This is a genomic window from Kitasatospora sp. NPDC051853, assembly GCF_044452665.1.
In the GTDB taxonomy this organism is placed as follows: domain Bacteria; phylum Actinomycetota; class Actinomycetes; order Streptomycetales; family Streptomycetaceae; genus Kitasatospora.
Map to the genome: position 1 here is coordinate 272704 of NZ_JBITBY010000007.1, position 211110 is coordinate 483813.

189 protein-coding genes and 1 pseudogene are annotated in these 211110 nt (G+C 73.7%); 124 read left to right on the forward strand and 66 right to left on the reverse strand.

Annotated features, from left to right (window positions below; genetic code table 11):
• Positions 1-12: 12 nt before the first annotated feature.
• From ACIA8O_RS21715 to ACIA8O_RS21750, 8 genes are all read left to right on the forward strand, one after another.
• Positions 13-153, forward strand: coding sequence for a hypothetical protein (locus ACIA8O_RS21715; protein ID WP_396295556.1), 141 nt, complete (start codon positions 13-15; stop codon positions 151-153).
• Positions 154-278: 125 nt separating this feature from the next.
• Positions 279-1004 (forward strand): hypothetical protein, encoded by a 726-nt coding sequence (locus ACIA8O_RS21720; protein WP_396295557.1) that lies wholly within the window; start codon positions 279-281, stop codon positions 1002-1004.
• A gap of 7 nt (positions 1005-1011) precedes the next feature.
• Positions 1012-1743, forward strand: a complete 732-nt coding sequence (locus ACIA8O_RS21725) for a hypothetical protein (protein WP_396295558.1) — start codon at positions 1012-1014, stop codon at positions 1741-1743.
• Complete coding sequence (locus ACIA8O_RS21730) at positions 1736-3016, forward strand: MFS transporter (protein WP_396295559.1); 1281 nt, start codon at positions 1736-1738, stop codon at positions 3014-3016. The genes ACIA8O_RS21725 and ACIA8O_RS21730 overlap by 8 nt, the downstream gene beginning before the upstream one ends.
• On the forward strand, positions 3013-4146 hold the full coding sequence (locus ACIA8O_RS21735; RefSeq protein ID WP_396295560.1) for an insulinase family protein: 1134 nt from the start codon (positions 3013-3015) through the stop codon (positions 4144-4146). The genes ACIA8O_RS21730 and ACIA8O_RS21735 overlap by 4 nt, the downstream gene beginning before the upstream one ends.
• The gene (locus tag ACIA8O_RS21740; RefSeq protein ID WP_396295561.1) at positions 4143-5318 is read left to right on the forward strand and encodes a hypothetical protein; all 1176 of its coding nucleotides are present in this window, start codon (positions 4143-4145) and stop codon (positions 5316-5318) included. Before ACIA8O_RS21735 ends, ACIA8O_RS21740 begins: the two co-directional genes overlap by 4 nt.
• Positions 5319-5379: 61 nt before the next feature.
• Positions 5380-7953, forward strand: a complete 2574-nt coding sequence (pepN, locus tag ACIA8O_RS21745) for an aminopeptidase N (protein WP_396295562.1) — start codon at positions 5380-5382, stop codon at positions 7951-7953.
• A 129-nt stretch (positions 7954-8082) separates the two neighbouring features.
• On the forward strand, positions 8083-8295 hold the full coding sequence (locus tag ACIA8O_RS21750; RefSeq protein ID WP_396295563.1) for a response regulator transcription factor: 213 nt from the start codon (positions 8083-8085) through the stop codon (positions 8293-8295).
• 85 nt (positions 8296-8380) lie between these two features.
• Here the strand turns inward: ACIA8O_RS21750 and ACIA8O_RS21755 are convergent, their stop codons facing one another.
• The gene (locus ACIA8O_RS21755; RefSeq protein ID WP_396295564.1) at positions 8381-10360 is read right to left on the reverse strand and encodes an elongation factor G; all 1980 of its coding nucleotides are present in this window, start codon (positions 10358-10360) and stop codon (positions 8381-8383) included.
• A gap of 203 nt (positions 10361-10563) precedes the next feature.
• Here ACIA8O_RS21755 and pgsA point away from each other — a divergent pair, with 203 nt between their 5' ends.
• From pgsA to ACIA8O_RS21835, 16 genes are all read left to right on the forward strand, one after another.
• Positions 10564-11214 (forward strand): phosphatidylinositol phosphate synthase, encoded by a 651-nt coding sequence (gene pgsA, locus ACIA8O_RS21760; protein WP_396295565.1) that lies wholly within the window; start codon positions 10564-10566, stop codon positions 11212-11214.
• Positions 11211-12116: a phosphatidylinositol mannoside acyltransferase gene (locus ACIA8O_RS21765; protein ID WP_396295566.1), complete on the forward strand. Its 906-nt coding sequence runs from the start codon at positions 11211-11213 to the stop codon at positions 12114-12116. Before pgsA ends, ACIA8O_RS21765 begins: the two co-directional genes overlap by 4 nt.
• On the forward strand, positions 12113-13285 hold the full coding sequence (locus ACIA8O_RS21770; protein WP_396295567.1) for a glycosyltransferase family 4 protein: 1173 nt from the start codon (positions 12113-12115) through the stop codon (positions 13283-13285). The genes ACIA8O_RS21765 and ACIA8O_RS21770 overlap by 4 nt, the downstream gene beginning before the upstream one ends.
• 25 nt (positions 13286-13310) lie before the next feature.
• Positions 13311-13661 (forward strand): 5-carboxymethyl-2-hydroxymuconate Delta-isomerase, encoded by a 351-nt coding sequence (locus ACIA8O_RS21775; RefSeq protein WP_396295568.1) that lies wholly within the window; start codon positions 13311-13313, stop codon positions 13659-13661.
• Positions 13662-13717: 56 nt separating this feature from the next.
• On the forward strand, positions 13718-14218 hold the full coding sequence (locus ACIA8O_RS21780; RefSeq protein ID WP_396295741.1) for a hypothetical protein: 501 nt from the start codon (positions 13718-13720) through the stop codon (positions 14216-14218).
• 152 nt (positions 14219-14370) lie between these two features.
• Positions 14371-15282 (forward strand): pyridoxal 5'-phosphate synthase lyase subunit PdxS, encoded by a 912-nt coding sequence (gene pdxS / locus ACIA8O_RS21785; RefSeq protein WP_345278988.1) that lies wholly within the window; start codon positions 14371-14373, stop codon positions 15280-15282.
• Positions 15283-15369: 87 nt separating this feature from the next.
• A complete protein-coding gene (gene pdxT / locus ACIA8O_RS21790) occupies positions 15370-15978 on the forward strand; it encodes a pyridoxal 5'-phosphate synthase glutaminase subunit PdxT (RefSeq protein WP_396295569.1) in 609 nt (202 codons plus the stop codon).
• A 65-nt stretch (positions 15979-16043) separates the two neighbouring features.
• Positions 16044-16802 carry a YebC/PmpR family DNA-binding transcriptional regulator gene (locus ACIA8O_RS21795; protein ID WP_396295570.1) on the forward strand — a complete coding sequence of 253 codons (759 nt, stop codon included), beginning with the start codon at positions 16044-16046 and terminating at the stop codon, positions 16800-16802.
• 118 nt (positions 16803-16920) lie between these two features.
• Positions 16921-17472 (forward strand): crossover junction endodeoxyribonuclease RuvC, encoded by a 552-nt coding sequence (gene ruvC, locus ACIA8O_RS21800; RefSeq protein ID WP_396295571.1) that lies wholly within the window; start codon positions 16921-16923, stop codon positions 17470-17472.
• Positions 17469-18080 (forward strand): Holliday junction branch migration protein RuvA, encoded by a 612-nt coding sequence (gene ruvA, locus ACIA8O_RS21805; protein ID WP_396295572.1) that lies wholly within the window; start codon positions 17469-17471, stop codon positions 18078-18080. Before ruvC ends, ruvA begins: the two co-directional genes overlap by 4 nt.
• A 32-nt stretch (positions 18081-18112) precedes the next feature.
• The gene (gene ruvB, locus ACIA8O_RS21810; protein WP_396295573.1) at positions 18113-19189 is read left to right on the forward strand and encodes a Holliday junction branch migration DNA helicase RuvB; all 1077 of its coding nucleotides are present in this window, start codon (positions 18113-18115) and stop codon (positions 19187-19189) included.
• A gap of 212 nt (positions 19190-19401) precedes the next feature.
• Positions 19402-19800, forward strand: coding sequence for a preprotein translocase subunit YajC (yajC, locus tag ACIA8O_RS21815; RefSeq protein ID WP_396295574.1), 399 nt, complete (start codon positions 19402-19404; stop codon positions 19798-19800).
• 141 nt (positions 19801-19941) lie between these two features.
• Complete coding sequence (secD, locus tag ACIA8O_RS21820) at positions 19942-21720, forward strand: protein translocase subunit SecD (RefSeq protein WP_396295575.1); 1779 nt, start codon at positions 19942-19944, stop codon at positions 21718-21720.
• Between the two features lie 4 nt (positions 21721-21724).
• Positions 21725-22843, forward strand: coding sequence for a protein translocase subunit SecF (gene secF / locus ACIA8O_RS21825; protein ID WP_396295576.1), 1119 nt, complete (start codon positions 21725-21727; stop codon positions 22841-22843).
• 14 nt (positions 22844-22857) lie between these two features.
• Positions 22858-23409 (forward strand): adenine phosphoribosyltransferase, encoded by a 552-nt coding sequence (locus ACIA8O_RS21830; protein WP_396295577.1) that lies wholly within the window; start codon positions 22858-22860, stop codon positions 23407-23409.
• Positions 23410-23534: 125 nt separating this feature from the next.
• Positions 23535-25919 carry a RelA/SpoT family protein gene (locus ACIA8O_RS21835; protein WP_396295578.1) on the forward strand — a complete coding sequence of 795 codons (2385 nt, stop codon included), beginning with the start codon at positions 23535-23537 and terminating at the stop codon, positions 25917-25919.
• A 68-nt stretch (positions 25920-25987) separates the two neighbouring features.
• Here ACIA8O_RS21835 and ACIA8O_RS21840 read toward each other — a convergent pair whose 3' ends face one another.
• On the reverse strand, positions 25988-27217 hold the full coding sequence (locus ACIA8O_RS21840) for a DUF349 domain-containing protein (protein ID WP_396295579.1): 1230 nt from the start codon (positions 27215-27217) through the stop codon (positions 25988-25990).
• 246 nt (positions 27218-27463) lie between these two features.
• Positions 27464-28264 (reverse strand): peptidylprolyl isomerase, encoded by an 801-nt coding sequence (locus tag ACIA8O_RS21845; protein ID WP_396295580.1) that lies wholly within the window; start codon positions 28262-28264, stop codon positions 27464-27466.
• A 222-nt stretch (positions 28265-28486) separates the two neighbouring features.
• Here ACIA8O_RS21845 and ACIA8O_RS21850 point away from each other — a divergent pair, with 222 nt between their 5' ends.
• From ACIA8O_RS21850 to ACIA8O_RS21865, 4 genes are all read left to right on the forward strand, one after another.
• Positions 28487-29194, forward strand: coding sequence for an MBL fold metallo-hydrolase (locus tag ACIA8O_RS21850; RefSeq protein ID WP_396295581.1), 708 nt, complete (start codon positions 28487-28489; stop codon positions 29192-29194).
• 11 nt (positions 29195-29205) lie between these two features.
• The gene (hisS, locus tag ACIA8O_RS21855; RefSeq protein ID WP_396295582.1) at positions 29206-30471 is read left to right on the forward strand and encodes a histidine--tRNA ligase; all 1266 of its coding nucleotides are present in this window, start codon (positions 29206-29208) and stop codon (positions 30469-30471) included.
• Complete coding sequence (gene aspS / locus ACIA8O_RS21860) at positions 30468-32264, forward strand: aspartate--tRNA ligase (protein ID WP_396295583.1); 1797 nt, start codon at positions 30468-30470, stop codon at positions 32262-32264. The genes hisS and aspS overlap by 4 nt, the downstream gene beginning before the upstream one ends.
• A gap of 93 nt (positions 32265-32357) precedes the next feature.
• Positions 32358-32867: a GNAT family N-acetyltransferase gene (locus tag ACIA8O_RS21865; RefSeq protein WP_396295584.1), complete on the forward strand. Its 510-nt coding sequence runs from the start codon at positions 32358-32360 to the stop codon at positions 32865-32867.
• On the opposite strand, the gene ACIA8O_RS21870 is transcribed toward ACIA8O_RS21865, so the two are convergent.
• The 3 genes from ACIA8O_RS21870 to ACIA8O_RS21880 all read right to left on the reverse strand — a co-directional run bounded on the left by ACIA8O_RS21870 (position 32840) and on the right by ACIA8O_RS21880 (position 36355).
• Entirely contained in the window at positions 32840-34198 is a 1359-nt protein-coding gene (locus ACIA8O_RS21870) for an MFS transporter (protein WP_396295585.1), read from the reverse strand. The two genes, ACIA8O_RS21865 and ACIA8O_RS21870, sit on opposite strands and share 28 nt — an antisense overlap.
• A complete protein-coding gene (locus ACIA8O_RS21875; RefSeq protein WP_396295586.1) occupies positions 34195-35169 on the reverse strand; it encodes a hypothetical protein in 975 nt (324 codons plus the stop codon). The genes ACIA8O_RS21870 and ACIA8O_RS21875 overlap by 4 nt, the downstream gene beginning before the upstream one ends.
• Before the next feature lie 64 nt (positions 35170-35233).
• On the reverse strand, positions 35234-36355 hold the full coding sequence (locus ACIA8O_RS21880; protein ID WP_396295587.1) for an alkene reductase: 1122 nt from the start codon (positions 36353-36355) through the stop codon (positions 35234-35236).
• Between the two features lie 115 nt (positions 36356-36470).
• Between ACIA8O_RS21880 and ACIA8O_RS21885 the strand changes: the two genes are divergently transcribed.
• Complete coding sequence (locus ACIA8O_RS21885; protein ID WP_396295588.1) at positions 36471-39530, forward strand: BTAD domain-containing putative transcriptional regulator; 3060 nt, start codon at positions 36471-36473, stop codon at positions 39528-39530.
• Positions 39531-39708: 178 nt separating this feature from the next.
• On the opposite strand, the gene ACIA8O_RS21890 is transcribed toward ACIA8O_RS21885, so the two are convergent.
• A complete protein-coding gene (locus ACIA8O_RS21890) occupies positions 39709-40602 on the reverse strand; it encodes a LysR family transcriptional regulator (RefSeq protein ID WP_396295589.1) in 894 nt (297 codons plus the stop codon).
• Positions 40603-40832: 230 nt separating this feature from the next.
• Between ACIA8O_RS21890 and ppk2 the strand changes: the two genes are divergently transcribed.
• The 3 genes from ppk2 to rpsD all read left to right on the forward strand — a co-directional run bounded on the left by ppk2 (position 40833) and on the right by rpsD (position 43984).
• Positions 40833-41678, forward strand: a complete 846-nt coding sequence (ppk2, locus tag ACIA8O_RS21895) for a polyphosphate kinase 2 (protein ID WP_396295590.1) — start codon at positions 40833-40835, stop codon at positions 41676-41678.
• A 31-nt stretch (positions 41679-41709) separates the two neighbouring features.
• A complete protein-coding gene (locus ACIA8O_RS21900; RefSeq protein WP_396295591.1) occupies positions 41710-43059 on the forward strand; it encodes a replication-associated recombination protein A in 1350 nt (449 codons plus the stop codon).
• Between the two features lie 310 nt (positions 43060-43369).
• Positions 43370-43984: a 30S ribosomal protein S4 gene (rpsD, locus tag ACIA8O_RS21905; RefSeq protein WP_396295592.1), complete on the forward strand. Its 615-nt coding sequence runs from the start codon at positions 43370-43372 to the stop codon at positions 43982-43984.
• On the opposite strand, the gene ACIA8O_RS21910 is transcribed toward rpsD, so the two are convergent.
• Both ACIA8O_RS21910 and ACIA8O_RS21915 read right to left on the reverse strand, forming a co-directional pair.
• Positions 43972-46131: an ATP-binding protein gene (locus ACIA8O_RS21910; RefSeq protein ID WP_396295593.1), complete on the reverse strand. Its 2160-nt coding sequence runs from the start codon at positions 46129-46131 to the stop codon at positions 43972-43974. The genes rpsD and ACIA8O_RS21910 overlap by 13 nt on opposite strands.
• A 132-nt stretch (positions 46132-46263) precedes the next feature.
• Positions 46264-47238, reverse strand: coding sequence for a hypothetical protein (locus ACIA8O_RS21915; RefSeq protein ID WP_396295594.1), 975 nt, complete (start codon positions 47236-47238; stop codon positions 46264-46266).
• Positions 47239-47421: 183 nt separating this feature from the next.
• Here ACIA8O_RS21915 and ACIA8O_RS21920 point away from each other — a divergent pair, with 183 nt between their 5' ends.
• From ACIA8O_RS21920 to ACIA8O_RS21975, 12 genes are all read left to right on the forward strand, one after another.
• Positions 47422-47901: a DUF948 domain-containing protein gene (locus ACIA8O_RS21920; RefSeq protein WP_396295595.1), complete on the forward strand. Its 480-nt coding sequence runs from the start codon at positions 47422-47424 to the stop codon at positions 47899-47901.
• Between the two features lie 5 nt (positions 47902-47906).
• A complete protein-coding gene (locus ACIA8O_RS21925; RefSeq protein WP_396295596.1) occupies positions 47907-48347 on the forward strand; it encodes a DUF6167 family protein in 441 nt (146 codons plus the stop codon).
• A complete protein-coding gene (gene alaS, locus ACIA8O_RS21930; protein ID WP_396295597.1) occupies positions 48347-51016 on the forward strand; it encodes an alanine--tRNA ligase in 2670 nt (889 codons plus the stop codon). Before ACIA8O_RS21925 ends, alaS begins: the two co-directional genes overlap by 1 nt.
• Positions 51016-51498 (forward strand): Holliday junction resolvase RuvX, encoded by a 483-nt coding sequence (ruvX, locus tag ACIA8O_RS21935; RefSeq protein ID WP_396295598.1) that lies wholly within the window; start codon positions 51016-51018, stop codon positions 51496-51498. Before alaS ends, ruvX begins: the two co-directional genes overlap by 1 nt.
• 95 nt (positions 51499-51593) lie before the next feature.
• Entirely contained in the window at positions 51594-52784 is a 1191-nt protein-coding gene (mltG, locus tag ACIA8O_RS21940) for an endolytic transglycosylase MltG (RefSeq protein ID WP_396295599.1), read from the forward strand.
• A gap of 110 nt (positions 52785-52894) precedes the next feature.
• The gene (gene mltG / locus ACIA8O_RS21945) at positions 52895-54571 is read left to right on the forward strand and encodes an endolytic transglycosylase MltG (protein ID WP_396295600.1); all 1677 of its coding nucleotides are present in this window, start codon (positions 52895-52897) and stop codon (positions 54569-54571) included.
• A gap of 17 nt (positions 54572-54588) precedes the next feature.
• The gene (locus ACIA8O_RS21950) at positions 54589-55428 is read left to right on the forward strand and encodes a shikimate dehydrogenase (RefSeq protein ID WP_396295601.1); all 840 of its coding nucleotides are present in this window, start codon (positions 54589-54591) and stop codon (positions 55426-55428) included.
• 290 nt (positions 55429-55718) lie between these two features.
• Positions 55719-56903 carry a chorismate synthase gene (gene aroC / locus ACIA8O_RS21955; RefSeq protein ID WP_345279046.1) on the forward strand — a complete coding sequence of 395 codons (1185 nt, stop codon included), beginning with the start codon at positions 55719-55721 and terminating at the stop codon, positions 56901-56903.
• The gene (locus ACIA8O_RS21960) at positions 56900-57412 is read left to right on the forward strand and encodes a shikimate kinase (RefSeq protein WP_396295602.1); all 513 of its coding nucleotides are present in this window, start codon (positions 56900-56902) and stop codon (positions 57410-57412) included. The genes aroC and ACIA8O_RS21960 overlap by 4 nt, the downstream gene beginning before the upstream one ends.
• The gene (gene aroB, locus ACIA8O_RS21965; protein ID WP_396295603.1) at positions 57409-58497 is read left to right on the forward strand and encodes a 3-dehydroquinate synthase; all 1089 of its coding nucleotides are present in this window, start codon (positions 57409-57411) and stop codon (positions 58495-58497) included. The genes ACIA8O_RS21960 and aroB overlap by 4 nt, the downstream gene beginning before the upstream one ends.
• 5 nt (positions 58498-58502) lie before the next feature.
• Positions 58503-58943, forward strand: a complete 441-nt coding sequence (aroQ, locus tag ACIA8O_RS21970) for a type II 3-dehydroquinate dehydratase (protein WP_396295742.1) — start codon at positions 58503-58505, stop codon at positions 58941-58943.
• An 87-nt stretch (positions 58944-59030) separates the two neighbouring features.
• Positions 59031-59804, forward strand: coding sequence for an AAA family ATPase (locus ACIA8O_RS21975; RefSeq protein WP_396295604.1), 774 nt, complete (start codon positions 59031-59033; stop codon positions 59802-59804).
• 40 nt (positions 59805-59844) lie between these two features.
• Here the strand turns inward: ACIA8O_RS21975 and ACIA8O_RS21980 are convergent, their stop codons facing one another.
• Positions 59845-61197 (reverse strand): ParB/Srx family N-terminal domain-containing protein, encoded by a 1353-nt coding sequence (locus tag ACIA8O_RS21980; protein ID WP_396295605.1) that lies wholly within the window; start codon positions 61195-61197, stop codon positions 59845-59847.
• Between the two features lie 228 nt (positions 61198-61425).
• On the opposite strand from ACIA8O_RS21980, the gene ACIA8O_RS21985 reads away from it, so the two are divergent.
• On the forward strand, positions 61426-62235 hold the full coding sequence (locus tag ACIA8O_RS21985; protein WP_396295606.1) for an Fpg/Nei family DNA glycosylase: 810 nt from the start codon (positions 61426-61428) through the stop codon (positions 62233-62235).
• Between the two features lie 62 nt (positions 62236-62297).
• A complete protein-coding gene (locus tag ACIA8O_RS21990) occupies positions 62298-63962 on the forward strand; it encodes a peptide-N4-asparagine amidase (RefSeq protein WP_396295607.1) in 1665 nt (554 codons plus the stop codon).
• 53 nt (positions 63963-64015) lie between these two features.
• On the opposite strand, the gene ACIA8O_RS21995 is transcribed toward ACIA8O_RS21990, so the two are convergent.
• From ACIA8O_RS21995 to ACIA8O_RS22015, 5 genes are all read right to left on the reverse strand, one after another.
• On the reverse strand, positions 64016-65068 hold the full coding sequence (locus tag ACIA8O_RS21995) for a DUF2278 family protein (RefSeq protein ID WP_396295608.1): 1053 nt from the start codon (positions 65066-65068) through the stop codon (positions 64016-64018).
• A 99-nt stretch (positions 65069-65167) separates the two neighbouring features.
• A complete protein-coding gene (locus tag ACIA8O_RS22000; protein ID WP_396295609.1) occupies positions 65168-65953 on the reverse strand; it encodes a hypothetical protein in 786 nt (261 codons plus the stop codon).
• Positions 65954-66103: 150 nt separating this feature from the next.
• Positions 66104-66268, reverse strand: a complete 165-nt coding sequence (gene rpmG / locus ACIA8O_RS22005) for a 50S ribosomal protein L33 (RefSeq protein WP_345279061.1) — start codon at positions 66266-66268, stop codon at positions 66104-66106.
• Positions 66269-66329: 61 nt separating this feature from the next.
• Positions 66330-67109, reverse strand: a complete 780-nt coding sequence (locus ACIA8O_RS22010; protein ID WP_396295610.1) for a potassium channel family protein — start codon at positions 67107-67109, stop codon at positions 66330-66332.
• Positions 67110-67226: 117 nt separating this feature from the next.
• Positions 67227-68444, reverse strand: coding sequence for an MFS transporter (locus ACIA8O_RS22015; RefSeq protein ID WP_396295611.1), 1218 nt, complete (start codon positions 68442-68444; stop codon positions 67227-67229).
• Positions 68445-68538: 94 nt separating this feature from the next.
• On the opposite strand from ACIA8O_RS22015, the gene ACIA8O_RS22020 reads away from it, so the two are divergent.
• The 6 genes from ACIA8O_RS22020 to ACIA8O_RS22045 all read left to right on the forward strand — a co-directional run bounded on the left by ACIA8O_RS22020 (position 68539) and on the right by ACIA8O_RS22045 (position 73928).
• Positions 68539-69402 (forward strand): winged helix-turn-helix transcriptional regulator, encoded by an 864-nt coding sequence (locus tag ACIA8O_RS22020; protein WP_396295612.1) that lies wholly within the window; start codon positions 68539-68541, stop codon positions 69400-69402.
• 181 nt (positions 69403-69583) lie between these two features.
• Positions 69584-70594, forward strand: a complete 1011-nt coding sequence (locus tag ACIA8O_RS22025; RefSeq protein WP_396295613.1) for an LLM class flavin-dependent oxidoreductase — start codon at positions 69584-69586, stop codon at positions 70592-70594.
• A 209-nt stretch (positions 70595-70803) separates the two neighbouring features.
• Positions 70804-71916, forward strand: a complete 1113-nt coding sequence (locus ACIA8O_RS22030) for a M24 family metallopeptidase (protein ID WP_396295614.1) — start codon at positions 70804-70806, stop codon at positions 71914-71916.
• Between the two features lie 70 nt (positions 71917-71986).
• Positions 71987-72547, forward strand: coding sequence for an elongation factor P (gene efp, locus ACIA8O_RS22035; RefSeq protein WP_345283286.1), 561 nt, complete (start codon positions 71987-71989; stop codon positions 72545-72547).
• Between the two features lie 2 nt (positions 72548-72549).
• A complete protein-coding gene (nusB, locus tag ACIA8O_RS22040; protein ID WP_345283287.1) occupies positions 72550-72990 on the forward strand; it encodes a transcription antitermination factor NusB in 441 nt (146 codons plus the stop codon).
• Positions 72991-73106: 116 nt separating this feature from the next.
• Entirely contained in the window at positions 73107-73928 is an 822-nt protein-coding gene (locus tag ACIA8O_RS22045; RefSeq protein WP_396295615.1) for a thioesterase family protein, read from the forward strand.
• A gap of 55 nt (positions 73929-73983) precedes the next feature.
• Here ACIA8O_RS22045 and ACIA8O_RS22050 read toward each other — a convergent pair whose 3' ends face one another.
• A complete protein-coding gene (locus ACIA8O_RS22050) occupies positions 73984-74952 on the reverse strand; it encodes a tyrosinase family protein (protein ID WP_396295616.1) in 969 nt (322 codons plus the stop codon).
• 1 nt (position 74953) lies between these two features.
• Positions 74954-75313, reverse strand: coding sequence for a hypothetical protein (locus ACIA8O_RS22055; protein ID WP_396295617.1), 360 nt, complete (start codon positions 75311-75313; stop codon positions 74954-74956).
• A 246-nt stretch (positions 75314-75559) separates the two neighbouring features.
• Between ACIA8O_RS22055 and ACIA8O_RS22060 the strand changes: the two genes are divergently transcribed.
• Positions 75560-76417, forward strand: coding sequence for a hypothetical protein (locus ACIA8O_RS22060; RefSeq protein WP_396295618.1), 858 nt, complete (start codon positions 75560-75562; stop codon positions 76415-76417).
• Between the two features lie 79 nt (positions 76418-76496).
• Here the strand turns inward: ACIA8O_RS22060 and ACIA8O_RS22065 are convergent, their stop codons facing one another.
• Positions 76497-77000: a transcriptional regulator gene (locus tag ACIA8O_RS22065; protein WP_396295619.1), complete on the reverse strand. Its 504-nt coding sequence runs from the start codon at positions 76998-77000 to the stop codon at positions 76497-76499.
• Positions 77001-77300: 300 nt separating this feature from the next.
• Here ACIA8O_RS22065 and pyrR point away from each other — a divergent pair, with 300 nt between their 5' ends.
• The 15 genes from pyrR (at position 77301) to ACIA8O_RS22140 (ending at position 94781) form a co-directional block, all read left to right on the forward strand.
• Complete coding sequence (pyrR, locus tag ACIA8O_RS22070; RefSeq protein WP_396295620.1) at positions 77301-77909, forward strand: bifunctional pyr operon transcriptional regulator/uracil phosphoribosyltransferase PyrR; 609 nt, start codon at positions 77301-77303, stop codon at positions 77907-77909.
• Between the two features lie 76 nt (positions 77910-77985).
• A complete protein-coding gene (locus ACIA8O_RS22075) occupies positions 77986-79290 on the forward strand; it encodes a dihydroorotase (protein WP_396295621.1) in 1305 nt (434 codons plus the stop codon).
• A 62-nt stretch (positions 79291-79352) separates the two neighbouring features.
• Positions 79353-79856, forward strand: coding sequence for a hypothetical protein (locus ACIA8O_RS22080; RefSeq protein WP_396295743.1), 504 nt, complete (start codon positions 79353-79355; stop codon positions 79854-79856).
• Positions 79853-81028: a glutamine-hydrolyzing carbamoyl-phosphate synthase small subunit gene (carA, locus tag ACIA8O_RS22085; protein WP_396295622.1), complete on the forward strand. Its 1176-nt coding sequence runs from the start codon at positions 79853-79855 to the stop codon at positions 81026-81028. The genes ACIA8O_RS22080 and carA overlap by 4 nt, the downstream gene beginning before the upstream one ends.
• A gap of 3 nt (positions 81029-81031) precedes the next feature.
• The gene (gene carB / locus ACIA8O_RS22090; protein ID WP_396295623.1) at positions 81032-84340 is read left to right on the forward strand and encodes a carbamoyl-phosphate synthase large subunit; all 3309 of its coding nucleotides are present in this window, start codon (positions 81032-81034) and stop codon (positions 84338-84340) included.
• A gap of 97 nt (positions 84341-84437) precedes the next feature.
• Positions 84438-85535, forward strand: coding sequence for a quinone-dependent dihydroorotate dehydrogenase (locus tag ACIA8O_RS22095; RefSeq protein ID WP_396295624.1), 1098 nt, complete (start codon positions 84438-84440; stop codon positions 85533-85535).
• Between the two features lie 201 nt (positions 85536-85736).
• Positions 85737-86543: a dihydroorotate dehydrogenase electron transfer subunit gene (locus tag ACIA8O_RS22100; RefSeq protein WP_396295625.1), complete on the forward strand. Its 807-nt coding sequence runs from the start codon at positions 85737-85739 to the stop codon at positions 86541-86543.
• Positions 86543-87499 (forward strand): dihydroorotate dehydrogenase, encoded by a 957-nt coding sequence (locus ACIA8O_RS22105; protein WP_396295626.1) that lies wholly within the window; start codon positions 86543-86545, stop codon positions 87497-87499. The genes ACIA8O_RS22100 and ACIA8O_RS22105 overlap by 1 nt, the downstream gene beginning before the upstream one ends.
• Positions 87500-87508: 9 nt before the next feature.
• Positions 87509-88342, forward strand: coding sequence for an orotidine-5'-phosphate decarboxylase (gene pyrF, locus ACIA8O_RS22110; RefSeq protein WP_396295627.1), 834 nt, complete (start codon positions 87509-87511; stop codon positions 88340-88342).
• A gap of 292 nt (positions 88343-88634) precedes the next feature.
• Positions 88635-88961: an integration host factor, actinobacterial type gene (mihF, locus tag ACIA8O_RS22115; protein ID WP_345283306.1), complete on the forward strand. Its 327-nt coding sequence runs from the start codon at positions 88635-88637 to the stop codon at positions 88959-88961.
• 60 nt (positions 88962-89021) lie between these two features.
• Positions 89022-89579 (forward strand): guanylate kinase, encoded by a 558-nt coding sequence (gene gmk, locus ACIA8O_RS22120; RefSeq protein ID WP_396295628.1) that lies wholly within the window; start codon positions 89022-89024, stop codon positions 89577-89579.
• A 48-nt stretch (positions 89580-89627) separates the two neighbouring features.
• Positions 89628-89894 carry a DNA-directed RNA polymerase subunit omega gene (gene rpoZ, locus ACIA8O_RS22125; protein ID WP_030056185.1) on the forward strand — a complete coding sequence of 89 codons (267 nt, stop codon included), beginning with the start codon at positions 89628-89630 and terminating at the stop codon, positions 89892-89894.
• A gap of 151 nt (positions 89895-90045) precedes the next feature.
• Positions 90046-91254 carry a bifunctional phosphopantothenoylcysteine decarboxylase/phosphopantothenate--cysteine ligase CoaBC gene (coaBC, locus tag ACIA8O_RS22130; protein ID WP_396295629.1) on the forward strand — a complete coding sequence of 403 codons (1209 nt, stop codon included), beginning with the start codon at positions 90046-90048 and terminating at the stop codon, positions 91252-91254.
• A 149-nt stretch (positions 91255-91403) separates the two neighbouring features.
• Positions 91404-92612, forward strand: a complete 1209-nt coding sequence (gene metK, locus ACIA8O_RS22135; protein WP_396295630.1) for a methionine adenosyltransferase — start codon at positions 91404-91406, stop codon at positions 92610-92612.
• A gap of 87 nt (positions 92613-92699) precedes the next feature.
• The gene (locus tag ACIA8O_RS22140; RefSeq protein ID WP_396295631.1) at positions 92700-94781 is read left to right on the forward strand and encodes a primosomal protein N'; all 2082 of its coding nucleotides are present in this window, start codon (positions 92700-92702) and stop codon (positions 94779-94781) included.
• On the opposite strand, the gene ACIA8O_RS22145 is transcribed toward ACIA8O_RS22140, so the two are convergent.
• Positions 94709-95398, reverse strand: coding sequence for a DUF4386 domain-containing protein (locus ACIA8O_RS22145; RefSeq protein ID WP_396295632.1), 690 nt, complete (start codon positions 95396-95398; stop codon positions 94709-94711). The two genes, ACIA8O_RS22140 and ACIA8O_RS22145, sit on opposite strands and share 73 nt — an antisense overlap.
• A gap of 111 nt (positions 95399-95509) precedes the next feature.
• Here ACIA8O_RS22145 and ACIA8O_RS22150 point away from each other — a divergent pair, with 111 nt between their 5' ends.
• The 5 genes from ACIA8O_RS22150 (at position 95510) to ACIA8O_RS22170 (ending at position 98957) form a co-directional block, all read left to right on the forward strand.
• On the forward strand, positions 95510-96172 hold the full coding sequence (locus tag ACIA8O_RS22150; RefSeq protein ID WP_396295633.1) for a TetR/AcrR family transcriptional regulator C-terminal domain-containing protein: 663 nt from the start codon (positions 95510-95512) through the stop codon (positions 96170-96172).
• Positions 96173-96183: 11 nt separating this feature from the next.
• A complete protein-coding gene (locus ACIA8O_RS22155; protein WP_396295634.1) occupies positions 96184-96690 on the forward strand; it encodes an NUDIX hydrolase in 507 nt (168 codons plus the stop codon).
• Between the two features lie 2 nt (positions 96691-96692).
• Positions 96693-97166, forward strand: coding sequence for a hypothetical protein (locus ACIA8O_RS22160; protein ID WP_396295635.1), 474 nt, complete (start codon positions 96693-96695; stop codon positions 97164-97166).
• Positions 97167-97254: 88 nt separating this feature from the next.
• Positions 97255-98313, forward strand: coding sequence for a hypothetical protein (locus ACIA8O_RS22165; RefSeq protein ID WP_396295636.1), 1059 nt, complete (start codon positions 97255-97257; stop codon positions 98311-98313).
• A complete protein-coding gene (locus tag ACIA8O_RS22170; RefSeq protein ID WP_396295637.1) occupies positions 98310-98957 on the forward strand; it encodes an HAD family hydrolase in 648 nt (215 codons plus the stop codon). Before ACIA8O_RS22165 ends, ACIA8O_RS22170 begins: the two co-directional genes overlap by 4 nt.
• On the opposite strand, the gene ACIA8O_RS22175 is transcribed toward ACIA8O_RS22170, so the two are convergent.
• The 5 genes from ACIA8O_RS22175 to ACIA8O_RS22195 form a co-directional block, all read right to left on the reverse strand.
• Positions 98938-99306: a hypothetical protein gene (locus tag ACIA8O_RS22175; RefSeq protein ID WP_396295744.1), complete on the reverse strand. Its 369-nt coding sequence runs from the start codon at positions 99304-99306 to the stop codon at positions 98938-98940. The genes ACIA8O_RS22170 and ACIA8O_RS22175 overlap by 20 nt on opposite strands.
• A gap of 5 nt (positions 99307-99311) precedes the next feature.
• Positions 99312-99569 carry a hypothetical protein gene (locus ACIA8O_RS22180; protein ID WP_396295638.1) on the reverse strand — a complete coding sequence of 86 codons (258 nt, stop codon included), beginning with the start codon at positions 99567-99569 and terminating at the stop codon, positions 99312-99314.
• Positions 99570-99678: 109 nt separating this feature from the next.
• Positions 99679-100026: a DoxX family protein gene (locus ACIA8O_RS22185; RefSeq protein ID WP_396295639.1), complete on the reverse strand. Its 348-nt coding sequence runs from the start codon at positions 100024-100026 to the stop codon at positions 99679-99681.
• Between the two features lie 200 nt (positions 100027-100226).
• Positions 100227-100676, reverse strand: coding sequence for a DUF3237 domain-containing protein (locus ACIA8O_RS22190; RefSeq protein WP_396295640.1), 450 nt, complete (start codon positions 100674-100676; stop codon positions 100227-100229).
• A gap of 68 nt (positions 100677-100744) precedes the next feature.
• On the reverse strand, positions 100745-101914 hold the full coding sequence (locus tag ACIA8O_RS22195; protein ID WP_396295641.1) for a flavin-dependent oxidoreductase: 1170 nt from the start codon (positions 101912-101914) through the stop codon (positions 100745-100747).
• 157 nt (positions 101915-102071) lie between these two features.
• Here ACIA8O_RS22195 and ACIA8O_RS22200 point away from each other — a divergent pair, with 157 nt between their 5' ends.
• A complete protein-coding gene (locus ACIA8O_RS22200) occupies positions 102072-102683 on the forward strand; it encodes a hypothetical protein (protein WP_396295642.1) in 612 nt (203 codons plus the stop codon).
• A gap of 63 nt (positions 102684-102746) precedes the next feature.
• Positions 102747-103256 (forward strand): MarR family winged helix-turn-helix transcriptional regulator, encoded by a 510-nt coding sequence (locus tag ACIA8O_RS22205; RefSeq protein WP_396295643.1) that lies wholly within the window; start codon positions 102747-102749, stop codon positions 103254-103256.
• Between the two features lie 238 nt (positions 103257-103494).
• Here the strand turns inward: ACIA8O_RS22205 and ACIA8O_RS22210 are convergent, their stop codons facing one another.
• On the reverse strand, positions 103495-104505 hold the full coding sequence (locus ACIA8O_RS22210) for a hypothetical protein (protein ID WP_396295644.1): 1011 nt from the start codon (positions 104503-104505) through the stop codon (positions 103495-103497).
• Between the two features lie 58 nt (positions 104506-104563).
• Here ACIA8O_RS22210 and ACIA8O_RS22215 point away from each other — a divergent pair, with 58 nt between their 5' ends.
• The 3 genes from ACIA8O_RS22215 to ACIA8O_RS22225 all read left to right on the forward strand — a co-directional run bounded on the left by ACIA8O_RS22215 (position 104564) and on the right by ACIA8O_RS22225 (position 107503).
• A complete protein-coding gene (locus ACIA8O_RS22215; protein ID WP_396295645.1) occupies positions 104564-105214 on the forward strand; it encodes a TetR/AcrR family transcriptional regulator in 651 nt (216 codons plus the stop codon).
• A 298-nt stretch (positions 105215-105512) separates the two neighbouring features.
• Entirely contained in the window at positions 105513-106388 is an 876-nt protein-coding gene (locus ACIA8O_RS22220; RefSeq protein ID WP_396295646.1) for a carbon-nitrogen hydrolase family protein, read from the forward strand.
• Between the two features lie 248 nt (positions 106389-106636).
• Positions 106637-107503, forward strand: a complete 867-nt coding sequence (locus tag ACIA8O_RS22225; RefSeq protein ID WP_396295647.1) for a GNAT family N-acetyltransferase — start codon at positions 106637-106639, stop codon at positions 107501-107503.
• Positions 107504-107516: 13 nt separating this feature from the next.
• On the opposite strand, the gene ACIA8O_RS22230 is transcribed toward ACIA8O_RS22225, so the two are convergent.
• On the reverse strand, positions 107517-108299 hold the full coding sequence (locus tag ACIA8O_RS22230; RefSeq protein WP_396295648.1) for a phosphotransferase: 783 nt from the start codon (positions 108297-108299) through the stop codon (positions 107517-107519).
• Between the two features lie 129 nt (positions 108300-108428).
• Between ACIA8O_RS22230 and ACIA8O_RS22235 the strand changes: the two genes are divergently transcribed.
• The gene (locus ACIA8O_RS22235) at positions 108429-108884 is read left to right on the forward strand and encodes a hypothetical protein (protein WP_396295649.1); all 456 of its coding nucleotides are present in this window, start codon (positions 108429-108431) and stop codon (positions 108882-108884) included.
• 10 nt (positions 108885-108894) lie between these two features.
• On the opposite strand, the gene ACIA8O_RS22240 is transcribed toward ACIA8O_RS22235, so the two are convergent.
• From ACIA8O_RS22240 to ACIA8O_RS22260, 5 genes are all read right to left on the reverse strand, one after another.
• Positions 108895-109320, reverse strand: coding sequence for a YybH family protein (locus ACIA8O_RS22240; protein ID WP_396295650.1), 426 nt, complete (start codon positions 109318-109320; stop codon positions 108895-108897).
• 35 nt (positions 109321-109355) lie between these two features.
• The gene (locus ACIA8O_RS22245) at positions 109356-110336 is read right to left on the reverse strand and encodes a zinc-binding dehydrogenase (RefSeq protein ID WP_396295651.1); all 981 of its coding nucleotides are present in this window, start codon (positions 110334-110336) and stop codon (positions 109356-109358) included.
• A 25-nt stretch (positions 110337-110361) separates the two neighbouring features.
• Entirely contained in the window at positions 110362-110955 is a 594-nt protein-coding gene (locus ACIA8O_RS22250; protein ID WP_396295652.1) for an NADPH-dependent FMN reductase, read from the reverse strand.
• Between the two features lie 114 nt (positions 110956-111069).
• On the reverse strand, positions 111070-113847 hold the full coding sequence (locus ACIA8O_RS22255) for an AAA family ATPase (protein WP_396295653.1): 2778 nt from the start codon (positions 113845-113847) through the stop codon (positions 111070-111072).
• Positions 113848-113905: 58 nt separating this feature from the next.
• Positions 113906-114454, reverse strand: a complete 549-nt coding sequence (locus ACIA8O_RS22260) for an SMI1/KNR4 family protein (RefSeq protein ID WP_396295654.1) — start codon at positions 114452-114454, stop codon at positions 113906-113908.
• Positions 114455-115290: 836 nt separating this feature from the next.
• Here ACIA8O_RS22260 and ACIA8O_RS22265 point away from each other — a divergent pair.
• A pseudogene (locus ACIA8O_RS22265) lies at positions 115291-115617 on the forward strand (DUF4241 domain-containing protein); the annotation flags it as partial.
• A gap of 302 nt (positions 115618-115919) precedes the next feature.
• On the opposite strand, the gene ACIA8O_RS22270 reads toward ACIA8O_RS22265, so the two are convergent.
• Positions 115920-116651, reverse strand: a complete 732-nt coding sequence (locus ACIA8O_RS22270; RefSeq protein ID WP_396295655.1) for a hypothetical protein — start codon at positions 116649-116651, stop codon at positions 115920-115922.
• 10 nt (positions 116652-116661) lie between these two features.
• Positions 116662-116835 (reverse strand): hypothetical protein, encoded by a 174-nt coding sequence (locus tag ACIA8O_RS22275; protein WP_396295656.1) that lies wholly within the window; start codon positions 116833-116835, stop codon positions 116662-116664.
• A 170-nt stretch (positions 116836-117005) separates the two neighbouring features.
• Here ACIA8O_RS22275 and ACIA8O_RS22280 point away from each other — a divergent pair, with 170 nt between their 5' ends.
• Positions 117006-118013 (forward strand): endonuclease/exonuclease/phosphatase family protein, encoded by a 1008-nt coding sequence (locus tag ACIA8O_RS22280; protein ID WP_396295657.1) that lies wholly within the window; start codon positions 117006-117008, stop codon positions 118011-118013.
• Positions 118014-118166: 153 nt separating this feature from the next.
• Complete coding sequence (helR, locus tag ACIA8O_RS22285) at positions 118167-120332, forward strand: RNA polymerase recycling motor ATPase HelR (RefSeq protein WP_396295658.1); 2166 nt, start codon at positions 118167-118169, stop codon at positions 120330-120332.
• A 114-nt stretch (positions 120333-120446) separates the two neighbouring features.
• On the opposite strand, the gene ACIA8O_RS22290 is transcribed toward helR, so the two are convergent.
• Complete coding sequence (locus ACIA8O_RS22290; protein ID WP_396295659.1) at positions 120447-120995, reverse strand: hypothetical protein; 549 nt, start codon at positions 120993-120995, stop codon at positions 120447-120449.
• 229 nt (positions 120996-121224) lie between these two features.
• On the opposite strand from ACIA8O_RS22290, the gene def reads away from it, so the two are divergent.
• The 5 genes from def to ACIA8O_RS22315 all read left to right on the forward strand — a co-directional run bounded on the left by def (position 121225) and on the right by ACIA8O_RS22315 (position 125634).
• Positions 121225-121770: a peptide deformylase gene (gene def / locus ACIA8O_RS22295; protein WP_396295660.1), complete on the forward strand. Its 546-nt coding sequence runs from the start codon at positions 121225-121227 to the stop codon at positions 121768-121770.
• 63 nt (positions 121771-121833) lie between these two features.
• A complete protein-coding gene (fmt, locus tag ACIA8O_RS22300; RefSeq protein WP_396295661.1) occupies positions 121834-122772 on the forward strand; it encodes a methionyl-tRNA formyltransferase in 939 nt (312 codons plus the stop codon).
• Between the two features lie 32 nt (positions 122773-122804).
• On the forward strand, positions 122805-123092 hold the full coding sequence (locus ACIA8O_RS22305; RefSeq protein WP_396295662.1) for a hypothetical protein: 288 nt from the start codon (positions 122805-122807) through the stop codon (positions 123090-123092).
• Between the two features lie 46 nt (positions 123093-123138).
• Positions 123139-124578, forward strand: coding sequence for an RsmB/NOP family class I SAM-dependent RNA methyltransferase (locus ACIA8O_RS22310; RefSeq protein WP_396295663.1), 1440 nt, complete (start codon positions 123139-123141; stop codon positions 124576-124578).
• A gap of 81 nt (positions 124579-124659) precedes the next feature.
• Entirely contained in the window at positions 124660-125634 is a 975-nt protein-coding gene (locus ACIA8O_RS22315) for an aldo/keto reductase (RefSeq protein WP_396295664.1), read from the forward strand.
• Between the two features lie 82 nt (positions 125635-125716).
• On the opposite strand, the gene ACIA8O_RS22320 is transcribed toward ACIA8O_RS22315, so the two are convergent.
• From ACIA8O_RS22320 to ACIA8O_RS22330, 3 genes are all read right to left on the reverse strand, one after another.
• Positions 125717-125893 (reverse strand): hypothetical protein, encoded by a 177-nt coding sequence (locus ACIA8O_RS22320; protein WP_396295665.1) that lies wholly within the window; start codon positions 125891-125893, stop codon positions 125717-125719.
• A gap of 118 nt (positions 125894-126011) precedes the next feature.
• A complete protein-coding gene (locus ACIA8O_RS22325; protein WP_396295666.1) occupies positions 126012-128075 on the reverse strand; it encodes a sensor histidine kinase in 2064 nt (687 codons plus the stop codon).
• A 107-nt stretch (positions 128076-128182) separates the two neighbouring features.
• A complete protein-coding gene (locus ACIA8O_RS22330) occupies positions 128183-129652 on the reverse strand; it encodes an FAD-binding oxidoreductase (RefSeq protein WP_396295667.1) in 1470 nt (489 codons plus the stop codon).
• 141 nt (positions 129653-129793) lie between these two features.
• Here ACIA8O_RS22330 and ACIA8O_RS22335 point away from each other — a divergent pair, with 141 nt between their 5' ends.
• Positions 129794-130453, forward strand: a complete 660-nt coding sequence (locus tag ACIA8O_RS22335; RefSeq protein ID WP_396295668.1) for a C39 family peptidase — start codon at positions 129794-129796, stop codon at positions 130451-130453.
• Here the strand turns inward: ACIA8O_RS22335 and ACIA8O_RS22340 are convergent.
• A complete protein-coding gene (locus tag ACIA8O_RS22340; RefSeq protein WP_396295669.1) occupies positions 130378-131406 on the reverse strand; it encodes a phosphotransferase family protein in 1029 nt (342 codons plus the stop codon). The genes ACIA8O_RS22335 and ACIA8O_RS22340 overlap by 76 nt on opposite strands.
• 78 nt (positions 131407-131484) lie before the next feature.
• On the opposite strand from ACIA8O_RS22340, the gene ACIA8O_RS22345 reads away from it, so the two are divergent.
• The gene (locus ACIA8O_RS22345; protein WP_396295670.1) at positions 131485-132261 is read left to right on the forward strand and encodes a class I SAM-dependent methyltransferase; all 777 of its coding nucleotides are present in this window, start codon (positions 131485-131487) and stop codon (positions 132259-132261) included.
• A gap of 75 nt (positions 132262-132336) precedes the next feature.
• Here the strand turns inward: ACIA8O_RS22345 and ACIA8O_RS22350 are convergent, their stop codons facing one another.
• Together ACIA8O_RS22350 and ACIA8O_RS22355 are read right to left on the reverse strand one after the other, a co-directional pair.
• Positions 132337-133539, reverse strand: a complete 1203-nt coding sequence (locus tag ACIA8O_RS22350; RefSeq protein ID WP_396295671.1) for a low temperature requirement protein A — start codon at positions 133537-133539, stop codon at positions 132337-132339.
• Between the two features lie 220 nt (positions 133540-133759).
• The gene (locus ACIA8O_RS22355) at positions 133760-134686 is read right to left on the reverse strand and encodes an NAD(P)H-binding protein (RefSeq protein ID WP_396295672.1); all 927 of its coding nucleotides are present in this window, start codon (positions 134684-134686) and stop codon (positions 133760-133762) included.
• 90 nt (positions 134687-134776) lie between these two features.
• On the opposite strand from ACIA8O_RS22355, the gene ACIA8O_RS22360 reads away from it, so the two are divergent.
• A complete protein-coding gene (locus ACIA8O_RS22360; protein WP_396295673.1) occupies positions 134777-135124 on the forward strand; it encodes a winged helix-turn-helix transcriptional regulator in 348 nt (115 codons plus the stop codon).
• A 37-nt stretch (positions 135125-135161) separates the two neighbouring features.
• Positions 135162-136703, forward strand: a complete 1542-nt coding sequence (locus tag ACIA8O_RS22365) for an ATP-dependent DNA ligase (protein ID WP_396295674.1) — start codon at positions 135162-135164, stop codon at positions 136701-136703.
• A 205-nt stretch (positions 136704-136908) separates the two neighbouring features.
• Here the strand turns inward: ACIA8O_RS22365 and ACIA8O_RS22370 are convergent, their stop codons facing one another.
• Positions 136909-137766: a hypothetical protein gene (locus tag ACIA8O_RS22370; protein WP_396295675.1), complete on the reverse strand. Its 858-nt coding sequence runs from the start codon at positions 137764-137766 to the stop codon at positions 136909-136911.
• Between the two features lie 250 nt (positions 137767-138016).
• Between ACIA8O_RS22370 and rpe the strand changes: the two genes are divergently transcribed.
• Positions 138017-138700 carry a ribulose-phosphate 3-epimerase gene (rpe, locus tag ACIA8O_RS22375; RefSeq protein ID WP_396295676.1) on the forward strand — a complete coding sequence of 228 codons (684 nt, stop codon included), beginning with the start codon at positions 138017-138019 and terminating at the stop codon, positions 138698-138700.
• Between the two features lie 172 nt (positions 138701-138872).
• Complete coding sequence (locus ACIA8O_RS22380) at positions 138873-139832, forward strand: pirin family protein (protein WP_396295677.1); 960 nt, start codon at positions 138873-138875, stop codon at positions 139830-139832.
• 114 nt (positions 139833-139946) lie between these two features.
• On the opposite strand, the gene ACIA8O_RS22385 is transcribed toward ACIA8O_RS22380, so the two are convergent.
• Together ACIA8O_RS22385 and ACIA8O_RS22390 are read right to left on the reverse strand one after the other, a co-directional pair.
• Positions 139947-140501 (reverse strand): dihydrofolate reductase family protein, encoded by a 555-nt coding sequence (locus ACIA8O_RS22385; RefSeq protein WP_396295678.1) that lies wholly within the window; start codon positions 140499-140501, stop codon positions 139947-139949.
• Positions 140502-140551: 50 nt separating this feature from the next.
• A complete protein-coding gene (locus tag ACIA8O_RS22390; RefSeq protein ID WP_396295679.1) occupies positions 140552-141271 on the reverse strand; it encodes a helix-turn-helix domain-containing protein in 720 nt (239 codons plus the stop codon).
• A 333-nt stretch (positions 141272-141604) separates the two neighbouring features.
• Between ACIA8O_RS22390 and ACIA8O_RS22395 the strand changes: the two genes are divergently transcribed.
• Positions 141605-142894 (forward strand): phytase, encoded by a 1290-nt coding sequence (locus tag ACIA8O_RS22395; RefSeq protein WP_396295680.1) that lies wholly within the window; start codon positions 141605-141607, stop codon positions 142892-142894.
• 121 nt (positions 142895-143015) lie between these two features.
• Here the strand turns inward: ACIA8O_RS22395 and ACIA8O_RS22400 are convergent, their stop codons facing one another.
• From ACIA8O_RS22400 to ACIA8O_RS22440, 9 genes are all read right to left on the reverse strand, one after another.
• Positions 143016-144338 carry a cellulase family glycosylhydrolase gene (locus ACIA8O_RS22400; RefSeq protein ID WP_396295681.1) on the reverse strand — a complete coding sequence of 441 codons (1323 nt, stop codon included), beginning with the start codon at positions 144336-144338 and terminating at the stop codon, positions 143016-143018.
• A gap of 285 nt (positions 144339-144623) precedes the next feature.
• Positions 144624-146258, reverse strand: coding sequence for a cellulose binding domain-containing protein (locus ACIA8O_RS22405; RefSeq protein ID WP_396295682.1), 1635 nt, complete (start codon positions 146256-146258; stop codon positions 144624-144626).
• Positions 146259-146319: 61 nt separating this feature from the next.
• A complete protein-coding gene (locus tag ACIA8O_RS22410) occupies positions 146320-146934 on the reverse strand; it encodes an SGNH/GDSL hydrolase family protein (protein WP_396295683.1) in 615 nt (204 codons plus the stop codon).
• A 78-nt stretch (positions 146935-147012) separates the two neighbouring features.
• The gene (locus tag ACIA8O_RS22415; RefSeq protein ID WP_396295684.1) at positions 147013-148317 is read right to left on the reverse strand and encodes a cellulase family glycosylhydrolase; all 1305 of its coding nucleotides are present in this window, start codon (positions 148315-148317) and stop codon (positions 147013-147015) included.
• 62 nt (positions 148318-148379) lie between these two features.
• Entirely contained in the window at positions 148380-149573 is a 1194-nt protein-coding gene (gene manA / locus ACIA8O_RS22420; RefSeq protein WP_396295685.1) for a mannose-6-phosphate isomerase, class I, read from the reverse strand.
• A gap of 95 nt (positions 149574-149668) precedes the next feature.
• Positions 149669-150697 carry a LacI family DNA-binding transcriptional regulator gene (locus tag ACIA8O_RS22425; protein WP_396295686.1) on the reverse strand — a complete coding sequence of 343 codons (1029 nt, stop codon included), beginning with the start codon at positions 150695-150697 and terminating at the stop codon, positions 149669-149671.
• Positions 150698-150794: 97 nt separating this feature from the next.
• Positions 150795-151676: a carbohydrate ABC transporter permease gene (locus ACIA8O_RS22430; protein WP_396295687.1), complete on the reverse strand. Its 882-nt coding sequence runs from the start codon at positions 151674-151676 to the stop codon at positions 150795-150797.
• Positions 151673-152641, reverse strand: a complete 969-nt coding sequence (locus tag ACIA8O_RS22435) for a carbohydrate ABC transporter permease (protein WP_396295688.1) — start codon at positions 152639-152641, stop codon at positions 151673-151675. Before ACIA8O_RS22435 ends, ACIA8O_RS22430 begins: the two co-directional genes overlap by 4 nt.
• A 99-nt stretch (positions 152642-152740) precedes the next feature.
• On the reverse strand, positions 152741-154048 hold the full coding sequence (locus ACIA8O_RS22440) for an extracellular solute-binding protein (protein WP_396295689.1): 1308 nt from the start codon (positions 154046-154048) through the stop codon (positions 152741-152743).
• A gap of 337 nt (positions 154049-154385) precedes the next feature.
• Here ACIA8O_RS22440 and ACIA8O_RS22445 point away from each other — a divergent pair, with 337 nt between their 5' ends.
• The gene (locus ACIA8O_RS22445; protein WP_396295690.1) at positions 154386-155381 is read left to right on the forward strand and encodes an ROK family protein; all 996 of its coding nucleotides are present in this window, start codon (positions 154386-154388) and stop codon (positions 155379-155381) included.
• 735 nt (positions 155382-156116) lie between these two features.
• Positions 156117-157145: a LacI family DNA-binding transcriptional regulator gene (locus ACIA8O_RS22450; protein WP_396295691.1), complete on the forward strand. Its 1029-nt coding sequence runs from the start codon at positions 156117-156119 to the stop codon at positions 157143-157145.
• A gap of 28 nt (positions 157146-157173) precedes the next feature.
• On the opposite strand, the gene ACIA8O_RS22455 is transcribed toward ACIA8O_RS22450, so the two are convergent.
• Positions 157174-158214 carry a LacI family DNA-binding transcriptional regulator gene (locus ACIA8O_RS22455; protein WP_396295745.1) on the reverse strand — a complete coding sequence of 347 codons (1041 nt, stop codon included), beginning with the start codon at positions 158212-158214 and terminating at the stop codon, positions 157174-157176.
• Between the two features lie 246 nt (positions 158215-158460).
• On the opposite strand from ACIA8O_RS22455, the gene ACIA8O_RS22460 reads away from it, so the two are divergent.
• Both ACIA8O_RS22460 and ACIA8O_RS22465 read left to right on the forward strand, forming a co-directional pair.
• Positions 158461-159762, forward strand: a complete 1302-nt coding sequence (locus ACIA8O_RS22460; RefSeq protein ID WP_396295692.1) for an ABC transporter substrate-binding protein — start codon at positions 158461-158463, stop codon at positions 159760-159762.
• Between the two features lie 193 nt (positions 159763-159955).
• Positions 159956-162370 (forward strand): glycoside hydrolase family 2 protein, encoded by a 2415-nt coding sequence (locus ACIA8O_RS22465; RefSeq protein WP_396295693.1) that lies wholly within the window; start codon positions 159956-159958, stop codon positions 162368-162370.
• Between the two features lie 131 nt (positions 162371-162501).
• On the opposite strand, the gene ACIA8O_RS22470 is transcribed toward ACIA8O_RS22465, so the two are convergent.
• A complete protein-coding gene (locus ACIA8O_RS22470) occupies positions 162502-163434 on the reverse strand; it encodes an NADP-dependent oxidoreductase (RefSeq protein ID WP_396295746.1) in 933 nt (310 codons plus the stop codon).
• Between the two features lie 119 nt (positions 163435-163553).
• Here ACIA8O_RS22470 and ACIA8O_RS22475 point away from each other — a divergent pair, with 119 nt between their 5' ends.
• Entirely contained in the window at positions 163554-164516 is a 963-nt protein-coding gene (locus ACIA8O_RS22475; protein WP_396295694.1) for a GlxA family transcriptional regulator, read from the forward strand.
• Between the two features lie 456 nt (positions 164517-164972).
• Entirely contained in the window at positions 164973-166139 is a 1167-nt protein-coding gene (locus ACIA8O_RS22480) for a glycosyltransferase (RefSeq protein WP_396295747.1), read from the forward strand.
• 102 nt (positions 166140-166241) lie between these two features.
• Here the strand turns inward: ACIA8O_RS22480 and ACIA8O_RS22485 are convergent, their stop codons facing one another.
• Positions 166242-166625 carry a hypothetical protein gene (locus ACIA8O_RS22485; protein WP_396295695.1) on the reverse strand — a complete coding sequence of 128 codons (384 nt, stop codon included), beginning with the start codon at positions 166623-166625 and terminating at the stop codon, positions 166242-166244.
• 17 nt (positions 166626-166642) lie between these two features.
• On the reverse strand, positions 166643-167227 hold the full coding sequence (locus ACIA8O_RS22490) for a hypothetical protein (RefSeq protein WP_396295696.1): 585 nt from the start codon (positions 167225-167227) through the stop codon (positions 166643-166645).
• Positions 167228-167490: 263 nt separating this feature from the next.
• On the opposite strand from ACIA8O_RS22490, the gene ACIA8O_RS22495 reads away from it, so the two are divergent.
• The 9 genes from ACIA8O_RS22495 to ACIA8O_RS22535 all read left to right on the forward strand — a co-directional run bounded on the left by ACIA8O_RS22495 (position 167491) and on the right by ACIA8O_RS22535 (position 183120).
• Positions 167491-169449, forward strand: coding sequence for an APC family permease (locus ACIA8O_RS22495; RefSeq protein WP_396295697.1), 1959 nt, complete (start codon positions 167491-167493; stop codon positions 169447-169449).
• Positions 169450-169670: 221 nt separating this feature from the next.
• Entirely contained in the window at positions 169671-171464 is a 1794-nt protein-coding gene (locus ACIA8O_RS22500) for a hypothetical protein (RefSeq protein WP_396295698.1), read from the forward strand.
• Positions 171465-171492: 28 nt separating this feature from the next.
• A complete protein-coding gene (locus ACIA8O_RS22505) occupies positions 171493-172617 on the forward strand; it encodes a hypothetical protein (RefSeq protein ID WP_396295699.1) in 1125 nt (374 codons plus the stop codon).
• Positions 172614-175535 carry a hypothetical protein gene (locus ACIA8O_RS22510; RefSeq protein WP_396295700.1) on the forward strand — a complete coding sequence of 974 codons (2922 nt, stop codon included), beginning with the start codon at positions 172614-172616 and terminating at the stop codon, positions 175533-175535. Before ACIA8O_RS22505 ends, ACIA8O_RS22510 begins: the two co-directional genes overlap by 4 nt.
• On the forward strand, positions 175532-176815 hold the full coding sequence (locus tag ACIA8O_RS22515) for a hypothetical protein (RefSeq protein WP_396295701.1): 1284 nt from the start codon (positions 175532-175534) through the stop codon (positions 176813-176815). Before ACIA8O_RS22510 ends, ACIA8O_RS22515 begins: the two co-directional genes overlap by 4 nt.
• Positions 176812-178395 carry a VWA domain-containing protein gene (locus ACIA8O_RS22520; RefSeq protein ID WP_396295702.1) on the forward strand — a complete coding sequence of 528 codons (1584 nt, stop codon included), beginning with the start codon at positions 176812-176814 and terminating at the stop codon, positions 178393-178395. Before ACIA8O_RS22515 ends, ACIA8O_RS22520 begins: the two co-directional genes overlap by 4 nt.
• Complete coding sequence (locus tag ACIA8O_RS22525) at positions 178392-179078, forward strand: 4Fe-4S single cluster domain-containing protein (RefSeq protein ID WP_396295703.1); 687 nt, start codon at positions 178392-178394, stop codon at positions 179076-179078. The genes ACIA8O_RS22520 and ACIA8O_RS22525 overlap by 4 nt, the downstream gene beginning before the upstream one ends.
• Complete coding sequence (locus ACIA8O_RS22530) at positions 179075-180550, forward strand: hypothetical protein (RefSeq protein WP_396295704.1); 1476 nt, start codon at positions 179075-179077, stop codon at positions 180548-180550. The genes ACIA8O_RS22525 and ACIA8O_RS22530 overlap by 4 nt, the downstream gene beginning before the upstream one ends.
• Positions 180547-183120, forward strand: coding sequence for an AAA family ATPase (locus ACIA8O_RS22535; RefSeq protein ID WP_396295705.1), 2574 nt, complete (start codon positions 180547-180549; stop codon positions 183118-183120). The genes ACIA8O_RS22530 and ACIA8O_RS22535 overlap by 4 nt, the downstream gene beginning before the upstream one ends.
• A 28-nt stretch (positions 183121-183148) precedes the next feature.
• Here ACIA8O_RS22535 and ACIA8O_RS22540 read toward each other — a convergent pair whose 3' ends face one another.
• A complete protein-coding gene (locus ACIA8O_RS22540; RefSeq protein WP_396295706.1) occupies positions 183149-184108 on the reverse strand; it encodes a hypothetical protein in 960 nt (319 codons plus the stop codon).
• 136 nt (positions 184109-184244) lie between these two features.
• On the opposite strand from ACIA8O_RS22540, the gene ACIA8O_RS22545 reads away from it, so the two are divergent.
• From ACIA8O_RS22545 to ACIA8O_RS22565, 5 genes are all read left to right on the forward strand, one after another.
• A complete protein-coding gene (locus ACIA8O_RS22545; protein ID WP_396295707.1) occupies positions 184245-184571 on the forward strand; it encodes a CU044_2847 family protein in 327 nt (108 codons plus the stop codon).
• A 3-nt stretch (positions 184572-184574) separates the two neighbouring features.
• A complete protein-coding gene (locus ACIA8O_RS22550; protein ID WP_396295708.1) occupies positions 184575-189101 on the forward strand; it encodes a tetratricopeptide repeat protein in 4527 nt (1508 codons plus the stop codon).
• Between the two features lie 105 nt (positions 189102-189206).
• Entirely contained in the window at positions 189207-189767 is a 561-nt protein-coding gene (locus tag ACIA8O_RS22555; RefSeq protein ID WP_396295709.1) for a hypothetical protein, read from the forward strand.
• 74 nt (positions 189768-189841) lie between these two features.
• On the forward strand, positions 189842-191383 hold the full coding sequence (locus ACIA8O_RS22560) for an alkaline phosphatase D family protein (protein ID WP_396295710.1): 1542 nt from the start codon (positions 189842-189844) through the stop codon (positions 191381-191383).
• Positions 191376-192638 (forward strand): hypothetical protein, encoded by a 1263-nt coding sequence (locus ACIA8O_RS22565; RefSeq protein ID WP_396295711.1) that lies wholly within the window; start codon positions 191376-191378, stop codon positions 192636-192638. Before ACIA8O_RS22560 ends, ACIA8O_RS22565 begins: the two co-directional genes overlap by 8 nt.
• Before the next feature lie 8 nt (positions 192639-192646).
• Here ACIA8O_RS22565 and ACIA8O_RS22570 read toward each other — a convergent pair whose 3' ends face one another.
• Positions 192647-192829, reverse strand: coding sequence for a hypothetical protein (locus ACIA8O_RS22570; RefSeq protein WP_396295712.1), 183 nt, complete (start codon positions 192827-192829; stop codon positions 192647-192649).
• A gap of 168 nt (positions 192830-192997) precedes the next feature.
• Entirely contained in the window at positions 192998-194035 is a 1038-nt protein-coding gene (locus ACIA8O_RS22575; RefSeq protein ID WP_396295713.1) for an NlpC/P60 family protein, read from the reverse strand.
• A gap of 299 nt (positions 194036-194334) precedes the next feature.
• Between ACIA8O_RS22575 and ACIA8O_RS22580 the strand changes: the two genes are divergently transcribed.
• The 7 genes from ACIA8O_RS22580 (at position 194335) to ACIA8O_RS22610 (ending at position 201336) form a co-directional block, all read left to right on the forward strand.
• On the forward strand, positions 194335-195867 hold the full coding sequence (locus tag ACIA8O_RS22580) for an ATP-binding protein (RefSeq protein ID WP_396295714.1): 1533 nt from the start codon (positions 194335-194337) through the stop codon (positions 195865-195867).
• A gap of 17 nt (positions 195868-195884) precedes the next feature.
• Entirely contained in the window at positions 195885-196271 is a 387-nt protein-coding gene (locus ACIA8O_RS22585) for a roadblock/LC7 domain-containing protein (protein ID WP_396295748.1), read from the forward strand.
• A gap of 73 nt (positions 196272-196344) precedes the next feature.
• Entirely contained in the window at positions 196345-196704 is a 360-nt protein-coding gene (locus tag ACIA8O_RS22590; protein ID WP_396295715.1) for a DUF742 domain-containing protein, read from the forward strand.
• Positions 196685-197305, forward strand: coding sequence for a GTP-binding protein (locus tag ACIA8O_RS22595; RefSeq protein WP_396295716.1), 621 nt, complete (start codon positions 196685-196687; stop codon positions 197303-197305). The genes ACIA8O_RS22590 and ACIA8O_RS22595 overlap by 20 nt, the downstream gene beginning before the upstream one ends.
• 31 nt (positions 197306-197336) lie before the next feature.
• Positions 197337-198806, forward strand: a complete 1470-nt coding sequence (locus tag ACIA8O_RS22600; protein ID WP_396295717.1) for a cytochrome P450 — start codon at positions 197337-197339, stop codon at positions 198804-198806.
• Between the two features lie 103 nt (positions 198807-198909).
• Positions 198910-200325 carry a hypothetical protein gene (locus tag ACIA8O_RS22605; protein WP_396295718.1) on the forward strand — a complete coding sequence of 472 codons (1416 nt, stop codon included), beginning with the start codon at positions 198910-198912 and terminating at the stop codon, positions 200323-200325.
• A 135-nt stretch (positions 200326-200460) separates the two neighbouring features.
• The gene (locus ACIA8O_RS22610) at positions 200461-201336 is read left to right on the forward strand and encodes a D-hexose-6-phosphate mutarotase (RefSeq protein WP_396295719.1); all 876 of its coding nucleotides are present in this window, start codon (positions 200461-200463) and stop codon (positions 201334-201336) included.
• Between the two features lie 14 nt (positions 201337-201350).
• Here ACIA8O_RS22610 and ACIA8O_RS22615 read toward each other — a convergent pair whose 3' ends face one another.
• The 3 genes from ACIA8O_RS22615 to ACIA8O_RS22625 all read right to left on the reverse strand — a co-directional run bounded on the left by ACIA8O_RS22615 (position 201351) and on the right by ACIA8O_RS22625 (position 204557).
• Positions 201351-202544 carry a CapA family protein gene (locus ACIA8O_RS22615; protein WP_396295720.1) on the reverse strand — a complete coding sequence of 398 codons (1194 nt, stop codon included), beginning with the start codon at positions 202542-202544 and terminating at the stop codon, positions 201351-201353.
• Between the two features lie 73 nt (positions 202545-202617).
• Positions 202618-203757 (reverse strand): FAD-dependent oxidoreductase, encoded by a 1140-nt coding sequence (locus ACIA8O_RS22620; RefSeq protein WP_396295721.1) that lies wholly within the window; start codon positions 203755-203757, stop codon positions 202618-202620.
• Positions 203758-203870: 113 nt separating this feature from the next.
• Entirely contained in the window at positions 203871-204557 is a 687-nt protein-coding gene (locus ACIA8O_RS22625) for a TetR/AcrR family transcriptional regulator (RefSeq protein ID WP_396295722.1), read from the reverse strand.
• Positions 204558-204692: 135 nt separating this feature from the next.
• Between ACIA8O_RS22625 and ACIA8O_RS22630 the strand changes: the two genes are divergently transcribed.
• A complete protein-coding gene (locus tag ACIA8O_RS22630) occupies positions 204693-205211 on the forward strand; it encodes an EF-hand domain-containing protein (protein ID WP_396295723.1) in 519 nt (172 codons plus the stop codon).
• Between the two features lie 79 nt (positions 205212-205290).
• On the opposite strand, the gene ACIA8O_RS22635 is transcribed toward ACIA8O_RS22630, so the two are convergent.
• Complete coding sequence (locus tag ACIA8O_RS22635; protein WP_396295724.1) at positions 205291-205761, reverse strand: MarR family winged helix-turn-helix transcriptional regulator; 471 nt, start codon at positions 205759-205761, stop codon at positions 205291-205293.
• 146 nt (positions 205762-205907) lie between these two features.
• Positions 205908-206288 (reverse strand): BlaI/MecI/CopY family transcriptional regulator, encoded by a 381-nt coding sequence (locus ACIA8O_RS22640; protein WP_396295725.1) that lies wholly within the window; start codon positions 206286-206288, stop codon positions 205908-205910.
• Between the two features lie 132 nt (positions 206289-206420).
• Between ACIA8O_RS22640 and ACIA8O_RS22645 the strand changes: the two genes are divergently transcribed.
• Together ACIA8O_RS22645 and ACIA8O_RS22650 are read left to right on the forward strand one after the other, a co-directional pair.
• Positions 206421-206951, forward strand: coding sequence for a SigE family RNA polymerase sigma factor (locus tag ACIA8O_RS22645; protein WP_396295726.1), 531 nt, complete (start codon positions 206421-206423; stop codon positions 206949-206951).
• 74 nt (positions 206952-207025) lie between these two features.
• Positions 207026-208189 carry a hypothetical protein gene (locus ACIA8O_RS22650; protein WP_396295727.1) on the forward strand — a complete coding sequence of 388 codons (1164 nt, stop codon included), beginning with the start codon at positions 207026-207028 and terminating at the stop codon, positions 208187-208189.
• A gap of 78 nt (positions 208190-208267) precedes the next feature.
• On the opposite strand, the gene ACIA8O_RS22655 is transcribed toward ACIA8O_RS22650, so the two are convergent.
• On the reverse strand, positions 208268-209071 hold the full coding sequence (locus ACIA8O_RS22655) for an endonuclease I family protein (RefSeq protein ID WP_396295728.1): 804 nt from the start codon (positions 209069-209071) through the stop codon (positions 208268-208270).
• Positions 209072-209247: 176 nt separating this feature from the next.
• The gene (locus tag ACIA8O_RS22660; protein WP_396295729.1) at positions 209248-210762 is read right to left on the reverse strand and encodes an SMI1/KNR4 family protein; all 1515 of its coding nucleotides are present in this window, start codon (positions 210760-210762) and stop codon (positions 209248-209250) included.
• Between the last annotated feature and the right edge of the window lie 348 nt (positions 210763-211110).

Below are 211110 nucleotides of genomic sequence, written 5' to 3' on the forward strand. Positions count from 1 at the left end.
TAGGAGAACACCATGAGCGAGATCACCACCAACGAGCTGGCCCGCGTCGACGCGATCGTCGAGGCGCTGGAGGGTCTGGACGCCACCGAGTACGGCACCGAGGCGCTGTCGGCTCCGCAGGCCGCCAACTCCGACGTCCCGAACTGGATGTAACGAGCCGTCGAAGGGGGCGTGGGAGCGCAAGGACGCTCCCGCGCCCCCTCGGGCTTTTCCGAGACCGATCGAACAGTGAGAGGGAGGTGCGTACGGTGACGGTCGCACCGAAGGACCACCCGGTGGTGGCGCGGTTCGCCGAAATGCGCCGCGCCGCGGCCGGCCGATACGGCCCGAATTCACAGGCCGTGATTTTCCTGCTCTACGAAGAGCTGCTTTCCATGCTGACGCTCCTGGCCGCCGAGCAGCCGTCGGCAGTGCTGTCGGCACGGGTCGGGGAACTCGTCCCCGACATCCAGCGGCGCTTCGACTCCGGCGGCATGACGGCGCCGGCGCGCAAGGTGCAGCGGACGGTGTCCACGAACCCGACGGTCATCGAGTTCGACCGTCCGACCTTCGAGAAGTACTACCGGCATCCGCTGGAGCGGATGGGCCGGCATGCCGTGCGGATGGTCGACCGCCTCCAGATGGCGGCCGAGCTCCGCCCGGGCGCGTCCTACCTGTACGTGGTGGACGACGACGGCGAGTTGTGGGTGTGGCCGCAGCCGCACGACCTGGCGGAGGTCATGTTCACCCGGGTCCAGGAGCGCTCGCGTGAGGTGACCAGGGTCGTCCACCCCATGCTGGTCCCCGAGCGTCTGCGGGCCAGGGCCGCCGGGGAGTTGGTGGTCGTCGGGTCGCCGGAACGCCTCCTGGCCGTGGCCAATCTCAAATCGGGCCACTTCCGGCCGACCCGGGAGTGCGCCGTCGAGCTCCGGCGGGCGGTGGAGCGGACCATCGCCCCGCACGACCCCGCCGACATCACCGTGTTCACCATGCCGGCGCCGGGCCGGCCCGACGAGAGGGCGTGAACCGTTCATGCACCAGGCGATACCGGCCACCCCGGCCGACCTGCTGGAGGACCTCCACATCGGGGTCGAGCACGAGTGCAAGTGGGCACTGCCCGGAGACGGGGCCGAGGACCCGGCGGCCTTCGTGGAAGCCGTGCTCTTCGACGGCTTCGTCACACCGACGGCCGCCCCTCGGGACTACCTGCAGTCGTCGCTGTACCTGGACGACGCCCGGGGCTCCCTGGCCGCGGCAGGGCACTCACTGAGCGTCGTCGTCAACAGCGGCAGTGCCGGCCGGACCTGCGTGGTGGTGTTCAAGCAGGCGGTGCACCGGCGGGGCTGGCGCGACGGGCTGGAGCTGCGCCAGCGGGTGCCGCACCGCCACGTCGGTGCCAGGCTCGAGGATCCGGCGACCCTGCCGGTGGCCCACGCCAAGAGCTTGGGCCTGCTCACCGGCGAGCTGCGACCGGCCGGCACCGCCGTCCAGCGGCGCTACAAGTGCTTCGGCCGCACCGCCGCGGGCACGGAGGTCGTGGGCAACCTCGACCAGGTCGACTTCGGCGACCCCGGCGGCCCCCGCACGCGCTCCTGGCAGTACCGGTGCCTGGAGATCGAGGTCAACTCCCCGCAGCCCGCCGCACTGGCCGACCTGGGGCGGCTCGCCGACCGGATGGACCGACGGCTCGGCGTCCCCCGGGACCGCACCAGCAAGTCCCAGCTGGCCTGGGCCGCCTCGCACGGCGGGGGCACCCGTGTCTGAGGCGACCGGGCAGCGGCTCGGCCGGGAGTTCGGCCTGATCCTGGCCGGCCGGTCCCTGTCCGGGCTCGGCGGGTACGTCCAGTACCTGGCGATCCCGCTGTGGATCCGCCAGTCCACCGGCTCCACCAGCGCCGGGCTGATGGCCTTCGCCGCACTGTTCCTCACCCAGATCGTCTTCACCCCGGTCGCCGGGGTGATCGCCGACCGGTTCGACCCGCGGCGCGTCGTCATCGCCGCCGACCTCGGCGGATTCCTGGTCGCCGGGTCCCTGGCGACCACCGTCGGCAGTGACCACCTGGGCTGGGTCTACCCGCACCTGATCGCCCAGAACGTCCTGTCCGCGCTGGCCCTGCCGGCGTTCATGAGCCTGCTGCCCGACGTGGTCCCCGCCAACCGCCTGCTGGCGGCCAACTCCCTGGTCACCGCCTCCGGCAACGGGGCCGTCCTGCTCGGCCCCCTGCTGGGCACCGCGCTGCTCGCCCACAGCTCGATCGCCACCGTGGTGTGGCTCAACGCGGCGACCTTCCTGGTGGCCGCCGTGTGCATGGCTCCCCGCCGGGGCAGCAGCCCCCGCCCTCCCCGCAGCACGGCGGCCGCCGGTGGCTGGAGCGACGTGCGGGAAGGGATCGGCGCCGTACGGACCGACCCGGTCCTGCGCTGGACCATGGCGGCGGAGGCGCCCTGGTACCTCTTCTTCGGCGCGGCGACCGAACTGGTCCTCCTGCACTTCGGAGCGGCCCCCGCGACCGGAGCCCCGGGCCTGTTCGGGCTCGGCGCCGGGGCCGGCTGCCTCGTGGTGACCCTCGCGCTGGCCCGGGTACGCCGCGACCCGGCCCCGGCGGTGCTGTTCCGGGCCGCCGTCCTGGTGACCGCCCCCGTGGCCCTCGCCGCCGCCTGGAGCGCGGGCTCCGCGAACGCCGGCGCCTTCGTCGTCGTCACCGGTGTCCTGCTGGGTGTCCACGGCTACCTGACCACGGTCGGCCCCTCGATGCAGTGCCAGCAACGCGCCGAGCCCGGCTACCGGGGCCGGGTCACGGCCGTACGCCGCACCTGGAAGGCGCTCTGGCAGTTCGCCGGCGTCGCCGCGGCGGGACTGGCCGCCCACTGGATCCCGCCGCTGACCGTGGTGGCCGCCGGAGGCGTCCTGGCGACCGCCACCGCCGCTCCCTGGGCCTGGCGGGCGCTGCGGGCCGACACCCGCCCACCCGCACCCGCCGAGGCCGGCACACCGGTGGAGCCGGCCGCCGGACCGGTCCGGGAGCCCGCCCGATGACCGCGCGGCGCCCCGGCGGTGCCCGCCTCGTCGTACTCCCCGCCGGGCACCGTGACGACGGCCCGTCCCGGGCCGGGTTCGCCGCACTGCTCGCCGCCGTGCTCGGTGACCCGCGCTGCGGCGGTGCCGCGAGGCGTGCCGCGGTCGCCGGGTGGATCACCCGGCACCGCCTGACCGCGCGGACCTCGGAGTTCGCCTACTGGGCGCCCGACCCGGCCGGCCCTCGCACGGCCTTCGACGACCTCCGGCAGGCCCGCCTGCCGGCGGGGGCCGCAGGCCGGTCGATCCTCGACGACCTGCGGGCGCGGCAGGGCGCCGCCGTCGACCGGCACGGGGCACCACCGCTGGCGATGCTCAACCACCTGGTGGAACGTGCCGCCCGGAGCGAGCCCCTCACCGACCCGGGCGGCACCCGGGAAACGCTCGCCGCCATCACGGTCGCCGACCTGAACGACGCGATCGAGACCCTCGTCCCCCGGGCCCGGGTCCACCACGACCACCCCGGCACCGAGGTCGAGGACGAGGACGGGAACGGGGCGGACCAGGCCTCGGCCACCCACTGGCGCGGGGCCCTCGAGATCGCCCTCCAGCCGGAGTGCGACGCCCGTGTCGCCGTCCGGCTCCCGGTCCGCACCCCGGAGCCGGGCCTGCTTCCGCTCCTGGTCGAACTGCTCGGCAACGGCCCCAACGGCCGCCTGCACCGGGCACTGCGCCACCGCCACCACCTGGCGTACGGCTTCACCGCCTCCTGTTGGCAGGACGCCGGCTCCTCCTCGATCGGCGCCACCGCCACCGTCGCTCCGCAGGACGCCGCAACCGCCCTGCGGGTCCTGGCCCACACCCTGCGCACCCTCGCCGACGGAGCCGGCCCGGACGAGACACGGCTCGCCCACAGCCGCCACCGGGCCGAGCACCTCAACGCGCTCGACGGCCCCTTCGGCACGGTCGACGACCTACGGCGCCGGGCCGTCGGCGAACCGACGGTCCGTCAACACCTGTCCGCCCTGGCACGGTTCGACGAGATCCCCGGCCTCGCCTTCCTGCCGCACCCGCCCGCGGCCGCGGCCGTGGGCCCCTTCACCCCCGAACACCGCGACCAACTCGCCCGCGCCTACCAGGAGATCCGGTGACCTCCTCCGAAACCACCGCCGCACAGGTGCACCACTTCAGCACCGGAAACCTCCGGGTGAGGCTGGAGACGCTCCCGTGGGCCGGCTCCTTCGGCGCAGCCCTGGTGGTCGGCTGCGGATCCCGCGACGACCTCCCCGGTCTCGAAGGCACCGCCCACATGGCCGAACACCTCAACGTCCTCGGCGGACCGGCCCCCGGCCCGCCCACGCTGCCCGTGCTCGCCGTCACCGAGATCGACCGCACCGTCTACCGCACCACCGGGGACCCCCTCGACGGCCTCGCCGCCATCCGCCACCTGGTGGACCTGACCAACGGTCACCGGACCCGCACCACTCCCCGGGTGTTCGAGGGAGAACGCCACGCCGTGCTCCTGGAGACCCGTCGCATGGACCACCGGCCCGTCCAGCGACTCGGTCCGCTCATCGCCGCGGCCGCCGCCGACGAACCGGGCCTGGACGCCATCGCCCGCACCACGACACGGTCCGTCTCACGCATCACCCAGGCCGACGTCCACGCCCTCGTCCACGGCCACTACCCGCGCAGCCCGTCCCAGCTCTTCGTCGCGGGCCCGCCCGCCCTCCACGCGGTCGTCGAAGAACTCCTCGCGAGCCACCGGGGCACCGCCCCCGTGGCCGAGGCACACCCGGTCGCCGCGCCGCGGCCGGTGCCCGACGACGCACCCGTCCTGACCGGCCTCAACGACCTGACCGCCGTCACCCTGCTGCGCCCGCGCGCACCCGGCACCGCGCTCGACGCCCTGGTCCATCCGTACGGCCCGATCCTCACCCCCGGTGGCGCTGCCCGTCCGCGCCCCCTGGGCCGCACCACCATCGCCGGCCGTGGCCGGCAGGTGGACATCGTGCTCTGGGACACCCGGGCCGAGGACGTCACCGCGGCACTCGAGCGCTCGCTGCCCGCCGTCGCCGCGGACTGGCACGCCCTCACGCGGGAGACCGTCACCCGCCTGGAGACCGCGGCCGCCCAGGCCGAACGCCGCGACCGGGCCGCCACACCCGCCGCCCGGGTGCGCGCCGCCGCCGACCGGCACACCTTCGCCCACCGATCCGCCACCACCGCCCGGCTGGCCCTGTGGCGGATCACCCGAGGCGTCCCGCACCTGCTGGCCGAGCACCTGCTGGCCGGGAACCCGCTGTCGCCGGCCCCCGCCTGACGGCCGGGCCCGCTCTCCTCCCTTCCTCACCCCGTCCGACGACAAGACCCCAGGAGCACCCGTGCCCGGCGAGAACCTGACCCGTGACGAGGCCCGCGAGCGGGCCCGGTTGTTGACCGTGGACGGCTACCGGGTCGCCCTCGACCTGCGCTCGGCGACCGACCCCGAAGCAGGCACCTTCCGCTCCACGACCACGCTGCGCTTCCGCTGCGCCGAGCCGGGCGCCGGCACCTTCGTCGACCTGATCGCCCCCACCGTCGAATCGGTCACCCTCAACGGCCTCGCGCTCGACCCGGCCGTGGTGTTCGACGGCTCCCGCATCACCCTCGACCAACTGGCCGCGACCAACGTGCTGGTCGTCGAGGCGCACTGCGCCTACGTCCACACCGGCGAGGGGATGCACCGCTTCACCGACCCCCAGGACGGTCAGGTCTACCTCTACACCCACCACGAACCCGCCGGTGCCCGCCGGGTCTTCGCCGCTTTCGAACAGCCCGACCTGAAGAGCCCGTTCACCTTCTCCGTGACCGCCCCCGCCCACTGGACCGTCCTCGGCAACCAGGCCCGGGCCGGCACGACGACCACGCCCGACGGCACGACCCGGCACTTCGCGCCGACCGCGCCGCTGCCCAGCTACGCCACCGTGGTCACGGCGGGCCCCTACCACGCGGTGACCGACCACCACGGGTACGCCCTGGCCGACGGCACCGTCCTGGACGTACCCCTGTCCGTGCTCTGCCGGGCCTCGCTGGCCCGGCACCTCGACGCGGCCGAGATCCTCACCGTCACCAAGCAAGGCCTCGACTTCTTCCACGAGCGGTTCGGGTACCCCTACCCCTACGGCAAGTACGACCAGTGCTTCGTGCCCGGCTTCCACGTCGCCGCGATGGAGAACCCCGGCTGCGTCACCCTCCGGGACGAGTTCGTCTTCCGCACCGCGGTGACCGAGGCCGCCCACGAGGGCCGCAGCAATGTCATCCTCCACGAGATGGCCCACATGTGGTTCGGCAACCTGGTCACCATGCGCTGGTGGGACGACCTGTGGCTGAAGGAGTCCTTCGCCGACTACGCGGCCACCCTCTGCCAGGCAGAGGCCACCCGGCACACCAACGCCTGGTCCACCTTCGCCAACCACCGCAAGGCGTGGGCCTACCGGGCCGACCAACTGCCCTCCACCCACCCCGTCACCGCCGAGGTCCGCGACCTGCGCGACGCCACGCTCAATTTCGACGGCATCACCTACGCCAAGGGCGCGGCCGTCCTCAAACAACTCGTCGCGCACATCGGCACGGACGCCTTCTCGGAGGCCCTGCGCCGCTACTTCGGGGCCCACGCCCACCGGAACGCCGGCTTCGCCGACCTGCTGTCGGCCCTGGAGCACGCCTCCGGCCGCGAGTTGGGCCCCTGGGCCGACGCCTGGCTGCGCACCGCCGGCGTCGACGTCCTGTCACCCCGTCTCGCCGACCGCGACGGCACGCTCACCGAACTGACGGTCGTTCAGGAGAACCCCGGGACACACCCGAGGCCGCGCCCCCACCGCACCGCCGTCGGGCTCTACGGGCACACCCCGCACGGCACGCTCGAACGCTACGCCCGCCGCGAGATCGACCTCACCGACGCGCACACCTCCGTCCCCGAGCTGACCGGAGGCCCGGTCCCCGCGCTCGTCCTCGTCAACGACGACGACCTCACCTACTGCAAGACCCGGTTCGACCCCCGCTCCCTGGCCACGGTGCGAGAGCACCTCGGCGACATGCCCGACGCCCTCGCGCGCGCCCAGACGTGGTCGGCGCTCTGGAACATGACCCGGGATGCCCTCCTGCCCGCCCAGGACTACCTCGCCCTCGTCCGGCGGTTCGCCGGGCGGGAGAGCGATCCCGCGGTCGTGCAGACGCTGCACGCCAACGCCGCCACCGCCCTGCACCACTACGTCCCGCCCCGACGACGCCCCGCCGAGCGCGCCGCCCTCGCGGACCAGGCGCTCCGCCACCTGTCGGCGGCCCAGCCCGGGGCCGGGCACCCGACCCTGTGGGCGCACTTCCTCGTGAGCAACGCCGGCGCCTCCCGTCCGGGCCTGTTGAGCGGCCTGCTGGCCGGCACCTCGGCCCTGGACGGCCTGCACGTCGACCAGGAGCTCCGCTGGGCCCTGCTGTTCGCCCTCACGGCGCACGGTGCCGCCGGCGAAGAGGCCGTCGAGGCCGAGCACGCCCGTGACGACACCGCAGCCGGTGCCCGCCACCGGGCACGCTGCCTCGCGGCCCGCCCCACGGCCGCGGCCAAGGCAGAGGCCTGGACCGCCGTCACCCGCCACGACCCCCTGCCGCTCCCACTCCTCGAAGCCACCATCAGCGGCTTCGCCCACCCCGACCACCACGCACTCCTGGCGCCCTACACCGACCGCTACTTCGCGGCGCTCGAAACGATCTGGTCCACCCACCCGGCCAAGGCCGCCACCACCTTCACCCGCGGTCTCTTCCCCAGCCACCAGGACCCCCGCAGCACGCTCCGCACCACCGCCGACTGGCTCTCCGGCCGACCGGACGCGGCGGCCCCGCTGCGGCGCCTGGTCGAGGAGGCCCACCACGACCTCACCCGAGCGCACCTCGCCCGGGCCGCCCACGGGACCGTTACCTGACGAATTGACCCTTTTGTCCCCCGTCGCCTTCCTGCCAGGCCACTTGGTGAGGAAGCCGCCGCCTCCCCGGGGCGGCCCCACCCCACAAGACTGATCTCACCCGGAACGAGAAGAGATCAGGAGTCCGACATGTCCGAGACCACCGCCCCCGCGCTCACCCCCCGTGAGAAGCAGATCCTCGCCCTCCTCGCCGACGGCAGCACCTACTGGGGCATCGCCCGGCAGCTCGGCATCAGCCGCCACACCGTCGACACCCATCTGCGGCACCTCCGCCACAAGACCCGCACCAGCAACCGCACCCAGCTCGCGGTCCTCGCCCTCCAGCACGGCTACCTCAGCTGAACCGAGCAGATGACCGGCGGCCCCCGGAAGGGGCGCCCGCCACGGGCAGCGGGCCGGCCCCGGCCCGACGGAGTCCGCCGGAACGTCAGGCGTACTGCGCCGCGAGGGCGGGCGGCATCGGGGCGTGGCGGAGGTAGGTGCGGGAGAAGGTGCCGGTGCCGTGGGAGAGGGAGCGGAGGTCGATGGGGTAGCGGCTGAGTTCGAGTTCGGGGACCTCGGCGCGGACCAGGCTGAGGCCGGGGCCGCCGGGTTCGGTGCCGAGGACGTGGCCGCGGCGGGCGGAGAGGTCGCCGAGGACCGCGCCCTGGTACTCGTCGGGGAGCAGGACCCGGACTTCGTCGACCGGTTCGAGCAGCTGCACGCTGCCGTGCTCCGCGGCCTCCTTGAGGGCGAGGGCGGCGGCGGTCTGGAAGGCGGCGTCGGAGGAGTCGACGGAGTGCGCCTTGCCGTCGGTGAGGGTGACCCGGACGCCGACCACGGGGTGGTCGCCGCGCAGGCCGTGGGCCAGCTGGGTCCGGACGCCCTTCTCCACGGAGGGGATGAAGTTGCGCGGGACGGCCCCGCCGACCACGTGGTCGACGAACTCGACGTCCTCGCCCGGCAGCGGATCCACCGTCAGGTCGCAGACCGCGAACTGCCCGTGGCCGCCGGACTGCTTGACGTGCCGGCCGTGGCCGCTGCTGCTGCTCGCGAAGGTCTCGCGGAGTGCGACCTCGTACGGGACGGTGTCCACGGTGACCCCGTGGCGGGAGCGCAGGCGGTCGAGGACGACGGCCTGGTGGGCCTCGCCGGTGCACCAGAGCACCAGTTGGTGGGTGTCGGGGTTCTGTTCGACCCGCAGGGCCGGGTCCTGGGCGGTGAGTTTGGCGAGGCTCTGGGAGAGGCGGTCCTCGTCGGCCTTGCTGTGGGCCCGGACGGCCACCGGAAGCAGGGCCTCGGGGTGGGGCCAGCCGGGGAGCGGGGTGCCGCCGAGGGTGTCGCCGGTGCGGGCCCGGGCGAGTTTGGCGAGGCAGACCAGGTCGCCGGGCAGGGCCTGCGGGACGGGGCGCTGGCGGGCGCCGAAGGGGCTGGTGAGGGCGGTGACGCGCTCGTCGGGGCCGTCGGGCAGGTGGAGGGCGGTGTCGGGGCGCAGGGTGCCGGACCAGACCCGGGCCAGGCTGAGCCGGCCGACGTACTGGTCCTCGCCGGTCTGGATCACCTGGGCGGTGACGGGGGCGTCCGGGTCGCAGGGCGGGCGGTCGTCGGTGCGTTCGGTGGGGGCGGGCAGCACGGTGACGATCAGGTCGAGCAGTTCGGCGGCGCCCAGCGGGGCGGCGGTGCAGAGCAGCGGGTGGACGGCGTCGGCCCGCACCTCGCGGCGCAGGGCCTCGGTGAGCGAGGCGGGGTCGAGCTCCTCGCCGGCGGCCCAGCGCTCCAGCAGGGCGTCGTCCTCGCCGGCGATGGCCTCCACCAGGGCGCCGCGGGCGGCCGGGTCGGGGGCGGGGGGCTCGCCGTAGGTCCGGCCGGTGAGCAGGTCGACGGAGCCGGTGAGGCGGCCGTCGGCGAAGCGGGGGTGGAAGAGCGGGAGCACGGTCTCGGGGTGGCCGTCGCCGAAGGCCTCCTGACAGGCCGTCACGGCCTCGGGGCCGTGCACGTGGGTGAGGGCGACGGCGGTGGGCAGGCCGGCGGCGCGGCACTCGCGCCAGAGGGCGAGCACGGCGGGGCCGACCTGGTCGGTGGCGGAGACCACCAGGACGGCGGCCTCGGCGGCGTGCATCCCGGCGTACCGCTGGCCGGCGAAGTCGGCGTAGCCGGGGGTGTCCAGCAGGTTGACCTTGTGGCCCTCCCAGGGGAGGGGGAGCAGCGAGAGCTGGACGGAGCGCTGCTGGTGGTGCTCGATCTCCTCGTGGTCCGAGGCGGTGGTGCCCTCGGTGACCGAGCCGGCCCGGGTGAGGACGCCGGCGGTGAGGGCGAGGGTCTCGGCGAGGGTGGTCTTCCCGGCCCCTGCGGCGCCGACGAGCACGACGTTGCGCAGCCGGGCCGGATCTTCGACCGGTACGGGAGGAGGGGTGGTCCGATCGGTCATGGCGCACCTGCGATCACGGTGGGTGTGCCGTCAACTGCCCTGGGTGGCCGCGCGTTGGGCCGGATGGCGCTCGCGGGCGTGGGGCGGCGAGGGGTGCGAGCGGCGTGGATACCATTGTCCGGCCGGGCGGGCCGATCCGCTCGGCCGCCCGCCGTCCTCTGGGCGGGGGTGGGTTTCGGAAGATCGGGGCGGTCCGGAAGGCCATGCTCAACAAGTACGCACGTGCCTTCTTCACACGTGTCCTGACGCCGTTCGCCGCGATGCTGCTCCGCTGGGGCGTGAGCCCGGACGCCGTGACGCTGATCGGGACGGCCGGTTCGGTCGCCGGTGCGCTGGTGTTCTTCCCGCGTGGGGAGTTCTTCTGGGGCACGATCACCATCACCCTCTTCATCTTCTCCGACCTGGTGGACGGGAACATGGCCCGCCAGGCCAACTCCTCCAGCCGCTGGGGCGCCTTCCTGGACTCCACCCTGGACCGGGTCGCCGACGCGGCGATCTTCGGCGGGCTGGCGCTCTGGTACTCGGGGCACGGGGACAGCAACGTGCTGTGCGCCGTGGCGGTCTTCTGCCTGGCGAGCGGTCAGGTGGTCTCGTACACCAAGGCGCGCGGCGAGAGCCTGGGCTTCCCGGTGAACGTCAACGGGCTGGTGGAGCGGGCCGAGCGGCTGGTGATCACGCTGGTCGCGGCCGGGGTCACCGGTCTCGGCACCTTCGGGGTGCCGTACCTGGAGTGGCTGCTGCCGACGGCGCTCTGGGTGGTGGCCGTGGGGAGCCTGGTGACGGTGTTCCAGCGGATGCTGACGGTGCGTCGGGAGGCGCGCGAGGCGGACGCGGCGGCGGAGGCGACGGCGTGAAGATCAGCAAGGAGGGGCTGACCGACGGGGCGTACGCGCTGGGCTGGGCGGCGCTCAAGCACCTGCCCGAGCCGGTGGCGCGCGGGCTCTTCGACCAGCTGGCCGACTTCACCTGGCGGCGCCGGGGCAAGGGCGTGCTGCGGCTGGAGGCCAACCTGCGCCGGGTCCGGCCCGAGCTGGACGAGGCCGGCATCCGGGCGCTGTCCCGGGCCGGGATGCGTTCCTACCTGCGGTACTGGAAGGAGTCCTTCCGGCTGCCGGTGTACTCCACCGCGCGCCTCGCCGAGGACTGCCAGGTCAAGGGCCGGGAGCGGCTGGACGAGGCGATCGCCGCCGGGCGCGGCGCCGTGGTGGCGCTGCCGCACATGGGCAACTGGGACCTGGCCGGGGCCTGGGTGGCCGCCGTCGCCGGGCACCCGTTCACCACGGTGGCCGAGCGGCTCAAGCCGGAGTCGCTGTTCGACCGCTTCGTGGCCTACCGCGAGGGGCTCGGCATGGAGGTGCTGCCGCTGACGGGCGGTCAGGTCTCGGTGATCGGGACGCTGGCGCGCCGGCTGCGCGCGGGGAAGCTGGTCTGCCTGGTGGGCGACCGCGACCTCTCCGAGGCGGGCCTGCCGGTGGACTTCTTCGGCGAGACCACCAGGATGCCGGCCGGTCCGGCCGCCCTGGCGCTGCGCACCGGGGCCGCGCTGTTCCCGGTGACGCTCTGGTACGACGGCACGGTGATGCGCGGCGAGATCCACCCCGAGGTGCTGCCCCCCGAGGAGGGCGACCAGAAGGAGCGGACCTCGGCGATGACCCAGACCATGGCGGACATCTGGGCCGAGGGCATCCGGGAGCACCCGGAGGACTGGCACATGCTGCAGCGCTTCTGGCTGGCCGATCTGGAGGTCAAGCGGTGAGGATCGGGATCGTCTGCCCGTACGACTGGGACGTGCCGGGCGGGGTGCAGTTCCACATCCGCGACCTGGCCGAGCACCTGATCGGCCTCGGCCACCAGGTCTCGGTGCTGGCCCCGGCCGAGGACGAGTCGGCGCTGCCGCCGTACGTGGTCTCGGCCGGCCGGGCCGTCGCGGTGCCGTACAACGGCTCGGTGGCCCGGCTGAGCTTCGGCATCCTGTCCGCCGCCCGGGTGCGGCGCTGGCTGAACGACGGCCACTTCGACATCCTGCACGTCCACGAGCCGGCCTCGCCCAGCCTGTCGATGCTGGCCGCCTGGTCCGCCTCCGGGCCGATGGTCGGCACCTTCCACACCTCCAACCCGCGCTCGCGGGCGATGATCGCGGCCTCGCCGATCCTGCAGCCCGGCCTGGAGAAGATGAGCGCCCGGATCGCGGTCAGCGAGTACGCCCGCCGCACCCTGGTCGAGCACCTGGGCGGCGACGCGGTGGTGATCCCGAACGGGGTGGACGTCGGCTTCTTCGCCGGGGCCGAGCCGGACCCGCGCTGGACCGGCACGGTGGCCGCGCCCACCATCGGCTTCATCGGCCGGATCAACGAGCCCCGCAAGGGCCTGCCCACCCTGCTGGCCGCGCTGCCGAAGATCCTCGCCGAGCGCCCGGGCGTGCGGCTGCTGGTGGCCGGCAAGGGTGACGAGGAGGAGGCCGCCGAGGGGCTGACGCCCGAGGTGCGCCGGCACGTGGAGTTCCTCGGGATGGTCAGCGACGAGGAGAAGGCCCGGCTGCTGCGCAGCGTGGACCTGTACGTGGCGCCCAACACCGGCGGCGAGAGCTTCGGCATCATCCTGGTCGAGGCGATGTCGGCGGCCGCGCCGGTGCTCGCCTCCGACCTGGACGCCTTCAAGCAGGTGCTGGACGGCGGCGGTGCCGGGGAGCTCTTCCCGGTCGAGGACCCGGACGCGTTGGCGGACGCGGCGGTGCGGCTGCTGGCCGACCCGGAGCGGCTGGCCGAGCTGCGCGAGGCGGCCTCCCGGCACGTGCGCCGCTTCGACTGGTCGACCGTCGGGGCGGACGTCCTCGCGGTGTACGAGACGGTCACCGACGGCATGCCCGAGGTGGCCGAGGACACCCGGGGCGGCTGGCGCGAGCGCCTCGGCCTGGCCCGGGACTGACGGAACGACGGACAGGGGGAGTGACATGCCGCAGGTGCTGATCGACCACTCGGCGGGGCTGGACGTGGACTGGGCGGGGCTCGCCGAGCAGCTGCACGAGGCCATCCCGGAGGTGATCGACACCGACACCGCCGCCTGCAAGACGGTGGTCCGGGAGGCCGGGCGGGTGCTGGTGGGTGACGGTGCGTCAGGGGAGGCCCTGGTGCTGGTCGAGGTGAAGGTGCTGGCCGGGCGGAGCACCGAACTGCGGGCCGAGCTGACCCGCCGGGTGCTGGAGCTGCTGCGGGCGCACGTCACGGTGCCGGCCGCGCTCGGCGTGCAGGTGACCGAGCTGGACCGGGACACCTACCGGTTCGAGCACCACCCGGCGCGGTAGCGTACCTGCCCGTGAGCAACTGGATCTGGGCCGCGGTGGCGGTCGTGCTGTTCGGCATGTACCTGAGTTGGACGGCGGGGCGGCTGGACCGGCTGCACGCCCGGATCGACGCGGCGCGCGCCTCCTTGGACGCGCAGCTGCTGCGCCGGGCCTCGGTGGCGATGGAGCTGGCCACCTCCTCGCTGCTCGACCCGGCGGCCTCGATCCTGCTGCTGGAGGCCGCGCACGCCGCCCGCCAGGCCGAGGACGACCACCGCGAGGTGGCCGAGAGCGAGCTCAGCCTGGCGCTGCGGGCGGTCTTCGCCGAGCCCGAGCAGCTGGCCGCGCTGGCCGCGGCGCCCGGCGGCGCCGAGGCGCTGAAGGACCTGACCGCCGCGGTGCGCCGGGTCCCGATGGCCCGGCGCTTCCACAACGACGCGGTGCGGGCGGCCCGGGCGGTGCGCGAGCACCGGCTGGTGCGGTACTTCCGGCTGGCCGGGCGGGCACCGTTCCCGCTGGCCTTCGAGATGGACGACGAACCGCCGCTCGCGCTCACCCCGGAGGGGGCCCCGGCCTGAGAGCCTGGGCACCTGAGGGTCGTTCAACCTTCTGTCGTAAGCCGCTTTGTCGTAAGCCGGAGGGCCTTCTGGCCTTGGTGGTGCATGGTTCCCACCCGCTTCGGGCCTACGATAGGGCGATAGCACTGGTACATCTTCGAGTGAGGTCACACGTGTCCACCACCCCCATCACCGCTGACCAGCCGCAGATCGGCACCGCCCGCGTGAAGCGCGGCATGGCCGAGCAGCTCAAGGGCGGTGTGATCATGGACGTGGTCAACGCCGAGCAGGCCAAGATCGCCGAGGACGCCGGTGCCGTGGCCGTCATGGCCCTGGAGCGCGTCCCCGCCGACATCCGCAAGGACGGCGGCGTGGCCCGGATGTCCGACCCGAACATGATCGAGGAGATCATCGCCGCGGTCTCCATCCCGGTCATGGCCAAGTCCCGGATCGGCCACTTCGTCGAGGCCCAGGTCCTGCAGTCGCTCGGCGTCGACTACATCGACGAGTCCGAGGTGCTGACCCCGGCCGACGAGGTCAACCACTCCGACAAGTTCGCCTTCACCACCCCGTTCGTCTGTGGTGCCACCAACCTGGGCGAGGCCCTGCGCCGCATCGCCGAGGGCGCGGCCATGATCCGCTCCAAGGGCGAGGCCGGCACCGGCAACGTGGTCGAGGCCGTCCGCCACCTGCGCCAGATCAAGAACGAGATCGCCAAGCTGCGCGGCTTCGACAACAACGAGCTGTACGCCGCCGCCAAGGAGCTGCGCGCCCCGTACGAGCTGGTCAAGGAGGTCGCCGAGCTCGGCAAGCTGCCGGTCGTGCTGTTCTCCGCCGGTGGCGTGGCCACCCCGGCCGACGCCGCGCTGATGCGCCAGCTCGGTGCCGAGGGCGTCTTCGTCGGCTCGGGCATCTTCAAGTCCGGCGACCCGGCCAAGCGCGCCGCCGCCATCGTCAAGGCCACCACCTTCTTCGACGACCCGAAGGTCATCGCGGACGCCTCCCGCAACCTGGGCGAGGCCATGGTCGGCATCAACTGCGACACCCTGCCCGAGGCCGAGCGGTACGCCAACCGCGGCTGGTAATCACGTCCGGTCGGCCCGCCGCGCAGCCTTGATCGCGCGGCGGGCCGCCGCACGTCCGCCTGAACGATTTCGAATGAGGTAGCACCCGTGAGCACCCCCGTCATCGGCGTCCTGGCCCTCCAGGGCGATGTCCGCGAGCACCTGATCGCGCTGGCCTCGGCCGACGCCATCGCCCGCGAGGTCCGCCGGCCCGAGGAGCTGGCCGAGGTGGACGCGCTGGTGATCCCCGGCGGGGAGTCCACCACGATGTCCAAGCTGGCCCTGCTGTTCGGCCTGATGGAGCCGATGCGCGAGCGCGTCCGGGCCGGCATGCCGGTCTACGGCACCTGCGCGGGCATGATCATGCTGGCCGACAAGATCCTGGACGGCCGGGACGACCAGGAGACGGTCGGCGGGATCGACATGACGGTCCGTCGCAACGCCTTCGGCCGGCAGAACGAGTCCTTCGAGTCCGGCATCGCCTTCGAGGGCATGGAGCAGCCGGTGCACGGCGTCTTCATCCGCGCCCCCTGGGTGGAGGAGGTCGGCGCCGGCGTCCGGGTGCTGGCCGAGCTGCCCGCGGCCGACGGCCCGGACAGCCGGATCGTGGCGGTCCGCCAGGGGAACCTGCTGGCCACCTCGTTCCACCCCGAGCTCACCGGCGACCACCGGGTGCACGAGTACTTCGTGCGCATGGTGGAGGACGCTGCGCACTGACCGGGGCGCGGCACCGGTAAGATCCCTTCTGTTCATTTCCCTTTGGCGACGTAAAGGAGCTGGCGATGTCCGGCCACTCTAAGTGGGCTACCACCAAGCACAAGAAGGCCGTCATCGACGCCAAGCGCGGGAAGCTCTTCGCCAAGATGATCAAGAACATCGAGGTGGCGGCGCGCACCGGCGGCGGCGACCCGGCGGGCAACCCGACGCTCTACGACGCCATCCAGAAGGCGAAGAAGAGCTCCGTCCCGATCGACAACATCAACCGGGCCGTCAAGCGCGGCTCGGGCGCGGAGGCCGGCGGGGCCGACTACTCGACCATCATGTACGAGGGCTACGGCCCGAACGGCGTGGCGGTCCTGATCGAGTGCCTCACCGACAACCGCAACCGCGCGGCCTCCGACGTGCGCGTCGCGATGACCCGCAACGGCGGCAACATGGCCGACCCGGGCTCGGTCTCCTACCTCTTCAACCGCAAGGGCGTCGTGATCGTCCCCAAGGCGGACGGGGTCGACGAGGACCGGGTCCTGGAGGTCGTCCTGGAGGTCGGCGCCGAGGAGGTCAACGACCTCGGTGACAGCTTCGAGGTGCTCAGCGCGGCCACCGACATGGTCGCCGTCCGCACCGCGCTGGTGGACGCCGGGATCGACTACGACTCGGCCGACGCCAACTTCGTCGCGGACCTCCAGGTCCCGCTGGACGTCGACGGCGCCCGCAAGATCTTCAAGCTGATCGACGCCCTCGAGGACAGCGACGACGTGCAGAACGTCTTCGCCAACTTCGAGATCAGCGACGAGGTCGGCGCCGAGCTCGACGCCGAGTGAGCTGACGGTCCGTGACACCGGCCCGGCGGTCCCCTGGACCGCCGGGCCGGTGTCGTTGGTCCGGTTGTCGGACCGTGGCGGTAGCCTTCGCAGGTCGGAGCGTACGGAGGCGGGCAGAGTGCGGGTGCTGGGTGTGGACCCTGGGCTGACCAGGTGCGGGGTCGGGGTGGTCGACGGTGCACCGGGCAGGCCGCTCACCATGGTCGGGGTCGGGGTCATCCGCACCCCCGCCGAGGAGGAGATCGGGCCCCGGCTGCTCCGGGTCGAGCAGGGCATCGAGCAGTGGCTCGACGAGTACCGGCCCGAACTCGTCGCCGTGGAGCGGGTGTTCGCCCAGCACAACGTGCGCACCGTGATGGGCACCGCGCAGGCCAGCGCGGTCGCGATGCTCTGTGCCACCCGGCGCGGCATCCCCGTCACGCTGCACACCCCGAGCGAGGTCAAGGCCGCCGTCACCGGCTCCGGCCGGGCCGACAAGGCCCAGGTCACCACCATGGTCACCCGGCTGCTCCGGCTCGCCGAGCCGCCCAAGCCCGCCGACGCCGCCGACGCGCTGGCGCTGGCGATCTGTCACATCTGGCGCGGCACCACCACCAACCGCCTGGCCGCCGCCGTCGCCACCGCCCAGCAGACCCGAACCACCAGCCCCCGCAGGGAGTACCGCCGATGATCGCCTTCGTCCAGGGCCCGGTCGCCGCCGTCACCGCCGGCAGCGCGGTCGTCGAGGTCGGCGGGGTCGGCATGCTGGTGAAGTGCACGCCCCGCACCCTCGGCACGCTGCGGATCGGCGAGCCCGCCCGGCTGACCACCGCACTGATCGTCAAGGAGGACTCGCTCACCCTCTACGGCTTCGCCGACGAGGACGAGCGCGCCACCTTCGAGGTGCTGCTCACCGCCAGCGGGGTCGCGGCCACCATGGCGCTCGGCATGCTGGCCGTCTTCACCCCCGACGAGCTGCGCCGGATCGTGGCCCAGGGGGACGCCAAGTCCCTCACCGCCGTCCCGAGGATCGGGCCGAAGCTGGCCCAGAAGCTGCTGCTGGAGTACAAGGACAAGCTCGGCGCGCCGAGCGGGGCCGTCCCGGCGCAGAAGCCGCTGGCCGCCGGGCCCGCCCCGTGGAGCGAGCAGCTGCACGCCGCACTGGTCGGCCTCGGCTACGCGCCGCGGGAGGCCGACGAGGCGGTCACCGCCGTCACCCCGGAGGCCGAGGCACAGGCCGTCACCGATGTCGGCGCCCTGCTCAAGGCCGCCCTGCGCACCCTCAACCGCACCCGTTAGCCGACCCGACGCACCGTCAGGAGCCCGCCCCGATGAGCCCGTACGACTCCGACCCCGCCGACCGCGTGGTGGGCGCCGCCGCCGACGGCGAGGACCAGGCGGTGGAGGCGGCGCTGCGGCCCAAGCAGCTGGACGAGTTCATCGGCCAGGAGCGGGTCCGCGAGCAGCTCTCGCTGGTGCTCCAGGCCGCCCGCCAGCGCGGCACCGCCCCGGACCACGTGCTGCTCAGCGGCCCGCCCGGGCTGGGCAAGACCACCCTGTCGATGATCATCGCGGCCGAGCTGGGAGCGCCGATCCGGATCACCTCGGGGCCGGCCATCCAGCACGCGGGGGACTTGGCCGCGATCCTCTCCTCGCTCACCGAGGGCGAGGTGCTCTTCCTGGACGAGATCCACCGGATGTCCCGCCCGGCCGAGGAGATGCTCTACCTGGCGATGGAGGACTTCCGGGTCGACGTGATCGTCGGCAAGGGCCCGGGCGCCACCGCGATCCCGCTGGAGCTGCCGCCCTTCACCCTGGTGGGGGCCACCACCCGGGCCGGCCTGCTGCCCCCGCCGCTGCGCGACCGCTTCGGCTTCACCGGGCACATGGAGTTCTACGCGCCGAGCGAGCTGGAGCGGGTGGTGCGGCGGTCGGCCGCGCTGCTGGACGTGGAGATCGACCCGGACGGCGCGGCCGAGATCGCCGGGCGCTCGCGCGGCACGCCCCGGATCGCGAACCGCCTGCTGCGCCGGGTCCGGGACTACGCGCAGGTGCGGCACGACGGCCAGGTCAGCCGGGAGATCGCGGCCCAGGCGCTGGACGTCTACGAGGTGGACGCCCGTGGTCTGGACCGCTTGGACCGCGCGGTGCTGGACGCGCTGCTGCGGCTCTTCGGCGGCGGCCCGGTGGGCCTGTCCACCCTGGCCGTCGCGGTGGGGGAGGAGGCCGAGACGGTGGAGGAGGTGGCCGAGCCCTTCCTGGTCCGGGAGGGACTGCTGGCCCGCACCCCGCGCGGCCGGATCGCCACCGCCGCGGCCTGGCAGCACCTGGGGATGACCCCCCCGTTGCAGGGGGCCCGTGGAGCGGTGCCGGGGCAGAGCGATCTGTTCGGTGCGGCCGAGCGCTGAGCAGGGGTCCGTTCGTGGGGATCCCACAGAAGAAGATCGTGAGCAAACCGTTCCTGGTGGAGGTCGCCACCAACGGCGGCAGGATGACATGCTTGGCGTTGTCCGATCAGCGGAGGTCGCTTAGACTCCGCCGGACCGCCCCTCTCACCCGACGGGCCGACCAAATGCCGATGGCCGTCGCACCGTAGGCGGCCTGGAGAAGGACACAGGCTGTGGAAACGCTCATCCTCCCCCTGATCATGATCGCCGTGCTGTTCATGATGTTCCGTTCGAACAAGAAGCGGCAGGAGCAGGCGCAGCAGATGCGGGCCGGCCTCGAGCCGGGCGCCGGCGTCCGCACCATCGGGGGGATGTACGCCCTGGTCAAGTCGGTCAACGAGGAGACCGTCGAGCTGGAGCTCGCCCCCGGCGTGGTCGCGCACTTCACCAAGGGTGCGATCGCCGCGGTGCTGGAGCCGCAGGAGTACGACGCGATCATCAACGGCCGTCCGGCCGACGAGGAGACCGACGCGGAGACCCTCGACGCGGCCGACGAGAAGCCGGTCAGCTTCGACAAGTCGGACGACTCGGACAACGGAGGTGCCGACGACGAGGGCCCCAAGAGCAAGTAGTACGGTCGGGCTTCCCCGACCGAGCGGCAACTCGCCGCGCGCACACAGGACCTCACGGGCCGTCAGGCCACCTTCCCCCTATCCGCCACCTACCGGACAGGGCCCGGTGGGCGGCGGCATGGACAGGGAGAAACGAGCAAGGTGGCAACACCCAAGTCGCGCCCGCGCGACGGTTACCCGGGACGGGCACTGGCCTTCATCCTGGTCGTCACCGTCGGACTGGTCGCCCTCATGTTCGGGACGGGCCACACCACGCCGCGTCTCGGGATCGACCTCGCCGGCGGCACCAGCATCACGCTGACCGCCAAGTCGGATGACCCCGCTGCGATCAACAAGTCCAACATGGACACCGCGGTCAACATCATCCAGAAGCGCGTGAACGCCTTCGGTGTCTCCGAGGCCGAGGTCCAGACCCAGGGCTCGGACACCATCATCGTCAACATCCCGAACAAGGATGGTGGCAACGAGAAGGCGATCAAGGACGTCGGTCAGACCGCCAAGCTCTACTTCCGCCCGGTGCTCGCCCTCGCGCCCACCGGCTCCCTGCCGCAGCCCTCGGCCACCCCGAGCGCCTCGGGCACCCCGTCGGCCACCGCTTCGCCGAACGCCGGCGCCTCCGCCGGTGCCCCCTCGGCCACGCCGAGCCCGTCCGGCTCCAAGGCCGGCCGCGCCGTCACCGACGCGCTGAAGGCCGACCCGACCACCTCGGCCTCGCCGAACGCCTCGGGCACCCCGAACGCCTCCGGTGCCCCCAGCGCCGCGCCGAGCGCCCCGAGCGCCGCCGACCTCTCGGCCGCCCTCACCCAGGGCACCGTCCCGGCCGAGCTGCAGCAGCAGTTCGCCGCGCTGGACTGCTCGGACCCGTCCAAGCGCCTGGACTACCAGAGCGAGCCGGGCAAGCCCGCCGTCGCCTGCTCCTACGACGCCGAGCAGGGCATCTGGTACAAGTTCGCGCTCGGCCCGGTGGCCGTGAACGGTGACACCATCGACAAGGCCACCGCCGTCTACGACACCCAGCAGGGTGCCGGATGGCAGGTCCAGCTCCAGTTCAACAGCGCCGGCTCGGACGCCTTCGCCGCGATCACCGGCCAGCTGGCCACCCAGGCCCCGCCGGCCAACCAGTTCGCCGTGGTCCTCGACGGCAAGGTGGTCTCCCACCCGTACGTCCAGCAGGCCATCCCCGGCGGCTCGGCCGTGATCTCCGGCAGCTTCACCCAGCAGGAGGCCAAGGCCCTGGCCGACGTGCTCTCCTTCGGCGCGCTGCCGCTGACCTTCCAGATGAGCGACGTCACCACCGTCTCCCCGCAGCTCGGCGGCGACCAGCTGACGGCCGGTCTGATCGCCGGCGCCATCGGCATGGTGCTCGTGGTGCTCTACTCGCTGGTCTACTACCGCGGCCTCGGCCTGGTCTCGATCGCCGGTCTGGTGGTCTCCGCCGCGCTGACCTACGCGATCATGTCGCTGCTCGGCGCGGGCATCGGCTTCGCGCTCAACCTGCCGGCCGTCTGCGGCGCCATCGTCGCGATCGGCATCACCGCGGACTCCTTCATCGTGTACTTCGAGCGCATCCGCGACGAGGTCCGCGAGGGCGCCCCGCTGCGCCCGGCCGTCCAGCGCGCCTGGCCGCGGGCCCGGCGCACCATCCTGGTCTCGGACTTCGTCTCCTTCCTCTGTGCCGCGGTGCTCTACTTCGTCTCGGTCGGCAAGGTGCAGGGCTTCGCCTTCACCCTCGGTCTGACCACCGCCCTGGACGTCGTGGTGATCTTCTTCTTCACCAAGCCGCTGATCACCCTGCTCGCCCGCACCAAGTTCTTCGCCGAGGGTCACCCCTGGTCCGGTCTGGACCCGAAGCGCCTGGGCGCCCGTCCTCCGGTGCGCGGTCGTCGCCGCACCTCCGCCACTGCCGCCAAGGAGGTCTGACGCGATGTCACGCTTCAGCAACCTCGGTCACCGTCTCTACCAGGGTGAGGTCAGCTTCGACTTCGTCGGCCGGCGCAAGCTCTGGTACAGCATCTCCGCGATCATCGTCCTGGTGGCCGGCATCGGCCTGGCGATGGGCCTCAAGCTCGGCATCGAGTTCGAGGGCGGCTCGGTCTACACCGTCACCAAGCCCGGTCTGACGGTCTCCCAGGCCCAGTCCGCGGCCGACTCGATCCTGCACGACACCAAGGCCCTGGTGCAGTCCACGGACAAGGGCTCGGTCAAGATCCAGATCTCGGCCGAGGAGCAGATCCCGGCGGAGACCTTCATCTCCGAGCTCTCCAAGGACCTGGCCGTCCCGGCCAACGAGATCAACGCCCAGGTGATCGGCCCCAGCTGGGGCGAGGAGATCTCCAAGAAGGCGCTGCTCGGCCTGGTCATCTTCATGGTTCTGGTCACCGTGTACCTGGCCATCGCCTTCGAGTGGCGGATGGCCATCGCCGCCCTGGTCGCCCTGATCCACGACCTCTTGATCACCATCGGCGTCTACGCCCTGGTCGGTTTCGAGGTCACCCCGGGCACCGTGATCGGCTTCCTCACCATCCTCGGCTACTCGCTCTACGACACGGTCGTCGTCTTCGACACCGTGAAGGAGAACGCCAAGGGCATCACCCGGCAGAACAAGGTCACCTTCAGCGAGGCGGCCAACGCCGGCCTGAACCAGACCCTGGTCCGCTCGATCAACACCACCGTGGTGGCGCTCCTCCCGGTCGCCGCGCTGCTCTTCATCGGCGGCGGCATCCTGGGCGCCGGCACCCTGAACGACATCTCGCTGGCCCTGTTCATCGGCCTCGCGGCCGGTGCCTACTCCTCGATCTGCGTGGCGACCCCGCTGTACGCGCAGCTCAAGGAGGCCACCCCCGAGATGCGCGCGCTGGCCAAGAAGGTCGCCGCCCGCCGGGCGGCCGACGCCAAGGCCGCCGAGGAGCGGGCCGCCGCCGGTCTGCCGGAGGAGGACCCGCAGGCCGACGCGGACGACGACGAGTCGGCCGGTATGGTCGGACAGCGGAACCAGCCGGTCAGCAAGTCCCGCACCCGGGGCCGTCCGTCCGGCAAGCACTGACGACAAGGACCCCCGTGACCTCTCCCGACCCCGCCCTGGCCGAGCTGCTCAACAGCCGGATCAAGGACGTCCCCGACTACCCGAAGCCGGGCGTGCTGTTCAAGGACATCGCGCCGCTGCTGGCCGACGCCGAGGCGTTCGGCGCCCTCACCCGGGCGCTGGCCGCCCGGGCGGCGGAGCTCGGGGCGACGAAGGTGGTCGGGCTGGAGGCACGGGGGTTCGTGCTCGCCGCCCCGGCGGCGTACGCGGCCGGGCTCGGCTTCGTGCCGATCCGCAAGAAGGGCAAGCTGCCCGGCGAGGTGTTCGCCAAGTCGTACGACCTGGAGTACGGGTCGGCGACGCTGGAGGTGCAGTGCGACGCCTTCGCCCCGGGCGAGAAGGTGTTGGTCGTCGACGACGTGCTGGCCACCGGCGGCACCATCGCGGCCTCGCTCGACCTGGTCCAGCAGGCCGGTGCTTCGCTGGCCGGCGTGGTGGTCCTGATGGAGCTCAGCTTCCTGCCGGGCCGCGAGCGGCTGCTGCCGCACCTGAACGGCGCACCGCTGGAGACCCTGGTCACGGTCTAGGTTTTTTGGGGCGCGGGGAACTGCGCGCGAAACCACGCACCTTCGTAGAGGGCTGGGCGCGCAGTTCCCCGCGCCCCCGGGCGTAAACCCCACCGGTGCGGTGTCGGCGGACAAGGCTCTGTACCATGAAACCCCAACCGCACCACGAGGAGTCGTCCTTGCCCGACGAGGTTGTGCCCCCGGCGCCCGCCACGCCCAAGCCCTCGGCCACCGGCGGCATGCGGGCCCGCCTCGCCCGCCTCGGCGGTCAGCGCTCCACCGTGCTCAACCCGGTGCTGGAGCCGCTGTTCCGGACCATCAGGGCCCAGGACCCGAAGGCCGACCCGGCCCTGCTGCGCGACATCGAGCGCGCCTACGCGGTGGCGGAGAAGTGGCACCGCGGCCAGAAGCGCAAGAGCGGTGACCCGTACATCACCCATCCGCTCGCGGTGGCCACCATCCTGGCCGAACTCGGCATGGACGCCCCCACCCTGATGGCGGGTCTGCTGCACGACACCGTCGAGGACACCGACTACGGCCTGGAGACCCTGCGCCGGGACTTCGGCGACTCGGTGGCCCTGCTGGTGGACGGCGTCACCAAGCTGGACCGGGTGAAGTTCGGCGAGGCCGCGCAGGCGGAGACCGTCCGCAAGATGGTGGTCGCGATGGCCAAGGACCCCCGGGTCCTGGTGATCAAGCTGGCCGACCGGCTGCACAACATGCGGACCATGCGGTACCTCAAGCGGGAGAAGCAGGAGAAGAAGGCCCGCGAGACGCTGGAGATCTACGCCCCGCTGGCGCACCGGCTGGGCATGAACACCATCAAGTGGGAGCTGGAGGACCTCGCCTTCGCGATCCTCTACCCCAAGATGTACGACGAGATCGTGCGTCTGGTGGCCGAGCGGGCGCCCAAGCGGGACGAGTACCTGGCCACCGTGATCGACCAGGTCCAGGGGGACCTGCGGAGCGCCCGGATCACCGCGCAGGTGACGGGGCGTCCGAAGCACTACTACTCGGTGTACCAGAAGATGATCGTGCGGGGCCGCGACTTCGCCGAGATCTACGACCTGGTCGGCATCCGGGTCCTGGTGGACACCGTCCGCGACTGCTACGCGGCGCTCGGCACCATCCACGCGCGGTGGAACCCGGTCCCCGGCCGGTTCAAGGACTACATCGCGATGCCGAAGTTCAACATGTACCAGTCGCTGCACACCACGGTGATCGGTCCCGGCGGCAAGCCGGTCGAGCTTCAGATCCGCACCTTCGACATGCACCGCCGGGCCGAGTACGGCATCGCCGCGCACTGGAAGTACAAGCAGCGCGCGGTGGCCGGCGCCTCCAAGGTGCGCACCGACACGCCGACCCAGGTCCGCAAGGACGACAAGGCCGGGGCCGTCAACGAGATGGCCTGGCTGCGGCAGCTGCTGGACTGGCAGAAGGAGACCGAGGACCCGAGCGAGTTCCTCGAGTCGCTGCGCTTCGACCTCTCCAACAACGAGACCTTCGTCTTCACCCCCAAGGGTGACGTGATAGCGCTGCCCGCGGGTGCCACTCCGGTGGACTTCGCCTTCGCGGTGCACACCGAGGTCGGGTACCGGTGCATAGGAGCACGGGTCAACGGCCGGCTGGTGCCGCTGGAGTCGACGCTGGAGAACGGCGACACCGTGGAGGTCTTCACCTCCAAGGCGGAGAACGCCGGCCCGTCCCGGGACTGGCTCGGCTTCGTCAAGTCGCCGCGGGCCCGGAACAAGATCAAGGCCTGGTTCTCCAAGGAGCGCCGCGAGGAGGCGATCGAGCAGGGCAAGGAGGCGATCGTCCGGGCGATGCGCAAGCAGGGCCTGCCGATCCAGCGGATCCTGACCGGCGACTCGCTGGTGACCCTGGCGCACGAGATGCGCTACCCGGACATCTCCTCGTTCTACGCGGCGATCGGCGAGGGCCACGTCGCGGCGCAGAACATCGTCCAGAAGCTGGTGCAGGCGCTCGGCGGCGAGGAGGGCGCGACCGACGACCTGGCCGAGACCGCCACCCCGACGGCCCATCAGAACCGGGCCACCCGGCGCCGGGCCAAGGGCGACCCGGGGATCATCGTCAAGGGCGTGGACGACGTCTGGGTCAAGCTGTCCCGCTGCTGCACGCCGGTGCCGGGCGACCCGATCGTCGGCTTCGTCACCCGGGGCAACGGCGTCTCGGTGCACCGGGCGGACTGCGTCAACGTCGAGGCGCTCTCCCAGCAGCCGGAGCGGATGATCGAGGTCGAGTGGGCCGCGACCCAGTCCTCGGTCTTCCTGGTGGCCATCCAGGTGGAGGCGCTGGACCGCTCCCGCCTGCTCTCGGACGTCACCCGGGTGCTCTCCGACCAGCACGTCAACATCCTGTCGGCGGCGGTGCAGACCTCCCGGGACCGGGTGGCGATGAGCCGCTTCACCTTCGAGATGGGCGACCCGAAGCACCTCGGGCACGTGCTCAAGGCGGTCCGCGGGGTCGAGGGCGTGTACGACGTCTACCGGGTCACCTCGGCTCGCCGGTAGTCGGCCGGAACGACGGGAAGGGCCCCACCGCCTCGGCGGTGGGGCCCTTCTGACGTCGGGTCAGCGGATCAGCCGCTGAACTCCTCCAGGCTCTTCTGGGCCTGGTCGAGCAGCGCCTGACGGCCCGCCAGCTCGTTCTCCAGCTTGGTGACCTTGGACGCGTTGCCGGCCGCGCGGGCCTTGTCCAGGTCGGCCTGGAGCTTGTCCACGGCGGCCTGGAGCAGGGCGGTCATGCCGGTGGCCCGGGCCTTGGCCTCCGGGTTGGAGCGCTGCCACTCGGCCTCCTCGGCCTCGCGGACGGCCCGCTCGACCGTGTTCAGCCGGGCGTCCAGGCGGGGCTTGGCGTCGCGCGGGACGTGGCCGATGGCCTCCCAGCGCTCGGAGACCTCGCGCAGCGCGGCCTTGGCGGCCTTGAGGTCGGTGACCGGCAGGATCGCCTCGGCCTCGACCAGCAGAGCCTCCTTGAGCTTCTGGTTCTCGCCCTGCTCGGCGTCACGCTCGCTGAAGACCGCCGAACGCGCCTGGAAGAAGACGTCCTGGGCGCCCCGGAAGCGCGCCCACAGCTCCTCCTCCGCGTCCCGCTGGGCCCGGCCGGCCGCCTTCCAACGGGCCATCAGGTCCCGGTAGGCGGCGGCGGTGTCGCCCCAGTCGGTCGAGTCGGAGAGCGCCTCGGCCTCGGCCACCAGGCGCTCCTTGACCGCCCGGGCCTGGTCGCGCTCGGCGTCCAGGGTGGCGAAGTGCGCCTTGCGGTGCTTGGAGAAGACCGAGCGGGCGTGCGAGAAGCGGTGCCACAGCTCGTCGTCGCTCTTGCGGTCCAGCCGGGGCAGGGCCTTCCAGCTGTCCACCAGCGCGCGCAGCCGGTCCCCGGCCTCCCGCCACTGGGTGGACTCGGCCAGCTGCTCGGCCTCGGCGACCAGCTTCTCCTTGGCCGTGCGGGTCTCCTCCTGGGCCTTGGCCCGGGCCGCCTTGCGCTCGGTCTGGCGGGTCTCGACCTCACCGGCCAGGGTCTCCAGCCGCTGGGCGAGCGCGGCCAGGTCGCCGACCGCGTGCGCCTCGGTGACCTGCTCGCGCAGGTGGTCGAGGGCGGTCTGGGCGTCCTTGGCGGCCAGGTCGGTCTTGCGGACCCGGTGCTCCAGCAGACCGATCTCGGCCGACAGGCCCTGGTACTTGCGCTCGAAGTAGGCGAGGGCCTCCTCGGGGGAGCCCGCCTGCCAGGAGCCGACGACGCGCTCGCCATCGGCGGTCCTGACGTAGACGGTCCCCTGCTCGTCGACACGGCCCCACGGGTCGCTGCTCACAGCGCGCCTCCTCCACATGACGCCGCACCCCTGCGGGGGCGGTACGTCGTCCACAGTTGATGTGCGGCGGACCGATGGAGTCCGCCGTCCGGGCCGTCGGGGTTCGGTGCCGAGGGTGACGGCCGACGGTCAGGGCACCCTATACAACAAGCAAGATAGGCGACCAGCACCGGCGTTGTCCGTCATCCGGGCCGGGAGGGTCGTCACGGCGCCGCGCCCGGGGGCCGGGCGCGGCGCCGTCGGGGCTCAGGACTTGGTGGTGGTCACCGCGTTGAGCACCACGTTGGCGTTCGGCGCGCCGTCGCCCTTGCCGCCCTTCACACCGCCGGCGGCGATGTTCTCGAGCACGTCCAGGCCGCCGGTGATCTTGCCGAACGGCGTGTAGTTCGGCGGCAGTTGGGTGTCCTTGTAGACCAGGAAGAACTGGCTGCCGTTGGTGCCCGGGCCCGCGTTGGCCATCGCCAGGGTGCCGGCCGGGTAGGTGGCGCCGGTGAGGTTCTCGTCCGGGAACTGGTAGCCCGGGCCGCCGGAACCGGTGCCGGTCGGGTCACCGCACTGGAGCACGTAGATGCCCTGGGTGGTGAGGCGGTGGCACTTCACGTGGTCGAAGTACTGCTCGTTCGACAGGAAGGCGAAGGAGTTCACCGTCTTGGGGGCCTTGGCGGCGTCCAGGGCCACCGTCACGTCGCCGCAGCTGGTCTTCAGCACGGCGGTGTAGTTGGCCTTGGTGTCCAGCGACATGGCCGGCTCGGTCTTCCACTGCTTGCCGTTGGGCTTGCCCTCGGCAGGGGGGGTGCAGCCCTTGACCTTGACCGGGGTGGGGGCCGGAGCGCTCGGCGCGGCCTGCGCCGACTCCTGCTTCTTCGGGTCCGAGTCGAAGAGGCCGCCGGCCCAGGCGCCGCCCGCGGCGATCAGCACGACGGCCAGCGAGCCGCCGATGATCGCGTTGCGCTGACGGGCCTTCTTCTGGGCCTCGGCCCGGCGCTCCGCCTGGCGCTCGTACTTCTCGCGGGCGAGCTGCCGCCGCCGCTGTTCGCTGGTGACCACCGGGCGTGTCTCCTGAGGAATGGACGTCGTGGTTGGAATGCCGGAACGGATCATCGCATCCGCTGGCGGCCAAGTGTAGGGACCTCGTGTGTAAGTACGAGATCAGCCGTGAAGGCCGACAGGTCACGATCGGGTCGACAACCGGTTAGGAACCCGTGCGGTGGCGCCGGTAGGCTGCGGGGTGACTCGTAATGGTCCGTTACCCGATGGAGAGGAAACACGTTGTTCGTCGCCGGATTTCCCGCCGGAGCCTGGGGCACCAATTGCTACCTGGTCGCGCCGGCAGCCGGTGAGGAGTGCGTGATCGTCGACCCGGGGCACGAGGCCGCCCAGGGCGTCGAGGACCTGATCCGGGAGCACCGGCTGAAGCCCGTCGCCGTGCTGCTCACCCACGGGCACATCGACCACATCGCCTCGGTGGTGCCGGTCTGCGGCGCGCGGAACGTGCCCGCCTGGATCCACCCCGAGGACCGCTACATGATGACCGACCCGGCGCGCGGCCTCGGCCGCGCCCTGGGGCAGCAGATCATGGGGTCGATCACGGTCGGCGAGCCGGACGACGTGCGGGAGTTGACCGACGGCTCCGTGCTGGAGCTGGCCGGTCTGCAGCTGACGGTCGATCATGCTCCTGGTCATACCAAGGGGTCGGTGACCTTCCGGACGCCCATGAGCGAAGACATCCCACCGGTGCTCTTCTCGGGTGACCTGCTGTTCGCCGGCTCGGTAGGGCGTACCGACCTCCCGGGGGGAGACGGCGAGGCGATCCTGCGCTCGCTGGCCCGGGTGTGCCTGCCCCTCGACGACTCCACCGTGGTCCTCTCCGGCCACGGCGGCCAGACCACCATCGGCCGCGAGCGCGCGACCAACCCCTACCTCAGGCAGGCGGCGGGAGCGCACGGCGCTCCGGCCTTCCCGCGACGAGGAATGTGACGGAAGAGAAGTTGAGCACCTTCACCGCCCCCACGGGCACCTACGACCTGCTGCCGGGTGACAAGTCCGCCGAGTACCTGGCGATCCGTGACCGGCTGAGCGCCCCGCTGCGCCGGGCCGGCTACAACTACATCGAGACCCCGGTCTTCGAGGACGTCAAGCTCTTCTCCCGCGGCGTCGGCGAGTCCAGCGACATCGTCTCCAAGGAGATGTTCACCCTCGTCAAGCGCGGCAAGGAGGACCTCGCGCTGCGCCCCGAGGGCACCGCCTCGGTGGTCCGCGCCACCCTCCAGGCCAACCTGCACAAGCTCGGCAACCTGCCGGTCAAGCTCTGGTACTCCGGCAACTTCTACCGCTACGAGCGCCCGCAGGCCGGCCGCTACCGGCAGTTCTCGCAGATCGGCGCCGAGGCGCTCGGGGCCGAGGACCCGGCGCTGGACGCCGAGTTGGTCATCCTGGCCGACGACGCCTTCAAGGCGCTCGGCCTGCGGAACTACAAGCTGCTGGTCAACTCGCTCGGCGACAAGCAGTGCCGCCCGGTCTACCGCACCGCGCTGATGGACTTCCTGGCCAAGCTCGACCTGGACGAGGAGACCCGTCGCCGCGCCGAGCTCAACCCGCTCCGGGTGCTCGACGACAAGCGCGAGTCGGTGCAGGCCCAGCTCGCCGACGCGCCGATGCTCCGTGACTACCTGTGCGAGGACTGCAAGTCCTACGACGAGCAGGTCCGCGCGCTGCTGACCGCCGCCGGGGTCGCGTACGAGCAGGACCCCAAGCTGGTCCGCGGCCTGGACTACTACACCCGCACCACCTTCGAGTTCGTGCACTCCGGTCTCGGCGCGCAGTCCGCGATCGGCGGCGGCGGGCGGTACGACGGTCTGTCGGAGATGCTCGGCGGCCCGGCCCTGCCCTCGGTTGGCTGGGGCCTCGGCGTGGACCGCACCTACCTGGCGCTGGAGGCCGAGGGCCTGACCCTCGACCTGCCGGTCACCACCGAGGTGTACGCCGTGGCGCTCGGCGAGGAGGCCAAGGCCGTGCTGTTCGGCAAGGTCACCGAGTTGCGCCGGGCCGGCGTCGCCACCGACCTCGCGTTCGGTGTCAAGAGCATCAAGAACGCCATGAAGTCCGCCAACCGGAGCGGCGCCCGCTTCGCGCTGATCGCCGGGGACCGCGATCTCGCCGAGGGGGTCGTCCAGTTGAAGGACATGACCTCCGGCGAGCAGATCCCCGTCGCCCTCGAAGCACTCGTCACCACCCTGAAGGAGAAGCAGCTGTGATCCGCACGCACGACGCGGGCACGCTCCGCGTGGAGCACGCCGGAGCGACCGTCACCCTGGCCGGTTGGGTCGCCCGCCGCCGAGACCACGGCGGTGTCGCCTTCATCGACCTCCGGGACGCCTCCGGCACCGTGCAGATCGTCGCCCGTGACCTCGAGGCCATCGGCGACCTGCGCTCCGAGTACTGCGTCAAGGTGACCGGTGAGGTCCGGGTCCGCCCCGAGGGCAACGAGAACCCGGAGATCCCGACCGGCCAGGTCGAGGTCGTGGTGGAGGGCCTGGAGGTCCTCTCCGAGGCTGCCGCGCTGCCGTTCCAGGTCGCCGAGTACGAGCCGGGCACGGTCAACGAGGAGGTGCGCCTGCGCTACCGCTACCTCGACCTGCGCCGCGAGGGCCCCGCCCGTGCGCTGCGCCTGCGCTCCAAGGTGAACCACATCATCCGCACGGTGATGGAGGAGAACGACTTCCTCGACATCGAGACGCCGTACCTCACCCGCTCCACCCCCGAGGGCGCGCGCGACTTCCTGGTGCCCGTCCGCCTGCAGCCGGGCCACTGGTACGCCCTGCCGCAGTCGCCGCAGCTGTTCAAGCAGCTGCTCATGGTGGCCGGCATGGAGCGCTACTACCAGATCGCCCGCTGCTTCCGCGACGAGGACTTCCGCGCCGACCGGCAGCCGGAGTTCACCCAGCTGGACATCGAGGCCTCGTTCGTCGACCAGGAGGACATCCTGGCCCTCGGCGAGAAGGTCGTCTCCCGGATCTGGTCCGAGGTGCACGGCTACGAGGTCCCGAACCCGCTGCCGCGGATGACCTACGCCGACGCGATGAACCGCTACGGCTCGGACAAGCCGGACGTGCGCTTCGGCCAGGAGCTCACCGACCTCACCGAGTACTTCAAGGGCACCGAGTTCCGGGTCTTCCAGGCCCCGTACGTCGGCGCCGTGGTGATGCCCGGCGGCGCCTCCCAGCCGCGCAAGCAGCTGGACGCCTGGCAGGACTGGGCCAAGGCGCGCGGCGCCCGCGGCCTGGCCTACGTGCTGGTGGACGCCGAGACCGGCGAGCTGCGCGGCCCGGTGGCCAAGAACCTCTCCGAGGAGCACCTGGCGGGCCTGGCCGCCGCGGCCGGCGCCAAGCCGGGCGACGCGGTGTTCTTCGCGGCCGGCAAGAAGACCGCCTCGCAGGAGCTGCTCGGCGCCGCCCGTCTGGAGATCGGCCGCCGCTGCAACCTGATCGACGAGTCGCAGTGGGCCTTCCTCTGGGTGGTCGACTTCCCGATGTTCGAGCCGATCGAGGACGAGAAGGGCGAGTTCGCCGGCTGGCACGCCGTGCACCACCCCTTCACCGCCCCGACCGCCGAGTCGCTGGCCACCTTCGACACCGACCCGGGCTCGGCGCTCTCCAACGCCTACGACCTGGTGCTCAACGGCTCGGAGCTGGGCGGCGGTTCGATCCGTATCCACCAGCGCGACGTGCAGAAGCGGGCGTTCGACGCGATCGGCCTCAGCGAGGAGGAGGCCCAGTCGCAGTTCGGCTTCCTGCTGGACGCCTTCAACTACGGCCCGCCGCCGCACGGTGGCGTCGCCTTCGGCCTGGACCGCATCGTCACCCTCCTCGGCGGGTACGACACCATCCGTGACGTCATCGCCTTCCCGAAGACCTCCACCGGTGGCGACCCGCTGACCGGCGCCCCGACCCCGATCACCCCGGCCCAGCGCCGGGAGGCCGGCGTCGACGCCAAGCCGAAGTCGGAGACCGCGGCCGCGGCCAAGTCGGAGGCCCCGAAGGAGTCCTGACGAGGCTTCAGTAACATCGTGGCCCCGGTGGATGCGACACGTCGCAACTGCCGGGGCCGCTCTCTCGTCCACAAAGGCGTGGAAGGAACAACGATGACCGTCAGCACCAGAGTCGAGCTCCCCGAGGACGCGCCCGCGACCAGACGCGTGCACATGGCCGCGTTCCCCGGCCCGGACGAGGCCGACCTGGTCGACGCGCTGCGCCGTGACCGGGCCTGGCTGCCGGAACTCTCGGTGGTGGCGGTCGACGAGCGGGACCTCGTGGTCGGCCACGCCCTGCTGACCCGGCTGGAGGTCGGCGGCGGCGAGGCACTGGCCCTCGCCCCGGTGGCGGTCGCGCCCGAGTGGCAGCGCCAGGGGGTCGGGCAGCAGCTGGTGCGGGCCGTGCTGGAGGCCGCGGTGGCGGCGGGGGAGCAGCTGGTGGTGGTGCTCGGGGACCCGTCCTACTACGGGCAGTTCGGCTTCACCCCGGCCGCCGAGCACGCGGTGACCGGGCCCTTCGAGGTGCCCGCCGAGTACTTCCAGGCGCTCCGCCTGCCGGGGGCCAACGGCTCCACGCCGAGCGGGCACTGCCGCTACCCGGAGCCGTTCGGCGCGCTCTGAGCACGGACGGCCGGGCGGTGCGCTCTGAGCACGGACGGCCGGGCGGCGGCCAGGCCCAGGGCGGCCTCCGGCAGGACCAGGGCCAGCAGCAGGAGCAGCGGGGCCGTCCAGCTCCCGGTGGCGGTGTGCAGCAGACCCACCGTCAGGGGGCCGAGGGCGGCCAGCCCGTAGCCCGCCGTCTGGGCCAGCCCGGAGAGGCGGGCGGCGCCGGCCGGGTCCGCGGCGCGCAGGCTCAGCAGCGTGACGGCGAGCGGGAACGCGGTGCCGTTGGCGGCGCCGAGCAGCACCACCCAGAGCCAGGCCGCCTGCGGTGCCAGCAGCAGCCCGGCCAGTCCGAGGGCCGTGGCGGCGGAGACGGCGGCGGCGAGTGGGCGTTGGTCCGGCAGCCGGGCGGCGAGCACGGGGGTGGCGAAGCCCAGCGGGATGCCGACCAGCAGGAAGACCGAGAGCATCAGCCCGGCCTCGGCGCCGCCGTGCCCCTGATCGCGCATCAGCTGGGGGAGCCAGGCGGTCAGCACGTAGAACATCAGCGAGACCAGCCCGAGGAAGCCGGCCACGGCGAGGGCGAGCGGCTCGCGCAGCAGGGACTTGGTGGTGGGCAGGCCGCTCGGCGCGGGGCAGGGGGCCGGACGGCAGGGTGGCCGGGGGCGCGGGGAACTGCGCGCATCGGAAGGCTCGGACCCGTGTGCCGGGTACGGGCGCTCACGTGCACGTGGTTCTCCGTACCCGGCACACGGGTCACTTTCTTCCGCAGCGCGCAGTTCCCCGCGCCCCCGGGGTGACCACTTTGCCTCGTGTGCCCGGGGTGGCCACCTTGCCCCGTGCCAGAGCAGGGCGGCCGCGAGGGACGGGACCGCCCAGAGGGCGAGGGCCCACCGGACGCCGAGGGCTTGTTCGAGGGGGACGGCCAGTGCGGCGGCGAGGGCCGCCGTGGCGGACATCGCGGCCATGGCCAGCCCGGTGGCGGGGCCGATGCGGGCCGGGAAGTGCCGCTTGACCACGGCGGGGAGCAGGACGTTGCCGACGGCGATGCCCGCGCCCGCCAGGGCCGTGCCGGCGAACAGGGCGGGGGCGGTGGCGAGGCTCCGGAGGAGCTGACCCGCCGTCAGGGTGGCCAGCGCCCCGGCGACCGTCGCGGAGGTGCCGAAGCGGCGGGCGAGCGGGGCGGCGCAGGGGGCGAAGAGCGCCAGGCAGAGCACCGGCAGGGTGGTGAGGGCGCTCGCGGTGACCCCGCCGGTGCCGAGGGCGGGGAGCAGCGGCGGCAGGGTGGTGACGGCGGCCCGGAGGTCGGCCGCCAGCAGGAGCAGGGCGGCCACCGCCCACGGGGTCATGCCGCCCGGCCCCGGTACGGGCAGGAGAGCTGCTCCAGGATGGTCTCGGAGAGCAGGTCCTCCTGGCCCTTGAGGGCGTCGGCCACCTCCTGGTCGACCGGGAAGACCAGCTCGGCCGCGACGTTGTCCTGGACGATGCGGGCCAGGTTGTCCAGGGCGGTGGCCACCGGATCGGTGGGGAGCTGGGCGGTGGTGATGTCCAGCAGGTGGTCGTGGACCCGGGCCGGGTCCATGAAGCGCCGGAGGACGATGCTGTTCTGGTTGAGCACGGCGGTGGTCCAGATCGAGAGCACCACCACGTACAGGTCGGGCCACTCCTGCTCGCCGACCCGCTGCCGCCAGCGCCGCATCAGGCGGCTGACGCCGGCGATCTGGGCCCGGGCGGCGTGCGCCATGTTGGTGCGGATGTCGGCGTACACGGAGCCGGTGAACTCGGTGAAGGATTCGAGGGTGAAGCCGTCCCGGGCGATCGAGGTCTGCGCGAACTCCACTGCGGCATCCAGGATCCGGCGCGAGGAGGCCTCCAACTCCCGTGGCAGGGCGGCCTCTTCGAGGAGCTGCCGGGCGGTGGAGAGGGTGGACGCGAACTCCCGCAGGGGCGTCGCCCAGCCCGCCGAGCCGGACGGGCCGGTCAGGTACGGGGCGAGGATCGAGAAGGTGCCGAGCGGCACGTGGGCGACGGACTTGGCGAGTTCGAACTCCTCGGCCACCGGGTGCAGGCTCTCCCGCTCTCCGCGGTGGACCAGGGTGTAGCGACCGCCCCGGGAGTCGTTCTCGACCACGATCACCGGGGTGAGGTGGGGGGTGAGGTCCGCCTTGAGGGCCGCGTAGCCGCGCCGCATGCCGGCGTTGACGGCCAGCAGGGAGTCCCGGGCCCGGCGGGCCGGGTCGGAGCGGAAGGCGACCAGCTCCAGGTCGTGCGGGTCCACGTCCTGGCCGTGGTCGTTCCTGGTGGGCGGGGCGGTGGCCATGGTGATCCTCCGTCAGGGTCGGATGCCCCCACCCTGGCCGTCCCGCCGTCCCGGTCGTGAGGGCTCAGCGTCCCGCCCCGGTCCCGGTCGCCTTCAGCGCGGGGTAGTCGGTGTAGCCGGTCTCCCCGCCGACGTACATCAGGTGGGTGTCCCGGATCGGGTTGAGCGGCGCCCCGGCCCGCAGCCGGGCCACCAGGTCGGGGTTGGCCAGGAAGGCGCGGCCGAGCGCGATCAGGTCGGCGCCCGCCGCGAGCAGCCGCTCGCCGGCGGCGCGGCCGCCGTCCACCGGGAGCGGGCCGGGCCAGGGGAGCACCGGGTTGGCGATCAGGGTGCCGGGCCAGGCGCGGCGCAGGGCGTGGAAGAGCGGCTGCTCCGGGTCGGCGAAGACCACGTGCAGGTAGGAGAGCCCGCCGAGCCCGGCCAGCGCCTCGACCAGGGCCGGGTAGACCTCCTCGACGTCGTCCTCGGCCATGCCGTTGGCGGTGACCCCGGGGGCGATCCGGACGCCGACCCGCTCCGGGCCGATCGCCTCGGCCACCGCGCGGACCACTTCGACGGTGAAGCGGATGCGGTGGGCGACCGGGCCGCCGTAGCCGTCGGTGCGGCGGTTGGTGTGCGAGGAGAGGAACTGGTGCAGCAGGTAGCCGTTGGCGGAGTGCACCTCGACCCCGGCGAAGCCCGCCTCCACCGCCCGGCGCGCGGCGGCGGCGAAGTCGGCGACCGTGTCGCGGATGTCCTGCTCCGTCATCTCCCGCGGCACCACGGCCTCCTGGTGCCCGGACGGGGTGAAGACGGTGCCGGGGAGCGGGACGGGGGAGGGCGCGAGCGGGTGCAGGCCGGTGGTCTCCGGGTGGCCGACCCGGCCGCCGTGCTGGAGCTGGAGGTACATCTGCCCGCCCTCGGCCCGGACGGCCTCGGTGACCCGCCGCCACCCGGCCACGTGGGACTCGTCGTGGAGGGCCGGGATGTCGGGGTAGGTGGCGCCGACCGGGTTGGGGGTGGTGGCCTCGGCGATGATCAGGCCGGCGGTGGCACGCTGGGCGTAGTAGGCGGCCATAAGTGCGGTCGGGACCCCGTCGGCGCTCGCCCGGTTGCGGGTCATCGGGGCCATCACCAGGCGGTTGGCGAGGTGCAGCCCGCCGAGGCGGGCGGGCCGGAACAGGTCGGTGGCGGTGGCGGTGGTCACGATGGGCTCCTCGGAGCTTGCCGGGTTGGTGTTCTGACGATGGCTCAGCCCGCTTCGGGAGTGCTGACGGTCCGCTGACGGAGGCTGATGATCTTGGCTGTGTAGGGTGGGCCGCATGAGGTACGGGGTGCTCGGTCCGCTGACGGTGTGGGACGCGGAGGGCGCCGTGGTGCCCGTCCCCGAGGCCAAGGTGCGGGCACTGCTCGCGGTGCTGCTGGTGCACGAGGGGCGCGCCGTCCCGGTGGACCGGCTGGTCGACGCCCTCTGGGGCGAGGCCCTCCCCGGGAACCCCGCCAACGCCCTCCAGGCCAAGGTCTCCCAGCTGCGCCGGGCCATCGGCCGGGACCGCGTGACGTACCAACCGGCCGGGTACCGGCTGCAGTTGGCGGACGGCGAGCTCGACGCCGGGCTGTTCCGCGCCCGGGCGGCCGGGGCCCGGCTGCTCGCCGCCCCGGGGGAGCGGGCGGCGGGTCTGGGCGCGGCCCTGGAGCTGTGGCGTGGCGAGCCGTACGCGGACTTCGCCGACGAGGAGTTCACCCGGGCGGCCGTGCAACGGCTCGCGGAGGAGCGGCTGGTGGTGGAGGAGGAGCGGGCCGAGGCCCGGCTGGCGGCGGGCGACCCGCTGCTGGTGGGGGAGCTCGCCGAACTGGTGGACCGTCACCCGCTGCGGGAACGGCTGCGCGCGGTGCAGCTGCGGGCGCTGTACCGGGCCGGGCGGCAGAGCGAGGCACTGGCCGCGTACGGGGAGCTACGGGCACTGCTGGCCGAGGAGTTGGGGATCGACCCGGGGTCGGAGCTCACCGCGCTGCACCAGGCGGTCCTGCGGCAGGACCCGGCGCTGCTGGCCGCCCCGGCGGGGCTCGGCAGTGGGGCGGCCGTGGTGACGGGCGCCGGCGCGGCGGTGTTGCCGGTGCCGCGCACGGGATTGGTCGGGCGCGGCCCGGCCTTGGAACGGCTCGTCCACCTGCTGCGCGGCGAACGGCTGGTGACGCTCACCGGGCCCGGCGGAGTGGGCAAGACCCGGCTCGCCCTGGCCCTCGCCCACCGGCTGGCGGAGGACCCGCGGGAGGACGTCCGGCTGGTGGAGCTCGGCCCGTTGCCGGTCGGCACGGCCGACCTGGCCCAGCCGGTGGCCGCCGCCCTCGGCCTCCAGCAGGCGGCGCTCCCGCTGGCGCCCGACTCGGCCGCCGCCTCACTGGCCGCGGCGCTGCGGGGGCGGCGGACCCTGCTGGTCCTGGACAACTGCGAGCACGTGATCGAGGCGGTCGCCGCCCTGGCCGCCGACCTGCTGGCGGTGGCGCCCGGCCTGCGGGTGCTGGTCACCAGCCGGGAGTCGCTGCGCCTGCCGGAGGAGACCCTCTTCCCCGTCGCACCGCTCGAACCCGCCGACGCCGCCCGGCTGTTCACGGAGCGCGCGGCCGCCGCCGCCCCCGGCTTCGGACCGCTCGCGGCGGACGACGCCCGGACCAGGGAGGCCGTGGAGCTGATCTGCGGCCGCCTCGACGGTCTGCCGCTCGCCCTGGAGCTGGCCGCCACCCGCGTCCGGTCCATGGGCGTACGGGAGTTGGCGGACCGGCTGGGCGACCGCTTCCGGCTGCTGGCCTCCGGGCAGCGCGGGCTGCCCGCCCGGCAGCAGACCCTGCGGGCGGTGATCGACTGGAGCTGGGAGCTGCTCACCGAACCCGAACGCGCCGTGCTGCGTCGGCTCTCCGTCCCGGTGGCGGGCTGCACCTTGGCCGCCGCCGAGGAGGTCTGCGCGGCAGGCGGCACCCCGGAGGCGGAGGTCTTCGACCTGGTGGCCCGCCTGGTGGACCGTTCACTGGTCGACGCCGTGCACGGCACCGACGGCCCGCGCTACCGGCTGCTCGAATCGGTGGCCGCCTACGCGCGCGAACGCCTGCACGAGGCAGGGGAGTCGGGCCCCACCGCCGACCGCCACGCCCACCACTACGCGGATCTGGCGGTGCGGGCCGAGCCCGCGCTGCGCGGTCCGGAGCAGCGGGACTGGCTGGCCCGGCTGGACGCCGACGCCGCCAACCTCCGCGCCGCCCTCGACCACGCGCTGCACGGCGCCGACCCGGCCGGGGCCGCCGGGACGGCCGCCGCCCTCACCCCCTGGTGGCTGCTGCGCGGCCGCCTCCACGAGGGCCGCACCACCCTCGGCGCCGTGCTCGACGGGCTGCCGCCCGGGACACCGGGCGAGAGTGAACTCCGCATCCAGCACGGCGTGTTCGCGATGCTGACCGGGCACCGGCCAGCCGGCGGGGAGCTCCCCGACGAGAGCACGATGCCCGGCAGGGTGCTCTGGTTCCACGGCTACGGCCTGCACCACGCGGGCGACCCGGTGGCGGCGCGGGCCGCGGCCGAGCGGGCGCTCGCACTCTGCGCGGCGGAGGCCGACGGCTGGGGCGAGGCCGCCGCCCGTGCGTTGCTGGCCGTCACCGCACTGGCCACCGGGGACCTCTCCGCGGCCGGTGCCGAGGGGTCTGCGGCCGCTGCCGCCTTCCGCGAACTGGGCGACGGCTGGGGCGAGTTGCAGACCGTCCCGGTGCGCGCCGCACTGGCCGAGATCGCCGGGGACCACGCGGCCGCGACCACCCTCCAGACCGAAGGACTGGCCCTCGCCGAGGGCCTCGGCCTGGCCGCCGAGGTCTCCGCCCGGCTCGGCGGCCTGGGCCGGCTGGCTCTGCTCGCCGGCGACTGGGACCGGGCCCGCGAGCTCCACGAACGCGCCCGGCAGGCTGCTGTCGCCCAGGGCTACCTGTACGGCGAGGTCTTCGCGCTGATGGGGCTGGCACTGGGCGCCCGGCGGGCGGGTGAGCTGGACGAGGCCGAGCGATACCTCCGCACGATGCTCGACGACTACCCGTCGTCGACGGCCGGGAAGCACCTGCTCCACGTCGAGCTCGGCTTCACCGCCGAATTGCGCGGACAGGTGGCCGAGGCCGCCGCCCTGCAGCGTGAAGGACTTTCGTACGCACGGGAGTTGGGAGACCCACGGGCCGTCGCGCTCTCCCTGGAGGGCCTGGCCGGAGCCGCCGTCCTCGCCGGCGACCCGACCGAGGCCACCCGCCTGCTCGCCGAGGCGGACACCCTCCGCCGGGCCAACGGAGGCCCGCTCCCACCGGCGGAACGCCGCGACGTCGACCGCATCACCGCAGCCATCCCCGGCTGAGCCTCGGGACGCTCGGAAGGGCAGCGACCCAGGGGCGCGGGGAACTGCGCGAGTCGGAAGACGATGACCGTGTGCCGGGTACGGATAATCACGTGCAGGTGGGTGTCCGTACCCGGCAGATGGGTTGCTTTCTTCCGTTTCGCGCAGTTCCTCGCGCCCCTGGCCCCTGCGGGGGCTCCTACAGGGTGAGCGTGCTGCGGCAGCTCTCGACGAAGGCGGCCATCGCCTGGGTGAGCGGCCGGTCGCGCAGCCAGTACAGGCCGACGTGGCTGGGGGAGAGGCCGGTGAGGTCGCGGTAGACCACGTCGGGGCGGGAGGCGAGGCGGCGCATGGCCTCGGGGGCGAAGCCGATGCCCTGGCCGCAGGCGACGGCGGCGAGCCATTCGTCGGCGTTGTGGACGACGGCGCCGATGCGGGCGGGGCGGTCGCCCCGTTCGGGGCAGCCGAGCCAGTAGGCGCGCCAGAAGCCGGCTTCGGCGGGGATGGCGACGAAGGGGTCGTCGAAGAGTTCGGAGACGTCGATGGTCTCGCGGTGGGCCAGCGGGTGGGAGGTGGAGAGGACCGCGACCCGGGGCGAGATGCCGAGCCGTTCGCCGGTGAACTCGGGGCCGAGGTCGGCGGGGGCGTGCCAGAGGGCGAGGTCGATCTCGCCGCCGGCCAGGCCGGAGGTGACGTCGAACCAGTTGTTCTGCCGCATCCGGGCCTGCCAGCCGGGCATCCGCCGTTCGAAGTCGGCCATGGTGGCCAGCCCGACCAGGTTGATGGTGGCGCCCTCGAAGCCGACCCGGAGCAGGCCCTGCGCCTCGGTGGCGGCCTGCCGGGTGGCCCGGACGGTGCACTCCCAGCCGGCCAGCAGGCCGGGGGTGCGGCGGGCCAGTTCCTCGGCGGCCGGGGTGGGCGTCACGCCGGCCCGGGTGCGTTCGAAGAGCTGGACCCCTAGCAGGGTCTCCAACTGGCGGACCTGCTTGGTGAGGGTGGGCTGGGACACCAGCAGCCGGGCGGCGGCGGCGGTGAGCTGGCGCTCCTCGTAGACCGCCGCGAAGGAGCGGAGCAGCCGGGTGTCGATGTCCATGCCATCAGGTTATGGAAGGAGGAATTGGACCGGTCGACCGGGGCTGGGGCAGAGTGGGCCCCCCGTCGCGGGGGTCCGGTACCGGCAGCACAGGGGACGGCCGGTCCCGGGCGCCCGCGCCGTGGCCACGCAGTACCGGCACCGTTCCCACGCAGTGCCGCGCCGACCTGCACCGGGGTCTGATCCGCCGTAACGTGAGTGCCCATCAGCACCCGTGAGCGGAGGGCCGGATGGCGTCGAAGTCCCCCAAGCCGGAGAAGTCGTCCACGCCGGGGAAGTCCCCCGACCGGCTCCCGAAGAAGCCGTACGAGCGCGAGCTGCTCCGGCTCCAGGGCGAACTGGTGAAGCTCCAGGAGTGGGTGAGGGCCGAGGGCGTCCGCCTGGTGGTGGTCTTCGAGGGACGGGACGCGGCCGGCAAGGGCGGCGCGATCAAGCGGGTCACCGAGTACCTCAACCCCCGGGTGGCCCGGATCGCCGCGCTGCCGGCGCCGACCGAGCGCCAGCGCAGCCAGTGGTACTTCCAGCGGTACGTGGAGCAGCTGCCGGCCGCCGGGGAGATCGTGCTGTTCGACCGGAGCTGGTACAACCGGGCCGGGGTGGAGAAGGTGATGGGCTTCTGCACGCCGGAGGAGTACTGGCAGTTCCTGCACCAGTGCCCGACCTTCGAGCGGATGCTGATCGAGGCCGGGATCATGCTGCGCAAGTACTGGTTCTCGGTCAGCGACACCGAGCAGGAGAAGCGCTTCCGGGACCGGCTGGAGGACCCGATGCGGCGCTGGAAGCTCTCGCCGATGGACACCGAGTCCATCTCCCGCTGGGAGGAGTACTCCCGGGCCAAGGACGAGATGTTCGTCTACACCGACATCCCCGAGTCCCCCTGGCACGTGGTGGAGAGCGACGACAAGCGCCGGGCCCGGATCAACATGATCGCCCACCTGCTCTCCACCGTCCCGTACCACGAGGTCAGCCCGCCCTCGGTGCAGCTGCCGCCCCGCCCGCCGGGCCACGGCTACCAGCGGCCCCCGCGCGACCTGCAGAAGTACGTGCCCGACCACGCGGCGAAGCTGGCCGACTGAACCGTCACCGCTCTGGCATACGCTTCACAGCGTGGAACCGGACCTCTTCACCGCAGCCGCCGAGGAACGCCAGGCCCAGGAGCCCGGCCGGGCCCCGCTCGCCGTACGGATGCGCCCGCGCACCATCGACGAGGTGGCCGGGCAGCGGCAGCTGCTCCGGGAGGGCTCCCCGCTGCGCCGTCTGGTGGCCAACTCGCGCGGCCCGGCGGCGACCAGCTCGGTGATCCTCTGGGGCCCGCCCGGCACCGGCAAGACCACCCTGGCGCACGTGATCAGCCAGGCCGTGGAGGGCCGCTTCGTGGAGCTCTCGGCGATCACCGCCGGGGTCAAGGAGGTCCGCGCGGTGATCGACGGCGCCCGCCGCGCCGTCGGCATGTCCGGCCGGGAGACGGTGCTCTTCCTGGACGAGATCCACCGCTTCTCCAAGGCCCAGCAGGACTCGCTGCTCCCGGCGGTGGAGAACCGCTGGGTCACCCTGATCGCCGCCACCACGGAGAACCCGTACTTCTCGGTGATCTCCCCGCTGCTCTCCCGTTCGCTGCTGCTCACCCTGGAGTCGCTCACCGACGAGGACGTCCGGGCGCTGCTGCGCCGCGCGGTGGAGGACGAGCGGGGCCTGGCGGGCGGGGTGACGCTCGGTCAGGAGGCCGAGGACCACCTGGTCCGGCTCGCCGGGGGAGACGCCCGGCGGGCGCTCACCACCCTGGAGGCGGCGGCCGGGGCGGCGCTGGAGAAGGGCGAGGCGGAGATCACCCTGGCCACCACCGAGACGGCGGTGAACCAGGCGGCGGTCCGCTACGACAAGGACGGGGACCAGCACTACGACGTGGCCAGTGCCCTGATCAAGTCGATCCGGGGCAGCGACGTGGACGCCACCCTGCACTACCTGGCCCGGATGATCGAGGCCGGCGAGGACCCGCGGTTCATCGCCCGGCGGCTGATGATCTCGGCCAGCGAGGACGTCGGCCTGGCCGATCCGACGGCCCTCCAGACCGCGGTGGCGGCGGCCCAGGCGGTGGCGCTGATCGGCTTCCCGGAGGCCCGGATCATCCTCAGCCAGGCCGCCATCGCGCTGGCCCTGGCCCCCAAGTCGAACGCGGCCTACCTGGCGATCGACGCCGCGCTGGCCGACGTCCGGGCCGGCCTGGCCGGGGCGGTGCCGCCGCACCTGCGGGACGGCCACTACAAGGGCGCCGCCAAGCTGGGCCACGCCCAGGGCTACCAGTACCCGCACGACCTGCCCGAGGGCATCGCCCGCCAGCAGTACGCGCCGGACGCGGTGCACGGCAAGGAGTACTACCAGCCGACCCGCCGCGGCGGCGAGGCCCGCTACGCGGACACCGTGGAGTGGACCAGGGGTCGGCTCAGGGGCGATCAGTAGTCCTGTACAGTTACCCGGAGTGCCTTGTCCCGGGCCCGGCGGTGAGCTTCGGCTGACCGACCGGCCGCACCAGCGGGGCGATGGCCACGAAGCCCCTCGTGGGTTTCCAGGAGCGTTGCGCACCGGTTTCGGTGTCGCGGGCAGCCCACCACCTTCCGGCGGTGGGCCGAACGTGTGCAAGCACAGTAGTGCCCGGCTGCGGAGAGCGGCTGACCGTCCGTCAGGACTGGTTTTTCTCCGGGTCGCGAGGAGCAACCTCCGTCAACACCTGGTGAAGCCGTATTCGCACACTGAAAGAGGTAATGGTTCCATGGCGAACCAGAAGCGTCCCAAGGTCAAGATTGCCCGCGCGCTGGGTATCCCGCTGACCCCGAAGTCCGTCAAGTACTTCGAGGCCCGCCCGTACCCGCCCGGCCAGCACGGCCGCGGCCGCAAGCAGAACTCTGACTACAAGGTCCGTCTGACCGAGAAGCAGCGTCTGCGCGCCCAGTACGACCTGAGCGAGAAGCAGCTCGCCCGCGCCTTCGACCGTGCCAAGAAGGTCGAGGGCAAGACGGGTGAGGCGCTCATCGCCGAGCTCGAGACCCGTCTCGACTCGCTGGTGCTGCGTTCGGGCATCGCCCGCACCATCTACCAGGCCCGTCAGATGGTCGTCCACGGCCACATCGAGGTCAACGGTGGCAAGGTCAACAAGCCGTCGTTCCAGCTGAAGCCGGGCTACGTCGTCACCGTGCGTGACCGTAGCAAGGAGAAGACCCCGTTCGTCGTCGCCCGTGAGGGTGGCAACGCGGGCGAGGGCCAGACCCCGAAGTACCTCGAGGTCAACCTCCGCGCCCTGGCCTTCCGCCTGGACCGCGCCCCGCAGCGTCGTGAGGTCCCCGTGATCTGCGACGAGCAGCTGGTCGTCGAGTACTACTCGCGCTGACCTGCCGCAGGCAGAGCCGAGCCCCGCAGCCTTCCGGCTGCGGGGCTCGGCCCGTTCCGGGGCCCGCGCGCGGCGCGGCCGGCGGCGACCCGGGCCGCGGCCCGGTCCAGGTCCAGGGCCGCGCCCAGCTCGAAGGCCTCGGAGAACTCCTGCTCGGTCAGACCGCCCCTGGCCCGCTCCAGGCCGGTGCGGTGCGGGGTGTTGAAGGTGACCGAGCCGCAGAACGGCTTGCCGACCGCCCGCCAGGTCCGGTGCGCGGCGCCGAGCAGCACGGCGGCCTCGTACAGGTCCGGGTCCGGGCCCTCGGTCTCCAGCACCGCCAGCACGTCCAGCGCCAGCACCACGCCGAGCAGGTCCTGGAAGAGGTGGTTCAGCCGCACGCACTCGCGGGCGTGCGCGCGGGCCGGGCGCAGTTCGCCGGAGAGCCAGGCCGCGTACGCCATCGCGTAGCGGCCGTAGGCGTAGGCCCACTGCTCGCCGTGCTCCTCGCAGACCTCGCGGACCTTCTCCAGCCAGATGGTGCCGCGCTCGGTCTCGCCCTGGAACAGGTGCGCCACGCCGAGCTCGAACATCGCCATCAGCACGTTGCTGTTCAGCTCGCCGATCGCCTCGTAGTGCCACAGCGCCTCCTCGAACAGCTCGGTGGCGCGGGCGAGTTCGTCGCCGATCAGGGCGGCGCAGCCCTGCCGGTGCACCGCGTAGGCGAGCGCCCGGTCGTCCCCGGTCTCCAGGGCCTGGCGGTGGCACTCGGCCAGTGCGGGGCGGGCCCGGTGCAGATCGCCCTGGAGGGTGGCCAGGTAGCCCGTCACCCACAGGGCCTTGGCCCGGGCCTCGGTCGGCTCGGGGGCCAGGGCCAGCGCCCGGTCCAGCCAGTGCCGGCCCTCGCCCAGGTGGCCGGAGCCGACCCAGTAGTACCAGAGGGTGCCGGCCAGCAGCAGGGCCAGCTGCTCCTCGCCGGGCTCGGCCAGGCAGAACTCCAGCGCGGCGCGCAGGTTGGCGTGGGCCAGCCTGGTCCGCTCGGCGGTCTCCGGTTGCCGGGGGCCGAACCACTCGACCTCGCCCCAGGTGGCCACCCCGAGGTACCAGTCCCGGTGGCGGCGGCGCAGCCGCTGTTCCTCGCCGCCGGCCCGCAGCCAGCCGGCGCCGTACTCGCGCAGGGTGTCCAGCAGCCGGTACCGGGCGCCGGGCCCGCCGGGCTCCCGCAGCAGCACCGACTTGGCGATCAACTCGCCCACCAGGTCGAGGAGTTCCTCGCCGACCAGACCGTCACCCCCGCACACGTACTCGACCGCCTCCAGGTCGAAGCCGCCGGTGAAGACCGAGAGCCGGGCCCAGAGCAAACGTTCCTGCGGTGTGCAGAGTTCGTGGCTCCAGCCGATCGTGGTGCGCAGGGTGCGGTGCCGCTCCGGGCCGCCGCGGGAGCCGCCGACCAGCAGCCGGAAGCGGTCGTCCAGCCGGTCGGTGATCTGCTCCACCGAGAGCGCCCGCAGCCGGCCGGCGGCCAGCTCCACCGCGAGCGGGATGCCGTCCAGCCGGCGGCAGAGCCGGGCCACCTCGGCCAGGTTGCGGTCCGTCAGCTCGAAGCCCGGCAGCACGGCGGCGGCCCGGTCGGCGAACAGCCGCACCGCCGCCGGGACCCGGCCCGGCTCGGCCCGCACCGGCAGCGGCGCCAGCGGGAGCAGGTGCTCGCCCGCCACGCCGAGCACCTCCCGCCCGGAGGTCAGCACCCGCAGCCCGGGCGCGGCCCGCAGCAGCGCGGCGACCAGCGTGGCGCAGGGCTCCACCAGGTGCTCGCAGCCGTCCAGCACCAGCAGCAGCTCCCGGTCGGCCAGTTGCTCGACCAGCACCTCCTCGGGCTGCCGGGTGGTGGAGTCGGGCAGCCGCAGCGCCTCCAGCACCGCGTGCCCCAGCAGGTGCGGGCCGCGTACCGCGGACAGCTCCACCAGCCGCACCCCGTCGGCGTACCGCGGGGCCGCCGCGGCCGCCGCACGCAGCGCCAGCCTGGTCTTGCCGACCCCGCCCGGGCCGGTCACCGTCACCAGTCGGCCGGCCGTCAACAGCTGCTCCAGCTCGGCCAGTTCGGCCTCCCGGCCGACGAAGCTGGTCAGCTCGGCGGGCAGCCGGTGGCCGGGTGAGTCACTGCACACTGAGCCGCCCCCGTGGCCTGGAAAGGGCCCGCACCCTGCGGACCACCCCCTCAACGAGACGACCGGGCAAGGGGTTACTCGGCATGCGGCAGGCCCCCGGGGGAGCGTCCCGCACCGCGCCCGGGCCGGCGCTCAGGAGCCGACGGGGAAGGAGATGACGTGGTCCTTCATCTTGATGGTGGTGTTGTACTTCCCGCCGAACGCGAAGCCGCCCTTCTTGACCGCCTCGGTCAAGGTCAGCGTGTAGGTGCCGGGCTGGAGGTCCTTGAGGGGGAACTCACGGGTCAGTTCGAGCAGGTAGGGCGCGGTGGTGTCCCGGATCGTGACGAGCTCGGAACTGATCACCCGGCCCTCGGGTGCGGTCAGGGTGGACGGGCCGGTCAGCGTCAGCCTCCCGGTGATCACCGGGATGCGTGCGTCGACCAGGGCCAGGTTCTCCTCCAGCCAGACCGTCGCGTCCCAGTAGTACGGCTTGGCGCGGAAGCGGACGGTGGCCTTCTGGTGGCCGTCGTCCCAGCCGAGCGACAGGGACAGGCGCGAGTTCACCTTGCTCGCCCTGACCTTGTCGCTCTGGTCGCCGTCGGCCGGGTTGTCGAAGGTCTTGTAGACGTCCGGGTCGGGGGCCTTCTCGCCGGTGTTGATCCAGTCGATCGCGCCGCCCGCACCGCGCCCCCACCGGTAGACGTAGTACTCGTCGCGCACCATCACCTTGCGGCGCAGCGTGCCCACCGGCGTGTCGGCCAGCCGCGCGGCCGCGTCGAGCTCGTGGAGGGCCTCGGTGAAGTCCCGGTCGGGGATCTCGACGTCGGTGCCGATGGTCAGGCCGGTCACCTGTGTGAAGGCCGGCGCGGTGAACTTCCACTGCGCCGCGACCTCTTCGTCGGCATTGAGCATGACGCCGGTGAGGGTGTGCTCGTCGCTGCTCTGACTGGTCATCACGAAGCCGGTGAAGGTGGTGAAGAAGTCGGCGGCGCTGCCGGTCTCCTCGTCGAAGGTGTACGTGAACTTGTCGGTGACCGCATCGGCGAACGCCCGCTCGTCCCGCGTGTTGAGGGCGTCGATGAACGTCTGGATGGCAAGGTTCGTGGGGCCGCTGTCGAAGATCATGCCCAGCAGCTTCGCGCAGCGGACCGGGCTCAGGAAGGCATGCGCATGCCAGCCACCCGAACGAGTGACCCGCCGCGGGGACCGCGGCCGCAGGTCGCGCCGGGTGCCGCACGCAATCCGCTTGCCGAATCGCGGTAGGGTTCAACCCTGGAACGTGGGGCTGACGGCGAGGGAGCGCGCAAGGTGTCCGTGGGAGAGCTGGCCGGTCTGTTGGTGGCCGTGTTCTGGGCGGTCCTGGTCACCCTGCTGGCGGTCGTGCTGGTGCGGCTCTCCAAGGTGCTCCGGGAGGCGACCGTGCTGGTCGCCGCCGTCACCGAGCAGGCCGTGCCGCTGCTGACCGACGCCGGCACCGCGGTGCGCAGCGCCAACGAGCAGCTGGAGCGGGTGGACGAGATCACCGCCAACGTGCAGGACGCCGCCGCCAACGCCAACGCGCTCTCCTCCACGGTGGCCGCCACCCTCGGCGGCCCGCTGGTCAAGCTGGCCGCCTTCTCCTACGGCGTGCGCAAGGCGGTGGCCCGCCAGCAGTCCGGGCTGACGCTGCCTCAGCAGGCGGGCGAGCGGGAGGAGCTGGCCCGGCTGATCCGGGCCGAGGTCCGGGCCGCCACCGCACCCCGCCGGGGCGGGCTGGTCGGCCGGCTGCGCCGCGCGGTGAAGGGCTGACGGCGATGGTGCGACGCATCTTCTGGATGGCGGTCGGCGCCGGCGCCACCGTCTGGGCCATGAACAAGGCCAACGAGGCCGTGCACCGGATGACCCCGGACAGCCTCTCCGGCACCGCCGCCCGCGGTGCGCTCCAACTCGGCGACGCCGCCAAGCGGTTCGCCGCCGACGTGCGCGCCGGGATGACCGAGCGCGAGCGCCAGCTCCGCGACGACCTGGGCCTGGACGGCACCGCCGTGGTCGAGCCCCCGCGCCGGAAGGCGCTGCGCGGCGAGGCGGCGAGCGCTCCGATCGGGGCCGCGCGAGCTATCAAGGCGGCACCGGGCTCCCCGGCCGCCGCCCAGCGCCCCAGTCTCCGCAGTGCCCGCACCACCCCCTCAGACATGGATTCGACGCCGCGTCAGCTCCCGGAGCTGCCCGGCGGCCCCAACCGGAAGGACCAATGATGGAGTCGGCAGAGATCCGCCGCCGGTGGCTGCGCTTCTTCGAGGAGCGCGGCCACACCGTCGTGCCGTCGGCCTCCCTGGTCGCCGACGACCCCACCCTGCTGCTGGTCAACGCCGGCATGGTGCCGTTCAAGCCGTACTTCCTCGGCGAGATCAAGCCGCAGTTCAGCCGGGCGACCAGCGTGCAGAAGTGCGTGCGCACCCTGGACATCGAGGAGGTCGGCAAGACCACCCGGCACGGCTCCTTCTTCCAGATGTGCGGCAACTTCTCCTTCGGCGACTACTTCAAGGAAGGGGCCATCAAGTACGCGTGGGAGCTGCTCACCACTCCCGTCGCGGACGGTGGCTACGGCCTGGAGAAGGAGAAGCTCTGGATCACCGTCTACCAGGACGACGACGAGGCCGAGCAGATCTGGCGGGACGTCATCGGCGTGTCGCCCGACCGCATCCAGCGCCTCGGCATGAAGGACAACTTCTGGTCGATGGGCGTCCCCGGCCCGTGCGGCCCGTGCTCGGAGATCAACTACGACCGCGGCCCCGCGTACGGCGAGGAGGGCGGCCCGGCCGTCAACGGCGAGCGCTACCTGGAGATCTGGAACCTGGTCTTCATGCAGTACGAGCGCGGCCACGGTGACGGCAAGGACGGGTTCGAGATCCTCGGCGACCTGCCGAGCAAGAACATCGACACCGGCCTCGGCCTGGAGCGCCTGGCCGCCATCCTGCAGGGCGTCGACAACCTCTTCGAGATCGACACCAGCCGGATGATCCTGGACCGGGCGGCCGAGCTCACCGGCCACACCTACGGCGCCGACCACCGCTCCGACGTCTCGCTGCGCGTGGTCACCGACCACTTCCGCACCGCGCTGATGCTGGTCGGCGACGGCGTCACCCCCGGCAACGAGGGCCGCGGCTACGTGCTGCGCCGCATCCTGCGCCGCGCCATCCGCAACATGCGCCTGCTGGGCGCCACCGAGCCGGTGGCCAAGGACCTCATCGACGTCTCCATCAAGGCGATGGCCCCGCAGTACCCGGAGCTGGAGACCGACCGCAAGCGGATCGAGACGGTGGTCGTCGCCGAGGAGACCGCCTTCCTGCAGACCCTGAAGGCCGGCACCAGCCTGCTGGACGCCGCGGTGACCGAGACCAAGCAGTCCGGCGGCGCGGTGCTCTCCGGCGACCAGGCCTTCAAGCTGCACGACACCTACGGCTTCCCGATCGACCTGACCCTGGAGATGGCCGAGGAGCAGGGCCTCCAGGTCGACGAGTCCGGCTTCCGCCGCCTGATGCAGGAGCAGCGCGACCGCGCCAAGGCGGACGCCAAGGCGAAGAAGATGGGCCACGCCGACGTCGCCGCGTACCGCGAGGTCGCCGACAAGTCCGGCGCCTCCGTCTTCACCGGCTACACCGCCACCGAGGGCGAGGCCACCGTGGTCGGCCTGCTGGTGAACGGCGTGCCGGCCCCGGCCGCCACCGAGGGCGACGAGGTCGAGATCGTCCTCGACCGCACCCCGTTCTACGCCGAGGGCGGCGGCCAGCTCGCCGACCACGGCCGGATCCGCCTGGACTCCGGCGCGGTGGTGGAGATCCGCGACGTCCAGCAGCCCGTCCCGGGCGTCGTGGTGCACTCCGGCGGCGTGCTGTTCGGCGAGGTCGTGCTCGGCGCGTCCGCGTACGCCAGCATCGACGTGGACCGCCGCCGGGCGATCGCCCGGGCGCACTCGGCCACCCACCTGACCCACCAGGCGCTGCGCGACGCGCTCGGCCCGACGGCCGCCCAGGCCGGCTCGGAGAACGCCCCGGGCCGCTTCCGCTTCGACTTCGGCTCCCCGGCCGCCGTGCCGGGCTCGGTGCTGGTGGACGTCGAGCAGAAGATCAACGACGTGCTCACCCGCGAACTCGACGTCACCGCCGAGGTCATGACGATGGACCAGGCCCGCAAGGCCGGCGCCATCGCCATGTTCGGCGAGAAGTACGGCGACGAGGTGCGCGTGGTCACCATCGGGGACTTCTCCAAGGAGCTCTGCGGTGGCACCCACGTCGGCAACACCGCCCAGCTGGGTCTGGTGAAGCTGCTCGGCGAGTCCTCGATCGGCTCCGGCGTGCGCCGGGTGGAGGCGCTGGTCGGCGTCGACGCGTACAAGTTCCTGGCCCGCGAGCACACCGTGGTCTCGCAGCTCACCGAGCTGGTCAAGGGCCGTCCGGAGGAGCTCCCGGAGAAGATCTCCGGCATGCTCACCCGGCTCAAGGACGCGGAGAAGGAGATCGAGCGCTTCCGCGCCGAGAAGGTGCTGGCGCTGGCCGCCGGTCTCGCCGGGAGCGCCGAGGACGTGCAGGGCGTCTCGGTGGTCGCGGCCCGGGTGGCCGACGGCACCGGCGCCGACGACCTGCGCAAGCTGGTGCTGGACGTCCGGGCCCGGCTCGGCTCCCGCCCGGCCGTGGTCGCCGCCTTCACCGTGGCCAACGACCGCCCGCTGACCGTGATCGCCACCAACGAGGACGCCCGTTCGCGCGGCGTCAAGGCCGGCGAGCTGGTCAAGGTCGCCGCCAAGACCCTCGGCGGCGGCGGTGGCGGCAAGGACGACGTCGCCCAGGGCGGCGGCACCAACCCGGGTGCCCTGGACGAGGCGATCGCCGCGGTCAAGGGCCTGGTCGCGGAGCGCGCCAGCTGATGGAGGCTCAGGAGGAGAAGGTCTTCCGCCGGGGGCGCCGGATCGCCGTGGACGTGGGGGACGCCAGGATCGGGGTCGCCAGCTGCGACCCGGACGGGCTGATCGCCACCCCGGTGGAGACGGTCCCGGCGGGGGGCCGCTCCCAGGCACGGCTCAAGGCCATCGCGGAGGAGTACGAGGCCATCGAGGTGGTGGTCGGCCTGCCGCGCTCGATGAGCGGTAAGGAGGGCCCGGCCGCCGCCAAGGTCCGCGAGTACGCGGGCCGGCTGGCCATGCTGCTCTACCCGGTGCCGGTCCGGCTGGTGGACGAGCGGATGACCACCGTCACCGCCGCCCAGGGCCTGCGGGCCTCCGGCCGGAACGCCAAGAAGGGCCGCTCGGTGATCGACCAGGCGGCCGCCGTGGTGATCCTGCAGAACGCCCTTGAGACCGAACGGGTGAGCGGCAGGCCCCCCGGTGAGAGCGTCGTGCCGGTCGGCTGATCATCGTGCAATAGCGTCCCGGACGGGGCACCTGCGGTACGCCGCGGGTGCCCCGTTCCGCATCTCCAGGGAGAGCAGCCGGAGGGGACGAGGCCGTGACCGATCCGTACAGCACGCCGGGCCTGACACCCGGTCACCTGGGTGCCCCGGTGGTCGAACCCGAGGGCCGGGCCCCGGGCCCGGCCCCCGCCGGCGCGCCGCACGACCCGCGGCGCCGGCGCACCGGGCTGGCCTGCGGCCTGACCCTGCTGGCACTGGCCACCGTGCTCGGCGCCGCGGTGCTGGTCGGCTACCTCTGGTGGCCCCGGGACGAACCCGTCCGGGCGGCCGACTTCAGCGGCTCCGGCAGCGGCTCCACCCAGGTCTCGGTGGTGCAGGGCGCCACCGTGGCCCAGATCGGCCAGGCCCTGGTGAAGCAGGGCGTGGTCGCCAGCACCCGGGCCTTCACCGAGGCGGCCGCCAAGAGCCCGGCCGGCAACAGCATCCAGCCCGGCACCTACACGCTCCGTCAGAAGCTGCCCGCCGTCTCGGCCTTGAACGTGCTGCTCGACCCGGCCAACGCCAACGCCCTCACCATCCCCGAGGGCCGGCGGGCCGCCCAGGTCTACGACGCCGTGGACCAGAAGCTCAAGCTCACCGCCGGCACCACCAAGGCGGTGGCCGAGCAGCGGACCGGCGAGCTCGGCCTGCCGCCGGAGGCCGGGGGCAACCCGGAGGGCTACCTCTTCCCCTCCACCTACCCCGTCACCGCGGAGACCAGCGCGCTCGGCCTGCTCCAGCAGATGGTCCGCCAGGCCGCCAGGACCCAGAAGGCGGACGAGCTGGAGACCGCCTCGGCCCTGCTCGGGCGCAGCCCGTACGAGCTGGTCACCATCGCCAGTCTGGTGCAGGGCGAGGCGGACAACGCGGAGGACATGGCCAAGGTGGCGCGGGTGGTGAACAACCGGCTGGCGAAGCGGATGCCGCTGCAGTTCGACTCCACCATCAACTACGCGCTGGGCCGCTCCACCCTCACCACCACGGCGGACGACACCAGGCTGGACTCGCCGTTCAACACCTACCTGCACCCGGGCCTGCCGCCCACCCCGATCGCCAACCCGGGCCGGGACGCCCTGCAGGCCGCCGTCCAGCCCGCCGAGGGGGACTGGCTCTACTTCGTCACGGTCGCCCCCGGGGACACCCGGTTCACCGACAGCTTCGAGCAGCACCAGCGCAACGTGGCCGAGTTCAACACGCGTCAGGCGGCGCGGGCCGCCCGTCCCGCCGCGGGCACCGGCGGCCACTGAGGGTGAGCCCGTCCAGCCGGGACGTACCCTGCGGTACGGTAACGTCTCCCTCCAGGCGTGTCGCTAGCACGCCGGTTCGAGAGACTTGCCGGATCGGCTTAAGGGGTTCGATGACGGATCTGGGCGGGGGCTACCAGCCCCAGGGCACGCAGCCGTGGCACCCGGGCGACCCCGGATACGGCGGCTACGCCCAGGATCAGCAGCCCGGTCAGTACGGCTACCCCCAGCAACCCCAGCAGCCGCAGTACGGCCAGCAGCCCTATCCGCAGCAGGGCTACCCGCAGCAGCAGCCGGTGCCGCAGCAGCCGCAGTACGGCCAGCCCCAGCAGCAGCCCGGGTACGGGCAGCCCCAGCAGCCCCAGCAGCCGCAGTACGGCCAGCAGCCCTATCCGCAGCAGCAGGTCCCGCAGCAGCCGTACCAGCAGCAGGGCTACCCGCAGCAGCAGGTGCCCCAGCAGCCGGTGCCGCAGCAGCCGGTCCAGCCGCAGCCCGCGCGCCGGCGCCCCGAGCCGGTCTCCGGCCCCGGCCCCGACGGCATCGACTGGGAGGCCGAGGCCGCCGCGCTGGACGCCCCCGCCCCGGTCGTGGCCGAGCCGGAGGAGGAGTGGGCCGAGGAGGAGTACGAGGAGCACGAGCCGGAGCAGGAGTCCTTCTTCGGCGAGCAGGACGACTCCCGCACGGCCGAGAAGCGCCGCAAGGAGAAGGGCAAGAAGGCCGGCCGGAAGAACAGCGGCGCCTGCCTGGTGGTCGCCCTGGTGCTGATCGGCGGCCTCGCCGGCGGCGGCTACTGGGGCTACAACTTCTACCAGAAGCACTTCGGCCCGCCGCCGGACTACACCGGCGAGGGCACCGGCTCGGTGCAGGTCGAGATCAAGCCGGGCACCGGCGACGCGATGGGCAAGGTGCTGCTGGACGCCGGCGTGGTGAAGAGCCTCGACGCCTTCCGCAACGCCTACGGCAAGAACCCGAAGGCCATCACCATCCAGCCGGGCTTCTTCACCATGCACCACCAGATGTCCGCCGAGGCGGCCGTCAAGCTGCTGGTGGACTCGGCCGGTGGCGCCTCGCTGATCCTGCCCGAGGGCCAGAAGGCCGTCGACATCTACAAGCGGATCGACACCAAGCTCAAGCTGGCCCCCGGCACCACGGCCAACGTGGCCAAGAACCAGGTGAACGAGCTCGGCCTGCCCCCCTACGCCAACGGCAACATCGAGGGCTTCCTCTGGCCCGCCAAGTACTCGATCAGCGAGGGCATGAAGCCCGAGGACCTGCTCAAGCAGATGGTCAAGACGGCGACCGAGAAGTACCAGGCGCTCAACCTGGACGCCAACGCCTCGAAGGCCGGGCTCAAGACCGGCTACGAGGTGCTGATCGAGGCGAGCATCCTGCAGGCCGAGGGCAACAACTCGCAGGACTTCGGCAAGATGGCCCGGGTCATCCAGAACCGCCTGGGCAGCAACGAGACCCAGCACCGCCTCGGGATGGACACCACGATCCAGTACAGCCTGGGCCGCACCAACCTGACGCAGAAGGACATGGACGACGCGTCCAACAAGTACAACACCTACCTGAACACCGGACTCCCGCCCGGCCCGATCTCCAACCCGGGCGAGGACGCCATCAACGCGGTGCTGGACCCGGCGCAGGGCAAGTGGCTGTTCTTCATCGCGATGAACCCGCAGGAGACCCGCTTCGCGGAGACCTACGCGGACCACCTGAAGAACGTCGAGGAGTACTGCACCGGCCGCAACCTCGGCTTCGACAAGACCCGAGGACACTGCAAGTAGCCAGGGGGACAAGGCAGATGACCATGCAGCACCGGGCCGCCGTGCTCGGCTCGCCGATCGCGCACTCGCTCTCCCCGGTCCTGCACCGGGCCGGGTACGAGGCGCTCGGCCTGACGAGCTGGCAGTACGGGCGGCACGAGGTGGACGAGGCCGGGCTGGCCGGGTTCGTCCGGGAGCTGGACCCGGCCGAGTGGGCCGGGCTCTCGCTGACGATGCCGCTGAAGCGGGCGGTCATGCCGCTGCTGGACGAGGTGAGCGCGGCCGCCGTCTCGGTGGACGCGGTGAACACGGTGGTGTTCGGCGCGGACGGGCACCGGCGCGGCGACAACACCGACATCCCGGGCCTGGTCAACGCGCTGCGCGAGCGCGGCATCGAACGGGTGGAGGCCGCCTCGGTGCTCGGCGCCGGGGCGACCGCCTCCTCGGCGCTGGCCGCGCTGGCGCAGGTCTGCACCGGCGAGGTGACGGTGTACGTCCGCAGCCCCGAGCGGGCGGCGGAGATGCGGGAGCTGGGCGAGCGGCTCGGTCTGACGCTCCGTACGGCGCCGTGGGAGGACGGGGCGGCCGCGCTGGCCGCGCCGCTGACCGTCTCGACCACCCCGGCGGGGGCCACCGACGGCTTCGCCGAGGGCCTGCCCGCCGCGCCGGGGGCGCTCTTCGACGTGCTCTACCACCCGTGGCCGACGGTCCTGGTGGCGGCGGTGGAGGAGCGCGGGGCGACGGTGCTGGGCGGTCTGGACCTGCTGGTCCATCAGGCGGTGCTGCAGTTCGAGCAGTTCACCGGGGTGGAGCGCGGACCGCTCGACGCGATGCGCGCCGCGGGCGAGAAAGCGCTGGCCCGGGGGGCGGCCCGCTGACCAGGCCGGGGCCGCGACGCCGGGGCACGCACCTCGTCGGCTTCTCCTCGGTCGCCGATGCTCCGCATGGACTCCCTCGTCGGCGCCGCCGAGGCACGCACCCCAACGACGCGGCCTCATCCGGCCTGGTCAGCGGGCCGCCCCCCGCCGCCTGACGAGGTCCGGCCGAGCTGACAAGGTTCGGACCGTTCCTGTCCGCAACGCGGACCGTGCGGCCGTTCCGTTTCCCGGCATGAAAGGATCGAGGGGAACGAACGCCTGGCCTGCGGGCCGCTGACGAAGGAGCTCCGTTGGGTACGTTGCGCTGGCTGACGGCGGGGGAGTCGCACGGTCCCGCACTGGTCGCGACGCTGGAGGGCCTGCCGGCCGGGGTGCCGGTGACCACCGCGATGGTCGCCGACGCGCTGGCCCGCCGTCGGCTCGGCTACGGCCGCGGTGCCCGGATGAAGTTCGAGCAGGACGAGGTGACCTTCCTCGGCGGCGTCCGGCACGGCGAGACCATGGGCAGCCCGGTGGCGATCATGGTGGGCAACACCGAGTGGCCCAAGTGGGAGCAGGTCATGTCGGCCGACCCGGTCGACCCGGAGATCCTCGCGGGCCTGGCCCGGAACGAGGCGCTGACCCGCCCGCGCCCCGGCCACGCCGACCTGGCCGGCATGCAGAAGTACTCGATCGAGGAGGCCCGCCCGATCCTGGAGCGCGCCTCCGCCCGCGAGACCGCGGCCCGGGTCGCGCTCGGCGCCGTCGCCCGCTCCTACCTCAAGGAGACCTGCGGCATCGAGATCGTCTCGCACGTGGTCGAGCTGGCCGCCGCCAAGGCCCCGGCCGGCGTGCTGCCGCTGCCCTCGGACGAGGCCCGTCTGGACGAGGACCCGGTGCGCTGCCTGGACGCCGACGCGTCCAAGGCGATGGTGGCCGAGATCGACCAGGCCCACAAGGACGGCGACACCCTCGGCGGCGTGGTCGAGGTGCTGGCCTACGGCGTGCCCGTCGGCCTCGGCTCGCACGTGCACTGGGACCGCCGGCTGGACGCGCGCCTGGCCGCCGCCCTGATGGGCATTCAGGCGATCAAGGGCGTCGAGGTCGGCGACGGCTTCGACCTGGCCCGCGTCCCCGGCTCCAAGGCGCACGACGAGATCGTGCCCACCCCCGAGGGGATCAAGCGCACCTCCGGCCGCTCCGGCGGCACCGAGGGCGGCCTCTCCACCGGCGAGCTGCTGCGGGTGCGCGCCGCCATGAAGCCGATCGCCACCGTGCCGCGCGCCCTGCAGACCCTGGACGTGCGCACCGGCGAGCCCGCCAAGGCGCACCACCAGCGCTCCGACGTCTGCGCCGTCCCGGCGGCCGGCATCGTCGCCGAGGCGATGGTGGCGCTGGTGCTGGCCGACGCGGTGGCGGAGAAGTTCGGCGGCGACAACGTCTCCGAGACCCGCCGCAACGTGCAGGGCTACCTCGACAACCTGATCGTCCGATGACCGCACCGGTGGTCGTGCTGGTCGGCCCTCCCGGGGCCGGCAAGAGCACCGTCGGCAGGCTGCTCGCCGAGCGCCTCGGCGTCACCTTCCGGGACACCGACGCGGACATCGAGGAGACGGCCGGCAAGCCCATCCCGGAGATCTTCGTGGACGAGGGCGAGCCGCACTTCCGGGAGCTGGAGGTGGCGGCCGTCGCGGCCGCCGCCTCCGGGCACCCCGGGGTGCTCTCGCTGGGCGGCGGCGCGGTGATGGCCGATCAGACCCGCGCCCTGCTGCGCGAGTTGCCGGTGGTCTTCCTGGAGGTCGCGCTCGGCGACGCGGTCAAGCGCGTCGGCCTGGACGCGCCCCGGCCGCTGCTGGCGATCAACCCGCGCGCCCGCTGGCGCGAGCTGATGGAGGCCCGCCGCCCCCTGTACCTGGAGGTGGCGACGGCCGTGGTGGACACCGAGGGCCGCAGCCCCGAGCAGGTCGCGGACGCGGTACTGGAAGCACTGGAGTTGAAGGCATGAGTGACACCGTCACCATCCACGTCGGCGGCAGCGCCGGACACGATCCGTACGACGTGCTGATCGGGCATCAGCTGCTCGGCGAGCTGAGCGGTCTGATCGGCACCAAGGCCAAGCGGGTCGCGATCATCCACCCGGAGGCCCTGGAGGCCACCGGCGAGGCGATCCGGGAGGACCTGGCGGCCGAGGGCTACGAGGCGATCGTCCTCCAGGTGCCCAACGCCGAGGAGGCCAAGAGCGCCGAGGTGGCCGCGTACTGCTGGTCGGTGCTCGGCCAGACCGGCTTCACCCGCAGCGACGTCATCGTCGGCCTCGGCGGCGGCGCCACCACCGACCTGGCCGGCTTCGTGGCGGCCACCTGGCTGCGCGGCGTGCGCTGGGTCTCGATGCCCACCACGCTGCTCGGCATGGTGGACGCGGCGGTCGGCGGCAAGACCGGCATCAACATCGCCGAGGGCAAGAACATGGTCGGCGCCTTCCACCCGCCGGTGGGCGTGCTGGCCGACCTGGCCACCCTGGAGACCGTGCCCAAGCACGACTACGTCTCCGGCCTGGCCGAGGTCATCAAGTGCGGCTTCATCGCCGACCCGGTCATCCTCGACCTGGTCGAGGCCGACCCGGAGGGCGCCAAGACCCCGGCCGGCCCGCACACCGTGGAGCTGATCCGCCGCGCCATCCAGGTCAAGGCCGACGTGGTCTCCGGGGACCTCAAGGAGTCGGGCCTGCGGGAGATCCTCAACTACGGCCACACCCTCGGCCACGCCATCGAGCGCAACGAGCGCTACAAGTGGCGGCACGGCGCCGCGATCTCCATCGGCATGGTCTTCGCCGCCGAACTCGCCCGCCTGGCCGGGCGGTTGGACGACGAGACGGCCGACCGGCACCGCTCGGTGCTGGCCTCGGTCGGCCTGCCGCTGAGCTACCGGGCGGACGCCTGGCCGAAGCTGCTGGACGCCATGCGGATCGACAAGAAGTCCCGCGGCGACCTGCTGCGCTTCATCGTGCTGGACGGCCTCGGCAAGACCTCGGTGCTGGAGGGCCCGGACCCGCAGGTGCTGGTCGCCGCCTACGCGGAGGTGTCCTCGTGACCGAGGTGACCAAGGTGCTGGTGCTCAACGGCCCCAACCTCGGCCGCCTGGGCAGCCGGGAGCCGGACGTCTACGGCGCCACCTCCTACGCCGGCCTGGTCGAGCGCTGCACCGCGCTCGGCAAGGAGCTCGGCCTGGAGGTCGAGGTCCGGGAGACCAACTCCGAGCAGTCGATGATCGAGTGGCTGCACGAGGCGGCCGACGGGCGCACCCCCGTGGTGATCAACCCCGGGGCGTTCACCCACTACTCGTACGGGATGCGGGACGCGGCCGCGCAGCGGACCGCCCCGCTGATCGAGGTGCACATCTCCAACCCGTACGCCCGGGAGACCTTCCGGCACAACTCGGTCATCGCCGCGGTCGCCTCCGGCACGGTGGCCGGCTTCGGCATCGGCTCCTACGAGCTGGCGCTGCGCGCGCTGGCCGAGCAGCTCGTCACCAAGTGACAGTGTACTGACGGACGATCAGTTGCCTGGTGGCGGGCTTGTGCCCGCCACCAGGGCGCCGTGTAGTCTCCCGGACGGGAGGTGCAAGTGACGCAGTACGCAGGGGGCACAGGGGGCCATGTGCCGCCGCCGGGCCACTCCTTCGCGCCCGTGGGCGGGCAGCCGCCCTACCCGGTGGGACCGCCGCCGCCGGCGCGGCCGCCCTATCCGGTGGCACCGCCCCCGCAGACCGGCCACTTCCCGATGCCGCACGCCGCCCCGGTGCCGCCCGTGCCGCCGCCGTACGCCGTGCAGCCCACCCTGGCGGTGCTGCTGATCGGCCCGGCCGGGGCCGGCAAGACCACGGTGGCCCGGTACTGGGCCGAGCGCCGCCCCACCCCGACCGCGCACATCTCGCTGGACGACGTCCGCGAGTGGGTGCAGGCCGGTTTCGCCGACCCGCAGTCCGGGTGGAACGACGCCTCCGAGGCGCAGTACCGGCTGGCCCGCCGCACCTGCGGCTTCGCCTGCCGCAACTACCTGGCCAACGGCATCTCCTGCATCATCGACGACGCCGTCTTCCCCGACCAGCCCGCCGTCGGCCTCGGCGGCTGGAAGCGGCACATCGGCCCGGGCATGATCCCGGTGGTGCTGCTGCCCGGCCTGGATTCGGTGCTGGCCCGCAACGCCCGCCGCAGCGGCAACCGGCGGCTGGCGGACGAGGAGGTGGCCCGGATCCACGGCCGGATGGCCGGTTGGTACAGCACCGGGCTGCCGATCATCGACAACTCCCAGCTGGACGTGCCGGCCACGGCGGCCGCGCTGGACCGCGTGATAGCGGCCCGGCTGTCCGCCCTCGCGGGGGGACAGCCGGGCCGCTGACGGGCCGTCAGCCGTCGGCCCGGGCTCCTGGGGCTGGGGCTCAGGCCGGGTTGCCGACCAGCTGGACCGGGCCGTTCAGGGTGTTCGGGGTGCAGCCGGGGGCCGACAGGGTGAGCTTGTCCTTGGTGTACAGGACGCTCAGCGGGCCGGTCAGCACGGTGCCGCAGAGCTGCACGGTGCCGGCGCCGACCGCCTGGACGGGGCCGGTGAGGTCCGAGCCCCTGACCACCAGGTTGGCGCCGGGGCGGACCACCACGGGGCCGAACTGCTGGGCGCCGGTCAGGCAGGTGGTGCCCGAGTTGACCACCAACGGGCCGTTGTGACGGCCGGTCAGGGTGGTGGTGCAGGCCGGACCGGTGGGGACCTTGGCACGGAAGTCCAGCGCGTAGGCGATCTTGCCGGGCTTGGCCTCGGTGATCGGCACGCTCAGCTTGCCGAACTCGCCGCCGGTGGGCTTCTTGCCGTTGTTCCAGGCGGTGAGGCGGCCGAGCTGGTCGGCGGTGCGGCCGTCCGCGGTGACCACGGTGGAGCCGGGCACGGCGGTCATCGCCTGCGAGGCGGTGCGCACCGCGTTCAGGTAGGAGGCGGCGTCGGCGGGGTCGTAGGAGCCGGGCAGGCCGATGCCCTGGCCGCGCAGCCAGTCGCCCCAGCTGAACTCCAGGTACTCGGCCGCGTCGGCCGGCACCGCGTAGCCGATGTCCCGGGTGAAGTAGACCAGGCTGCGGTACGGGTCGTCGTGGAAGTTGGCCAGCCCGAGGCGGGTGGGCAGCTGGGCCACCGTGATCGCCTGGTTGTTCTCGTCCAGCAGGCGGACCCACTTGTTGTCCCGCATCCGCTGCCAGAACTCGGCCTGCGGGAGCTTGCTGTAGTTGGCCTGGACGATCAGGCGGACGTGCAGCTTCCGCCCGCCGTCCGGGGCCTCCAGGAAGGAGGTCAGGGTGTGGTGACCGTCGGTCAGGTAGAGGGCGCCGCCCGGGCCGACCACCACGGTCTTCATCTCGGAGCGGCTGGCCTCGGTCTCCTGGCCGAGCGCGATGGTGCAGGTGAAGGTGGAGGCGTCGGAGATCCTCGCGCCCGGCTGGACGGTGGCGGCCACGCCCTGGCCGTTGGTCTCGCACCAGTCGTCGAAGCGCTTGTTGGCGTTGCCGTTGGCCTCGTCCTTGCCGGAGGTGTAGCGGCCGAGCTTGTAGTAGACCTCGTCGTAGCCGACGGCGGGCTGGGTCGGGCGCAGCTGGTCCAGGGTGACGTCCAGCAGGTCGCCCGGCCGGGCGGTGAGCGCGGGGTTCGGCGCGGCGGCGGCGGGGGAGGCGGCCCCGGTCAGACCGGCGACCGCGAGCAGACCGGTGGCGGCGGCGAGGACAGCGCGGCTGCGGTGCTGCGGGGCGGGGCTCATGGGGCGACTCCTGCGGTGGTGGCCGGTGTGCGACGGGTGCTGGCGCATATCCACCCACTGACGGCGGCTCAACCGGTGTCCGCAGGATGCCGCCCGGGTGACGGGGGAGTGAACCCTGTCCCACGCGCCCCTGGGAAGTGCCTGGGTACGGGCCCTCCGGCCGGTCCGGGGTGTCGGTCCCGGCTGCGAGAATGGGGGCATCGCCGCCACCGTCCGAGGGGGACAGCCTTGCCCGAAGGCCACATCATCCACCGTCTCGCCACCGAGCACGCCAAGGGTTTCGCGCACCGCCCGGTCGCCGTCAGCAGCCCGCAGGGCCGCTTCGCGGAGGGCGCCCGGCTGATCGACGGTCAGGTCCTGACGGAGGCCCAGGCCCACGGCAAGCACCTCTTCCTCGGCTTCTCCGAGGACCGCTGGCTGCACGTCCACCTGGGCCTGTACGGGGAGTTCACCTTCGGCCCGGCCCCCGCGCCCGCCCCGGTCGGCCTGATCCGGCTGCGGCTGGAGAACGACGAGCTCTTCTCCGACCTGCGCGGGCCGAACACCTGCGAGCTGCTCACCGGCGCCGAGAAGGCCGCCGTGCACGCCCGGCTCGGCCCCGACCCGCTGCGCCCCGGCGCCTCCTCCGAGGACGCCTGGCGGTACGTCACCCGCAGCCGCACCACCATTGCCGCGCTCCTGATGGACCAGAAGGTGCTGGCCGGGGTGGGGAACGTCTACCGCGCCGAGGTGCTGTTCCGCCTGGGCATCGACCCGCACCGGGCCGGCAAGGACCTCGCCCGGGAGGAGTGGGACGCGATCTGGGCCGACCTGGTGGTGCTGATGGCCGACGGCGCCCTGGCAGGCCGGATCGACACCGTCCGCCCCGAGCACACCCCCGAGGCGATGGGCCGCCCGCCCCGGGTGGACGACCACGGCGGCGAGGTCTACGTCTACCGCCGGGCCGGGATGCCCTGCCTGGTCTGCGGCACCGAGGTCCGCACCGAGGCGCACGCGGCGCGCAACCTCTTCTGGTGCCCGTCCTGCCAGCGGTCCTGAGCGGGCCCGCCGTGCGGAGTGATTGACAGGTTCAGTACAGCGGCGGAAGGATGCCGGTGCCCTTGACGATCCGTCAGCACCGGCATCCGGAGGCCGTCTTGCCCGCACCCTCGATCCTCCGCCGCGCGGCCCGCGCGCTCGGCGCCGTCCTGCTGGCCCTGGCCGCCGTGCTGGCCGGCGGCGGCCCCGCGCACGCCGACTTCGGCAGCGACTACCACGACCCGATCACCGCGGCGAAGCCGCTGACCCGCCCGGACACCCGCTCCTGCACCGTCGAGGTGATGCACGAGCGGGCCTTCCGCGAGGGCTACGGGAACCCGCCGGACACCCCGTACGCGGGCAGCCTCACCGTGCCGCCGGACTGCGCCGGCCCCTGGTCGATGGTGGTGCTGGAGCTGCACGGCAGCGTGGCCGGGCGGCAGTACGACCGCCTGTTCACCGTCCGGGTCGGCGGGGTCGAGGTGCTGCTCTCCTCCACCCCCGAGCCCTCCAAGGACGGCATCGAGTGGCGGCTGGAGCGCGACATCACCCGCTACGCCCCGGTGCTGACCGGCACCCAGCCCTTCGAGTTCGACCTGGCCAACGTCACCAACGAGACCTACACCGGTGTCTTCGTGATCTCCGCCTCGGTCACCTTCCACACCACCTCGCCGAAGTGGCCGGCCGCCCGCACCGCCGACCGGGTGCTCACCTCCGGCCCGTTCGCGCTGGACCGCTCCCGGCTCACCACCGCCCGTGCGTACAGCTTCCCGCCGAACCTGGAGGCGCTCACCGCCGAGCTCTACGTGCGCGGCGGCGGGGCCTGCGAGGAGTTCGCCTACGCCTCCGCTCCACAGGAGTTCGTCGAGGCCAACCCCGGCCGCGGGTACTGCGGGCAGGGCCCGTTCCGCGAGCTGCGGCTCGCCGTGGACGGCCGGGTGGCCGGGGCGGTCTGGCCGTACCCCGTGATCTACACCGGCGGCTGGGACCCGCTGCTCTGGCGGCCCACCCCCGGCCTGTTCGCCTTCGAGCTGCCCGCCTACCGGCTGGACCTCACCCCGTACGTCGGGCTGCTGCTGGACGGCCGCCCGCACACCCTCTCGGTCACCCTCAACCAGGCCGAGCAGCAGAGCAACGACTCCTGGACCGGCCAGCTCAACCTCTTCGCCGAGGTCGACGAGGGCAGCGCCCGCACCACCGGCGCCCTGACCCGCCACCAGGTGGCCGCCGCCGTCGAGCCGGTCACCGCCCTCACCGACCTCGGCGGGGGCAGCGGGGACTGGACCGTCACCGCGCGGCGGCAGGACGTGGCCGAGGGCTGGGTGCAGACCTCGCACGGGCGGGTCCGCACCGAGGTGAGCAGCAGTCAGGTCTTCGGCTCCACCCAGCAGCTGCGCGAGGAGGGTGCCGCGCTCAAGCTGGCCAACCGGCTGGAGCAGACCTGGACCACCCACCGCAGGGGCGGCGGGCCGCAGCGGGTGGAGACGGTGAGCGAGAGCGTGCCGCTCACGGTGGACTACCGCTACGGCGGCCAGGACCAGCGCACCTCGATGGTGATGGGCCGGCACCGGACCGAGACCGCCGACGGCGTCCGCCGCACCCTGGACCACACCTACGCCCCGACCGCGTACCGCCGCGACGGCGCCACCCCGGTCCGTACCGCCTCGGCGGTGGAGACCTACCGCTCCACCGGCCCGGAGGGCCCGTACGCCCGGACCATCACCACCCGGGACGGCTGGCCGCTCTGACGGACCGTCGTCCTCCGGGCGGGAGGCTCGCCCCCCGCCCGGAGGACAGGTCCTCAGAAGGTGAGCGTGCGCCCCTCCTGCCTCGCCTGCTTGGCCGTGTACGAGACGCCGTGCACCTTCAGCCCGGCCGGGTCCAGCAGGGTGATCACCCCGCCGCCGTTCTCCAGCTCGAAGCTGCCCCCGCCGCTCACCGCGAGGCTGGCTCCGGCCTCCAGCCGCTGGGCGGGCAGCGGCAGGCGGCGCTTGGAGCGGTCGGCCAGCTGCCAGCCCGTCAGGTCGACCGGGGCGGCGGAGGTGTTGAGCACGGTGACCCTCTCCCGGCCCCGGTCCGGGCCGGCCGGGTTGACCAGGGCGGAGACGATCCGCAGCCCGGCCGGGGTGTGGTCGTCCGGGCGGCCGGGGGTGCCGGGCAGGGCGTGGCCGGTGGTGTCGTCGGTGTGCCAGGCCTGGGACTGGAAGGCCAGGAAGACCGCGATCCAGCGGTTCTCGGCGGGCAGGTGCACCAGCAGTGCGCCGTCCTGGTACACACCGTCGTCGCCCTTGAACCGGCCGCTGTTGCCCTGGTTCATGTGGACGTCGTGCATGCCGTTGCCCGGTTCGAAGCCGAAGACCTTGTCCGGCTTGCCGGGCTCCGGGCCGAAGCGCTCGCCGAAGACGTGCAGCACCGCCGCCGGGTCGGCGACGGCGCGCAGCACGAAGTGGTCCAGCAGGTCGGCCAGGTCGTTGTCCACGCCCGGCAGGTCCGGCGGCAGGGTGCGCAGCTTCGCCGGGTCGAAGAGGTTGCCCCGGATGAAGTCCACGGCGGCGGTGCCGGGGGCCGGGCGCAGCGGCGCCCAGCCGGTGCCGGTGGCCGGCAGCAGCGAGGTCAGCGGGTGGCGGAAGTCGTCCACCACCGCGTAGAGCAGCTCCGAAGGGGCCTGCTGGGACTGGACGTTGACGGCGGCCCGGTAGTCGGTGCCGTGGGTGTCGCGGAGGTGGATCTGGTAGTGCGGGGTGTCGGTGGCACCCTCGCGGCGGCGGGCGACGGCGCGGGCGGAGAGCACGCCGTAGTTCTTGAGCGGCATGGGCAGCGGTCCTTCGAGGGTGCGGCGGGCCTGTTCGGACACCGTTATCCCGCAGGGCGGCGCGCGGCGTGCGGAGAACCGCCCGCTGTTCACCCCTGGGTGGCCGAACCGTCGCCCGGCCCGTCCGCCCCAGGGGGAGGGTCAGCGCCGGCGGCGCCGGAGGATCGAGTGCACGGTGAAGGCCGCCAGTGCGACGGTGAGCAGCCCGGCGATCCAGAGCGAGAGCGGGTCCGGCCCGGTGGCGGCGGCCGGGGCGGCGGCGGGCGCCGGGTCGGCGGCGGAAGGGGACGCCTCCGCGGGGGCGGTGCCGGACGGCCGGGCGGTGGCCTTGGGCGGGGCGGAGCTGCGTCCGGACCGGCTGGGGGTGGGGCCGGGGCTCGCCGGTCCGTACTGGAAGACGGCCTGGGCCTGCTCCTTGGCCTCCAGGCCGCCGGTGGCCGGGTCCTCGCCGGTGCTGATCAGGACCGGCGAGTCCAGCCCGCTGCTGGTGAGCTGGTAGCTGCCCTTGGCGGCCTTGCCGGCCAGGGTGACCTTGGCCCGGACGGTCAGGGTGCCGCGCGGCTGGACGGTGACGGCGCCGGCCGGCTCGCTCAGGCTCCACCGGCCGCTCGGGTCGACCCGGTCGGAGGGGCGCCAGCCGCCGTTCGCCGGGTCCTGCCAGACCACCGTGATCCCGTCGGTGGGCACGCCGCCGGTGCGGGCGTTGGTGCTGAGGGCGAGGGAGAAGCCGCCGGGCTGGATGCGGTGCGGGGAGGTCGAGCTGACGGTCAGGGTGACCTCGAAGGTGCCGCCGACCGGCAGGGTGGCCGGCACCCCGCCCAGGGTGGTGGTGATCCTGCCGTTGCGCACCTCGGCGGCCTGCGCGGTCTGAGCCGCCGTCAGCACCACCGACGCGGCCAGCAGGCCCACGGCCAGCGGACGTGCCATCTCCCTGCCCCCTCCGACGTACCGGCCGAGCTGCGCCGAGGACCGGATGCTAGCAACCGGGACGGGCGGCCCCGCCGACCGCCCCGCTCGTGGGGACGTGGAGCGGCCCCGGCCGGTTCCCACCTGCGGGAATCGGCCGGGGCCGGGCGGTCAGCGCTCCTCGCGGAAGAGCACGTGCTCGCGGGCGACCGGGTCGAACTTCCGCAGGACCAGGCGGTCCGGGTCGTTGCGCCGGCTCTTGCGGGTGACGTAGGTGTAGCCCGTCCCCGCCGTGGACTTCAGCTTCACGATCGGGCGCAGGTCGGTGCTAGCCATCCGGTCCTCCTCGGTTCGGGGTTCCCGGCCGTCACCGACTGGAAACCGTTTTCACCTGGGCTCAACGCGGCCCCGCCCCGGTCCATTCCCCCGGACCTGACGGAGTGCCGATCAGTCCCTCGGGGGCGGTGGCCGACAGCTCGGCCACCTGGCGGCGCAACTCGCGGACCTCCGCGGTGAGTTCGCGGATCGCCAGGTGGTTGACGTGCTCCATCCGCTCCTCGGCGTCGGCGCGGGAGATGAACCAGGCGGCGATGTTGGCCGTCACCACGCCCAGCAGGGCGATGCCCGAGAGCATCAGCCCGACCGCCAGCAGCCGGCCCAGCCCGGTGGTCGGGGTGTGGTCGCCGTACCCGACGGTGGTCATGGTGGTGAAGGACCACCAGAGCGCGTCGTCCAGGGTGCGGATGTTGGCCGTCGGCGAGGACCGTTCGATGTCCAGCACGGCCAGCGAGCCGAAGACCAGCAGCCCGATCACCGCCCCCACCACGTAGGTGGTCAGCCGCACCTGGGCGGCCATCCGCACCCGCTGCCCGGCCAGCACCGCGGTGGAGACCAGCCGCAGCAGCCGCAGCGGACCCGCCAGCGGCAGCAGCACCGCGAGCAGCGAGAGCGGCTGCGAACGGACGAACCGCCAGCGGTGCTCGGCCAGGTAGAGCCGGACCAGGTAGTCGCAGGTGAGCGCGGCCCAGACCACCCACTCCGTCCACCAGGCCGCGTGCAGCACCGCCGGGTGGGCCTCGGGGCGCAGGATCGGCACGGCGTACGCGACCGCGAAGAGCACCGACAGCACCATCAGCGGGAGCTGGGTGAGGCACTCCCATCTCTCGAGGCGGGTCATCGCGGGTACCTCCTGGACGGTCCTGGCCCGCGGCGGTCCGGGCGGCACGACCTTCTCACACCGACGGTGCCCGGCGGTTGTGCCACCCGGCGTCCGTCAACTCCCGCTGACGGGGGCTCAGGCGTTCTCCAGGACCCCGGCCTCCGCGGCCGCCGGCGCGGGCCGCGGAGGCCGGGAGCGCAGGGCGGGGGAGGCGGCCAGCAGGACCGCCGCGCCCGCGAGCAGGCCGGCCCCGGCGCAGAGCGGCCAGAGCAGACCGGGCGCCGCGTCGTACACCGGGCCGCCGATCGCCGGGGCCAGGACGGAGCCGCTGATCGAGGCGCCCGCGTACAGGCTCTGGAAGCGCCCCTGGAGGTGGAGCGGGGCGCAGTCCGCGACGTACGCGGTGGCCGGGGTCTTGTAGAGGATCTCGCCGAGGGTGAGCAGCACCAGGGTGGCGACCGCGAGCCAGACCGAGGCACCGAGCACCAGCAGCCCGTAGCCGAGGCCGACCAGGGCCAGCCCGGCGGCGATCATCCGCAGCGGGGAGCGCTTGCGCAGGGCCACGGTGGCGGGCAGCTCCAGGAGGAGGATCAGCCCGCCGTTGACCGCCATCAGGGCGCCGTACACCTCGCTGCCGATGCCGTGGTCCCGCAGGAAGACCGGCAGGGTGCCGTACTGCTGGCGGTAGACGGTGTCGATCACCACGATGGCCGGCAGCAGCACCAGCAGCGCCGGCCGGGCCCGCAGCGCGCTCCACAGCGACTCGCCCCCGGCGGCGACGGCGGCCCGCTCGGCCTTGCCCGGGTCGGCGGTGAGCACCAGCGCGGCGTACCCCGCGAACAGCAGCGCGCCGATCCCGTCGGCCAGGAAGAGCCACCCGTACGAGACCTGGGCCGCGATCAGACCGCCGAGCGGCGCGCCCAGCGCGAAGCCCGCGTTCCCGGCGAACCGCATCACCGCGACGCCCTGCCGCCGGGCCCCGGCCGGGACGGCGGCGGTGACCAGGGTGGCGTTGGCCGCCCGGGCCGCGCCGGAGGCGTACATCGACAGCGGCAGCACCAGCAGCAGGGCCGCCACCGGCAGCACCGGCAGCACGACCAGCCCCGCGCCGGAGACCACCGAGCTGATCAGCAGCACCCGCCGGTGCCCGAAGTGGTCCCCGAACCACCCGCCGGTGAAGTTCCCCGCCACCGACCCGATCCCGCCCACGCCCGCGACCAGGCCCGCCCCGGCGACGCCGATGCCGCGCTCGGCGGTCAGGAAGAGGAAGAGGTAGACGAAGGTGAAGGCGGTCATGGTGTTGACGAAGATGCCCACCGAGAGGAGCCAGACGGCCTTCGGTACTGCTCGCACGTGAATCGGCCCCCGAGTAGTCAGTTCCTTTAGGGAACGGACTATGCCAGCATGGGAGGGTGAGGGTCAACGGCATTTCGACGGAGGAGGGCGGGTGCCCAGACGAGGCGGGCCCGGTGACGAGAACTGCGCCGTCGCCCAGTCCCTGGACGTGGTCGGCGACGCCTGGACGCTGCTGATCGTCCGCGACATCGCGCGCGGTCAGCACCGCTTCGACGGCCTCCAGCACGAACTCGGCCTCTCCCGCAAGGTCCTGACGGAGCGTCTGGCCCTGCTGGTGGACGCCGGGGTGCTCAGCCGCGAGCCCTACCAGACCCGCCCGCCCCGCTACGAGTACCGCCTCACCGAGCGCGGGCGCGGCCTGCTGCCCGTCCTGGTCGCCCTCCAGGACTGGGGCGACACCTGGCTGCTCGGCGACGGCGGCTACACCGCCACCGCCGACGAGCACTCCCGCGAGGCCGAGCGGGTGCACGCGCTGCTCGGCACCCGGGTGCCCGAGCTCCTGCTCCCCTCCGCGGACGGGCCGCTCGACCCGGTCGACGGGCTCACCGTCCTCTACTGCTTCCCCGGCGCCTTCGCCCGCCCCGAGCTCTACCCGCCCGGCTGGGGCGCCGTCCCCGGCGCGGCCGGCTGCACCCTCGAATCCCGCGGCTACCAGGCCCGGCTCGCCGAGTTCACCGCCGCCGGGGCCACCGTGCACGGCGTCTCCACCCAGCGCACCGACGAACAGCGCGCCTTCGCCTCGGCCGAGGACCTCGCCTTCCCCCTGCTCTCCGACGCCGCCCTGGAACTCGCCGCCGCCCTCCGCCTCCCCACCCTCCGGGCCGGCGGCACCCCCCGCCTCAAGCGCCTCACCCTGGTGATCGGCCCCGACCGGACGGTCCGTCAGGTCCAGTACCCGGTCACCGACATTCCCGCGAGCATCGAGACGGCCCTGCGGGAGGTCGCTTCCGGCTGACCGCGCCCCCGCTTGCTGCCGGGACGTCACGGCTGTGTTGCCCCCGATGTCCATTCCGGTCCGCCCCTTGATCGTCTCCTCGGTGCGTGTGACCGTGGCGGGGCGCCCGGTGACCGGCCGGGCCGTGTCGGTCGACCCGCGCCGTACCGCGTCCGGCCCGTCGCGGAGAACGGAGGACCCGGTGCCCTCGCCCTCGCAGCCCCTTCGCAAGCTGGGCTTCCTGACCATCGGACTGTTCGACCCCGCCGATCCCGGCAAGGGACACGAGTCCACGCTCCGGATCATCGAGCTCGGCGAGCAGCTGGGCTTCGACGGCGCCTGGGTCCGCCACCGGCACCTCCAGTACGGGATCTCCTCCCCGGTCGCCGTCCTCGCCGCGGCCACCCAGCGCACCCACCGGATCGAACTGGGCACCGCGGTCATCCCCCTGGGCTGGGAGAACCCGCTGCGCCTGGCCGAGGACCTCGCGACCGTCGACCTGCTGTCCGGCGGCCGCCTCAACCCCGGAGTCAGCGTCGGCCGCCCCGGCCACTGGGACCAGGTCGCCCCCGCGCTGTACCCGGACACCGCCGAGACCGAGGAGTTCGGCTACGAGCGGGTCTCGCGGCTGCTGCGCTTCGTCAAGGGCGAGCCCGCCACCGACTTCAGCGGCGTCGAGGGCATCGAGGTCTACTCCGACCGGGTCCAGCCCGTCGCGCCCGGCCTGGCGGACCGCGTCTGGTACGGCGGCGGCAGCCTGCGCTCGGCCCGCTGGGCGGGCGGGCAGGGGCTCAACCTGCTGACCAGCAACGTGGTCCGGGCGGAGGAGTCGGAGGACTTCGCCACCATCCAGCGCTCGCAGATCGACGCCTTCCGCAGCCACCACCCCGAGGGCGCCCGCGCCCGGGTCTCCCAGGGCCTGGTGGTCGTCCCCACCGACAGCGCCACGCCGCAGCAGCGCGCGAAGTACCAGGAGTACGCGCGGAAGCGGCTCCCGCGCACCGCCACCCCGCAGGGGCCGGCCCGGATGATGTTCGCACCGGACCTGGTGGGGACGTCCGCCGAGATCGCCGAACGGCTGTACGCCCACGCGGGGTTCCAGGCGGTCGACGAGGTCGTCTTCGCCCTGCCCTTCAGCTTCGACCACGACGACTACGTCCAGATCCTCACCGACATCGCCACCCACCTCGGGCCCCTGCTGGGCTGGAGGTGATGCTTCGGGGGCGCGGGGAACTGCGCGCTGCGGAAGGCGACGACCCGTGTGCCGGGTACGGACAGCCACTTGCAGGTGAAGGCCCGTACCCGGCACACGGGTCCCTGTCTTCCGTCTCGCGCAGTTCCCCGCGCCCCTGACCCATGCCCGCGGCCACGGGCGGCTGCGCTCGACGGGCGGGGGCGGCGTGGGGTTCTTAGGCTCGGGGCATGGTTGACGCACATGCGGCCCGGCGGGAACGGCTCAGGCAGCACTGCAGCGCCTCCGGCGCCGACGCGGCGCTGATCACCCGTCCCGCGAACGTCCGGTACCTGACCGGCTGCGCGCCCTGCGGGGCCACCCTCCTGCTCACCCGCGACCGCGCCCTGCTCGCGCTGCCCGAGGACCTGCCCCCGGACGACACCGGCGAGCACCTGGTGCCGGACGACCCCGAGGTCTCCCGGGTGCCGGTGCCCGGCGAGACCGACACCGCGCTGGCCGCCGCCGAGGCGGCGGCCCGGCTGGGGGTGCGCGACCTGGCGGTGGAGGAGCACGACCTGACGGTCAGTCGGCACCGCGCGGTGGGCGGGCTGGCCAAGGGGGTCAACCTGCTGGACCTGGCCCGGGCGGTGGAGCGCCAGCGGGTGGTGAAGGACGAGCACGAGATCGCCGACCTGCGGATCGCCGCCGAGATCGCCGACCAGGCGCTCGGGGAGCTGCTGGAGTCGATCCTGGTCGGCCGTACCGAGCGCCACCTGGCGATGGAGCTGGAGCGCCGGATGATCGACCACGGCGCGGACCGGGCCGCCTTCCCGGTCTCGGTGGGCACCGGCAGCCACTCCGGCCAGGAGGCCCACCTGCCCACCGACCGCCGGGTGGAGGAGGGCGACTTCCTCACCGTGGTGCTCGGCGCGCAGTACCGCGGCTACCGGGTCTCCACCGCCCGCACCTTCGTGATCGGCGCCGCCCCCGCCCCCTGGCAGGTGGACCTGCACCGGCTGGTCTTCCGCGCCCAGCGGGCCGGCCGGGAGGCGCTCGGGCCGGGTGTCGCGGAGCACGAGCCGGACCGGGCGGCCCGCGAGATCCTCCGTTCGGCGGGCCACGTGGGCAACGCCGCGCACCCGCTCGGTCACGGCATCGGACTCGAGATCAGGGAGGCGCCGCGTCTCGGGCCCGCGGACATGGGTAAACTGGACAATCGCGTGCCGGTCACCGTCGGCCCCGGGGTGCACATCCCCGGAAAGGGCGGGGTCCGGATCGAGGACACACTCGTGGTGCGCCCCCTCGAAGAGGGCGGGCCCGAGCTGCTCACCATCACGACCAAGGAGCTCCTCGCGCTGTAGCCGCCCCGGCGGCTGCGGAACGCGCATCCCCTTGGTTCCTTGACAGCTATATCCAGGAGTTAGTGCGCCCGTGGCTTCCACGAACGATCTCAAGAACGGCATGGTCCTCAACATCGACGGCAAGCTGTGGTCCGTCGTCGAGTTCCAGCACGTGAAGCCCGGCAAGGGCCCGGCCTTCGTGCGCACCAAGCTCAAGGAGGTCCTCAGCGGCAAGGTCGTCGACAAGACCTTCAACGCCGGCGTGAAGGTGGAGACCGCCAACGTCGACAAGCGCACCATGCAGTTCTCGTACAAGGACGGCGAGAACTTCGTGTTCATGGACATGGACACCTACGACCAGCTCACCATCGAGCCGTCGGTCGTCGGCGACGCCGCCAAGTACCTGCTGGAGGGCTTCGAGGCCCTGGTCGCGCAGAACGACGGCTCCCCGCTGTACGTCGAGCTCCCGGCCGCCGTCGAGCTCGTGATCGCCGAGACCGAGCCGGGCGTCCAGGGCGACCGCTCCACCGGTGGCACCAAGCCGGCCACCCTGGAGACCGGCACCGAGATCCAGGTCCCGCTCTTCGTCACCACCGGTGAGAAGGTCAAGGTCGACACCCGCGACGGCAGCTACCTGGGCCGGGTCAAGTAACCGTGTCCGCTGCTCGCACCAAGGCCCGCACCCGGGCCTTCCAGATCCTCTTCGAGGCCGACCACCGCGGGGTCGACCCCCAGCGGGTGCTCGCCGACTGGATCGCGCGGGCGCGCGACCCCAAGCCGGACGAGGGCATCCCGCAGGTCGGTGAGTACACCATGCAGTTGATCGAGGGCTACGTCCAGCACGCCCGCAAGATCGACGAGCTGATCTCCACCTACGCCGTGGGCTGGACCCTCGACCGGATGCCGATCGCGGACCGCAACGTCCTTCGCCTCGGTGCCTACGAGCTGATCTGGGAGGACGGCGTCCCGGACGCGGTCGTCCTGGACGAGGCCGTCGAGATCGCCAAGGAGTACTCCACGGACGACTCCCCGGCCTTCGTCAACGGCCTGCTCGCCCGCTTCCTGGAGCTCAAGCCGACCCTGCGTCGCGACTGAGCACCGACCACGGAGCCGCCGGCCCCTTCGGGGGTCCGGCGGCCCTGTCGTTCCCGGGGGCGGCCGGTCTATGGTGGCTACTGACGGGTAACTGCTCTGTGAAGGCGGCTCCACCGATGACCACCGCGATCCTCAGCGAGTTCGACCAGGGCATCGCCCTCAGCCCCGACGGCCCGGGGGCGTACCGGGCCGAGTTGGGCGAGGGCTGGCAGATCGGCGGCGGGGTCAACGGAGGGCTGCTGCTGGCGGTGGCCGGGCACGCGCTCTCGCTGGACCACCCCGAGCACCCGGACCCGGTCTCGATCAGCGGGTACTACCTGTCGGCCTCGGTGCCCGGGCCGGCCGAGGTGCGGACGGAGTCGGTGCGGCGGGGGCGTTCGCTCTCCACCGGGACGGCCTCGCTGAGCCAGGGCGGGGAGGAGCGGCTGCGGGTGCTCGCCACCTACGGGGACCTGAGCACCCATCAGGGGGAGGTGCGGACCACCGCGGTGGCGCCGCAACTGCCGCCGGTGGAGCAGTGCATCGGGGTGGAGCACGCGCCGCCGCAGCTGATCTCGCAGGCCGCGCTGCTGGAGCGGTTCGACCTGCGGCTGGACCCGGCCAGCGTCGGCTGGGCGCTCGGGCAGCCGTCCGGGCGGGGGCTGATCCAGGGCTGGTTCAAGCTGGCCGACGGGCGGGAGCCGGACCCGCTCTCGCTGCTGCTGGTGGCCGACGCGCTGCCGCCGGTCACCTTCGACCTCGGCATGCCCGGCTGGGCGCCGACCATCGAACTGACGGTCCACCTGCGGGCCCGGCCGGTACCCGGCTGGCTCCGCGTCGTGCACGCGACCAGGAACGTGGCGGCCGGCCACTTCGAGGAGGACTGCGAGATCTGGGACGCCTCGGGGCGGCTGGTCGCCCAGTCCCGCCAGCTGGCCCGGACGCCGCGCCCGGCCTGATCAGGGGCAGCGGCAGGAACAGGCCCGGCTCCTCGGAGCCGGGCCTGACGTGCTGTCAGGGGAGGGTGTCGTAGCTGTAGAGGGTGCCCGGGTCGAGGACGCTGCGCGGGGTGGCGGCGGGGCCGAGCGGGGAGACGATCTCGTCGTCGATGCGGTGGCCGGTGAGGGAGGCGGGTGCGGCCATGGTCGGGAGGTAGGTCCGGCCGTGGCGGTTCATCCAGCCTTCCCAGAGGCGGTCGACGTTGCAGTGGTGGAGGTAGAAGACCGGGTCGTTGGGGGAGGAGGCCGGGAGCATGTCGCCGCCGACCCAGAGGTGGACCTGGTTGTGCAGGCCGGTGCCCCGGAAGCCCTCCAGCCGGTTGCGGAAGCCGCGTGAGGTGGTGTTCCACGGGCTGAAGTCGTAGGTGGCGAGCGCGGGATCGGCGACGGTGTCGTAGGCGAGGTCCACGTCGTCGGTGCCGGGCAGGGTGGGGGAGGCGTTCGGGCGGCCGAAGGCGCGGCGCAGGCCGCGGTTGACCTGGCGGAGGTTGTTGTCGAGGGTGGCCTCGATCCGGATCCGGAAGGTGCCCGGGGTGCCGGGCCGGAAGGCGAACGGGCCGTCGGCGACGGGCCGGCCCTGGCCGCCCAGCCACTCCGGCTTCCAGAGCGTCGCGCTCTGCGGGGCGGCCAGGTCGCCGTCGGCCGACCAGTCCCAGTAGGGCAGGCCGAACTCCGGTTCCTGGAGCACCCGTTGGAGGTTGGCCTCCAGGACTCCGAGCATCACCCGGTGCCAGGGCAGGAAGACCGGGCCGCGGTGGGCGCGGTTGCGCACCGATGAGTCACCGCCGGGTGGGACGGGCTGGTTCATCGCGAGGTGGTGCCAGATCACGAACAGGTCGTAGGTGCGGACCGGGGCCGGGGTGCCGGGAATGCCGAAGTCGGCGGTGGTGGCGGTGGTCTGCTCCGCCTTGAGCAGCTTCACCCCGCGGACGTAGGCGTCCCGGGCGGCGGTGTCGGTGACCACGTTGCGGCGGACGGCGGCCATCTCAACCACTCCCGTGCTCGTGGTGGTCGTGATCGTGCTCGTGGTTCCCGCCGGGGCCGAAGTCGTCGGGGAAGGCGTCGATCAGAGCGCGGACGAGCTCGACCGCGGAGGCCACCTGGTAGGCGGGCAGGGCGTGGCAGTGCACCTCGCCGCTGTCGTCCACCCCGATGTGCGCGGGCAGCGGCCGCCCGTCGACGGTGATCTCGTAGGTGGTGGTGATGGTGATCCGGTGGCCCTGGTACTCGTCTTCGCGGACGCTCCGGGCCGGGCCGTGCGGGTGCGCAGCGGGTTGCGGTAAGGCGCTGAGGTAGCCGGCGAGCGTGGCCGGGGTTGCGGCCGCGCGGAGGGCGGACGGGTCCATGGCGGACCTCCTGGGCGACTGCGTCGGGCGGTTGCGGGCGCGCGACGGCCGACCGGAGAAGGGCTGGACGCCACGGCCCGGGAGCTCCAGTCTCCCGCTCGCTGCCCCGGGGCGCGCGGTGCTGGGGTGGCCGGCCCCTCACGGACGGTTACAGGTCTGTGACGTGCGGTACGTGTGCGATGGCCGGGGAGGGGGAGGTAAGGGGGCAGCGGCACTCCGCCGCCGACGAACCATCAGGAGCCTCCGATGAGCCGTAACGGTCGCCCGTCCCGCACCTCCCGCTGCACCTCCCACCAGCCGGCCCGGCACGAGGACCAGGCGTTCGTGACGGGCATCCTGGCCGGTCCGGAGGACTTCGAGCGGGTGCGGGAGTGGCGGCTGACGGACGCTCCGGACTACGACGCCTACCTGCTGGACACCGCGGTGCTGCTGGAGGAGGCGCGGCGCAGTTTCGGGACGGTGCAGGCCCGGGTGTTCCATCCGCAGGACTTCGCGGAGTTCTGCCTGCTGCACGGGCTGGACCCGGCCGAACCGGCCTCCCGGGACCGCTACCTGGTCAACCCGCCGCTGCAGACCCAGCTGCTGCCCTACCAGGGCGAGGAGCTGAGCGGGGACTTCCTGCCGCGCCTGGTGCGGGCCCGGGAGAACGGGCTGACGCTGCGCCACGCGGACCTGTTGCTGGACGGCGGGTTGTACGCGGCCGAGGGGGACGCCGACCCGGCGGTGCGGCGGGCCTACCAGGCTGGGGCGGAGGTGTTCCGCCGGATGCTGGTGGGGGCCGGGCCGGGGACGTACGAGTTCCGCTGCTCGGTGGAGGCGCCGGGCGGGCGGCTGGCGGCCGAGGCGCGGATCCTGCACTGGGAGGACGGCGTGGTGCGGATCAACGACGAGGACCTGGACCTGGTCTGCGCGGTGCTCTGCGCCGGGCTGTACCGGGAGCTGCCGGGGGCGGCGGTGCTGCACGGGACCCAGGGCTCGGCCTGCGGGGAGTACCGGCAGGTGGCCTGGGCCTGGCAGGGCGGCGGGTACGGGTACGTGCCGGCGGCGCTGGAGCTGGACGGGGTGGCGGCCGCGCCGGGGTTCAGCCTGGGGACGGTGTGCTGACCCGGGCCGGTGTGCGCGAACGGCGGAGCGGGCCCGGCCGGGCCCGCTCCGCCGTGACGTTTCTGCAGGTGACGTCAGGTCAGCTGACGTCCTCCTCCCGCACCGCGCGCCGCGCGTCCGGGTTGAGCACGCCCCAGCTGATCAGCTGCTCGGTGAGGATCGAGGGGGACTGGTCGTAGATGACGGCCAGGGTGCGCAGGTCGTCCTGACGGATCGACAGCACCTTCCCGTTGTAGTCGCCGCGCTGGCTCTGGATGGTGGCCGCGTAGCGCTGCAGCGGGCCGGCCTTCTCGGACGGCACCTGGGTCAGTCTCTCCAGGTCGAGCACCAGGCGCGGCGGCGGCTCGGCCGCGCCGCCGGGGGTGCCGCCGGGCAGCAGCTCCTGGACCGGCACGCCGTAGAACTCCGCCAGCTCCGCGAGGCGCTGCACCGTGACCGCGCGGTCGCCGCGCTCGTACGAGCCGACCACCACGGCCTTCCAGCGCCCCTGGGACTTCTCCTCGACGCCGTGCAGGGAGAGCCCCTGCTGAGTGCGGATCGCCCGGAGCTTGGCCCCGAGCTGCTTCGCGTAGTCGCTGGACATTGGTCTCCCCGGACGAGATTGCTTCGCGTTGAAGGGTGAGCACGAGCGGGCTGGTGGTTCAACTGCCGGACCCGGCTGCGTTACCGGTGGGTTCGGCTGCGGTCTCGTAACTCACTGTGAGGTTACGTAGAGTGAGGTAGTTGCGTCAAGCCGAATGGTGCACTCGTGCGATTGGGCCCCTGACCAGGCAGACATGATCGCCCTGTTACGATGGCGGCGGCTTCCGGCGCAGCCCGGATCCGTTCACCAGACATCCTTTAAAGCCCGTCCTGTGAGGCGGGGAAGGAGGTCGGCTTCGGCATGACCACACGTACTGACTCAGCGCGTCCACCGCACCAGGTGCTGGACGCCACCGACGTGACCCGGGTGATCACCCGGATCGCGCACGAGATCGTCGAGCGCGCCAAGGGCGCGGAGGACGTCGTGCTGCTCGGCATCCACACCCGCGGGGTCCACCTCGCCCGCCGCCTGCAGGCCAAGCTGGCCCAGATCACCGGCCGCGAGATACCCATGGGCACCCTGGACATCACCATGTACCGGGACGACCTGCGGCTGAAGCCCGCCCGCGCCGCCGAGCACACCGAGATCCCGGCCGACGGGATCGAGGGCAAGCTGGTCATCCTGGTCGACGACGTCCTCTTCTCCGGCCGCACCATCCGCGCCGCGCTCGACGCGCTGAGCGACATCGGCCGCCCCCGCGCCGTGCAGCTCGCCGTGCTGGTCGACCGGGGCCACCGCGAGCTGCCGATCCGGGCCGACTACGTGGGCAAGAACCTGCCGACCTCGCTGCGCGAGGCGGTCCAGGTCCGGCTCGCCGACGTGGACGGCCGGGACGCCGTGCTGGTCGGGGACCGCGACTACGCGGCCCGGTCCTCGCAGGCCTTCGCCGCCGAGCCCTCCGGGGAGTAGCGGCCGGGCGGTGCTCCGTGCCCGCCCCGCCGTGCTGCCTCGTACCCCCGTACCGAAGACCCCCCGGAGCACAGCCATGACCACGTACCTGATCCGCCACGCCCAGATCCTGGGCGGCGCCCCGCAGGACCTCTTCCTCGCCGAGGGCGTCATCCAGCAGATCGGCACCGACCTCGCGGTCGAGGCCGACGTCGAGATCGACGCCCGCGGCCTGCTGGTGCTGCCCGGCCTGGTGGACCTGCACACCCACCTGCGCCAGCCCGGCAAGGAGGAGGCCGAGACCGTCCTGACGGGCACTCAGGCCGCCGCCATGGGCGGCTTCACCGCCGTGCACGCGATGGCCAACACCACCCCGACCGCCGACACCGCAGAGGTGGTCGAGCAGGTCCACCGCCTCGCGCTGGAGGCCGGCTACTGCGACGTGCACCCCGTCGGCGCCGTCACCGTCGGCCTGGAGGGCAAGGAGGCGGCCGACTGGGACGGCATGCACCGCTCCGCCGCCGCCGTCCGGGTCTTCTCCGACGACGGCAAGTGCGTGGACGACGCCGTGATGATGCGCGCCGCGCTGGAGTACGCCAAGTCCATCGACGGCGTGGTCGCCCAGCACGCCCAGGAGCCCCGCCTCACCGAGGGCGCCCAGATGAACGAGGGCCTCGTCTCGGCCGAGCTGGGCCTGCCCGGCTGGCCCGCCGTCGCGGAGGAGGCGGTCATCGCCCGCGACGTGGCGCTGGCCGCCTCGACCGGCGGCCGGCTGCACGTCTGCCACCTCTCCACCAAGGGCTCGGTGGAGATCGTCCGCTGGGCCAAGGCCCGCGGCCTGGACGTGACCGCCGAGGTGACGCCGCACCACCTGCTGCTCACCGACGAGCTGGTCCGCACCGGTGACGCGGTCTACAAGGTGAACCCGCCGCTGCGCACCGAGGAGGACGTGCTGGCGCTGCGCGCCGCGCTGGCCGACGGCACCATCGACGCGGTCGGCACCGACCACGCGCCGCACCCCGAGGCCGACAAGACCTGCGCCTGGGCGGTGGCCGCGATGGGCATGGTCGGCCTGGAGACCGCGCTCTCGGTGGTCCAGCAGACCATGGTGGACACCGGTCTGATGAACTGGCAGGGCGTCGCGGACCGGATGTCGCACCGTCCGGCCCGGATCGGCCGTCTCACCGGGCAGGGCCGCCCGATCTCGGTCGGTGAGCCCGCCAACCTGGTGCTGTTCGATCCCGCGTACCGTGGGACCGTGACCCCCGACGCCTTTGCCACCCGCAGCCGGAACACCCCCTTCAAGGGCCTCGACCTGCCCGGGAAGGTGCACGCCACCTTCCTGCGCGGCACCGCCACGGTGCTCGCCGGGGCCCTGACCGAGCTGGGTGAGGACGCGTGACGCTCCTTCAGCTGGCCCAGGAGAAGGCGAAGATCACCGACTGGACCCCGTACCTGGGGTGGATGGCCGGCCTGGCCATCCTGGTCGGCCTCGTCTACTGGCTGATGCGCCAGGGCTGGAACTGGCGCCGCACGCTCCAGTCCGACCTGCCCCCGCTGCCGGAGGTGCCCGCCGACCCGGGCGCCCCGCTGCTGGAGGCGAAGGGCCGCTACCACGGCTCGACCACCGCCGGGAACTGGCTGGACCGGGTCGTCGCGCACGGCCTCGGCACCCGCAGCCTGGCCGAACTCACGCTCACCGAGCGGGGCCTGCTGGTCCGCCGGCCCGGTGACGTGGACCTCTGGATCCCTGCGGGCAGCCTGACGGCCGCCCGGACGGACTCCGGGATCGCGGGCAAGGTCGTGCCCGCCGGACTCCTCGTCATCACCTGGGAGAACCAGGGTGTCGCGCTGGATTCCGGCTTCCGGGCCGACCACCCTGAGGAGCACACCGCCTGGGTCGAGGCGGTCGAGGCTCTCGTGACACGACGTACGACGAAGAAGACGGAAGAAGAGGCCGCCAAATGACCGCACCTGCCCCCACCACCACGCGCCACAGGCGGGAGCGCGTTCCCGCCGTGCTCGTCCTGGAGGACGGCCGGGTGTTCCGCGGCCAGGCCTACGGCGCGGTCGGCGAGACCTTCGGCGAGGCCGTCTTCAACACCGGCATGTCCGGCTACCAGGAGACCCTGACCGACCCGTCCTACCACCGCCAGGTGGTCGTCATGACGGCCCCTCAGATCGGCAACACCGGCTGGAACGACGAGGACGACGAGTCCTCGCAGATCTGGGTGGCCGGCTACGTGGTCCGCGACCCCTCCCGGGTCGTCTCCAACTGGCGGGCCGAGCGCTCGCTGGACGAGGAGCTGGTCCGCCAGGGCGTCGTCGGCATCAGCGGCGTGGACACCCGCGCCCTCACCCGCCACCTGCGCGAGCGCGGTGCGATGCGGGTCGGCATCTTCTCCGGCGAGGCGCTGGCCGACGAGGCCGAGCTGCTGGCCCGGGTCGGCCGCGCGCCCGAGATGAAGGGCGCCGACCTCTGCGCCGAGGTCGCCACCAAGGAGAAGTACGTCGTCCCGGCGATCGGCGAGAAGAAGTACACCGTCGCCGCGCTGGACCTGGGCATCAAGGGCATGACCCCGCACCGGATGGCCGAGCGCGGCATCGAGGTGCACGTCTTCCCGGCGAACTCCACCGCCGAGGAGCTGTACGCGGTCGAGCCCGACGGCGTGTTCTTCTCCAACGGCCCCGGTGACCCGGCCACCGCCGACCACCAGGTCGCGGTCGCCCGCGAGGTGCTGGCGAAGAAGACCCCGTTCTTCGGCATCTGCTTCGGCAACCAGATCCTGGGCCGCGCGCTCGGCTTCGGCACCTACAAGCTGAAGTACGGTCACCGCGGCATCAACCAGCCGGTGCAGGACCGCACCACCGGCAAGGTCGAGGTCACCGCGCACAACCACGGCTTCGCCGTGCAGGCCCCGCTGGACAAGGTGAGCGACACCCCGTTCGGCCGCGCCGAGGTCTCCCACGTCTGCCTGAACGACGACGTGGTCGAGGGCCTCCAGTGCCTGGACACCCCCGCCTTCTCGGTCCAGTACCACCCCGAGGCCGCCGCGGGCCCGCACGACGCCGCGTACCTCTTCGACCGCTTCGTTGACCTGATGGCCGGCGCCCCGGCCCGCACCACCGCAGGGAGCTGACCCGTGCCGAAGCGCACTGACATCAAGTCCGTCCTGGTGATCGGCTCCGGCCCGATCGTCATCGGCCAGGCCGCCGAGTTCGACTACTCCGGCACCCAGGCCTGCCGGGTGCTCCGCTCGGAGGGCCTGCGGGTCGTCCTGGTGAACTCCAACCCGGCCACGATCATGACCGACCCGGAGATCGCCGACGCCACCTACGTCGAGCCGATCACCCCGGAGTTCGTCGAGAAGATCATCGCCAAGGAGCGCCCCGACGTGCTCCTGCCGACCCTCGGCGGGCAGACCGCGCTCAACACCGCGATCTCGCTGCACGAGAACGGCACCCTCGCCAAGTACGGCGTCGAGCTGATCGGCGCCAACGTCGAGGCGATCCACAAGGGCGAGGACCGCCAGCTCTTCAAGGAGGTCGTCGAGGCGGTCAACGCCAAGATCGGCCACGGCGAGTCGGCCCGCTCGGTGATCTGCCACTCGATGGACGACGTCCTCAAGGGCGTCGAGACGCTCGGCGGCTACCCCGTCGTCGTCCGCCCCTCCTTCACCATGGGCGGCGCCGGCTCCGGCTTCGCCCACGACGAGGAGGACCTGCGCCGCATCGCCGGCCAGGGTCTGACCCTCTCGCCGACCACCGAGGTGCTCCTGGAGGAGTCCATCCTCGGCTGGAAGGAGTACGAGCTGGAGCTGATGCGCGACAAGAACGACAACGTCGTGGTCGTCTGCTCGATCGAGAACTTCGACCCGATGGGCGTGCACACCGGTGACTCGATCACCGTCGCCCCGGCGATGACCCTGACGGACCGTGAGTACCAGACGCTGCGTGACATCGGCATCGCGATCATCCGCGAGGTCGGCGTCGACACCGGCGGCTGCAACATCCAGTTCGCGATCAACCCGGTCGACGGCCGGATCATCGTGATCGAGATGAACCCGCGGGTCTCCCGCTCCTCGGCGCTGGCCTCCAAGGCCACCGGCTTCCCGATCGCCAAGATCGCGGCCAAGCTGGCGGTCGGCTACACCCTGGACGAGATCCCCAACGACATCACCGAGAAGACCCCGGCGTCCTTCGAGCCCTCGCTCGACTACGTCGTGGTCAAGGTGCCCCGCTTCGCGTTCGAGAAGTTCCCGAGCGCCGACGCCACGCTGACCACGACCATGAAGTCGGTCGGCGAGGCGATGGCGATGGGCCGCAACTTCCCCGAGGCGCTGAACAAGGCGCTGCGCTCGCTGGAGAAGAAGGGCTCGCAGTTCAACTGGACCGGCGAGCTCGCCGACAAGGCCGAGCTGCTGACGAAGAGCCGGATCCCGACCGACGGCCGGATCAACACCGTCATGGACTCGATCCGGGCCGGCGCCACCCCGGAGGAGGTCTTCGAGCACACGAAGATCGACCCGTGGTTCGTCGACCAGCTCTTCCTGATCAACGAGATCGCCGAGGAGCTCGCCGAGGCCGAGAAGCTCGACCCCGAGCTGCTCCGCCACGCCAAGCGGCACGGCTTCTCCGACCAGCAGATCGGCGAGATCCGCGGCCTGCGCGCCGACGTGGTCCGCGAGGTCCGGCACGCGCTGGGCATCCGCCCGGTCTTCAAGACCGTGGACACCTGCGCCGCCGAGTTCGCCGCCAGGACCCCGTACTTCTACTCCTCGTACGACGAGGAGAGCGAGGTCGCCCCGCGCTCCAAGCCCGCCGTGATCATCCTGGGCTCCGGCCCGAACCGCATCGGCCAGGGCATCGAGTTCGACTACTCCTGCGTGCACGCCTCCTTCGCGCTCGCCGAGGCCGGGTACGAGACCGTCATGGTCAACTGCAACCCGGAGACCGTCTCCACCGACTACGACACCTCCGACCGGCTCTACTTCGAGCCGCTCACCCTGGAGGACGTGCTGGAGATCGTCCACGCCGAGCAGCAGGCCGGCCCGGTGGCCGGTGTGCTGGTCCAGCTCGGCGGGCAGACCCCGCTCGGCCTGGCCCAGGCGCTCAAGGACAACGGCGTGCCGATCGTCGGCACCCAGCCCGAGGCCATCGACCTGGCCGAGGAGCGCGGCGCCTTCGGCCGCGTGCTGCGCGACGCCGGCCTGCCGGCCCCCAAGCACGGCACCGCCTTCTCCTTCGACGAGGCCAAGGCCATCGCCGACGAGATCGGCTACCCGGTGCTGGCCCGCCCCTCGTACGTGCTCGGCGGCCGCGGCATGGAGATCGTCTACGACGAGGCCTCGCTCGCCTCGTACCTGGAGCGGCACGCCGGCCTGATCTCCGAGCACCCGGTGCTGATCGACCGCTTCCTGGACGACGCGGTCGAGATCGACGTGGACGCCCTCTACGACGGCCACGAGCTCTACCTCGGCGGCGTGATGGAGCACATCGAGGAGGCCGGCATCCACTCCGGCGACTCGGCCTGTGCCCTGCCCCCGATCACCCTGGGCGGCTACGACGTCAAGCGCCTGCGGGTCTCCACCGAGGCCATCGCCAAGGGCGTCGGCGTGCGCGGTCTGATCAACATCCAGTTCGCGCTGGCCGGGGACATCCTCTACGTCCTGGAGGCCAACCCGCGCGCCTCGCGCACCGTGCCGTTCACCTCCAAGGCCACCGCGGTCCCGCTGGCCAAGGCGGCGGCCCGCGTCTCGCTCGGCGCCACCATCGCCGAGCTGCGCGCCGAGGGCCTGCTCCCGGCCGAGGGCGACGGCGGCACCCTGCCGGCCGACTGCCCGATCTCGGTCAAGGAGGCCGTGATGCCGTGGAGCCGCTTCCGCGACATCCACGGCCGCGGCGTGGACACCGTGCTCGGCCCGGAGATGCGCTCGACCGGTGAGGTCATGGGCATCGACAAGGTGTTCGGCACCGCCTACGCCAAGGCCCAGGCCGGCGCTTACGGCGCGCTGCCCACCAAGGGCAAGGTCTTCGTCTCGGTCGCCAACCGCGACAAGCGCAACCTGGTCTTCCCGGCCCGCGCGCTGGTCGACCTCGGCTTCGAGGTGCTCGCCACCTCCGGCACCGCCGAGGTGCTGCAGCGCGGCGGCATCCCGTCCACCGTGGTGCGCAAGCACAGCGAGGGCGAGGGCCCGAACGGCGAGAAGACCATCGTCCAGCTGATCCACGACGGTGAGGTCGACCTCATCATCAACACCCCGTACGGCAACAGCGGCCGCCTGGACGGCTACGAGATCCGTACGGCGGCGGTGGCGCGCGGCGTCCCCTGCCTGACGACCGTTCAGGCGATGGGCGCGGCGGTGCAGGGCTCCGACGCACTGCTGCGCGGCGACGTCGGCGTGATGTCGCTCCAGGAGCACGCGGCCCTGATCAACGCCGGCCGTAAGTAGCTCATCCCCGTGGGGGGCACACCGCAGGTTGGGGTGCCCCCCACACCCATGTCCGCTTCTGCTCCGATTCTGCTCCGAGGAAGGGTGCGACCCCGTCGTGTACAAGCTGCTGTTCGATCTGGTCTTCAAGAAGATGGACCCGGAGAAGGCGCACCACCTGGCGTTCTTCTGGATCCGGCTGGCCGCTTCGGTGCCGGGGCTGCGGCAGCTGGTGAAGCTGGTGCTGGCGCCGCGTCACGCCTCGCTGCGCACCACGGCGCTGGGGCTGGACCTGCCGGGCCCGTTCGGGCTGGGGGCCGGCTTCGACAAGAACGGGGTCGGGATCGACGGGCTGTCGATGCTCGGCTTCGACTACGTCGAGATCGGCACGGTCACCGGTGAGCCGCAGCCCGGGAACCCGGCGCCGCGGCTGTTCCGCCTGGTCGAGGACCGGGCGCTGATCAACCGGATGGGCTTCAACAACCAGGGCTCGGCGCGGGTCGCCGCCCGGCTGGCGGGCCGGGCCCGGACGGGGCTCACGCCGGTGGTGGGCGTGAACATCGGCAAGACCAAGGTGGTGGAGGAGGTCGACGCCACCGCCGACTACGTGAAGAGCACGGAGCGGCTGGCGGAGCACGCCGACTACCTGGTGGTGAACGTGAGTTCGCCGAACACGCCGGGGCTGCGGAACCTGCAGACGGTGTCGACGCTGGCGCCTCTGCTGGTGGACGTGCGGCGGGCGGCGGACCGGTCGGTGCCGCACCACGTGCCGCTGCTGGTGAAGATCGCCCCGGACCTGGCGGACGAGGACATCGACGCGATCGCCGACATGGCGATGGAGATCGGGCTGGACGGGATCATCGCGACCAACACCACCATCGGGCGGGAGGGGCTGAAGGAGTCGGCCGCCCGGGTGGAGGAGATCGGGATGGGCGGGCTGTCCGGGGCCCCGCTCAAGGCGCGGTCGCTGGAGGTGCTGCAGCGGCTGCGGGCGCGGACCGAGGGGCGGCTGGTGCTGGTCGCCGTGGGCGGCATCGAGACGGCGGACGACGCGTGGGAGCGGATCACGCACGGGGCCGACCTGGTGCAGGGGTACAGCGCGTTCATCTACGAGGGGCCGTTCTGGATGCGGCGGATGCACCGGGGGCTGGCGGCCCGGTTGAAGGCGAGCGGGTACAAGAGCATTGCCGAGGCGGTGGGGACGGCGAAGGCCTGACCGGGTTCGGGGGCGGGGGTGACTGCGCGGTGCGGAGTGCGGCAAGTGCCGTTCCCCTGCGCGCAGTTCCCCGCGCCCCTGACGGGGCGCACCCTGCGGGGCGGAGCCGCGCGCTCCTGGTGCCGCTGACCCTGGTTGCCGAACGGGTCCGTGCTCGTTCTTGGTTCGGTAGTGACGATGTCCTGACGAAGGTGAGATCCGATGGCCCATCCAGTGGTGGCCGGAGCCGAGTTGGTGGAGTCGGTCCAGGCCGGGGCGTACCGGCGGTTGGTGTTGCGGGCGCCGGAGGTGGCGCGGCGGGTGGGGCCGGGGCACTTCGCGACGCTCGGGGTGGGTGGGGCGATGCTGCTGCGGCGGGCGTTCTGGATCCACCGGGCGGATGTCGGGGCCGGGACGGTCGAGCTGGTGGTGGCCGAACGGGGCGCCGGGACACGGGAGTTGGTGCGCAGCCGGGTGGGGGACCGGCTGAGTCTGATCGCTCCGCTGGGGACGCCGTTCCCGGTGCCGGAGGGGCCGGTGAGTGCGCTGCTGGTGGCCGGCGGGTACGGGAGCGCGGCGCTGTTCGGGCTGGCGGAGGAGATCCGGCGGCGCGGCGGGCAGGTCGGGTTCATCCTCGGGGCGGCGACCGAGGCGCGGCTGTTCGGGGTGGAGGCGGCCCGGGAGCTGACGCAGGACGTGCTGGTGGTGACGGAGGACGGTTCGGCGGGGCTGGCCGGGGTGGTGACCGAGGTGGTGGCCCAGGCGATGAAGGCGATCGACGCGACGGTGGTGTACGCCGCCGGGCCGACGCCGATGCTGGCGGAGGTCTCCGGGACGGCCGCGGAGCTGGGCGCGAGGTGCTGGACGGCGGTGGAGGAGGCGATGGCGTGCGGGACGGGGCTCTGCGCGACCTGCGTCCTGCCGGTGGTCGGGGCCGACGGGGTGAGCCGTTCGGTGCGCTCCTGCACGGACGGGCCGGTGTTCGACGGGGCGCGGGTGCGCTGGGCCGGGGTGGGGGCGGCGGCCTGATGGAGCCTCAGGAGGTCGACCTCACCGCCCCGTTGGGGACCCGTACGGTGCCGAACCCGCTGACCACCGCGGCCGGCTGCGCGGGGTACGGACGGGAGCTGGCCAAGTTCGTGCCGCTGGACGCGCTGGGCTCCGTCACCACCAAGACGGTCATGCGGGCGCCGCGCCCCGGCGGGGCGGCGCCGCGGACGGCGGAGACCCCGTCCGGGATGCTGAACGCCGTCGGGCTGCAGGGCGCCGGGGTCGCGCGGTTCGTCCGCGACGAGCTGCCCTGGCTGGCCGAGCGCGGCGCCCGGGTGGTGGTCTCGGTGGCGGGGGAGCGGCTGGAGGAGTTCGCCGAGGTCACCGCCGAGCTGCACGGGCAGCCGGGGGTGGTCGGCGTCGAGGTCAACCTGTCCTGCCCGAACGCCGCCGACCGCGGCCAGGTCTTCGCCTGCAACCCCGCCACCTCCTACGACGTGGTCCGGGCGGTGCGCCGGGAGGCCGACGCGGAACTGCCGGTCTACGCCAAGCTCTCCCCGGACGTCACCTCGGTCACCGAGATCGCCGCCGCCTGCGTGCAGGCCGGGGCCGACGGACTGTCACTGATCAACACCCCCCTCGGGATGGCCATCGACCCCGTCACCATGCGCCCGGCGCCGGGCGGGGCGGCCGGGCTGTCCGGCCCGGCGATCCGGCCGCTGGCCGTGCGCTGCGTGCACCAGGTGCACGCGGAGATGCTGGCCGGCCGCATCCCGCGGGTGCCGATCCTCGCCATGGGCGGGCTCCGGACCGGGCTGGACGCCCTGGAGTTCACCCTGGCCGGTGCCGCCGGGGTCGCCGTCGGCACCACGCTGTTCCACGACCCGACCGCCCCGCTGCGTATCCTCGACGAGCTGCGCACCGAACTGGCGGCCCGGGGTTTCACCACGTACACGGACGCGGTGGGGTACGCCCACCGCGCGGATTCCACCTGAAAGGCCGTCATGACGCTCGCTCCCTTCGGTACCCGCCTCGCCGCCGCCCTGGAGACCCGCGGCCGCCTCTGCGTGGGCATCGACCCGCACGCCTCGCTGCTCACCGCCTGGGGCCTGAACGACGACATCGCCGGTCTGGAGACCTTCAGCCGCACCGTGGTCGAGGCGCTGGCCGGTGAGGTGGCGGTGCTCAAGCCGCAGGCCGCGTTCTTCGAGCGGTTCGGCTCCCGGGGCGTCGCGGTGCTGGAGCGGACCGTCACCGAGGCCCGCGAGGCCGGCGCGCTGGTGCTGATGGACGCCAAGCGCGGCGACATCGGCTCCACCATGGCCGCCTACGCGGAGACCTTCCTCTCGCCGGACCGGGCGCTGTTCTCGGACGCGCTGACCGTCTCTCCGTACCTGGGCTTCGGCTCGCTGCAGCCGGCCGTGGACCTGGCCCGGGCGAACGGCTGCGGCCTGTTCGCGCTGGCGCTCACCTCCAACCCGGAGGGCCACGAGGTGCAGCGGGCGGTCGGCGCGGACGGGCTGACGGTGGCCCAGGGCGTGCTGAACCGGCTGAGGGCGGAGAACGAGGGCGCCGAGCCGCTCGGCTCCTTCGGCGCGGTCGTCGGCGCCACCCTGGCCGAGGCCGGGGCGGACCTGGCGATCAACGGCGCCCTGCTGGCCCCCGGGGTCGGCGCCCAGGGGGCCACGGCGGCCGACCTGCCCCGGGTCTTCGGCGACTCGGTCGGCAACGTGCTGCCGAGCGTGAGCCGGGACGTGCTCAAGCACGGGCCCTCGGTGGCGGCCCTGCGGGCGGCCTCGGAGCGCTTCGTCGAGGAGATCGCGGCGGTGGTGAAGTGACGTACGACGTGACGGGCGCACTGTGAGGCGCGTCACAGCGGCCCGTCGGATGGGTCGTCAAGGCGGTTGATTTGCCCGGAAAAGTCCTGGTCGACCTCGGCTGACCAGGACTTTTCGTGTTCTTTTCCTGACGTGCGGCCTCAAGTTGGGTAGTGTCCGGCGAGAGGTCACCGAGGGGCGGCGGAACCGTTGCTCTCGCAGGTCAGAGCCGTGAGGTTCTGCGCTCGGTGCACTTCGAAGGCACCACCCAGTCATAGCTCATTTCCTTCCATCTACACCTGAGGTGAACGGCGTGGCTCTTCCGCCCCTTACCCCTGAACAGCGCACCGCCGCGCTCGCGAAGGCTGCCGAAGCCCGTCGGAAGCGCGCCGATGTGAAGAACAAGCTGAAGCACTCCGGTGCCTCGCTGCACGACGTGATCAAGGCGGGCAAGGCCGACGACGAGGTCATCGGCAAGATGAAGGTCTCCGCCCTGCTGGAGTCCATGCCCGGCGTCGGCAAGGTCCGCGCCAAGCAGATCATGGAGCGCCTGGGGATCTCCGAGAGCCGCCGCGTGCGCGGGCTCGGGACGAACCAGATCGCCTCCCTGGAGCGGGAGTTCGGTTCCACCGCCTCCTGACCTCGGCCAAGTGCCGACCCGGTGGTCCCCGGATCGTCCGCGATCCGGGATAATCGGTGCATGAGTGAACGTCCGCGGCTGACCGTGCTCTCCGGCCCTTCGGGGGTCGGCAAGAGCACGGTCGTCGCTCATCTGAGGAAGCAGCACCCCGAGCTCTGGCTCTCGGTGTCGGTCACCACCCGGCACCCGAGGCCCGGCGAGAAGAACGGGGTCCACTACTACTTCGTCGACAACGACGAGTTCGAGAAGCTGGTCGCCAACGGCGAACTGCTGGAGTGGGCCGTGTTCGCCGGGAACCGCTACGGCACCCCGCGCGCGGCCGTGCTGGAGAAGCTGGAGAGCGGCAAGCCGGTCCTGCTGGAGATCGACCTCCAGGGCGCCCGGCAGGTCCGGGAGTCGATGCCCGAGGCCCAGCTGGTCTTCCTCGGCCCGCCGAGCTGGGAGGAGCTGGTCCGCCGGCTCACCGGCCGGGGCACCGAGCCGCAGGACGTGATCGACCGCCGGCTGGAGGCCGCCAAGGTCGAGCTCGCGGCCGAGCCGGAGTTCGACACCACGCTGGTCAACCACTCCGTCGAGCAGGTGTCGGCCGAACTGCTAAGGTTGCTCGGTGTAGCCTGAGCAGATCATTCTGCTCAGGATTTGTTTCTTCTTTCGGAAGGTTTTCGCGTGTCCTCTTCCATGACCGCGCCCGAGGGCATCATCAACCCGCCGATCGACGAGCTGCTCGAGGCGACCGACTCGAAGTACAGCCTGGTCATCTACGCCGCCAAGCGCGCGCGTCAGATCAACGCGTACTACTCGCAGCTCGGTGAGGGTCTGCTGGAGTACGTCGGCCCGCTGGTCGACACCCACGTGCACGAGAAGCCGCTGTCGATCGCGCTGCGCGAGATCAACGCGGGCATGCTGACGGCCGAGGCCGTCGAGGCCGCCTGAGTCGTTCGGCTCTCCCGGAGGGCCCGCCGGAGCACACGCTCCGGCGGGCCCTCCGGCGTTTCCCGGTGTGTCGCGGGCCATGGTGCGACGGGCTTCTGATGGGTCGTAGGGTGGGGCTCGTCCCGACCGCCCGGCAGAGAGAGCCACTGCGATGAACGCCAGCCCGCCCAATGTCGTCCTCGGCGTGAGCGGCGGCATCGCCGCGTACAAGGCGTGCGAGCTGCTGCGCCGGTTCACCGAGTCCGGCCACGCCGTGACCGTGGTGCCGACCGCCGCCGCGCTGCACTTCGTCGGCGAGGCCACCTGGGCCGCGCTCTCCGGCCGGCCGGCCGCCACCGAGACCTGGGAGCGGGTGCACGAGGTCCCGCACGTGCGGATCGGACAGCAGGCCGACCTGGTGGTGGTGGCCCCGGCCACCGCCGACCTGATGGCCAAAGCCGCCCACGGCCTGGCCGACGACCTGCTCACCAACACCCTGCTCACCGCCCGCTGTCCGGTGGTGCTGGCCCCCGCCATGCACACCGAGATGTGGGAGCACCCGGCCACCCAGGAGAACGTCGCCACCCTGCGCCGCCGCGGCGTGATCGTGCTGGAGCCCGCCGTCGGCCGGCTCACCGGCAAGGACACCGGCAAGGGGCGGCTGCCCGAGCCGGCCGCGATCTTCGAGGCCTGCCGCCGGGTGCTGGAACGCGGCGGCCTGGAGGCCGACCTGACCGGCCGTCACGTGGTGGTCTCGGCGGGCGGCACCCGCGAGCCGCTGGACCCGGTCCGCTACCTGGGCAACCTCTCCTCCGGCAAGCAGGGCTACGCCCTGGCCACCACGGCCGCCGCCCGCGGGGCCCGGGTCACCCTGCTCTCCGCCAACGCGACCCTGCCGGACCCGGCCGGGGTGGACGTGGTGCACGTCTCCACCGCGCTGGAGCTGCGGGAGGCCGCGCTGAAGGCGGTGGCCGACGCGGACGCGGTGGTGATGGCGGCCGCGGTCGCCGACTTCCGCCCGGCCGAGTACGCCACCGGGAAGATCAAGAAGGTGGAGGGCCGGGAGCCCGCGCCGGTCGCCCTGGTGCGCAACCCCGACATCCTGGCCGAGCTCTCCGCCCACCGGGCCCGCCCGGGCCAGGTGGTGGTCGGCTTCGCCGCCGAGACCGACGACGTGCTGGCCAACGGGCGGGCGAAGCTGGCGCGCAAGGGGTGCGACCTGCTGGTCGTCAACGAGGTGGGCGGCGGTAAGGCTTTCGGTCAGGACACCAATGCGGCGGTTCTGCTGAGCGCGGACGGAACCGAGACCGAGATCGCCGACGGCCCCAAGGAATCGCTGGCAGACGCGGTCTGGGACGCGGTCGGGGCCCGCTTGGGGTGAGGTCGAGGCGTGGTCGAATACGTCTCAATCTTTGAGGGGGGAGTGCCGCCACCTGGTAGCGGACCGTTACACTCGCGGAATCAAAGTCTTTCCGGATGCCCGGGCCACCGGGCATTCAGTCAGCAGCCGCTGCAACCCCAGGGAGCGCTGTGTCTCGCCGCCTGTTCACCTCGGAGTCCGTCACCGAGGGGCACCCCGACAAGATCGCTGACCAGATCAGCGACACCATCCTGGACGCGCTCCTCGCGGCCGACCCCACCTCGCGGGTCGCCGTCGAGACGCTGATCACCACCGGCCTCGTGCACATCGCCGGTGAGGTCACCACCAAGGCCTACGCGCCGATCGCGCAGCTGGTCCGGGAGAAGATCCTGGAGATCGGCTACGACTCCTCGAAGAAGGGCTTCGACGGCGCGTCCTGCGGCGTCTCGGTCTCGATCGGCGCGCAGTCGCCCGACATCGCGCAGGGCGTCGACACCGCGTACGAGGCCCGCGTCGAGGGTGACGAGGACGACCTCGACAAGCAGGGCGCCGGCGACCAGGGTCTGATGTTCGGCTACGCGAGCGACGAGACCCCCGAGCTCATGCCGCTGCCGATCACCCTGGCGCACCGCCTCTCCAAGCGCCTCTCCGAGGTGCGCAAGAACGGCCAGATCCCGTACCTGCGCCCCGACGGCAAGACCCAGGTCACCATCGAGTACGACGGTGACAAGGCCGTCCGCCTCGACACGGTCGTGGTCTCCTCGCAGCACGCCAGCGACATCGACCTGGACTCGCTGCTGACCCCGGACATCCGCGAGTTCGTCGTGGAGCCGGAGCTCAAGCGCCTGGCCGACGACGGCATCAAGCTGGTGACCGAGGGCTACCGCCTGCTGGTGAACCCGACCGGCCGCTTCGAGATCGGCGGCCCGATGGGCGACGCCGGCCTCACCGGTCGCAAGATCATCATCGACACCTACGGCGGCATGGCCCGCCACGGTGGCGGCGCCTTCTCCGGCAAGGACCCGTCCAAGGTGGACCGTTCGGCCGCCTACGCCATGCGCTGGGTCGCCAAGAACATCGTCGCCGCGGGCCTGGCCTCGCGCGCCGAGGTGCAGGTCGCGTACGCGATCGGCAAGGCCGAGCCGGTCGGCCTGTTCGTGGAGACCTTCGGCACCGAGACCGTCCCGGTGCTGAAGATCCAGGCCGCGGTCTCCGAGGTCTTCGACCTCCGCCCGGCCGCGATCATCCGCGACCTCGACCTGCTCCGCCCGATCTACGCGAAGACCGCCGCGTACGGCCACTTCGGCCGTGACGACGCGGACTTCACCTGGGAGCGGACCGACCGGGTCGAGCAGCTGAAGAAGGCCGTCGAGGCCTGAGGTTCGTAGCCGGAGCGGCGGTCACCCCTCACGGGGTGGCCGCCGCTTCGTCATGTCGTCGGTGCGGTCTGATAGATGTTGGGAGCGATGAGCAGCACAGACGACGGCGGTACGGCCGGCACCGGGGAACAGCTGTCCTTCATCCGGGAGACGGTCCGCCGGGCCAAGCCCCGGACGTGGCGCGGCGCGCAGCTGGCCGAGCACCTGCCGGTGGCCCGGGTGGTGGTGGACAAGGGGCTGCTCAGCCTGGACAAGTTCTTCGACTACGCGGTGCCCGCCAACCTGGCGGAGGAGGCCCAGCCCGGCGTCCGGGTCCGGGTCCGGTTCGGCGCCCGGGTCGGGACCAACGGGCGGCGCGAGGGCGGCGAGCTGCACGACGGCTTCGTGGTGGCCCGGCTGGAGCACTCCGACTTCCCCGGCGTACTGGCCCCGCTGGCCCAGGTGCTCTCCCCGGAGCGGGTGCTGACGCCCCCTCTGCTGCGGCTGTGCCGCACCGTCGCCGACCGGTACGCGGGCTCGCTGGCCGACGTGCTCCAGCTCGCCGTGCCGCCGAGGCACGCGGGGGCCGAGGCGGAGGCCTCGCCGGAGCCGCTGCCGCTCCCGGCGTTCCCCGAGGCCGGGAGCTGGTCGCGGTACGAGGAGGGCCCCGAGTACCTGACGGCCCTCCGGGACGGGGTGGCCCCGCGCGCGGTCTGGACGGCGCTGCCCGGGCCCGACTGGCCGTCGGAGATCGCCCGCGCGGTGGCCGCCACCCTGGCCGGGGGCCGGGGTGCGCTGGTGGTGCTGCCGGAGGGGCGTTCGGTGGCCCGGGTGGACGAGGCGCTGGGCGCGCTGCTGGGCGAGGGGCACCATGTCGCGCTGGCCGCCGACCTCGGGCCGCGCGAGCGGTACCGGCGCTGGCTCTCCGTCAGCCGGGGCTCGGTGCGGGCCGTGATCGGGACGCGGGCCGCGATGTTCGCCCCGGTGCGCGAGCTCGGGCTGGTGGTGGTCTGGAACGACGGCGACGGCAGCCACAGCGACCCGCGCTCCCCGCACCCGCACGTGCGCGAGGTGGCCCTGCTGCGGGCGGCCGAGGAGAAGGCCGGGGTGCTGCTCGGCGGGCTCTCGATGACGGTGGAGGCGGCCCAGCTGCTCTCCACCGGGTGGGCCCGGCCGCTGGCCGCCCCGCGCGCGGTGGTGCGCTCGACCGCCCCGAGGGTGCGGACCGTGACCGACCAGGACCAGGGCCGGGACGAGGCCGCGCAGTACGCCCGGCTGCCGAGGCCGGCCTGGGAGGCGGCCCGGGACGCGCTGGCGCACGGGCCGGTGCTGATCCAGGTGCCCCGGCGCGGCTACGTGCCCCGGCTGGCCTGCGGGCGGTGCCGGACTCCCGCGCGCTGCCGGACGTGTGAGGGACCGTTGGCGGCGGGCGCGGCCGGGGCGGTGCTGAGCTGCGCCTGGTGCGGGCGGGAGGAGCGGGACTGGCACTGCGTGGAGTGCGGCTCGTTCCGGCTGCGGGCGCAGGTGGTGGGGGCCGGGCGGACGGCGGAGGAGCTGGGCAAGGCCTTTCCCCGGGTGCCGGTGCGGACGTCCGGGCGGGACTCGGTGCTGTCGGTGGTGTCCGGGGAGCCGGCCCTGGTGATCTCCACGCCGGGCGCCGAGCCGGTGGCCGAGGGCGGCTACGCGGCGGCGCTGCTGCTGGACGGCTGGGCGCTGCTCGGCCGCCCCGACCTGCGGGCGGGCGAGGAGGCGCTGCGGCTGTGGATGGCGGCGGCCGGGCTGGTGCGGCCGGCGGAGGAGGGCGGTGCGGTGGTGGTGGTCGCCGAGCCGACCGCCCGGCCGGTGCAGGCGCTGGTGCGCTGGGACCCGGCCGGGCACGCGGGGCTGGAGCTGGCGGAGCGGGCCCAGCTGCACTTCCCGCCGGTCTCCCGGATGGCCTCGGTGACCGGCTCCGCGCAGGCGGTCGAGGACCTGCTCGGGCTGATCCGGCTGCCGGAGGGGGCGGACGTGCTGGGGCCGGTGCCCGCTTCGGGCGGACGGGGTGTCGAGCTGGAGCGGGCGCTGCTGCGGGTGGCGCCCGGTCAGGGGGCCGCGCTGGCGGCCGCGCTGAAGGCGGCTCAGATCGCGCGGGTGGCGCTGCGGCCGCCGGACTCGGTGAAGATCCGGGTGGATCCGCTCGACATCGGCTGAGGGGGCGCGAAGCCCCTGGTCAGCAGGCGGACGGCGAGGGCGAGCTCCCAACCGAGGACCGGGAGGGCGGCGAGCGAGCCGGCGGTCGAGACCTGCTGGTACGCGCCGAACAGGACGGCGACGGCGAAGGCGAGGATCAGCGGGCCGCCGACCAGCCCGAGGACGGTGATCGGGCGGGGGAGCAGGCGGGCCCGGTGGAGCGCGTACGCCAGGACGGTGGTGTTGAGGCCGAGGGCGACGTTCGGGCCGAGCAGGAAGGTCTGCGCGTGGAGGGCGGTGAGGAGCCCCCTGGTGGGTGCTTCCTGAGGGAGCGTCACCAGGGTGAGGGCGGCCAGGACGCCGACGGCGATCACCGCGGCTTCGAGGAGGCGGCCGGCCAGGTAGGCGTGGGCGGCCGGTGGGCTGTGGCGGCTGAGGACGGGGTGGAGCGTGGTGGCGGTGCCGACCACGGCGGTGACCAGGACGATCTCGGCGAGGACGCCGAACAGGGCGCGGGTGTCGGCGCCGGGGTGTCCGTCGAGGAGCGGGCGGTAGAGCAACAGGCCCGCGACGGCGGCGACTTCGGTGAGCAGGAACAGTGCGCCGGTGATGACGGCGGTTCTCCGGTCTCGGTGCATGAGGACCCCCTCGGGTGCTGGTGTACGGCGTACACCTGCTGATGGTCCGTCACGGTAGGCGTACGCCGTACACTCGGTCAAGCTGTGGTGACGAGAGGGGCTGTGCGCGGGATGGCTGGTGCGGTGCGGCGGGAGCCGTTGAACCGGGGGCGGGTGCTGGCGACGGCGGTGCAGCTGGCGGACGCGATCGGGATCGAGGCGCTGAGCATGCGGCGGCTGGCCCAGGAGCTGGGCGTGGTGCCGATGGCGCTCTACAAGCACGTCGCCAACAAAGACCAGCTGCTCGACGGCATGGTCGACGCGGTGCTCGCCGAGATCGACCCGGTGGGGGACGGGCCCTGGCGGGAGGTGGTGCGGGCGCGGGTGCTCTCGGCGCGGGCCGCCCTGCTGCGGCACCGGTGGGCGGCGCGGGTGATCGAGACCCGGCCGGTGCCGACCGCGGCCGTGCTGGCGTACCTGGACTCGATGGCGGGAGCCTTCCGGAGCGGAGGGCTGTCGGTGCAGCTGACGCACCACGTGATGCACGCGATGGGGAGTCGGCTGCTGGGGTTCAGCCAGGAGCTCTTCGAGGCGTCGGGTGCCGGGGCACCTGCGCCGGAGTTCGCGGCGGCGTTCCCGAGGCTGGCGGAGCTGGCAAGTGGTGGTCATGACGAGGCGTCAGTGGTCGGGGGCGGGTGTGACGACCGGTTCGAGTTCGAGTTCGCCCTGGACCTGCTGCTGGACGGGTTCGCGCGGCTGCACGGGGCGGGGTGGGCCCCGCCGGCCGGCGGGTAGGGTCGGTGCCCATGGAGCTGCGCAGGCGTAGGACGTCGCGGGTGCTGTTGGTCGACGAGGCGGAGCGGCTGTTGCTGCTGTGCGGGCGTGATCCGCGCAGGCCGGGTGCGGGCTGGTGGTTCACCGTGGGCGGCGGAGTGGAGGCCGGTGAGGACCATCTCCGGGCCGCCGTACGGGAGTTGCGGGAGGAGACCGCGCTGGACCTGCCCGCCGAGCGGTTCGGGCCGGTGGTCTGGACCCGGCAGGCGGTGTTCAGCCTCGACGGCCAGGGCTACGACCAGTACGAGGAGTACCGGCTGCTGCGGGTCACCGCCGCCGAGGCCGCCCGGGTCCGGGTCGACGAGGGTGAGGCCACCCACGGCCACCGCTGGTGGTCGCTGGACGAACTCGCCTCCACTGCCGAGACCGTCCGGCCCGTCCGGCTGGCCGTCCTGCTCGGCGACCTGCTGCGGACCGGGCCGCCCGAACTGCCGCTGCACTTGGGCGACTTCAACGAGGACGACGACGACAGGGAGTGACCGTGCACCCGAGTGACGCCAGGAAGGTCTTCGCGGGGATCCTCCGTGCTCACGGGCTCGATCCGGAGGGGGTCGGGGAGGTGGGGCGGGCGTGGGACGCGTTCCGGGAGTTCGTGCAGGTGCCGCTCGGCGGACTGGTCGAGGACGACGGGGACGGGTTCATCGTGCAGTGGGGGCGGTGGAGTTGGCACGACGGGCGGCCGTCGTTGGGCTTCTCGCGGCAGCTGGGGCTGTGGGAGGACGGGGAGGTGGAGCTCTGGAGCGTGGAACTCACGCTGTTCTTCGACGAGGACCCGGCGTGGGCGGGGCTGGGGAACGGGGACGGGGGGACGGGCTTCCGCTTCGACCCGGTCGGGGACGGGCGGGGTGCGGCGCTGGACGGGATCGCGGCGTCCGTCGGGACGGTCCCGGAGGTCGCGGCACTGTGGCGGGCCGCTCCGGTGGGGAGTGCGCTCGGGGTGGAACGGGTCTGCTGAGCGGGTCTGCTGAGCGGATGGGCGGGGCGGATGGGCGGGGCGGCGGGCCAGGGCGGGGGCGTCGGTGGGCAGTGGCATGATCGCCGGCATGGGTTTCGTACGCACCACTCCGCCGCGGCCGGTCGATGTCGCTTCCGTCTTCCCCGAGTTGGCGCCGTTGGCGCGGGCGGCGGTCCGGCTGCATCCGCGTCCCGGGTCGCCGTCGGTGGCCGACAGTTCGGTGGGCGGGCCGCTGCTGTGGCCGGCCGGTGAGCCGTGGCCGCACTGCGAGGCGGAGCACCCGGGCGGGAGTGCGTTCACCTGGGTCGGGGACCTGAAGCTGCGGCGGAGCAGGCGGGCCCGGCTGGAGGCCGATCCCGGCGGGCCGGAGTGCACGCCGGAGGAGCGGGCGGCCGAGGAGCGGAACGCGGCCGTGGTGGCGGCGCTGGAGGAGGCCGACCTCGACCCGTCGTACGAGGAGCCGCCGGTGCCGATGCTGCCGGTGGCGCAGCTGTACCTGCGGGACGTTCCGCTGCTGCGGCCGCCCGGTGGGGCGGACCTGCTCCAACTGCTCTGGTGCCCGATGGAGCACGAGCCGTTGTGGGCGCCGTCGACCGCGCTGTTCTGGCGGTCCGCCGCCGAGGTGGTGGACGTGCTCGCGGCACCGCCGGAACCGGCCTGTGCGGACTCCGAGGGCTACGTGCCGAGGCCGTGCCTGCTGGCGCCGGAACTGATCACCGAGTACCCGAACTTCCTCGAACTGGACGAGGAGAGAAGGACGTTGGTCGCGGACGGGGGAAGGTGGCGGGCGGCCGGCGTCGTGCTGGGCGAGGAGTACGAGGACGACCCGGACGCGTTCTACAACCAACGGCTCGCCGAGGCGCCGGGGTGGAAGGTCGGCGGTTGGACGCCGTGGGGGCGGACCGATCCGTACGCCCGGCACTGCTCCGTCTGCGAGACCCGGATGGTCCCGTTGCTGACCATCGCCTCCTTCGAACGGGACGGCGAGGACGACGGCTGGATGCCGTTCGAGGACCAGGACGCCGCGTACGTGCCGGGGGACAGCCCCGTGCAGCCCACCGCGATCGAGGTCGGCAGCACCGACCACCTCCAGCTCTACGTCTGCCCGGCGGACGCCGGGCACCCGCACACGGGCCGGATCCAGTGAGCGGGGCCGGGTTCGAGGCACTGCTGTGCGACCTCGACAACGTGATCCGGTTCTACGGGTACGAGGAAGTGGAACGCCTGGAGCGGCTCGCCGGGCTGGCCCCCGGGACCACGGCCGGGATCGGCTTCGCGCCGGAGCGGGACCTGCCGTTGCTGCTGGGGCGGATCGGGCGGGCGGAGTGGGCCGCGTCGATCGCGGACGGGTTGGCCGGGCTGGCGCCGGAGGGGCTTGCGGGTGAGCTGGCGGCGGCGTTCGCGCACGCGCCGTCCCGGGTGGACGGGGAGGTGGCGGAGGTCGTCCGGCGGGTGCGGCGGGTGATGCCGGTCGTCCTGGTGACCAACGCGACGCTCTGGTTGGAGGAGGACCTGGAACGGCTGGGGATCGACGACCTGGCCGACCACGTGGTGAGCAGCGCGCGGGTGGGCATCGCCAAGCCCGATCCGGAGATCTACCGGATCGCGGCGGAGCGGGCGGGCGTTCCGGCGCACCGCTGCGCGTTCGTGGACGACAGCCGGACGAACGTGGAGGCGGCACGGCGGGCCGGGATGACGGGGGTGCTGTACCGGTCGGCCGCGGACCTGCGACGGCTCGTCGGTTCGGCCGTCGGGGCCTGGGGCGATTCGCTCAGGGGGTCAGGTCGATGACCCGGACGGGTTCGCCCTTCCAGCGGGACGGGTCGACGGTGGCGACGACCGCGCCGTCGGGACGGTCCGGTGTGGGGGCTGCGGCGTAGCGGGTGTGGGCCTGGGCCCAGGTGGTGTCGGTGGCGATGGCCAGGGCGGCGGGGAGGTCGAGTTCGAGGACGGTGACCGCCGGAAGGGCGGCGAGGTGCTCGGCGGTGCCGGGGCGTTCGCGGTCGGCCTGGACCAGCGCGCAGGTGGGGGCGTAGAGGTACCAGCCCGGCTCCGTGTGTGCGCGGTGGATGAGGCGGGACACCAGGAGGTTGCCGCGCCCGGCCGCGACCATGGCGGTGTCGTCGAGGACCACGTGCAGGCCGGTCACCGGATCTCGGCCTGTGCCAGGCGACGGTCGAGCTCGGCGTCCAAGAGCGTGGTGGCGGCCGCGTCGGGGTCGTAGCCGTTCCAGGCCTGGAGCTGTTGTCTGGCCTGCTCGGCGCGTTCGGCACGTTCGGCGGGGGTCAGGACGGTCTCGGCGAGGCGGGCGAGGTAGGCGCGCAGGGAGAGGTGTTCGGCGGCGGCGACCTCGGCGAGCCGGTCGCGCGCCTCTGCGGGAATTCTGACGTTGGCGTCGGCCACGGTGGCTCCTCGGAGTGGACAGCGGTGCGGACCCGTACCTGAGGGCATTCTAGTGGGTACGGATGCGTACCCGTACCCCCTGTGTGGGGCCGTGTTGCAGGTGGTGGTCTCAGGCGGCGAGGCCGAGGCCGAGGGTGACGGCCACCGGGGTGAGGTAGAGGAGGGGGAAGGGCACGGTCTTGTAGGAGCGGGCGCGGAGGTTGGCGACGACCGCGCCGAGGAAGTAGAGGATCAGGCCGATGGCGGCGGCCACGCCGAGGGCCGGGACGGCGAGGCCGAGGAGGAGGCCGGCGGCGCCGGCCAGTTTGGCCAGGGCGAGCCAGGGCCACCAGGCGCGGGGGACGCCGTAGTCGACGAGCGGCTGGGTGACGAAGTCCGCGCGGCGGGCGAGGGAGACGCCGGAGAAGCCGACCCAGAGGGCGCTGAAGACGGTGAGGACGACATGGGCGGTGGACATGGCTGTGCTCCTGATGCGGGTGCGGTGGAGTGGAACTGGCGCACCGTCAGCTGGGGCGCGGTGGAATCATGGCACAGATCTGAACGTGTTCAGTAGAGCTTTCGGCAAGATCGCTCGCACTCGGTCGGGTCCTGCTGCGGCGGAACGCGCGCGCACCGCCGGGCGGTGGTCTGCCGGGCGGTGCGCGAGGGGTGGGGTGGTCAGGTGAGGGCGTAGGCCGCGTAGCGGACGGCGTCCGGGGTGCGGGTGGCGGTGGCGACGGCGAGGGTGTGGGTGAGCCACTGGTAGCGGTGGTCGCCGGATTCGAAGCGGCAGAAGAGGCGGAAGTAGTAGGCGCTGGAAGGGACTTCGCGGCCGGCGGCGAGGTCGCGGAGGACTTCGGGCGGGCCGTGGCGCAGGCCGGTGGTGGTCAGGTGGAGGTGAGCGCCGTCGTCGGTGCGCAGGGTGTAGCGGGTGTCGATGGCGATGGTGCCGTCCGGGTGGAGGAGTTGCCAGTCCGCGCCGCCGGGGAGGATCTCGCCGCGCAGGTCGGGGCCGGTGAAGTGGCCGCCGGTGACGGGGACGATGCGGCGGTGGCCCTGGGGGGAGGGGCCGAGGTCGAGCGGGGTGGCGACCTGGACGGTGAAGTCGGCGAGGGGTTCGAGGTTCACGGTGAAGTGCTCCGGGTGGGGCGGGAGTCGAGGGTCGGTGGGGGACAGGCCGGGGCGGGAGTTGGGCGTCAGCGGGTGACGGACCAGGAGGGGCGGGAGTTGAGGACGGCCGGGTCGAAGCCGGCGGTGCGCTTGTAGGCCTCGGCGATGGCGGTGCGTTCGGCGAGCGGGACGACGGTCTCGATGTCGTCGAAGCCGAGCGGGGCGCGTTCGTGGGCCAGCCGCATGACCACCTCGGGGCCCTGCTGCCGGTTGGCGAGCTGGAGGGCGGTGGTGGCGGGGCGGCGGTTCTCCTCGTAGGCGGCGGTGGAGCCGGTGGTGGCGAGGGAGTGGGCGAGGGCGCGGGCGTCCAGGATCGCCTGGGAGGCGCCGTTGGAGCCGACCGGGTACATCGCGTGGGCGGCGTCGCCGAGCAGGACGACGCCTTCGCCGCTCCAGGAGGCGAGCGGTTCGCGGTCGACCATCGGGTACTCGTAGACCGCCTCGGCGGCGGTGATGAGACCCGGGACGTCCAGCCAGTCGAAGCGCCAGTCGGCGAAGTGGGCGGCGACGGCGGCCGGTTCGGCCGGGCGGTTCCAGTTGCCGCGGTCGGGGGCGTCGCCGGGGAGGGGCTGTTCGGCGATCCAGTTGATGCGGGTGCCGTCACCGATCGGGTAGGCGACGAACTTCTGGGTGCCGTCGCCCGCCATGATCATCGAACGGCCCGTCAGGAAGGGCGGGGCGACGGTGGTGCCGCGCCAGAGGACCAGGCCGTTCCACGGGGGTGCGCCCTCGGTGGGGTTGAGGGCGGCCCGGACGGTGGAGTGGATGCCGTCGGCGCCGACGAGGAGGTCGGTGTCGTGGGTGAGGGTGGTGATGCGGCTGTCCGTGCGGACGGCGTCGGCGCCGAGGCGTTCCCGGACGGCGTCGAGGAGGAGGAGTTGGAGTTCGCCGCGGTGGACGGAGTACTGCGGCCAGCGGTAGCCGGCGGCGAGGCCCCGGGGTTCGGACCAGATGGGTTGTCCGAAGCGGTTGAAGTAGGCGAGCTCGGCGGTGGGGACGGCCATCGCGGCGAGGCGGTCGGCGAGGCCGAGTTCGGTCAACTCGCGGACGGCGTGCGGCAGGAGGTTGATGCCGACGCCGAGCGGGCGGATCTCGGGGGCGGCCTCGTGGACGGTGAGGTCGGTGAGGCCGGCGGCGTGCAGGCTCAGGGCGGTGGCGAGGCCGCCGATGCCGGCGCCGGCGATGGTGATGCGCACGTGCTTCGCTCCTTCGGAGAATGTTATGGCCGTAACAATCTCCTGTCGGGGTCGCCTGCGCAAGACCCTGGAGGGTGGGAGCGGGGAGCGGGGAGCGGTGGGGCTGTCCGGGGCGGGGGCTAGGCTGCGCGGGAACGCCGTCGGGGCGAGGAGGGGGGTGGGGGCGTTGACTGAGGCCGGGGGTGGTGCGGACTCGGAGCGGTACCGGATCTCGGACGGTCTCTCGGTCCTGTTCGCGCTCCAGCGCGCGCTCGGCGGGAGGCACTCGGACCGGACCCCGGCGTGGGCGGAGTTCGGCTTCCCCGTGATCGACCGGGGGAAGTACGCGATCTTCCCGCTGGCGGTGGCTCCCGCGCAGGTGGCGGCGGTCGGCGACGGGGTCGGGGCCGGGCTTTTGGTGGAGATGGCGGACAGGCTGCGGCGCGACTGCGTCCACCTCTTCGGCGGTGACTTCTTCCACCGGGAGCTGGAGCTCGCCGTGGAGGACGGGTACGGCCGGAAGCTCGTCGAGGCCGGGGCCGTCGTCGACGGGACGCCCTGGGAGTGCCTGTGGTGCATCGAGCGCTTCGGCGTGGTGCTCGCGCACTCGGTCGACCGGCGGCAGGCGCAGGAGACCCTGGCCCTGCACATCGTCCCGAAGGACTGGGTCCATTACCGCCCGTTCGGCCCGGGGACGAAGCGCGAGGCCTCGCGCTACCGACGGGCCGTCAGGGAGCGGGACGCCGCCGACGTGGTGTGGTCGTGGCCGCCACGGGCGGCGGGTGGATGAGCCCTTCGGCCGGTCCCTCCCCTGCTGTGGGGCGGAGGGCGGGGGATGCGCGAGACTCGGGGCGTGGAGAGTACTGATCGTCCGGACCTCAGGTATGCCGAGTTCGCGCGGGAGCGGTTGGCGGGGATGCCGCCGCCGGCGGATCCGGAGGCGTTCGCGCTGGCGCACCACCTGCTGCACCTGTCGTACCTGGTGGTGGCCGACCTGGAGAGCCGGATCCACCGACCGCGCGGGTGGACGCTGCCGGGGTTCCGGCTGATGTTCAAGCTGTGGCTGCTCGGGCCCACGCAGCCGGCCCGGCTGGCGGAGTTGTCGGCGATGTCGCGGTCGGCGGTCACCAACGCCGTCAACACGCTGGAGCGGGACGGGCTGGTGGAGCGGCGGCCGCTGCCGGAGGACAAGCGGGCGGTCACCGTGGCGTTGACGGGGGCGGGGGAGGCGGCCGTGCGGGAGGCCTTCGGCGAGCAGACGCGGCGGGAGCAGGCGTGGTTCGCGGGGCTGGATGCGGAGGAACGGGCCGTGCTGACACGGCTGTTGGGGCGGATCCTGGCGGCGAGGCCCGAGGGGGCGTGACGGCGGGCCGTGGCTGACGGGCCGGGCCTCGTTCTTCGGGAAGTCCGGGTGCGTTCCTGGCCTGACCCGGGAGCGTGGGGGCTCGCGGGGCGCGGCGGCGTGGTCCGCCCGGTCGGGGTCCGGCGGTGGCGGGTGAGGTGGGTGGAGCGGGAGACGGCCGGTTCGTTCCGGTCGACGGCGAGGCCCGGGCCCCGGGTACGGTGCTCCGCGAAACCACGGATGTCCGCTCCCGTGGTCATCACCCTGCGCTGTCCCGTGGTCCGCGCGCAGAGGGCTGACAGGGCGTCACGGTGCCGAGCTCTCGGACGAGACGGTGGTAGGTGGTGAAGGCGGGCTTGGGGGTGTAGTCGTCGCGGAGCAGGCCGAAGTGGTGGAAAAGGCCCTCGGCGTTGCTGTCGGCGTCGCGCAGGGCGAAGAGGGAGTAGCCGTCGAGGTTGAGGGTGGTGCTGGAGGCGGCGACGGTGCGGATGACGGTTTCGAGGGTGGCGGCCTGGCGGTCCTCGCTGCGGCCGGGGCCGGTGGGCCAGCCGTTCTCGCAGACGCGGATCGGGACGGTGTCGGGGATGCCGGCCCGCGGGAGGCTGGTGCGGCGGAAGCCGGTGAGGACGGCGGTGACGGCGTCGGCCAGGTGGTCGTCGGGGACGGGGCGGAAGACGTCGGGGAAGAAGTCCAGGCCCACGTAGTCGAGGCTCGGTCGGAAGCGGGGCTCGGCGTCGGCGAGGGCGCCGAGGTCGGACCAGAAGGTGTCGGCCGGGTCGAAGCTCGGGACGGCGTTGAAGCCGACGGCGACGGGGTGGTCGAGTGCGTCGGCCTCCTGGCGGGCGGCGAGGACGCCCTGGACGAGGGCGTTCAGGACGTTGGGCCGGCTGCCGTCGACGGTGGGGAGGTCGAGGTTGGGCTCCTCGCAGATCTGGACGGACGTCAGGTGCGGGCCGCCGGTGCGGACGGCGTCGCGGACGAACTCCGGCCAGCCGTCCAACTCGCCCGAGGGCTCGCGGAATTGGAGGACGAGGTCCAGGGTGCGGCCGTTGCCGAGGTAGTGGTGCGGATCGGCCGGGGTGGGCGGTGTCTCCGGGGTCGGGACGGTGGCGAAGGAGCGGTAGGCGCGGACGGAGAAGGCGGGGGCGTCGCCCTGGAGTTCGGTGAGGGCGGCGAGGACGCGATCGGGGGAGTCCGGGGTGACGGGGTGGATGATGCCGCGGTCGTCGCCCAGGAGCCCGCCGGGGTAGATGCCGAAGGTCAGGGTCATGCGTGCCTCCAGAATTTTGGTGTCACACCAAATTTGTGGTGACACTACCATGGGGCTCATGGGCCTTCGAGAGACCAAGAAGCAGCAGACCCGCACGGCGATCGCCGACACCGCCCTCGGGCTGTTCCTGGAGCGGGGCTTCGACCGGGTCACGGTCGCGGAAGTGGCACGGCGGGCCGGGGTGTCCACCAACACGGTGTTCAACTACTTCCCGGCCAAGGAGGACCTCTTCTTCGACCGGCAGGCCGAGGTGGAGGACCACCTCGCCGCACTGGTGCGCGACCGGGCGCCGGACGCCTGTCCGGTCGCCGTCGTCCGCGACGACCTGCTCGCCGCCCTGCGGCGGGACGATCCGGTGCTCGGACTCCGGGACGGTGCGTCCGCGTTCTGGGAGGTGGTGCTGGAGAGCCCGGCGCTGCGCGCCCGGGAGCGGGAGATCGGCGAAAACGTCGAGGCCGCCCTGGCGGACGCCCTGACGGCGCGTCCGCTGGAGGGAGCGGCCACGGAGGGACGGACGGGGGCGGTCGTCCTCGCGGGTGCCGTGGCCGGGGTGCACCGGGCGGCGCTGGGGGAACTGCGGCGGATGGTGATGGCCGGCGAGGCGCCCGGACGGGCCCGGGACGAGGTGCTGACGGCGGCGCGGCAGGGCTTCGACCTGCTCTGCGCCGGACTCCATCGGGAGCGTGATCCGATGTCGCACGGCCACTGAACTCGAACTCGTGAGGTCGGTCAGCCGTCCAAGGTGAGCTCGGTGCCGGCGAGGCGGTCGTTGAGACAGGGCGCGGTAGTTGGCGGTAGGACACCGTAGTTGGCGGGCTCGGTCCGTTGGCCGCACTGAGTGAGCTGCGACTCGGCAGACCAACTGTCCTGCCGGCGCGGCATTCGTCGCCCAGGGTGTGCCGGACGCAGGGGTGCTCGCATCCGGCCGGACCCGGCCTGGGGTCGCCAGGCGCTGGTCCTGAAACCGGGTGTGCCGTACCGTCCGCGGTGTGGCGAGGACATTGCGGATGGCGGTCGCGCAGAGCACGGTGCCGGAGGACCCCACTGATCGAGGAGCGCTCCGGGCGGCCGGGCAGGAGATCCGGGCCCTGATGGTCGAGGCCGTCGGGGCGGGTGCACGGCTTGTGCAGTTCCCCGAGGGGGCGATCACCTACCCGAGCAAGCACGTGATGGCGGCCGGCCCGGCCGGTGAGCTGGTACCGGCCGACTGGAGCCGTGCCGCGTGGGACGTCCTGCGAGAGGAGGCGGAGTCGATCGCCGCGCTGGCGGGGAAGCTCGGCCTGTGGACGGTGTTCGGATCAGTCCACCCGCTCACGCCGCCGAACCGGCCGCACAACAGTCTCTACGTCGTCTCCGACCGCGGCGAGTTGGTCGCGCGCTACGACAAGCGGTACCTCTCGCACACCGAGGTCTCCTACCTGTACTCCCCGGGGCGGCAGCCGCTCGTCGTCGAGATCGACGGCATCCGGTTCGGCTTCGCGCTGTGCATCGAGACCAACTTCCCGGAGGTCTTCGCCGAGTACGAGCGCCTGGACGCCGACTGCGTCCTGCTGTCGGCGATGGCCGACGACGCGCCCCGGGCCCGCGTCGCCCAGGCGTACGGCACGCTCTACAACTACTGGCTCGGCTACTCCGTCCCGGCGCAGTTCGGCACCACGGCACCGTCCGGGATCGTGGCACCCGGCGGACGGTGGCTGGCACGCTGCCCCGCAGACCGGCGTCCCGCCCTGGCGATCGCGGACATCGACCTCGACTCCCAGGACGAGGACATCACCATGGCCCTCCGCTACGCCCGCCCGTGGCGCCGCTCGGCCCGAGCCGGACTCTACGACGAACGGCTTCCGGTCGGCGACACCCGAAGCGACACCCGCACAGTGTTCTGAGACCGCCCAGCCGCTGGGCCCGCCAGGCTCATGAAGTGAGCCGCAGATCGCGTGGTGCTGTTGGCGACAACAAGCATGTTGAGTCACCGTGCCCGTGCGACGCTGCGCGGTGGGCGTCGGACCGGTATCGGAGCTGCCGGGCGTCCCTGGGCCCGGCGGTGTCGGCAGGGAGCGAACCCGGAACGGTCCAGCGGGTGCGGCGGTTAATGGGTTGCGGGAGTTCCCGGACGGAGTGTCAGATCCGGGCCATGACGACTGTGCTGGGGACCCCGACCGTGGACGGGGTGCGGGAGGCGATGGGGGCGCTGCGGGAGTGGCAGCGTGACGGAGCGCCGATGCAGCTGCATGCGGGGGACATCGGCTGGAACTACCGCTTCGGGGCGCCCGAGACGGCGGCGGTGGTGCGGACCTGGAGCCGGGGTGGGCGGATCCTCGCGGTCGGGATGCAGGACAGCCCGACGTTGTTGCGGATGACGGTCGCCCCCGAGGCGTTCCGGGACGAGGAGTTGGCGCGGCGGCTGGTCGAGGACGTCTCGCTGCCCGGGCGTGGTGTGCTGCCGGCGGGGGAGGTCGCGATCGAGGCGCCGTTGGGTCTGTTGCTGCACGATCTGCTGACCGAGGAGGGCTGGGGGGTCGACGAGCCGTGGACGCCGTTGTTCCGTGACCTCGCGGCGCCGGTGGAGGACCCTGGTGTGCGGATCGAGACGATCGGCCCCGAGCGGGCGCAGGACTTCGCCGAGGTCCTGGGGTCGGCGTTCGGCACTTCGCGGCCCTCGCGGGAGTACTGGCACCGGATGGCGACGGGACCGTTCCACGACGATGCCCGTTGCCTGGGCGCCTACGACGGGCGGGGTGAGCCGGTGGCGGTGGTGACGGTCTGGTCGGCCGGGCCGGGGAGGCCCGGGTTGGTGGAGCCGATGGGTGTCCACGCGGACCACCGCGGCCGCGGGTACGGCCGGGCGATCACCCTCGCCGGGGCGGCCACGCTGCGGGAGTTGGGTTCGTCGAGCGTCCGGGTGTGCACCCCGAGCTCCAACGTCGGTGCCGTCGCCACGTACGAGGCGGCCGGGTTCGTGGCGAGGCCGGAGGTCCGGGACCGGATCCGTACGGCCTGAGGCGGGGCCGGTTTCAGGGGTGGGCGAGGAGGGTGGTGCGGTGGGCCAGGGCCCAGGTGCGTTCGGCCTCGATGTCGGGGACGAAGTCGCGGCGGAGGAAGGTGGCCCAGGGGTCGGTGCCGGTGGGGCCGAGGCGGGTGATGCGGTCGGTCTCCTCGCGTTGGAGGCGGGCGAGGGTGTCGAGGACGGTGGCCGGGGCGGCGCCGTAGGCGGAGCAGAGCAGGTGGAGGCGGCGGGCGAGGGGCACGCCGGAGGGGCCGAAGCCGGCCCGGTGTTGGCGTTCGGCTGAGCGCAACGGCACGGTGTACCAGGCGAGTTGGGCGAGGTCCTGGAGGGGTTTGCCGGGGAGGGCGAGGTCCCAGTCGATGACGCCGGTGAGGCGGTCGTCGGACCAGACGGTGTTCCAGGGGGTGAGGTCGCCGTGACGGATGATCAGGCCCGGCCGCCAGTGGGTGTGGGGATCGCACCAGACGGCGTCCGCCGGGGGACGGAAGTCGCGGACGACGTCGTGGTAGTCGCGTAGCCAGCGGCCGAGGGCGGTGATTCCGTCGTCGGTGCGGAGGGCCTCCGGCCAGGGGGTGAGGCCGACCTCGCCGGGGATCAGCGAGAGGACCTCCTCGCCGGATTCGGGGCTGCCGCCGAGGACGCGCGGAACGCCGGTGAAGCCGGACCGCTCCAGGTGGCGGAGCAGCTCGTGCACGGCCGGGGTCCAGGCCCGCCAGGGGCGGCGGATGGTGTCGCCCTCGCGCCGTACGAGGGAGAGGCCGCCGTGCACGGATTCGCCGTCCTGGATCATGGAAGGGAGCCTACGCGGTGCCCGATCTCCTCGACGGCGCGGAGGTGTTCGTCGTCGCCGCTGCTCGGATTGCCGGCGACTCCGACGGGTGGGCTCTGGCCTGGTTCCTGATCGAGCACAATACGGACCGTGGATCTGAGAGCGGAACTGGTGCCCCCGTCGGTGAGCCGGCAGCGGCTGGACGAGGTCAGCCGTGAGATCTTGCGGATCGCCGATCTGCTGCTCAGTGATTCCGGGGATCCGGATGAGGAGATCAGGGCCTTCAACGAGCGGACGGGTCACGACTACGCGGCGCTCGACTTCGCCGAGTACTACGGCAGTCGGAGCCTGGCCGAGTTCGCGGTGGAGGCGGCTCGGCCGGCTCGGCCGCGGGTCGCGGACGTCACCAGGGACGAACTCGTCGAGATCGTCCGCAGGATTCTGGCCGGTGACCCGGAGGGCGGCTACTACCTGCGGCTCCTGGAAGCCAACGTGACGCATCCTCGGGTGAGTGACCTGATCTTCCATCCCCCGGCCGAACTGCGGGGCGCCTCGGCCGGGCGGATCGTCGACGAGGCCCTCGGGTACCGTCCGATCGCCCTGTGACCCGCAGGGCCTAGGTGAGGACGGGGGTGGTCTGGGCGGAGGTGATCAGCCAACCGCTCGCGGGGTCCGGGTGTCTGACGACGACGTAGGTGAGCTGGCCGGTGGTGGCGGGGAGGCGGGTGTCGGGGCCGTCGCGCAGGGCGGGCTCGCGCTGGTCGGAGACGTGCTTCAGGCAGGAGACGATCGCCGCGTCGGTGGAGACGAGGCGGATGGTCTCGATCTCGGTGCGGGTGGGGACGGCGGCGAGGGGTGAGGCCAGGGCCTGGGTCATGGCCGCGGCCAGGGTGGTGCGGCCCTGGACGTGGCGGCCGGCGAAGTTGACCACGCTGATGTCGGGGGTGTGGAGGGGGATGAAGCGGGCCGGGTCGCTCTGGTGGCGTTCGGCTTCGGCGATCAGGTGGCGGATGTCGGCCAGGTCGCGTTCGAGGGTGGTCATGGCTGGGCTCCTGAGGGGTTCGTCGGTGGGTGGGGTCACGGGACCAGGACGGCCTTGCCGACCGTGGACCGGTTGGCGAGGGCGCGGTGGGCTTCGGCGGCGTCGTGGAGCGGGAAGTCCTGGACGGCGGGGAGCAGGCGGCCCTCGGCGGCGGCTCGGAGGGAGCGTTCCTCCAGGCCGCGCAGCCCGCCCGGGCCGGTCAGCAGGCGGGGGCCGAGGGCGACGGTGGCGGTGAGCAGGCGCTCGTACAGGTCCTTGGTGGTGAGTTCGGTGGGGGCCCCGGCGGACCAGCCGAACATCACGAACCGGCCGCCCAGGCCGAGGAGTTCGAGGCTCGCGCGGCCCGCGTCACCGCCCACGCCGTCGAAGGCGACGGTGGGTTCGCGGCCGTCGAGCGCGTCGCGGACCCGCTGCGGCCAGTCGGGGGCGGTGTAGTCGACCGCGTGGGCGCCGAGGGCCCGGACGCGGTCGGCCTTCGCCTCGCCGCCCGCGACGCCGACCACCGTGGCGCCGGCGTGCAGTGCGGCCTGGACGAGCAGGGTGCCGATGCCGCCGGCCGCCGCCGTCACCAGGACGGTGTCGTCGGCGGTGACCGGTGCGACGTCCAGGATGCCGAGTGCGGTGCGGCCGGTGCCGATCATCGCGACCGCGGCGGCGTCGGAGAGGTTGTCGGGGGTCGGGTGGACGGCGGCGACCTCGCGGACCGCCAGTTCGGCGTATCCGCCGTTGGCCAGGCCCAGGTGGGCGACGACGCGGCGGCCCAGCCAGGAGGTGTCGACGCCGTCGCCGACCCGGTCGACCACGCCTGCCACCTCGCGGCCCGGAACGATCGGCAACTCGGGTAGGGGGAAGGGGAGTTGGTCGGCGAGACCGGCGCGCAGCGCGGTGTCGAGCAGGTGGATGCCGGCGGCGCGGACGGCGATCCGGACCTGGCCGGGGCCGGGCTCGGGGTCGGGGACGCTCTCGTGGCGCAGGTTCTCGGCGGGGCCGAACCGGTGCAGGGTGATGGCTCGCATGGTGTGCTCCGGGGTGGGTGAGGGGTCAGTTGCCGTACGGGTGGGCGGACTTGGCGTCGCGCAGCGCCCGTCCCCACCAGACGAGCTGGTCGAGCATCGTCTTGGCGGCGCCCTCGGGCCGCGCCGGGTCGTGCAACTGCCCCGCCTCGTCGAACAGTTCCCACGCGCTGTGGAAGCTGACGGTGTCGCGCACCGTGGTGGCGTGGACCTCGGCGAAGACCTGGCGGAGGTGTTCGACGGCGCGCAGGCCGCCCGCGATGCCGCCGTAGGAGACGAATCCGACCGGCTTGGCCTGCCACTCCTGACGGTGCCAGTCGATCGCGCTCTTCAAGGGCGCCGGGTAGCTGTGGTTGTACTCGGGCGTGACCACGACGAAGGCGTCTGCGGCGGCCAACCGCGGGGTGAGGGAGGCGACTTCGGGCGTCGGCGTGCCGGCCAGCACGTCCGGCAGGCGCTCGTCGAGCAGGTCCACCAGGTCGACGTCGAGGTCCTCGCGGCGGCGTGCCCGGTCGGCGAACCAGTGGGCGACGGTGGGGCCGAACCGGCCTTCCCGGGTGCTGCCGATGATGACGGCGAGACGGAGGCGGTCGGTGGAGGCGGTGGGGGCAGTGGTCGTCATGGTGGGGCCTGTCCTGGTCCTGGGCGTCGTGCCGGGTTCTCCCGGCACCGATGACGCTAGGTGGACGGGTACCGGCCCAGCCTCTGTCGGATGACTGGGCCGGTACCGGGGGACCTACCTGGACGGCGCGGCGGGGTGCCCCCGGTCGGGCTCCTCGGCCAGGTCCAGGCGGGCGAGTTCGCCCCGCGACGCGACGCCGAGCTTCGGGTACGCGTTGTAGAGGTGGTAGCCGACCGTGCGCGGGCTCAGGAACAGCTGCCCGCCGATGTCGCGGTTGGTGAGCCCGGCCGCTGCGAGGCGGACGACCTGGAGCTCCTGCGGCGTCAGCCGGGACAGCGCCTCGCGGTGACCGGTGGCGGAGGCCTGCGGTGCGCGGTGCTCGCCGGTGGCGCGCAGCTCGTTGCGGGCCCGGTCGGCCCACGGGCCGGCGCCGAGTCCGGCGAAGGCGTCGGCGGCGGAACGCAGCGGGGTGCGGGCGTCGGACGGCCAGCCGGAGCGGCGCAGCCACTCGCCGTACAGCAGCTCGGTGCGGGCCTGCTCGAACGGGCGGCCGTCGTGCGGGTGCCGGGAGAGCGCCTGCTCGTACAGCGGGCCGGCCTGGTCGCCCGGCGCGAGCAGCGCGCGGCACCGCAGGGTGACCGCCTCCGCCCAGGGGCGGCCGGTGGCCAGGGCCCACTCCGAGAAGTGGGCCATCGGCTCGTCGGCCGGCAGGCCGAGCCGGGCCGCCGCCTCGATGTGGTCGGGCAGCGTGTAGAGCGCGATGACGCTGCGGAAGGCGGCCCGGGGGCCCATCCCGGCGCGGTGACGCAGCGACTCCTCGTAGCGGCCGGCACCCAGGTCGAGCAGGCCGAGCGCGGTGGCCGCCCACTCCCCGCCGCGGCCGGTGCGCTCCTCCCGTACGGCGGCGGCCAGTTCACGGCAGCGCGACTCGTCGCCGCCGACCGCCGCCAGGTGCGCCAGTACGCCGCGCGCGTCGGCCACGTAGGCGACCTGCCCGGTGTCCTCGGCCACCCGCTCGGCCTCGGTCGCGGTCACCGCGGCGTCGCGGTGACGACCCATCAGCAGCTGCGCCCGGGCGAGGTCGCGCAGCACCTCGGGCAGCACGCCGACGGCGCCCGCGTCGCGGCACTCCTGCTGGAGCGCGGAGGTCAGGTGGTGCGCGGTGTCCAGGTCACCGGTCAGCACCGCCCACTCCTCGGCGCAGGCGCGCTCCATCAGCCGGAGCGCGCGCAGCGCCTCGGGCCGTTCGCAGAGCAGGGCGCGCAGCGCGGGCAGTCCGTCGCGGGCCCGGCCGGCCGCCAGGTCGGCCAGGCCGAGGGCGGCATCGACGAAGGGGGTCACGTGCGGCCCGGCCGGCAGGGCGAGCTCGCGGACGCGCTCCACCGTGCCGCCGATCCGGGCCCGGTCACCGGTCGTCCAGATCACGCCCATCGCGTCGAAGAGGATGAACGCCGACTTGGCGGGCAGGCGCGGGCCGACGGCCTCGGCACCCTCCAGCAGGATGGCGTGCGCGGTGGTCGGGTCGCCCCGGAAGTACGGTGCCAGCGCCCGGACCTGGGCGGTCTCGGCGACCAGGGCGGGATCGGTGAGGTGCGGTGCGGCCTGGCCGGCCAGCGCGGCGGCGCGGTCGATCCACCCCGCGTCGGCGGCCGCCCGGGCGGCCCTGGCCAGCCGGCGGGAGCGGCCGGCCGGGTCGGGGGTGAGCTGCGCGGCCCGCTCGTACGCGGCCGCGACCGCCGCGTACCCGCCACGGGCCCTGGCGTGCTCCGCGGTCTCCTCCAGCAGCCCGGCGGCCGGCTCGTCCGTGCCCACCGTCGCGTCGGCCAGGTGCCACGCGCGCCGGTCGGCGTCGTCGGGCCCGGTGAGCACCTCGGCGACGGCCCGGTGCGCGGCGAACCTGGCCACCGCCGCGGCGCCCCGGTAGGCGGCGCTGCGGATCAGCGGGTGACGGAACGTCAGGCGCCCGTCGCCGACCACGATCAGCTCCTTGCGCTCGGCCGGTTCGGCGTCGGCCACCGTGACGCCCAGGCGGCCGGCGGCGCCGAGCACCACCGCGAGGTCCCCGGTGCTCTCGGCGGCGGCGACCAGCAGCAGCGTGCGGGTCGCCTCGGGCAGCGCGCCGATCCGGTCGGCGAACGCCTGCTGGATCCGGGTGTGGCTCGGCTGGGCCGACGGGCCGTAGGCGTACGCGGCGAGGTGCCCCTCGCGCTGCGCGGCCGGGAGTTCGAGCAGCGCCAGCGGATTGCCGCGCGCCTCGCCGAGGATCTGGTCGCGGACGTGCCGGGGCAGGTCACGGGCGTGCTCGTCGAGCAGTGCGCCGGCGTCGGCGTCGGCCAGCCCGCTCAGCCAGAGCTCGGGTATGCCGGTGGCGGGGAACTTGGGTGCGTGCAGGTGCCGCGCGGCGAACAGCAGGACGACGCCCTCGGCGTGCAGGCGCCGGGCGGCGAACAGCAGCGCGTCGGTGGAGGCGTGGTCGAGCCAGTGCGCGTCGTCCACCACGCACAACAGCGGCCCCTGCTCCGCGAGTTCGCCGAGCAGGGTGAGGACCGCGAGACCGACCGCCATGCCGTCGCCCGGCGCGCCGCCGTCGGCCGTCAGCCCCAGCGCGCCCCGGAGCGCGTCGGCCTGCCGCGGCGGCAGCGCGTCGATCCGGTCGAGCACCGTGCCGAGCAGCAGGTGCAGCCCGGCGAAGGGCAGCTCCCGCTCCGACTCGATCCCGGTGGTCCGCAGCACCCGGAGGTCATCGGACGCGGCCACCGCGGCGTGCTCCAGCAGCAGCGACTTGCCGATCCCGGCCTCGCCGCGGACCACCAGCGCCGCACTGCGCCCACCGCGCGCCTGGTCCAGCAGCCGTTCGACGGCGGCGGTCTCGGAGGCTCTTCCACGCAACATGATCACGACTGTAGACGAGGGCCGGACAGGCGCCCCGGGCAGCCGTTCTGACGCCCGGTCAGCCAGAGCCGCACGGCGGTACGGACCCGTGGGCGACAGCGAGCTCGGCGGGTGCGGCGGCGGTGACCTGTGCCCGCAGCCAGTCGGTGAACCGGGCGAAGCGCAGGGTGGGCACGTCGCCGAAGGTGCCGCCCTCGCAGTAGGACCACACCTCGGGATCGGGGCCCGGCCCGCGGAGGAACTCGAACTGGTAGCCCTGGTGCATGAGGAAGACCCGGTCCGAGTCGGTCAGTGCGAAGGGGACGTCGTTCTCCGCGAGGAGCTCGCGCGCCGCCGCTCCCAGGCCGATGACCCGCGGGTGGAACACGTCGGTGCCCCGCAGGAAGTGCCCGGCACCGCCGCCGACCCGTTCCAGGAAGCAGCGGTAGGCGGCCCCGAGGGGTGCCGCCTGGTCCCGTTCGATCCGGTCGAGCTCGGCGCCGGACAGCCCGCGGACCCGATCCGCCGTCGCCGTGGTGCCGTCGACGACCGCTGCCGTCAGCGAGCGGACGCGGGCCGCCGCCAGGTCGTCCTCCGAGGGACCCCCGGCCGTGCCTCCGACCGTCATACCGCCTCCGAACAGAACTCCGGGCCAGCTCCTGCGGCCGGCGTCGTCGGAGCCCAGGATGCCTGGTCGGCGTGGGGTCGCGTCGGTGGGGTGGTCTAGCGTCTGGGGCGAGATCACGTGGAACGGGTGGTGCGGGTGTGGACGGGGAGCAGGGACCGGTGACGGTCGTCGAGGTGGGGTACGCGCTGGCGTGGGACCTGGAGGCCCGGGTGGAGTGGGGGCCGCTGGCGGTCGAGGCGGCGCGGGAGCGGGATGCGGCGGGTCTGCCGTACGTGGCCGTGCACCGGGTGCCGGGGCGGGCGGAGCCGGTGGAGGTGCGGCTGGTCTCCTGGCGGGACCACTACGCCGGTCTGTGGCTCTACGACGAACTGGGGCGGCGTACCGAGGAGTTGGACTGGCGGTTGCTGGACGACCCGGGTCTGCTCCTCAGCCGGCGGACCCGCGCGTGGCGGTACACCGGCCCCGACATGGCCGAGTTCGACGACCACTGTCCCCGTTCCAGGGTGGAGCTGTACCCGGACGGCAGGGGTGTCGTGTCGGTGGAGCCGCAGGGTGACCGCGGCACGAGGACGGACACGGCGCCGAAGGACGGTGCGCGGCGGTGGCAGCCCCGCCCCGGGTTCGGGGACTGGCCGGTCGTCGCGGCCCTCTGGCAGCGGGTGCCCGGGCCGGTGACGCTCCGGCCGGTGGAGCCCGGCCCAGGGGTGGCGGCCGCGGCCGACGACCTGTCAGGGGCTCCGGTCACCTGCTGGCGGCCGCCGCGGCCCGCGCGGCCGGGGCCGATCGGGGCGCTGTTCCGGCCGGGGACGCGTCTGAGCGACGGGTACCACCCCGAGATGGTCGTCGTGGAGCCGCGCCGGTGCGGGACGCTGCGGGTGCCGAGCGGTCTGCTGGTGGTGTCCGGGCCGGACGGTTTCGACGAGGACCCCGACGTCACCGTGCCCGTGCCGCCCGGGGAGCACGTGCTGGAGGAGGCGCGGGCCCGGGTCGGGTACGAGTGGGCGGGGGAGTGGGTCACCCGTACCGACACCACGGCGGTCCGGCTGCGGATCGGCGAGGGCCCCGCGGTGTCCTGGGAGATGGGCCTCGGCCCGGATCACGACCTCCGGCTGCTGGGGGACGGCGAGGCCTACGGCTTCGGCACCGACGGCGCGACCGGGTGCTTCGCCGACGCGGGCTCGTGGCGGACGCTCCGTCAGCTCTTCGAGGACCACCTCGTCCACGGGGAGCCGGGTGCCGGGGAGGACATCGACGACTCGATGTACCTCCTGCGCACCCGGGACGAGGCCTCGGGGGGGCGAGCTGGCTGCCTTCGCCACGAGCGGGGACGGTATCCACCCGGTGTGGGTGGGGCGTTGCGCCGAGGGGGAGGTGAGCGAGGTGGTCGTGCTGGTGGAGTCGATGCCGGAGGTGCTGCCGGACGACAGCGCCGGCTGATCCGGCCGGACCAGCCGCCCGGCTCCGCTCACCGGCGCCGCGGCCTCGTGCCGAACTCGGGGCGGGGCGGGCGGGCCGGGAGGAGGGGGAGGGGGTCGTACAGCCGGGCCACGTGGCGGCGGTGGGCGCGGGCCCCGGGGGTGGTGGGCTCGACGGTGTGGTGGGGGTCGGGGAAGGCCGCGCTGCCCGCGGTCGGTGGGTGGGGGCCCGGGCCGAACAGGTTGCCCTGGAGGCGGCCGGTCAGGAGGCGGTGGCGCTGCCAGGGGACGGGTCTGGCGTGGCCGGCGACGACCGGGCCGCGGTTGATCTGGAACCAGAGCTCGCGGCCGTTGGCGAAGCGCAGGACGCTCTCCCGGAGGTCACGCCGGTCGGTGTGCACGTCGAAGTCCCAGTCGCCGGAGGCGTGGTGCGTGCGGAAGTGGTGGAGGAACCGGGGCAGGTCGACGGCGGCGCCGAACGGGACCAGCGCGTCGGCGTAGGGCTCGCCGCCGAGGAAGTGGAGCCGGAACTCCAGGCCGTACGGCCGGCCGCGGACCTTCCGGCGGACGGGGAGGGAGAAGGTGTCCGCGTCCTCGTGGCGCCAGTGGTGGGCGGGACGGACGTGCCGGCTCAGGTGCTCGAAGGAGAGCGCGCCCTGACCGGCCATCAGGCCCGGGATGCGGTCGGCCGAGCCGTGCAGCAGGTAGAGGCACATCAGGTCGACCGGGTGCGCCTCGCGGGCCAGCCGGGTGAAGAGTCCGTCGGAGAAGGCGTCGCGCACGGGCGTCGGCTCAGAAGCTGCGGACGATGAACCAGATGGCGGTCCCGGTGACCGCCAGGCCCCCGCCGATGGTGACGGTGCGGCCGACGCCCTCGTGGACGTACTCGGCGACGAGGTTGCCGATCAGCGCGATCAGCGGTGTGCCGATCACGAGCAGACCGATACCGATCACGTGGTAGATCATGACGCCAGCCCCCCGGAGGGATCACCCGCACGGTGATCCGGAAGCAGGATCGTAGAGCGGGACGGTGCGCCGCGGAAGCCGGTTTCCGCGGTGGGCCGGCGGAACCGCCCGGCGGGGGCGGGGCGTCTCCGGGCGGAACGGGTGATCAAGGTCGGACGTGGGGAGTGCCGGTGGCGGGTGTGGTGACGGAGACGGCGGCGGGCAGCGCCCGGCAGGCGCCGGTGAGGCGGCGGCGCGGGCTCCGGTGGCGGGTGGGGTACGCGCTGTGCGGGCTGGCGGTGGTCCCGGCGCTGGTGCTGGGGGCGGTGCGGCTCGGGGGGTTCGACGACGGGACGTACTGGGCGGTGCTGATGGCCACGCTGCCGTACGCCGCGCTGGCGGCGTTGCTGGGCGCGGCCGGGCTGCTGGGGCTGCGGGCGTGGCGGACGGCGGTGCCGGCGGTGTTGCTGGTGGCGGTGCAGGTGGCCTGGTTCGCACCGCGGTTGGTGGCGGATGCCGACGCCGTGCCGGCCGGGGCGCCCCGGTTGCGGGTGGCGGTCAGCAACGCGTACATGGGGCAGGTGGACCCGGCCGCGCTGGTGGGGCTGGTGCGGGACCAGCGGGTGGACGTGCTGGCGGCGGTGGAGTTGAACCCGGTCGCGGCCCGGCGGGTGGAGGCGGCCGGGCTGGCCGACCTGATGCCCCAACGGATCGTCACGGGGGACACCGTGCTCTACTCCCGGACGCCGCTGACGCCGGTCGGGGTCGGCACCACCGCCGGGGCGGCCGCCGCCGGTGAGCTGACGGTGGCCGGGAAGACCGTCCGGGTGGTGCCGGTGCACACCTTCTACCCGCTCGGCGATCCGGCGAAGTGGGCCGACGGCATGCGGGAGTTGAAGGCGGAGGCGGCCCGCTCCCCGCGGAACACCGTGATGCTGGGGGACTTCAACGCGACCCTCGACCACGCGCCGATGCGCGAGCTGCTGGGCGTCGGACTGGCCGACACGCACGAGCAGTTGGGCAAGGGGCTGGTGCCGACCTGGCCGGAGGACTACCACGACCTGCCGGGGGTGCCGCCGGTGATCCAGATCGACCACGTGCTGCACGGGGAGGCGCTGCGGCCGGTGGCGGTGTCGGAGCACACCCTGAAGGGCACGGATCACCGGGCGCTGGTCGCGGAGTTGGCCCTCACGGGCTGAGGAGGCGGAGGGAGGAGGGGGAAAGCACTCTTCCGGCCACTACCAACTTATAGCGCGAGGGGGGCCTTGTGGCAAGGCCCCCCTGATGCCCCACAATCGCAGGCCGAAGTCAGGAACCTGCGCAAATGGGAGATTCGCGAGTTGCACACCTCTATGTCGGAATCCGGTTCGCGCACCGCCGAGAGCGCCTTCGACCTGCCGGACCGTCTGGCCGCCAAGGCCGACCCGGCTCTGACCGCAGCCGACGAACGGCACTTCGCCGCCGTCGCGACCAGTCTGGAGGAGACCGTCGCCGAGCTGACCGGGCAGCTCGACACCGCCCGCAGGGCCCCCGGCGGGGCGGGCCGGGCCGCCATGGACCGCGACGTCGAGGTGCACCGCCTCACCGGGCGGCTGCGCGCGCTGGGCCGCTTCGGACTCGACCTGTGCCTCGGCCACGTGGTGGAGGAGGGCAGCGGCGAGACGGTGTACATCGGCCGGCTCGGGCTGACCGACGCCGACGGCCGCCGCCTGCTGGTGGACTGGCGCTCGCCGGCCGCCGAGCCGTTCTTCGCGGCCACCCACGCCAACCCGATGGGCCTGGCCAGCCGCCGCCGCTACCGCTGGACCCGGGGCCGGATCACCGACTACTGGGACGAGGTCTTCACCACCGAGGGCCTGGAGGGCCGGGCCGCGCTGGACGACCAGTCCGCCTTCGTCGCCAGCCTCGGCAGCAGCCGCTCGCCGAGGATGCGCGACGTGCTGGCCACCATCCAGTCCGACCAGGACGCGGTGATCCGGGCCGGTTCGCGCGGCGCCCTGGTGGTGGACGGCGGCCCCGGCACCGGCAAGACCGTGGTCGCCCTGCACCGCGCTGCCTACCTGCTGTACGCCGACCCCAGGCTCGGCCACCGCCGGGGCGGGGTGCTCTTCGTCGGCCCGCACCAGCCGTACCTGAACTACGTCGCGGACGTGCTGCCCAGCCTCGGCGAAGAGGGCGTGCGGACCTGCACCCTGCGCGACCTGGTCCCCGAAGGCGCCGCCGCACTGCCCGAGACCGACCCCGAGGTGGCCCGGCTGAAGTCCACCGTGGAGATGGCCGGAGCGATCGAGTCGGCCGTCCGGATCTACGAGGAGCCGCCCACCAAGGGCATCCAGGTCTCCACCCACTGGGGCGAGTTCTGGCTGAACGCGCGGGACTGGGCGCAGGCCTTCGAGGCCGTCGAACCCGGCACCCCGCACAACGAGGCGCGCGAGCAGATCTGGGACGAGCTGGTCGCCGTCGTGCACGAGCAGCTGGACGAGGAGGCCGGCGTCGACGCCGAACTGCTCTCCCGCTCGATGCGCCGGGACGCCGAGCTGGTCACCGCCTTCCACCGGGCCTGGCCGCTGATCGAGGCCACCGACCTGGTCGGCGACCTCTGGGAGGTGCCCGCGTACCTGCGGCTGTGCGCGCCGTGGCTGACCCCCGAGGAGGTGCGGACGCTGCGCCGCACCGACGCCCGGGCCTGGACCACCGCCGACCTGCCGCTGCTGGACGCCGCCCGGCACCGGCTCGGCGACCCGGAGGCCGAACGCCTGAAGCGCCGTCAGCGGGCCGCCGTGGCCTCCGAACGGGCCCGGATGGACGACGTGATCCGGGAGATGACCGGCGCCGACGACGACGGCGAGGGCGCCGTCACCATGCTGATGGGCCGTGACCTCCAGGACTCGCTGCTGGACGCGGGCGCGGTGCCGCAGGCCGGCGCCGAGCCGCTGGCCGGCCCGTTCGCCCACGTGGTGGTGGACGAGGCGCAGGAGCTCACCGACGCGGAGTGGCACATGCTGCTGCTGCGCTGCCCCTCCCGCAGCTTCACCGTGGTCGGCGACCGGGCGCAGGCCCGGCACGGCTTCGCCGAGAGCTGGCAGGAACGGCTGGACCGGATCGGCCTGGACCGGGTCACGGTCACCTCCCTGACCGTCAACTACCGCACCCCGGAAGAGGTGATGGCCGAGGCCGAGCCGCAGATCCGGGCCGCCCTGCCGGACGCCAACGTGCCGCTCTCGATCCGCAGCAGCGGGCTGCCGGTGCGGCACGGGGCGGTCGCGGAGCTGGACGGGGTGGTGGCGGATTGGCTGGACGCCAACGCCGAGGGCACCGTCTGCGTGATCGGCGCGCCGCGGTACCGGCCGGCCGACCCCCGGGTCCGTTCGCTCACCCCGACCCTCGCCAAGGGCCTGGAGTTCGACCTGGTCGTGGTGGTCGAGCCGGCGTCGTTCGGCGAGGGCGTCGAGGGGGCGGTGGACCGGTACGTGGCGATGACCCGGGCGACGCGGGAGTTGGTGGTGCTCGCCGGGTGACCGGGGTGCCTGGGGGCCGGGTGCCTTGGGTGCCGTGGGTCCCTGGGTGACCGGGTTCCCACCGGTGGGGTCTGTGCGGGGGCGGTGCCCCGCACGGACCCGGGGCGACGGTCGTCAGCCGCGCAGCGGGACGCCCGGGTGCTCGGGGTGGCGGGCCGGCGGGATGGCGGGCGGCAGGGTGCGGGAGAGCGGGTGCTCCTCGGCCGGCCGGCCGCCCGGCCGGGCCATCGGGATGCCGTCGGCCGGACGGACGACCGGGTGGTCCTCGGCCGGGCGGCCGGGGGCGGGCACGGCGGTGGCGAGCAGCTCGCCGGTGGGCCGCCGCATGCCGTAACGCCGGTGCACCGCCTGCTTGGTGACCCCCAGCGCCGACCCCACCGAGTCCCAGGAGAAGCCCAGCGCGCGGTCGAACTCGACCGCCGCCGCCACCAGCGTCTCCACGCTCTCCCGCAGCTCCTGCGCCAGCCGGACGGTCGGCGCGGGAGCCCGGCCGTAGACCACGAACCCGGCGGAGGTGGAGGGCCGCCGGGGGCGGTAGACGTTGCCCAGCTGGGCGGTGAGGGTGCGCAGCGCGTCCACCTGGCGCCGCACCCGCTCGATGTCGCGCACCAGCAGGTGCAGGCTGGCCCGCGCTCGGGCGTCGTGGTTGATCTGCTCGGCCATGGCCTCTGCTGCCACCTTTCCCTACGTGCTGCTTCCGGCTGCCTCCGGGCGCCGGCCCCGGCCCGGGCCCTCGGCGGCCCGGTCAATCCCACTTGACCAACGCCCGAGTGCGCCGCTGGTCACGCGACCGATGCAGACGGGATATGCCAGAAACGCCGCCGAACGGGTGGCCCGGGATTGCATAGACTGGCCGCTGCCCGTGCCGACCGACCGTCAGGAGAGCCCCCGCATGGCGATTCAGCCGATCAGGCTGTTCGGTGACCCGGTGCTGCGGGCGACCGCCAAGCCCGTCACCACCTTCGACAAGGAGCTGCGGAAGCTGGTCCGGGACCTCACCGACACCATGGTCGACGCCCCCGGCGCCGGTCTCGCCGCGCCCCAACTCGGCGTCTCGCTGCGGGTGTTCACCTACCGGGTGGACGGCGTGCTGGGCCACCTGGTCAACCCGGACCTCTCGCTCAGCGAGGAGGAGCAGGACGGCCCCGAGGGCTGCCTCTCGCTCCCCGGCCTGCGCTTCGACACCAAGCGCGCGTACGGCGTGGTGGCCAAGGGCTTCAACATGCACGGCGACCCGGTGACCATCGAGGGCACCGAACTGCTCGCCCGCTGCATCCAGCACGAGACCGACCACCTGGACGGGGTGCTGTTCCTGGACCGCCTGGACCGCGAGCAGCGCAAGGCGGCGATGAAGGCGATCCGCGACGCGGACTGGGGGCAGGGCCTGGTGCCCCGGGTGAAGGTCTCGCCGCACCCGACCTTCGGCTTCCCGCGCTGACACTCCGGCGCCGACGCACCCGCGCTGAAGCAACCGTTCCACCGATCGAAAGGCCCCACCCGCATGCGCCTCGTCTTCGCCGGCACCCCCGAGGTCGCCGTCCCCGCCCTGGACGCCCTGATCGCCTCCGACCGCCACGAGGTGGTCGCCGTGGTCACCCGTCCGGACGCGGTCTCCGGACGCGGCCGCAAGCTGGTCGCCAGCCCCGTGGCCCAGCGGGCCGAGGAAGCCGGCATCGAGGTGCTCAAGCCCGCGAAGCCGTCCGACCCCGACTTCCTCGCCCGGCTGGCCGAACTCGCCCCCGACTGCTGCCCGGTGGTCGCCTACGGCGCGCTGATCCGCCCCGGCGCACTGGAGCTCCCCAAGCACGGCTGGGTCAACCTGCACTTCTCGCTGCTGCCGGCCTGGCGCGGCGCCGCACCCGTCCAGCACGCGGTGCTGGCCGGTGACGAGGTGACGGGCGCCTCCACCTTCCTGATCGAGCAGGGCCTCGACTCCGGCCCGGTCTACGGCGTCCTGACGGAGGAGATCCGCCCGAGCGACACCAGCGGCGAACTGCTCGGCCGCCTCGCCGTCTCCGGCGCCCGCCTGCTGGTCGCCACCATGGACGGCCTGGAGGACGGCACCCTGCACGGCGTCCCGCAGCCCGCGGACGGCGTCACCCTGGCCCCCAAGATCTCCGTCGAGGACGCCCGCATCGAGTGGACCCACCCCGCCCTGCGGGTCGACCGCGTGGTCCGCGGCTGCGCCCCCAACCCCGGCGCCTGGACCACCTTCCGCGGCGAGCGCCTCAAGCTCTCCGGCCCGGTCAAGCTCCTGACGGACAGTGCGGAGCTGGCCCCCGGCGAGCTCGCCGTCGTCGGCAAGAACTCCGTCCGGGTCGGCACCGGCTCCCACGACGTGGAACTGGGCGAGGTCCAGCCCCAGGGCAAGAAGCCGATGCGCGGCGCCGACTGGGCCCGCGGCGTCCGCATCGAGCCCGGCGAGCGCCTCGGCCTCTGAGGGCCGGGGCACCGCGGACCTGAGGAGCCGTCATGACGTCGAACGGTCGCCGCGCGGTGCTCGACCGGTGGGCCGGCCCGCCGCCGGGGGCGCCGCGGCGGACCGCCTGGCAGCGGTTCAACAGGCCCGGGACCGACTCGGGTTGGCTGTTGCTCGGGGCGAACTTCGGGCTGTTCGCCTTCCTGGGGCTGCGCGCCTTCGTCGGGGTGCTGCAGGGGTCGGCGCTGTTCGGGCTGCTGGTGCTGGTGTGCGGGCTCGGGGCGGCGCGGGCCGGGTACGTGATGTGGCGCGTCGCGGGGCGGCGCGGGCGCGCCACGTAGACTGGGCCGTTCTGAGATCCGCAGCACCTTTCGAGAGGCCCCGCACGTGAGCACCCCCGGTTCGCCCAGCGCCAAGCGTCCCCCGCGTCCGCACCGCCGTCCGAAGAAGGACCCGGCCCGGATCGTGGCGTTCAAGGCCCTGCGGGCGGTGGACGAGCGGGACGCGTACGCCAACCTGATCCTGCCCTCGCTGCTGCGGGAGGCGGAGCAGAAGGGGATGGACCGGCGGGACGCGGCGCTGGCGACGGAGCTGGTGTACGGGACGCTGCGGATGCAGGGGACGTACGACGCGGTGATCTCGGCCTGCATCGACCGGCCGCTGCGGGAGGTGGACCCGCCGGTGCTGGACGTGCTGTCGCTGGGTGCGCACCAGCTGCTGACGACCCGTATCCCGAGCCACGCCGCCGTGTCAGCGACCGTCGAGCTGGCCCGGGTGGTGCTCGGGGACGGGCGGGCGAAGTTCGTCAACGCGGTGCTGCGGCGGATCAGTGCGCAGGACCTGGAGACCTGGGTCGGGCAGATCGCGCCGCCGTACGAGGAGGACGCCGAGGAGCACCTCGCGGTGGTGCACTCGCACCCGCGCTGGGTGGTGTCGGCGCTGTGGGACTCGCTGGGCCGCTGGCAGCCGCAGGCGAGCGGCCGGGCCGCGGTGGAGGAGCTGCTGGACGCGGACAACGTGCGCCCCGCGGTGACCCTGGTGGCCCGCCCCGGGCGGTCCACGGCGGCCGAACTGCTGGAGGCCAGGCCGGAGTCGGAGGCCGGCCGGTGGTCGCCGTTCGCGGTGCGCCTGGCCGAGGGCGGGGAGCCGGGCGGGATCGAGGCGGTCCGGGAGGGCCGGGCCGGGGTGCAGGACGAGGGCAGCCAGCTGGTGGCGCTCGCGCTGGCGGCCGCGCCGGTGGAGGGCCGGGACGCGCTCTGGCTGGACGGCTGTGCCGGGCCGGGCGGCAAGGCGGCGCTGCTGGCCGCGCTGGCGTCCGAGCGCGGCGCCGCGCTGGTGGCCTCGGAGAAGCAGCCGCACCGGGCCCGTCTGGTGGCCCGCGCGCTGGCCGGGAACCCGGGCCCGTACACGGTGATCACCGCCGACGGCACCAGGCCGGCCTGGGCCGAGGGCACCTTCGACCGGGTGCTGGTGGACGTCCCGTGCTCGGGGCTGGGCGCGCTGCGCCGCCGCCCGGAGGCGCGCTGGCGCCGTCGTCCGGAGGACATCGCGGGCTTCGGTCCGCTCCAGCGGGACCTGCTGCGCGGGGCGATCCGGGCCACCCGGCCGGGCGGCGTGGTCGGCTACGCGACCTGCTCGCCGCACCTGGCGGAGACCCGGGCGGTGGTGGACGACGTGCTGCGCGAGGGCCTGGGTGTGGAGTGGATCGACGCCCGTCCGCTGCTGCCGGAGATGCCGGGCCTGGGCGAGGGCCCGGACGTCCAGCTCTGGCCGCACCTGCACGGGACGGACGCGATGTACCTGGCGCTGTTCCGCCGGACGGCCTGAGCCCGGGCGGGAGTTGACGCTTCGTCCGATCGGGTGGGGAGGGGCTGGACAGCGGCGGCGGCCGGGCCGGAGGGTGGCCGTATGGAGTACACCCAGCTCGGCCGCACCGGCCTGTCCGTCTCCCGCCTCTGCCTCGGCACGATGAACTTCGGCCCGCACACCGCGGAGCCGGACGCGCACGCGATCATGGACACCGCCCACGAGGTGGGCGTCAACTTCTTCGACACCGCCGACGTCTACGGCGGCCCCGGCCACAAGGGCCGCACCGAGGAGATCCTCGGCAGCTGGTTCGCGAAGGGCGGCGGCCGCCGGGACCGGACCGTGCTGGCCACCAAGCTCTACGGCCGGACCGGCGACTGGCCGAACGAGGGCCGGCTCTCCGCGCTGCACGTGCGGCGCGCGGTGGAGGACAGCCTGCGCCGGCTCGGCACCGACCACATCGACCTGTACCAGATGCACCACGTGGACCGGGCCACGCCGTGGGAGGAGATCTGGCAGGCGATGGAGGTGCTGGTCGCCCAGGGCAAGATCCTCTACGTGGGCTCCAGCAACTTCGGCGGCTGGCACCTGGCGCAGGCCCAGGAGACCGCCAGGGCACGGCACTTCCTCGGCCTGGTCAGCGAGCAGTCCGTCTACAACCTGGCGGTGCGCACCGTGGAGCTGGAGGTGGCCCCGGCCGCCGAGCACTACGGCATCGGCCTGATCCCGTGGTCCCCGCTGTTCAGCGGCATCCTGGGCGGGGTGCTGCGCAAGGAGCGCGAGGGGGTGCGGCGGGTGGCCGAGGGCTGGGTGGCCGACGAGGTCGCCAAGCGGCGCGAGCAGCTGGAGGCCTACGAGGACTTCGCGGCCGAGCTGGGCGAGGAGCCGGGTGACATCGCGCTGGCCTGGCTGCTGGGCCGCCCGGCGGTCACCGCCCCGGTCATCGGCCCGCGCACCCTGGACCAGCTGCACGCGGCGGTGCGGGCGCTGGACCTGACGCTGGACCGGAAGTCGCTGGACCGGCTGGACGAGATCTTCCCGGGCTTCAAGCCCGCCCCGGAGGCCTACGCCTGGTAGTGCCCCCCGGAAGGGGGCCGGGCCCCGGGGCTTGGTGCCTCGGGGCCCGGCCGGGTGACGGTTGGTCAGTGGGGTGGTGCGGTCACTGCCTGGGGCAGTGGCCGGGGTTGGGTACGCAGGAGACGTTCCGGCCGTGCGGCTGGCCCGCCAGCTTGCACCCGTTCTGGATGTCGGCCGGGCCGCCCGGCTTGCGCTGCGCGTCCTGGTCGTCGGCGGTGGCCTGCGGAGCGGCGTCCTGCGGGGTCGGGTCGGGATTCATGATCGGGTCCTTCCTCCGGGCGCCGGTCGATCAGCCGGCACCTCACAAACGCTACGGTCGGGCCGGTGCCGTCGCATGAGGCAGTGGTCCCGACGAGGTCCCACCGGCCGTGCGCCGTTCAGGTGGTGACGGGCAGTGGCAGGACGGCCGTGGCCACCGTGCCGCCCGTCGTCGCCGGGGCCAGCGAGAAGCTGCCGCCCAGTTCCTCGGCGCGGTCCGCCATCGAACGCAGGCCGATCCCGCCGCCCTCGGCCGGTGGGGTGAAACCACGGCCGTCGTCCGCCACCTCGGTCTCCAGGTGGCCGTCCCGCACGGTGAGGGCCAGCCTGATCCGGGTGGCCCGGGCGTGCCGGACGGCGTTGTTGAGCGACTCGGCGCAGATCCGGTAGGCCGCCACCTCGACGGCGGCCGGCAGCGGCGGCAGCGGATCGGGTGTCAGCACGGCGGTGATCTCGGGACCGGCCCCGGCCAGCCGGCCGACCAGGGTGGCGACGGCGTTGCCCAGCCCGTACCGGTCGAGGGCGGCGGGGGCCAGGCCGTCGGTGATGTGCCGCAGTTCGACGATGGCCTGGCCGATGCCGGCCGAGACCTCGGCCAGCGGTCGGTCGCCGGGGCCGCCGGCGCCGTCGAGGGCCCGGATCGCGTCGACCCGCAGCCGCAGGCCGGAGAGCATCGGGCCCAGCCCGTCGTGCAGGTCGTGGCGCAGGCGGCGCCGGGCCTCCTCGCGGGCCAGCACGATCCGCTCCCGGCTGGCCTGGAGCTGCTCGTACAGGCGGAGCGAGGCGACCGCCGGCGCGGCGTGCGCGGCGAGGGTGGCGAGGACGTCCGCGTCCTGCCGGTCGAGCGCGGACCCGCCGGGCCGGGGCGGGACCAGCAGGCGTCCGATCACCTCGTTCTGATAGGTCATCGGGAAGGCGGTCGCGGTGCGCGGGTCGACGGTGCCGAGACCGGCCAGCTCCAGTTCGCCGTCCCGGGTCTGCGCCACCACCCGGGCGCCGGGCAGGCGGAGGGTCTCCACCACGGTGGCGCAGACCAGCCGGGGCAGTTCGGCGGGGGAGACGGCCCGGCCCAGCTGGTCGGTCAGACGCCGCACCACCTGGTAGGGCTCGGCCCGTTCGCCGTAGTAGTAGCGGTTCACCATCCGGGTGGCCCAGTGCACGGTGGGGCGCAGCAGCATCCCGATCACCAGGGCGACCGGGGCGAGCAGCAGCCCGGTGGAGGGGGAGTCCGGCGGCAGCAGGCGGTAGGAGAGCAGCGCGGCGGCGCCGTAGCCGGTGATCAGCACGGTGGCGGTGAGCAGCCCGGTGAGGGCGCGCAGGGCGGGGCGGTCCAGGTGGAGCGAGCGGTCCCGGACGCAGGCCAGCACGGTGGCGGCGGGCCAGGCGGCGGCGGTCAGGTACCAGAGCGCCTCGGTGGTGGAGGAGCCCAGGCCCAGCAGCGAGGCGAGCAGCTGGACCACGATCCAGAGCAGGTACGGCAGCAGGATCGCCACGCCCGAGACCCGGGCGCGCGGACCCGCCGCCCCGCGCGAGCGGATCCAACGGACCGTCATCACCAGCAGGTTCACCCCGACCACGGCGTCGCCCAGCCAGGCGGCGTACGGCCAGTCGAGGGTCCACTCGTACGGGCGGGAGAGCAGCTCGGCGTCGAGCGGCAGCGGCTGCCCGTACCAGGGGTCGAAGGCCCCGGTGCCGACGGTGGTCTGCACGGCGGCCAGCAGGGCGAGCAGCACCAGGTACGGCGGACCCCAGCGGCGGGGCAGGCGGCCGCCGGGGAGGAAGAGCGGCAGGGCGAACAGGCCGAGCAGGAAGAGGCTCTTGCCGGCCAGCGCGAGCGCGCAGGCGAGGGTGAACAGCGGTGTCCGGGGCGTCAGTTCGGCGGTGACGGCGGGCAGCGCCTCGGCCAGCACCGCCCCCGCGCCGCCGGCCAGCAGCAGCCGGCCCAGGCCGATCGCCGGGTGCTGGGTGGCGAACAGCACCCCGGCCAGCGCCATCCCGGTGCCGGTCACCACCTGGACCCCGCCGTAGCCGGAGGCGAAGTCCACCAACTCCTCGCTGGAGCTGCCCAGCACCACCAGCACCCAGACCAGGGTGCCGAGCAGGGTGACGGCGAACACCGCGTACGCCGGCAGCAGGCTCGACCGGGCGGCGGCCCGCGGGGTGGCCACTTCGGGTGCGGTCATGCGGGCCTCCTGCCCGGCGGCCGCCACCGCTCATGCGGCCCGCCCGGTCTTTCACTCTTCCGGTCCCACCTGCCCGGACGCCAGGGCCACCGGTCCCGGTCCGGTCCTCAGATGCCCTGGGGGAAGTCGAACGCGCGGTCGGGGTCGTAGGCGGCCTTGGCGGCTTCGAGGCGGGGGAGGTGTTCGCCGTAGTAGGCGGTGCGCCAGTCGGGGAGGGTGGGGTCGCGGTAGTTCTGGTAGGCGTGGCCGTTGGCGTGGGGGGCGAGGGTGGTGCGGGCGTCGGTGACCCAGCGGAGGCGGGGGGCGGGGTCGGCTTCCTCAGGCCACTCGGTGATGAGTTGGGCGAGCAGGGTCGAGGTGCGGTGGCGGAAGGCGGTGGCGTCGGTGGGGACGCGGTTCACGGCTCCGCCGAGGGCGGTGAAGGTGATCGAGGCCTCGACGGAGTCGCGGCGTTCGGCGAACCGGCGCAGGTCGGTGAGGGCGGGGTCGGGGAGGAGGTCGTCGAAGAAGTGGGAGGCGGCGGCGAAGGCCCGGGACTCCTGGCGGAGGCAGTCCGCTTCGGTGCGGCAGCCCGCGTAGGCCAGCATGGTGTCCAGGTACGGGCGGGTGACGACCTGTTCGGAGGTGGTGCGGCCGGTGCGGGCGAGCAGGGGGGCGGTCAGGCGGCGGAGGTCCTCGGCCGGGCCGAGGAGGACGCCGCCGGCGTCGACCGACGGACCGTCAGGGCGGGTCCAGACGTGGAAGTTCGACCAGAGCCGGTCGGGGGCGGCGTAGGCCCAGCGCTGCCACTCGGCGAGGGCGCGGGTGGCGTCGGGCCAGTCCCAGGAGTACTGGAAGAAGGTGCAGTCGGGGGCGGGGTGGGTGCGCAGGAGCAGGGAGGTGACCACCCCGAAGTTGCCGTTCCCGCCGCCGCGCAGGGCCCAGAAGAGCTCGGGTTCGTGCTCCGGGTCGCAGCGGAGGGTGCGGCCGTCGGCCAGCACCACCTCGGCCGCCAGCAGGCTGTCGCAGGTCAGCCCGTACGCGCGGCTGGTGACGCCGTGCCCGCCGCCGAGGGCGAGGCCGGCCAGGCCGACGGTGGGGCAGCTCCCGGCGGGGACGGTGACGCCGTGCCGGGCCAGGGCCGTGTACACGGTGGCCAGCGGCGCGCCCGCGCCGATCTCGGCCTGACCCTCCGTCACCCGGACGGCGTCCAGCCCGGCCAGGTCGACCACCAGCGGGGCGTCGCTGGACCAGCCGCCGTAGCAGTGGCCGCCGCTGCGCACCGCGAAGCGCAGGCCGTGGCGGCGGGAGAAGCGCAGGCACTCGGCGACGTCGGCGGTGTCCGCGCAGCGGGCCACCGCCTCGGGGCGGGCCCGGTCGGCGAAGCGGAGGTTGCGGGGGAGGCGGGCGGTGTCGTAGCGGGGGTCGCCGGGGCGGAGCAGTTCGCCGTGGAGCGCAGAGGCGAGGCCGGTCCAGTCGGGGCCGAAGGTGGGGCCGGGAGTGGGGCCCGGTGTGCTGGCGCGGGCGGGGGCGGTGCCCGGGGCGAGGGCGGCGCCGAGGCCGAGGGCGAGGACGGTGCGACGGCTGGGGGCGGTCATGGGGACACGGTAGGCGGGCCGGTGCTTCGTGGGCAGAGGGCGCGCGGTGTCCCGGGGGAGGGGCGGGAGTGCGGCACCCGGTGTGACCAAGAGTGCCGCCCGTGGTCGGCAGTGCCCCGGTGGATGAGTGAGGATTATCAGATGAAGCCGATCACTCATCAGGTCCCCTACCACGCGCAGTGGGAGTCGCCCGAGCTGGTGCCCGGGATCCTGGCCGGGACCGCGCTCGCGGTGGACGACCCGCTGTGGGCCAGATCGGGGGCGGCCGACGAGGAGGAGTACGAGTACTGGTCGTGGCGGCTGTGCGGGGTGGCCTGCCTGCGGATGGCGCTGGACTTCTGGTGGGGCGTCAGCCCGCCCGCCGTGCGGCTGGCCGAGGAGTGCCTGGCCGCCGGGGCGTACGTCCGGCACCCGGACGGGCGGTTGGACGGGCTGATCCACGCGCCGTTCGCCGCGTACGTGCGCACCCGGTGGGGCCTGTACGCCGAGGCCCGCTCCCCGCTCCCCGAGGCGGAGATCCGGGAGGAGCTGGCGGCGGGCCGGCTGGTGATGCTCTCGGTGCACCCGTCCATCCGCACCCTGGACCCGGACCCGCCGCGCCAGGGCGGCCACCTGGTGCTCGCGGTCGGCGCCTCCGACCAGGAGCTGCTGATCCACAACCCCTCGGGCTACCCGGACGGTTCGCAGAGCTTCGCCCGGGTGCCCTGGGACGCGCTGCCGCGCTTCTACGCGGGGCGCGGGATCGTGCTGGGGCCGCCGGGGGTCTCGTCGGACCGGGGGGAGAGCACCCCGGCGAGGTAGCCCTCCAGACGGGCGGTCAGCAGGGCGGGGGTGAGGTCGGTGCGGCCGAGTTCGCGCCAGGGGACGGCGACCTTCTCGGCGTCGGGGGCGAAGGCCAGGGCGTCCAGCAGGCGCCAGTACCGGCGGGCCCCGGCGGCGGGGTCGAGTTCGCCGCCGGCGGCCCGGTAGCAGTCGGGGAAGCGGAGGCCGGCCGGGGCGCCGTGCAGCAGGGCGAGGGCGGTGGAGCAGTGGGCGACGTCCAGGTCGGCGGGGCCCCAGGAGGTCTCCACCCAGTCCACCACCCCGCTGACCAGCAGGCCGGGGCCGGTGCCGGAGAAGAGCACGTTGCCGGGGTGGAAGTCCCGGTGCAGGAAGCGGCCGACGTACGGCGGCGGGGGTTGGCGGAGCACGTCCACCGCCCGCCGCCAGAGCTCGGGGCGGGTGGTGCGCTCCGGCACCCGGACGCGCTCGGGGGCGGTCCAGGCCTGGTAGGTGCGGGGGCGCCGCTGCCCGGCCGCCTCGGTGCGGTGGATCGCGGCGAGCTGACGGGCCAGCAGGTCGGCGCGGCGGTCGGTGTCCGGGTCCGGGCCGTCGCCGTCGCCGTTGCCGTCGTCCAGGCGGATGGTGCCGGGGAGCAGGGTCATCAGGAGGGAGGGGTGGTCGCAGTGCGCGCCGGTGGGGTCGACCGCCACCAGCTCGGCGGCCGGGACGCCGGTGGGGCCGAGCAGGCCGAGGACCTCCGCCTCGCGGGTGAGCAGCCCGTCCGCGTGCTCCAGGAAGAAGGGCCGCACGAAGGAGCGCAGCACCAGTGCGCGTTCGGTGCCGGGGCCCTGGACGAGCAGCCGCCGCATCTCGGAGGTCCAGCCGCCGCGCAGCCGCTCGGCCGCCACGACCCTTTCGCCGGGGGCCAGTTGCTCCTCCACCCAGATTCGGGTCCTGGCCCAGGAGTGGTCGGTGTCCGGTGCTCGGTCCATGGCTGGCACCCTAAGCACGGCGCGGTGGCCGGTGCGTTGGAATTACCGGTGGATGTCCAGGGAAGGAAGGGGCGGCAGGTGCTCGACTACGACGACGAGGCGCGGAGCTACGACGAGACCCGGGGCGGGGCGCCGAGGGCGGCGGCCGCGGCGCGGGCACTGGAGCGGCTGCTGCCGCAGGGCCCCGGTACGGTGCTGGACCTGGCCTGCGGCACCGGCATCGTGACGGAGCGTCTGGTGCGGCCCGGGCGGCGGGTGGTGGGGGTGGACCTCTCCACCGGGATGCTCGGGGTGGCGGCCGGGCGGGTGCCGGGCGGGGTGGTGTGCGCGGACGCGACGCGGCTGCCGCTGGCGGACGGCGGCGTGGACGCCGTGGTGATGGTCTGGCTGCTGCACCTGCTGCCCGAACCGGTCGCGGAGGCGGTGTTCGCGGAGGCGGCCAGGGTGGTGCGGCCGGGCGGGGTGGTGGTCACCACCGTGGACAAGAACGGGGCCCAGCTCGCGGCGGGGAGCGACATCGCCCGGGTCACGGCCGAGCTGCGGCGTCGGCATGTGCCGCGCGCCTCGGACGGGTTCGGGCGGGTGCGGGGCTGGGCGGCGGAGCGGGGGTTGGGGGTGGTCGGCGAGACGGTGTTCCCCGGGACGGGGCAGGGGCGCAGCCCGCGGCGCTGGCTGGCGGAGATCGCCTCCGGGCACGTCCCGTGGGCGGCGGACGCTCCGGAGGGGGAGGCGGCCGAGGTGGGGCGGCGGCTGCTGGCGCTGCCGGGGCAGGACGTGGCGCGGCCCGATCCGCTGTACCGGGTGGTGGCCCTGGGGCGTGAAGACGGTGAGGACGTGAAGGTGCCGGGGGCGTGAAGGTGCTGGGGCGCTCGCCCCGGGCCGTCTGGGGGTTGACCCGGGGCGAGCGGTCGTGGGGGTGGTGACGGGGGGTCAGATCGGGCGCAGGTCGCGGCGGAGCTCGGCGTAGCGGCGGGTCTCGGCGGAGGCGACGGCGGCCAGCAGGAGCGCCACCCCGGCGAGGCCGGCCACCGGGGGGAGCTCGGCGGCGGCCGGGGCCCAGCCGAGCAGGGGGAGCAGGGCGCCGAGGCGGACCGGGCTCCAGGAGCGGTGCAGGATGCGGCCGAACAGGACCAGTCCGGTGAGATAGAGGGCGGGCCCGCCGCACAGCGCGGCGGCGTAGAACCCGCCGAGCGCCTCGCCGTCGGCGGCGTGCGCGACCACGCCCTCCACGCCGAGGGCGGTGAGCACCACGCCCGCCACGATCGGGAAGTGCGCGTAGCCGTACGCCCGGATGGCCAGGCCGAGCCGTTCGGAGTCCTCCGCGCCGCGCAGCCGGTGCTCGCCGTGCAGGGCGGCCACGTCGAAGTAGAGCCACCAGAGGCCGAGGGCGACCGCGACGCCGAGCACGGCGGCGCCCAGCAGCGGGCCGGTGACGGGCTGGTCGGCGGCGCCCGCGCCCATCGCGAGCAGGGACTCGCCGATCGCGATGATCATGAAGAGCTCGTGCCGCTCGGCGAACCAACCCGCGTCGTGGATGCGCCAGTTGCCGCGCCGCGAGGTCACGTACACGCCGCCCCAGTCCACCAGGATGGCCACCGCCACGAAGGCCGTCTGCACCTCGCCGCCGATCAGCGCCCCCGCGAGCAGCAGGGCGGCCCCGGCCAGCACCGGCGCCCAGGAGATCGCCACCTGCCGCACCAGGTCCTGGTCGCCCCGGGCCAGCACGCTGTAGAGCACCAGGTGCACGCAGCGCACCGACAGGTACGCGGAGGCCAGCACCACCGGCCCCGACAGTCCGTCGGGCGCGTCGTGCCAGGCCTCCGGCACGGCGAGCGCCACCACGAACATCCCGGCCATCGCCAGCGACATCCCGGCCCGCACCACGCCCGGGTCCGCCCGGGCCTGGTTGCCCAGCCAGGCGTACGCCGACCAGGAGAACCAGACCAGCGCGAGCAGCAGCAGACCGCGCAGCACACTGACGGTGTCGTGCTCGTGCGCCATCGCGCCGGTGACCTTGGTCAGCACGAAGACGTAGACCAGGTCGAAGAACAGCTCGAAGGTCGTCACCCGGTTCCCGGCCAGGACGGAGCCGACCCGGGCCGTCGGGCCGCTGCTCCCGGTCCGTTCCACCACGGTCCGCACTCCTCGTCCTCCTCCGGTACCGGGGGCGCCGGGGAGGGCGCCCGTGACGGGCAGCCTGGCACGGGGAGGGCCGCCGGGGGCCGTGCCGGGCTGCGGTGATGGGTGTGAACAGGATGGCCCGGCACGGGAGTTGGCGATGACGGGGGAGCTGCTCCGGTGCGCACTCCGTCCGGTCGCGGCTGGTACTCCGCCGGGTGCGGGCCGGCGGGGCTCAGGTGGTGAGCTCGGCGCGGTGGGCGGCGAAGAACTCCACGAGCGGGGTGAGCGGGCGGCCGAGCAGCCGGGCGGCCGTGGCGTCCTCGGGGACGTCGAACCAGCCGGCCCGGCGGGCCGGGTCGTTCTCGCCCCAGCCCCGGGCCATCGGGGCGGCCAGGCCGAGCGCGGTGAGCTCGGCGGCCACCCGGTCGTCCGGGACGGGGACGTGGCGGACGGGGCGCCCGGTGGCGGATGCGAGTGCCTCGGCGACCTCACGGTCCGTCAGGCCCGCCCCGGTGACGTTCAGCACGTGCTGGGCGGGTGCGGAGGCGGGGGCGGAGGTGGGCGCGGTGCCGGTCGGGAGGCCGTCGGCGAGCACGGCCGCCGCCACGCCGGCGGTGTCCGCGCGGGTGACGAAGCCGGTCCGCCCCTCCCCGGCGGCGCTGGGCAGCCGACCGGTGGCCACCGCGCGGTGGGCCAGCCGGGAGAGGACGAGCATCTCCGGCCAGACGTTGAACCGGAGCACCGTGTGCGCCAAACCGGACTCCCGGAGCAGGCGTTCGGTGGCGCCGTGGTCGGTGGCCTCGGCCACCGGATTCCCCGGGTCCGCCGCCCGGACCACCGAGGTGTACACCAGGTGCTCCACCCCGGCGGCCACCGCCGCCCCGATCGCCGCGCGGTGCAGGCCCAGCCGCTCCGGCGAGCGGTTGGTGCTGACCAGCAGCAGCCGGCGCACCCCGCCCAGGGCCGCCGCCGTCCCGCCGGGCTCGGCGAAGTCGGCGGCCCGCACCTCCACCCCGGCCGGGGCCGCCACCCGGACCGCCCCGGGGTCGCGGGTGAGGGCCAAGGGGCGCTCCCCGCGCCGGAGCAGCTCCGCCAGCACCGCCCGGCCGAGGTTCCCGGCCGCGCCGGTGATCGCCAACTCCCGTACTGCTGCGTTCATGTGAACTCCCGTCCGATCCGTCCCGGCCGTTCCGCCGGGCCCGGCACGATCATGGAAGAAGAGCCTCCGGCACCGAAAGAAGGAACAACTTTGTCCACGGAGCCGGTCACCACCGAGGCACGGCAGGCCTGCCCCGCGACCGCCGTGCTGCACCGGATCGGCGACCGCTGGAGCGTGCTGCTGCTGAGCCTGCTCGCCGAACGCCCCCGGGGCTTCAACGAACTCGACCGCGCCGTGGCCGACTTGAGCCGCAGGGTGCTCACGCGGACGCTGCGCACCCTGGAGCAGGAGGGCTACGTCGACCGCACCCCGCAGGTGGTGGCGCCGTACCGGGTGCTGTACGGGCTCACCCCGCTGGGCCGTTCGCTGCACGGTGCGGTGCGGGAGCTGGGCGACTGGGCGCGGCGGAGCGTGGGAGGGGAGGAGGGCGGCGCATGATGGGCCCCTTGGCGCGTCGAGGTCGGAGGAGCGGTCCGTGCTGCTGGAGCGGTTGGCGTCGACCTCGCGGGCGGTGGCCGGGGAGACGGGGCGGAACGGGAAGGTGGCGCTGATCGCGGACTGCCTGCGGGAGTTGGGGCCCGCGGAGATCCCGGCGGCGGTGGCGCTGCTCTCCGGGGAGGCGCGGCGGGCCGGGGTGGGGTGGGCCGCGGTGCGGGAGCTGCCGGCGGCGGCCGGGGCGGCGAGCCTCGGGGTGGCGGAGGCGGAGGGGCTGCTGGTGCGGCTCGGGGAGGTGCGCGGGGCGGGGGCGCGGGCCGAGCGGGCGCGGCTGCTCGGGGAGCTGTTCGGGCGGGCCACCGAGGTGGAGCAGGAGTTCCTGCGGGGCGTGCTGGTGGGGGAGTTGAGGCAGGGGGCGCTGGACGCGCTGATGGGCGACGCGGTGGCGAGGGCGGCCGGGGTGCCGGCGGCCGCGGTGCGGCGGGCGCTGATGCTGCGCGGCTCGGCGCGGGTGGTGGCGGAGGCGGCGCTGACGGGCGGGGAGGCGGCGCTGCGGGCGTTCGGGCTGGAGGTGGGGCGGCCGGTGCGGCCGATGCTCGCCGCCTCCGCGCCGGACGTGGCGGCGGCGCTGGAGAAGACGGGGGAGGGGGAGGGCCGGCCGGTCGGGGTGGAGTGGAAGCTGGACGGCATCCGGGTGCAGGTGCACCGGGAGGGGGAGCGGGTCTCGGTCTTCACCCGGAGCCTGGACGAGATCACCGCGCGGGTGCCGGAGGTGGTCGAGGCGGCGCTCGCCCTGGACGTCGGGAGCGCCGTCCTGGACGGCGAGGCCGTCGCGCTCGGGCCCGGCGGCCGGCCCCGCCCGTTCCAGGAGACCGCCGCCCGGACCGCCTCCCGGCAGGACCCGGCGGTGCTGCGGGCCGGGACCCCGCTGAGCGTCCTCTTCTTCGACCTGCTGCACCGCGACGGCACCGACCTGCTCGACCGGCCCGCCGCCGAACGCTGGGCCGCGCTCGCGGAGCTCGTCCCCGAGGAGCTGCGGGTGCCACGGCTGGTCACGGCGGCGGTGGCGGAGGCGGAGGGGTTCTTCGCGGGGGCGCTGGCGCACGGTCACGAGGGCGTGGTGGTGAAGGAGTTGACGGCGCCGTACGCGGCGGGCCGGCGCGGGGCGGGGTGGATCAAGGTCAAGCCGCGGCACACCCTGGACCTGGTGGTCACCGCCGCCGAGTGGGGCAGCGGACGGCGGCAGGGGTGGCTCAGCAACCTGCACCTGGCCGCCCGCAACCCCGACGAGGCGGGGCTGGAGCCCTGGGTGATGCTCGGCAAGACCTTCAAGGGCCTCACCGACCGGCTGCTCACCTGGCAGACCGGGCAGCTGCTCGCCCGGGAGACCCACCGGGACGCCCACACGGTGTACGTCCGCCCCGAGTTGGTGGTGGAGGTCGCCTTCGACGGGCTCCAGCGCAGCCCCCGCTACCCGGCGGGGCTGGCGCTGCGGTTCGCCCGGGTGCTGCGCTACCGGGAGGACAAGCGGCCGGAGGAGGCGGACACCGTCGCGGCGGTGCGGGCCCTGGCCGTCCCGTAGGGGAGGATCGGGGGCGGCTCGGGGGCCGCCCCCGATGACGGGTCGTCAGCGGGCGGACAGGATCGGGGCATGACCACTGCACAGCGCGTCCTCGGCCGACGGTTCCTGAACCTCCTCGCCGGCACGGCCGTCGGGGCGGCCGTCCTGTTCGGCGGCGGCTACCTGCCCTGCCCGGGCTGACGAGGAGGCGGAACGGGAACGGGGCTCAGCTGCTGACGGGCAGTCCGATCGGGTTGAGGGCGGGCAGTTCGGCGCGACACGCGGTGGCGATCGGGGTGAGCGCGTCGACCAGCTGGTCCAGCTCGGTACGGTGGAAGGAGGCGGACCAGACCCGGGAGGCGGCCAGGTCGGTGGCGGCCTCCAGCGCCTGGTGGCGGTGGCGGCCGTCCGGGGAGACGGTGCCGTCCGGGTTGAGCCAGCCCCGGACGGTCAGACGGGCGGCGGCCGCGTCCCACTCCTCGTCCGTCCAGCCGCGGAACGGCTGGAGCTGCTCCCGGCGGGTGTCCAGCGCGCAGCGCAGCACCAGCGCCTCGCAGCCGTCCAGACCCTCGGAGACCAGGGCGGCCATGTGCCCGTCGCCCCGGTGCTCGCGCAGCACGGTGGTCGCGTGCCAGAGCCGGGCGAGCCGGCCCTCGGGCCGCGGGAGCGCCGCGTTGGCGGCCGCCAGGACCCGGCCGGAACAGTCCAGCCCGGCCACCCCGCGCTCCAGCAGCTCCACCGAACGGTCGATCAGATCCGGCTTCACCTCGGACAGGACGCGCTCCAGCGCGGCGACCGCCCCGTCCAGCCGCGCGGCCAGCGTCGCCTCCGGGGTCGCCCGGGACCAGACGTCCGGCAGTGCCCGCTCCACCATCTGCGGCGCGAAGTTGAAGAAGGCCGCCACCACCGGCGGCGCGTCCACCGGCCCGAGCGGTGCGGCCCGCCCGGCGAAGTACCCGCGCCACGTGCCGCGCAGCCCGGCCGCCTCGAAGGCCGCCCGGCCCTCGGGGGAGAAGTAGGTGAGCGCGTGCACGGGCTCGAAGAGCCACCACAGTGCACGGGCGGGGTGGACCGGCTGGGCCATCGGGGACCTTTCGGGTCGGGCGGCGGGCCGGTGCGGCCGGGCTGCGCCCCGCCGGGTGCCACGGCCCGGTCCGTCCGCCGCCGCCCTGAGGCGCTCTGCGGTGGTGTCCCGGGTGGTGCCACGTCCCGGGGCGTCGCTGTGACGCGGGTCACCCGCCCCCCGGGCTCTCACCGCCCGCCTCGGGCAGGGGAGATGATGGAGCCGGACGGCTGCTCCGGCCGCCCCGCACCGAGTCTGAAGGTTCCCTCATATGGCGCAGATCAACCCCAGCATCCTGTCCTCGGACTTCGCCCGCCTGGCCGAGGAGGCGGAGGCCGTCCGAGGCGCGGACTGGCTGCACGTGGACGTGATGGACAACCACTTCGTCCCCAACCTCACGCTGGGCGTCCCGATCGTGGAGTCGCTGGCCAGGGCCACCGACATCCCGCTCGACTGCCACCTGATGATCGAGCAGCCCGACCGCTGGGCCCCGCAGTACGTGGAGGCCGGCGCCGGCTCGGTGACCTTCCACGCCGAGGCCGCCGCCGCCCCCGTCCGGCTGGCCCGCGAGATCCGCGCCAAGGGCGCCCGCGCCTCGATGGCCCTCAAGCCGGCCACCCCGATCGAGCAGTACGAGGACCTGCTGCCCGAGCTGGACATGATCCTCATCATGACCGTCGAACCCGGCTTCGGCGGGCAGGCCTTCCTCGACATCATGCTGCCGAAGATCCGCCGCACCCGTGAGCTGATCGCCAAGCACGGCCTCGACCTCTGGCTCCAGGTCGACGGCGGCGTCGCGGCCTCCACCATCGAGCGCTGCGCCGAGGCCGGCGCGGACGTCTTCGTGGCCGGCTCGGCGGTGTACGGGGCGGCCGACCCGGCCGAGGCGGTCCGCTCGCTGCGGGCGCAGGCGGAGTCGGCCACCGCGGGGGCGGCCTGGGCCTGCGGGCACTGACCTCCGCATCTCCGTACATCCGTATCTCCGTACATCCGCATCTCCGTACGGCGGGCGACCTGACAGGGCGGGGAGCAATCCCCGCCCTTCGGTTTGCTGCGGGCCCGAACTGACGGATGATCGGATGCGTCCCGTCGTCCTGGACCGCCGAACCGGATGGAGTGCGCCCGCGATGAGCAACCTCGACCTCAAGCCGACCCCCACCCCCTGCGGCGGCGAGGCCGACTCCGGCCCGATCAAGCAGCTGCTGACCGGCCGTCTGGTCCAACTGGGCGAGTCCACCGAGGTCCGCCGCCTGCTGCCCAACCTCGGACGGCGGATGGTCGGCGCCTGGTGCTTCGTCGACCACTACGGCCCCGACGACATCACCGACGAGCCCGGCATGCAGGTCCCGCCCCACCCGCACGCCGGCCTGCAGACCGTCAGCTGGCTGCACGAGGGCTCAATCCTGCACCGCGACAGCCTCGGCAGCCTCCAGCCCGTCCGCTCCCGCGAGCTCGGCCTGATGACCTCCGGCCGGGGCATCACCCACTCCGAGGAGTCCCCCCGCCAGCACGCCCGCTTCCTGCACGGCGCCCAGCTCTGGGTCGCCCTCCCCGACGCCCACCGGCACATGGCCCCCGCCTTCGAGCACCACCCCGTGCTCCCCACCGTCACCGCCTCCGGCCTGGACGCCACCGTCATCCTCGGCACCCTCGACGGCGCCACCTCCCCCGGCACCACCTACACCCCGCTGGTCGGCGCCGACCTGACGCTCCGTGAGGGCGCCTCCCACGGCCTGCCCCTGGAGCCCGAGTACGAGTACGCCGTCCTCTCGATGACCGGCTCCGTCGACGTCGACGGCGTCCGGGTCGAGCCCGGCTCGATCCTCTACCTCGGCACCGGCCGCCGCGAACTCCCCCTGCTCGCCCGCACCGACGCCTCGCTCCTGCTGCTGGGCGGCGTCCCCTTCGAGGAGCACCTGGTGATGTGGTGGAACTTCATCGCCCGCTCCGGCGAGGAGATCGCCCAGGCGCGGACGGAGTGGATGGAGGGGTCGCTCTTCGGCGAGGTGCACGGCTACGACGGGGCCCGGCTGGCGGCTCCGGAGCTGCCGCCGGTGCCGCTGAAGCCGCGCGGGCGGGTGCGCTGACCCTCCGTCCAGGGCTCGGCGGCACGTTCGGGGGTGGAGCCGGTCCTCGGCCGGGAGCGCCCCGAGCGGGTGGTGTGGCCGAGCCCGGGCGTGTCGCCGGGCCCGGTGGTGTGTTCAGCGAGCGGGGCGGTAGGTCGCGATGATCACGCCGCTGCTGGTCGGCTGGGCGCTCACCAGCTGAAGCTTCTTCAGGGCGGCGTCGTCGGCGAACAGCTTCTTGCGGCCTTCGCCGGCGACCACCGGGTGGATCAGCAGGACCAGTTCGTCCAGCAGGTCCTGCTCGAGCAGCGAGCGCACCAGCGTCGGGCTGCCCGCGACGGTGATGTCCTTGCCCTCGCCCGCCTTGAGTTCCGCGATCGCGGCCGCCAGGTCGCCGCTGACGAGCGTGCTGTTCGCCCAGTCGTCGACGCTGTCCAGGGTGGAGGAGACGACGTGCTTGGGCGAGTCGTTGATCCACTTGGCGAAGCCGGCGTCCTCGCCCTCGGTCACCGTCGGCCAGTACCCGGCCCACTCGGTGAAGGTCACCCGGCCCAGCAGGATGGTGTCGGCCGACTCCAGCGTCTGTGCCAGCGCCGCGCCCATCTCCTCGTCGAAGGCGAACTGCCACTCGTTCGGCGACTGGGCGACACCGTCGAGCGAGACGAACAGACCCGAGACGACCTTGCGCATGATTCCTCCGTGGTGAGTTCGGACCGACCTCGTCGGCCACGTCAGGAAGACTATGCGGGGGTCGGGGAGGAGGGCTTGTACAGAAGCGACAGCGGCTCCGCCGCGTCCGGGGCGCTCAGCTGGGTGGCGGTCCGCCCGACGTAGCGCTTCAACGACCGTGCCAGGTGCGGCTGGTCGAAGTACCCCAGCAGGTGCACGACGTCCTGCGCCGGCACTCCCTCCTGGATCAGCACCGCCGCCTCCCGGGCGCGGTGGATCTGCCGGACGGCCCCCTGGGTGAGGCCGGTCGCCGCGACGAAACGCCGTTGGAGGGTGCGCTCGGAGACGGCGGGAGCGGTGCCGTCGAGGACCGCGGGCACGATCGGGTCGTAGTCCACGATGCCCTCACGCACCATGCGCCGTACGAACGCCTCGGCGTTGTCGTAGTCGGGCACGTGCCAGGCGGAGCCCTTCAGCCACACGGAGCGTCGTGTCACGTCGGGGATCTCCACGTTGCCGCCCACGAGCCGGCTGACGGGCACGTGCGGCATCGAGGTGCCGAGGGCGAAGCTGATGCCGAAGAACGTGGCGTCCCCGGGGACGGGGGCGGGACTGGCCTTGGGCTCCGGGCCCAGGACGGCCGCCTGGACCTGGCCGTCGTGCTCCCAGAAGACGAGCTCCCAGTGCGAGGTCGCGACCGACGTCATCCGGGCCACGTCGGAACTGCGGCTGCGCCACACCCGCTCGATGTGCGGCAGCTCCGACGGCCGGCTCTCGATCTCCAGACCCACCCGGATCGTCCCCCGTTCTCCGATGCCCGTGCCGTCAGTGTGTCATCCCGTCCGGACGGCCGGGGCGGGTGGAGTCGGGGCCTGAGGGTGGGTCAGACGTTCCGGGCGGCGTCCTGCCCCGTGGGGGTGGCAGCGGTATAGACCGGTTAATGCACCCGTGGAGTCAGGCGGGCGTCGGTTGTTGTTGTGCCTGGAGCGCGGTGTGAACTTTATCGGTTAATTCACCTACTGGCCGGTAACTGGACGTCGGGCGGACGTCCGGCCGCGCGATCGTGCACACGCCGGGGTGCGACGGACGGCCCCGGACAGCAGAACCCTCAGAGAGGAACGATGATGACGATGCGTCAGTTGCCGCGGGTCACCGCACTGGTCCTGGGCGTGGTGACCGCGTCTGCCGTTGCCCTGCCGGCCGAGGCCGGCTCCGGGATTCCGGCCGTCCACGCGAAGGCGGAGACCGCCCCGCTGTTCGACGACGGGGCCGGGGGCGACGCCAACGCGGACGATCCGGCGATCTGGCGCAACGCCGCCGACCCCGGCCGCAGCCTGGTGGTCGCCACCGCCAAGCAGGGCGGCCTGCGGGTCTACGACCTGGACGCCCGTCAGGTGCAGTCGATCCCCGCGCCGGCCGGACCGGGTGCGGAGGACAAGCCCGGCCGGTTCAACAACGTCGACCTGGTGCAGGGCCTGCGCCTGGCGGGCGGGCGCGCCGACGTCGCGGTGGTCAGCGACCGCGGCAACGACCGGCTGCGGATCTACCGGATCGACCGCGACCGGCCCGGCGGCCCGCTCACCGACGTGACGGACCCGGGTGTGCGGCCCGTGTTCTCCGCGGACCAGGACGAGATCAACGAGCAGAAGACCGCGTACGGTCTGGCCACCTGGACCGACCGCAAGAGCGGCCGCTCCTACGCCCTGGTCAGCCAGCGCAACCGCACCCGCATCGCGATGCTGGAGCTGGTCCCCACCGCGGGCGGCACGGTGGACTACCGCCAGGTGCGCACCATCGACCTGCCGTCCTCGTTCCGGCTGCCCAACGGCGCGACCTGGACGCCCTGCGCCGAACCGGGCGAGCTGCCGCAGGTCGAGGGCATGGTCGTCGACCCGGCGGACGGCACCCTGTACGCGGGGCAGGAGGACGTCGGCATCTGGCGCATCGACGCGGGCCTGACCGGCACGCCGAAGCTGATCGACAAGGTCCGCGAGTACGGCGTCCCCGGCAGCTACGACGAGCAGACCGAGGAGTGCAGCCCCGGCGCCGACCCGGGCTACGGCGGCAAGCGCCTGCGCGCCGACGTCGAGGGCCTGACCCTGGTCACCGAGCCGGACGGCGACGGCTACCTGCTCGCCTCCAGCCAGGGCGACAACACCTTCGTCGCCTACGACCGCGAGCGCGAGGACGACAACGAGTTCGAGGGCGCCTTCCGCATCACCGCCGCCTCCGCCACCCTCGACGGCTCCGAGGTCTGCGACGGCGCCGCCGCCCTCAACGCCCCCCTCGGCGCCCGCTACCCCAACGGCCTGCTCGTCGTCCAGGACGGCCAGGAGACCCCGGGTGACGGTGACCGCGAGGCGACCGGCTTCAAGTTCGTCGACCTCGGCCAGGTCCTCGACGCCATCGACTGAACCCCCCGGGGGGCGGGCGTACGACTTCTCCGCTACCCCTGAGCACCGGGGTGTGCCGCCCCTCGAGCGAGGGACGGCACACCCCGGTGCCCTGCCGGACGCCTGCCGGACGGGGGAGCGGTCAGAAGTCGGCGCGGCTGCCGCGGACGACGCAGGAGGCGCTGTTCTCCCAGCCCCAGCCGTCGCCGTCGGGGTCGGAGGAGGCGTTCAGGCAGTACGGGTAGCCGTTGGGTGCCTTGGTCGGCAGCGGGGTCGGGGACGGGGTGGTGCCGGTGTCGGCGCGGCCGCCGCGGACGACGCAGGAGGCGCTGTTCTCCCAGCCCCAGCCGTCGCCGTCGGGGTCGGATGAGGCGCTGGCGCAGTACGGGTAGCCGTTCGGCGCCTTGCTCGGCAGCGGGGACTGGGACGGCGAGGGCGACTGGGTGGGGCGGTCGTAGATCGTGGCGGGGCGGGCGGTGGCGGCGATGCCGTTGGCGCCGTTGAAGAAGCGGTTGCCCCAGGCGGTCAGGGAGTTCCTGTCGAAGTTGTTGACCAGGTCGAGGTACTCGACGCCGCCGCCGTTGCCGCTCCAGGACCAGCCGAGGTAGCCGACCTGGAGGGACTGGGCGGTGGCCATGATGGCGTCCTCGTCGGGGTTGCCGTCGCTGTGGTTGGCGCCGAACTCGCCGACCACGATGGGCAGTCCGGCGTTGACGTAGGCGCCCAGGTAGCTCTGGACCTCGGCGGCGGTGTCGTAGACGCCGTACATGTGGATGGAGAAGACGGTGTTGCGGTCCGGGTCGGCGGCGAAGACCGAGGCGGCGTTGTCCCGCATGGTGTTGGACCAGTCCTGGCCCCAGTTCGGGCCGTCGACCATCAGGGCGTGGCGCAGGCCGGCTCCGCGGAGCTTGCCGATGGCGCTCTTGGTGGCGGCGGTCCAGGCGGTGTAACCGCTGTTGCCCCAGGGCTCGTTGGCGATGTTGACGACGACGTAGGCCTCCTGGCCGTCCAGCACGCTCTTGTTGTCGACCCAGAACTGGGCGGCCCGGTCGAGGGTGGTGGCGGCACCGTCCTCGCCGTAGCCGGTGGCGTCGTGCACCTCCAGGACGCAGATGACCTTGGCGGCCTTGCACTGGCCGATCAGGGTGGAGACCTGCGCGGAGCTGGTGCGGGTCCAGCGGTCGCCGTTGCTGAGCACGACCCGGACGGTGTTGGCGCCCTTGGCCGCGATGTCGGCGATCGCGGTGGTCTGCCCGGGGTACCAGGCGTACGCGTGGTTGACCCCGCGCATCACGAACTGGTTCCCGTTGGCCTCCAGGACGCGGCCGTTGCTGACGTGGATGCCGGTGGCGGCGGCCTGGGCACTGCCCGGGGCGAATCCGAACACGGCGATCAGCAGACCGAAGGCGGCTGCGATCGCCGCACCGATCGTCGTGAGCGCTCTGCGGCTCTGCGACGGGTTCATGGCTCTCCTCGAATCGTGGGTGGGGGTACGGCCGGCCCGACGCCGTGTCAGTCACTGGACAGGCGGAGGGAGCACGGGCGGGCCGCAGGTCGACGTCGGGCCGGTCGACCCGCCGGGGGTGGGGGCGGGGACTTGGCCGTCGTCGTCATCGGGATCCTGGCACACCGTCAGTTGGCGCTCAACGGATCTGACTTAACCGATTAATTGTACATTGGAAGCTGGTGGTTGCAGCCGGATGGGATGAACTCATGCGGCATGACTGAAGCAGTTAATCCAGGGGTGTCGTCAGTAGGTGCTGCAGGTCTCCCCATTGAGGGTGAAGGAGGCGGGGGCACCGTTGGTGCCGGCCGTGGAGGTGCCGCTGAAGCCGAAGTTCACGCTGGCTCCGGCCGCGATGGCGGTGTTGTAGGAGGCCGGGTTGGCGGCCGTCACCTGCTTGCCGGACTGCGTGCTCACGGCGTTCCACATGGCGGTGACGCGCTGGTCCCCGGGGAAGGAGAAGGCCAGCTGCCAGCCGTTGACGGTTGCGGTGCCGGTGTTCTTGACGGTGACGTCGGCGTTGAAGCTGCCTCCCCAGTCGGAGAGGCCGTAGTGCACAGCGCAGTTGGTCGTCGATGCCGGCGAGGTGGACGACGCGGAGGGCGAGGGCGAGGGTGAGGGTGACGGCTCGCCGGGGGAGGCGGAGGAGCTCGGGCTCGGTGTGCCGGTCACCAGGCCCGACTTGGCGCGCATCCGCTCGGAGTGGTCACGGAAGACGGCGAGCTCGGGCGCGCCCGGCAGTACGCCGAACTTGCCGTCGATGTTGCGGTCCGAGTACCACCAGAACGCGCTGCCGTCACCGCCGGCCGCCTCGAAGTCCGCGTAGATCTCGCGCCACCACGCCGAGCGGTCGACGTTGTGCACGTTGAACTCGCCCATGTAGAAGGGCTTTCCGACCTTGTCGTGGGAGTCGCTGATCCAGGACCGGATCAGGGTCTTGGTCTCCTGGATGTCCAGGTCCGCCCAGTGCTCGGTGGGGTAGGGGTGGGCGGAGGTGTAGTCGATGTACGGCGACTGCTGCACGTGGACGAAGGGGTTGCCCTCGTCGCCGCCGAAGCCGTACCCGGTGCCGTGCCCTTCGAGGCCGACGCCGAGCAGGTGCTTGGAGTCGATGCCCTTGACGAACGCGCCCATCTCGTCGACCCAGGCCCGCAGGGTGGTGCCGTTGAGGTTCTCGGCCTGGCTCTGGCCCTCGTAGCGGGGCTCGTTCATCAGGTCCCAGGCGAAGATGGTCGGGTCGTCCTTGTACGTGACGCCGCTGTAGTGGTTGACCCGGTTCAGCGCGTAGGACACGTAGTTCTTGTAGGAGGTGAAGCAGCCGGGGCAGCGGGCCTTGTCGAAGAACGCGGCCCGGGCGGGCTGTCCGCCGGACAGGCCCTCCCAGCGCAGGCGGGCGTCGATGCCGCCGTACGCCTCCCAGTAGTTCTCGAACACCGGGACCAGCCGGATGCCGTGGGCCTTGGCCGACTCGATGACGTAGTCGAACAGGGTGAACTGCTGCTCGTCGTAGACGCCCTTGGACGTCTCGAAGCCGTGCCAGTTCTCGTGGTTGAACATCCACAGCCGCGCCACGTCGACCTTGTCCGCCTTCAGGTTGGCGAACTGGGCGTCGATGCGGGCCTTGTCCATGAACTGCGACTCGGTGTCGCCGGAGGCCGACCCGTAGGTGAAGAAGTCGTAGGTGTTGGTGCCCGCGAAGTAGTACTCCTTGCCGTCCAGGCAGAAGTGGACGCCGCAGCGGGTGGCGAACGACCCGGCGGTATCGGCCTGGGCGGTGCCGGCGCGGCCCAGGGTCAGGCCGGTGGCGGCGAGGGCGGCGGCGAGCAGGACGGCCGTCGGCGCGAGGTGCGGAGTACGGCGGGGGCGGAGTCTCTGGTGCACGGAGGTTCCTTTCGTGCCATGAGTGGGGGTGGTGGTGCGGTGACGTGCCGGTGACGACGCGTCAGGCGTGGGGGGTGGCCGCCAGGGCCAGCCAGGCGTCGGCGAGCAGGCGGTGGCCGAGCGGGGTGGGGTGGACGCCGTCGGCCGCGATCAGGGCGGGGTCGCCCGCGGTGCGGGCGGCCTGGTTGAGCAGGCCGTCGGCGGCCAGCAGTCGGGCGTCGTGGGCGGCGGCGAGGCGGCGGACGGCCTGGATCCGGGCGTCGAGGTCGGCCCGCCAGCTCCACTGTTCCGCCCGCACCGGCAGTAGGAACGGTTCGATCAGTAGCAGCCGAGGGGCGCAGTGCCCGCGCAGCTTGGTGAGCAGCAGGTGGTAGTCGCGCTCCCAGGCGTCGATCGGGCTGGGCAGCCCCTGGTCGTGGCGGCGCCAGGTGTCGTTGACGCCGATCAGGACGGAGACCAGGGCCGGGCGGTGGGCGAGGGTGTCGGCCTCCCATCGCTCGCGCAGGTCGGTGAGGCGGTCGCCGCCGACGCCCCGGTTGAGCACCTGCGGGGCGCCGGGCAGACCGGCGGCGGCCAGCGCGGCGTAGCCGTGGCCGAGGTCTTCGGGGCGGTCGCGGTCGCGGCCGGCCTCGGTGATGCTGTCGCCCTGGAAGAGGACGGTGGCGCGGGGCTGCATGCGGGGCTCCTCATGGCGGGGCCCGCCGCCCGGGCATGACGGTCACCGGGCGGCGGGCGGTCGGGGGCCGGCGAGGGGTCAGCTCGCCGCGGTCATCGCCTTCGCGTGGGCGGCGAAGAGCTGGGCGGTGGTGCGGGTGGGGTTGGCGGGGTCGTTGTTCCACATGACGCGGTGGCCGTCGTAGTCGGGGTAGAAGGAGCCGTCGTCGACGCGGGAGGTGAGCAGCCAGAACTGGTCGCCGGCCGCGCCGTTCGCGAGCGCGGCATCGGTCCAGGCCCGGTAGGCGGCGTCGCGGGCAGCGGGGTCGGGGATGTCGCGGGCGGGGTCGATCTGGAGGCCGAACTCCTCGACGACGACCGGCTTGCGGAGTGTGCGGCCGTCGGCGAGGTGGTCGGTGATCCAGCGGGTGCCCCAGGCGGTGGCGTCGGTGCCGGGCTTGGAGCCGCTGGTCTCGCCCCAGTTCTGCGGGTAGACGTGGACGGTGCCGTAGTCGACGGCGGGCAGGGCGGTGAGCTTCAGCCAGTCGGCGCCCTCGTAGTCGGAGTAGGGGTAGTCGGCGTGGCCGGCCTTGCCGTAGAAGCCCTCGTCGCCGACCGCGAGCAGCTGACGCGGGGCCAGCGACTTGACGTAGGCGCTCATCTCGCGGGCCCAACCGAGCAGCATGGCACCGGACTTGTCGCTGCGGCAGCGCGGCTCGTTGGCCAGCTCCCAGGCCATGACGGTGGGGTCGGCGTCGTAGCGCAGGCCGGTGTAGCGGTTCCGGCGCCCGATCACGTGCTTGGCCCAGGCCCGGTACGCCTTGCGGCAGTTGGCGTCGGTGTAGAAGCGGTCGTGGTGGACGCCCTCGCCGTAGGAGTCGTCGGGCAGGCCGAGGAACCAGGAGACGTACTGGCGCATGCCGCCGTAGTCGGGCCAGTTGTTGACCAGCGGGAGGACCAGGCGCAGGCCGAGTTGCCCGGCCTTGTGGACGGCGTAGTCGAGGCTGTCGAAGGCGGCCTCGTCGTACCGGAACGGCTGCGGCTGCAGAGCGCGGTGCGAGTGGCCGTCGCCGTCGGCGAAGGCCCAGGCGCGGATCACCGTCAGGCCCATCGCGGCGGCGTCGTTCAGCACCGCGTCGATCATGTAGTGGGACTGCTGGTGGAGGTAGTAGCAGTTGGTCCCGCCGAAGCGGAACGTCCGTCCGTTCAGGCGCAGTTCACCGCCTCTGGCGGTGACGAACGAGCGCTTCGCGCCGTCCTCGCGGCCGTTGCCCCGCTGCTCGGCGTCCTGGCCCGCGCCGGTGGTGGCGAGTGCGGTGCCGCTGACGAGCGGGGTGGCGGCGAGGCCGAAGGCTGCTGCTCCCAGCAGGGTGCGGCGGCTGGTGGTGCGGGGCTGGTCGTTCACGGGTCTCCTCCGGACAAGCGTGGGTGGGGTGGTGCCTGGGGGCGTGATCGGTTGGGGCCAGGTCAGCGGGGCTGCGGGACCTTGGCGCGGAACAGGGTGGCGTCACCGTCCAGCCGGACGGGTCCGCCGGCGGCGGGCAGGTAGGCGGACCGGCCGGGGACGAGGGTGGGTCCGTCGTCGATCCGGGCGGTGCCGCGCACGCAGAGCAGGATCTGCGGGCCGTCGTCGGCGATCTCCAGGGGCTCGCCGATTTCGATCCGGGAGAGGCTGAACTCCTCGGCAGGAGTGAGGAATTCGAGCTCGCCGGGGCCGGTGGGAACGGCGGGGACGTGCTGCGGGGCGGTGGGGCGGAAGTCGACCACCGCGGCCAGTGCGGCGGTGTCGACGTGCTTGGGGGTGAGGCCGCAGCGCAGCACGTTGTCGGAGCCGGCCATGATCTCGACGCCGAGGCCGCGGAGGTAGGCGTGCGGGACTCCGGCGTCCAGGTAGAGGGCTTGACCGGGGCCGAGGCGGACGTGGTTGAGCAGCATCGCGGCGAGGATCCCGGGGTCGCCGGGGTAGTCGCGGGCGGCGTCCCGGTACGCGGCCCAGGTGGCCGCGTCCGCATCGTCGCCCGAGGCCAGGGCGGCCAGGGCGGCGGGGAGTTCGGCGGCGGCCCGCTCCCCCCTGGCGCGGTCGTCCGCGAGCGCGGCGGTCAGCACCGTGCGCAGTGCCTGGTCGGCGGGGGCGGTGCGCAGCTGCTCGATCCAGGGGTCCAGCACCGGCAGGGCCAGGCGCTGCCAGAGCGCGGCGGTGGCCCGGGGGTCGCGGAAGCCGCAGAGTGCCTCGAAGTCGCCGAGGGCGCAGATCAGTTCGGGTTTGTGGTGGCGGTCGCGGTAGATCCTGTGCGGGGCGTCGAGCGGGATGCCGGCGGCCTCCTCGGCCGCGTACCCGGCCTTGGCCCGGGCGGCGGTCGGGTGGACCTGGACGGAGAGGGCGTGGTCGGCAGCCAGCAGTTTCAGCAGGAAGGGCAGGCGGGCGCCGAAGCGTTCGGCCACCCGGTCGCCGAGCTCGTGCCGTGGGTCCCGGGCGATGACGGCGTCGAGTGCCTCGCTGCCCCGGCCGCGGTCGATCCGGGCGGGGGCGCCGGGGTGGGCGCCCATCCACAGCTCGGCCTCGGGCGCGCCGGTGGGCCGGCGGCCCGTCAATTCGGCGAGGGCGGTGGTGGAGCCCCAGGCGTACGGGCGGATGGTGGTGGTGAGCAGGTCGGCGGTCATGTCGGTGCTCCGGGTGTGCGTGGGACCCGGCCCGTCCTCGAACTTCCTCACCCTCAAGAGGAGTCGGGGACGGGCCGGGAGTCTGTGGGAGGCGGTCAGCGGGACGGCGGTCCGCTGCTGCCGCGTGGTACCAGGACGGGTGTGGGGGCCGGGGAGGTCGGCGGGCGCCGGTGCTCGACGACGTCGAACAGGGTGCGGGCGACCTGGGTGCCGTAGCCGTGGACGTCGTGGCTCATCGCGGACAGCGGGGGGTGGGTGAGCCGGCAGAGCTGGGAGTCGTCCCAGGCGATCAGGGACAGGTCAGCGGGGACCTGGAGGCCGAGCTCGGCGGCGACGGCGATGCCGGCCACCGCCATGATGTCGTTGTCGTAGACGATCGCGGTGGGGCGGTCGGCGGAGGCCAGCAGCATCCGGGTGGCCCGGGCGCCGGCCCGCCCGGAGAAGTCCGTGGTCAGGCTGCGCGGCGGCTCCAGGCCGAGCTGCGCGGCGACGGCCTCCAGCGCCCGGGTGCGGATCGCGGTGTGGCCGAGGGCCGGGTCGCCGCCGACCCGGGCGATGCGGCGGTGGCCGAGCATCGCCAGGTAGCGGACGGCGTCCTCGACGGCGGCGGAGTCGTCGGTCCACACGGTGGCCAGCGCCGGGCCGGCCAGGGCCGGGTGTCCGGCGGCGACGGCGGGCATGCCGAGCGCGGCCACGGCCGGGATGCGGGGGTCGTCCTCGGTGAGGTCGACCAGGACTGCGCCGGACACCCGGCGGGTGCGCCACCAGGTGCGGTGCACGGCGATCTCCTGCTCGCGGTCGCGCACCAGGCGCAGCAGCAGGGTCGCCGAGCGCTCCTCCAGCACGGTCTCGATGCCGGAGATGAACTCCATGTAGAAGGGTTCCAGGCCGAGTTGGTGGGCGGGGCGGGCGATGACCAGGCCGACGGTCTCGCCGTCCGGGTGGAGGGCGGCCAGGCTGCGGGCGGCTTGGTTGGGTACCCAGCCGAGTTCGGCGGCGGCGGTCCGGATGCGGTGCCGGGTGGGGGCGGAGACGCCGGGTCGGTCGTTGAGGGCGAGCGAGACGGCGCCGGGGGAGACGCCCGCGCGGGCGGCGACGTCGCGGATGGTGACGCGTCCGCTCATCGCCTCGGTCTCCTTGCCGTGGTGGGCGCGCACTGTCGGGGCGGAGGCACCGCGGCGCAGGTGCGGTGCCTCCGGGTCGTCCGCCCTGGGAGCCGGCTCACTTGGTGGAGCCGGCCGCGAAGCCGGCGTAGATCAGGCGCTGCAGGGCGAGGAAGACGATCAGGGTCGGCAGGATGACCAGGATGGTGCCGGCCGAGATGATCTCCCAGTTGACGCCGAACGGGCCCTGGAAGCGGAACAGCGAGGTGGAGATGGTGCCGAGGTCGCTGGAGGGCATGTAGAGGAAGGGGATGAAGAAGTCGTTGTAGACGGTGACGCCCTTGACGATGACCACGGTGGCGATGGCGGGCTTGAGCATCGGCAGGATGATCCGCCAGTAGACGGTGAAGCTGTTGGCGCCGTCGAGGCGGGCGGCCTCGTCGAGGGAGACCGGGATGGAGCGGATGAACTGCAGGAAGATGTAGATCGAGATGATGTCGGTGCCGAGGTAGAGCAGGATCGGCGCCCACCGGGTGTTGAAGGCACCGAGGTTGTCGATGATCTGGAAGGTCGCGACCTGGGTGGTGACGCTGGGGACCAGGCTGGCGAGCAGGAACAGCGCCATCACGAGCTTCTTGAGCCGGAACTCGAAGCGGTCGATGGCGTAGGCGGTCATCGAGCCGATGACGACCGTGCCGGTGACCGAGACCAGCAGGATGAAGGTGGTGTTGAGGAAGGCGGGCAGCATCTTGCCCTGGGTGAAGGCGATCCGGAAGTTCTCGAAGTTGAGCCAGTTGCCGGGCAGGTCGAGCGGCCCGGTGCCGAGGGCTTCCTGACGGGTCTTCAGCGCGGTGAAGAGGATCACCAGCAGGGGGATCAGCACGACGGCGGAGGCCAGGACCAGGGAGAGGTACTTGGCGCCGCCGGCGACGGCGGACCGGGTGTGGATCCTGCGGGCGGCGCGGGGCTGCCGCGCGGGGGTGACGGGATCGGTGGTCACGAGAGTTCCACCCTCTCCTCCGGCACCAGGCGGCGCTGGATCCAGGTGACGAGCAGGATCAGGACGAGCAGGACGACGGCACTGGCCGAGGCGAGGCCGAACTTGTCGAACTTGAAGGCCATGTTGATGCTCTGGATGACGAAGGTCTGCGAGCCGTTGGCGCCGCCGGTCATGATGTAGGGGATCTCGAAGACGGCGAGCGAGCCGGAGACGGCGAGGATCGCGCTGAGGCTGATGACGGGCTTGATGCTGGGCGCGATGATGTGGCGGAACTGCTGCCAGCGGCTCGCGCCGTCGAGGGCGGCGGCCTCGTAGAGGTGCGGAGGGATGGACTGGATGGCGCCGAGGAAGAGCACCAGGTTGAGACCGGTGTAGCGCCAGACCGACACGCCGGCCAGGGACTTGTTGACCAGGTCCGGGTCGCCCATCCAGAGGTGGTCGCCGTGGATTCCCAGGAGTGCGAGCAGGGAGTCCAGGGTGCCGTGGGGGCGGAAGAAGTAGAGGAAGACGAACCCGATCGCCACGCCGTTGATCAGGTACGGGAAGAAGAGGATGCCCTTGAAGAGGTTGCGGAACCTCGTGTTGAAGCTGAGCACGGTGGCGAAGTACAGCGCCAGACAGATCTGCAGCACCGCGGCGACCAGGTAGACGCCGCTGACCAGGAACACCTTGAACAGCTCGGGGCGGGTGACCAGGTCGGTGTAGTTCTTCAGCCCGACGTTGTTTTTCTCGGGGCTGATGCCGTCCCAGTCGGTGAAGCTGTAGCCGAGCATGTCGGCGATCGGCAGGTAGGTGAAGGTGGCCAGGAGCCCGAGCGGTACCAGCAGGTAGAGCCACGGGGTGAACCACCAGTGCCTGCGGACACCCTTGCGCCGGGGGAGGCGGCCCGGGCCGGCCGGAGTGGCGGCGGGGGAGGTCCGTGCGGGTGGCCGTGCGGTGGCCCGGTCCCTCTGCAGTGCAGTCATCTTCGTTCCTTCGTTGGTCCTGGCGTCCGGTGAGCGGCACGGCCCGGCCCGATGTCAGGGCGGGTGGGCGCGGGCCGTGCCGCTCGGTTCCCGGGTGGGTCAGCCGACCGTCTTCTGCGACTCGGACCACTTCTTGTTGAGCTCGGCGAAGTAGCTCTTCTGGTCGCCGGGGGCGGCGCCGCGCGCGATGTCGACCAGCTTCTGCCGGTAGTCGGGGGCGTCCAGGTTGATCTCCGCACCCTTGTCGATCTTCTTGACCTTGGCCAGCTGCTCCTGGTTCTGGCCGATCATCTGCACGCCCTTCTTGGTGAAGGGCTTGAGGGCGCTGGGCAGTTCGGTGCCCTTGACGGAGGAGATGCCCTGCTCGTTCCGGGCGGCGCCGGACTTGTTGACGAACCAGTCGATCCAGGCGCGGGCCGCTTCCTGGTTCTTGGAGTGCTTGTTGATCGCGTACTTGTAGTCCGGCTGCAGGACGGTGCAGGGCTTGCCGGTGGTGGACGGGAACGGCATGTAGCCGATGTCGTCAGGGTTGGCGCCGGCCTTGGTGGCGGCGTCGCGCACCTGCGAGATGGACCAGGAGCCGAGGTACATCGAGCCGACCTTGCCGGTGGCCAGCAGGACCTTGGAGTTGTCCCAGTTGGTGGTGGTCGGGTCGGTCTCGGAGAGCTTCTCGCTGACCACCGAGTACAGCAGGCTGTCGATGGTGAAGATGTCGTTGCCGCTGGTCCACGGCAGCGGCGTGGTGGCCATCGCGTCCTTGGCCTTGGGGTCGCAGCTGGGGGAGCTGACCGCGTCGGTCCACTGCCGCAGCGGCCAGCCGTCGTGGTAGTTGGTGTAGTACGGGGTCGCGGCGCCCTTGGCCTTGATGGCCTTCAGTGCGGTGACGAACTCCTCGGGGGTCTTCGGCCACTCGGTGACGCCGGCCTCCGCCCAGACCTTCTTGTTGTAGACGAAGCCGGTCACGGTGCCGTAGTTGGCTATGCCGTAGACCTTGTTGCTGACCGTCGAGTAGTCGGTCCACTGGTACTGCTGGGACAGCTCGGCGGCCTCGCCCAACGGCGAGAAGAAGGTGGGGAACTGAGCGATCGACAGGTCCGAGGGGATCGGCAGCACGTCACCGTAGTTCTCGGTGTTCATGCGGATCTTGACTTCGCCCTCGTAGTCCTTCATCCCCTCGAACTTCACCTTGACGTTCGGGTAGAGCTTGGTGAACTCGGCGGCGTACTTGTCCAAGGTGCCGTCGCCCAGCTGGTCCGTACGGTTCGTCAGGACCGTGATGGAGCCGGACACCTTGGCCGGGTCGGAGTTGACCGTCGGGACCGAGGTGGCGCCGCTGCCGCCGTTGCTGCTACACGCCGTGAGCACCACCATGGTCGCGGCCGCGACGGCCACCCATCCTCTTCGCATCTCGCCCATCCTTCGCGCTGATCGTCTTCTGAACACGGGGGAAGCGACATCCAGCGGACCTGACCGGTCTCCCTGGCTGCTGGACGCTTAACGTAGACGTCACTTTGCTGCCATGTCCATAGAGCGGTCAACTTTGATATCCACCAGTTTTGTTACCGATCAAGGCTCTGTTTACTAAAACTTTGCCTAACAAGTGAGTGGATCGAGCCCGTTGTCCGACTGGGACCGGCGAGGTCTGGACAACGTTGTCAAAGCTGGTCAGAATCGCCGGGAACGCCCCGGTGGCGCCCTGTCCAGTACGGCGGCGCTCCTCAGTCGCACACGCGGAGACGTCACGATGAGTTACGACATGGCCGGACCCACCGGGCCGGCACCGGCCGGCACCCCCGCAGGACCGCTGATCGCGGCCCTCGACATCGGCGGCACCAAGATCGCGGGCGGCCTGGTCGACACCGGCGGCACCCTGCTGCACCAGCTCCAGGTGCCCACCCCCGCCGACGGTGACCGGCACGAGCTGATGGCCGCCGTCGACCACGTCCTCGACGACCTCGCCCGCCTCCCCGCCTGGCAGCACGTACGGGCGCTCGGCATCGGCAGCGCCGGCCCCGTCGACATCGCCGCCGGCACCGTCAGCCCGGTCAACCTCCCCGGCTGGCGCGGCTTCCCGCTGCGCTCCGAGGCGGCCGAGCACCCCGCCGTCCGCGACCTGCCGGTCGTCCTCGGCGGCGACGCCGTCGCGATGACCGCCGCCGAACACTGGCGCGGAGCCGCCCGCCCCTACCGCAACGCCCTGTGCCTGGTGGTCTCCACCGGCGTCGGCGCCGGCCTCGTCCTCGACGGCCGCCTCCGCACCGGCACCACCGGCAACGCCGGACACCTCGGCCACATCAGCATCGACCACGGCGGCCGCCCCTGCCCCTGCGGCTCCCGCGGCTGCCTGGAGGGACTCGCCTCCGGCACCGCCATCGCCCGCACCGCCGCCGAACTCGGCTGGCGCCCCGGCCCGGACGGCGACGCCACCGCGGGCGCGATCGCCGTCGCCGCCCGGGCCGGTGACCCGCTCGCGTTGACCGCCTACGACCGCGCCGCCCGGGCCCTGGCGGCCGGCATCGCCGCCACCGCCACCCTCGTCGAACTCGACGCCGCGGTGATCGGCGGCGGCGTCGCCAAGGCCGGCCCCGTCCTCTTCGACCCGCTCACCCGCCACCTCGCCTCGTACGCCACCCTCTCCTTCACCCGCGGACTGAGCCTGGTGCCCGCGCGCCTGGGCACCGACGCGGGCCTGGTCGGCGCCGCCGCCCTCGCCCGCCCCGTACTCCCCGCCTGTCGTTGACGCCCGACGCCGCCATCGGCTGCGCCTGCGGCGCGGGGGCTGCTCTGACGGATCGACAGGAGAGGTGAGGGCCGGGCTCGGTCGGTAGGTGACCTCGGAGCGTTGACGGCCGCCGGTGGACGCGGCGTCGGGCCGGCCGTGGCCGATGTCGTCGCCGAGGGCCCCGCCGCCCTCGCCCGCCCCGCTCGCCGCTGACGCCCGACGTCGGCCAGGCCTCCCGTGCGGGGGTCGCTCTGACGGATCGACAGAAGAGGTGAGGGCCGGGCTCGGCCGGCAGGTGACCTCGGAGCGTTGACGGCTGCCGGTGGACGCGGCGTCGGGCCGGCCGTGGCCGATGTCGTCGCCGAGGGCCCCGCCGCCCTCGCCCGCCCCGCTCGCCGCTGACGCCCGACGTCGGCCAGGCCTCCCGTGCGGGGGCTGCTCTGACGGATCGACAGAAGAGGTGAGGGCCGGGCTCGGCCGGCAGGCGGCCTCGGAGTGCCGACGGCCGCCGGTGGAGGGCCCCGCCGTCCTCGGTAGGACCGCTGCCGGAGTGCCGTCCGGCCGGCGGCCCGGGGGGCGTCACCCCGCAGCCGGTCCCCTCCCACCTGATCGTGCGGGGACCGGCGGGGAAGGCTCCACGGCCCGGGGGCTGACCCGAGGTGGGCGGCCTGCCGCTGCTGCGCGACCTGACAGGATAGACCCTGGGCACGTGGAGACGTGCCGTGGACCCACCAGCCGTCAGAGGGGAACAGCATGCCGCACCGGGTGACGATCCGAGACGTCGCCGCTCGCGCCGGGGTCTCCGCCGGTGCCGTCTCGCTCGCCCTCAACGACCGGCCCGGCGTCTCGGAGGAGACCCGCCGCCGCATCACCGAGGCCGCCCGGGAACTCGGCTGGTCCCCCAACCTCGCGGCCCGTTCGCTGGCCCGTGGTCCGCAGGTGCACACCATCGGCATGGCGATCAGCCGCGAGGCCGTGGACGAGGGGCTCGACGCGCTCCACATGGCCCTCATCGGCGGCATCGAGCACGTCCTGTCGGAACGGCCCTGCTCCCTGCTGCTGCACCTGACCACCAGCCGGGAGATGGAGATCGCCCTCTACAAGCAGTGGTGGCAGTCCGGTCAGGTCAACGGGGCGGTGCTGACCGGGGTGACCGCGGACGACCCCCGGATCGAGCCCACCCACCGCCTGGGCATGCCGGTGGTCGCCGTCACCCACCCCGACCACAGTGGCCCCTTCCCGGCGGTCTGGAGCGACGAGGCGGCGGCCGTCACGGAGGCGGTGCGTTACCTGGCCGTCCTCGGGCACCGGCGGATCGCCCACGTCGCGGGCCCCGCCAAGCTCGGCAGTGCGCTGGTCCGCTCGCAGGCGTTCGAGGACACCGGCGTCGAACTGTCCCTGGAGGACCACCGCACCGTCGTCACCGACCTGTCGGCACATCAGGGTGCCCGGGCCACCCGGGAGTTGCTCGCCTCCGCCGACCGGCCCACCGCGATCGTCTACGACAACGACCTCATGGCGGTGGCCGGCCTGGCGGTGGCCGCCGAGTTGGGCCTGCGGGTCCCCGAGGACGTGTCGCTGGTCGCCTGGGACGACTCGGACCTGTGCCGGATCACCAGGCCGAACCTGTCCGCCCTCAGCCACGACCCCTTCGCCTTCGGCTCGGAGGTCGCCCGGTGCCTGCTCGAACTCCTGGACACCGGACGGGCCGAGTCCCGCATCTCCGGGACCCCCGAACTGGTCCCGCGCGGGACCACCGGCCCGCCGCCGCGGCGGCCGTGAGCCGGTCCGGTCCCGGGGACCGGACCGATCAGGCCGGCGGCGCCGCGGTGCTCCCGCGGGGAGTCAGCTGCGGAGCGGCGTCCTCGTAGCCGTCGCTCTTCCCGCCCGCGATCAGCGCCAGCAGGGTCCGTGCGGCGTGCGCGCCGTAGGCGTGGATGTCCCGGGTCAGCGCGGTGAGCGGAGGCCGGACCACCTGGACCAGGGGGGAGTCGTCCCAGGCGACGATCGACAGGTCCTCGGGCACCTGGAGTCCCATCTCCTGGGCGACCGACAGGCCGGCGACCGCCGTCATGTCGTTGTCGTAGAGGATCGCGGTGGGCCGGTCGGGGGAGAGCAGCAGGCGCCGTGTCGCCCGTGCGCCCTCCAGGCCGGTGTAGTCGGTGTGGACGACCGGCACGGCCTCCAGCCCGAGTTCCTCGCACACGGCCGTGAAGGCCGCGTCGCGCAGCGAGGTGTGCACCAGGCCCGTGAGCCCGGCCACTCGGCCGACCCGCCGGTGGCCCAGCGCCGCCAGGTACTCCAGCGTCTCGCGGACCGCCGCGGAGTCGTCCGACCAGACCGGGGTCAGGCCGCCGGAACCGGACGGGTGACCGATGACGACCGTCGGCAGGCCGATCTCCTCCAGGGCCGGTACGCGGGCGTCGTCCTCCCGCAGGTCCACCAGGATCGCGCCGTCGATCTGCCGCTCGCCCCACCAGCGCCGGTAGGCCTCCAGCCCGCGCTCGTGGTCCGAGACCACCCGCAGCGCCAGTGAGTAGGACGCCTCGGAGAGCACGTTCTCGATCCCGCCGATGAGCTCCATGAAGAACGGCTCGGTCCCCAGCATCCGGGCCGGCCGCGCCAGCGCCAGGCCCACGGCCGACGACTTCGCGCCGCTCAGTGCCCGGGCGGCGCTGTTGCGCACGAACCCGATCTCCTCGGCGACCTCCGCGATCCGGGCCCGGGTCGCCTCCGAGACGCCCGGCTGGCCGTTGAGCGCGTTGGAGACGGAGACCTTCGACACGCCGACGATCTTGGCGATGTCGGCGATCGTGGGCCGCCGCGCGGCCGGACTCTGCTGCGGGGACACCTGATCCACGAGGACCCTTCCGAACCGATGAGGCGGACCTTGCGCCCCCAAGCTACTACGGGCCCGGCCGTCCGCAGTAGCCAACCCCGTGCATGGGGGACAACCGGTTAACCAGCCGTTGACAGCTGCGAGACGGCGGCAATAGCGTCCCCCGGAATTAACCGGTTAACTCCACAGGTGCCGGAGCCCGGCGCGTGACGGCGACCGCCCGGGCGCGGCACCGCTCCCAGTGCGAAGGACGAGCGAATGCGCAGAGGATGGGTGGCCGTCGCCGCCGCGACGGCGATGCTGCTGACGGCCTGCGGGAGCGGGGGCGACGGCGCCCCGCCCCCCGACGGCGGCGACACCCGCGTCTCCGGTGAGATCAAGGTCCTGACCAACCGCGTCGACCAACTCTCGGACGGGACGCTCAGGAAGTACGCGGACCGGTTCCGGAAGGCGTACCCGGACGTGAGGGTCCGGTTCGAGGCCCTCACCGACTACGAAGGCGGGATCGGCGTCCGGCTGGACGGCGGCGACTACGGCGACGTGCTGCTGATTCCCAACAGCATGAACCTCGGTCAGTATCCGACCTACTTCGCGTCCCTCGGCTCCGCGGACGAGCTGGCGCAGACCTTCGACTTCACCGAGTACGCCACGGTGGCGCACCAGGTGTACGGCCTGGCGAACATCGGCATCGCCACCGGCTTCGTCTACCACAAGGCCGTCTGGGAGCAGGCCGGCGTCACCGAGTGGCCGCAGACCCCCGAGCAGTTCATCGACGCCCTCAGGGCCATCAAGGCGAAGACCCGGGCCATCCCCTACTACACCAACTACCACGACGGATGGCCGCTGCGGCAGTGGTCCGACCACATCGGCGGACCGGGCTGCAACAACTCCGCCCGGGACGCCTTGGCCGCCACCCCGGACCCCTGGAGTCCGGGCAGGGACCTCCATGCCATCGACGGCCTGCTCTACAGCGCCGTCCGCGAGAGGCTGACCGAACCCGACCCCGCCGCCACCGACTGGGAGAGCTCCAAGACCCTGATGGGCACCGGGCAGATCGGGGCGATGTTCCTCGGCTCCTGGGCGATCCCGCAGATGCGGAAGGCCGCCGAGGCGGCCGGCCGCAACCCCGACGACATCGCCTACCTGCCCTTCCCCGCCCTGTCCAAGTCCCACTTCTGCACCGTCGTCCAGCCCGACTACAAGTACGCGGTCAGCAGCCGCTCCAAGAACAAGGCCGCCGCGCGGGCCTGGATCGACTGGTACCTGACCAAGTCCGGCAGTGCCCAGGCGGAGCAGGCCATCTCCACGGTCAAGGGCACCCCGCTGCCGCCGGCCCTCAAGGCCTTCGACGAACGCGGGGTGCGCATCATGACGCAGACCCAGGACAAGGCCGCCCTGGTGAGCGAGATCGACAAGGACGCCCGGATCGGGCTGAGCTCGCCCGACTACCGCCGAAAGCTGGTCGACATCGCCCGCGGCGCGGCTCCGGGGGACCAGGCCGGCTACTTCGCGGACCTCAACAAGCGATGGGCCCAGTCCCAGCGCAGACTCGGGCGCTGACCCCCGCGGATCGGCCGCCTTCGACGAACCGGTAAAGGCAATGCGCCCTCCATCTGGCCATGCTGTTGGTAGATGTGTTGCTGATGTGGCCTTTTGCTTCAACCTAACCGGTTTATGGACAGGAGTGAACCGGCGGGCTACGGTTGCTCCCGCCAGCCTCCGGAACCACCCCCACAGCGAATGGAGCCGCACGATGAAGGACGTCACCCAGCTCGACCAGGGCTGGACCCTGCACCACGCGGGGAACCGGCTGCCCGCCGTCGTGCCCGGCTGCGTCCACACCGACCTGCTCGCCGCCGGTCTCATCCCGGACCCGTTCCTGGAGACCAACGAGACCGAGGTCGCCTGGGTCGGCCGCCAGGACTGGACCTACACCCTGGACCTGCCCGCGCGCGACACCCCGCACGAGCGAACCGACCTGGTCTTCGACGGGCTCGACACCGCCGCCACCGTCACCTACGGCGGCACGGAGCTCGGCAACACCCGTAACATGCACCGCAGTTACCGCTTCGACGCCACCGGCCTGACCGGCGAGCTGGCGGTCCGCTTCACCAGCGCCTACCGGGAGGCCGAACGCGTACGGGCCCTGGTCGGCGACCGCCCCAACGTCTACCCGGAGCCGTTCCAGTACATCCGCAAGATGGCCAGCAGCTTCGGCTGGGACTGGGGCCCGACCCTGCCCACCGCCGGGATCTGGCGCCCGGCCCGGATCGAGCGGTGGTCCACCGCCCGACTGGCCCGCGTCCGCCCCCACGCCACCGTCGACGGCACCACCGGGACCGTCGAACTCCACCTCGACCTCGAACGCACCACCACCGGCGCGGACCGCGAGCTCACCGCCACCGCCACCATCGGCGAGCACACCGCCACGGTCACCGTCCCGGCCGGCCACGACACCGCCGTCCTCGTCCTGGAGGTCCCCGACGCCGCCCTCTGGTGGCCGCGCGGTCACGGCGACCAGGCCCTCCACGGCCTCGACGTCACCCTCGCCGACGCGCAGGGCCCGCTCGACACCTGGCACCGCCGCATCGGCTTCCGCACCGTCGAGCTCGACACCTCCGCCGACGAACACGGCAGCGGCTTCACCCTGGTCGTCAACGGCGTCCGCCTGTTCGTCCGGGGCGTCAACTGGATCCCCGACGACACCCTGGTCAGCCGGGTCACGCCCGAACGCTACGAGGAGCGCCTCACCCGCGCCGCCGAGGCGAACATCGACCTCGTGCGGATCTGGGGCGGCGGCATCTACGAGAGCGAGGCCTTCTACGACACCTGCGACGAACTCGGCCTGATGGTCTGGCAGGACTTCCTCTTCGCCTGCGCCGCCTACCCCGAGGAGCAGCCGCTGCGCGGCGAGATCGAGGCCGAGGCCCGCGAGAACGTCGCCCGCCTCATGCCCCACCCCTCCCTGGTCCTGTGGAACGGCAACAACGAGAACCTCTGGGGCTTCCGCGACTGGGGCTGGGAGGAGGACCTCGCCACCGACTCCTGGGGCGAGGGCTACTACCTCGGCGTGCTGCCCCGCATCGTCGCCGAACTCGACCCCACCCGCCCCTACACGGCCGGCAGCCCCTGGTCCGGCAGTTGGGACCACCACCCCAACGACGTCGACCACGGCACCCACCACTCCTGGGAGGTGTGGAACCGTCAGGACTACGCCGAGTACCGCGCCACCGTCCCCCGCTTCGTCGCCGAGTTCGGCTGGCAGGCCCCGCCAGCCCACGCCACCCTGCGCCGCGCCCTGCCCACCGAGGACCTGGCCGCCGACTCGCCCGGCATGCTCCACCACCAGAAGGCCGAGGACGGCAACGGCAAGCTCGACCGCGGCGTCGGGCGCCACTTCGACCTGCCCGCCGACTTCGACCGCTGGCACTACCTCACCCAGGTCGTCCAGGCCCGTGCCGTCGCCACCGGCATCGAGCACTGGCGCTCCCACTGGCCCCGCTGCGCGGGCACCGTGGTCTGGCAGCTCAACGACTGCTGGCCGGTCTCCTCCTGGGCCGCCATCGACGGCGACGGCCGCCTCAAGCCCCTCTGGTACGAGCTGCGCCGCGTCTACGCCGACCGGCTCGTCACCATCCAGCCGAACGCCGACGACGACGCCACCCCCACCCTCGCCCTGGCCAACCAGGCGGCCCAGCCGTGGAACACCGTCGTCACGCTGCGCAAGGTCTCCGCCGACGGCACCACCACCGCGACGACCGAGATCCCGCTGACCGTCGAAGCCCGCTCGGTGCTGCGCCTGCCCGTACCGGACGCGCTGGCCCCGGCGGCGGGTTCGACCAAGGAGTTCCTGGCCGCCGACGCCGACGGCCTGCGCGCGGTGCACTTCCCGGTCCCCGACAAGGAGTTCGGCTACCAGCGGCCCGAGTTCGACGTGACCGTGGAGCCGGTGGCCGGCGACGACACGGCCCTCGACGTCGTGGTCACCGCCCACACCCTGGTCCGCGACCTGCTGCTGCAGGCCGACCGGCTGGCCCCCGACGCGGTCGCCGACCGCGGCCTGCTCACCCTGCTGGCCGGCGAACAGGCTCGCATCCGGATCACCGGAGCGGCCGGCACCGACGCCGACACCGCCCGTACCGCCCTGTACTGCGTGGAACCCGCGTGACCGGGCCCGCCTGACACACCGTCAGGGGCGTGACCGCCCCGACCACCGCAGGGCCGGGGACGGGCCGGTGGGTGTACTCCTTCAACCCACCGGCCGCCGGGCGCCGTGGTCGGGGCCCCGGGCCGTGGTTCTCAGCCGACCGTCAGCACGATCTTGCCGCTGGTGCGGTCGGTCTCGCCCAGGGCGTGGGCCTCGGCGGCCTCGGCGAGCGGGAAGACCGCCTGGACGTGGGCGCGCAGGGCGCCGGTGGCGGCCAGTTCGGCGACGGCGTTCATGCCCGCGTGGTCGGCCTCGACGAGGAGGGTCTCCACCCGGACGCCGAGGGCCGCGGCCCTCGCGGCCTCCTCCGGGTCGGTGCCCGGCAGGATCGAGACCAGGACGCCGCCCGGCCGCAGGACGTCGAGGGAGCGGGTGCGGGTGTCGCCGGAGACCGGGTCGAGCACCACGTCCACGTCCCGGACGGCCTCGCGGAAGTCGGTGGTGCGGTAGTCGATCACCTCGTCCGCGCCGAGCCCGCGCACGAAGTCGTGCTTGGGGGCGCTGGCGGTGCCGATCACGTACGCGCCGAGCGACTTGGCGATCTGCACGGCGAGGTGGCCGACCCCGCCCGCGGCCGCGTGCACCAGGACGCGCTGCCCGGGCCGCACCCCGGCGGTGTCGACGAGTGCCTGACGGGCGGTCAGCGCGGCCAGCGGCAGGGCGCCGGCCTGGACGTGGTCGATGGCGGCGGGCTTGCGGGCGAAGGCGCGGGCGGGGCCCGTCACGTACTCGGCGTGCGAGCCGACGCCGTGCGGGTAGGGCAGCATCCCGAAGACCTCGTCGCCGGGCTTGAAGAGCGTCACGCCGAAGCCGACGGCCTCGACCACGCCGGACACGTCCCAGCCGAGGACGAGCGGCAGGTGGTTCAGGAAGAGGCCGGAGGCGCGGTGCTTCCAGTCGGTCGGGTTCAGCCCGGCGGCGCGGACCGCGACCAGGATCTGGCTCGGGCCGGGCACCGGCCGCGGCAGCACGACCTCCTCCAGCACCTCGGGGGCGCCGTGGGTCCGCTGGCTGATGGCGCGCATGGTGGCGCCGGTGGTGGTGGCGCTGGTCGTGGTGGTGGTGTTCGTCATGGGCACCAGCCTGCTCGTTCGTGCCCGGCCCGTACCATGGCATGAACGACAACTTCCGACGGGATCGTGCCATGGCCGCTCTCCACCGCGTCGTCGTCCTCGCCCTGGACGGCGTCTACCCCTTCGAACTCGGCATCCCCAGCCGGATCTTCGGCGCCCTGCGGGACCGCTACGAGGTCCTGACCTGCTCCGTCGACGGCCGCCCCGTCGCCACCAACGCCGACTTCTCGGTGACGGTGGAGCACGGCCCCGAGCTCCTCGCCACGGCCGACACCCTGCTGCTGCCGCCCTTCGACGTCTCCCGCCTCTCCCGCGAACTGCCGCCGGGCGTGGCCGAGGCCCTCGCGACGGTCCGGCCCGGGACGCGGATCGTCTCCGTCTGCACGGCCGCCTTCGTGCTGGCCGCGGCCGGGCTCCTCGACGGCCGCCCCGCCACCACCCACTGGGCCGTCGCCGACGTCCTGCGCGACTGGTACCCGGGGATCCGGCTCGACCCGGACGTGCTCTTCGTCGACGACGGCGACGTGCTCACCTCGGCCGGCGCCGCCTCCGGCGTCGACGTCTGCCTCCACCTGGTGCGGCGGGACCACGGCACCGCCGTCGCCAACCAGGTGGCCCGGGCCTGCGTGGTGCCGCCCTGGCGGGACGGCGGCCAGGCCCAGTACATCGAGCACCCGGTGCCGCCGCCCTCAGCGCACGACACCTCGGCCACCCGGCAGTGGGCGCTGGAGAACCTGCACGAGTCGCTGACGCTGCGCCAACTCGCCGGGCACGCCCGGATGAGCCTGCGCACCTTCGTCCGCCGCTTCACCGAGGAGGTCGGGACCAGCCCGGGGCGCTGGGTGATCCAGCAACGCGTCTGCCGGGCCCAGCACCTCCTGGAGACCACCGACCTGCCCGTCGACGACATCGCCGGCCGGGTCGGCTTCGCCACCGGCACCTCGCTGCGCGAGCACCTGCACGCCGCCATCGGCGTCTCGCCGCTGGCGTACCGCCGCACCTTCCGGGGAGCCGCCGCGCCCGCCCCGGCCTGACCGCCGCCGGGTGCCCCGGGCACCGTGGTGCTCCACGGCATGCGGGAGCTGCCGCAGTCGCTCGTCCTGAGGTGACGTCACGGTGGGGCAGGGGACCGGCCCGCCCGCACCGGGCGTTGACCGCGCATCAGCCTGCCGGGGCGGACCCGGGACGGCGTACGTGCCGCGCGGCGCACCCCGCCGATGATCAAGATATAGCGCACAGGGGGGCTTGCGGCAAGGCCCCGGCCGTACCGCAGAATCGCTCACCTGACCCGGGAGCGCGAGGTCGGGCCGCTCCTTCCGGACACGACCTGACCCGTGCTCAGATCCCCTGCCACGAACGGACAGAGCTTGCACCAGTCCACTCCCCAGACCCACCGCCGTCCCGCACCGGCCACGGCCGGAGCCCCCGGACACGGGCAGCCGCCGCAGGTCCTCCTCTCCACCTACGGCGCCCGCGGGAGCGTGGAGCCGATGGTGGCGCTCGCCGTCCGGCTGCGCGCGCTCGGCGCGCGGGTGCGGGTGTGCGCGCCGCCCGACGAGGAGTTCGCCGCCCTGCTGGCCGGCGCCGGGGTGGAGATGGTGGCGTCCGGTGCGCCGGTGCGGCCGCTGGTGACCACGGTGGTGCCGGGCTCGGCGGCCGGTCTGGCGCAGCGGGCGGCGGACCTGATGGCGGCTCAGTTCGAGACGGTCGCCGCCGCGGCCGAGGGCTGCGACGTCCTGGTGGCGACCGGCCCGCTGCCGGTCTCGGCCGGTGCGCGGTCGGTCGCGGAGAAGCTGGGCATCCGCTACGCGTACGTGAGCCACTCCCCGGTCAGTCTTCCGTCCCCGCACCAGCCGCCGCCCGCCCGGCGCGGGCGCCCGCTGCCGCCGGAGGTCGCCGACAACCGGGAGCTCTGGGAGATCGACGCGCGGAACGCGGACGAGATGTTCGGCGGGCTGCTCAACGCCCACCGGGCGGCGGTCGGCCTGCCGCCGGTCGACGGCATCCGCGACTACGCCTTCACCGGGACGCCCTTCCTGGCCACCGACCCGGTGCTCGACCCGTGGCCGCCGACGGGGCTCGGCGTCGTCCAGACGGGTACCTGGTTCCGGCCGGACGAGCGGCCGCTGCCGCGCGGGCTGGCGGCGTTCCTGGACGCCGGCGATCCGCCGGTGTTCGTCGGTTTCGGCAGCATGCCGATGACCACGGCCCCGGACATCGCCCGGGCCGCCGTCGGGGCGGCCCGGGCGATGGGGCGCCGGATCCTGCTCTCCCGGGGATGGGCGGAGCTGGAGCCGGCCGACGGCCGGGACGACTGCTTCACGGTGGGCGAGGCCGACCACGGGGCGTTGTTCGCCCGGGTCGCCGCGGTGGTGCACCACGGCAGCTCGGGCAGTACCGCGACGGCCGCCCGGGCCGGCGTGCCCCAGGTGGTGGTGCCGCAGGGCGCGGACCACCCGTACTGGGCGGAGCGGGTTACCGCCTTGGGCATCGGCGCCGCCCTCGACGACCCGGCCCCGTCCGCCGAGACCCTGACGGCCGCACTCGCCGCGGCCCTGGCCCCGGAGACCCGCGCCCGGGCCGCCGCCCTCTCCCGCACGATCCGCACCGACGGGACCACCGAGGCCGCCGGGCTCCTGCTCGGCAGGTCTGAATGAACCGGCCTGCCTGAACCCGCCTGCGCTGGTCCTGGGCTGACGCACCGACAGTGCCCGCACGGGTCGGGGCCGAGCCGTCAGGCCGGTACCGCCCCGCGCCGGTCACGCGCCGGGCGGTACCGGCAGGGTGAGCGGGTGCGGCTGCTCCGTGCCGCCGGTGAGGAAGACGAAGCGCACGGTCAGGGCCGTGGCTCCGGCCGGCAGGGCCGGTTGGCCGGAGATCCGGCCTTCGGTGGAGCGGCCGTCGGGGCTCAGGCCCCGGGCGCCACCGTAGTCGGTGTAGGCGTTGCCGAGGTCGTCCTCGGCCTCCAGCCAGAGGAAGAGCGGCTCGGTGGCCGGGCCGGTGGCGAGGTCGTCCGGGAGCGGCGGCGTGATCGAGTAGTCCACGGTGAAGGACGCGTCCGCCCTGGTGAGCGAACGGACCGTCAGTTCGTGGTGGCCGTCCAGGACGGTGGTCCGCCGTGGCGCGGGCTGCTCGTCGGGCATGGGTGCGCTCCGTTGGGTCAGGCGCTGCCGGGTGTCGGGACCTGGCAGGTGATGTAGCGGTCGGCGGCGGTGTTGGGGGTGGAGCCCTTGAGGAACCAGTAGAAGGTGAGCTTGTTGCCGGTCTGGATGGTGCCGCCGCCACCGCCGATGAACTGGTAGCCGTTCATGCTGCCGTGGAAGTTGTACCAGTTCGGCTCGGTGTGCGGGCCGTACGGCGGGTTGACCGCCTTGCCGTCGACGTAGGCGTAGGGCATGGTCACGGTCACCGTCGGGCCGAGGGCCGACTGGGAGGCGTTGGAGAGCTTGAAGCTCCAGGCCAGCGTGCCGCCGGCGGCACGCTGGAACTGTACGGTGGACACGGCGTGCGTCCAGGTCCCCGTGCAGAGGGTGTCCCCCGGGCTCATCAGGTGCTGCTGGACGGCGCGGGCCCGGGCGGAGGCGGCGTCCTGGGCGGCGGCCGCGCCACTGAGGAGGGCGCCGCCGTTGGCCGGGGACGATGCGGTCGCGGCGGTGGCGGGGGAGGCGCCGGCCGCGATCAGCGAACCGGCCGCGAGCACGCTGACAAGGGCGGCGGTGATCCTGGCTTTGACGGCAGAAGACATGTGAATTCCCCTCGTATGCAAGGCCGTTGGTGGGATCTACCCTGCCGATCCGGGGTCGGCCGAGGCAAGGGGATTCGTGTCAGGGATCCGTCAGGAATCGCCGGAGTGCGGTCGGGCGGCCCGGCCGCTCCGGTGGGCCTTCCGGGATGCCGCCGAAGGGCTGACCCGGGCGTGGTGCTGCCGGGTGTTCAGTTGATGATCACCTAACCTGACGCAGTGTCACCAGGTCCGGTGGCGTGCGGCGGCGCGGACGGAGCGGTGCGATGGGTGCGGCTGACGCGCAGGCGGCATCGCGGGGGGCGAGGCTGCGGGCCTGGCTGCTGGAGGGCCTGTCGGACAGGGCCAAGCAGCACCCGGGGCCGCACGCGAAGGCGCCGTCCGGGGAGAAGGGCGCGCGCTGGTGGCGGGTGATGTGCCTGACCGGCCTGGACTACTTCTCCACCCTCGGCTACCAGCCCGGGATCGCGGCGCTGGCGGCCGGCCTGCTGTCGCCGGTGGCGACGATCGTCCTGGTGGTGGTCACCTTGGCGGGCGCACTGCCGGTGTACCGGCGGGTGGCGAAGGAGAGCCCGCACGGAGAGGGCTCGATCGCCATGCTGGAGCGGCTGCTGTCGTTCTGGCAGGGCAAGCTCTTCGTACTCGCGCTGCTCGGCTTCGCGGTCACCGACTTCATGATCACCATCACGCTGTCGGCCGCCGACGCCACCGCCCACCTGGTGGAGAACCCGCACCTGCACGACGCGCTGTCGGGGCGTCAGGTGCTGATCACGCTGGTGCTGATCGCCCTGCTGGGTGGTGTCTTCCTCAAGGGCTTCAGTGAGGCGATGGGCGTCGCGGTGGTGCTGGTCGGGGTGTACCTGGCGCTGAACGTGGTCGTGGTCGGGAACGGGCTGTGGCACCTGACCCAGGAGCAGCACGTCGTCCAGGACTGGTCCTCGGCGCTCACCGCCGAGCACGGCAACGTCTTCGCCATGGTCGGGGTCGCCCTGGTGGTCTTCCCGAAGCTGGCGCTGGGCCTGTCCGGGTTCGAGACCGGAGTGGCCGTGATGCCGCACATCAAGGGCGACCCGGACGACACCGAGGAGCGCCCCACCGGCCGCATCCGGGGAGCGCGCAAGCTGCTGACCACCGCCGCGCTGATCATGAGCGCCTTCCTGATCACCAGCAGCCTCGTCACCACCCTGCTGATCCCCGAGGACGCCTTCAAGGCCGGCGGGGAGGCCAACGGGCGTGCGCTGGCCTACCTGGCGCACGAGAACCTCGGCAACACCTTCGGCAGCGTCTACGACCTCTCCACCATCCTGATCCTGTGGTTCGCCGGCGCCTCGGCGATGGCCGGGATGCTCAACCTGCTGCCGCGCTACCTGCCCCGTTACGGCATGGCGCCGCACTGGGCGAGGGCGGTGCGGCCGATGGTGATCGTGCTGACCCTGATCGCCTTCCTGGTGACCTGGATCTTCGACGCCTCGGTGGACGCCCAGGGCGGCGCCTACGCCACCGGCGTCCTGGTGCTGATCACCTCGGCGGCGATCGCGGTGACCATCGCCGCCCGCAAGGCCGGCCAGCGGGGCTGGACCGCCGCCTTCGCCACCATCGCGGTGATCTTCGTCTACACCACCGCGGCGAACGTCGCCGAGCGCCCCGACGGGGTGAAGATCGGTGCCTGCTTCATCGCTGCCATCGTGCTGGTCTCCCTGCTCTCCCGGCTCAAGCGGGCCTTCGAACTGCGGGTCACCGACGTGGTGCTGGACGAGGCGGCCGAGCGCTTCCTGCGCGACTACACCCACCGTCCGCTGCGCCTGGTCGCCAACGAGCCCGACCGCCGCGACCTGGCCGAGTACCGGGAGAAGAAGCGGCAGATCCGCGCCGACAACGACATCCCCGCCGAGGACGACCTGGTCTTCGTCGAGGTCACCGTGAAGGACCCGTCCGAGTTCGAGGCGGAGCTCACCGTGCGGGGCGAGGTGCTGCACGACCGCTACCGGGTCCTGACGCTGGAGAGCTCCAGCGTCCCCAACGCCCTGGCGGCACTGCTCCTGACGGTCCGTGACCGCACCGGGCTGCGCCCGCACATCTACTTCGAGTGGACCGAGGGCAACCCCTTCGCCCAGTTCTTCCGCTTCTTCCTGTTCGGCCAGGGCGAGGTCGCCCCGGTCACCCGCGAGGTGCTGCGCGAGGCCGAGCCCGACCGCTCCCGCCGTCCCCGCGTCCACGTCGGGTAGGCCGCCTCCACGGCCACACGACCGCGCCACCCACGTGGCGTGCCGCCGCGGGGTCGGCCCGGGTGTCGGGGTGGTGGTCGGGCGGGGCGGTCATTTTCCAGAACTCGCCTTGCGCGCAATGGCGTTGTGCCAACATAAGGGCCCAGCGAACCGATCGTTTCCGGTCGGTTGCAGGTGTTTCGTCAGTACCTGTCGCAGTGGGGGGTCACAAGGTGATGGGGGTGTCCGGCACGGCCGGACGGGCCTGCCCGGTCTGCCGTCGGCCGGAATTGGACATCGGGAGCGGCACCGGGTCGTGCCCGGGCTGCAGTTGGCGGATCACGGGTGACCTGTTCCTCGGCGCCCCGACCGCGGAGGACCTGGAGGACGAGCGCCGGGCGCTGGAAGCGGCCCGGGGCGACTGGGAGGGCAGGGCAGCCGCGCTGGCCGCCACGGGGCCGGGGGACCCGGTGGTGGGTTCCGCGGCTCTGGACGGCCTGCTCGACGAGCTCGTCGGCACCCCCGGTGCGGCCCTCTGGTTCGTCGAACTGACGGACGAACGCGTGGGCCTGGTCAAGGTTCTGACGGACCGTCACGGAGTGCCCCGGGCCGTCGACGCGGGCGGTGCGGCCTGGACTGCGGTGCTGCCCGCCTTCTCCGCCGAGCACGACCGGCGCTGCCGCCAACTCGCGGGCGGTACAGGTGGGTTGGAACCGATCGACCGGATCCTGTTCGACGAGGCGGTACGCCGGACCCTGTCCTCCCTGCTGCCCGCCGGCTCCGGGCAGCGCACGGTGCTGCTGGTGGGCCGTCCCGACTGGGTGCTGCACGCCCGTGCCGCCGCCGTGCTCCGCGCCCTGCGGGCCCCGGACGCCGAACTCGGGCCCGCCCCGGGGGGTGTCGACGGTGTGCGGCACCTGCTGCGCGGCGCGCCGCTGAGCCGCGGTCACGCCGTGGTCCTCGCCGCCGTCGACGGGGAGAGCGGGGCCGTCCGGCCCGAGACCAAGCTGCTCTTCCCGGCCGGTGCCCGGTTACGGCCGGGGGAGAGCGTCGCCGTGCCGGTCACCGTGCACGGCGGCGTGGACGCGGACCAGCCGCTGACCCTGCCGCTGGTCAGCACCGGGGAGCAGGACGGCCGGGGCCCCGGAGGGGAGAGCGTCCTCGCCTACCGGGTCCGGTTACCCGCCCTGCGGCCGACCGAACTGACCTTCGTCCTGCACGGGCCCGGAGAGGTGGAGGTCCTGTTACCCGACGGCTCGCCCGCCGAACCGGCCGACGCCGACCTGCCGGCCCTGGTCGCGGGCCTGCCGCGGCGGCTGGCCCGGCCGCCCCGGCTGCACCTGCTGATCGCCGTGGAACTGTGCTACGCCACCGGCCCCGCGGAGGTCGCCGCGCGGCTCGCCCTCCTGCGCGGGCTGCTCACCGAGCTGGACGCCGAGGCCGGCCAGGACGTCGAGGTCGGCGTCGTCGGCTACTACGAGCACGGTGTGCGCGAGAGCCCGTACGCGCCGCGCGGCACCCTGCTGGACGTCGAGCGGCCCGGCCCGCCGGCCGCCGTACTGGCCGCGCTCGCCGATCCCGAGCGGTGGTGGCCGGCCCCTCGCCGACAGGACACCGTCTCGGCCCTCGAGGACGCGTTGAAGGCGCTGAACCTGATGGCCGCACCCGGCTCCGCGGGCCGCCGCCGGCCGCAGCGCACCGCCCTGCTGCTCACCGCCCGGCCACCCGCCGGGCCCTTCCCCCGCGGCGGCGTACCCGGTTGCCCGCTCGGGGTCGACTGGCAGGCCGAACTCGCCCAGCTGCGGGCGAACGGGGTCCGGGTGCTGACCGCACGTGACGGGGCGTCGGCCGGACGGCCCGTCACCCCGCTCCGCCGGAGCGTGCTGGAGCACGTCGAAGCGGCCTGGGACGCCCTGCTCGCCGACGGCACCCTCGACCCCGGGCGCGACCACGCCACGACCGTGGCCGCACTGCTCCCCGCCTGGCACATCGACGGGCCGCCGCTGCGGCTCGCCCTGGCCACCCCCCTGCTCTGAACCCTCCATCCGTCAGAGGAGACCTCCGATGTCGATCAACCAGCCGTACAGGCCGGAGCCGGACGACGGCCGCCCCGCCGCACCGGGGCAGGCCGCCTGGGACGGGCCCGGCGCCGGGCGCTCCCCGCAACCGCTCCCCACCGGCCCCGGCCGCTCCGCCGACGGGCACCTGGCCCCGATGGCGATCCCGGTCCCGCCGGGGCAGGCCGGGCCGAACGGGCCCGGAGTGGTGCGGATCGGCCTTTGGGGAGCGCCGCGCTCCGGCAAGACCACCTTCCTGTGCGCGCTGCCGATCGCGGCCATGCAGTACGCGGAGCACGGCAAGGGCAACTGGATCATCGGGGGCCTCACTCCGCAGGCCAGCCGATTCCTCAGTTCCAGCGTTCCCATGCTGGCCGTCGACGGGGGGTTCCCTCCGCCGACCCAGGCCCCCGAGAGCATGAGCTGGTCGTTCCAGGGGGAGGAGCCGCGCCGGTTCGGCAGACCCCGTGAGGTCGGGTTCGTGCTCGACCTCCACGACGTCAGCGGCGAGTTCTACGAGCCGGGACATCCACAACACGCCACCGTCATCGACCAGTTGGCCACGGCACACGCGCTCGTCTACCTGTTCGATCCACTGCTGGACGGGGAGGCGGAGACGCGGAGCCTGAACTTCTTCTTCGCCACCCTCAACGAGCTCAACAGCCGGATCCGCGACCAGCGCGGCCTGAGGGGCAACCGGCTTCCGCACCACGTGGCGGTGTGCGTCACCAAGTTCGACGACCCGGAGGTGTTCCGGCCCTCGGTGGAGGCCCGCTGGGTGACCCAGGAGGACGTCGGGGCCAGGATCCCCCGGGTGCCCCAGGAGTTGGGCGCCGGCTACTTCGACTGGATCTGCAACACCTACCGGGGCTCGTCGGCCCGCCTGGTCCGCAACGGCCTCAGCAACTACTTCCACCCCGAGCGGGTCTCCTACTACGCCACCTCCGCCATCGGCTTCCGCCTCAACGCCGACGGGATCTTCGACTACCGCTCCTACGCCAGCGTCGAACAGGTCGGCGGCGCCGCGCACATCGTCGCCTCCCCGCGGCCGATCAACGTCCTGGAGCCACTGATCGACCTGGAGCGGCGGATCACCGCCGACCAGGGCCGCACCTGGGGGCGGAGGCGGTGACCCTGCTGCCGGGCGACTCCCCGGAAACGCTGACCGTGCACTGGGCCGTCCTCGGCAAGCACGCCGGGAGGGCCATGGGGTACACCGTCCTCGGCACGAGCCTGGACGCGGCCCGGGCCGAGCGCTACCTCTGGGGCGCGCAGACCGGATCCCCGGACGTCCGCCGACCGGAGGAGCACGGCGAGCTGCCCTGGCGGGTCTTCCTCAGCGGTGTCCAAGGTGAGCCGGACGCCGTGTGCGCGATGGTCGAGCAGGACTGGGACGGCCACAGCCACGACGGCACGGGCGCCCCGATCATCACCTCCCGGCTGCTGCTGCTCGACTGGGCACAGGCCGCCCGGCACGGCATCGGCTGGTCCGGGCTGGTCGCCGCCGCGGACGGCCTGCGCTGGCCGGGCCCGGGCGAGGCGGCCGAACCGCTGCGCCTGGCCGTCCGGTCGGCCCGCGCCGCGGAGCTCGCCGCAGTGATCGAGGAGGTGGGCTTCGAATGGGCGGCGAGCGTGGCCGCCCTGCTGACCGACCGTCACCAGGTGGTGATCACCCCCAGCGGACGCGAACTGCCCTCCCAGGAACGGCGGGTGCGGATCCTCGACGCGATCGCCGCACTGCTCCCGTACGGCTGCCGGTGCTGGCTCAGCGGCGCGAACTGGATCGGCAGGGCGCAGAACAACCTGGTGCTGGCCTTCGCCGCGTCGGCGCCCTCGGACCGGGTCGGCGTCCGGTACGGGGAACCCGTCGTCCCCGCCGCCGGTTCGGGTGCCGCCGCCTACCTGGACCTGCTGCGGCAGCTGCGGGCCAAGGGCTGGAGCACCGAGGGCCTGATCGCCCACCTGCTCGGGGCGACCACTCCGCTCAAGTGGGACGACGGCCCGGGCATGCTGCGCGCCCTGCGCGAGGTCGACCTGGTCGACGCGGTCGCCACGGAGGTGCTGGCCGGCCGCGGCCGGATCGAGGACGTCGCCCGGGTGCTCGGCCTGCCCGGGACGGCCGGACTGGAGCCCACGAAGCGGCGGGCCCTCTACTTCTTCCTGACGGACCGGATCGGACTGGAGGAACGCGACCGGCGGGCCGTCGACCTGCTGCGTGCGCACTGGCCGGCGGAGCTGGCCGGATGGCTCGCCGACGCCGTGCGCGCCGAACCCGACCAGGACACGAGTTTCCAGCGGTGCCACCAGGCGCTCGTGCTGATCCAGGAGGTGCGCGGAGGCGGCGCGCCGGAGTTCGCCGAGCTGCTCGCCGCAGTGGTCGGACCGGACCCGGGCACGCTCGGCGAGGAACGGGAGCGCTGGGTCGGCCAGTTGATCTGGACGGTGCAGGACCGGTACGGCACGGACGCCGAGTCGGTCGACCGGGTGCTGGTCGAGCACGACCGGGTCGGGCGCTGGTGGCTGTCCAGGGCACTCGGGGAGGGCGGTCCCGGACCGGAGGTGCTGCGGCGGCTGCTCGCCGTGGCCTCCGGCGAGCGGCTGCGGCACACCACCGGGTGGCTGCGGTTCACCGCCTACCTGTGCGGAGTGCCGGAGGCGGACGAGGGCCTGAGCTCCTCCGACACCCTCGCCCTCGGGCAGGACTTCGTCCTGCGACGGTGGCGGCCGATCCTGCGACTGGCGATCGAGCACCGACGGCCGCTGGTGCTGACGTACCTGTGGCCGAGCCTCTGGGCACTCGCGGAGCGGCCGCAGGGCCGTGAGCTCGCCGAGCTGCTCGACGACCGGGCGAGCAGTCTTCTGGAGACGGCGGCCGGGGGGTCCGCCCCGTTCGCGGCGGACCTGGACCTCCTGCGGGTGGGCGCCGCCGGTGGCGGTACGGCCGTACGGCTGGCCGCCCTGGAACGGGCGCTGGAGCGGGGGGCGGTGCACGGGCGGGCGACGGGCTCCTGGGCGCAGGCCCCGGGGACGGCCTGGGGCACGGAGTACGCCCGCCGGATGGCGGACCGCCTCGCGGCCGGTGCCTCCGAGGTGTACTGGCAGCGCGTGGTGGCACTGGCGTTGGGCCCGGCCCCCGCGCCGGACCGGTTCTCCGTCGTGGACCAGCTGGTGGCCGGTCAGACGCTGGGGAGGGCCGCGCTGGTGCGGGTGCTGAACGAGCGGCTGCTGGCCACCGGCGACCCGGCCTGGCTCGACCTCGACCTGCCGCAGGCGGTGCGCGAGGAACTGGAGAGGCTGCCGGGGCCGCGGTCGATCGTGCTGCTGCGGGAGGTCCGCCGGCTGGCCCGGGCCGAGCCCGCCGCGCCCGAACAGCTCGCCGCGGCACTGGTCGCCGCGCTGGCGGTGCGGCCGCCCGGCGAACTGGCCCCCGAGGCGTTGCCGGCGCTCGCTCGGTGGGAGGCCGAACAGGTCGACCGACTGCTCAAGGCGCTCTGGGGCCCGGCCCAGCCGCTGGCCCGGCAGCTCTACGACGCGATCGGGAGCGGCCGGGGCAACGTCACGCTGGGGCAGCGGCTCCGCGCGTCGTACGGCCCCGAGGCGGCCCGCCTGGCCTACGCGGACCGGGTGCTGCCCCCCGCCCGGCCACAGTTCCAGCCGACCGTGCCGGGCCCGGCCGGCTCGTACGGGCACGAGGGATCCGGGCCGTACCAGCGGACCGATCCGTACCGGTCGTCCGGTCAGCACGGTCAGCACGGCCGGCACGGTCAGTACGACTCGCACGACCCGCACAGCCAGCACGGCCAGCAGGATCCGCATGGCCAGTACGACCCGTACAGCCGGCAGGATCAGCACAGCCAGCACAGCCAGCACAGCCAGCACAGCCCGCACGGTCAGTACGACTCGCACGACCTCTACGGCCCACACGGCCAGAGCGACCTCTACGGCCCGCCAGGCCCGCCCGGCCAGGGCGAGCGCCCCCGGCCGCGCGACCGGTCCGGATCGGTCGGCGACCGGTTGCGGCGGCTGTTGCCCAGGAGGCGGCGCCCGTGAGCCTGGCCGTCGATGTCGGCACCCGGTTCGTCCGGCTCGCGCGGTTGGGGGCGGACCGGACGCCCGGGCTGGTGGAGCTGCCGGGCACGGTGCCCGGTGAGGGGGTGCGGGTGGCCCCCGGGCAGGACCCGGTGGAGGTACTGGCCGCCGCCTGCGCGGCGTTCCGGGAGCGGTACGGCGCTGCCGGTGACGTGGTGCTGGTCGCTCCGGCGGACCGTGCGGAGGAGTGCGCGGGGTGCGTGGCGGAGGTGTTCGGCGCCGCGGCCGCCGTCCGTCGGCTGCACCCGGTGGTGGCGGCGCTGGCGCTGCTCCGGCAGGCCGGCCCGGTGCCCGAAGGCACCGTCGTGGTCTGCCTGCTGGGCGCGGCGGCGGTCGAGGCCGCCGAGTGCGTCCTGGGCCCGCACAGCGTGTCGGTGCGGCGTTCGGTCCGGCACGCCCCGGACGGCGGCGTCGGGGTGGCGTTCGACGCCGCGCTGCTCGGCCCGGGGCCGGGCGGGGCACCGGACCCGGCCGGGCTGGAGGAGTTGGCGGCGGTCCGGGCGAGCCCCGGCAGCGGCGACCGTCTGGAGCTGCTCGCCGCCCGCGCGGCGCGGCAGCCGGACCGCTGGCAGGACACGGCGGTGTTCCGGCTGGGCGGCCGGGAGGTGTCGGCCGGAGCGGCCCACCGGGCCCTGGCGGAGCTGCGCGGGCACGTCGACGGGGCCGTCTCCGGCATCCGGCCGGACGGCGTGCCGGTGCTGGTGCTGGGGGGACCGGCCCGGCTGGCCGGGGTCCGCGCGGCGGCCGTCGGCACCGGCCGGGAACTCGCCCCGCCGGCCGGGACGGACCCGGGTGTCGCGGTGGTGCTCGGCGCCGCGCTGGTCGCGGCCGGCGCCGTCGACCCGGGCGACCGCTATCCGCACGCGGTGCTGCTGAGTGCCCGTCAGGTCCTGGACGGGCGGCTGGCCGGTGCCGAGCTGCTGGTGTGCCGGGCCGGGCAGTTGGCGCCGGGTGGCCCGCCGGTGTACGCGGCCCGGGACGGGCACCGGATCGCCGTCGGCGGTGCGGGGCCCCGGCCGCACGAGGTGCGGCTGTCGGTGCGGGCGGAGCCGGACGGGCCGACCGCGGCGGTCCGCACGATCACGCTGCCCGCGCACGGTGCCGGGGAGCGGTTCCACGTAGGGGTGGCGATGGCCGCCGACGGGCGGGCCCGGCTCGTCCTGCGGCCGGCTGTCGGCGGCCCGCCGCACGAGTACCAGCTCGGCGAACTGCCGGGCGTCATCGAGGGGGAACGGCTGTGAATCCCACCGCCCACCGCACCGCACCACCCGCCACCCGGCCGGCGGCCGTCCTGCTCGCCGTGCTGGTCGTCGTCCTGCTCGCCGTGCTGCCGCTGGTGGGCTCCGCCACGACGGCCCGGGCCGCGGTCCGGGACGACCCGGCGCCGTCCAGGGCCGAGGTGTTCCGGGCGCTGAGCCTGGAGCGCCAACCGGCGGACTACGTCGTCCTGGTGGACGTCTCCGGGTCGATGGCCAAGGAGGGGCGCTACGACACCGTCCGCCAGACCCTGCGGACCTTCCTCGGCGGGCTCGCCCCCACCGACCACGTGGCGCTGTACACCCTGGGCACCACCGTGGTGCCCCGGTACATCGGTGCCGCCGCCGATCCGGCGGGCGTGCTCGCCGCCCTGCCCGCCGCCCCGGAGCGGAACGGCTACACCGACATCGGTGCCGCCTTCGAGGCCGGGCTGCGGGAGCTCGAACGCTCCGAGGCCCTGCGGGTCGCCTCGGTCGTCCTGCTCACCGACGGCGAGAACGAGCCGCCGCCGGACAGCGCCTTCCCGCTGTCCACCACCGCCGGCTGGACGGCCGCGCTGCACGAACGCGCCGCGAAGGTCGCCACCCGGGCCAGCCTGGTCGGCTACGCGCTGCCGCTGGCCACCGGTGCCACCGGTGCCCAGCTGCTGCGCCAAGTCGTCCCGGACACCCGGGAGTTGGCGCCGTCGAGCATCCAGGACCTCGGCGCCTACCTGCAGCGGGCGGGCGACGACACCCGGCTGCGGCAGGCCCGCCTGCTGCTGGCGGCCGACCGGGGCAAGGGCGTCTCGGCGGCCTGGACGGGGCCGCCGTCGCCGGATCTGACGGGTGGTGAGGTGTCCGGCACGGTCACCTTCACCTCGCGCACCGCCAAGCTCCCGCTGACCGTCCGGGACCTCGCCGTCGCCGTGCCCGGTGACGTTCTCGGGGTGTCCGGGATGCCGGACACCCTGACCCTGGCGCCGGGCGAGAGCCGCAGCGTCGAGGTCCGGATCACCGGTCACCTCGACGCCGGCCGGCTCGGCCTGCGCGAGTCCCGGCAGGAGGAGGTCCGGCTGCGCCTGTCGGGGACCGTCTCGTCCCCGTGGCAGAGCACGTTCGGAGCGGACCTGCCGCTGGAGGTGCCCGCCGCGGTCGACCCCGCCGAGCTCCCGGTGCGGCTGTCCGCCACGGTCGGCTCGGCGGCGGCGCTGCCGCTGCTGGTGGGCGTCCCCGCGCTGGTGGTGCTGCTGGTCGTGCTGGTCCTGGTGCGGACCCGGTGGCCGGTGCTGGGCGGGTTCCTGGTGGTGGAGCCGGTGTTCGGCGGCCGGGTGCCCGAGCGGATCGCGCTGCGCGGCCGCCGGGTCCGGATCCGTCCGATGGCCGGCGGTTCGGGTCTGGTCCGGGGCCGGCGGAAGCTGTTCGGCCGGCGGGAGAGCGTCATCCTGGTCGTCCGCTACAGCCCCGACGGGTCGGCCGGGCGGGCGAGTTCGGCGGTCTGCGCCCCGGACCGGCGGGTGGTGGTCGCGGGCCTCGCCTTCAGCTACCAGCGGTCCGCGGCCGGGCGGCCCGGGGGTGTGCGGTGAGCGGTCCGCTGCTGAACGTGGCGGCCACCCAGGTCGGCACCCGGGCGCTCGGCCCGGGGCTGCGTTCGGTGGTGTGGGTGCAGGGCTGCCCGTTCACCTGCCGCGGCTGCATGTCGCCGGACTGGATCCCGGACCGGCCCGCCCGGCTGGTGGCCCCGGCCGACCTGGCCGCCGAACTGCTCGCGGACCCGGGGGTGACCGGGCTGACGCTCTCCGGCGGTGAGCCGATGGCGCAGGCCGGACCACTCGCCGACCTGGTCGAACTGGCCCGGGAACAGCGCGAGTTGTCGGTGATCTGCTTCACCGGGCACCGCCTGGCCCGGCTGCGCGAACGCCCGCCGGACCCGGGCGTCCCCCGGCTGCTCGCCCAGCTCGACGTCCTGGTCGACGGACTCTACGTGGCCGCCCAGGACCAGGGGCGCGGTCTGCGGGGCAGCGCCAACCAGCAGGTGCACCGGCTGACCGAGCGGGCGAGGCGCTCGCCCCACGACTACGAGCACGGCCCGCGCGCCGCCGAGATCGCGGTGGACGGCCCGCAGGCGCTGCTGGTCGGCGTGCCGCCGCCGGGGTTGCTGGCGGCCTTCGACACGGCGGTGGACCGGGTCCGGAGCGGGCTGCGGCCCGGTGGCGGCCGGGAACGACAGCTGACGAACCCTCAGCACGACGACGGGAGAAGGACATGAGCGGACGCAAGCGCATCCAGGTCGACGAGTCGGCGTGGTACCGGCTGTTGAAGAGCGCGGACGAGTTGAAGGTCATCCGGCGGGACCTCCCGGACCTGCTGGAGGGCGTGCGTGCGCAGACCCGCGCGGACCTGGACCGCGAGTTCGACGAGGTCCGGCGGCGCCAGCAGCGGAGCGACGAGGCGGTCCGGCAGCTCGGCGAGCAGAACCGCGCCCTGGAGGAGGAGACCAACCGGCGGCTGCGGGCCCAGGCCGTCGCCCTCCAGCAGCAACTGGCCGACACCACCGGCCGGTTGCGCGCCGAGACGCGGGCCCGGCTGGAGGAGCAGCGGCAGGTCTTCGAGCGCGGCCTGGCCGCCGAGCGCAGTGAACGGCGGGCCGCGCAGGAACGGATGGCGGCCGAGCAGGCCCGGCTCGCCGCCGAACAGGCCCGGCTGGCCGGCGAGGTGAAGGAACTGACCGACGACCGGGAGCGGGCCGCGAAGCTCGCGGCGGCCTGGCTCGCCGACGCCGACCGGATGGCCGACCTGATCGCCGACACCCTCCCGCACGAGCGGTACGCCCCCGACGAGCTGGCCGGCCTCCGGCGCCGGCTGGCGGAGGCCCACCGCACCGCTGCCCAGGGGCGCCACGACGCGGCCCTGGCGGTCGCCCAGGAGGGCTACCACAGCCTCAGCGAGCTGCGGGTCAAGGTCGAGCAGGCCGACCTGCTGCACCGCACCTGGCAGGACGCGGCCGTGCAGGCCGTCCTGCTGGTGGAGCGTCAGGTCGAGCAGGGCGCGCTGCTGCCGGTGCTCGGGCCGGACCAGCAGGAGATCCCGGGGTACGAGCTGGACGTCGACTACTGGTCGGCCGGTTCGCTGACCGAGCTGCGCGAGCGGCTCGGCGAGGCGGCCGCCCAGGCCCGGGCCTCCGGTACCGGCACCGCCGAGCTGGAGCGGATCTGCCGCGAGGAGGCGCCCGCCTTCGAGACCCAGCTGGCGGATGCCGTCCGGCGGGCCCGGCTCAGCCAACTGGCCTCGCAGATCCGGGTCAACCTCGCCGACGAGGTCGCCCAGGTGCTGGCCGAGACGGCGTTCTACAGCTTCGTGGACGCCGAGTTCGCCGACGCCGACCAGCGCGGCGCGTACTTCGCGCGGCTCCAGCACGAGAACGGCAACGAGATCGTCCTCGACATCGGCCACCTGGAGGGGCCGGACGGCGGCAACGTGATCCGGGTGATCTCGCTGGACCACGACACCGAGGCCGACGCCGACCTGCGGGCCCGTGCTCTCGCCGTGCGGCGGGCGCTCGCCGAGCGCGGCCGTCAGGTGGAAGGCCCGGTCACCGAGCCGGACGTGACCCCGGAGCCGGGCCGGTACGACGTCGCCGTGCAGCGCGAGCGCGGGCGCCGCCAGGAGCAGCAGCAACAGGAGTTCGGGCGGGCCACCGGATCGCGGCAGCAGCAGCCCGGGCGGGCCACCGGATCGTGACGACGGCACCGGACCGGCGGCCGGCCGGCCCCTCGCGGCCGGAGCGCTTCGAGGGGCTGCGGCTGGGCGGCGACGAGCCGTTCACCGTGCTGCACGGGCCGGGGGTGGACGACGTCTTCCTCGGCCCGGACCACCGGGTGCTGACCCTGGAGGAGGCACTGTGGGGGTTGCTGCACTCGGCGGGGTACCAGCGGGTGGTCTTCTCCTCGCTCAGCCGCCCGCTGTACTTCCGGGACGCCGAGTCCCGGCGGCTGAGCCGTCCCGGCGGGGCGGCCGACGGGCCGGCCGGTGCCCGGAACGGCGCCCCGGCGCAGCAGCTGATGGGCCATCGGGCGATGCGCGGCCCGCTCGGACGCCTGCGGATCGACCCCGACCCGCCGGCCCAGCCGCCCCGGCCGCCCGGCCGGCCCGCCGCCGCGCGGGCGTTCACCGACCCGTTCGCGGTGATGACCCATCTGAGCCAGCTGCGCCAGCACCGGGTGCGCACCGCGGTGGTCTACACCCAGGCCGAGGAGATCCTGCTGCACAACGACGCGGCCCGGCAGCTGGCCGCCGCCCTGGCCGACCACGCCCAGGACCGGAGCGGCACCGGCCACTGGGTCTTCGTCTTCCGCCGCTCGACCCTGGAGGAGGTCGAGCGGATCGTCACCGAGCGCCAGCGGTTCCCGGCCCTCACGGCCTTCCTGCGCGCCCGGCGTGAGCACCCCGAGCTCGGCGGGACGTTCCGGGTCGGCCTGCCCGACCAGGCCGAACTCGGCCGTCTGGTGGACCGGTTGCGCCTGCGGGAGGGTCTGCGGATCGGTGACTGGCGGGAGGTGGAGCCGCTGCTGCGGGCGTTCGCGAGCCACCCCCGGCGGGCCTCCTCCTGGCGCGAGGAGCTGCGCGGGCTGATCGCCGACGGCCTCGCGCTGGACCGGCGGACCGTCCTGGAGCGGGGCCTGGTCACCACCGTGACGCCGCACGACGAGAGCCCCTGGGCCCGGCTGGAGGCCATGCCCGGGCTGGAGCCGGTCAAGGCCCACCTGCGCCTGCTGCACCGTCAGGTCGCGGCCGGCCAGGCGCTGCGCGCGCTCGGCAAGGCCCCCCGGGAGGCGCCCGCGCAGCACCTGCTGTTCGCCGGGAACCCCGGCACCGGCAAGACCACCGTGGCCCGGCTGGTCGGCGAGCTCTACCGGGACCTCGGCCTGCTGCGCCGCGGCCACCTGGTCGAGGTGTCGGCCGCGGACCTGGTGACGGCGGACGTCGGGGGGACGGCCGGGCGGACCGCCGCCCGGATCGACGAGGCGCTCGACGGCGTGCTGTTCATCGACGAGGCGTACGCGCTCAGCGACCAGCGGGGCGGCCACGGCGGCGAGGCGATCACCGAACTGGTCAACCGGATGGACTCCCAGCGCGAGCGGCTGGTGGTGGTACTGGCCGGCTACACCGACAAGATGGACGAGTTCCTCGCCGTCAACGAAGGGATGCGGCGCCGGATCCGGGCCCGGATCGAGTTCCCCGACTACGACCCGCCGACCCTGCACCGCATCCTGCTCGGCATGCTCGCCGACCGGCACCTGCACCCGGTCCCGGCCACCCGGGCCCTGCTCGAAGAGGTCGTCACCGGCATGCACCGGGTGGCCCGCAAGGGCTTCGGCAACGCGGGCGACATGCGCACCCTCGCCGACGAACTGTTCAGCAGCTGGGCGGGCCGGGTGCAGTCGGAGGTCGGGCTGCCGCTGCTGCCCGAGGACCTTCCCGAGGCGTACCTCGGCTACCCGCCGAAGCCCGCGCCCTCCGTCGAGGAGGTGCTGCGCGAACTCGACGGCCTGGTCGGCCTGGCCGGGGTGCGCGACTACCTCGCCGGCCTGACCGGGCGGCTGGCGATGCGTCAGGCCCGAGGCCTCCCCGGCACCGCCATGCCGCACCTGCTGTTCCTCGGCCCGCCGGGTACGGGCAAGACCACGGTGGCCCGGGCGGTCGGCCGGATCTGCCACACCCTCGGCCTGCTGCACACCGACCAGGTGGTCGAGGTGACCCGCGCCGAACTGGTCGGCCGCTACCTTGGTGACACGGCCCTGAAGACCAAGGCGGTGGTCGACTCGGCCGTGGACAAGGTGCTGTTCATCGACGAGGCCTACAGCCTGGCGGCCTCGTCCAGCGGGCAGGACTACGGACAGGAGGCGATCACCACCCTGCTCCGGGAGATGCAGGAGCACCCGGGCCGGCTGGTGGTGATCGCGGCCGGCTACCCGCGCGAGATGCAGGCCTTCCTGGACGCCAACAGCGGCCTGCGCTCGCGCTTCGGCGCGACCCTGCACTTCCCGCACTACCCGACCACCGACCTGCTGGAGATGCTGCGCCGCCGGGCCGCCCGGGAGGGCTACGGGCTCACGCCCGAGGCGGTGCGCGCCGCCGCCCGCTGGTTCGACCACCGGCGCGCCGCCGACCCGCGGACCTTCGGCAACGCCCGGAGCATCGAGGGCCTGCTGGAGCGGATGGAGACCCGGATGGCACACCGCCTCGGCCCGGACGGCTGGGGCGAGGGGCCGCCCGAGTTCACCGGGGAGGACGTGCCGCCGCCGTTCTGACCTCCCGTCAGCCGTCAGCCGTCAGCGGTCAGCCGTCCGCCCAGGACAGCGCGTCGCGGTCGTGCTCCTCCGCCCGGTCGCGCTGTTCGAGCAGACTGCCGAGGGTCGCGTCGATGGCGGCGAGGCGGCGGTCGAGGGATTCGACCAGCGCCTCGACCTGCTCCAGCGCGCTGCGGGCGCCGTCTGCGGTGGCACCCGGCTCGGACGGGCCGGCGAGCGCCCGGGCCAGCTCCGCGTCGGCCCGGGCGTGCAGGCGGATCGCGACCAGCTGCTCCCCGCGCCGGGCGCGCACCGCGTCGAGGCGGTCGCGGAGCTCGGCCAGCCGGGCCTCGTCGGCGGCCGACTTCCTTCTGGCGTCGGCGAGTTCGCGGTCGGCGGTCTCGGCCCGTTCCAGGGTCTGCCGGGTCTGCGGGGCGAGCGCGGCGAGTTGGGCCTCGGAGAGCCGCAGCAGCCGGTCGGCGCTGGTCCGCAGCGCGTCCTCGACGCCGGTGTCCTTGCCGCGCAGCAGGAGCAGCCGGGCGGTCACCGCCTCCTGCTGCCCGGCCAGCCCGTCCAGGGCGTCGACGATCCGCTCCAGGCGCCGCAACTCCGCCACCTGGAGCCGGAGTTCGGACAGCTCGGCGAGGCGCTGGGTGAGCTCCGACTCCCGGGCCGCGAAGTCCTCGCGGGCCGCCCGTTCGGCCTTCAGCTCCCGGTGGGCCCGCGCCAGGTCCTCGGTCAGCTCGGTGAGGCCGCGCCGGGCGCCCGCGCCGGCCCGGGCCGCCTCCAGCAACAGCTGGACCGCGCCGTCGAGATCGGCCCCGGCGGTCAGCGCGTCGTCCAGGGCGTACAGCGCCCGCAGTGCGGTGGTGCCGTCCGGCCCGGGTTCCAGCTCGCGGAGCTCGGCGCACACCCAGGCCAGCGCCGCGCCGAGGATCCGCAGCGAGCGGACCGCCCCGCCGTCGGCGCTCTCCAGCGCGGCCCTGATCTCCCGTCCGGCCTGCTCCACGGTGCCCTCCCGGCCCTGCTCCTGCGGTGCCCGGTACTGCCGCCGATGCTATCGGGGAAACGCCCGCACGGTGGCCGTCCCGGTGGATATCCTGACGCCGCCGAAGTACCGCCGTGTTCGTCAACTGGAGGTTCCCGTGCCGGAGTTGCTGCGTTTCCAGGGGCCGGAGGGGTCCGCCCTCGTGGTGGAGGTGCCGGACGACTCGCCCGGCATCGAGCTGGTCTCCCGCGGTGACGACGGGATCGCCGAGGCCGGGCAGCGGCTGGACGCCGCGCTCGCCTCCAGCCGTCCCACCATCGAATCGGTACTCGCCTCGCTGAAGAACCTGCAGCCGCACGGGATCGAGATCTCGTTCGGCATCAAGCTGAACGCGGAGGCGGGTGTGGTGGTCGCCAAGACCGCCGCCGAGGGCCACTTCGACGTGAAGCTGACCTGGGGCTCCGCCGCGGCCGCCGAGAGCTGAACCGTGGCCCCCAACCCGGCCCGCGCGCCCTGGGTGGTCAGCCTGCAGCCGCCGGGCCAGGCGCTGCCGGTCGGCGGCGGCACGCTCGTCTCCGACCGGCTGGTGCTGACCTGCGCCCACGTCGTCGACGCGAGGAACCCCGCCGAGCGGCCCGAGGGGCCGGTGCTGGTCCGGTTCCCGTTCCTGTCCGGGCACGAGCCCGTCCCGGCCCGGGTGGTCGAGGGCGGGTGGTTCCCGCCGAAGGGCTGGACCGGTGACCTCGCGGTGCTCCGCCTGGAGGACCCGGCACCTCCCGGTGCCGAACCGGCCCCGCTGCGCCGCACCGACGCGGACGTCTTCGCGCACGTCTTCCGCTGCTACGGCTTCCCCAAGGAGCACCCGGTCGGCGGGGTGTCGATCCGCGGCGAGATCGTCGGCTTCTCCGAGGTCGACTGGCTGCAGCTGGAGTCGACGGTGCTGACCGGCTGGGCCACCGATCCGGGCTTCTCCGGCACGCCGGTGTGGAACGACACCCTGCAGGGAGTGGTCGGCGTCCTCGGGCGGCGGCAGAAGCCCACCGAGCAGCTCGACCGCCGGGTCGGCTACGCCCTGTCCCTGGACGCGGCCGTCCGGCTCTGGCCGGACCTGGCCCCGCTGGTGCACGACATCACCGAGCAGGAGCGGCGCGAGCGCCTGGCCCGGCTGCTGGCCGTCCCGCTCGCCCCGTCCGGCGGACTGCCCCGGCTGGACCAGCTCGATCCGCACCACCTCGGCGTCAGCCTCTCGAAGTACAGCGAGGCGGGCTACGAGCCGTACGTGGAACGCCCGGCCGCGGACCGGGCACTCGACGCGGCACTCGACGCGGGCGGCTTCGTCCTGGTCACCGGACGCTCCAAGAGCGGCAAGTCGCGCACCCTGCACGAACGGCTGCTGCGGCGGCACGGCGGGGCCCGGCTGGTCGTGCCCCGGCGCGGCCGCCACGACCTGGCGGACCTGAGCCGCGGCGGACTGCCGCAGGGCGCCGGGCAGGTGGTCGTCTGGCTCGACGACCTGCACGACTACCTGCTCGCCGGAGCACTCGACGCCCAGCTGCTCGACCGGCTCCTCCAGCACGACCCGCCGTGCCTGGTGGTCGGGACCCTCACCCACCGGCACCGCGAGGAGCTCTCCGGACTCGACAACGAGGTCGGCCGGGCGACCCGTGAACTGCTGCGCCGAGCCGGCCTGGTGACGCTCGATCACACCCTCGGCCCGGCCGAGCGGCAGGCCGCCACCGCGCTCTACCCGCAGGAGGACTTCTCGGTCCGCGGCATCGGCGAGATGCTGGTCGCCGCACCCGCCCTGGAGGCCCGCTTCAACGCCGGCGACGAGGTCTGCCCGGCCGGCTGGCTGCTGGTCCGCGCGGCCGCCGACTGGGCCCGGATCGGAACGCCGGCCGTGCTCGACGAGCCGACCCTGCGCGAGCTCTTCGACGAGTACCGTGCCGCCGCGCCCGGGCTCGACCTGGAGCCGGGCGACGAACCGTTCCGCACCGGCCTCGCCTGGGCCCGCGACAGCGCCGGCGCGGGCATCGCCCTGCTGCTGCGCGCCACCGGCCCGGCCAGCGGGCCGGGCTTCCGGGTCTTCCCCTACATCGCCGAGTACCTGGACACGGTGCCGGACGGCGGGATCGCCGTCCCGGACACCGTCTGGCGGACCGCCGCCCGCTGCCTCTCCGGCGCCGACCTGCTCACCCTCACGCACGCGGCGATGATCCGCGACAACGGGACGATCGCCGAGGAGCTCCTCGGCCGGATCCTCGCCGAGGAGCAGGACGAGGAGCTGCAGGCCGTCGCCGCGCTGCTGCTCAGCATGGTCTTCTTCTACCGCCGGGAGCTCGACCGGGCCGAGGAGCTGCTGCGGCGGGCCGCCGGCTCGGGGCTGGCGAACGTCGCCGAGCTGGCCCAGGCGGAACTCGCCGGCCTGCTCTCCGCCCGCGGTGAACTCGCCGCCGCGCGCGCCCTGTTGGAGACCGCGGTGACCGCCCAGGACCCGCAGGTGTCGCTGGTCGCGCAGGTCGGCCTGGCCGGCGTGCTGTGGCAGCTCGGCGAGGCCGAGTCCGCCGAGCGGCTGCTGGCCGCCGTGCTCGCCCAGGGCGTCGAGGAGGTGCCGCCGCTGGCCACCGCCCGGCTCGGCCGGGCCATGGTCGGCCGCGGCGGCTCGGCGGTGGTCACCCCGGCCCAGGGCGTGGGCGGCCAGGAGCACGGGAAGCAGCCGCCGGCCCTGCGCACCACGGAAGCCGGTGCCGTGCCCGCCGAACAGCCGTGGACCCTCTCCCGGGTGGTCGGAGCGGCCGTCGGCTCCTCGATCACCGGCGTGGCCCGCGCCAGCCTGGGCGGGATCCTGATGAACCGGGGCGAACTGGACCGGGCCGAGGAACTGCTGCGCTCCGTCCTCGCCGACGGCAACCCGCAGGCCCGCCCGGTCGCCCAGGCGTCGCTCGGCGAACTGCTGATCGTCCGCGGCCGCCCGGAGGAGGCGGCGGACCTGCTGGAGACCGCCCTCGCCGACAGCGGCCCGCTGATCGAGGACGCGGTGCGGCTCTGCCTCGGCATCGCCTGGCTCTGCGTCGACCGGACCGAGGAGGGCGAGCGGCTGCTGCGCACCGTCGCCGGGTCCGGCCACTTCGACCGGGGCCCCGAGGCGATGGCCGTCCTCGGCCACTGGTACCTGAGCCTCGACGACCTCGGCACGGCCGAGGAGTGGCTCAACAGGGCCATCGACACCGGGCACCGCGACTGGGGTGCGGCGAGCCGGATCGGCCTGGCCTGCGCACACTACCTGCGGGGCGACGACGAAGCGGCGAGCGCGCTCCTGGAGGAGGTCGCGGCGGGCGACAACCGCGAGCTGGCGGCCCACGCGGACGACCTGCTCGGCGACATCCACGCCCGGAGGGGCCGCCTGCCCGAGGCCGTCGCGGCCTACCGGCGGGCCATCGCGTCGGAGCAGGCGGAGTGGGCCGCCACCGCCCGGATCGACCTGGCCCAACTGCTCTCCGAGACCGACGAGAGCGCCGGGTACGGCGGCATCGCGGAGGCCGTCGAGCTGCTCACGGAGGCCGCCGGGTCCCCGCACCCCGACCTCGGCCCGCGCGCCGCCGACCTGCTCGGCGACCTGCTGGTCCGGGCCGGCGCGCCCGACCGGGCCGTCGGCGCCTACGAGTCGGCCATCGCGTCCGGCCACCCGGAGTGGTCGCTGGTCGCCCGGATCGACCTCGCCGTCCTCCTGGTCGATCTGGACCGCATCGACGAGTCGGAGCAGCTGCTGCGCGAACTGACGACCTGCGGCCACGCGGTGGCCGCGGGGGTCGCCGTCGCCATGCTCGGCGTCCTGCTGCTGGACAGCGGGCGCGAGGCGGAGGGCGTCGAGCAGCTGCGCACCGCCGTGGACACCTGCTTCGGCGAGCCCCTGCAACTGGCCCGCTTCCACCTCGCCAAGTTCCTGCTGCTCGTCGGGGACGAGACGGCCGGCGAGGCCCTGCTGCGCGACGTGCTCGCCGACGAGCCCTCCGAGGTGACCGAGGCCGCCCGGGCCCGGCTCGGCGTCCTGCTGCTCGGCCAGGGCCACGCCGAGGCGGCCTTCGAACTGCTGGGTGACGTCGAGCAGTCGGACGATCCCGACGCGCTGGCCGTGGCCTACCTCGGCGCGGGGGAGCACCTCCTCGACGTCGGCGAACTGCACGCCGCCGTCGACCTGTTGGAGGCCGCCCGCGAGTTCCCCGAGGCCGCCGAGGCACCCCGGGCGACCGCCCTGCTGGGCGTCGCCCGACGGGCCCTGAACGAGCTGGCCGTCGCCCGCGAGCTGCTCACCGAGGCCTTGGAGGCCGGTGACGCCTCGATCGAGCCGATGGTCCGGCGCTACCTCGGCGGCACCCTCTTCCGGCTGGGCGAGTCCGAGCAGGCCGAGCAGGTGCTGCTGCCGGTCGCCCAGGACGAGGACAGCGTGCACCGCCCGGACGCGCTGCTGCTGCTCGCCCAGGTCGTCGACACCATCGAGGGGCGCGAAGCGCAGGCCCGTCCCTGGTTCGAGGCCGCGATCGCCTGCGGCGACCCGGAGACCGAACGGCAGGCCCTGCCCCTGTACGCGAGCTACCTGCAGCAGAGCGGCGACGAGACCCGCGCACGTCAGATCCTCGCCGTGATCGCCGCCCGGTCGGCCGGTGCGGTCGACGACGGCGTCGACCCCGCGGGCGAGGAGGGCGCCGACGCCGGTCCGTACGCCCAGGACGCCCCGGCACGGTCCGACGCACCGAACGCCGTCACCCCGGGGTCCGCGCCGACGGGCACCACCACCGGCCCGTCCGGCGGACATCCGCCCGGCACGGTGGGCCGCCCGCCGCTCCGAAGCGCCCGGTCCGAGCCCATCGGCCGTCCGGCCCCGCCGCCGGGCCTGCCCGCCGCCCTCCTCCTGCTGCTCGCCGAACTCGCCGACGCGGAAGGCCACCCGGCCGAGGCCGCCTACTGGCGCGAGCGCGCCGACCGGACGCGTGACACCACCGAACCGGACCGGTAGCGGGCGGTGCGCCGACCCGGTCGACGGAGCGTCAGCCGACTCGGCCGGCGTCCCGCCACGGGCTGGTACGTTGGCCCGAGCCTGACCCCGACCCCGAGGACCACCATGACCGCCGCCCCGGCCGGCTCCGTGCCGGGCGCCCTGCTGATCGGGACGCGGGACGGGTTCGGGCTGGAGTTCCACCTCGAACGGGATCGGCAGCTGCTCTGTGTGGACGTCTTCGTGGGCGGGCTGCACGTGAACGCGTGGGACGACGCGTTCTACCCGCCGCTGCTGGTCAAGAAGTTGGAGGGCGAGCTCCGGCGGTTCGGTGCGCCGCCGGAGCCGCCGCCGGAGGGGTTCACCTCGGCGCCGGAGTCGTTCCGGGCGGCCGAGCGGTGGATGCACGAGGGGGAGGGCGAAGGGGACGGGTTCGCGCGGTACGAGTTCCTGGAGTGGGGGGAGTGCACCGACCAGGTGACGGCGTTCGCCTTCCCGGACGGGGAGTCGGTGCACCTCGCGGCCCGGGTGCGGGAGGTGGGCGGCGGCGAGGGCGAGCCGGTGGTGGTGTCGGTCGGCCGGGGGGAGCTCGTCGAGACCCTGGAACGCGGCCTGGCCGTGGCCGGGCGGGAGTGGGCCGCCCGGCTGGCCGTGCCGGCGGACCGTTCCGGTACGGGATCCGACTAGCTCCGCAGGTACGTCACTCGGTCGTCCCCTGGGGACGGGCGGGAGTTCACCTCGGTCCGTGAGCATGGCCGGTCATGAGCAACCTCAGTCGCCGCATCTTCATCCTTGGCGGGCTCACCACCACGGGCGCCGCCGCGCTCCAACTCGGCGCCACGGCCCGGTCGTCGGCCGCCGCCTCCACCCCCTTCCCGTTCACGCTGGGCGTCGCCTCCGGGGAGCCGGACGACAGCAGCGTGGTGCTCTGGACCCGGCTGGCACCGTCGCCGACCGACGCGGACGGCCAGGGCGGCATGCCCGACGCCGACGTCACCGTCGACTGGCAGGTGTCGGCCAGTCAGAACTTCACCACGCTGGTCGGCTCGGGCACCGTCACCGCCCGCTACGCCCAGGCCCACTCGGTGCACGTGCTGGCCGGCGGGCTGGCCCCGGACGCCGAGTACTACTACCGGTTCCGGGCCCAGGGGTTCGTCTCCCCGGTGGGCCGGACCCGCACCGCGCCGGCCCTCGGCACGGTCGGCCGGGACTTCACGATGGCCTTCGCCTCCTGCGCCCACTACGAGAGCGGCTACTACACCGCCTACCGGCGGATGGCCGACGACCGCCCGGACGTGATCCTGCACCTGGGCGACTACATCTACGAGGGCGGCGCCGGCTCCAGTGGTGTGCGCCAACACCTCGGCGGCGAGATCGTCTCGCTGGCGGACTACCGCCGCCGCTACGCGCTCTACCGCACCGACCCGGACCTCCAGGCCGCGCACGCGATCGCGCCGTGGCTGGTGGTGCCGGACGACCACGAGGTGGAGAACAACTACGCGAACACGGTCCGCGCCGACAGCAGCCCCGTGCTGACGGCGGCCCAGTGGACCGCCCGCCGCACCGCCGCGTACCAGGCCTACTTCGAGAACATGCCGCTGCGGGCCGCCGCGACGCCCAACGGCAACGCCATCCAGCTCTACCGCCGGGTGCGCTGGGGCACGCTGGCCACCTTCCACATGCTCGACACCCGGCAGTTCCGCGACGACCAGGCCTGCGGCGACGGGACCAAGGTCTGTGCCGACGCCGACCTGACGAACCGTTCGATCACCGGCACGGCCCAGGAGTCCTGGCTGCTCGACGGGCTCGGCCGCCGCCTGGGCACCTGGGACCTGATCGGCCAGCAGGTCTTCTTCGCCCGCAACGTCAACGCGGCGGGTGCGATGAACATGGACGCCTGGGACGGGTACCGGGCCAGCCGGGCGCGGATCCAGCAGGGCATCGTCGACCGGGGCGTGCGCAACCCGGTCGTCCTCACCGGCGACGTGCACGCCTCCTGGGGCAACGACCTCAAGGCCGACTACGCCGACCCGAACTCGGCGACCATCGGCACCGAGCTGGTCTGCACGTCCATCACCAGCGGCGGCAACGGCAGCACCACCACGACGATCCCCAACGGGGCGTACAACCCGCACCTGCGGTTCTACTCCAACCAGCGCGGCTACGTCCGCACCCGGATCACGCCGTCCCGGCTGACCGCCGACTTCCGGTCGGTGGCGACGGTGACCGAGCACGGCGCGGCGGCCACCACCGCCCGCACCTTCGTCATCCACGACGGACAGCCGGGGTTGGCCGATGCGTAAGCTCTCCGTACTCGGCGCGGGCCTCGCCGCGTTCGCCGCCGTACTCGCCCTGTCCGCGCCCGCTTCGGCGGCGGGGCCCTCGTCCTGGACGACGGTCAACAGCGACTCCACCGGCGACCAGGACTCCTCCTCGGTCGCGGCCAACCGCCCGGGCGACGTCGCGGTGGTCTGGGAGGACGACCGCGACTCCACCGCCCCGGGCGACGACGCGCACAGCGAGGTGTGGGTGCGGATGTACCGCAACGGCGTCTCCGCCTACGAGCAGAAGCTCTCGGCCGGCGGGACGGCGGGCGCGGCCTGGCGGCACGTCCAGCCCGACGTGGGGCTCGACGACCGGGGCAACGCCGTCGTGGTCTGGGCGGAGGACCCGGACGGCAACGGGCTCTACAACATCGTCCACCGGGTGCTCTCCCCGGCCGGTGCGGTGCTCGGCTCCGGCCGGGTCAACGCGGACACCGCCGGCCAGCAGGTCCACCCGCGCGTCGCGGTCGACCCGGACGGCGCGCCGGGCAGTGCCACGGCGGTCGCGTTCTCGGTGGTCTGGGAGGACGTCCAGGGCACCGCGGCGGCCACCGTGAGGGCGGCCGGGTACACCGGGACCGCCACCAAGGCCTACGAGGTGACGGTCAACGCGACCGGCGGCGCGCACCACAACCCCGACGTCGCGACCTCGGCCTCGGGCGACGCCGTCGTGGTCTGGGACGAGGACACCGACGGCAACGGCTACGACCAGATCGGCCTGGTGCGGCTGGCGAAGGCGAACGGGGCCGTGGCCCTGACCCGCCGCAGCGCCAACGGATTCGGCGGTGGCCAGCAGCAACGGCCGTCCGTGGCAGCCGACTTCAACGGCGACTTCGCGGTGGCCTGGGAGTCCGACCACACCGGCACCCGCGGTGTCTGGGCCCGGTCCTTCGCCGCGGACGGCACCGCCGGCTCGGCCGAGGTCGAGGTCTCGGCCGGGACCGGGGCTGGTGCTCCCACCGTCGGCATCGACGACCAGCGCGACGCGGTGGTCGGCTGGAGCGTGGCGGGTACCGATCCGGCGGTGTGGGCCCGAGGGCTCAACCCCGACGGCACCTTCGCCGGCCGGTTGCCGGCCCGGTCCGTCAGCCAGCTGACGGCCGGCCGGCAGGAGCAGGTCTCGGTGGCCTCCTCGCCGTTCGGCACGCTGGCCGTCTCGTACACCGACGACAACGACGGCAACACCTTCGACCAGGTGCTGCTGGGTCTGGGCGCGAGCAACTCGGACTGGTGACGGCCGGGTCAGCGCCGTGACCTCGGCGTGCGCGAGCACTGCGGGTTGCGGCACGGGCCGGGGCCCCACACGTAGCGTCTGATGCCGTCGAAGTCGGGTGCGGTGTCCAGGTACTCGGCTTCGACGGCGGCGTGGCACAGGGGGCACTGCAGGCCCGTGGGCCTGGTGGCGGAGAAGATGATCGTGGGCATGGCGCGCCTACCGTCGGAAAACGGGCGCCGCCCAAGTGCGCTTCCCCTGGCGGGTGTTCACACCGCCACCCCCGGCCCCCGGCACTGCGTACGCCCCGGACCCCCAGGATAGTGCTGACGCACGGTGACCACCTCCCGGAGCGGCCGGCCCCACCGAGGGGACGGCCCCTAGCCGGGGCGGACGGCGCCCATGTAGTCGGGCATGTACTGGAGGTCGAGGACGGTGACGTTCTTTCCGGTGCGGGGGGCGTGGATCATCTTGTTGTTGCCGATGTAGATGCCCACGTGGTGCAGGTCGGAGAAGAAGAAGACCAGGTCGCCGGGCTGGAGGTTGGCGCGGGAGATCCGGGTGCCGGCGTTCCACTGGTCCTGGGAGACCCGGGGGAGGCGGACGCCGGCCTGCTCCCAGGCACGCAGGGTGAGGCCGGAGCAGTCGAAGCCGGCCGGGCCCTCGGCGCCCCAGATGTAGGGCTTGCCGAGCTGGGCCTGGGCGAACTTGAGCACGGCGGCGGCGCGGCCGCTCGCGGGCACCTGGGGCAGCTCGACGCGGTCGGCGGCGGCGCCGCGGGAGGCGCGGCCGGCCTCGTCGACGTCGACCTGGGCGCGCTCGGCGGCGGTGAGCGAGTTGAGGATCTTCTTGGCCTCGGCCAGCTTCGTCTGGACCTTGTTCTTCTCCTCGGCCAGGGCCTTGTGGTTGGCGTCCAGGGCGGCGAGGGTGGCGGCGGTCTCGGCGCGCTGCTGGTCCAGCCGCTGCTGCTGCTTCTGGGCCTGGCGCAGCAGGGAGAGCTGGGTGTCGGCCTCCTGGTCGCGGACGGAGGCCTGCCGGAGGTAGCTGTCGGGGTCGGAGCTGAGCATCAGCTGGAGCGAGGGGTCGACGCCGCCGTTGCGGTACTGGGCCGCGGCCAGTCCGCCGAGCTGGCTCTGAACGGCGTTCAGCTTCTCCTGGCCCTCGGCGAGTTGGGTCTGCAGCTGGTTGGCCTCGCCCTGGAGCTTCTTGGCCCGTTCCTCCGCGCCGTTGAACTTCTCGATGGAGGCCTCGGCCTCCTCGTACAGCGCGTCGACCTGCTTCTTGACGGTCGCGAGGTCGGGCTTGGGCGCCGCGTAGGCGTTGGTCGAGGAGACCAGGACCGCGGTGCCCGCCGCGGCGGTGGTCAGGACCGCCAGCTTGGCACGGCTCGGCGGACTCGGCTTGCGGCGCTTTCCCACGTCATGGCTCCTCGGTCGACTTCCCTGCCTCTTACTCCTAGGAACCTTAGTAGTTTAGGAGCGGATCGGGGAAGGCGGGGTCGGTGATCAGCGGAATCCCCTGCCCGGCGCGGCACTAGCACGGACCGTCCGGGGGCGGGGCGGTTCTCCGGGAGGGTCGCTCACACGGGGGAAACCGGGCCGGAGTCGGGTGTGAGGGGCACGGGGCGGCGGAAGGCTGGTGCCTGCACCGAGGCGGAGCGATGGAAGACGAGTGAACGACGCTCCGCCCGTATCCCTACGACCCATCGAGGACACTGATGCTTCGTGCTGGACCGTCACCCGCGAGCCGGTGGCCGGTGTCGGTCCTCGGGTGGATGCTGCCGGTGGCGGTGACGCCGCTCGTCGCGGTGGCCGCGGCGGTGCTGACCGGGGCCGGGGCCCGCGCGGGGGTCGTCTGGTGCGGAGTGGTGGGCACGGCGGCGGTGGCCCTGGTGGCGTACCAAGTGGTGCTCCGCACGCGGGAGTTGGCCGAGCTCCGGGAGCAGCACTTCCGGCAGGAGGGCGAGCTGCGCGGCCGGCTGCTCCGGCAGGAGGCGGAGACCGTCCGGCTGGCCCGGGTGATCCTGCCGGAGACGGTCGCGCGGCTCCAGCGCGGTGAGTTCACCGAGGACGTGCTCAAGGCGTACGAGTCCCACGACGGCGGCGCGGGGCCGGAGTTCAGGGCGGCCCGGCAGGCGGTGCTGCGCACCGTGCTGGAGGCGGTGGACGCGGAGGAGGGTCTGCGTGAGTCGGCGCAGCGGGCCTTCGTGAACATCGCGCGCCGGGTGCAGGCGATCGTGCACCGGCAGGCGCAGGACCTGCGGGAGATGGAGGACCGGCACGGCAACGACCCGGCGGTCTTCGAGGACCTGCTGCGGCTGGACCACGGGAACGCGCTGGTGGGCCGTCTGGCGGACTCCATCGCGGTGCTCGGCGGGGCCCGCCCCGGCCGCCAGTGGAGCCGGGCGGTGCCGCTGTACAGCGTCCTGCGCGGCGGCATCTCGCGGATCCTGGACTACCAGCGGGTCGAGCTGCACCCGGTCTCCGAGGTGGCGGTGGTCGGCCCCGCCGCCGAGCCGCTGATCCACGCGCTGGCCGAGCTGCTGGACAACGCGACGCGCTACTCGCCGCCGCAGACCAACGTGCACCTGACGGCGGTCGAGGTGCAGACCGGCATCGCGATCGAGATCGAGGACGGCGGCCTCAGCCTCAGCGAGGAGGGCCGGGCCCGGGCCGAGCGGATGCTCCGCGAGGCGCAGGAGGGCATCGACCTGAACGACCTCGGTGAGACCCCGCGTCTGGGCCTGGCGGTGGTCGGGCGCCTGGCGCAGGCGTACGGCTTCCAGGTCTCGCTCCGGCCGTCCGCGTACGGCGGCGTGCGCGCGGTGCTGATCGTCCCCCAGGAGCTGATCACCACCGCGCGGGCCACCGGCCGGGCGCACGGGATCGGCGTGACCTCGGACTCGCAGGCGCTCCCGTCCCCGGGGCGGGCGTTCCCTGAGCAGGCGGTCCAGCCCCCGGTGCAGGTGGCGCCGATGGCCCCGCCGCCGATGACCACGCCGTCGGTGACGGTGCCGTGGACGGCGGGGGAGGAGACCCGGACCGGGCTGCCGCAGCGCCGTCGGCACGCCGCGCCCTCGCGGCGGAGCGCCCCCGCCCAGGCCCCGCCGCCCCCGCCGCAGGACTCCGTGGCAGTGCAGCCCGGCGTCTGGCTGGCCGCGTTCCACGAGGGGGTGAACGGCCAGGCGCCGTCCGCCGGGGCGGCGGACGGCCACACCAGCGAAGATCCGGCCAGGAAGGGCGAGCAGTGACGCAGCAACCGACCAACATGGACTGGATGCTCAAGGACCTGGCGGACGGCGTGCCGCACGTCCGCCACATCGTGGTGCTCTCCGCGGACGGGCTGCGGATGGCCCAGTACGGGGCCGGCACCGACGCCGCCGACCGGCTGGCCGCCGCCTGCGCCGGCCTGCAGAGCCTGGCGGCGGCCGTCGGGCACGAGTTCCCGTACGGGGACCGCCGGATGCGGCTGGTGGTGATCGAGATGGGCGGCGGCTTCTTCTACCTGATGGCGGCCGGCGCCCGGGCCTACCTCGCGGTGCTGGCCGACGAGGGCGTGGACGCCGGGCTGATGGGCCAGCGGATGCGGGACCTGGTCGCCAGGATCGGCGAGCACCTGAGCACCCCGCCGCGCCGGGCCGAACAGGTCGTGTGAACGTGAACGGGCTTGCTGTCGACGGTAGTTCGGCAGGTCGAGGGATGGTGGACGGGTGCGGCGCGGACGGCGGATGAACGCGGACGGACAGGACTGGGACGTGGGCCGGCCCGAGCGCCTGTACGTGATCACCCGGGGCCGGAGCGGGGCGGCCGACCGCGCCGTGTTCGACCTGGTCACCCTGATCGTGGCCCGGTCGGAGCCGACGCCGACCATGCAGCCGGAGCACGCGGCGATCCTGCGGATCTGCGAGTCGCCGCTCTCGGTGGCCGAGATCTCCGCCCACCTGAGACTGCCGGTGAGCGTGGTCACCGTGCTGCTGGCGGACCTCCTCGCCGATCGGCGGATCGAGGCCCGCGCCGGAGTACCGAAGGCGATCCTTCCCGACATCGCCCTGTTGGAAGCGGTGATCAATGGACTTCAGAGGCTCTGACCCGGCGGCCCGGGGGCCGCACGGCGACGACCTGCTGCCGGCCACGGCCGCCACCGCGGTCAAGGTGGTGATCGTGGGCGGCTTCGGCGTCGGCAAGACGACGCTGGTCGGTTCGGTGAGCGAGATCCGCCCGCTGACCACCGAGGAGACGATGACCCAGGCCGGCGCGGGCGTCGACGACATCGAGGGCATCGAGCGCAAGACCTCCACCACGGTGGCGATGGACTTCGGCCGGATCAGCATCGACGAGGAGCTGGTGCTCTACGTCTTCGGCACCCCCGGCCAGGAGCGGTTCTGGTTCCTCTGGAACGGCCTGTTCGACGGCGCCCTCGGTGCGGTGGTGCTGGTCGACACCCGCCGCCTGGAGGTCAGCTTCGACGTGATCGGGCGGCTGGAGGACAGCGGGGTGCCGTTCGTGGTCGCGGCCAACACCTTCCCCGAGTCGCCCACCCACCCGGTCGAGGATCTGCGGGCCGCCCTCGACCTTCCCCCCGAGGTGCCGATCGTCAACTGCGATGCCAGGAACCGCAGTTCGAGCCGTGACGTGCTGATGGCCCTGATGCGCTACCTGTACGACCGCGCGGCCGCCCCCACCCGCTGACGGCCCGCCACCCACCACCACCCACCCCCCCATGAGATCCCACGGAGATGCCGTGACCAACCCGTACAGCGACGACGCGTCATCCACTCCGCCGCCCGGCTGTCCCGCCCACGGGCTCGGCTCCCCGGGCCTGGGGGCCGACGGCCTCCGGCGGCTGTACGGGCCCGAGGCGGAGGCGGACCCGGCGGGCCTGTACGAGAAGCTGCGCGCGGAGCACGGCGAGGTGGCGCCGGTGCTGCTCCACGGCGACCTCCCGGCCTGGCTGGTGCTCGGCCACTCGGCCAACCTCACCGCGATGCGCACCCCCTCCCGGTTCTCCCGGGACTCCCGCCGCTGGACGGCCTTCCAGGAGGGCCTGGTCGCCGCCGACTCCCCGCTGATGCCGGTGATCGCCTGGCAGCCGCTCTGCGTCTTCGCCGACGGCCCCGAGCACCGCCGCCTGCGCGGCGCCGTCACCGACGGCCTCAACCGCTTCGACCGGCGCGGCATCCGACGCTACGTCACCCGCTTCGCCGACCAGCTGATCGAGGACTTCGGGCCCACCGGCCGGGCCGAGCTGGTCGCGCAGTTCGCCGAGCACCTGCCGATGCTGGTGATGACCCACGTGGTCGGCATGCCCGAGGAGTTCGGCCCCCGACTGGTCGAGGCCGCACGGGACTTGATGAAGGGCACCGAGACGGCCATCGCCAGCAACGACTACGTGGTGGCCACCCTGCGCCGCACCATGGAGCGCAAGCGGGTGGCGCCCGGCGCCGACCTGGTCTCCTGGCTGATGCAGCACGAGGCGCGGCTCACCGACGACGAGGTGCTGGAGCACCTGCGGGTGGTGCTGCTCGCCGCGAACGAGTCGACCGTCAACCTGATCGCGGACACCCTGAAGATGGTCCTCACCGACCGCCGGTTCCGCGCCCACCTCTCCGGCGGCCACATGACCCTGCCCGACGCGCTGGACCAGGTGCTCTGGGACTCCGCGCCGATGTCGCTGGTCGCGGGGCGCTGGGCCACCGGGGACACCGAACTCGGCGGGCAGCAGATCAAGGCCGGTGACATGCTGCTGCTCGGCCTCGCGGCCGGCAACGTCGACCCGGCCGTCCGCCCCGACCTCTCCAAGCCGCTGCACGGCAACCGCGCCCACCTGGCCTTCGGCGGCGGCCCGCACGAGTGCCCCGGCCAGGACATCGGCCGGGCCATCGCGGAGACCGGCATCGACATCCTGCTGGCCCGGCTCCCCGACCTCCAACTCGCGATCCCCGAGCACGAGTTGACCTGGACCTCGGCCTGGCTGGCCCGCCACCTGGTCGAGCTCCCGGTCCGCTTCACCCCCCGCGGCGGGGCCCCGAAGGAGCCGGCCCCCACCGCCACCGTCCCCACCACTCCGCCGCCGACCCCGCCCGCCCCGCCGTCCGTGCCCCCCGCCGTTCCCACCACCCACCGCGCCGCGGCCGTCCCCCGCCAGCGGCGCAGCTGGTGGAGCGCGCTGACCGGCGTCTTCCGACGCTGACCGCGGGGCCGGCGAGAAGCCGGTGAGTGGCCGGTGCCCGGCGGGTGAGCGGATGGTGAGGGTCGTGTACGGTTCCTCCTGCCGAAGACCGGAGGGGGCCGCTTTGACCGAGAGCACGATCGCCGGCAGTGCGGGCCCCGAGCTCGTCGAACTCCGCTCGGAGCGGCGCCGGTTGGTCCAGGCGGTGGCCGCCCACCGCCGGCTGCTGGCCGCCCGTCCGGCGTTCGAACGGGCCGACCTGCGGCGGCTCAACCGCGAGGTGCGCGAGCGCACCCGTGCGCAGCAGCGGCACGACGCCGCCCTCCGGCGTGCCGACGGGACCGACCGGCGGGCCCAGGACTCCTGCACCCGTCGCCTGGCGGCGCTGGACGGCAGCCGGGAGACCCGGGAGGCCCAGGCACTGGTGGCCCTGCGGCGGCAGTTCGTCGAGCGGGAGGTCGCCAAGTCCCCGCTGACCGCCCAGGAGGTGAACGGGGTCGGTGAGGGCCTGGTGCGCGACCTGGCGGCCCAGGGCATACGGACGGCCTCCGACTTCACGGGCGTCAGCTACGCGAAGGCCGCCAACGGCCGTGGCGGGACGGTGGTCTGGATCCACCGGACCCAGGGCGGCCGGGTCCACGTCAACGGGATTGGCGAGCACCGGGCCAAGACCCTGGTGGAGTGGCGGAACGCCACCGTCGGGAGGGCGGAGGACCGGGCTCCCAAGGCGCTGCCCCCGGACGAGCGCTTCCGGCTGGACGGGATCATCGCGGAGGAACGCCTGCACCTCCGGCAGGAGCGGGAGCAGGCCGCACGGGAGGCCGAGGCCGCCAGGGCGGAGGCCGGCCGGCTGCTGGCCGAGACGGCGGCCCGGCTCACCGGCACGGAGTCGGAGGGGGCGGCGTCGGCCGCGCTCCGGCGCGCGGAGTTCGACGGCATGGCGGAGCAACTGCTCCGCCTCCAGGACGAACTCCGGCGTCACATGGACGACTTCGCGGACCTGCGGACCGGGTTCCGACTGCGCCGCGCGCAGGAGCGGGTGCTGCGGCCGGTACCGCAGGGGCCGTTCGTCCCTCCGCAGCGCGGGCCGGGCGGTTCCGGGGCCGGTGCTCCTGGGCCTGGTGCTCCCGGGCCCGGTGGTGCGGTGTGGTCGAGCGGGACGGTGCACGCGGCAGGGGGAGCGCTCGGGCAGCGGGCGCGGCTGCTCTGGCTGGTGCCGCTGCTCTGGTTCGCGCTGACGGCCGTCGTGGGGCTCGGCCTGCGGGCCGCCGGCCCGCTCTGGGCGGAGGTCCTCGTCCGGGTGGTGGCGCTGGCGGCGCTGGGGCAGTTGCTGCGCCTCTGGGTCCCCCGGCGGCGGGCGGCCACCGCGCGGGCGATGCCGGCCGGTTCGGCCCTGTGCACCTGGGGCGTGTTCTGGGCGCTGGGCGCGTTCCGGGAGTTCGTCGGTGCGGGCGGGCTCGGTTCGGGGCTCGGGTGGTGCTGGGCGGCGCTGTCCGCCCTGCTGCTGGTCATGGCGCTCGGCCGGAGTGCGGAAGCCTGACGCGCCGGGTGGTGGGACCCTGACGCACCGGGCGGCGGAATCCTGACGCACCGGGCAGGGGAGGAGGTACGGCCGGGCCGCCGGGTGCCGATAATGACCTGAGCCGCCCTACCCGTCCCAGCGAAGGACCCCACCGTGCCAGAGAGCTTCCTCGACCTGCCCGTCCGTCAGGACCTGTCCCCGTCCGTGACGCTGCGCCGGAAGGGCGACATCCCGGTGGTGGTGGTCGACCACCCGACCGGGCGTGCCGTGGTGAGCCTGCAGGGAGCGCAGCTGGTGACCTGGCAGCCGAGCGGCGAGCAGCCGGTGGTGTGGGTCAGTGACGCGTCGTCATGGACCGAGGGGGTGGCGATCCGGGGCGGGGTGCCGGTCTGCTGGCCGTGGTTCGGCCCGGCGGGCTCGCCCTCGCACGGCTTCGCCCGGGTGGTCGAGTGGGAGCTGGCGGGGACCGAGGAGACCGAGGAGGGCGTGGAGTTGGTCCTCACCCTCGGGGAGGGCGAGCGGACCCTGGCGCTCTGGCCGCACGCCTTCACCGCCACCGTGCGGATCCGGCTGGGCCGGGAGTGCACGGTGGAGCTGGAGGTGGCCGGCGAGCACGAGAGCACCGCCGCCCTGCACACCTACCTGCACGTGGGTGCCGCCGACCGGACGACGGTCTCGGGCCTGGGCGCGGACTACTACGACCGGGTCCGGGAGGCGGACGGCCGGGGCCCCGGCTCGGTCGTCCTGGACGAGCGGGTCGACCGCACCTACACCGGCCCGGCCGACCTCACCCCGGTCGACGACGCCGGGCTGGACCGCACCGTGGAGGTCCACCACGCCGGCCACAGCGACGTGGTGGTCTGGAACCCCGGCGCCCGGCTCTCCCGGGAGATGTCCGACCTGACCGACGAGGGCTACCGGGGCTTCGTCTGCGTCGAGACCGGCCGGATCGGCCGCGGCATGGTCGCCGAGCCCGGCCACCCGGACCGCCTGGCCACCACCCTGCGGGTGGTCCGCCCCGCCCGGTAGGACGGGGAGGCCCCTCAGGGGGCCGTGGTCAGGCCGGCGTCGGCCCCGGCGCGGCTGAGGACGACGGTGCGGATGTGCTCCAGCGCCCTGGCCCAGTCCTGGTTGGCCGGGTTCTGCCGTACGGCCTCGGTGAGGTCGAGGACCCGGTTGGTGGTGAGGTCCGTCAGCTGCGGGACGAACTCGGCCTTGGTGACGGTCCAGGGCCGGTTCGGACCGGCGGGCGGGGAGAAGGTGAAGCGGGCGATCGAGCTCTGGTTGCCCCGGGGGTCGAAGGCGCCGGAGTAGTTGTACATGTCCCCGGCCAGCTGGTCGCCCATGCCGTAGACCACCCAGGTGCCGTTGACCTGCTCGTAGGCCTGCGGGACGTGGGCGTGGGTGCCGATGATCAGGTCGACGTCGCGCCGCCCGTCGGTCCGCGAGGCCGTCAACTCCTCGGCCAGGGTGAGCTGTTGCCCGTTCGGCTCGTCCTGCCACTCGGTGCCCCAGTGCATGCTGACCACCACCACGTCGGCACCGGCCCGGCGGGCGGCGCGGGCGTCGGCGAGGATGCGGTCGCGGTCGATCAGGTTGACCGCCCAGGGGCGGCCCTCGGGGAGCGGGATGCCGTTGGTGTCGTAGGTGTAGGCGAGCTGGGCGACGGTCGCGCCGCCGGCCCGGAGCAGCGCGGGGCGGGCCCGTTCCTCCTCGGTGCGGGCCGACCCGGCGTGCCCGAGTCCGGCCGCGTCCATCGCGCCGAGGGTGCGGGCGATCCCGGCGGCGCCTGCGTCCAGGGTGTGGTTGGAGGCGGTGGAACAGGAGTCGTAGCCGGTGTCGCGCAGCGCCCGGGCCACCTCCGGCGGGGACTTGAAGGTCGGGTACCCGGTGAACGGGCCGCCCTCGGCCCCGTACACCGTCTCCATGTGACAGATCGCCAGGTCGGCGGCCGAGACCACCGGCTTGACCCCGGCCAGCATCTTGGAGAAGTCGTACCCGCTGCCCCCGGCGTCGGCCTGGGCCTGGCGGATGATCGAGGCGTGCGGCAGCACGTCCCCGGAGGCGACCAGCGTGAACGGCCGCCGCCCGTCGTCGGCGGGCGCCGGCGCGGCTGGCGCGGCGGGTACGGGCGCGGGCTGGGCGCTCTGCTGCGGGGCCGGTCCGGCGCAGGCCGCGGCGGTCACCAGCAGGGCGGCGGCGGGGAGCAGGGCGGTGCGGCGTGAATGACTCATCATCAACTCGTCTCATGGTCGGTATGTCCGACCATGAGACGAGTGCGGCCGCGGGCAGCCGCGCCACGCGAGTCGGTCACCCGTTCGGCGCGGAGGCGAAGAAGGCCGTCATCTGCTCCAGGCCGTGCTCGCCGAACATCGTCTCCAGGCTCTCGGCGGACTCGGTGGCGGAGGCCTCGCTGCGGGGGAAGAGCGCCTGCTCGTAGGCGGCCAGCGCGGCTTCGAGGTGGCCGGGGTGGGCGGCCAGGGCGAGGGCGAGTTCGGCGCCGTCCAGCATGGCGAGGTTGGCGCCCTCGCCGGCGAACGGGGACATCAGGTGGGCCGCGTCGCCGAGCAGGGTGACGCCGGGGACGCGGGCCCAGCGGTGGCCGGTGGGGAGGGCGTGGATGCGGCGCGGGACGAGGGTGCCGTCGGCGTCGGCGACCAGGGCGCGCAGGCCCTCGTCCCAGCCCTCGAAGTGGGCGAGGACGGCGGCCTTGGCGGCCGGGGCGTCGGTGAAGTCGACGGTGTCCAGCCAGCTCTCGGGGGCCCGGAGCGCGGTGTAGACGTGCAGGCTGCCGTCGGTCTCGCGGTGGCCGAGGAAGCCGCGGCCGGGGCCGAGGGAGAGGAAGAAGCCGCCGCCGAGCAGGGCCGCGCTGCGGGGGTGGCGGGCGTCGGCGTCCAGCAGGTCGGCCTCCACGAAGGAGATGCCGGTGTAGGCGGGGGCGGCGTCGGAGAGCAGCGGCCGGATCCGGGACCAGGCGCCGTCCGCGCCGACCAGCAGGTCGGTGGTGACGGTCGAGCCGTCGGCGAAGGCCACCTCGTGCCGCCCGTCGCCGAGCGGGCGGGCCCCGGTGACCTTGCGCCCCCAGCGGACGGTGCCCTCGGGGAGCGAGGTGAGCAGCAGTCGGCGCAGGTCGCCCCGGTCGATCTCGGGGCGGCCCCCGGTGCCGTCGTCCTCGGCCTCGACGTGCACGGTGCCGTCCGGACCGACCAGCCGCATGGCCTCGCCGCCGGGGTGGACCAGGGCCAGGAACTCCTCGTGCAGCCCGGCGGCGCGCAGCGCCCGCTGGCCGTTCTCCTCGTGGATGTCCAGCATCCCGCCCTGGGTGCGGGCGGCGGCCGACTCCTCCAGGTCGAAGACCGCGGCCTCGATGCCGTGGACGTGCAGGACCCGGGCGGCGACCAGGCCGCCGAGGCCCGCGCCGATGATCGCGATGGGGTGGTGGGTGCTCATGGTGGCCTCCTCGGGGCGTGCGGTCTGACTCCTCCACGGTAGCGAACATGTTCGTAGCGAACAAGTTCGTCGATGGGTGCGACGGAGGAGCGGGCCGCGCGGAGGGGGGTCGGTCAGCCGTGCGCCGGCGGGACGGGGGTGCTGGTGACGCCGTTGATCAGGGCCTGGACGGACCAGGCCAGCCGGGCCCCGGCACCGCCGATCAGGGCCGGCATGTGGGCCCGGATCGCCGGGTGGGTGGCCGGGTCGGCCGTCTCCAGCGCGTGGGTGAGCGCCTCCCAGTCCCGCTGCCGGGCCGGATCGCCCGCCCGGGTGGAGTGCTCGGCCGCGGCGGCGGTGGCCTGCTGGAGCAGGACGTCCGCGCCCCAGGCCACCTGCGCCGTGGGTGCGCCGCTGTGCGCCAGGAGTGCGAGAACGCGCTCCACCAACCGGAGGTAGTTCTCCCCGCTGGGCCGGGCCACCAATGCGGAGCGGGCCAACTGCGGATGCTCGAACAGGGCCAGGGCGTAGGCGAGCAGAACCGCCGTCAGCTGCCCGTGCCAGTCGCCCTCCTCGGCCCGAGGGGCCGTCAGGTCCACCGTGCCGAGCAGGTCGTCGAGCACGGCCGCGTGCAGTTCGGCGGTGTTGGCCACGTAGACGTAGAGCGAGGCCGGGCCGGTGTCCAACTCCTGCGCCAGTCGGCGCATCGTCACCTTCTCCAGGCCCTCGTCGCGCATGATCCGCACGGCGGTCTCCACGATCCACCGCCGCGACAGGGCGGGCTTGGCGGGGCGCTCCCGGCGGCTCCTCGGCTCAGTCATCCTCCGATCGTAACGAACGCGTTCGTGACCGCCGGGCGGCGCCGTTCGACCGGGGGTGAGTCGGTGTGGCTGCGGGGGCGGGTGGCCCGGTAACCTCCCTGCGAACCTGTCCGTTCCGTGTGAGGGAGTGCGACCGTGGGTGCTTCGCAGGACCGTGCCCGTTTCCGCTTCGGCCTGTTGGACGCGGACGACAGCGGGGTGCTGGAGCGGGGCGACTTCGAGCTGCTGGCGGACCGGGTGATCGCGGCCAGCGGGATCGAGCCCGGGACGGCCGAGGCCCTGCGGGTGCGGGCGGCGTACCTGACGTACTGGCAGGGACTGTACGAGCAGGCCGACAGCAACGGCGACGGGGTCGTGGACTTCGAGGAGTACTCGGCCGTGGTCCACGACCGGGCGGCCTTCGAGCGCTACGTCCGCCCCTACGCCGAGGCCCTGGTGGGCGCGGCCGACCGGGACGGCGACGGCTGGGTGGAGCGCGAGCGGTACGTGGCCTGCATGGTGGCCACCGGTTTCCCGGCGGCCGGCGCCGAGGCGACCTTCGCGGAGCTCGACCCCGCGGGCACCGGGGTGGTCTCCGGGGAGCAGTGGCTGGAGAGCATCGCCGGCTACTACACCGGCGAGGGGTACCAGGTCACCGACCGACTCCTCGGCTGAGGAGCCCTCCTGACGCTCCGTCGGACCCCGGGCGGCCGTTCGCGGCCGTTCGCGGCCGACCGGGGCCGCTCCGCGGGTGTCAGGAGGCCGGGTGGCGGGCCGGTCCGCGGGCGGCCGAGGCGCAGACCTGGCGGAGCATGTAGTGGAGCTGGGCCCGCTCGCCCCGGGTGAGGGAGGCCAGCAGGACGTCCTGGACCGCCTGTTCGTCGGTGCCGCAGGCGGTGGCCGCGGCAGTGCCCGCCTCGGTGACGGTCACCACCCGCTGGCGTCCGCCGATGTGGACCACGAGGACGTCCACCAGGCCCTCGGCGGCGAGCTCGTCGACCACGGGGGAGAGGGTGGCCTCGTCGGAGTCCAGGTGCTCGGCCAGGTCGGGGAGGCCGTGCGGGCCGAGCTCGGTCAGGGCCTCCAGGACGCTCTGGTGCAGGGGGGTGAGACCGCGTGCGGCCAGGCGTGCGGCCAGCATCGCGTCCATGGCCCGGCCCGCCCGGGAGAGGAGGCGGACGGTCCGCTCGGAGGGGTTGGAGGCGCCGCTCCGCCTGTCGTACACACTGCATCCCATCGCCGCGGGGGGAGGGCGTCACCCCCGGTCGGGGCCGCGCGCGCGACGGCCCGTGAAGTGAACCGCCTTCACCTTACGGGCAGGGCGGTGCTTCGGTCTACAACGATGTCGTCGGCGGGGCGGGCTGCGTCAGGTCAGCCGTGCCCGGCCGCCAGCAGCAGGCGGCGCAGCAGTTCCCCGTCCTCCGCCGGGAGCGAGGAGACGAACCGTTCGAGCACCAGGCCGCGCTGCGGCTCGCGGTCCAGCTCGCGCCGCATCCGCCCCGCGGCCAGCCCGGCCGCGTCGTCCGCCGCCGCGTAGGCGAAGCCGCGGTCCGCGGCGCGGGAGCGCACCACCTTGCCCTGCTCGTGGAGCCGGGCCAGGATCGTCGCGACCGTGGTCCGGGCCAGCTCGGGCCCGACGGCCGACCGGACCTGACGCGGGGTCAGCGGCTGGTCGGCGGCCCAGAGCGCGGTCAGCACCTTCCCGACCAGCTCGCCGTGCGGCCGCCGCCCCTCCTCGGGTCCGTCCGCCATCCCGCTCCCTCCCTGCCCTTCACTTAGGTTTGCCTTGGCTAACTCTACGTGCCCCGGTCCGCCGGCGACCCCACCGGAAAGAACCTCGAACAGGGGTGTGACACGATCGCGGTCCCGTCGCGTTGGAGGGGCATGAGGGACACGACCGCAGACGAGACGGCCCAGGACCGGCCCCTGGACTTCCTGGAGTTCGCCGCCGGGCGGGGGCCGTACCTGGTGCGGACGGCGTTCCTGCTCACCGGCGGCGACGCCCATCTCGCCGAGGACCTGGCCCAGGAGGCGCTCGGCCGGCTGTACGTGAAGTGGCGCACGGTCTCCCGGGTGGAGAACCCGGCCGGGTACGCGCAGGCGACCCTGGTCAACGCCTTCCTGACGCACAAGCGCAGGCGCAGCAGCGGCGAGCACGTCACCGACACCATCCGCGAGACGCCGGTGAGCGACACGGACCCGGCGCTGCGGCTGACCCTGCTGGAGGCACTGGGACGGCTCTCCCCGCAGGACCGGGCGGTGCTGGTGCTGCGGTTCTGGGAGGACCGCAGCGTGGAGGAGACGGCGGCCGTGCTGAAGCTGCGCTCCGGAGCGGTGCGCACCCGGAGCGCACGGGCCTTGGAGCGCCTGCGCGGGGTGCTCGGCACGGATCTCGCGGAACTGGCCCTGAAATGACGGAAGTTCCGCCCCTGCCGCCGCTCTCCCCCGTTCACGGCCCGGCCCGAACCACGCCCGAGGAGGGCCACCTGATGTCGTACGAGGACGAGCTCGCCCGGGCCCTGCGGGGCGCCGCCGACCTTGCCCCCCGGCCGGAGCCGGCCGTGCTGGCCGCCGGTGCGGCCGCGCGCGGCCGCGTGCTGCGCCGCCGTCGCCGGGCGGTCCGGGCGGGGGTCTGCGCGGCCGTGGTGGCCTCCGCGCTGACCACGGTGGCGCTGCTCCCGGGGTCCGAGCCGGCCCCGCCCGCCGAGAGGCCGATGGTCTCGGCCGCCTTCATGGAACTGACGGTCCGTGCGCTGCTGCCGCCGGGTTCGGTCGTCGAGGTCCTCGGCTCCACGGGCGGGAGGCCGGACCCCCATGCGAACGGTCCGATGGTCGAGCTGATGCTGGACGACGGCCACGGGCCCGTCCGGTTCTCGGTCAGCACCGAGCGGATGGCGTTGCCGGTGGACGCCGACACCCCGGGCGCCGAGTGCCCGGCGACGCGGCAGGCGGAGCAGTGCGTGCGCACGGAGGGGGCCGACGGGACGATCGTGCTGGTGCAGCGCGCCGTCGAGCGCGCCGAGCAGGGCGGCCGGAAGACCCTGGTCGTCCAGACCACGAACCGGGAGGGGCGCCGGGTCAGGCTGGACCTCGCCGGGCAGGACCCGGAGTCCTCGCTGACGGTCGACCGCCTGACCGAGATCGCCACCAGCCCGGCGTGGGACCCGGTGTTCGTCGGCTTGGCCGTGCCCGACCGTCCCAAGGAGGACAACCTCGGGATGCCCGCCGACCGGATCGCCTCGACCGTCCGCGCGCTGCTCCCGGCGGGAGTGGACGGGAAGGCGCCCGAGGGACGGTTCGCCAACGGCGAGCAGTGGCTGGCGCTCACCGGCAACGGCCGGGAGGCCCGGCTGACCGTGAGCGTCCACCTGCGCAGCCCCATCCGCCCGGAGGCCTTCGGGCGGGGGGAGGAGGGCCTGACCCGGACCGCCGACGGGGCTTCGGTGCTCACCCGGGAGCTGCGGGACGACTCGGACGCCAAGGCACCGGTGACGATCCGGACGGTCGACGTCCTGCACCCCGACGGCACCAGGGTGATCCTGAGCCAGAGCGGGCCGGGCGTCTGGCCGGACCTCCCGCCGCTGGAGGGGCGTGAGGTGCTGAGCCTCCAGCAGCTCGTCGCACTGGCGGCCTCACCCGCCTGGCGGGGATGAGAGCTGCGGCCCCGGCCGCCTGCCCCACGGGGGTGGGAAGGCGGCCGGGGCCGCGAACTGCCGTTCCCGGTCGGGTTCCTACCAGATCAGGTTGACCCACTCGGGGTGGTCGACGAACGGGTTCCGGTTCTTCTGGTAGGTGTCGAAGATGATCTGGTTGCGGCGCTCCTCGAAGGCGCTCGGCGGGTCCTGCTGGTTCCACTGCTTGAGCACCGAGAGCCGGCCGTGGAAGCGGACGCTGCCGTTGATCAGGTCGTTGGCCTCCAGGTCCGGGAAGGCGTCGTCGCCCTCGTAGCGGACGGCCATGTAGAGGATCATCCGGGCCACGTCGCCCTTGTCGGCGTCGCGCGGCTCGAAGGAGTCGGCGTCGGTGTAGCTGCCGGGGGCGCCGCTGACCGGGCTGCCGCCGTTGTCGAAGTCCTTGTTGCCCCGGGTGCTGTTGACCTGGACGTCGGCCGCCCGCAGGTGGTGCAGGTCGGTGCCGGGGCCGGCCGTGGTGCCGAAGTCGCCGTGCGACTGGGCCCAGACGTGCTCGCGGTTCCAGTTGCCGACGGAGCCGCCGTTGAGGGACTTGCTGCGCGAGACGCCGCTGTAGAGCAGCAGCACGTTGGCGGTGTTGTTCGGGTCCTGGTCGGTGACCTTGAGGGCGTTCCAGACCGCGTCGTAGGAGATCTTGGTGGTGCCGGTGGCGGTGATCGTGTGCAGAGCGGACTTCAGGCTGCTGCCGCTCTTGCCGACCGCGTTCTTGTAGTACGTGCTGTCGTACGCGGTCGTGGTCGCACTGGCGGGAGAGGCGGTGACGCCCGGCAGGGTGAGGCCGATCAGGAGGGCGGCCGCACCGGCCGCCATCGCCTTCCAACGACCTCTGTGCGCAACGGACATGTGGGGTGTCCCTTCCCGGGGAGAGTGCACGCGAGCCCGTGGCCCGCCCTGTGGGCCCGGTGATCTACGCGTGTTGACGTCATGTCAGGCGAGAGCATGACATGACCACGGGAGGACCCGAGTAACCAGCAGGAGGCGTTTGCGTGACGTTCTCGCATACGCCGCGGCCCCGCGGTTCAGGGGCCGGTGAGGCGGTGGGCGGTGGAGGTGTCGGTGCCGAGGGCGGCGAGCAGGGCGAGGGCGTGGCCGAGGGGCGGGGTGCCGGCCAGGCGGACGGCGGCGAGCCGGGTGGGGAGGCGGCCGGCGGCGGCCAGCGCGGACCACTGGGCGGTGGTGAGGGCGAGGTAGCGCAGCGCGGGGAGTTCGGCGAGGAGGGTGAGGTCCGTGCCGGGGCAGCGGGTGAGGTCGAGGCCGCGGAGGGCGGGGAGGGTGCGCAGCGGGCCGAGGTCGACGGGCGAGGCGGAGTCGAGGGAGAGGGTGGCGAGGTGGGGGTGGCCGGTGAGGGGGGCGAGGCCGGTGCCCGGGGCGAGGCCGAGGGCGAGGTCGTTCAACGGGAGTGCGGCCAGCGGGGACAGGTCGGCGGTGGTGCAGCCGGTGAGGTGGAGGCGGTGCAGGCGCACGGCGGTGGAGAGCGGCGCCAGGTCGACGGGTGACGGGGCGTCATCGAGGTGGACCGCCTGGACGTGCGGCGGGAGCGGGCCGCCGTCCAGGTGGCGGACCGTCGGGTCGGCCGGGGTGGGCGGCGGTGCGGTCAGCCCGAGGGCCTGGCCGAGCCATTCGGTGACGGACGGGGCGACGTAGCGCGGGCGGTGCCGGAAGTCGCGGCCGATCTCGATCACCTGGCCGTGGTGGCCGTCGGTGTCCGGTTCCAGGTCCACGGCGTAGAAGTTGCCCTCCAGGGCGGTGGCGAACGGCAGCCAGCCCGTGTACCCGGAGGCCCGCCGGACCGTGTCCGGAGGGTCGGCCTCGAGCACGGTCCAACGCCAACTGTCGCGCCATCCGAGCCACTTGGGGCTGCTGGTGTCCTCGTTGCGCTCGGCCAGGGCGTCCTCCACGCACAGCCAGGCGCAGCCCGCGAAGGCCATCGCTCCGTCGTCGCCGTCGGCCTCCCGGTACATCGCGCGCAGGTCGGCGGGCAGCTTGCGGTCCAGGCGGCGTTCGACGGTGGCCAGTTCCTCCTCCGTGAGGCCGGCGGGCAACCGCGGCCGCTCGCCGGTCCGTTCGGCGTGCAGCCGGAGCAGGGAGCGCATCCGCGCGACCGCCTCCGCCGGGTCCCCGGCCGGCGGGAGGCCGGCCGGCCCGGTGCCGCGGAGAATGCCGGGCTCGGCCGGCCGGTGTCCGTGGTGCAGGGTCATGGTCCAGCCGTCCTCGGTGGTGGCGCCGAGCTGGACGGTCTCCTGGAAGACCACCAGCTCGAAGGTGCCGGAGGGACGGCAGGTCAGCTCCAGGGCGATTCCGAACCAGTCCTCGTGCGCGCGGCGGAAGGCGGTCGCCAGTGCGTCGAGCCGTTCGGGGGTGAGCGGGGCCGGGAAGGGGACGTCCGGCCGGCCGGGAACGCGGTAGCCGCCGCGGATGCGGGAGCCGCGGTAGCTGGTCTCCGCACGCAGGACGTACGCCGACCAGCCCGGCGGCGCCGCCGCGTTGACCTCGGCGGTGATCCGCCGTGCCGTCCGCTCCACCGTCGCGTCCATTCCCGCCTCCTGCCACGCCCCGGGAGCCGTCGTGGCCCGCCGTCGGGAGGATCATGTCAGCGGCCGGTGACGGTGGTGCGTCGGGGGGGGGGGCCCCGCGCGGCCGCCCCCCCCGGCCCCCCCCCCCCCCCGCCCCGCGGCGGGGGGGGGGGGGGGGCGCGCGGCGGGGGGGGGGGGCGGGCGGGGGGGGGGGGGCCGGGGGCGGGGGGGGCGGGGGGGGGGGGGGGGGGGGGTGGGGGGGGCGGGGGGGGGGGGGCGGGTGGGGGGGGCGAGGCCGGTGCCCGGGGCGAGGCCGAGGGCGAGGTCGTTCAACGGGAGTGCGGCCAGCGGGGACAGGTCGGCGGTGGT

What these genes read in the sequence shown, in the direction of transcription:
- ACIA8O_RS21715 (WP_396295556.1), top strand. Translation starts at nt 13, where the DNA reads ATGAGCGAGATCACCACCAACGAGCTGGCCCGCGTCGACGCGATCGTC.
- ACIA8O_RS21725 (WP_396295558.1), top strand. Translation starts at nt 1,012, where the DNA reads ATGCACCAGGCGATACCGGCCACCCCGGCCGACCTGCTGGAGGACCTC.
- ACIA8O_RS21735 (WP_396295560.1), top strand. Translation starts at nt 3,013, where the DNA reads ATGACCGCGCGGCGCCCCGGCGGTGCCCGCCTCGTCGTACTCCCCGCC.
- ACIA8O_RS21750 (WP_396295563.1), top strand. Translation starts at nt 8,083, where the DNA reads ATGTCCGAGACCACCGCCCCCGCGCTCACCCCCCGTGAGAAGCAGATC.
- ACIA8O_RS21755 (WP_396295564.1), bottom strand. Translation starts at nt 10,360, where the DNA reads ATGACCGATCGGACCACCCCTCCTCCCGTACCGGTCGAAGATCCGGCC.
- pgsA (WP_396295565.1), top strand. Translation starts at nt 10,564, where the DNA reads ATGCTCAACAAGTACGCACGTGCCTTCTTCACACGTGTCCTGACGCCG.
- ACIA8O_RS21775 (WP_396295568.1), top strand. Translation starts at nt 13,311, where the DNA reads ATGCCGCAGGTGCTGATCGACCACTCGGCGGGGCTGGACGTGGACTGG.
- ACIA8O_RS21780 (WP_396295741.1), top strand. Translation starts at nt 13,718, where the DNA reads ATGTACCTGAGTTGGACGGCGGGGCGGCTGGACCGGCTGCACGCCCGG.
- ACIA8O_RS21795 (WP_396295570.1), top strand. Translation starts at nt 16,044, where the DNA reads ATGTCCGGCCACTCTAAGTGGGCTACCACCAAGCACAAGAAGGCCGTC.
- ruvA (WP_396295572.1), top strand. Translation starts at nt 17,469, where the DNA reads ATGATCGCCTTCGTCCAGGGCCCGGTCGCCGCCGTCACCGCCGGCAGC.
- ruvB (WP_396295573.1), top strand. Translation starts at nt 18,113, where the DNA reads ATGAGCCCGTACGACTCCGACCCCGCCGACCGCGTGGTGGGCGCCGCC.
- secF (WP_396295576.1), top strand. Translation starts at nt 21,725, where the DNA reads ATGTCACGCTTCAGCAACCTCGGTCACCGTCTCTACCAGGGTGAGGTC.
- ACIA8O_RS21835 (WP_396295578.1), top strand. Translation starts at nt 23,535, where the DNA reads ATGAAACCCCAACCGCACCACGAGGAGTCGTCCTTGCCCGACGAGGTT.
- ACIA8O_RS21865 (WP_396295584.1), top strand. Translation starts at nt 32,358, where the DNA reads ATGACCGTCAGCACCAGAGTCGAGCTCCCCGAGGACGCGCCCGCGACC.
- ACIA8O_RS21870 (WP_396295585.1), bottom strand. Translation starts at nt 34,198, where the DNA reads ATGACCCCGTGGGCGGTGGCCGCCCTGCTCCTGCTGGCGGCCGACCTC.
- ACIA8O_RS21875 (WP_396295586.1), bottom strand. Translation starts at nt 35,169, where the DNA reads ATGGCCACCGCCCCGCCCACCAGGAACGACCACGGCCAGGACGTGGAC.
- ACIA8O_RS21885 (WP_396295588.1), top strand. Translation starts at nt 36,471, where the DNA reads ATGAGGTACGGGGTGCTCGGTCCGCTGACGGTGTGGGACGCGGAGGGC.
- ACIA8O_RS21890 (WP_396295589.1), bottom strand. Translation starts at nt 40,602, where the DNA reads ATGGACATCGACACCCGGCTGCTCCGCTCCTTCGCGGCGGTCTACGAG.
- ppk2 (WP_396295590.1), top strand. Translation starts at nt 40,833, where the DNA reads ATGGCGTCGAAGTCCCCCAAGCCGGAGAAGTCGTCCACGCCGGGGAAG.
- rpsD (WP_396295592.1), top strand. Translation starts at nt 43,370, where the DNA reads ATGGCGAACCAGAAGCGTCCCAAGGTCAAGATTGCCCGCGCGCTGGGT.
- ACIA8O_RS21915 (WP_396295594.1), bottom strand. Translation starts at nt 47,238, where the DNA reads ATGATCTTCGACAGCGGCCCCACGAACCTTGCCATCCAGACGTTCATC.
- ACIA8O_RS21925 (WP_396295596.1), top strand. Translation starts at nt 47,907, where the DNA reads ATGGTGCGACGCATCTTCTGGATGGCGGTCGGCGCCGGCGCCACCGTC.
- alaS (WP_396295597.1), top strand. Translation starts at nt 48,347, where the DNA reads ATGGAGTCGGCAGAGATCCGCCGCCGGTGGCTGCGCTTCTTCGAGGAG.
- ruvX (WP_396295598.1), top strand. Translation starts at nt 51,016, where the DNA reads ATGGAGGCTCAGGAGGAGAAGGTCTTCCGCCGGGGGCGCCGGATCGCC.
- mltG (WP_396295600.1), top strand. Translation starts at nt 52,895, where the DNA reads ATGACGGATCTGGGCGGGGGCTACCAGCCCCAGGGCACGCAGCCGTGG.
- ACIA8O_RS21950 (WP_396295601.1), top strand. Translation starts at nt 54,589, where the DNA reads ATGACCATGCAGCACCGGGCCGCCGTGCTCGGCTCGCCGATCGCGCAC.
- ACIA8O_RS21960 (WP_396295602.1), top strand. Translation starts at nt 56,900, where the DNA reads ATGACCGCACCGGTGGTCGTGCTGGTCGGCCCTCCCGGGGCCGGCAAG.
- aroB (WP_396295603.1), top strand. Translation starts at nt 57,409, where the DNA reads ATGAGTGACACCGTCACCATCCACGTCGGCGGCAGCGCCGGACACGAT.
- ACIA8O_RS21980 (WP_396295605.1), bottom strand. Translation starts at nt 61,197, where the DNA reads ATGAGCCCCGCCCCGCAGCACCGCAGCCGCGCTGTCCTCGCCGCCGCC.
- ACIA8O_RS22000 (WP_396295609.1), bottom strand. Translation starts at nt 65,953, where the DNA reads ATGGCACGTCCGCTGGCCGTGGGCCTGCTGGCCGCGTCGGTGGTGCTG.
- rpmG (WP_345279061.1), bottom strand. Translation starts at nt 66,268, where the DNA reads ATGGCTAGCACCGACCTGCGCCCGATCGTGAAGCTGAAGTCCACGGCG.
- ACIA8O_RS22010 (WP_396295610.1), bottom strand. Translation starts at nt 67,109, where the DNA reads ATGACCCGCCTCGAGAGATGGGAGTGCCTCACCCAGCTCCCGCTGATG.
- ACIA8O_RS22030 (WP_396295614.1), top strand. Translation starts at nt 70,804, where the DNA reads ATGGTTGACGCACATGCGGCCCGGCGGGAACGGCTCAGGCAGCACTGC.
- ACIA8O_RS22045 (WP_396295615.1), top strand. Translation starts at nt 73,107, where the DNA reads ATGACCACCGCGATCCTCAGCGAGTTCGACCAGGGCATCGCCCTCAGC.
- ACIA8O_RS22050 (WP_396295616.1), bottom strand. Translation starts at nt 74,952, where the DNA reads ATGGCCGCCGTCCGCCGCAACGTGGTCACCGACACCGCCGCCCGGGAC.
- ACIA8O_RS22055 (WP_396295617.1), bottom strand. Translation starts at nt 75,313, where the DNA reads ATGGACCCGTCCGCCCTCCGCGCGGCCGCAACCCCGGCCACGCTCGCC.
- ACIA8O_RS22060 (WP_396295618.1), top strand. Translation starts at nt 75,560, where the DNA reads ATGAGCCGTAACGGTCGCCCGTCCCGCACCTCCCGCTGCACCTCCCAC.
- ACIA8O_RS22065 (WP_396295619.1), bottom strand. Translation starts at nt 77,000, where the DNA reads ATGTCCAGCGACTACGCGAAGCAGCTCGGGGCCAAGCTCCGGGCGATC.
- pyrR (WP_396295620.1), top strand. Translation starts at nt 77,301, where the DNA reads ATGACCACACGTACTGACTCAGCGCGTCCACCGCACCAGGTGCTGGAC.
- ACIA8O_RS22075 (WP_396295621.1), top strand. Translation starts at nt 77,986, where the DNA reads ATGACCACGTACCTGATCCGCCACGCCCAGATCCTGGGCGGCGCCCCG.
- ACIA8O_RS22080 (WP_396295743.1), top strand. Translation starts at nt 79,353, where the DNA reads ATGGCCGGCCTGGCCATCCTGGTCGGCCTCGTCTACTGGCTGATGCGC.
- carA (WP_396295622.1), top strand. Translation starts at nt 79,853, where the DNA reads ATGACCGCACCTGCCCCCACCACCACGCGCCACAGGCGGGAGCGCGTT.
- ACIA8O_RS22100 (WP_396295625.1), top strand. Translation starts at nt 85,737, where the DNA reads ATGGCCCATCCAGTGGTGGCCGGAGCCGAGTTGGTGGAGTCGGTCCAG.
- ACIA8O_RS22105 (WP_396295626.1), top strand. Translation starts at nt 86,543, where the DNA reads ATGGAGCCTCAGGAGGTCGACCTCACCGCCCCGTTGGGGACCCGTACG.
- pyrF (WP_396295627.1), top strand. Translation starts at nt 87,509, where the DNA reads ATGACGCTCGCTCCCTTCGGTACCCGCCTCGCCGCCGCCCTGGAGACC.
- gmk (WP_396295628.1), top strand. Translation starts at nt 89,022, where the DNA reads ATGAGTGAACGTCCGCGGCTGACCGTGCTCTCCGGCCCTTCGGGGGTC.
- coaBC (WP_396295629.1), top strand. Translation starts at nt 90,046, where the DNA reads ATGAACGCCAGCCCGCCCAATGTCGTCCTCGGCGTGAGCGGCGGCATC.
- ACIA8O_RS22140 (WP_396295631.1), top strand. Translation starts at nt 92,700, where the DNA reads ATGAGCAGCACAGACGACGGCGGTACGGCCGGCACCGGGGAACAGCTG.
- ACIA8O_RS22145 (WP_396295632.1), bottom strand. Translation starts at nt 95,398, where the DNA reads ATGCACCGAGACCGGAGAACCGCCGTCATCACCGGCGCACTGTTCCTG.
- ACIA8O_RS22150 (WP_396295633.1), top strand. Translation starts at nt 95,510, where the DNA reads ATGGCTGGTGCGGTGCGGCGGGAGCCGTTGAACCGGGGGCGGGTGCTG.
- ACIA8O_RS22155 (WP_396295634.1), top strand. Translation starts at nt 96,184, where the DNA reads ATGGAGCTGCGCAGGCGTAGGACGTCGCGGGTGCTGTTGGTCGACGAG.
- ACIA8O_RS22165 (WP_396295636.1), top strand. Translation starts at nt 97,255, where the DNA reads ATGGGTTTCGTACGCACCACTCCGCCGCGGCCGGTCGATGTCGCTTCC.
- ACIA8O_RS22185 (WP_396295639.1), bottom strand. Translation starts at nt 100,026, where the DNA reads ATGTCCACCGCCCATGTCGTCCTCACCGTCTTCAGCGCCCTCTGGGTC.
- ACIA8O_RS22210 (WP_396295644.1), bottom strand. Translation starts at nt 104,505, where the DNA reads ATGACCCTGACCTTCGGCATCTACCCCGGCGGGCTCCTGGGCGACGAC.
- ACIA8O_RS22215 (WP_396295645.1), top strand. Translation starts at nt 104,564, where the DNA reads ATGGGCCTTCGAGAGACCAAGAAGCAGCAGACCCGCACGGCGATCGCC.
- ACIA8O_RS22220 (WP_396295646.1), top strand. Translation starts at nt 105,513, where the DNA reads ATGGCGGTCGCGCAGAGCACGGTGCCGGAGGACCCCACTGATCGAGGA.
- ACIA8O_RS22225 (WP_396295647.1), top strand. Translation starts at nt 106,637, where the DNA reads ATGACGACTGTGCTGGGGACCCCGACCGTGGACGGGGTGCGGGAGGCG.
- ACIA8O_RS22230 (WP_396295648.1), bottom strand. Translation starts at nt 108,299, where the DNA reads ATGATCCAGGACGGCGAATCCGTGCACGGCGGCCTCTCCCTCGTACGG.
- ACIA8O_RS22240 (WP_396295650.1), bottom strand. Translation starts at nt 109,320, where the DNA reads ATGACCACCCTCGAACGCGACCTGGCCGACATCCGCCACCTGATCGCC.
- ACIA8O_RS22245 (WP_396295651.1), bottom strand. Translation starts at nt 110,336, where the DNA reads ATGCGAGCCATCACCCTGCACCGGTTCGGCCCCGCCGAGAACCTGCGC.
- ACIA8O_RS22250 (WP_396295652.1), bottom strand. Translation starts at nt 110,955, where the DNA reads ATGACGACCACTGCCCCCACCGCCTCCACCGACCGCCTCCGTCTCGCC.
- ACIA8O_RS22255 (WP_396295653.1), bottom strand. Translation starts at nt 113,847, where the DNA reads ATGTTGCGTGGAAGAGCCTCCGAGACCGCCGCCGTCGAACGGCTGCTG.
- ACIA8O_RS22260 (WP_396295654.1), bottom strand. Translation starts at nt 114,454, where the DNA reads ATGACGGTCGGAGGCACGGCCGGGGGTCCCTCGGAGGACGACCTGGCG.
- ACIA8O_RS22275 (WP_396295656.1), bottom strand. Translation starts at nt 116,835, where the DNA reads ATGATCTACCACGTGATCGGTATCGGTCTGCTCGTGATCGGCACACCG.
- helR (WP_396295658.1), top strand. Translation starts at nt 118,167, where the DNA reads ATGTCGGAATCCGGTTCGCGCACCGCCGAGAGCGCCTTCGACCTGCCG.
- ACIA8O_RS22290 (WP_396295659.1), bottom strand. Translation starts at nt 120,995, where the DNA reads ATGGCCGAGCAGATCAACCACGACGCCCGAGCGCGGGCCAGCCTGCAC.
- def (WP_396295660.1), top strand. Translation starts at nt 121,225, where the DNA reads ATGGCGATTCAGCCGATCAGGCTGTTCGGTGACCCGGTGCTGCGGGCG.
- fmt (WP_396295661.1), top strand. Translation starts at nt 121,834, where the DNA reads ATGCGCCTCGTCTTCGCCGGCACCCCCGAGGTCGCCGTCCCCGCCCTG.
- ACIA8O_RS22305 (WP_396295662.1), top strand. Translation starts at nt 122,805, where the DNA reads ATGACGTCGAACGGTCGCCGCGCGGTGCTCGACCGGTGGGCCGGCCCG.
- ACIA8O_RS22315 (WP_396295664.1), top strand. Translation starts at nt 124,660, where the DNA reads ATGGAGTACACCCAGCTCGGCCGCACCGGCCTGTCCGTCTCCCGCCTC.
- ACIA8O_RS22320 (WP_396295665.1), bottom strand. Translation starts at nt 125,893, where the DNA reads ATGAATCCCGACCCGACCCCGCAGGACGCCGCTCCGCAGGCCACCGCC.
- ACIA8O_RS22325 (WP_396295666.1), bottom strand. Translation starts at nt 128,075, where the DNA reads ATGACCGCACCCGAAGTGGCCACCCCGCGGGCCGCCGCCCGGTCGAGC.
- ACIA8O_RS22330 (WP_396295667.1), bottom strand. Translation starts at nt 129,652, where the DNA reads ATGACCGCCCCCAGCCGTCGCACCGTCCTCGCCCTCGGCCTCGGCGCC.
- ACIA8O_RS22335 (WP_396295668.1), top strand. Translation starts at nt 129,794, where the DNA reads ATGAAGCCGATCACTCATCAGGTCCCCTACCACGCGCAGTGGGAGTCG.
- ACIA8O_RS22340 (WP_396295669.1), bottom strand. Translation starts at nt 131,406, where the DNA reads ATGGACCGAGCACCGGACACCGACCACTCCTGGGCCAGGACCCGAATC.
- ACIA8O_RS22355 (WP_396295672.1), bottom strand. Translation starts at nt 134,686, where the DNA reads ATGAACGCAGCAGTACGGGAGTTGGCGATCACCGGCGCGGCCGGGAAC.
- ACIA8O_RS22370 (WP_396295675.1), bottom strand. Translation starts at nt 137,766, where the DNA reads ATGGCCCAGCCGGTCCACCCCGCCCGTGCACTGTGGTGGCTCTTCGAG.
- rpe (WP_396295676.1), top strand. Translation starts at nt 138,017, where the DNA reads ATGGCGCAGATCAACCCCAGCATCCTGTCCTCGGACTTCGCCCGCCTG.
- ACIA8O_RS22380 (WP_396295677.1), top strand. Translation starts at nt 138,873, where the DNA reads ATGAGCAACCTCGACCTCAAGCCGACCCCCACCCCCTGCGGCGGCGAG.
- ACIA8O_RS22385 (WP_396295678.1), bottom strand. Translation starts at nt 140,501, where the DNA reads ATGCGCAAGGTCGTCTCGGGTCTGTTCGTCTCGCTCGACGGTGTCGCC.
- ACIA8O_RS22395 (WP_396295680.1), top strand. Translation starts at nt 141,605, where the DNA reads ATGACGATGCGTCAGTTGCCGCGGGTCACCGCACTGGTCCTGGGCGTG.
- ACIA8O_RS22400 (WP_396295681.1), bottom strand. Translation starts at nt 144,338, where the DNA reads ATGAACCCGTCGCAGAGCCGCAGAGCGCTCACGACGATCGGTGCGGCG.
- ACIA8O_RS22410 (WP_396295683.1), bottom strand. Translation starts at nt 146,934, where the DNA reads ATGCAGCCCCGCGCCACCGTCCTCTTCCAGGGCGACAGCATCACCGAG.
- manA (WP_396295685.1), bottom strand. Translation starts at nt 149,573, where the DNA reads ATGACCGCCGACCTGCTCACCACCACCATCCGCCCGTACGCCTGGGGC.
- ACIA8O_RS22425 (WP_396295686.1), bottom strand. Translation starts at nt 150,697, where the DNA reads ATGAGCGGACGCGTCACCATCCGCGACGTCGCCGCCCGCGCGGGCGTC.
- ACIA8O_RS22435 (WP_396295688.1), bottom strand. Translation starts at nt 152,641, where the DNA reads ATGACTGCACTGCAGAGGGACCGGGCCACCGCACGGCCACCCGCACGG.
- ACIA8O_RS22440 (WP_396295689.1), bottom strand. Translation starts at nt 154,048, where the DNA reads ATGCGAAGAGGATGGGTGGCCGTCGCGGCCGCGACCATGGTGGTGCTC.
- ACIA8O_RS22445 (WP_396295690.1), top strand. Translation starts at nt 154,386, where the DNA reads ATGAGTTACGACATGGCCGGACCCACCGGGCCGGCACCGGCCGGCACC.
- ACIA8O_RS22450 (WP_396295691.1), top strand. Translation starts at nt 156,117, where the DNA reads ATGCCGCACCGGGTGACGATCCGAGACGTCGCCGCTCGCGCCGGGGTC.
- ACIA8O_RS22460 (WP_396295692.1), top strand. Translation starts at nt 158,461, where the DNA reads ATGCGCAGAGGATGGGTGGCCGTCGCCGCCGCGACGGCGATGCTGCTG.
- ACIA8O_RS22465 (WP_396295693.1), top strand. Translation starts at nt 159,956, where the DNA reads ATGAAGGACGTCACCCAGCTCGACCAGGGCTGGACCCTGCACCACGCG.
- ACIA8O_RS22470 (WP_396295746.1), bottom strand. Translation starts at nt 163,434, where the DNA reads ATGCGCGCCATCAGCCAGCGGACCCACGGCGCCCCCGAGGTGCTGGAG.
- ACIA8O_RS22475 (WP_396295694.1), top strand. Translation starts at nt 163,554, where the DNA reads ATGGCCGCTCTCCACCGCGTCGTCGTCCTCGCCCTGGACGGCGTCTAC.
- ACIA8O_RS22480 (WP_396295747.1), top strand. Translation starts at nt 164,973, where the DNA reads ATGGTGGCGCTCGCCGTCCGGCTGCGCGCGCTCGGCGCGCGGGTGCGG.
- ACIA8O_RS22485 (WP_396295695.1), bottom strand. Translation starts at nt 166,625, where the DNA reads ATGCCCGACGAGCAGCCCGCGCCACGGCGGACCACCGTCCTGGACGGC.
- ACIA8O_RS22490 (WP_396295696.1), bottom strand. Translation starts at nt 167,227, where the DNA reads ATGTCTTCTGCCGTCAAAGCCAGGATCACCGCCGCCCTTGTCAGCGTG.
- ACIA8O_RS22495 (WP_396295697.1), top strand. Translation starts at nt 167,491, where the DNA reads ATGGGTGCGGCTGACGCGCAGGCGGCATCGCGGGGGGCGAGGCTGCGG.
- ACIA8O_RS22505 (WP_396295699.1), top strand. Translation starts at nt 171,493, where the DNA reads ATGTCGATCAACCAGCCGTACAGGCCGGAGCCGGACGACGGCCGCCCC.
- ACIA8O_RS22530 (WP_396295704.1), top strand. Translation starts at nt 179,075, where the DNA reads ATGAGCGGACGCAAGCGCATCCAGGTCGACGAGTCGGCGTGGTACCGG.
- ACIA8O_RS22555 (WP_396295709.1), top strand. Translation starts at nt 189,207, where the DNA reads ATGACCGCCGCCCCGGCCGGCTCCGTGCCGGGCGCCCTGCTGATCGGG.
- ACIA8O_RS22560 (WP_396295710.1), top strand. Translation starts at nt 189,842, where the DNA reads ATGAGCAACCTCAGTCGCCGCATCTTCATCCTTGGCGGGCTCACCACC.
- ACIA8O_RS22565 (WP_396295711.1), top strand. Translation starts at nt 191,376, where the DNA reads ATGCGTAAGCTCTCCGTACTCGGCGCGGGCCTCGCCGCGTTCGCCGCC.
- ACIA8O_RS22570 (WP_396295712.1), bottom strand. Translation starts at nt 192,829, where the DNA reads ATGCCCACGATCATCTTCTCCGCCACCAGGCCCACGGGCCTGCAGTGC.
- ACIA8O_RS22580 (WP_396295714.1), top strand. Translation starts at nt 194,335, where the DNA reads ATGCTTCGTGCTGGACCGTCACCCGCGAGCCGGTGGCCGGTGTCGGTC.
- ACIA8O_RS22585 (WP_396295748.1), top strand. Translation starts at nt 195,885, where the DNA reads ATGGACTGGATGCTCAAGGACCTGGCGGACGGCGTGCCGCACGTCCGC.
- ACIA8O_RS22590 (WP_396295715.1), top strand. Translation starts at nt 196,345, where the DNA reads ATGAACGCGGACGGACAGGACTGGGACGTGGGCCGGCCCGAGCGCCTG.
- ACIA8O_RS22595 (WP_396295716.1), top strand. Translation starts at nt 196,685, where the DNA reads ATGGACTTCAGAGGCTCTGACCCGGCGGCCCGGGGGCCGCACGGCGAC.
- ACIA8O_RS22600 (WP_396295717.1), top strand. Translation starts at nt 197,337, where the DNA reads ATGAGATCCCACGGAGATGCCGTGACCAACCCGTACAGCGACGACGCG.
- ACIA8O_RS22615 (WP_396295720.1), bottom strand. Translation starts at nt 202,544, where the DNA reads ATGATGAGTCATTCACGCCGCACCGCCCTGCTCCCCGCCGCCGCCCTG.
- ACIA8O_RS22620 (WP_396295721.1), bottom strand. Translation starts at nt 203,757, where the DNA reads ATGAGCACCCACCACCCCATCGCGATCATCGGCGCGGGCCTCGGCGGC.
- ACIA8O_RS22625 (WP_396295722.1), bottom strand. Translation starts at nt 204,557, where the DNA reads ATGACTGAGCCGAGGAGCCGCCGGGAGCGCCCCGCCAAGCCCGCCCTG.
- ACIA8O_RS22640 (WP_396295725.1), bottom strand. Translation starts at nt 206,288, where the DNA reads ATGGCGGACGGACCCGAGGAGGGGCGGCGGCCGCACGGCGAGCTGGTC.
- ACIA8O_RS22645 (WP_396295726.1), top strand. Translation starts at nt 206,421, where the DNA reads ATGAGGGACACGACCGCAGACGAGACGGCCCAGGACCGGCCCCTGGAC.
- ACIA8O_RS22650 (WP_396295727.1), top strand. Translation starts at nt 207,026, where the DNA reads ATGTCGTACGAGGACGAGCTCGCCCGGGCCCTGCGGGGCGCCGCCGAC.
- ACIA8O_RS22655 (WP_396295728.1), bottom strand. Translation starts at nt 209,071, where the DNA reads ATGTCCGTTGCGCACAGAGGTCGTTGGAAGGCGATGGCGGCCGGTGCG.
- ACIA8O_RS22660 (WP_396295729.1), bottom strand. Translation starts at nt 210,762, where the DNA reads ATGGACGCGACGGTGGAGCGGACGGCACGGCGGATCACCGCCGAGGTC.